The organism is Cetobacterium somerae, assembly GCF_022430525.1.
GTDB lineage: Bacteria > Fusobacteriota > Fusobacteriia > Fusobacteriales > Fusobacteriaceae > Cetobacterium_A.
On sequence record NZ_CP092519.1, the window covers coordinates 865,073 to 1,095,758 of the forward strand.

The 230,686-nt window shown below is 28.5% G+C and carries 211 protein-coding genes, 3 tRNA genes, 2 pseudogenes and 5 riboswitches (2 of these 221 cut by a window edge); of the genes and pseudogenes, 97 read left to right on the top strand and 119 right to left on the bottom strand.

The features are described from left to right. Positions 1 to 1,027 carry the 3' portion of a cation:proton antiporter domain-containing protein gene (locus tag MKD34_RS03885; RefSeq protein ID WP_240219841.1) on the top strand. 656 nt of this gene lie to the left of the window's left edge, so the window shows 1,027 of its 1,683 coding nt (coding positions 657-1,683); its start codon lies off the left edge, out of view; its stop codon occupies positions 1,025 to 1,027. 9 nt (positions 1,028 to 1,036) lie between these two features. Here the strand turns inward: MKD34_RS03885 and MKD34_RS03890 are convergent, their stop codons facing one another. From MKD34_RS03890 to MKD34_RS03900, 3 genes are all read right to left on the bottom strand, one after another. Then, positions 1,037 to 2,251, bottom strand: coding sequence for a dicarboxylate/amino acid:cation symporter (locus MKD34_RS03890; protein ID WP_023050650.1), 1,215 nt, complete (start codon positions 2,249 to 2,251; stop codon positions 1,037 to 1,039). A 157-nt stretch (positions 2,252 to 2,408) separates the two neighbouring features. Continuing rightward, positions 2,409 to 3,740: an NCS2 family permease gene (locus MKD34_RS03895; RefSeq protein WP_240219842.1), complete on the bottom strand. Its 1,332-nt coding sequence runs from the start codon at positions 3,738 to 3,740 to the stop codon at positions 2,409 to 2,411. 7 nt (positions 3,741 to 3,747) lie between these two features. Continuing rightward, a riboswitch (purine riboswitch) is annotated at positions 3,748 to 3,847 on the bottom strand. Further along, positions 3,834 to 4,313, bottom strand: coding sequence for a nucleoside deaminase (locus tag MKD34_RS03900; protein ID WP_240219843.1), 480 nt, complete (start codon positions 4,311 to 4,313; stop codon positions 3,834 to 3,836). Its footprint overlaps the riboswitch before it by 14 nt. Positions 4,314 to 4,576: 263 nt before the next feature. On the opposite strand from MKD34_RS03900, the gene MKD34_RS03905 reads away from it, so the two are divergent. From MKD34_RS03905 to MKD34_RS03915, 3 genes are all read left to right on the top strand, one after another. Beyond that, positions 4,577 to 5,446, top strand: coding sequence for an FMN-binding protein (locus tag MKD34_RS03905; RefSeq protein ID WP_240219845.1), 870 nt, complete (start codon positions 4,577 to 4,579; stop codon positions 5,444 to 5,446). 99 nt (positions 5,447 to 5,545) lie between these two features. Then, positions 5,546 to 7,531 carry a polyphosphate kinase 1 gene (gene ppk1, locus MKD34_RS03910; RefSeq protein WP_240219848.1) on the top strand — a complete coding sequence of 662 codons (1,986 nt, stop codon included), beginning with the start codon at positions 5,546 to 5,548 and terminating at the stop codon, positions 7,529 to 7,531. 17 nt (positions 7,532 to 7,548) lie between these two features. Beyond that, complete coding sequence (locus tag MKD34_RS03915) at positions 7,549 to 10,005, top strand: plasma-membrane proton-efflux P-type ATPase (RefSeq protein ID WP_240219850.1); 2,457 nt, start codon at positions 7,549 to 7,551, stop codon at positions 10,003 to 10,005. A 45-nt stretch (positions 10,006 to 10,050) separates the two neighbouring features. Here MKD34_RS03915 and MKD34_RS03920 read toward each other — a convergent pair whose 3' ends face one another. Further along, positions 10,051 to 10,644: a sigma-70 family RNA polymerase sigma factor gene (locus MKD34_RS03920; RefSeq protein ID WP_240219852.1), complete on the bottom strand. Its 594-nt coding sequence runs from the start codon at positions 10,642 to 10,644 to the stop codon at positions 10,051 to 10,053. A gap of 405 nt (positions 10,645 to 11,049) precedes the next feature. Here MKD34_RS03920 and MKD34_RS03925 point away from each other — a divergent pair, with 405 nt between their 5' ends. From MKD34_RS03925 to MKD34_RS03965, 9 genes are all read left to right on the top strand, one after another. Further along, complete coding sequence (locus tag MKD34_RS03925; protein ID WP_240219858.1) at positions 11,050 to 12,222, top strand: M20/M25/M40 family metallo-hydrolase; 1,173 nt, start codon at positions 11,050 to 11,052, stop codon at positions 12,220 to 12,222. 29 nt (positions 12,223 to 12,251) lie between these two features. Further along, positions 12,252 to 12,899 carry a nucleoside recognition domain-containing protein gene (locus MKD34_RS03930; protein WP_240219862.1) on the top strand — a complete coding sequence of 216 codons (648 nt, stop codon included), beginning with the start codon at positions 12,252 to 12,254 and terminating at the stop codon, positions 12,897 to 12,899. A gap of 11 nt (positions 12,900 to 12,910) precedes the next feature. Further along, complete coding sequence (locus MKD34_RS03935; RefSeq protein WP_240219865.1) at positions 12,911 to 13,387, top strand: nucleoside recognition domain-containing protein; 477 nt, start codon at positions 12,911 to 12,913, stop codon at positions 13,385 to 13,387. A 32-nt stretch (positions 13,388 to 13,419) separates the two neighbouring features. Continuing rightward, positions 13,420 to 14,385, top strand: coding sequence for a methyltransferase domain-containing protein (locus MKD34_RS03940; protein ID WP_240219867.1), 966 nt, complete (start codon positions 13,420 to 13,422; stop codon positions 14,383 to 14,385). A gap of 20 nt (positions 14,386 to 14,405) precedes the next feature. Beyond that, a complete protein-coding gene (locus MKD34_RS03945; RefSeq protein ID WP_240219869.1) occupies positions 14,406 to 15,578 on the top strand; it encodes a hypothetical protein in 1,173 nt (390 codons plus the stop codon). A gap of 101 nt (positions 15,579 to 15,679) precedes the next feature. Then, positions 15,680 to 18,502 carry a DEAD/DEAH box helicase gene (locus MKD34_RS03950; RefSeq protein ID WP_240219876.1) on the top strand — a complete coding sequence of 941 codons (2,823 nt, stop codon included), beginning with the start codon at positions 15,680 to 15,682 and terminating at the stop codon, positions 18,500 to 18,502. A 95-nt stretch (positions 18,503 to 18,597) separates the two neighbouring features. Continuing rightward, on the top strand, positions 18,598 to 19,428 hold the full coding sequence (locus tag MKD34_RS03955; protein WP_240219878.1) for an Mrp/NBP35 family ATP-binding protein: 831 nt from the start codon (positions 18,598 to 18,600) through the stop codon (positions 19,426 to 19,428). 144 nt (positions 19,429 to 19,572) lie between these two features. Beyond that, the gene (locus tag MKD34_RS03960) at positions 19,573 to 20,961 is read left to right on the top strand and encodes a BglG family transcription antiterminator (RefSeq protein WP_240219880.1); all 1,389 of its coding nucleotides are present in this window, start codon (positions 19,573 to 19,575) and stop codon (positions 20,959 to 20,961) included. Positions 20,962 to 20,985: 24 nt separating this feature from the next. After that, positions 20,986 to 22,386 carry an HTH domain-containing protein gene (locus tag MKD34_RS03965; RefSeq protein WP_240219881.1) on the top strand — a complete coding sequence of 467 codons (1,401 nt, stop codon included), beginning with the start codon at positions 20,986 to 20,988 and terminating at the stop codon, positions 22,384 to 22,386. A 23-nt stretch (positions 22,387 to 22,409) separates the two neighbouring features. On the opposite strand, the gene MKD34_RS03970 is transcribed toward MKD34_RS03965, so the two are convergent. Further along, positions 22,410 to 23,216: a hypothetical protein gene (locus tag MKD34_RS03970; protein WP_240219883.1), complete on the bottom strand. Its 807-nt coding sequence runs from the start codon at positions 23,214 to 23,216 to the stop codon at positions 22,410 to 22,412. 162 nt (positions 23,217 to 23,378) lie between these two features. Between MKD34_RS03970 and MKD34_RS03975 the strand changes: the two genes are divergently transcribed. Continuing rightward, entirely contained in the window at positions 23,379 to 24,524 is a 1,146-nt protein-coding gene (locus MKD34_RS03975; protein WP_240219885.1) for a cyclically-permuted mutarotase family protein, read from the top strand. Positions 24,525 to 24,822: 298 nt separating this feature from the next. Next, the gene (locus tag MKD34_RS03980) at positions 24,823 to 25,518 is read left to right on the top strand and encodes a hypothetical protein (RefSeq protein WP_240219887.1); all 696 of its coding nucleotides are present in this window, start codon (positions 24,823 to 24,825) and stop codon (positions 25,516 to 25,518) included. A gap of 43 nt (positions 25,519 to 25,561) precedes the next feature. Here the strand turns inward: MKD34_RS03980 and MKD34_RS03985 are convergent, their stop codons facing one another. The 3 genes from MKD34_RS03985 to MKD34_RS03995 are packed head-to-tail and all read right to left on the bottom strand — an operon-like array spanning position 25,562 to position 28,626. Next, entirely contained in the window at positions 25,562 to 26,254 is a 693-nt protein-coding gene (locus tag MKD34_RS03985) for an ABC transporter ATP-binding protein (protein ID WP_240219889.1), read from the bottom strand. A gap of 20 nt (positions 26,255 to 26,274) precedes the next feature. Next, positions 26,275 to 27,408: an ABC transporter permease gene (locus tag MKD34_RS03990; RefSeq protein WP_240219891.1), complete on the bottom strand. Its 1,134-nt coding sequence runs from the start codon at positions 27,406 to 27,408 to the stop codon at positions 26,275 to 26,277. A gap of 30 nt (positions 27,409 to 27,438) precedes the next feature. Further along, complete coding sequence (locus MKD34_RS03995) at positions 27,439 to 28,626, bottom strand: efflux RND transporter periplasmic adaptor subunit (RefSeq protein WP_240219893.1); 1,188 nt, start codon at positions 28,624 to 28,626, stop codon at positions 27,439 to 27,441. 203 nt (positions 28,627 to 28,829) lie between these two features. Between MKD34_RS03995 and MKD34_RS04000 the strand changes: the two genes are divergently transcribed. Genes MKD34_RS04000 through MKD34_RS04015 form a run of 4 tightly spaced genes read left to right on the top strand, consistent with a single transcriptional unit; the run spans position 28,830 to position 33,163 of the window. Further along, positions 28,830 to 29,960 carry an HlyD family secretion protein gene (locus tag MKD34_RS04000; protein WP_240219895.1) on the top strand — a complete coding sequence of 377 codons (1,131 nt, stop codon included), beginning with the start codon at positions 28,830 to 28,832 and terminating at the stop codon, positions 29,958 to 29,960. Next, on the top strand, positions 29,957 to 30,778 hold the full coding sequence (locus tag MKD34_RS04005) for an ABC transporter ATP-binding protein (protein ID WP_240219897.1): 822 nt from the start codon (positions 29,957 to 29,959) through the stop codon (positions 30,776 to 30,778). The genes MKD34_RS04000 and MKD34_RS04005 overlap by 4 nt, the downstream gene beginning before the upstream one ends. After that, positions 30,775 to 31,899 (top strand): ABC transporter permease, encoded by a 1,125-nt coding sequence (locus tag MKD34_RS04010; protein ID WP_240219899.1) that lies wholly within the window; start codon positions 30,775 to 30,777, stop codon positions 31,897 to 31,899. Before MKD34_RS04005 ends, MKD34_RS04010 begins: the two co-directional genes overlap by 4 nt. A 16-nt stretch (positions 31,900 to 31,915) precedes the next feature. Next, positions 31,916 to 33,163: a TolC family protein gene (locus tag MKD34_RS04015; RefSeq protein ID WP_240219901.1), complete on the top strand. Its 1,248-nt coding sequence runs from the start codon at positions 31,916 to 31,918 to the stop codon at positions 33,161 to 33,163. 42 nt (positions 33,164 to 33,205) lie between these two features. Here MKD34_RS04015 and MKD34_RS04020 read toward each other — a convergent pair whose 3' ends face one another. Next, positions 33,206 to 34,042 (bottom strand): mechanosensitive ion channel family protein, encoded by an 837-nt coding sequence (locus tag MKD34_RS04020; RefSeq protein ID WP_240219903.1) that lies wholly within the window; start codon positions 34,040 to 34,042, stop codon positions 33,206 to 33,208. 321 nt (positions 34,043 to 34,363) lie between these two features. On the opposite strand from MKD34_RS04020, the gene ndk reads away from it, so the two are divergent. After that, on the top strand, positions 34,364 to 34,771 hold the full coding sequence (ndk, locus tag MKD34_RS04025) for a nucleoside-diphosphate kinase (RefSeq protein ID WP_240219904.1): 408 nt from the start codon (positions 34,364 to 34,366) through the stop codon (positions 34,769 to 34,771). Between the two features lie 68 nt (positions 34,772 to 34,839). Here ndk and MKD34_RS04030 read toward each other — a convergent pair whose 3' ends face one another. Genes MKD34_RS04030 through trxB form a run of 3 tightly spaced genes read right to left on the bottom strand, consistent with a single transcriptional unit; the run spans position 34,840 to position 39,288 of the window. Continuing rightward, a complete protein-coding gene (locus tag MKD34_RS04030) occupies positions 34,840 to 36,270 on the bottom strand; it encodes an SLC13 family permease (protein WP_240219905.1) in 1,431 nt (476 codons plus the stop codon). Positions 36,271 to 36,329: 59 nt separating this feature from the next. Next, positions 36,330 to 38,117 carry an aryl-sulfate sulfotransferase gene (locus MKD34_RS04035; protein ID WP_240219907.1) on the bottom strand — a complete coding sequence of 596 codons (1,788 nt, stop codon included), beginning with the start codon at positions 38,115 to 38,117 and terminating at the stop codon, positions 36,330 to 36,332. A 28-nt stretch (positions 38,118 to 38,145) separates the two neighbouring features. Beyond that, complete coding sequence (gene trxB, locus MKD34_RS04040; RefSeq protein WP_240219908.1) at positions 38,146 to 39,288, bottom strand: thioredoxin-disulfide reductase; 1,143 nt, start codon at positions 39,286 to 39,288, stop codon at positions 38,146 to 38,148. Between the two features lie 531 nt (positions 39,289 to 39,819). On the opposite strand from trxB, the gene MKD34_RS04045 reads away from it, so the two are divergent. Then, positions 39,820 to 40,113, top strand: a complete 294-nt coding sequence (locus MKD34_RS04045) for a YbhB/YbcL family Raf kinase inhibitor-like protein (protein ID WP_266187398.1) — start codon at positions 39,820 to 39,822, stop codon at positions 40,111 to 40,113. Between the two features lie 44 nt (positions 40,114 to 40,157). Here MKD34_RS04045 and MKD34_RS04050 read toward each other — a convergent pair whose 3' ends face one another. Together MKD34_RS04050 and mgtA are read right to left on the bottom strand one after the other, a co-directional pair. Beyond that, positions 40,158 to 40,337 (bottom strand): hypothetical protein, encoded by a 180-nt coding sequence (locus MKD34_RS04050; RefSeq protein WP_023050731.1) that lies wholly within the window; start codon positions 40,335 to 40,337, stop codon positions 40,158 to 40,160. An 81-nt stretch (positions 40,338 to 40,418) separates the two neighbouring features. Beyond that, positions 40,419 to 43,049 carry a magnesium-translocating P-type ATPase gene (gene mgtA / locus MKD34_RS04055; RefSeq protein WP_240219909.1) on the bottom strand — a complete coding sequence of 877 codons (2,631 nt, stop codon included), beginning with the start codon at positions 43,047 to 43,049 and terminating at the stop codon, positions 40,419 to 40,421. 143 nt (positions 43,050 to 43,192) lie between these two features. On the opposite strand from mgtA, the gene MKD34_RS04060 reads away from it, so the two are divergent. Beyond that, positions 43,193 to 47,215, top strand: a complete 4,023-nt coding sequence (locus tag MKD34_RS04060; RefSeq protein ID WP_240219910.1) for a hypothetical protein — start codon at positions 43,193 to 43,195, stop codon at positions 47,213 to 47,215. A gap of 67 nt (positions 47,216 to 47,282) precedes the next feature. Then, positions 47,283 to 47,534 (top strand): hypothetical protein, encoded by a 252-nt coding sequence (locus MKD34_RS04065; RefSeq protein ID WP_240219912.1) that lies wholly within the window; start codon positions 47,283 to 47,285, stop codon positions 47,532 to 47,534. Positions 47,535 to 47,583: 49 nt separating this feature from the next. On the opposite strand, the gene MKD34_RS04070 is transcribed toward MKD34_RS04065, so the two are convergent. From MKD34_RS04070 to MKD34_RS04090, 5 genes and pseudogenes are all read right to left on the bottom strand, one after another. Beyond that, positions 47,584 to 47,967: an MFS transporter gene (locus tag MKD34_RS04070; protein WP_345795453.1), complete on the bottom strand. Its 384-nt coding sequence runs from the start codon at positions 47,965 to 47,967 to the stop codon at positions 47,584 to 47,586. Further along, positions 47,927 to 48,433 (bottom strand): annotated as a pseudogene (locus MKD34_RS04075) (MFS transporter); the annotation flags it as partial. The gene MKD34_RS04070 and the pseudogene MKD34_RS04075, both read right to left, overlap by 41 nt. Before the next feature lie 15 nt (positions 48,434 to 48,448). Next, positions 48,449 to 48,613: a hypothetical protein gene (locus tag MKD34_RS04080; protein ID WP_240219916.1), complete on the bottom strand. Its 165-nt coding sequence runs from the start codon at positions 48,611 to 48,613 to the stop codon at positions 48,449 to 48,451. Between the two features lie 304 nt (positions 48,614 to 48,917). Beyond that, on the bottom strand, positions 48,918 to 49,277 hold the full coding sequence (locus MKD34_RS04085) for a YkvA family protein (RefSeq protein ID WP_240219918.1): 360 nt from the start codon (positions 49,275 to 49,277) through the stop codon (positions 48,918 to 48,920). Between the two features lie 87 nt (positions 49,278 to 49,364). Then, positions 49,365 to 50,051, bottom strand: a complete 687-nt coding sequence (locus MKD34_RS04090; protein ID WP_240219920.1) for a type 1 glutamine amidotransferase domain-containing protein — start codon at positions 50,049 to 50,051, stop codon at positions 49,365 to 49,367. A gap of 149 nt (positions 50,052 to 50,200) precedes the next feature. On the opposite strand from MKD34_RS04090, the gene MKD34_RS04095 reads away from it, so the two are divergent. The 9 genes from MKD34_RS04095 to MKD34_RS04135 all read left to right on the top strand — a co-directional run bounded on the left by MKD34_RS04095 (position 50,201) and on the right by MKD34_RS04135 (position 57,283). Continuing rightward, a complete protein-coding gene (locus MKD34_RS04095) occupies positions 50,201 to 50,716 on the top strand; it encodes a YbhB/YbcL family Raf kinase inhibitor-like protein (RefSeq protein WP_240219922.1) in 516 nt (171 codons plus the stop codon). A gap of 12 nt (positions 50,717 to 50,728) precedes the next feature. Next, positions 50,729 to 51,352, top strand: coding sequence for a DUF1847 domain-containing protein (locus MKD34_RS04100; protein ID WP_240219924.1), 624 nt, complete (start codon positions 50,729 to 50,731; stop codon positions 51,350 to 51,352). Between the two features lie 115 nt (positions 51,353 to 51,467). Next, positions 51,468 to 51,770 carry a hypothetical protein gene (locus tag MKD34_RS04105; RefSeq protein WP_240219925.1) on the top strand — a complete coding sequence of 101 codons (303 nt, stop codon included), beginning with the start codon at positions 51,468 to 51,470 and terminating at the stop codon, positions 51,768 to 51,770. Positions 51,771 to 51,910: 140 nt separating this feature from the next. Beyond that, complete coding sequence (locus MKD34_RS04110; RefSeq protein ID WP_240219928.1) at positions 51,911 to 53,296, top strand: BglG family transcription antiterminator; 1,386 nt, start codon at positions 51,911 to 51,913, stop codon at positions 53,294 to 53,296. A 3-nt stretch (positions 53,297 to 53,299) separates the two neighbouring features. Further along, positions 53,300 to 54,232 carry a sugar-binding transcriptional regulator gene (locus MKD34_RS04115; RefSeq protein WP_240219929.1) on the top strand — a complete coding sequence of 311 codons (933 nt, stop codon included), beginning with the start codon at positions 53,300 to 53,302 and terminating at the stop codon, positions 54,230 to 54,232. A 144-nt stretch (positions 54,233 to 54,376) separates the two neighbouring features. Continuing rightward, on the top strand, positions 54,377 to 55,006 hold the full coding sequence (locus tag MKD34_RS04120) for a dihydroxyacetone kinase subunit L (RefSeq protein WP_240219937.1): 630 nt from the start codon (positions 54,377 to 54,379) through the stop codon (positions 55,004 to 55,006). Between the two features lie 37 nt (positions 55,007 to 55,043). Then, a complete protein-coding gene (locus tag MKD34_RS04125) occupies positions 55,044 to 56,042 on the top strand; it encodes a dihydroxyacetone kinase subunit DhaK (RefSeq protein ID WP_240219939.1) in 999 nt (332 codons plus the stop codon). A gap of 18 nt (positions 56,043 to 56,060) precedes the next feature. Further along, positions 56,061 to 56,942 carry a 3-hydroxy-5-phosphonooxypentane-2,4-dione thiolase gene (lsrF, locus tag MKD34_RS04130; RefSeq protein ID WP_240219941.1) on the top strand — a complete coding sequence of 294 codons (882 nt, stop codon included), beginning with the start codon at positions 56,061 to 56,063 and terminating at the stop codon, positions 56,940 to 56,942. Between the two features lie 20 nt (positions 56,943 to 56,962). Beyond that, a complete protein-coding gene (locus MKD34_RS04135) occupies positions 56,963 to 57,283 on the top strand; it encodes a hypothetical protein (RefSeq protein ID WP_240219943.1) in 321 nt (106 codons plus the stop codon). A gap of 136 nt (positions 57,284 to 57,419) precedes the next feature. Here MKD34_RS04135 and MKD34_RS04140 read toward each other — a convergent pair whose 3' ends face one another. Together MKD34_RS04140 and MKD34_RS04145 are read right to left on the bottom strand one after the other, a co-directional pair. Continuing rightward, positions 57,420 to 57,860, bottom strand: coding sequence for a GNAT family N-acetyltransferase (locus MKD34_RS04140; RefSeq protein WP_240219944.1), 441 nt, complete (start codon positions 57,858 to 57,860; stop codon positions 57,420 to 57,422). 2 nt (positions 57,861 to 57,862) lie between these two features. After that, positions 57,863 to 58,315 carry a MarR family winged helix-turn-helix transcriptional regulator gene (locus MKD34_RS04145; protein WP_240219946.1) on the bottom strand — a complete coding sequence of 151 codons (453 nt, stop codon included), beginning with the start codon at positions 58,313 to 58,315 and terminating at the stop codon, positions 57,863 to 57,865. 181 nt (positions 58,316 to 58,496) lie between these two features. Between MKD34_RS04145 and MKD34_RS04150 the strand changes: the two genes are divergently transcribed. The 9 genes from MKD34_RS04150 to MKD34_RS04190 all read left to right on the top strand — a co-directional run bounded on the left by MKD34_RS04150 (position 58,497) and on the right by MKD34_RS04190 (position 67,467). Continuing rightward, positions 58,497 to 58,985 (top strand): hypothetical protein, encoded by a 489-nt coding sequence (locus MKD34_RS04150; protein WP_240219953.1) that lies wholly within the window; start codon positions 58,497 to 58,499, stop codon positions 58,983 to 58,985. Positions 58,986 to 59,262: 277 nt separating this feature from the next. After that, entirely contained in the window at positions 59,263 to 60,918 is a 1,656-nt protein-coding gene (gene ilvD, locus MKD34_RS04155; protein ID WP_240219954.1) for a dihydroxy-acid dehydratase, read from the top strand. Between the two features lie 9 nt (positions 60,919 to 60,927). Then, positions 60,928 to 62,592: a biosynthetic-type acetolactate synthase large subunit gene (gene ilvB / locus MKD34_RS04160; protein WP_240219956.1), complete on the top strand. Its 1,665-nt coding sequence runs from the start codon at positions 60,928 to 60,930 to the stop codon at positions 62,590 to 62,592. 3 nt (positions 62,593 to 62,595) lie between these two features. Next, a complete protein-coding gene (ilvN, locus tag MKD34_RS04165) occupies positions 62,596 to 63,078 on the top strand; it encodes an acetolactate synthase small subunit (RefSeq protein ID WP_240219964.1) in 483 nt (160 codons plus the stop codon). A gap of 29 nt (positions 63,079 to 63,107) precedes the next feature. Further along, a complete protein-coding gene (gene ilvC, locus MKD34_RS04170; RefSeq protein WP_240219966.1) occupies positions 63,108 to 64,055 on the top strand; it encodes a ketol-acid reductoisomerase in 948 nt (315 codons plus the stop codon). Positions 64,056 to 64,213: 158 nt separating this feature from the next. Beyond that, the gene (locus MKD34_RS04175) at positions 64,214 to 64,375 is read left to right on the top strand and encodes a hypothetical protein (RefSeq protein WP_240219968.1); all 162 of its coding nucleotides are present in this window, start codon (positions 64,214 to 64,216) and stop codon (positions 64,373 to 64,375) included. Between the two features lie 26 nt (positions 64,376 to 64,401). Then, positions 64,402 to 66,015 carry a BCCT family transporter gene (locus tag MKD34_RS04180; protein WP_240219970.1) on the top strand — a complete coding sequence of 538 codons (1,614 nt, stop codon included), beginning with the start codon at positions 64,402 to 64,404 and terminating at the stop codon, positions 66,013 to 66,015. Between the two features lie 88 nt (positions 66,016 to 66,103). Next, entirely contained in the window at positions 66,104 to 66,973 is an 870-nt protein-coding gene (locus tag MKD34_RS04185) for a BglG family transcription antiterminator (protein WP_240219972.1), read from the top strand. 11 nt (positions 66,974 to 66,984) lie between these two features. After that, complete coding sequence (locus MKD34_RS04190; RefSeq protein ID WP_240219974.1) at positions 66,985 to 67,467, top strand: hypothetical protein; 483 nt, start codon at positions 66,985 to 66,987, stop codon at positions 67,465 to 67,467. Positions 67,468 to 67,628: 161 nt separating this feature from the next. Here MKD34_RS04190 and MKD34_RS04195 read toward each other — a convergent pair whose 3' ends face one another. Next, positions 67,629 to 68,336, bottom strand: a complete 708-nt coding sequence (locus MKD34_RS04195; RefSeq protein ID WP_240219976.1) for a glycerophosphodiester phosphodiesterase — start codon at positions 68,334 to 68,336, stop codon at positions 67,629 to 67,631. An 81-nt stretch (positions 68,337 to 68,417) separates the two neighbouring features. Next, positions 68,418 to 70,367, bottom strand: coding sequence for a molybdopterin-dependent oxidoreductase (locus MKD34_RS04200; protein ID WP_240219978.1), 1,950 nt, complete (start codon positions 70,365 to 70,367; stop codon positions 68,418 to 68,420). A 90-nt stretch (positions 70,368 to 70,457) separates the two neighbouring features. Between MKD34_RS04200 and MKD34_RS04205 the strand changes: the two genes are divergently transcribed. From MKD34_RS04205 to MKD34_RS04215, 3 genes are all read left to right on the top strand, one after another. Then, positions 70,458 to 71,840, top strand: a complete 1,383-nt coding sequence (locus tag MKD34_RS04205) for an MATE family efflux transporter (protein WP_240219980.1) — start codon at positions 70,458 to 70,460, stop codon at positions 71,838 to 71,840. Between the two features lie 474 nt (positions 71,841 to 72,314). Continuing rightward, complete coding sequence (locus MKD34_RS04210) at positions 72,315 to 72,512, top strand: hypothetical protein (RefSeq protein ID WP_023050703.1); 198 nt, start codon at positions 72,315 to 72,317, stop codon at positions 72,510 to 72,512. Positions 72,513 to 72,584: 72 nt separating this feature from the next. After that, positions 72,585 to 73,259, top strand: a complete 675-nt coding sequence (locus tag MKD34_RS04215) for a Bax inhibitor-1/YccA family protein (RefSeq protein ID WP_240219982.1) — start codon at positions 72,585 to 72,587, stop codon at positions 73,257 to 73,259. A gap of 31 nt (positions 73,260 to 73,290) precedes the next feature. On the opposite strand, the gene MKD34_RS04220 is transcribed toward MKD34_RS04215, so the two are convergent. Beyond that, the gene (locus MKD34_RS04220) at positions 73,291 to 74,244 is read right to left on the bottom strand and encodes a carbohydrate kinase family protein (protein WP_240219984.1); all 954 of its coding nucleotides are present in this window, start codon (positions 74,242 to 74,244) and stop codon (positions 73,291 to 73,293) included. Positions 74,245 to 74,414: 170 nt separating this feature from the next. Here MKD34_RS04220 and MKD34_RS04225 point away from each other — a divergent pair, with 170 nt between their 5' ends. From MKD34_RS04225 to MKD34_RS04255, 7 genes are all read left to right on the top strand, one after another. Next, a complete protein-coding gene (locus tag MKD34_RS04225; RefSeq protein ID WP_240219986.1) occupies positions 74,415 to 75,629 on the top strand; it encodes a DEAD/DEAH box helicase in 1,215 nt (404 codons plus the stop codon). Positions 75,630 to 75,662: 33 nt separating this feature from the next. Then, on the top strand, positions 75,663 to 76,244 hold the full coding sequence (locus MKD34_RS04230; protein WP_240219988.1) for an HD domain-containing protein: 582 nt from the start codon (positions 75,663 to 75,665) through the stop codon (positions 76,242 to 76,244). Positions 76,245 to 76,314: 70 nt separating this feature from the next. Beyond that, a tRNA-Ser gene (locus tag MKD34_RS04235) sits at positions 76,315 to 76,400 on the top strand. 162 nt (positions 76,401 to 76,562) lie between these two features. After that, positions 76,563 to 76,835, top strand: coding sequence for an HU family DNA-binding protein (locus tag MKD34_RS04240; protein WP_023050698.1), 273 nt, complete (start codon positions 76,563 to 76,565; stop codon positions 76,833 to 76,835). A gap of 73 nt (positions 76,836 to 76,908) precedes the next feature. Beyond that, positions 76,909 to 78,495 carry an NAD(P)/FAD-dependent oxidoreductase gene (locus tag MKD34_RS04245; protein ID WP_240219990.1) on the top strand — a complete coding sequence of 529 codons (1,587 nt, stop codon included), beginning with the start codon at positions 76,909 to 76,911 and terminating at the stop codon, positions 78,493 to 78,495. An 84-nt stretch (positions 78,496 to 78,579) separates the two neighbouring features. Continuing rightward, positions 78,580 to 79,788, top strand: coding sequence for a radical SAM protein (locus tag MKD34_RS04250; protein WP_240219992.1), 1,209 nt, complete (start codon positions 78,580 to 78,582; stop codon positions 79,786 to 79,788). A 42-nt stretch (positions 79,789 to 79,830) separates the two neighbouring features. Then, entirely contained in the window at positions 79,831 to 80,550 is a 720-nt protein-coding gene (locus tag MKD34_RS04255) for an SIMPL domain-containing protein (RefSeq protein ID WP_185891542.1), read from the top strand. Between the two features lie 65 nt (positions 80,551 to 80,615). Here the strand turns inward: MKD34_RS04255 and MKD34_RS04260 are convergent, their stop codons facing one another. After that, on the bottom strand, positions 80,616 to 81,173 hold the full coding sequence (locus MKD34_RS04260) for a DJ-1 family glyoxalase III (RefSeq protein WP_240219994.1): 558 nt from the start codon (positions 81,171 to 81,173) through the stop codon (positions 80,616 to 80,618). Between the two features lie 103 nt (positions 81,174 to 81,276). Here MKD34_RS04260 and MKD34_RS04265 point away from each other — a divergent pair, with 103 nt between their 5' ends. The 7 genes from MKD34_RS04265 to MKD34_RS04295 all read left to right on the top strand — a co-directional run bounded on the left by MKD34_RS04265 (position 81,277) and on the right by MKD34_RS04295 (position 87,026). Continuing rightward, entirely contained in the window at positions 81,277 to 81,927 is a 651-nt protein-coding gene (locus MKD34_RS04265) for an epoxyqueuosine reductase QueH (RefSeq protein ID WP_240219996.1), read from the top strand. Then, a complete protein-coding gene (locus MKD34_RS04270; protein WP_240219998.1) occupies positions 81,911 to 82,816 on the top strand; it encodes a TIGR01212 family radical SAM protein in 906 nt (301 codons plus the stop codon). The genes MKD34_RS04265 and MKD34_RS04270 overlap by 17 nt, the downstream gene beginning before the upstream one ends. A gap of 15 nt (positions 82,817 to 82,831) precedes the next feature. After that, positions 82,832 to 83,689, top strand: a complete 858-nt coding sequence (locus tag MKD34_RS04275; protein ID WP_240220000.1) for a MurR/RpiR family transcriptional regulator — start codon at positions 82,832 to 82,834, stop codon at positions 83,687 to 83,689. A 118-nt stretch (positions 83,690 to 83,807) separates the two neighbouring features. After that, positions 83,808 to 84,638, top strand: coding sequence for a glucosamine-6-phosphate deaminase (nagB, locus tag MKD34_RS04280; RefSeq protein ID WP_240220002.1), 831 nt, complete (start codon positions 83,808 to 83,810; stop codon positions 84,636 to 84,638). Between the two features lie 15 nt (positions 84,639 to 84,653). After that, on the top strand, positions 84,654 to 85,793 hold the full coding sequence (gene nagA, locus MKD34_RS04285) for an N-acetylglucosamine-6-phosphate deacetylase (RefSeq protein ID WP_240220003.1): 1,140 nt from the start codon (positions 84,654 to 84,656) through the stop codon (positions 85,791 to 85,793). A 134-nt stretch (positions 85,794 to 85,927) separates the two neighbouring features. Further along, entirely contained in the window at positions 85,928 to 86,446 is a 519-nt protein-coding gene (locus tag MKD34_RS04290; RefSeq protein ID WP_240220005.1) for a YeeE/YedE thiosulfate transporter family protein, read from the top strand. 1 nt (position 86,447) lies between these two features. After that, positions 86,448 to 87,026, top strand: a complete 579-nt coding sequence (locus tag MKD34_RS04295) for a YeeE/YedE thiosulfate transporter family protein (RefSeq protein WP_240220007.1) — start codon at positions 86,448 to 86,450, stop codon at positions 87,024 to 87,026. 27 nt (positions 87,027 to 87,053) lie between these two features. Here MKD34_RS04295 and MKD34_RS04300 read toward each other — a convergent pair whose 3' ends face one another. The 3 genes from MKD34_RS04300 to MKD34_RS04310 form a co-directional block, all read right to left on the bottom strand. Then, positions 87,054 to 87,890: an NAD(P)H-hydrate dehydratase gene (locus tag MKD34_RS04300; protein ID WP_240220008.1), complete on the bottom strand. Its 837-nt coding sequence runs from the start codon at positions 87,888 to 87,890 to the stop codon at positions 87,054 to 87,056. A gap of 158 nt (positions 87,891 to 88,048) precedes the next feature. Next, positions 88,049 to 89,041: a tyrosine-type recombinase/integrase gene (locus MKD34_RS04305; RefSeq protein WP_240218319.1), complete on the bottom strand. Its 993-nt coding sequence runs from the start codon at positions 89,039 to 89,041 to the stop codon at positions 88,049 to 88,051. A gap of 51 nt (positions 89,042 to 89,092) precedes the next feature. Next, positions 89,093 to 89,773 carry a pseudouridine synthase gene (locus tag MKD34_RS04310; RefSeq protein ID WP_240218320.1) on the bottom strand — a complete coding sequence of 227 codons (681 nt, stop codon included), beginning with the start codon at positions 89,771 to 89,773 and terminating at the stop codon, positions 89,093 to 89,095. Positions 89,774 to 90,022: 249 nt separating this feature from the next. Between MKD34_RS04310 and MKD34_RS04315 the strand changes: the two genes are divergently transcribed. Next, positions 90,023 to 90,565: a hypothetical protein gene (locus MKD34_RS04315; RefSeq protein WP_240218321.1), complete on the top strand. Its 543-nt coding sequence runs from the start codon at positions 90,023 to 90,025 to the stop codon at positions 90,563 to 90,565. A gap of 13 nt (positions 90,566 to 90,578) precedes the next feature. Next, the gene (locus MKD34_RS04320) at positions 90,579 to 91,007 is read left to right on the top strand and encodes a hypothetical protein (RefSeq protein ID WP_240218322.1); all 429 of its coding nucleotides are present in this window, start codon (positions 90,579 to 90,581) and stop codon (positions 91,005 to 91,007) included. 53 nt (positions 91,008 to 91,060) lie between these two features. On the opposite strand, the gene nfo is transcribed toward MKD34_RS04320, so the two are convergent. Further along, the gene (gene nfo, locus MKD34_RS04325) at positions 91,061 to 91,927 is read right to left on the bottom strand and encodes a deoxyribonuclease IV (RefSeq protein WP_240218323.1); all 867 of its coding nucleotides are present in this window, start codon (positions 91,925 to 91,927) and stop codon (positions 91,061 to 91,063) included. A 164-nt stretch (positions 91,928 to 92,091) separates the two neighbouring features. Here nfo and MKD34_RS04330 point away from each other — a divergent pair, with 164 nt between their 5' ends. Genes MKD34_RS04330 through MKD34_RS04340 form a run of 3 tightly spaced genes read left to right on the top strand, consistent with a single transcriptional unit; the run spans position 92,092 to position 96,518 of the window. Continuing rightward, positions 92,092 to 93,183: an alanyl-tRNA editing protein gene (locus MKD34_RS04330; RefSeq protein ID WP_240218324.1), complete on the top strand. Its 1,092-nt coding sequence runs from the start codon at positions 92,092 to 92,094 to the stop codon at positions 93,181 to 93,183. Positions 93,184 to 93,242: 59 nt separating this feature from the next. Beyond that, positions 93,243 to 94,289, top strand: a complete 1,047-nt coding sequence (gene rlmN / locus MKD34_RS04335) for a 23S rRNA (adenine(2503)-C(2))-methyltransferase RlmN (protein ID WP_240218325.1) — start codon at positions 93,243 to 93,245, stop codon at positions 94,287 to 94,289. Between the two features lie 18 nt (positions 94,290 to 94,307). Continuing rightward, complete coding sequence (locus tag MKD34_RS04340) at positions 94,308 to 96,518, top strand: transglycosylase domain-containing protein (RefSeq protein WP_240218326.1); 2,211 nt, start codon at positions 94,308 to 94,310, stop codon at positions 96,516 to 96,518. A gap of 59 nt (positions 96,519 to 96,577) precedes the next feature. On the opposite strand, the gene MKD34_RS04345 is transcribed toward MKD34_RS04340, so the two are convergent. The 4 genes from MKD34_RS04345 to MKD34_RS04360 are packed head-to-tail and all read right to left on the bottom strand — an operon-like array spanning position 96,578 to position 101,084. Continuing rightward, positions 96,578 to 97,375, bottom strand: coding sequence for a Cof-type HAD-IIB family hydrolase (locus tag MKD34_RS04345; RefSeq protein WP_240218327.1), 798 nt, complete (start codon positions 97,373 to 97,375; stop codon positions 96,578 to 96,580). Between the two features lie 18 nt (positions 97,376 to 97,393). After that, on the bottom strand, positions 97,394 to 98,134 hold the full coding sequence (locus MKD34_RS04350) for a MipA/OmpV family protein (protein ID WP_240218328.1): 741 nt from the start codon (positions 98,132 to 98,134) through the stop codon (positions 97,394 to 97,396). 16 nt (positions 98,135 to 98,150) lie between these two features. Then, positions 98,151 to 99,953 carry a polysaccharide deacetylase family protein gene (locus MKD34_RS04355; RefSeq protein ID WP_240218329.1) on the bottom strand — a complete coding sequence of 601 codons (1,803 nt, stop codon included), beginning with the start codon at positions 99,951 to 99,953 and terminating at the stop codon, positions 98,151 to 98,153. Positions 99,954 to 99,968: 15 nt separating this feature from the next. Next, a complete protein-coding gene (locus tag MKD34_RS04360) occupies positions 99,969 to 101,084 on the bottom strand; it encodes an aminopeptidase (RefSeq protein WP_240218330.1) in 1,116 nt (371 codons plus the stop codon). A 136-nt stretch (positions 101,085 to 101,220) separates the two neighbouring features. On the opposite strand from MKD34_RS04360, the gene MKD34_RS04365 reads away from it, so the two are divergent. Then, on the top strand, positions 101,221 to 101,955 hold the full coding sequence (locus MKD34_RS04365; protein WP_240218331.1) for a YaaA family protein: 735 nt from the start codon (positions 101,221 to 101,223) through the stop codon (positions 101,953 to 101,955). Between the two features lie 15 nt (positions 101,956 to 101,970). On the opposite strand, the gene MKD34_RS04370 is transcribed toward MKD34_RS04365, so the two are convergent. Beyond that, positions 101,971 to 103,458, bottom strand: coding sequence for a phytoene desaturase family protein (locus MKD34_RS04370; RefSeq protein WP_240218332.1), 1,488 nt, complete (start codon positions 103,456 to 103,458; stop codon positions 101,971 to 101,973). A gap of 134 nt (positions 103,459 to 103,592) precedes the next feature. Between MKD34_RS04370 and MKD34_RS04375 the strand changes: the two genes are divergently transcribed. Together MKD34_RS04375 and MKD34_RS04380 are read left to right on the top strand one after the other, a co-directional pair. Continuing rightward, positions 103,593 to 104,357 carry a DeoR/GlpR family DNA-binding transcription regulator gene (locus tag MKD34_RS04375; RefSeq protein ID WP_240218333.1) on the top strand — a complete coding sequence of 255 codons (765 nt, stop codon included), beginning with the start codon at positions 103,593 to 103,595 and terminating at the stop codon, positions 104,355 to 104,357. A gap of 123 nt (positions 104,358 to 104,480) precedes the next feature. Then, positions 104,481 to 104,657, top strand: coding sequence for a hypothetical protein (locus MKD34_RS04380; RefSeq protein ID WP_240218334.1), 177 nt, complete (start codon positions 104,481 to 104,483; stop codon positions 104,655 to 104,657). 59 nt (positions 104,658 to 104,716) lie between these two features. Here the strand turns inward: MKD34_RS04380 and MKD34_RS04385 are convergent, their stop codons facing one another. Continuing rightward, positions 104,717 to 106,204 carry a mechanosensitive ion channel gene (locus tag MKD34_RS04385; RefSeq protein WP_240218335.1) on the bottom strand — a complete coding sequence of 496 codons (1,488 nt, stop codon included), beginning with the start codon at positions 106,202 to 106,204 and terminating at the stop codon, positions 104,717 to 104,719. Between the two features lie 215 nt (positions 106,205 to 106,419). On the opposite strand from MKD34_RS04385, the gene MKD34_RS04390 reads away from it, so the two are divergent. The 4 genes from MKD34_RS04390 to MKD34_RS04405 all read left to right on the top strand — a co-directional run bounded on the left by MKD34_RS04390 (position 106,420) and on the right by MKD34_RS04405 (position 108,278). Then, a complete protein-coding gene (locus MKD34_RS04390; RefSeq protein ID WP_240218336.1) occupies positions 106,420 to 106,980 on the top strand; it encodes a hypothetical protein in 561 nt (186 codons plus the stop codon). 78 nt (positions 106,981 to 107,058) lie between these two features. Next, the gene (locus MKD34_RS04395) at positions 107,059 to 107,631 is read left to right on the top strand and encodes a hypothetical protein (RefSeq protein WP_240218337.1); all 573 of its coding nucleotides are present in this window, start codon (positions 107,059 to 107,061) and stop codon (positions 107,629 to 107,631) included. A gap of 69 nt (positions 107,632 to 107,700) precedes the next feature. Then, positions 107,701 to 108,000, top strand: a complete 300-nt coding sequence (locus MKD34_RS04400; protein WP_240218338.1) for a hypothetical protein — start codon at positions 107,701 to 107,703, stop codon at positions 107,998 to 108,000. 23 nt (positions 108,001 to 108,023) lie between these two features. Continuing rightward, positions 108,024 to 108,278: a hypothetical protein gene (locus MKD34_RS04405; protein WP_240218339.1), complete on the top strand. Its 255-nt coding sequence runs from the start codon at positions 108,024 to 108,026 to the stop codon at positions 108,276 to 108,278. A gap of 8 nt (positions 108,279 to 108,286) precedes the next feature. On the opposite strand, the gene MKD34_RS04410 is transcribed toward MKD34_RS04405, so the two are convergent. Continuing rightward, complete coding sequence (locus MKD34_RS04410) at positions 108,287 to 108,877, bottom strand: DUF4269 domain-containing protein (protein ID WP_240218340.1); 591 nt, start codon at positions 108,875 to 108,877, stop codon at positions 108,287 to 108,289. Between the two features lie 327 nt (positions 108,878 to 109,204). Here MKD34_RS04410 and MKD34_RS04415 point away from each other — a divergent pair, with 327 nt between their 5' ends. Next, complete coding sequence (locus tag MKD34_RS04415; RefSeq protein ID WP_240218341.1) at positions 109,205 to 109,573, top strand: hypothetical protein; 369 nt, start codon at positions 109,205 to 109,207, stop codon at positions 109,571 to 109,573. Positions 109,574 to 109,707: 134 nt separating this feature from the next. On the opposite strand, the gene MKD34_RS04420 is transcribed toward MKD34_RS04415, so the two are convergent. The 3 genes from MKD34_RS04420 to gltS all read right to left on the bottom strand — a co-directional run bounded on the left by MKD34_RS04420 (position 109,708) and on the right by gltS (position 112,280). Next, positions 109,708 to 110,139, bottom strand: a complete 432-nt coding sequence (locus tag MKD34_RS04420) for a hypothetical protein (protein ID WP_240218342.1) — start codon at positions 110,137 to 110,139, stop codon at positions 109,708 to 109,710. Positions 110,140 to 110,256: 117 nt separating this feature from the next. Then, a complete protein-coding gene (gene murI / locus MKD34_RS04425) occupies positions 110,257 to 111,054 on the bottom strand; it encodes a glutamate racemase (RefSeq protein WP_240218343.1) in 798 nt (265 codons plus the stop codon). A gap of 26 nt (positions 111,055 to 111,080) precedes the next feature. Next, complete coding sequence (gltS, locus tag MKD34_RS04430) at positions 111,081 to 112,280, bottom strand: sodium/glutamate symporter (RefSeq protein ID WP_240218344.1); 1,200 nt, start codon at positions 112,278 to 112,280, stop codon at positions 111,081 to 111,083. A gap of 295 nt (positions 112,281 to 112,575) precedes the next feature. On the opposite strand from gltS, the gene MKD34_RS04435 reads away from it, so the two are divergent. Beyond that, positions 112,576 to 113,115, top strand: a complete 540-nt coding sequence (locus MKD34_RS04435) for an HdeD family acid-resistance protein (RefSeq protein WP_240218345.1) — start codon at positions 112,576 to 112,578, stop codon at positions 113,113 to 113,115. 55 nt (positions 113,116 to 113,170) lie between these two features. Here MKD34_RS04435 and MKD34_RS04440 read toward each other — a convergent pair whose 3' ends face one another. The 16 genes from MKD34_RS04440 to udk form a co-directional block, all read right to left on the bottom strand. Further along, a complete protein-coding gene (locus MKD34_RS04440) occupies positions 113,171 to 114,070 on the bottom strand; it encodes a S66 peptidase family protein (protein ID WP_240218346.1) in 900 nt (299 codons plus the stop codon). 13 nt (positions 114,071 to 114,083) lie between these two features. After that, positions 114,084 to 114,623 carry a spore maturation protein gene (locus MKD34_RS04445; protein ID WP_240218347.1) on the bottom strand — a complete coding sequence of 180 codons (540 nt, stop codon included), beginning with the start codon at positions 114,621 to 114,623 and terminating at the stop codon, positions 114,084 to 114,086. Beyond that, a complete protein-coding gene (locus tag MKD34_RS04450; protein WP_040407248.1) occupies positions 114,623 to 115,249 on the bottom strand; it encodes a nucleoside recognition domain-containing protein in 627 nt (208 codons plus the stop codon). The genes MKD34_RS04445 and MKD34_RS04450 overlap by 1 nt, the downstream gene beginning before the upstream one ends. Positions 115,250 to 115,265: 16 nt before the next feature. Next, entirely contained in the window at positions 115,266 to 116,714 is a 1,449-nt protein-coding gene (locus MKD34_RS04455) for an ABC transporter permease (protein WP_240218348.1), read from the bottom strand. 56 nt (positions 116,715 to 116,770) lie between these two features. Next, complete coding sequence (locus tag MKD34_RS04460) at positions 116,771 to 117,733, bottom strand: thiamine ABC transporter substrate-binding protein (RefSeq protein WP_240218349.1); 963 nt, start codon at positions 117,731 to 117,733, stop codon at positions 116,771 to 116,773. Between the two features lie 26 nt (positions 117,734 to 117,759). After that, positions 117,760 to 120,825, bottom strand: coding sequence for a UvrD-helicase domain-containing protein (locus MKD34_RS04465; protein WP_240218350.1), 3,066 nt, complete (start codon positions 120,823 to 120,825; stop codon positions 117,760 to 117,762). Continuing rightward, a complete protein-coding gene (locus MKD34_RS04470) occupies positions 120,826 to 123,354 on the bottom strand; it encodes a PD-(D/E)XK nuclease family protein (protein ID WP_240218351.1) in 2,529 nt (842 codons plus the stop codon). Between the two features lie 9 nt (positions 123,355 to 123,363). Further along, complete coding sequence (locus tag MKD34_RS04475; RefSeq protein ID WP_023050748.1) at positions 123,364 to 123,867, bottom strand: MogA/MoaB family molybdenum cofactor biosynthesis protein; 504 nt, start codon at positions 123,865 to 123,867, stop codon at positions 123,364 to 123,366. Between the two features lie 10 nt (positions 123,868 to 123,877). Then, positions 123,878 to 125,299: a cardiolipin synthase gene (gene cls, locus MKD34_RS04480; protein ID WP_240218352.1), complete on the bottom strand. Its 1,422-nt coding sequence runs from the start codon at positions 125,297 to 125,299 to the stop codon at positions 123,878 to 123,880. Between the two features lie 51 nt (positions 125,300 to 125,350). Continuing rightward, positions 125,351 to 126,136: a RelA/SpoT domain-containing protein gene (locus MKD34_RS04485; RefSeq protein WP_240220067.1), complete on the bottom strand. Its 786-nt coding sequence runs from the start codon at positions 126,134 to 126,136 to the stop codon at positions 125,351 to 125,353. 19 nt (positions 126,137 to 126,155) lie between these two features. Continuing rightward, positions 126,156 to 126,929: a hypothetical protein gene (locus MKD34_RS04490; protein WP_240218353.1), complete on the bottom strand. Its 774-nt coding sequence runs from the start codon at positions 126,927 to 126,929 to the stop codon at positions 126,156 to 126,158. Positions 126,930 to 127,117: 188 nt separating this feature from the next. After that, the gene (locus MKD34_RS04495; protein WP_240218354.1) at positions 127,118 to 127,945 is read right to left on the bottom strand and encodes an SIR2 family protein; all 828 of its coding nucleotides are present in this window, start codon (positions 127,943 to 127,945) and stop codon (positions 127,118 to 127,120) included. A gap of 143 nt (positions 127,946 to 128,088) precedes the next feature. Continuing rightward, the gene (gene mnmA / locus MKD34_RS04500; RefSeq protein ID WP_240218355.1) at positions 128,089 to 129,144 is read right to left on the bottom strand and encodes a tRNA 2-thiouridine(34) synthase MnmA; all 1,056 of its coding nucleotides are present in this window, start codon (positions 129,142 to 129,144) and stop codon (positions 128,089 to 128,091) included. A 33-nt stretch (positions 129,145 to 129,177) separates the two neighbouring features. Beyond that, positions 129,178 to 129,789: a LysE family transporter gene (locus MKD34_RS04505; RefSeq protein WP_240218356.1), complete on the bottom strand. Its 612-nt coding sequence runs from the start codon at positions 129,787 to 129,789 to the stop codon at positions 129,178 to 129,180. Between the two features lie 100 nt (positions 129,790 to 129,889). Beyond that, the gene (locus MKD34_RS04510) at positions 129,890 to 130,507 is read right to left on the bottom strand and encodes a deoxynucleoside kinase (RefSeq protein WP_240218357.1); all 618 of its coding nucleotides are present in this window, start codon (positions 130,505 to 130,507) and stop codon (positions 129,890 to 129,892) included. 4 nt (positions 130,508 to 130,511) lie between these two features. Next, a complete protein-coding gene (gene udk / locus MKD34_RS04515; protein WP_240218358.1) occupies positions 130,512 to 131,144 on the bottom strand; it encodes a uridine kinase in 633 nt (210 codons plus the stop codon). Between the two features lie 161 nt (positions 131,145 to 131,305). Here udk and MKD34_RS04520 point away from each other — a divergent pair, with 161 nt between their 5' ends. Both MKD34_RS04520 and MKD34_RS04525 read left to right on the top strand, forming a co-directional pair. Beyond that, positions 131,306 to 131,443, top strand: a complete 138-nt coding sequence (locus MKD34_RS04520) for a hypothetical protein (RefSeq protein ID WP_240220107.1) — start codon at positions 131,306 to 131,308, stop codon at positions 131,441 to 131,443. Positions 131,444 to 131,452: 9 nt separating this feature from the next. Beyond that, complete coding sequence (locus tag MKD34_RS04525; RefSeq protein ID WP_240218359.1) at positions 131,453 to 131,734, top strand: hypothetical protein; 282 nt, start codon at positions 131,453 to 131,455, stop codon at positions 131,732 to 131,734. Between the two features lie 37 nt (positions 131,735 to 131,771). Here the strand turns inward: MKD34_RS04525 and rnmV are convergent, their stop codons facing one another. Continuing rightward, positions 131,772 to 132,335: a ribonuclease M5 gene (gene rnmV / locus MKD34_RS04530; protein WP_240218360.1), complete on the bottom strand. Its 564-nt coding sequence runs from the start codon at positions 132,333 to 132,335 to the stop codon at positions 131,772 to 131,774. A 165-nt stretch (positions 132,336 to 132,500) separates the two neighbouring features. Further along, a riboswitch (purine riboswitch) is annotated at positions 132,501 to 132,598 on the top strand. Positions 132,599 to 132,663: 65 nt separating this feature from the next. Here rnmV and guaA point away from each other — a divergent pair. Continuing rightward, positions 132,664 to 134,202: a glutamine-hydrolyzing GMP synthase gene (gene guaA / locus MKD34_RS04535; RefSeq protein ID WP_240218361.1), complete on the top strand. Its 1,539-nt coding sequence runs from the start codon at positions 132,664 to 132,666 to the stop codon at positions 134,200 to 134,202. Positions 134,203 to 134,569: 367 nt separating this feature from the next. Continuing rightward, positions 134,570 to 135,484 (top strand): site-specific integrase, encoded by a 915-nt coding sequence (locus MKD34_RS04540; protein WP_240218362.1) that lies wholly within the window; start codon positions 134,570 to 134,572, stop codon positions 135,482 to 135,484. A gap of 39 nt (positions 135,485 to 135,523) precedes the next feature. Here MKD34_RS04540 and MKD34_RS04545 read toward each other — a convergent pair whose 3' ends face one another. From MKD34_RS04545 to MKD34_RS04565, 5 genes are all read right to left on the bottom strand, one after another. Continuing rightward, positions 135,524 to 135,805 carry a hypothetical protein gene (locus tag MKD34_RS04545; RefSeq protein ID WP_240218363.1) on the bottom strand — a complete coding sequence of 94 codons (282 nt, stop codon included), beginning with the start codon at positions 135,803 to 135,805 and terminating at the stop codon, positions 135,524 to 135,526. A 220-nt stretch (positions 135,806 to 136,025) separates the two neighbouring features. Then, complete coding sequence (locus tag MKD34_RS04550) at positions 136,026 to 136,460, bottom strand: hypothetical protein (protein WP_240218364.1); 435 nt, start codon at positions 136,458 to 136,460, stop codon at positions 136,026 to 136,028. Positions 136,461 to 136,708: 248 nt separating this feature from the next. Next, positions 136,709 to 137,311: a hypothetical protein gene (locus MKD34_RS04555; protein ID WP_240218365.1), complete on the bottom strand. Its 603-nt coding sequence runs from the start codon at positions 137,309 to 137,311 to the stop codon at positions 136,709 to 136,711. 8 nt (positions 137,312 to 137,319) lie between these two features. Further along, on the bottom strand, positions 137,320 to 138,282 hold the full coding sequence (locus MKD34_RS04560; protein WP_240218371.1) for a hypothetical protein: 963 nt from the start codon (positions 138,280 to 138,282) through the stop codon (positions 137,320 to 137,322). A gap of 635 nt (positions 138,283 to 138,917) precedes the next feature. Then, positions 138,918 to 140,423, bottom strand: coding sequence for a reverse transcriptase domain-containing protein (locus MKD34_RS04565; RefSeq protein ID WP_240218372.1), 1,506 nt, complete (start codon positions 140,421 to 140,423; stop codon positions 138,918 to 138,920). A 1,017-nt stretch (positions 140,424 to 141,440) separates the two neighbouring features. Between MKD34_RS04565 and MKD34_RS04570 the strand changes: the two genes are divergently transcribed. Beyond that, positions 141,441 to 141,779 carry a hypothetical protein gene (locus tag MKD34_RS04570; RefSeq protein ID WP_240218374.1) on the top strand — a complete coding sequence of 113 codons (339 nt, stop codon included), beginning with the start codon at positions 141,441 to 141,443 and terminating at the stop codon, positions 141,777 to 141,779. A gap of 326 nt (positions 141,780 to 142,105) precedes the next feature. Here the strand turns inward: MKD34_RS04570 and MKD34_RS04575 are convergent, their stop codons facing one another. Together MKD34_RS04575 and MKD34_RS04580 are read right to left on the bottom strand one after the other, a co-directional pair. After that, positions 142,106 to 142,876: an EFR1 family ferrodoxin gene (locus MKD34_RS04575; protein WP_240218376.1), complete on the bottom strand. Its 771-nt coding sequence runs from the start codon at positions 142,874 to 142,876 to the stop codon at positions 142,106 to 142,108. Between the two features lie 93 nt (positions 142,877 to 142,969). Then, complete coding sequence (locus tag MKD34_RS04580; protein WP_240218378.1) at positions 142,970 to 144,004, bottom strand: NAD(P)H-dependent amine dehydrogenase family protein; 1,035 nt, start codon at positions 144,002 to 144,004, stop codon at positions 142,970 to 142,972. 163 nt (positions 144,005 to 144,167) lie between these two features. On the opposite strand from MKD34_RS04580, the gene MKD34_RS04585 reads away from it, so the two are divergent. Further along, entirely contained in the window at positions 144,168 to 144,950 is a 783-nt protein-coding gene (locus tag MKD34_RS04585) for a nitroreductase family protein (protein ID WP_240218383.1), read from the top strand. Between the two features lie 41 nt (positions 144,951 to 144,991). On the opposite strand, the gene MKD34_RS04590 is transcribed toward MKD34_RS04585, so the two are convergent. From MKD34_RS04590 to MKD34_RS04605, 4 genes are all read right to left on the bottom strand, one after another. Beyond that, positions 144,992 to 145,297: a hypothetical protein gene (locus tag MKD34_RS04590; protein ID WP_240218384.1), complete on the bottom strand. Its 306-nt coding sequence runs from the start codon at positions 145,295 to 145,297 to the stop codon at positions 144,992 to 144,994. Between the two features lie 33 nt (positions 145,298 to 145,330). Further along, complete coding sequence (locus MKD34_RS04595; protein ID WP_240218385.1) at positions 145,331 to 145,861, bottom strand: lipocalin family protein; 531 nt, start codon at positions 145,859 to 145,861, stop codon at positions 145,331 to 145,333. A gap of 97 nt (positions 145,862 to 145,958) precedes the next feature. Continuing rightward, positions 145,959 to 146,035, bottom strand: a tRNA-Asp gene (locus MKD34_RS04600). Between the two features lie 15 nt (positions 146,036 to 146,050). Further along, positions 146,051 to 146,138: transfer RNA gene (locus MKD34_RS04605), tRNA-Leu, on the bottom strand. A gap of 203 nt (positions 146,139 to 146,341) precedes the next feature. Between MKD34_RS04605 and MKD34_RS04610 the strand changes: the two genes are divergently transcribed. Then, on the top strand, positions 146,342 to 146,554 hold the full coding sequence (locus MKD34_RS04610) for a hypothetical protein (protein ID WP_240218387.1): 213 nt from the start codon (positions 146,342 to 146,344) through the stop codon (positions 146,552 to 146,554). A gap of 25 nt (positions 146,555 to 146,579) precedes the next feature. Here MKD34_RS04610 and MKD34_RS04615 read toward each other — a convergent pair whose 3' ends face one another. Then, entirely contained in the window at positions 146,580 to 147,125 is a 546-nt protein-coding gene (locus MKD34_RS04615) for a hypothetical protein (protein WP_240218388.1), read from the bottom strand. 23 nt (positions 147,126 to 147,148) lie between these two features. After that, positions 147,149 to 147,724: a 3'-5' exonuclease gene (locus tag MKD34_RS04620; RefSeq protein ID WP_240218389.1), complete on the bottom strand. Its 576-nt coding sequence runs from the start codon at positions 147,722 to 147,724 to the stop codon at positions 147,149 to 147,151. A 161-nt stretch (positions 147,725 to 147,885) separates the two neighbouring features. Then, a riboswitch (cyclic di-GMP riboswitch) is annotated at positions 147,886 to 147,961 on the top strand. A 131-nt stretch (positions 147,962 to 148,092) separates the two neighbouring features. Between MKD34_RS04620 and MKD34_RS04625 the strand changes: the two genes are divergently transcribed. Together MKD34_RS04625 and MKD34_RS04630 are read left to right on the top strand one after the other, a co-directional pair. After that, a complete protein-coding gene (locus MKD34_RS04625) occupies positions 148,093 to 150,036 on the top strand; it encodes a transporter substrate-binding domain-containing diguanylate cyclase (RefSeq protein ID WP_240218391.1) in 1,944 nt (647 codons plus the stop codon). Then, positions 150,028 to 150,104: riboswitch (cyclic di-GMP riboswitch) on the top strand. (Overlaps the previous gene by 9 nt.) A gap of 71 nt (positions 150,105 to 150,175) precedes the next feature. After that, positions 150,176 to 151,522: a GGDEF domain-containing phosphodiesterase gene (locus MKD34_RS04630; RefSeq protein ID WP_240218393.1), complete on the top strand. Its 1,347-nt coding sequence runs from the start codon at positions 150,176 to 150,178 to the stop codon at positions 151,520 to 151,522. Positions 151,523 to 151,555: 33 nt separating this feature from the next. Here the strand turns inward: MKD34_RS04630 and MKD34_RS04635 are convergent, their stop codons facing one another. Both MKD34_RS04635 and MKD34_RS04640 read right to left on the bottom strand, forming a co-directional pair. After that, entirely contained in the window at positions 151,556 to 152,116 is a 561-nt protein-coding gene (locus MKD34_RS04635) for a pentapeptide repeat-containing protein (protein WP_240218398.1), read from the bottom strand. Between the two features lie 593 nt (positions 152,117 to 152,709). Next, complete coding sequence (locus tag MKD34_RS04640) at positions 152,710 to 152,904, bottom strand: hypothetical protein (RefSeq protein WP_240218399.1); 195 nt, start codon at positions 152,902 to 152,904, stop codon at positions 152,710 to 152,712. 323 nt (positions 152,905 to 153,227) lie between these two features. Between MKD34_RS04640 and MKD34_RS04645 the strand changes: the two genes are divergently transcribed. After that, the gene (locus MKD34_RS04645) at positions 153,228 to 153,938 is read left to right on the top strand and encodes an NAD-dependent protein deacylase (RefSeq protein ID WP_407933850.1); all 711 of its coding nucleotides are present in this window, start codon (positions 153,228 to 153,230) and stop codon (positions 153,936 to 153,938) included. Between the two features lie 94 nt (positions 153,939 to 154,032). Next, the gene (locus MKD34_RS04650; RefSeq protein ID WP_240218407.1) at positions 154,033 to 155,556 is read left to right on the top strand and encodes an ABC transporter substrate-binding protein; all 1,524 of its coding nucleotides are present in this window, start codon (positions 154,033 to 154,035) and stop codon (positions 155,554 to 155,556) included. A 63-nt stretch (positions 155,557 to 155,619) separates the two neighbouring features. Here MKD34_RS04650 and MKD34_RS04655 read toward each other — a convergent pair whose 3' ends face one another. The 3 genes from MKD34_RS04655 to MKD34_RS04665 all read right to left on the bottom strand — a co-directional run bounded on the left by MKD34_RS04655 (position 155,620) and on the right by MKD34_RS04665 (position 157,896). Continuing rightward, positions 155,620 to 155,949 carry a winged helix-turn-helix transcriptional regulator gene (locus MKD34_RS04655; RefSeq protein ID WP_240218408.1) on the bottom strand — a complete coding sequence of 110 codons (330 nt, stop codon included), beginning with the start codon at positions 155,947 to 155,949 and terminating at the stop codon, positions 155,620 to 155,622. Between the two features lie 71 nt (positions 155,950 to 156,020). Then, positions 156,021 to 157,394 carry a dGTP triphosphohydrolase gene (dgt, locus tag MKD34_RS04660; protein WP_240218410.1) on the bottom strand — a complete coding sequence of 458 codons (1,374 nt, stop codon included), beginning with the start codon at positions 157,392 to 157,394 and terminating at the stop codon, positions 156,021 to 156,023. A 103-nt stretch (positions 157,395 to 157,497) separates the two neighbouring features. Beyond that, positions 157,498 to 157,896, bottom strand: a complete 399-nt coding sequence (locus MKD34_RS04665; RefSeq protein WP_240218411.1) for a hypothetical protein — start codon at positions 157,894 to 157,896, stop codon at positions 157,498 to 157,500. 196 nt (positions 157,897 to 158,092) lie between these two features. Here MKD34_RS04665 and MKD34_RS04670 point away from each other — a divergent pair, with 196 nt between their 5' ends. Together MKD34_RS04670 and MKD34_RS04675 are read left to right on the top strand one after the other, a co-directional pair. Then, entirely contained in the window at positions 158,093 to 158,458 is a 366-nt protein-coding gene (locus MKD34_RS04670; RefSeq protein ID WP_240218413.1) for a hypothetical protein, read from the top strand. Positions 158,459 to 158,472: 14 nt separating this feature from the next. Next, positions 158,473 to 158,898: a hypothetical protein gene (locus MKD34_RS04675; RefSeq protein ID WP_240218414.1), complete on the top strand. Its 426-nt coding sequence runs from the start codon at positions 158,473 to 158,475 to the stop codon at positions 158,896 to 158,898. 41 nt (positions 158,899 to 158,939) lie between these two features. Here the strand turns inward: MKD34_RS04675 and MKD34_RS04680 are convergent, their stop codons facing one another. After that, positions 158,940 to 159,491 carry a DNA-3-methyladenine glycosylase I gene (locus MKD34_RS04680; RefSeq protein WP_240218415.1) on the bottom strand — a complete coding sequence of 184 codons (552 nt, stop codon included), beginning with the start codon at positions 159,489 to 159,491 and terminating at the stop codon, positions 158,940 to 158,942. A 136-nt stretch (positions 159,492 to 159,627) separates the two neighbouring features. On the opposite strand from MKD34_RS04680, the gene MKD34_RS04685 reads away from it, so the two are divergent. Genes MKD34_RS04685 through MKD34_RS04695 form a run of 3 tightly spaced genes read left to right on the top strand, consistent with a single transcriptional unit; the run spans position 159,628 to position 161,316 of the window. Beyond that, positions 159,628 to 159,996 carry a hypothetical protein gene (locus MKD34_RS04685; protein ID WP_240218416.1) on the top strand — a complete coding sequence of 123 codons (369 nt, stop codon included), beginning with the start codon at positions 159,628 to 159,630 and terminating at the stop codon, positions 159,994 to 159,996. Positions 159,997 to 160,019: 23 nt separating this feature from the next. After that, positions 160,020 to 160,427 (top strand): NfeD family protein, encoded by a 408-nt coding sequence (locus tag MKD34_RS04690; protein WP_240218417.1) that lies wholly within the window; start codon positions 160,020 to 160,022, stop codon positions 160,425 to 160,427. Positions 160,428 to 160,437: 10 nt separating this feature from the next. Beyond that, positions 160,438 to 161,316 carry an SPFH domain-containing protein gene (locus MKD34_RS04695; protein WP_240218418.1) on the top strand — a complete coding sequence of 293 codons (879 nt, stop codon included), beginning with the start codon at positions 160,438 to 160,440 and terminating at the stop codon, positions 161,314 to 161,316. Positions 161,317 to 161,354: 38 nt separating this feature from the next. Here the strand turns inward: MKD34_RS04695 and MKD34_RS04700 are convergent, their stop codons facing one another. The 3 genes from MKD34_RS04700 to MKD34_RS04710 form a co-directional block, all read right to left on the bottom strand. Next, positions 161,355 to 161,801: a hypothetical protein gene (locus MKD34_RS04700; protein WP_240218419.1), complete on the bottom strand. Its 447-nt coding sequence runs from the start codon at positions 161,799 to 161,801 to the stop codon at positions 161,355 to 161,357. Between the two features lie 30 nt (positions 161,802 to 161,831). Then, positions 161,832 to 162,527 carry a pirin family protein gene (locus tag MKD34_RS04705; RefSeq protein WP_240218420.1) on the bottom strand — a complete coding sequence of 232 codons (696 nt, stop codon included), beginning with the start codon at positions 162,525 to 162,527 and terminating at the stop codon, positions 161,832 to 161,834. Between the two features lie 69 nt (positions 162,528 to 162,596). After that, positions 162,597 to 163,325: a murein L,D-transpeptidase catalytic domain family protein gene (locus tag MKD34_RS04710; RefSeq protein WP_240218421.1), complete on the bottom strand. Its 729-nt coding sequence runs from the start codon at positions 163,323 to 163,325 to the stop codon at positions 162,597 to 162,599. A 146-nt stretch (positions 163,326 to 163,471) separates the two neighbouring features. Between MKD34_RS04710 and MKD34_RS04715 the strand changes: the two genes are divergently transcribed. Next, the gene (locus MKD34_RS04715) at positions 163,472 to 163,930 is read left to right on the top strand and encodes an FUSC family protein (protein ID WP_240218423.1); all 459 of its coding nucleotides are present in this window, start codon (positions 163,472 to 163,474) and stop codon (positions 163,928 to 163,930) included. Positions 163,931 to 163,977: 47 nt separating this feature from the next. On the opposite strand, the gene MKD34_RS04720 is transcribed toward MKD34_RS04715, so the two are convergent. From MKD34_RS04720 to MKD34_RS04820, 22 genes and pseudogenes are all read right to left on the bottom strand, one after another. Continuing rightward, positions 163,978 to 165,627 (bottom strand): alkaline phosphatase, encoded by a 1,650-nt coding sequence (locus MKD34_RS04720; protein WP_240218424.1) that lies wholly within the window; start codon positions 165,625 to 165,627, stop codon positions 163,978 to 163,980. Positions 165,628 to 165,720: 93 nt separating this feature from the next. Then, positions 165,721 to 166,524, bottom strand: a complete 804-nt coding sequence (locus MKD34_RS04725; RefSeq protein WP_240218425.1) for a PHP domain-containing protein — start codon at positions 166,522 to 166,524, stop codon at positions 165,721 to 165,723. Between the two features lie 9 nt (positions 166,525 to 166,533). Beyond that, positions 166,534 to 167,262, bottom strand: coding sequence for a phosphonate C-P lyase system protein PhnL (locus tag MKD34_RS14135; RefSeq protein WP_407933858.1), 729 nt, complete (start codon positions 167,260 to 167,262; stop codon positions 166,534 to 166,536). Further along, a pseudogene (locus tag MKD34_RS14140) lies at positions 167,248 to 167,841 on the bottom strand (DapH/DapD/GlmU-related protein); the annotation flags it as partial. The gene MKD34_RS14135 and the pseudogene MKD34_RS14140, both read right to left, overlap by 15 nt. 1 nt (position 167,842) lies before the next feature. Continuing rightward, positions 167,843 to 169,015: an alpha-D-ribose 1-methylphosphonate 5-triphosphate diphosphatase gene (locus tag MKD34_RS04735; protein WP_240218427.1), complete on the bottom strand. Its 1,173-nt coding sequence runs from the start codon at positions 169,013 to 169,015 to the stop codon at positions 167,843 to 167,845. Between the two features lie 16 nt (positions 169,016 to 169,031). Next, positions 169,032 to 169,862: an ATP-binding cassette domain-containing protein gene (locus tag MKD34_RS04740; RefSeq protein ID WP_240218428.1), complete on the bottom strand. Its 831-nt coding sequence runs from the start codon at positions 169,860 to 169,862 to the stop codon at positions 169,032 to 169,034. 3 nt (positions 169,863 to 169,865) lie between these two features. After that, entirely contained in the window at positions 169,866 to 170,702 is an 837-nt protein-coding gene (locus tag MKD34_RS04745; RefSeq protein WP_240218429.1) for an alpha-D-ribose 1-methylphosphonate 5-phosphate C-P-lyase PhnJ, read from the bottom strand. Beyond that, positions 170,703 to 171,770, bottom strand: coding sequence for a carbon-phosphorus lyase complex subunit PhnI (locus tag MKD34_RS04750; protein WP_240218430.1), 1,068 nt, complete (start codon positions 171,768 to 171,770; stop codon positions 170,703 to 170,705). Next, on the bottom strand, positions 171,770 to 172,366 hold the full coding sequence (gene phnH, locus MKD34_RS04755) for a phosphonate C-P lyase system protein PhnH (RefSeq protein WP_240218431.1): 597 nt from the start codon (positions 172,364 to 172,366) through the stop codon (positions 171,770 to 171,772). Before phnH ends, MKD34_RS04750 begins: the two co-directional genes overlap by 1 nt. A 2-nt stretch (positions 172,367 to 172,368) precedes the next feature. Further along, on the bottom strand, positions 172,369 to 172,791 hold the full coding sequence (gene phnG, locus MKD34_RS04760) for a phosphonate C-P lyase system protein PhnG (RefSeq protein ID WP_240218432.1): 423 nt from the start codon (positions 172,789 to 172,791) through the stop codon (positions 172,369 to 172,371). A 207-nt stretch (positions 172,792 to 172,998) separates the two neighbouring features. Continuing rightward, entirely contained in the window at positions 172,999 to 173,538 is a 540-nt protein-coding gene (locus tag MKD34_RS04765) for a glycerol-3-phosphate responsive antiterminator (RefSeq protein ID WP_240218433.1), read from the bottom strand. Between the two features lie 14 nt (positions 173,539 to 173,552). After that, complete coding sequence (locus MKD34_RS04770) at positions 173,553 to 174,380, bottom strand: PhnE/PtxC family ABC transporter permease (RefSeq protein WP_240218434.1); 828 nt, start codon at positions 174,378 to 174,380, stop codon at positions 173,553 to 173,555. Further along, positions 174,370 to 175,173 carry an ABC transporter permease subunit gene (locus tag MKD34_RS04775; RefSeq protein ID WP_240218435.1) on the bottom strand — a complete coding sequence of 268 codons (804 nt, stop codon included), beginning with the start codon at positions 175,171 to 175,173 and terminating at the stop codon, positions 174,370 to 174,372. Before MKD34_RS04775 ends, MKD34_RS04770 begins: the two co-directional genes overlap by 11 nt. A 10-nt stretch (positions 175,174 to 175,183) precedes the next feature. Beyond that, a complete protein-coding gene (gene phnC, locus MKD34_RS04780; RefSeq protein ID WP_240218436.1) occupies positions 175,184 to 175,990 on the bottom strand; it encodes a phosphonate ABC transporter ATP-binding protein in 807 nt (268 codons plus the stop codon). A gap of 30 nt (positions 175,991 to 176,020) precedes the next feature. Next, positions 176,021 to 177,025 carry a PhnD/SsuA/transferrin family substrate-binding protein gene (locus MKD34_RS04785; RefSeq protein ID WP_240218437.1) on the bottom strand — a complete coding sequence of 335 codons (1,005 nt, stop codon included), beginning with the start codon at positions 177,023 to 177,025 and terminating at the stop codon, positions 176,021 to 176,023. A gap of 169 nt (positions 177,026 to 177,194) precedes the next feature. Beyond that, positions 177,195 to 178,208, bottom strand: a complete 1,014-nt coding sequence (locus MKD34_RS04790; RefSeq protein WP_240218439.1) for an ABC transporter ATP-binding protein — start codon at positions 178,206 to 178,208, stop codon at positions 177,195 to 177,197. 8 nt (positions 178,209 to 178,216) lie between these two features. After that, a complete protein-coding gene (locus MKD34_RS04795; protein WP_240218441.1) occupies positions 178,217 to 179,002 on the bottom strand; it encodes an ABC transporter permease in 786 nt (261 codons plus the stop codon). After that, a complete protein-coding gene (locus MKD34_RS04800; RefSeq protein ID WP_240218443.1) occupies positions 178,992 to 179,885 on the bottom strand; it encodes an ABC transporter permease in 894 nt (297 codons plus the stop codon). Before MKD34_RS04800 ends, MKD34_RS04795 begins: the two co-directional genes overlap by 11 nt. Positions 179,886 to 179,899: 14 nt before the next feature. Beyond that, positions 179,900 to 180,664 (bottom strand): alkaline phosphatase family protein, encoded by a 765-nt coding sequence (locus MKD34_RS04805; RefSeq protein ID WP_240218445.1) that lies wholly within the window; start codon positions 180,662 to 180,664, stop codon positions 179,900 to 179,902. Between the two features lie 8 nt (positions 180,665 to 180,672). Beyond that, a complete protein-coding gene (locus tag MKD34_RS04810) occupies positions 180,673 to 181,713 on the bottom strand; it encodes an ABC transporter substrate-binding protein (RefSeq protein ID WP_240218454.1) in 1,041 nt (346 codons plus the stop codon). A gap of 175 nt (positions 181,714 to 181,888) precedes the next feature. Next, positions 181,889 to 183,037, bottom strand: a complete 1,149-nt coding sequence (yiaY, locus tag MKD34_RS04815; RefSeq protein WP_240218456.1) for an L-threonine dehydrogenase — start codon at positions 183,035 to 183,037, stop codon at positions 181,889 to 181,891. Positions 183,038 to 183,152: 115 nt separating this feature from the next. Then, positions 183,153 to 184,502 (bottom strand): CehA/McbA family metallohydrolase, encoded by a 1,350-nt coding sequence (locus tag MKD34_RS04820; protein ID WP_240218457.1) that lies wholly within the window; start codon positions 184,500 to 184,502, stop codon positions 183,153 to 183,155. Between the two features lie 467 nt (positions 184,503 to 184,969). On the opposite strand from MKD34_RS04820, the gene MKD34_RS04825 reads away from it, so the two are divergent. Further along, a complete protein-coding gene (locus tag MKD34_RS04825; RefSeq protein WP_240218459.1) occupies positions 184,970 to 185,479 on the top strand; it encodes a lytic transglycosylase domain-containing protein in 510 nt (169 codons plus the stop codon). Between the two features lie 35 nt (positions 185,480 to 185,514). Here MKD34_RS04825 and MKD34_RS04830 read toward each other — a convergent pair whose 3' ends face one another. From MKD34_RS04830 to MKD34_RS04865, 8 genes are all read right to left on the bottom strand, one after another. Then, positions 185,515 to 187,458, bottom strand: a complete 1,944-nt coding sequence (locus tag MKD34_RS04830) for a KUP/HAK/KT family potassium transporter (protein WP_240218461.1) — start codon at positions 187,456 to 187,458, stop codon at positions 185,515 to 185,517. A gap of 117 nt (positions 187,459 to 187,575) precedes the next feature. Continuing rightward, positions 187,576 to 189,225 (bottom strand): peptide ABC transporter substrate-binding protein, encoded by a 1,650-nt coding sequence (locus MKD34_RS04835; RefSeq protein ID WP_240218463.1) that lies wholly within the window; start codon positions 189,223 to 189,225, stop codon positions 187,576 to 187,578. 12 nt (positions 189,226 to 189,237) lie between these two features. Next, the gene (locus tag MKD34_RS04840) at positions 189,238 to 190,218 is read right to left on the bottom strand and encodes an ABC transporter ATP-binding protein (RefSeq protein ID WP_240218465.1); all 981 of its coding nucleotides are present in this window, start codon (positions 190,216 to 190,218) and stop codon (positions 189,238 to 189,240) included. Between the two features lie 9 nt (positions 190,219 to 190,227). Next, the gene (locus MKD34_RS04845; protein WP_023050855.1) at positions 190,228 to 191,220 is read right to left on the bottom strand and encodes an ABC transporter ATP-binding protein; all 993 of its coding nucleotides are present in this window, start codon (positions 191,218 to 191,220) and stop codon (positions 190,228 to 190,230) included. A gap of 2 nt (positions 191,221 to 191,222) precedes the next feature. Further along, positions 191,223 to 192,233 carry an ABC transporter permease gene (locus MKD34_RS04850; protein ID WP_240218467.1) on the bottom strand — a complete coding sequence of 337 codons (1,011 nt, stop codon included), beginning with the start codon at positions 192,231 to 192,233 and terminating at the stop codon, positions 191,223 to 191,225. A 9-nt stretch (positions 192,234 to 192,242) separates the two neighbouring features. Then, positions 192,243 to 193,163, bottom strand: coding sequence for an ABC transporter permease (locus MKD34_RS04855; protein ID WP_240218469.1), 921 nt, complete (start codon positions 193,161 to 193,163; stop codon positions 192,243 to 192,245). Positions 193,164 to 193,316: 153 nt separating this feature from the next. Then, complete coding sequence (locus tag MKD34_RS04860) at positions 193,317 to 194,015, bottom strand: DUF554 domain-containing protein (RefSeq protein WP_240218471.1); 699 nt, start codon at positions 194,013 to 194,015, stop codon at positions 193,317 to 193,319. Positions 194,016 to 194,034: 19 nt separating this feature from the next. Then, on the bottom strand, positions 194,035 to 195,063 hold the full coding sequence (locus tag MKD34_RS04865; RefSeq protein WP_240218472.1) for a PTS transporter subunit IIC: 1,029 nt from the start codon (positions 195,061 to 195,063) through the stop codon (positions 194,035 to 194,037). 156 nt (positions 195,064 to 195,219) lie between these two features. Here MKD34_RS04865 and yjeM point away from each other — a divergent pair, with 156 nt between their 5' ends. Then, positions 195,220 to 196,758, top strand: coding sequence for a glutamate/gamma-aminobutyrate family transporter YjeM (yjeM, locus tag MKD34_RS04870; protein WP_240218474.1), 1,539 nt, complete (start codon positions 195,220 to 195,222; stop codon positions 196,756 to 196,758). 57 nt (positions 196,759 to 196,815) lie between these two features. Here the strand turns inward: yjeM and MKD34_RS04875 are convergent, their stop codons facing one another. The 8 genes from MKD34_RS04875 to xylA all read right to left on the bottom strand — a co-directional run bounded on the left by MKD34_RS04875 (position 196,816) and on the right by xylA (position 206,806). Continuing rightward, positions 196,816 to 197,436 (bottom strand): DUF1847 domain-containing protein, encoded by a 621-nt coding sequence (locus MKD34_RS04875; RefSeq protein ID WP_240218476.1) that lies wholly within the window; start codon positions 197,434 to 197,436, stop codon positions 196,816 to 196,818. A 43-nt stretch (positions 197,437 to 197,479) separates the two neighbouring features. Beyond that, positions 197,480 to 198,265: a sulfite exporter TauE/SafE family protein gene (locus MKD34_RS04880; protein ID WP_240218478.1), complete on the bottom strand. Its 786-nt coding sequence runs from the start codon at positions 198,263 to 198,265 to the stop codon at positions 197,480 to 197,482. Positions 198,266 to 198,387: 122 nt separating this feature from the next. Further along, the gene (locus MKD34_RS04885; RefSeq protein WP_240218480.1) at positions 198,388 to 200,151 is read right to left on the bottom strand and encodes a flavocytochrome c; all 1,764 of its coding nucleotides are present in this window, start codon (positions 200,149 to 200,151) and stop codon (positions 198,388 to 198,390) included. A gap of 148 nt (positions 200,152 to 200,299) precedes the next feature. Further along, positions 200,300 to 201,748: a xylulokinase gene (gene xylB / locus MKD34_RS04890; protein ID WP_240218482.1), complete on the bottom strand. Its 1,449-nt coding sequence runs from the start codon at positions 201,746 to 201,748 to the stop codon at positions 200,300 to 200,302. A 12-nt stretch (positions 201,749 to 201,760) separates the two neighbouring features. Beyond that, positions 201,761 to 202,936, bottom strand: a complete 1,176-nt coding sequence (locus MKD34_RS04895) for a sugar ABC transporter permease (RefSeq protein WP_240218484.1) — start codon at positions 202,934 to 202,936, stop codon at positions 201,761 to 201,763. 2 nt (positions 202,937 to 202,938) lie between these two features. Further along, positions 202,939 to 204,459 carry a xylose ABC transporter ATP-binding protein gene (locus MKD34_RS04900; RefSeq protein WP_240218485.1) on the bottom strand — a complete coding sequence of 507 codons (1,521 nt, stop codon included), beginning with the start codon at positions 204,457 to 204,459 and terminating at the stop codon, positions 202,939 to 202,941. Between the two features lie 18 nt (positions 204,460 to 204,477). Then, positions 204,478 to 205,482, bottom strand: coding sequence for a D-xylose ABC transporter substrate-binding protein (gene xylF, locus MKD34_RS04905; protein ID WP_240218487.1), 1,005 nt, complete (start codon positions 205,480 to 205,482; stop codon positions 204,478 to 204,480). Between the two features lie 16 nt (positions 205,483 to 205,498). Beyond that, complete coding sequence (gene xylA / locus MKD34_RS04910; protein WP_240218489.1) at positions 205,499 to 206,806, bottom strand: xylose isomerase; 1,308 nt, start codon at positions 206,804 to 206,806, stop codon at positions 205,499 to 205,501. 170 nt (positions 206,807 to 206,976) lie between these two features. Here xylA and MKD34_RS04915 point away from each other — a divergent pair, with 170 nt between their 5' ends. Then, positions 206,977 to 208,110, top strand: coding sequence for an ROK family protein (locus tag MKD34_RS04915; protein ID WP_240218491.1), 1,134 nt, complete (start codon positions 206,977 to 206,979; stop codon positions 208,108 to 208,110). Positions 208,111 to 208,163: 53 nt separating this feature from the next. Here MKD34_RS04915 and MKD34_RS04920 read toward each other — a convergent pair whose 3' ends face one another. After that, a complete protein-coding gene (locus tag MKD34_RS04920; protein ID WP_240218493.1) occupies positions 208,164 to 209,360 on the bottom strand; it encodes a M24 family metallopeptidase in 1,197 nt (398 codons plus the stop codon). A gap of 17 nt (positions 209,361 to 209,377) precedes the next feature. Continuing rightward, positions 209,378 to 210,931 (bottom strand): AbgT family transporter, encoded by a 1,554-nt coding sequence (locus MKD34_RS04925; protein ID WP_240218500.1) that lies wholly within the window; start codon positions 210,929 to 210,931, stop codon positions 209,378 to 209,380. A 127-nt stretch (positions 210,932 to 211,058) separates the two neighbouring features. Then, a riboswitch (purine riboswitch) is annotated at positions 211,059 to 211,156 on the top strand. 93 nt (positions 211,157 to 211,249) lie between these two features. Here MKD34_RS04925 and ade point away from each other — a divergent pair. The 3 genes from ade to zupT all read left to right on the top strand — a co-directional run bounded on the left by ade (position 211,250) and on the right by zupT (position 215,493). Further along, on the top strand, positions 211,250 to 213,013 hold the full coding sequence (gene ade, locus MKD34_RS04930) for an adenine deaminase (RefSeq protein ID WP_240218501.1): 1,764 nt from the start codon (positions 211,250 to 211,252) through the stop codon (positions 213,011 to 213,013). 11 nt (positions 213,014 to 213,024) lie between these two features. Beyond that, positions 213,025 to 214,347, top strand: a complete 1,323-nt coding sequence (locus MKD34_RS04935; RefSeq protein WP_240218503.1) for an NCS2 family permease — start codon at positions 213,025 to 213,027, stop codon at positions 214,345 to 214,347. Between the two features lie 345 nt (positions 214,348 to 214,692). Beyond that, entirely contained in the window at positions 214,693 to 215,493 is an 801-nt protein-coding gene (zupT, locus tag MKD34_RS04940) for a zinc transporter ZupT (protein ID WP_240218504.1), read from the top strand. Positions 215,494 to 215,565: 72 nt separating this feature from the next. Here zupT and MKD34_RS04945 read toward each other — a convergent pair whose 3' ends face one another. Further along, positions 215,566 to 215,808, bottom strand: a complete 243-nt coding sequence (locus tag MKD34_RS04945; RefSeq protein WP_240218505.1) for a hypothetical protein — start codon at positions 215,806 to 215,808, stop codon at positions 215,566 to 215,568. A gap of 291 nt (positions 215,809 to 216,099) precedes the next feature. Here MKD34_RS04945 and MKD34_RS04950 point away from each other — a divergent pair, with 291 nt between their 5' ends. After that, positions 216,100 to 216,318, top strand: a complete 219-nt coding sequence (locus MKD34_RS04950; protein ID WP_240218506.1) for a hypothetical protein — start codon at positions 216,100 to 216,102, stop codon at positions 216,316 to 216,318. Between the two features lie 102 nt (positions 216,319 to 216,420). Then, positions 216,421 to 230,686, top strand: the 5' portion of a protein-coding gene (locus MKD34_RS04955; protein ID WP_240218507.1) for a hypothetical protein. 1,529 nt of this gene lie beyond the right edge of the window; 14,266 of the gene's 15,795 nt are visible here — the first part of the coding sequence; its start codon is at positions 216,421 to 216,423; its stop codon lies beyond the right edge, outside the window.

Sequence of the window (230,686 nt, forward strand, 5' to 3'; positions counted from 1 at the left end):
ATTTTTAGCTTTAAATGTAGGGAAAAAAGTTGTAAATTGGCTTTTTTCAAAAGTTGTAAATCAAGATAGTGATGGAGTTCAAGGAGTATTAGCTGTTTTAATATCAACTGGAGTTGTTTTTGGACTGATAACTTTAGAGATTGGAATTCATACACTTTTTGGTTTTTTTATAGCTGGAATTGTAGCTGGAGATTCACCAATTTTTACAAAAAGTGCTAGAAATACTGTACATAATTTTGTCTACTCTATATTTGCATCTCTGTTCTTTGTAAATATAGGACTTAAGATTAATTTTTTTGAAAGTTTTAATCTGTTTTTAGCTCTCTTTATAACATTTGTAGGTATTATAGGAAGGTATTTAGGAGCATGGATTGGCTCAACTTTATCGAAGAATATAAAGTATAGAAATATAATTTCAATAGCTCATACTCCTGGAGGAGAGATGCATATAGTTGTAAGTTTGATAGCTTTAAGCTTTGGGTTATTAAATAAAGAACTTTTTGTAGCCATAGTTTTTGCAGCAATTTTATCATCTATAATTAATGGTCCTTGGCTAGCAGTTGCATCTAAGCGTTTTAATTATTTAGAGAGTTTCGAAGTATTAGTGTATCCAGGTATAAAGTTAGAAGCTCAATATAAAGAGCAAGTAATTAGTAAACTCTTAGATTTATTGAAATTAGAATATAGAGAAGTTAATATTTTAGAAAATGTTTTAGATAGAGAGGATATTGTTTGTTCTGGATTACAGAATAGTATAGCTATTCCCAAAGGAAATATGGAGGATGAAACTAAAACTAAAATAATATATGCACGTTTGGAAAATCCTATAAACTGGAACTCATTAGATGGAAAATTAACTAAAAATATATTTTTAATATTAACTTCAAGGGAGGAAGAGGAAAATCAAATTAAAGTTGTAAAAAAAATTACAAATTTTTCTAAAAAATGTGATGAAATAAAAGAGTTAGATGAGTTATCTACAGAGAAAAACATTGAGGATTATATAACAAAAATATTATCAGATTAAAAAAAGAGGTTATATAACCTCTTTTTCTTTGTTTAAGATACTTTCCATAATAACTGCACATGAAGCATCTCCTAAGATGTTAGTAGAAGTTCTCATCATATCCATTATTCTATCAATTCCAAATACCAGTGGAAGAGCTATAACAGGAACCCCAGCAGCAGCTAAAACAGCAACAACAAGTAGTGATGGACCAGGAACCCCAGCAGTTCCAACAGCCCCAAGAACAGATGTAAGAACTATTGCTACATATTCACTTGGTCCAAGATCTACTCCAAACATCTGAGCAAAGAACATTGTTACAAGTCCATAAAGCATAGCATTTCCATTCATATTAACAGTAGCTCCCAAAGGTAATATAAATGAAGCAGTTGAGTTTTTTACTCCAAGCTTTTTACAACACTCAGTATTAACTGGCAGTGTAGCCATAGATGAAGCAGTTGAAAATGCTAAAATCTGTGCAGGAGCAGTTTTCTTAATAAATTTAATTGGTGATATTCCAGTAAACAATTTAACAAATCCTGGTAACATAATAAAATGTATTAAACCAAGAGCTAAAGAGAATACTAAAAATAATTTTGTAACTAATAAAAGTATATTAATACCAAAAAGCGCAATAGAGTTAGCCATCAGTGCAAAAACACCAAGTGGAGCTAAAAGAAGAATCTTTTCAATCATTTTTATTAAAGTTTCATTAACTGTTTCTAAAAGATCTATAATTGGTTTTTGTTTTTCATCAGATACTTTAGATAAACATAGTCCAAAGAATAGTGAAAAGAAAATAATTTGTAAAATATTTCCTTCGATTAATGATTTAAAAGGATTATCAGGTATTATATTGATAATAGTTCCCCAAAAATCTAATCCAGAGTTTGCACCTGCATAGGCACCCTCTTTTGCTAACAGTGATGCAGGAACTATAACTCCAACTCCAGGATTGAATATATATCCAGCTCCAATTCCAATAACAACAGCGATACACGATGTAAATAGATAGTATCCTAAAGTTAAAAGTCCAACTTTTCCAGCAGATTTTGTTTTACCTAAAGATATAGCTCCAAGAATGATGTTAAAAAATACTAGTGGAACTATAAGCATTGTAATTAATTTTAAAAATATATCTCCTAATGGTGCAAATATAGCTGCCTTATCCTGTAAAAGAATTCCAGCAATTATACCTAAAAACATAGAAATAATTATAGTTGTACTGTTACTAAGTTTCTTCATAAAATTTTTTCTCCTATTTATAAAATTATATTGTTAATTTTATCACATTATAAATAAAAAGTAAAATTTTAATTTTAAAAATATTGAAAAAAGTTTTTCAAAAAAATAAGAAGATATTAAAAGCAGTTAGTTTTAACTAACTGCTTTTAATTTAGAATTATAAAATTATATTAATGAAAGATAAAATTCCAATAATCCAAAGAGTTTTAGAAATTTTATCATATTCTTTACAAGCTACATTAATGATAATGTAAGAAATAAATCCAAAACTTAAACCAATGGCAATACTGTGAGTCATAGGCATAAGAATAATTGTCATAAAAGCTGGAATAGCCTCTTTCATATCCTTAAAGTTTAAATATGAAACTTTTCTAAACATAAAAATTCCAACAATAACTAAAGATGGAGCAACAGCAAATACAGGAACACTTTCAACTAAAGGTGAAACAAAAAGTGAAAGTAAAAATAAGAAACCTGTAACAATTGAAGCTAAACCTGTTCTAGCTCCAGCTGTAATACCAGCAACAGACTCACCATAAGTAGTAACTGTACTTGTTCCAAGTAAAGAACCAATCATAGTTGAGATAACATCAGCATAAAGCATTCTTCCAAGACCTTTTTTTCTTTCCTCTTCATTTCTAAAAGGAATCTCTTTATAGCAAGATAAAAGAACACTTAAAGAGTCAAAAAGATCTATGAACATAAATGAGAATATAGCTCCAAGAAGAGATGGTCTTAAAACATTGATAATATTAAGTTTCATTGCAACAGGAGCTATGCTAGGTGGAGATGATAAAATCATACTAGGAAGAGAAACCTCTCCAAAGATTACTCCTAACAGTGAAACAATAGCTATACTAATAAGCATTCCACCTCTAACTTTTTTTAAATCAAATATAAACATTAAAAATAATCCCAAAATAGATAATGCAACAGGTGTTGTAATCTTTCCGAAGGCTACAAGAGTACTAGCATTAGGAATAGCTACACCCATACTTTTTAAACCGATTAAAGATAAGAAAAGTCCAATTCCAACAGTAGAAGCTATACCCAAGCTTTTAGGAATAGCACTAATTATTTTTTCTCTTATTCCTCCAAAAGCTAAAACTAAATAGAAAACTCCAGATAGAAAAACAATTCCAAGAGAGTCTTGCCAACTTAAACCATTTCCCATAACAAGAGTAAAGGTAAAAAAGGCATTTAATCCCATACCCGGTGCAAGAGCGATAGGAACATTCCCTAAAACTCCCCCTAAAATAGATCCAATAGCTGTAGCTAAACATGTAACAGTAACAAGTGCACCTTTATCCATACCAGTTAATGCAAGAATAGTTGGATTAACAAAAATAACATAAGAGATTGTTAAAAATGTTGTAAATCCACCTAGAATCTCTCTTTTTAAGCTACTATCTCTTTCGCTTATTTGAAAATAACTATCTATTTTATCATAAGCTCTAGTTTTAACATTTTGATTTAATACTTTTTCCATTGTTTTGAATTCCTCCGATTTTTTTAGTAGTAGGCAATTTACGGCTGCCTGTAGAAACATTTGATCCCTATTATCAACTTTATACTAAACAATCTATTTCCAGAAAGTTCTATGTATCTTAACTATCTCCTCTTGTAAATCAACATCATTAATTGGACCGATAACTTCGATATTTTTTTGTCCTTTAGCTAAAACTTCTCTACATGGAACGTCAAAGGTAGGATTTTTCTCATGGCTACCAGTAAGCTCAAGAAGTTGTTTTTCTGTTATTCCAAATACGACTCTTCCAACATTTCCCCAATAGATAGCTCCAGTACACATACAACAAGGTTCAGCAGTTGTGTAAAGAGTACAATCCCGTAAAAACTCCTTAGAATAAAGTTTAGTAGCTTTTCTCATAACTGTTGTTTCAGCATGACCTGTACAATCTTTTTCAGTAATTTCGATATTACCAGATTCTACGATAATATCTCCTTTAGAATCTACTAGAAGTGCTCCAAATGGATTATTTCCACTAGCAACTGCTTCATCTGCAATTTCAATACATCTTCGTAAGTAAAGTTTGTGATCCATAATAAAATTCCTCCTGATAAAAAATAATAAATAAAAAAAGGTAATCCTAGGATTACCTTTGCTAACGATACACTTCACCCTAGCAAGATGAGCTGTTATAAAACAACCTAATGAGTCTCTTGTGGGCGCCATGTTGCACTAAAGTACAACTTTATTCAATTTACACAGTAATAATATCCGAAAATTTTACATTTGTCAATTAAAATCTTGACTTACTTTAAAATACAAGTATACTATTTGTAGAAAAAGTTTTGGAGGGTAAAGTGAAAAAAATATTTTTATTAAGTATGTTAACATTTGTATCGTCACTTTCTATGGGTGAAACAAAAGTACCTAATTGGACAGTTCAACCTAAAGAGGGAGTTGTAAAAGGGGATTATTACAAAATTGAAGAGAGATTTCGTCAAGGACATTTAGGCACTTTAGAAGTGGTAAAAAATAATGGTAAGTTAGTCCATATAGAGTTTAATGAATTAACAAGACCTAACTATTATAATCGTTTTTATCAAAATGTATCAAAAAGATTATCACCATACAATTTTTCAATGGCAGAAAAAAGTGGAGTAGCTTGGATAGAGGGAGTTTTAGTTGCTGAAAATCAAATGATAAAAGAGCAAAGATTAACTGGAACTTTTGATATGGTAGCAGGGGCATCAAATAGTATTCAGCAATCTATGGTTCCACTAGCAGAAAAATTAAACACTCAAATGGATAAAAAATCTAACTCTAAATATTATAGCGTTTCTGAAAACTTTGGAAATGGTTTAACTGGAGTTTTAAAAGTTATTATTGAAAAAGGTAAAATAGTAGAGTGTAGATATGATGAAATTTTTGCAGATAGTAAAGATGAGATAAAAGATAAAAAGTTAAAAGAGTTTTATAGACAATCGAAATACTGGAGTATTATGTATGATGAACCTTCACGTATTGGATTTAACGTTCAGATGGATGCTTTAAATGATAAAGTGGTAAAAACACAAAATCTTTTAGATTTAACAGATTTACCAGCTACAGAAAAATCAGGAAATTATAAGCAAAGTGGATTTACTAGAAGAAATACTGCTTGGGATAACTATTTAAAACTAGCAGAAAAAATGAAAAATGAATTAGAAAAAGATAAAATATTAAAGTAAAAAGTGCGAGAGTAAATCTCGCACTTTTTTATTAAAAACAAGGAAAGGTAAGACATATTTTCTATATCTGTTTAAATAAAGAGTTAGGAGGTCTTACTTATGAAAGAAAAGAAAAAAGAGTTTTATAATAGGGACTTAAGTTGGTTAGAGTTTAATAGTAGAGTAGTATATGAATCAAAATATGAAAGAAACCCACTTCTAGAAAGAGCTATGTTTTTAGCAATAGCATCAACAAATTTAGATGAATTTTTCATGGTTAGAATACCTAAAAAAAGAGAAAAAAAAGAGAGAGAAAAAATTTATAATTCTATAAAAAAAATGGTGGATAATATCTACAACGAGTATAATCTATATTTAAAAGATTTGAAAAAAGAGACAGATATTGAAATAAAAGAGTATTTAAATTTAAGTAGAAAAGAGAAAGAGTTAGCAGATAATTATTTTAATAGATTGATTCAGCCGATATTAGAAATAATTGAGATTGATTCATTTCATCCAATACCAAGAATAGCTTCTGGAAATTTAGTTTTATTAGGAATGATTGAAAAGAAAAAAACAAAAGAAAAAAAAGTTATTATGATTGAGTTAAGAGGAGAGTTTGAAAGAATCATAAAGCTTGAAGAGGATAAAAATCATTTTATTTTAATAGAGGAATTAATAAAAGGGAATTTGAGTGTTCAACTAGAGGATTTTGAAATAAAAGAGATTGGAATTTTTAGATTAACAAGAGATGAAGGAATTGAGATTTTAGAGGATTCAAAAGTAAATGCAGATATTATAAAAGAAGTTGAAGATCAATTAGAGGAGAGGGAGTGGGGCGAAGTTATTAGGGTTGAATATGATAAAAAATTATCTAAAGAAATGAAGGATTTTATAACAAAAAACTTTAGTCTTTCAACGACAGAGATATATGAAATATCAGGACCTATAAACTTAGATTTTTTATGGACAATAGAAGGATTAAAGGGATATGAAAAATATAAGTATGAGCCACTAAATGAAAAGTTTTTAAAAAAGATGAAGGGAGAAAATATATTTGAAACTTTAAAGAAAAAAGATAGATTGTTACTACATCCTTATGAATCTTTTGAAGCAGTTACAGAGCTAATTGATACAGCTGCAGATGATCCAGATGTACTTGGTATAAAACAAACTTTATATAGAGTAAAACATCATGATTCACCAATAATTGATGCATTAGAAAAAGCTTGTAAAAAAGGAAAACAAGTTACGGTATTAGTCGAAGCTAAAGCTAGATTTGATGAGGGGGATAATATAGAGTGGGCTAAAAAATTAGAAAGAGTAGGGTGTCATGTCATTTATGGAATAAAAGATTTAAAAGTTCATGGAAAAACTCTTTTAATTTTAAGAAAAGAAAATGAAAAAATAAGAAGATATGTTCAGTTAGGAACTGGAAACTACTATAAAGCACCTTATGTTGATATCTCTTTATTTACAGCTGATGAAGGAATTGGTGAAGATATTTCCAATCTATTTTCTAATTTGATAAGTCCCCAAGAAAGAAAAAATTGGAAAGAGATTGGAGTGGGACCACAAGAGTTAGAAGACCGATTTAAAAAACTTGTAGATAGAGAGAGAAGTAACGCTTTAAAAGGAAAAAAAGCAAGAATTATTGCTAAAATGAATGGATTAACAGATGAAAGTATGATAGATAAACTTTATGATGCTTCAAATGCAGGAGTAAAAATAGTTTTAATTGTTAGAGGAGCATGCTGTTTATTACCTGGAGTTAAAAATATGAGTGAAAATATAGAGGTTTACAGTATAGTTGGAAGATTTTTAGAGCACAATAGAGTTTATATTTTTGAAAATAATGGAGAGAAAGAATACTTTTTATCAAGTGCAGATTGGATGACTAGAAATTTAGAGCGAAGAGTGGAGCTTATGTTTCCTGTAAAAAATAGTAAAAATAGACAACAACTAGATTTATATTTTGAAAATATACTAAAGGATAATATGAAAAGATGGAAAGAAAACGAAGATGGAACATACTCTGTAATAAAACCTAATAAAGATGAAAAAGAGTTCTCATATCAAAATTATTATTTAGATAATAAATTTTAGAAAAGGAGGATAAATTTATGGATAAAATCTCAAATGAAGATTTATTAAAAAAATTAGAAACAGATGAGAAAAAAGGACTAAATACTTTAGAAGCACAAAAAAGATTATTAAGAGATGGAAAAAATGCATTAGAAGAAAAAAAAGTAACTCTTTTACAAAAATTAATGCCATATTTTTGGGGTCCGATTCCTTGGATGATAGAAGCTGCAATTGTGCTTTCATTAGTAACAATGGATATAAAGGATTTTATAATTATATTATTATTACTATTATTAAATGCCTTTATTGGATGGAGACAAGATAAAAGTGCACAAGATGCATTAGCAGCATTGAAAAATGACTTGGCACTAAAAGCTAATGTATTGAGAGACTCTAAATGGCAGGATATTCCAGCTTCAGACTTAGTTGTGGGTGATATTGTTGCAGTAGCTTTAGGAAACGTTGTACCAGCCGATGCTCAAATATTAAGTGGAGATTATTTAACAGTTGATCAATCAGCACTAACAGGTGAGAGCTTACCAGTTACAAAAGACATTCAAGATGTAGTGTATTCAGGATCTATAGCTAAAGAGGGAAGTGTAATAGTTGTTGTAACAGCAACGGGAGTAAATACGTATTTTGGTAAAACAGCAAAATTAGTATCTGAGGCAGGAGCTAAGAGTCAACTAACAGGAGAAATAACATCTGTAGGTAATTTTTTAATAATTGGAGCTATAATTCTTTCAATAATTTTAGTGACATTCCAATTGATTTTAATAAGACCTTTAGATCAGGTAACTATTTTAAGAATAGTAAAAACAGTATTAGTTTTAATGGTTGCAACTATCCCAGTAGCAATGCCAGCGGTTATATCTGTAACAATAGCTCTAGGAGCTTTACAACTATCAAAGATGAAAGCTATAGTTTCTAAGTTAAATTCTATAGAAGCCTTAGCAAGTGTAAATGTTCTTTGTAGTGATAAAACAGGAACATTGACTCAAAATAAATTAAGTGTAGCTGGAGTTTTTCCAGTTGAGGGAATAACAAGTGAACTTATGACAATATACGGAGTTTTAGCCTCTGATCCTAAAGGAGAGGATGTTATAGATTTAGCCATTAAAAACTTTTTAAAATCTAAGGACTCCTTATCTAGTTATAAGATAAATAAATTTATACCATTTAATCCCGTTATAAAGAGAGTAGAAGCAGTAGTAGAAAAGGATGGAAAAACATTTCATATAGTAAAAGGAGCTCCACAAGTTATAGTTGAGATGTGTAAATTAACTGGAGATAATTTAAAAAATGTCCGAGATAAAATAGATGAATTAGCATCTCATGGATTTAAATCTTTAGGACTTGCAAGCGGTGATGGAGAAACATGGAATTATATGGGAACATTCTCTTTAGCAGATCCTTTAAGAATTGATAGTAAATCAACAGTTCAAGCTCTAAAAGCTGAAGGAATAGATGTAAAAATGATAACAGGAGATAGTCAAAATATTGCAAAGGAAGTTGCTAATCAGTTAGAAATAGGAGACAATATTCTGTTGGCAACAGATGTTTTTGGAACAGATGATAAAAATATGATAATAACATCAAAGATGCAAAAGCAAGTAGAAGAAGCAAGTGGATTTGCAGAGGTATTTCCACAACATAAATATGAAATTGTAAAAGTTTTGCAATCTAAAGGCCATATTTGTGCAATGACAGGTGATGGTGTTAATGATTCACCAGCACTTAAACAAGCTGATTGTGGAATTGCTGTTTCAGGAGCGACAGATGCAGCTAGAGCTGCAGCAGCATTAATTTTAACTAATCCAGGATTAAGTGTAATAGAGAATGCAGTAAATGAAGCTAAGAAAATATTTTCAAGAATGATGAGCTACATATACTATCGTATAGCAATGACAATTAATATTATGATATTTTCTGTTATTGTAACATTAATTGGAAAGTATTTAATTCATAGAGTTACTCCAATAGATGGAAATTCTTTTTTTCCATTAACAGCAATAATGCTTGTATCTTTAGCTTTATTAGATGATATCCCAATAATGACAATAGCTTACGATAATGCAGAGATAAGTTCAGGTCCATCTATTTGGAATAAAAAGAGAGTTTTCACAGTTAGTTTTGTTTTAGGAATTATATCTGTTGTTCAAAGTATTGCTCTTGTTGTATGGGCTGATAAAAGTTGGAGTCATATAATAAGTTTTAGTCAATTACAAACATTGGTATTTTTACAATTAGTTGTTGGAGGACATCTGTTACTATTTATAACAAGACGTTCAGGATGGTTTTTTACAAGACCATTCCCTCAATGGAAATTATTTTTAGCAATAGTTTTAACTCAAATTTTTGTTGTATTTATGACATATTTTGGTTGGCTAGTTGAATCAATAACTATAAGAGATATTTTATATGTTTGGGGATATAATATTCTATGGATGTTCCTATTATCCTTTATTTCAATAATTGTAAAAAGAATAAAATAAAAAACGCAACTCACTTTTATTGTGGGTTGCGTTTTGTTTTAATAACTATTTTCCAACATAAGTTCCTAAATAGTTTAGTATTTTCTTTTTAATTCTTTGAATAGTGTTATCTATTTTCTTTGGAGTTTCATCTAATGTTTCAGCAATTTCAATATATGTATACTCCTTACATAAATAATAGAACACTTTTTTTTCTAAATCACTTAAATTTTCAACTAAGAAAGTTTCTAAAAGTTTAACTAATTCTTTTCCTAAAACAATCTCTTCAGGATTATAGAAGTTTATAGATGGAGCGTTATATTTGGTAACTTCTTCAAATCCGACATACTCTTCTCCCATAACAGCAGAGTTTAAATTTTGATATTTAGCAGAACTATGTGTTTTTACAGCTGTTATAATCTGTCTTCTAATACATAGGTTTGCAAAAGTGTTAAAACATGCATTTTTTGTTTCGTCATAAGATTTAATCGCTTTCATAAGGCCGATATAACCTTCTTGTAGTAAATCATCTGATTCTGCACCTTTTAAGAAAAATTTACGATTGTTTCTTAAGATTGAACTTTGGTATTCGTGGAAAATCTTTTCAGTAGCTTCCTCGTCTCCTTGTTGTGCTAGTTTAATGTCTCTAATTTCTATCATGGTTTTCGTCCCCCGACTTTCTTTTGATATGTTTCTTACTCTGTAATGATATCAAAAAAGTAAAATAAAATAAATATTCCAAATTTTTCTTTTTAAATTTATTTTTTGATATATAAACATAAAATTTGAAAAACGGAAAACTAGTGTTTATAAGGCGAACTAAAAATATACTATTTATGTATAATATCGTTTTGGAAAAATAATGATAAAAAATAAAATAAAAAAGGAAAAGAAAGATAATGTTAGTATAATAATTATCTTATTTTATATAGACATTTTATAGACAGTGAATAGAAATATATAAGACAATGGCTTATAAAATGAGACTTTAAAAAAAAAAGTAGACAATTATTGTTTTGAAAATATAATAAGATTGTAAAAATTAATAGAAAGTGGAGGGTAAAAATGGGAAATGATTTAGAAAAAGCTTTTAGTTTTATAGACAATAAAAGTAAGGAAATGAGAAAATTATGGGAGGATATCTGTAAAATGGAATCATATTCTTATGATTTTGAAGAAATTGACAGAGTGCAATTATATTTGCAAAAGGAATTTTCAAAAGCAGGAATGGAAACAAAAATATATGATTTTGAAAAAAGTGGAAATAGTTTAGTAGCTTCTTATAAAGGAGAAAATATTCTTCCTGGTGTAGCTTTTATGGGACATGTTGATACTGTTCATAAAAAAGGAAGATTTGGAGAAAATCCAATTAGGATAGAAGATGGAATTATTTATGGACCAGGAGTTTTAGATTGTAAAGGTGGTGTTATAGTTGGATTTCTAGCTGCTCAAGCATTAAAACATATTGGGATAGATAGAGAGATAAAACTTATTTATTCAGGGGATGAGGAGATACAACATTCTACATCGTTAGGAAAAGGTGCAGATGTATTTTTAAATGAAGTAAAAGGATTTGCTGCTGCTTTTGATTGTGAAACTGGATTTGTTGATGGAAGAATAGCTGTAGGGCGTAAAGGCGGAGCAGTTTATAAAATAAAAATAATAGGGAAAGGTGCCCATGCAGGAAATGAGCCACAAAATGGGATAAGTGCTATAAAAGAAGCAGCTCATAAAACTATTAATTTAGAAAAGTTAACAAATTATGAAGGAATAACTTATAATGTTGGAGTTATAAAAGGTGGAACAGTTGCAAATAGCATTCCAGCTGATTGTGAACTTCAAATAGATGTAAGATTTAGAACAAATAGTGATGTAGAGATAGCCCAAAAAGTTTTAGAAGAGATTACAAGTACATCATATGTGAAAGGAACTACAGCAACTTTAGAAACTGTTTCTTTGATGCATCCAATGGAGAAGAATGATGGAAATATGAGACTATTTGAATTAGTAAAACAAGCATCTTTAGAATTAGGTTTTGTAGAACCAAAAGAGTGTGTATTGGGTGGAGCATCTGATGCAGCATACAGCGTTATGGCAGGAGTACCAACAGTTTGTGCGATAGGAGTTAGAGGTTATGCGAACCATACTTTAGAAGAAAGAGCCCTTGTAAGTTCTTTAGAAGAGAGAGCAAAGTTACTAGTTGCGACAGTTTTAAATATGCCAAAGGATTTTAAATAAAAAATTAAATTAAAGAAAGGAAATAAAAAATGAACAATAATAATACTAAAAAAAATATAATAGCGTGGTTATCATTAGTTATGTTGATAATAATATTTTCAGGAGTATTTCAAAAAGCTGAAGGACCGTTAAGAGCACTAGATTTTAATACATTAGCAGGAAGTTTTGGAAAGGTATCTGGAAAACTAGATTTTAGAGGAGCTGGGGGAACAGGAGCTAAAGAAGGTTTTTTATTTGCGTTAACATTAATACCAACAACGATGTTAGCTTTGGGACTTATTGAAGTGGCACAAGAATTAGGTGGTTTAAGAGTGGCTTCAAAGATTTTTACTCCCCTTTTAAAACCTTTAATGGGATTACCAGGTGTAGTTGGATTAACATTTGTAAGTACATTTACATCTTCAGATGTAGGAGCTGTAATGACAAAAGAACATTTTGAAAATAATGAAATAACAGATGATCAGAGAGCAATTTTTGTTGCCTATCAATATGCAGGATCAGGAGTAATAAATAATACTTTAACTGGAGGGGCACCACTTATAGCAGTTTCAATTGTTCCAGTTGGATTAATTATTCTTATTCAAATTATAGTAAAAATTATAGGAGCAAATATAGTAAGACTTTACTGTAAGAGATTAAATCAAAAAGAAGCGAAAAAAGATAAAGTATATGCTTAGGAGGAAATTTAGTGAGTACATCAAATACAAAACAAGTTAGTGTAGTAGAAACATTTATGAAAGGAGCGAAAAAAGGTCTTTATATAGGATTAGAATTAATAGCTCCAGCAATGGTTATGGCATATGCTTTAATAGCAATTTTAACAGTAACAGGAATGATGCCAATAATAGGAAAATATCTATCTCCTATAATGGCAATCTTTGGATTACCAGGAGAAGCAACAGTAGCTCTAATAGCAGCCTTTTTTGCTAAGGCAGCAGGTGCAGCAAGTGCACTACTTCTTTACGAACAAGGGCTTATAAATCAAGAACAAGCGACTATATTATTTCCAACGGTTATAATAATGGGAACTTTAGTAGGGCATTTTGCTAGAATAGTTCTAGTTTCAGATGTAGCAAAAAAATACCATAAGTTATTACTAATGATTCCTCTTATTGATGCAGTCATAGTAATGCTTTTAATGAGAGTGATATTGAAGTTTTATTAATTTAATTGATCTCTGGTAAAGAGAGGGATAATATGATTGAAAAAGATTTTGAAAGTATTGTTGAACTTAGAAAAAAAAGAAAAATGACACAAAGAGATTTAGCTAAAATAACTGGATTAAATATAAGAACCATCAGTCGTTTTGAAAATGGCGAAACAATATCAGTTTCTTCAGAAAAAAAGATATATATAGCATTAGGTTATGATTTTTTACAAGATACAGATCTTTATTTAGAAAAAGTGAAAAGATCTTTTGATAAACAAGCAAGCGGTTATAATGAATATACTCTTTTAACAGATAATACATATTTAAGCAGAATATTAAATATAGGACATCCATTTAAAAATAAAAGAGTTTTAGATTTGGGGTGTGGAACAGGTTTGTTATCTTTAAGTCTTGCAGATAAAGCAGAAGAAGTATTCGCTTTGGACATAAGCAATGGTATGATTAACAGTTTAAAAGTTAAAGTAAAAAAAAGAGAGATAAAAAATATAAATGTTATAAAGGGGGATATTCATAATACAGAATTTCCAGATAACTTTTTCGACACAATAGTATGCGTTCTTTCCTTTCATCATTTTCATGATATAAGTAAAGTTATGCAAATACTAAAAAGAATACTAAAACCTTTTGGAGAAATTATAGTAGTTGATATCTATAGTTCATCAAATGAGGGAGATCAGATTTTACAAAATACTTGTGAAAAAATTAGAGATTTTTCTCATAATAAATTTTTTACATTAAAAGAGTTAAAAGAACTTTTAAAAGATTTTGATTTTGGTGGATTTGAAGTGGAAAAGTTTGAGGTTAAAAGAAATTATGAAGATTGGATAAAAATGGCAAATTTTGAAGATAGTGACAAGATATTATTTAATTTATTAAAAGGATTAGCTTTAAAGGGAATTTCAATGGGGAGTGATTTAAGACTAGAAGAGAATACTGTAAAATTCACTCAAAATATGGTGACAATTAAGGCTATAAATTTTAAAAACTTCTAAAATAGAAAAAGAGGTAATAAATGAAAGAGATGTTATTAATGTTAGCAATTATAGTGTGCATATTTGCTATTGGAGATGTGCTAAGTGTTTTTACAAAAGCTAAGTTATCATCAATATTTGTAGCTTTACTTATTTTTTTAATATTATTTATGTTAAAAATAATACCTATTGATATTGTTGAAATATCTGGTTTAACAAAAGTTGGTCGTTGGGCTAGTCCTATTTTAGTTTTTGGAATGGGAACAATGGTAAATTTCAAGCAATTGAAATCAGAATGGAGAACAGTTTTAGTTTCAATGATTTCAATGTTTGGAGCTATTGGATTTATGATGTTAGCAATACCGATAATTGGTAAAAATTCAACTTTAGTAGCAGTTCCTATAATAAATGGAGGAATTGTTGCCACAAATATAATGGTTAGCGGAGCTTTAGAAAAAGGATTTCCAATGGCAGCTGCATTTGGTACATTGATATATGCTTTACAAAAATTTGTAGGTACACCAATAGCTTCTTACTATGGATTAAAAGAAGCGAAAAATATAGTGGAAAAACATAGAGAAAACTTTAGTTTACAAAATGAGATTAAAGATGAAATAGATGACGTAAGGAAAAAGATAAGATTTTCAGAAAAAAATAAAGCATATTTTACCCCTTTTGTTTGCTTTGGAATAACAACTTTAGGAGCTTACATTGGGTTTTTATTACAAGATTTAACTAGTATAAATAATACAATATGGTGTCTAATTATAGGTGCTACACTTTCTCACTATGGGGTTGTTCCAGAAAAAATTTTAGATCATGGAAAAGCTTCTGGATTTATAACTATAGCTGTTTTTGCTGGAATAATTCCCTCTTTAGCAAAAATAACAACAACAGATTTACTTTCTTTAGGATGGCATTTAATAGTTGTATTTGGAGCTCTAGTTATAGGAAGTTTTATAACTATGTATATCTTACCAACTTGGAAAATAATTGGATCTAGAAATATATCTATGGGAATTGCTATGGCTCAGCTTTTAGGATTTCCAGCAACCTTACTTGTAGCTCAAGAGATATCTTTAGCAGTAGCTGAAACAGATTTAGAATATAAAGCTATTATGGAAAAAATAGGACCAGCATATGTAGTCTCAGGATTAGTTTCTGTGACAACACTTTCTGTGGTAGTAGCGGGGTATTGTTTAGAATTTTTATAATATAAATAAGTAAACGACTAAACTTAAAAAGTTTAGTCGTTTTATATTTTAAAAATATGATATAATATACTATACAAATTAAATGTAATAAAAGGTGAAAGATGGAAAAATACTTAGTGGAAAGTTTAAAAACGAGCTCTATTAATCTTGGAATAGAGTCAAAAAGTGAATATCAACATAAGCTTTTATCAAATAAAGAAAAAAAGATAGTTACAGATATAAGAAAAGAGCTTGAAAATTGTGATGAATTTATAATTTCAGTAGCTTTTATAACTGAAGGTGGGCTTTCTCTTATATTAGAACAATTGAAAGTTTTAGAGGAGAAAGGTGTTAAAGGAAAAATTTTAACAGGTGATTATCTAAACTTTACCCAACCAAAAGCTTTAAAAAAACTGCTTTCATATAATAATATAGAGGTAAAACTTTTAAGTAATGAAAAATTTCATGCTAAAGGTTATTTTTTTAGAAAAAATGATATTTGGACACTGATTGTAGGAAGTAGTAATTTAACTCAAACAGCTTTAACTGTAAATTTTGAATGGAATTTAAAAGTAAGTTCTTTAGAAAAGGGAAAAATTGCTAACGAGATATTAGATGAGTTTAATAGAACCTTTAATACTTTACCTAAATTGACTTTAGATATGGTTAAAGAATATGAAGAGATATACGATTTAAATAGAAAGATGACAAAACTTCAAAAAGAAAGAGCTATAAAAAAAATAGAGATTAAACCCAATTCAATGCAAGTTCAAGCACTGAAAGCCTTTAAAGTTTTAAGAGAAAGCAAAAATAAAGGCTTACTAATAAGTGCTACTGGAACAGGGAAAACATATTTAAGTGCTTTTGATATAAAAGTAGCAAATCCTAAAAAAGTTCTATTTTTAGCACATAGAAAAACAATACTTGAAAAATCTAAAAAAAGCTTTGAACTTATAATGAAAGATAAAAATATGTGTATATATGGTGAAGATATATTAATAGATAAAGATATAATTTTCGCGATGGTTCAAACATTGAGTAAAGATAAACATTTAGAGTTATTTTCAAAGGAGGCGTTTGATTATATAGTTGTAGATGAAGTGCATCATAGTGGAGCTAAGAGTTACCAGAAAATCTTAAACTATTTTAAACCTAAATTTTTATTAGGTATGACTGCTACTCCAGAAAGAAGTGATGATTTTGATATATATGCTTTGTTTGATCATAATATAGCTTATGAGATTAGACTTCATGATGCATTAAAAGAGGAACTTTTATGTCCATTTCATTATTTTGGAATTTCGGATATATCTATAGATGGTAAAGAAATTGATGAAAAAACGTCGGTTAAAAATTTAGTGATAGATGAAAGAGTAAATCATATAATTGAAAAAAGTAGATATTATGGTTATAGTGGAGAGAAACTTCATGGCCTTATATTTGCATCAAAAGTTGAAGAGGCTGTAGCTTTAGCAGAAAAGTTAACTGAAAAAGGTATAAAGAGTAAAGCTTTAAGTGGAAAAAGTAGTGATTTAGAAAGAGAGAGCACTATAGAGGATTTAGAAAATGGAAAGCTTGAGTATATAGTAACTGTAGATATATTCAATGAAGGTGTAGACATCCCATGTGTAAATCAAGTTATTTTTTTAAGACCAACTGAGTCTTCAATAATATATATTCAACAGCTTGGTAGAGGTCTTAGAAAGAGTGAAAATAAAGAGTATGTGGTAATATTAGATTTTATAGGAAACTATGAGAAAAACTTTTTAATCCCGACAGCTATATCACAAAATAATAGCTTTGATAGAGATTTTATGAAAAGATTTCTAATAAATGGAACAAATATGATTCCAGGAGAGAGTAGTATAACATTTGAAACTATTGTAAAAGAAAGAATTTTTGAAAATATAAATAAAACAAATTTCTCAACTAAAAAAAATATAGAACATGATTTTAATCTTTTAGAAAAACAACTTGGAAGAGTACCTTTGCTTAATGATTTTTTCCAAAGAGATATGATAGAACCTAGTGCTATATTAAAATTTAGAAAAGATTATGATGAAATTTTAAAGATGTTGAGACCTAAACTATTTTTAGGAGAGCTTTCAAAAATTGAAAAAAATTATCTGACATTTTTATCAAGTATCTTTACTCCAAGTAAAAGAGTTCATGAGATGATTATTTTAAGAACGTTACTATCAAATAAAGATGTGTCTATAGAGGATATAGAAGTTATTTTAAAAAGAGATTACTCTTTAGTAGAACAAAGAAAAAATATTGAAAATGCTATGAAACATTTATCTAAGGATATTTTTACAAGCTTATCTACAATAAAAGAGTTTGAACCTATAGTTGAATCAGAAAAAAAATATAGTTTAAAAAAGAGTTTTAAAAGTAGCTATGAAAAAAATAGTTATTTTAAGATGTTAATAGATGATCTTATTGATTATAATTTAAATTATGTTTTAAAAAATTATAAACAACAAGGCAAAGAAACTATACTAAGATATAAAGAGTATACAAAGCAACAAGCTTTTTGGAATTTGAACTTAGATTTTAATAATGGTTATCAGGTAAGTGGTTATACAATATTTGAAGATCAAAAAAAAGTGATAATATTTATAACATTAGATGATTCGCTGCCATTTGTAGCATATGACAATGTGTTTTATGATGAGCAACGATTCACTTGGTTTTCTAAGAGTAATAGATGTATTAGTAGAAATGGTGTTTTAACAGGAGAGGGAAAGGTTGCGAATAACTACTATACAATCGAGGTATTTCTAAAGAAAAAATCAGGAGAGAATTTCTTCTATTTAGGAGAGGTTGAAAAGGTTTTAAAAGCTCAAGAAACATTAGGAAAAAAAGGCGAACCTTTAGTAGAGTATGAACTAAAGTTAAAATATGAGATGGATTCAAATTTATTTAGCTATTTTAATTTATAAAATGAAATTGACAAATGAATTAAACTATACTAAAATGTGCATATATAAGAAAATGCAATTTTTCTTAATCTATGTACTTAAAAGGAGGACACAAAATGTCAAGTTGTAATTCATGCCCATCTCAAGGGTCATGCTCAAAGGAATCTACAAGTTGCGGAATTGTTAATAATCCTGCAAATAAAATAAAAAAAGTAATAGGTGTTATGAGTGGAAAAGGTGGAGTAGGAAAATCTACAGTTTCAACTTTATTAGTAAAACAGTTAGCTGATCAGGGATATAAAGTAGGTATTATGGATGCTGATATAACAGGGCCAAGTATACCAAGATTATTAGGACTAAGTGGAGAGAGAGCTGGAGGAAAAGGTAATGATATATATCCAGTGGTAACAAAAGATGGAATAAAAGTAATCTCTTTAAATTTTCTAGTTGAAAATGAAAATGATCCAGTACTATGGAGAGGACCAATAGTTGGTAGAGCTGTAAAGCAGTTTTGGGAAGATGTTATCTGGGGAGAACTTGATTATTTAATAATAGATATGCCACCAGGAACAGGAGATGTAGCTTTAACTGTTATGCAATCTATACCTTTAAATGGAATAGTGATGGTTTCAGTACCTCAAGATATGATATCTATGATTGTTGCAAAAGCTGTTAAAATGGCAAATCAGATGAATGTAGAAGTTCTAGGAGTAGTTGAGAATATGAGTTATGTAGTTTGTCCAGGTTGTGAAACTAAGATTAAGTTATTCAATGGAGAGTCAACAGATAGCTTCTTAAAAGAGAATGGATTAGATTTATTAGGAGAACTACCTATGATATCAAGTATTTGTAATCTTTCAGTTGAGGGATATGATGTAAATAAAGAGGAAATAAATAATATTTTTAATCCCATTACAAAAAATATATTAAATAAAGTAAGAGTTTAAAAGATCCAGTTTTGGATCTTTTTTTATTACTTAAAAACTTAAAAAACAGACTATGTAGAAGTTTTTGTGTTATAAATATTTAAATTTTTCATATATTTTTTTTATATTAATTGTGTTAAAATTTACCCTCGGGAGGTGATTAATTTGAATACTACAAATGTAGGAATATTAAACTTATTGTATCATGGGCGTTTTTCACAAAATGATTTAGCGTTGTATTTAGATGTAGATAGTAAAACGTTATCTAAAAATATATCACAATTAAATATAAGCTTAAAAGATTTAAACTTAAATCAAATAGAGCTAAAAGACGGAAAGTATCAGTTAAGTCTAAATAATGAACAGTGGTTATATATATTAAATGGAAAAGAGTTTATGAGCTCAGAAGATATTATTGATTATTTATATTTAAAATTTATTTTTAAAGGTTTCATAAATTTAGAGGCTGAAAAAAATGAATTTCAAATATCGAGAAGTTCCATAAATAGATATTTTTTAGTTGTAAAAAATATTTTAGCAGAAAATAATAGTAGTTATAAGTATGAAAATGCAAAAGGACTTCGTTTAATTCATTTGTCTCTTCAAGATAAAAATCTATTTTGTAAGAAACTTATAAAACTGTTTGTAAAAACTGATTTTTCAATATCTTCATCGACAATTTATTATAATCTTTTTAAAGACTCTCAAATTAATGAACTTTCAGAAAAACTTTATAAAATATTTACTTTTTCAGAAGTTGCATCAACTAAATTTATAATAGCGTTTTCCTTAGCTTTAAAAATTTGTGTGGATACTTTTGAGGGATTTTCATTTGGAAATACTTATAATAATTTAGATGAATATATAAATATAAAAAATATGGTAGAAAAAGAGTTAGGAAACTATTCAGAGAGTTACAAACAACAGATTTTCTCATTTTTATTAAATTTAAAAAATAAAGAAAACTTTTTTGAGCAAGGAGTAATAGAGCGAGCAAAGATATTAATGAAAGAGTTAAAAAAACAATTAAATATAGAAAATATAGAAAAAGGATTTAAAGAACTTCTACTGAAAAAGCTATATATGTCTTTATTTAAATATGAAAATAATATTTTAAAAGTACATTCTTCTAAACTTAATAATGATGATAAGAGATTACTAAAAATCCTAGATGAAATTTTAATAAAAACAAATCTTAAAATATATTTCTATGATAAAATTGTTGTATTAGGTATAATAAAAAAAATTTTGATAGAAAAGAATAGAAAAGATATAAATAATATTTTACTTCTTTTTAATGAAATAATACTACCACATGATTTTTATTTAAAAGAAAATTTAGAAAAACAGATACCCCACATAAAAATTGATATAAAACCATCGTTTCACTTAAGATTCAATTATTCAAATTGCATTAATCATTATGATTTAATATTAAGTGATGAAAAATATCAAGATTCAAATGTTGAAAAAATATCTTCATTTAATTATTTGAGAGTGTTAGAGAAAATAGATAAAAAAGCTATAGAGAAAGGATTAAGTAGTTTAATTTAGGTATGTAGAAAGAGGGGAAAGTTTATGAATGTAACATCAATACACTTTAAAATTATGTATTGTTTAAAAAGAAATATTTATTCGATTGGAGAGTTATCAGAAATTCTTAGTATTTCAGAATTTAAAATTAAAAGATATATAAAAGATTTAGAGTGTTTAGTTGAAGAGGAATCTATAGAAAATATTCATAATAAATTAAATAGTATACCTAAAATAATAGAAAAGCTTAGAAAAAAACAGAGTTTAACTCCAGAGGAAAGGCAGATGTATGTGATTTTAAAATTTTTAAAAACAGATACAATAAATCTTAGCCAAATAAGTGAAGAGATAGGTGTAACAAGAAGAACATTAACAAATGATTTAAATGAACTTAAAGAGATTTTAGAAAAATTTCACTTAGAGATAAAAAATCTTACTAGATATGGAATTGTGTTGGAAGGTAAAGAGAGTGATAAGAGAAGTTTTTTTAAATTATATTTAATAAAAATATTTATTGAGCAAAGATATCTTCCAAAAATATTTGATATCATATTTTTAGAGTTTGAACATTTAAAGAGAGAATATAAAATACATAAATTAATAAAAGAAATGTTTAATTTTATGGAGATTCCAGACAATAGTTTTGCTTTTTTAAATTTAGAAGTTAAATCTTATATAGCTATTTTAAGAAAAAATTATAAAGATTTTAGTATAGATATTAATTTAAAAGAAGCTAAAGGAGATAAAGCATTTATAGAGTTTTTGAAAAAAACACTAATATATAGTAATTTTGAGATTAATCAAATAATAGATACTTATAAAAAAAGATATAAAGGAAACCTAGTAAAATTATATCCTGAAAAAGCTAAAGAGGCAAAAAAATTAATTAAATATATTGAGAAAAATATGAAAACTAATATTTTTATACCAAAAGATTTTTTAATAAGAATTATGGTTATAATTATAGTCAGAGATTATAAACAAGAATTTAATATAAATGAGTTTTATATATTTAATAATGCTATTGGAAAAGCTTATTTAATTCCCTATAAAGAAATATCAGAATTATTAAAAAATTATTTTAAAGAGATTGATAGTTTTGATTTAGCTAATTTGACAATGACCTTTTTAAGTAGTATCTATATAGAGAATAAAAGTAAAATTGAACAAACAAAAGATTTTGCAATAGTGTATAATTTTTTACATAGAGATATGATTGTAGATTTGTGTGAAGATATAGGGCTTAAAAGAGGAAGTGGAAAATATGAATTGGTTTCATATTTTGATTTAGAAGAATTTTTAAATGAAAAAAATCCTAAAATTATTATAACATTTGAAGATATAGATTTTTCTAGGTATAACATAGAGGAGAAATTGGTAGAGTTTAATTTTCCTATAACAAAATATGATAAGTTAAAGTTAAAACCGTTTCTTGAAAAAATATAAGGACCAGAGTTAATCTGGTCTTTTTATATTTTTTGTATATATTGAAATTCATCTGATTTGGAATTTTTCAAATTAAGAGTTTTAGTGAGGTCTTGGATGAATATATCCCCTAAAATATATTTTAAAATTGAGTAATAAGATAACACGAAAGGTTGGTACTCTTCAAGTTTGAAACCGATAGGATTTTCTCTTCGAAAGTATGGAGATGTAGATTTTTCAACATCCATGCATGGAAAATCTGAATCATTCATAGCTAAATAGTTATTCTTTTTAGTTGGAACAAAGATATATAATGTATCCTCTTCTTGAATAATTTCTAATGGATATATAGAGCACCAAAGTGGTTTTGTATCAATAATCTCTTCTAAAGAGAAATTTTGGTCAATACATATTTTATGAATAGCACAAAGATGTCTATCACCGTGAACACATGAGCAAGTACATCTATCAAAAGTTGTATTTACATGCTCTTCTGGAATAAGCATTTTATCCTTTTTTATTGAGGAAATAATTTCTATTTCCATTAAGCCCTCAGCCTTTAATATAGAAACAGCTTTTGTTAAAGTATCATACTCTTTTAAGTTTTCTATTATAACTTTTCGAGATTTCTTATTAAACTCATATGGAAATTGTACGCAGCAGTTAGTTAAACAGTTAAAACAATCAAAATTTGTTAAATGAAGAAAACTATCAACATCAACAATGGCTTTAAACTCTTTATTTTTTAAAAAAACAACAGTTTCAACAGTTTTTATACTTTGAAAATATCTATTTATTCTAATTTTATTCTTTTCAGAAATTATAAAATCTTTATGTAAAAAATAATTCATTAAACTCTCCTAAAATCTTATTAAATTTTTAAAACTATTTAAAATTATATTACAAAAATATAAAAAAACCAAGATAAATATAAAAACATCCAGAAAAAATTTGACAAAATAAAAAGGATAAAGTATATAAAAGAATTGAAACTAATAATAAGGAGGGGTATTATGAAAAAAATTATATTAAGTTTATCATTGGCAACTTTAATATTAACCGGATGTTCTGGAGCTACAGCAAAAACTAGTTCGAATACAGATGTAGCTTGGAAATATGTTAAAGATTTACCAGTTCCAAAAGGTTATGAGATACAAAAAGGGGTAGCTGGACCTTTAGCTGGAAACATAGGCGAGTATGTAGTTGTTGCTGGTGGAGCAAATTTCCCACATAAGTCAGTTCTTGAAGGAGGACCAAAAGTAGTTTATTCAGATTTGTATTTAATGAAAAAGACAAAGAATGGATTAGAGTTAGTTAAACACACTCATCTTCCAAAAGAGATAGGATATGGTACAGCAATATCTACAGATAAGGGAATCTATTATATTGGAGGAACATATCAAACAGGTGTTTCAAATGAGATACTATTTATAACTTTAAATGCTGATAAAACAGATGTTATAGTTAAAACAATAGGAACATTACCATTTGATTATCATAGTGGAGTAGCAGCATTATATAGAGATGATGTATATATTGTAACTGGAAAACAAGATGGAAAAAATAGTAAGAATTTTTATAAATATAATTTAACAACTGGTAAAACAACAGCTTTAAAAATGTTCCCGGGAACAGAAAGAAGTCAATCAGTTGGACAAGTTTTAAATAATGGTTCAGAGGACCTTTTATATGTATTTGGCGGTGGAACAGGTGTAGCATTTACAGATGGTTATGCGTATAGTTTTACTAAAGATACGTGGGTAAAAGTAAAAGATGTAGAATTAAAAAATAAAGGAATATCTCTTTTAGGAGCAAGCTCTGTAAAGTTAAATAATAATGAGATGTTAGTAATAGGCGGATTTAATAAGGAAATTTGGGATGATGCAAATCTTAAGTTAGGGTCATTAAAAGGTAAAGAATTAGAAAAATATAGACATGATTATTTTACTAAAGATCCTCAGGATTTCAATTGGAATAAGGATATGTTAGTGTATGATGCAACTAATAATACTTGGAAATCAATAGGACAAGTACCATTTATGGCTCCATGTGGAGAAGGTCTTGTAAAAATTGGAGATACAATCTATTCAATAAATGGAGAGATAAAACCAGGAGTTAGAAGTGAAAGGATTTATCAAGGAACTATAATTAAAGACTAGTAAAAAGTATACAAAAGTTAAGAAAAATATAAAAAATAATCAAATAACGAACACAAGTTGACCAGTTAAAAGTTCGACAAAATAAGGGATTTAATATATAATTCAATTACTGAACTTTTAATGCTCATCAATTTTCTCTCAAATTGATGAAAAAATTTTCTAATTTAAAAATAAGCAGGTACATTCCCAGTACCTGCTTATTTATTTTTATTTCAAAATATTTATTAATAAAAAACAGGAAAAACGAACAATTGCTTGTAGTTACTATGTAAGAATTTAAATGGGAGGGGGAGATACTATGATTAGTTCACTATTTAAAAGCAAAAAAGTTGTTGAAGCTGAAAAAGATCAAAAAATTTTGGAGAAAGAGATAAAAAGATTGTCTTTAGAAATTGTAAAAAAAGATGGATTTTTAAAATGTAAAAATGATTTATTTATCTCTAAGGAAAAAGCTGGAAAAAAAGTTTATGATTGGGAGAAAATGGGAGACGAATTAAAAAAGTATCATGAAGAAAATCTTGTCCTAAAGAAAGAATTAGAAAAAATAAACGAGATATTATCTATAAATTGTATAGAAAATCATTATCTTATTAAGATAGAAAAATTTTTATCTGAAATTAGATTTTCAGAGTCAGTAAAAAATTTAAAATTAAATGGAGTACTTTATGTTCAGTGCTTAAATAACTATATTATAGAAAATTTAGTTGAAGATGAAAAATTAAAAAATGAGATTATAAAAAGGTATGAAAACTTTTTAAATGGTATTATGAATTGGGAACTAAAGACTAATCTATTAAAAGGCGAAAAAATTACAAAAATTTACTCAAAATATAGAAAAGTTGTAAATATATTAAATGAAAAAACAATCTGTTATATGGATGAATTAAACCATGATATTCTTAATAGATTAGTAGAATCTGGGTATTCTCAAGAGGAGATAGAAGTTTTAAAAGATATATATGATGATTATGAAAAAAAGTATCTTGTAAAGTAATAGAAAATAAAAAATGGTAAAATAAAATTTTACCATTTTTTATTTACTTTTTATTATCATCTCTAATAATTCTACCATCCATAATCTCTATAACACGATCACACATATCTGAAATACGTGGGTCATGAGTTACAATAATAAAAGTTGTTTTAAACTTAAGATTTATTTCTCTAAGAAGTTTATAAATCTGTTTACTACTTTCAGAATCTAGATTTCCTGTGGGTTCATCTGCTAAAATAATATCAGAGTTATTCATAAGAGCTCGGGCAATGGCTACTCTTTGTTGTTGTCCTCCAGAGAGGTTATTAGAGTTTCTATTTATAAAATCTTTTAGCCCAACATATTCAAGAAGTTCAAGGGCTCTCTCTTTATCCTTTTCAGTGTCATAACCATATTTTATCCAAGTGGGCATTAAAACATTTTCTAAAACAGTAAATTCAGGAAGTAGAAAGTGAAACTGAAATATAAAACCAATGGATTTATTTCTAAAGTTAGCCATGTCATTATTAGTAAAGTGTGAGATATTATCTCCTCTAAAAAGTATATCTCCAGAAGTGGGTTTATCAAGAGACCCTATTATGTTTAATAAAGTACTTTTTCCACTACCACTTTGACCTATTATTGCGGTAAACTCCCCTTCATAAAAAGTTAAATTTATATTATTAAGAACTTTAGTAACTATTTTTTCCCCATAAGATTTATCAATATTTATAAGTTGCAAAACCTCTCTATTCACCTTTAATCACCTCTATAGGACTAAGTTTCATACATTTTCGTGCTGGAATAATACCTGAGATTACACCAGAGAGTGTTGAAATAAATATTAAAGTTAGGCTCTGCTAAATTAACATAGAACTCTATTACACCTAAGCCAAAAAACAAACCTAAAATAGAACCTAAAAAGCCGATTAAAGCTCCCTGAATAATGAATAGATAACCAGTTGAGCGATCTAAAGCTCCCATAGCTTTAAGAATACCAATCTCTTTCATCTTTTGTAAAACAGTAACTAAAAGGACACTAGCAATACTCATAGATGTAGCAAGTGTTACAACAACTTGAATTATAAAACTAGTATCATTTTGAGCTTTTAAAGCTTTTAAAATATTATCAGCATCTCTAGTCCAAGGAACAACCTCAAGGTTTGGATATTGCTTTTGGATAGTTTCTCCTAAATTAGGGGCATCAAAAACATCCTCAATTTGAATATTTATATTTGTAACATTTCCTTTTTTATTAAAAATCCTTTGAGCTTTATTAAAGTCCATTATAACAAGAGAGGTATTTGAACTGACATTTTCCAAATCAAAGATTCCAGAGATTCGAACAGTCTCTAACTTTCCACTAGGAAGAGTGAGTTGCATAACATCTCCAGCTTGAAGTTCATAGTTTTTAGCTAAACGAGTTCCAATTAAAATATTGTCAGAGTCAACTAGTGGCGAACCAGATGTAACTCTTCCTATTATATTATAAAGTCTATCTCCAGAGTTTAAATCCATTCCCTTTATCATAAGTGAGGTAGTTTTTCCATCTCTAGTGTAAAGAGCATTTCCCTCAATAGTTGGAACAATAACTTTAATCTTTTCAAAAGTACTGAGATAATCAATGATCCCTTGAAACTCTTCAATCTTATTTTTAGTCGTTGGAAAGTTCCCATAAACAATGGGACCATCCTCTATAAGGAGAAGTTTGTCTCTCATATTTCCATCATCAATATAGATATGTGGAGAATCTCCAAGAATTCTTTGTATAAGGCTAGCTTGTAAAGAGGTTATAAGAGAAGCTATAAAAATTTGTATGGCAACTCCAAGGGCAATAGCGGAGATTATAAAAAGAGATTGCCCTTTATTGTGAGTCATAAAATTGATACTAACTCTAAACTCATATCTCACTTTTCATCACTCCTTAAGTTTGTATTTTATTTAAGATTCAAAAATTGGAGTCACTCGAATATTTTCAGTTATATTTTTAGGGGATAAAACAATATCATCATTTTCTAATCCACTTATTACAACAAAGCCATCAATTACAGGAACTCCTTGAACTTCAACTAGTTTAGATTTATCATTTTTTAATATATATACATAAGTTTTATTTTTTTTCTGTACAGTATACACTCCTTGCAAAAGAACGGCATCTTTAAAGCTTTCACCTTGAATTATTGTATTAACAGTACTATTAAATAGAAATTCAGGTAGAGTTTTATCAATATCTCCTCTAACTTCAAGAGTACCATTTATTTCATCTACATTGATACCTATATAATAGATGTTTCCAGAGGAAAATTTACTTGTATCAGCATAGGGATATATTTTAATAGGTGAACCAAAGGTAACTTTATTTATATATTTTTCATCTAAATTTATACTAACTATTTTTTCATCACTAGATGATATTTGAAACATCTCTGTATAAGGTGCTACAGTTTGACCAACTTCAACATTTCTAACAGTTATAAAACCATCATAAGGAGCGCATATATAGTATTTTGAAAGATTATTCTCTAAAGATTTTAGGTTATTTTCAGCTGAATTTGTATTTTCTAGTGCACTTTTATAAGAAGCACCATCGTTTTTAAAGGTATTAAAATTAATTTGAGCATCTTTTAAGGTTTTTTCAGAGTTAATAAACTCCTGTTTTTTTGAATCAAACTCCAATCGACTTATATATTTCTTTTGATAAAGTTTTTCATGGTCTAAAAATTCACGTTTACTAATATCATAGTTAATTTGAGCTGACTTTAATTGAGCTTTTGCATTTTCTAAAGATACGCTACTAACTACTTCTAAATCATATTTAGATTTTTCATAAAGTGCCTTAACTTTAGCTATATCAGCTTCAATCTCTTGAGTGTTAAGTTTAGCTACAATACTTCCTTTAGTTACAGGTTGTCCTTCACGAATATATATGTTTTCAATAACTCCATTGATACCAGAGGTAAGAATAGAGAAGTTTTTAGCTTGGATAGTTCCAGTAACTAGGATTTTTTCAGTATAATCTTGTTTTTTTACTTTTACAGCATCTATTTTAGTACTTCTAAAGTAAAAATATAGAAACACCAGTATTAAAATAGTTGAAACTGTGAGATACATAATCCATTTCTTTTTCACTTTATTCCTCCAATCTGTAGTTATTATTTAGTAAATACGGTGAACAATAACTCTTTCATTTTTTCTCAGAGGAAATATTAAAGTCAAATAACTATTTTGTTATAAAAACAGGAAAAAAGAACAACAAGGAGTAAATGAGAGTAAAAGAAAAGCCAAGTAGATAAAGTGTTAGTTCAAGAATAAAAAAACATGAGGTGAGAGCAGTGGAAAAGGAAAAAGTAATGGAAAAATTTAAAAAAGTTGATGCGAAGTATGTGGGTATAGGTGTTGTTATAGCTATTTTGTTATATTTTATAGTTGATTATATAGTTGCCAAGAGAGAGGAGAAGATATACTATGGTGTTTTAGAGATGGATAAGATAAATGTTTCTTCTGAAATTCCTGGAAAGATAGAGATACTGTATGTTGATGATGGATATGTAGTAAAAAAGGGGCAGGAACTTGTGGCTATAGATGATAAAGAGAATAGATTAAAGGTAGAAAATAGTGAGATAAATTTAAAATCTTCAGAAAATCAACTACTAAAAACTTTAGATGGAACAAGAGAGGAACAAATAGCTGCTCAAAGAGAGATTGTTAAACAGTTAGAAACTCAAGTAGATCAAGGAAGAAAAAATTTAGTAACTTTAACAAGTAGTTTTAAATTTGCAGTTTCAAATTTAGAAAATAAAAAGAAGATATACATTGATACAAAAGACCTTTTTAATAAAAAATTTGAAAGTCAGTATAACTTAGATGTAGCTAGATTAAACTATGAAAATGCTCAAAACCAATTTATTACAGCTCAAAATAGTTTAGAAAATGGAAAAGAGGCTCTATTGGGGTATGAAGCACAGAAAAAGGCAGCAGATGAAAATTTAAGATATATGATAAATGGATTTTCAAAAAGAGATATAGAATCAGATAAACTTAAAATTCAATCATCTGAAAAGGGATTGGAGTTAGCTAAGGTATATGCAGATAAAAATAAACTGGTATCACCAATTGATGGATTAGTTGAAAGTGTAAATTTAAAAATTGGAGAGGTTGTTAATCCAGGAATTGCAGTTGTGACAATGTTAGATATGAATAATCTTTGGACAAAGATATATGTTCCTGAAAAAATTCTACCTTTAATAAAATTAAATCAAAAAGTTACTGTTAAAAGTGATTTTATAGATAAAAATTATGAGGGGGAGATAGTTTATATAGCTTCTGATTCAGAGTTTACACCAATGAATATAGTTACTAAAAAAGATAGGTTAAAACTAGTTTATGAAATAAAAGTTAAAGTTTTAAATAATGATGGAAAATTAAAAAGTGGAATGCTTGTGGGGGTGGACTTAGGACTATGAACAACGAAGAGGTAAATAAAGATCAATACTCTATTGAGATCAAAGGATTAACTAAAAGATTTGATAAATATGTAGCTGTAGATAATCTTACGTTTTCAATACCTAAAGGAGTTATATTTGGTTTCTTAGGTCCAAATGGTAGTGGAAAATCAACAACTATTAGAATGATTTGTGGTGTTTTAACTCCAACTTCTGGAGAGGGAAAGGTACTGGGGTATGATTTAAAAAGTAATCCAGAGAAGATAAAATCTAAAATTGGGTATATGTCTCAAAAATTTAGTTTGTATGAAGATTTAACAATAGAGGAGAATCTAACTTTTTATGGAGAGATATACTCTATTCCAAAGGAGCGTTTAAAAGATAGAATTGAAGAAATTATAGTTATGTTAAATTTAAACGAAAAAAGAGGGGTTTTATCTAAAAATCTTTCTGGTGGTTGGAAACAAAGATTAGCACTAGGGTGTGCAATAATTCATAAGCCTGAGTTGCTTATATTAGATGAACCAACAGCTGGAGTTGACCCTGTGGCAAGAAGGGAGTTTTGGACAACTATAAAAGATTTGATAAAAGATGGCGATATAACGGTTTTAGCAACAACTCACTATATGGATGAGGCCTCTGTTTGTGATATAATTGGTTTTATTTTTGAGGGAAAACTAGTTACAATAGATACACCTGCAAACTTATATAAAAAGTATAATACAGATAATCTTGAAGATGTATTTATAATATATGTAAAAGAGCTTTCACACAAAGAGGTTATCTCATCCTTTGATCAATTGAAAAAAGATAGTGGGAAAAAGGAGGAGAAACTATGATTAATATAAATAGGACTCTAACTATTGCCAAAAAAGAGGTAATACACATAAAAAGAGATAGAGCTAGTCTTGTAATAGCCTTAATACTTCCTATTTTTTTACTATTACTATTTGGATTTGCAGTTAGTTCAGATGTGGATAATTTAAAACTATCAGTTTATGATGGAAGTAAAAGTATTGAAAGTAGGGAGCTTATTAATAGTTTAAATAACTCAACGTATCTGAAAGTTTATGAGTATGTTAACACTCCAGATGCAGTTGAAAAAAGTTTAGATTATGGAAGAACAAAAATAGGAGTTATTATCCCAGATTATTTTACAACTAGGTTACGAAGAGGAGAACCTACAGATGTACAGTTTTTAATAGATGGTTCAGACCCATATATTGCTAAAACTGCATCATCATATTCAGCTCTTATTGTAAACCATCACTCTCAAGAACTGCAAAAGAATGTGATAAAACAAAAGGAAAAAGGTCAAGGAATAAAGCCATATAATCTACTATTATATAATCCAACTTTAGAGAGTAGTAAATTTAATATTCCAGGAATAATAGGATTGATTTTACAAAATATAACAATAATGCTTACAGCCTTTTCCATAGTTAGAGAGAAGGAAAAGGGAACTATGGAGCAACTTATTATGACTCCAATAACTCCTTTAGAACTTGTAATTGGAAAGATAATTCCATATGTTTTTATAGCTTTTTTTGAACTAGATATGACTTTAATTCTTGGAAAAATAATATTTGGTGTGGATATAAAGGGAAGCCTAATATTGTTAATAACTTTAGGAACAATATTTTTAACTTCATCTTTAGCTATTGGGATATTTATATCTACAATTTCTAATACTCAGCTTGAAGCTATGCATCTTTCACTAGCTTATCTTTTACCGAGCGTTATATTATCAGGTTTTGTGTTTCCAAGGGAAGCTATGCCAAAAATAATATATTTTATAAGTTGCTTTATTCCATTAACATATTTTAATGAGATATTGAGAGGAATAATTTTAAAAGGTGTTGGATTTAAAGAACTTTTTCAACCAATAGCAGCTCTTATGGGTTTGATTATTGTAATAATTATAGTCTCAATAAAAAAGTTTAAAAAGACACTAGATTAATGGGAGGGAGAGCATAATGAAGTTAAAAATATTGATGATGTTTACAATGACAGTCTCTCTGTTTGCTAAAGTTATAACAATAGATAAAGCTATAGATTTAGCTATAAAACAGGGAGAGGAGGTAAGTATATCCACAAAAAGCTTGAATATATCTCAAAAGGAGTTAAACTCTGCATTTAAAACAGCACTGCCAAATCTTTTTTATGTAGGTGGTTATTTAAAAACAGATGGTGCATTTTTAGAGAATACACCTATACAAACAGCTAAAAGTGGATATGTCAATTTTATTGGTATATCTCAACCTATATTTCAAGGAGGAGCTATAACAGCAAAGATAAAAAAAGCTAAAATAGAGGAAAGAAGAGCCGCATTAGCTCTTTTAAAAAATATAAGAGATACAAGATTAGAAGTGATATCTATATATACAGGGATACTTTCAGCTAAAAATAGTTTAGAGACTTATAATATTTCAAAAGAGCAATTAGATGAGGCTTTAAAGTATGAAAAAGAGAAGGAAAAAGTTGGAAAAACAACAAAGGCTGATCTTTTAAAAGCTGAATATCAACTTTTAGATATGGAAGCATCTATTTTAGAGGTTCATAACCAGATAGAGATTGGACTTTTAACACTAAAACAAAAGTTAAATCTATCAAACTCTGAGAGTATAGATGTGGAAAACTTTTATATAGATGGAAATATATTAAAAAATATAGATTATGACAGTGATTTAAATCAGGCTTTAACGTTAGGGATAGCAGCAAATTTTGCTCAGTTAAATGTAAACGAAGCTGACGTGGAAAAGATGTTCGCAAGATCTGAGATGTTACCACATGTAAAGGGGTTTGTAGGAAAGGAATATGTCACTGAAGACCATAGAACTGAGAACTCTTGGGGAGGTGGAGTAATTGTAAATTGGAATATATTTCAATTTGGAAAAGATTATGATAACTATGAAGCAGCACATATAGGGGTAGAAAAATTAAAATCTCAAGAGAGATTGGTTCAAAATGATATTAGAGTAAATGTTAGATCGGCGTATTTAGATATGGTAAAGCTAACAAAATTAGAGCGAGTTTATTTTAAAGCTTTAGAGGAAGCAGAGGAGAATTATAATAGAGATAAAATTAAATTTCAAAAAGGGATGATATCTATTTTGGATTTTCTTATTTCTCAAGAAATTTTAACATCATCGAGAGTGAAGTATGAAAATATAAGACTAACTTTATATAACTCTTTAGAGAGATATAGATCATTATTAATATAAAAAAACACAGGTTCTATCCTGTGTTTTTTTATTAAAATATTATTATTCACCAGTTGTTTTACAATAAACATCAAGTTTGTTGTATGGAATTTCAATTCCTTCTTGGTCAAATCTCTTTTTAACAAGTTCTTGTAAATCAAAGAAAACATCCCAGTAGTTCTCTTTTTTAGTCCAAACTCTCATAGTAAAATCTAAAGAGCTTGAGTTATGTTTACTAAGTCTTACAAAGATATCTTTATCTTGAAGAATTAAAGGATGATTTTTAGCTATATCAGTTAAAAGTTCTTTAACTTGGTCAATAGATGTGTCATATGAAACAGAGAAAACACAGTCTACTCTTCTTTCAGCATTAGCTCCAGCATTTACAATAACTTCTCCAGAAAGTTTACCATTAGGAACAACAACAAATTTGTTGTCTACAGTGTGTAAAACAGTATAAAGGAAAGTGATTCTTTGAACAGTTCCCTCAACGCTACAAGTAATTATATAATCACCTTTAGTGAAATATCTAGAAGCAAGAATTTGCATACCACCAGCAAGGTCAGATAAACTTCCTTTTAGGGCAAGTCCAATACCGATACCGATAGATCCAAGAAGTGCTAATATAGATGTCATTTCAATACCAAGTATTTGAATAACATTTAAAGCATAAAAGATAATTATTAAAATATTTAAAAATGACTGTAAAAAGTGTATTAAAAGCTCATCAAGTTTTTTAAGTGATAAAAACTTATTAAAAGCTTTCATGATAAACCCTTGAACAGGTCTGTAAGTTACCCAAAGGATAGCTAAAAAGATTAGTTTTTTAATGAAAATAGGTGCTGATTTTGCAAGAGCAGCAGTAAATTCATTAATAAAAGTTGATAATGTTTGTTCCATTAATAAAAGTCCTCCTAAAATTTTAATTCCAGAATAAATTATAGAGGATTTTTAAGTATAAGTCAAAGAAAATATAGGAATATAGGTAGAAATTTAGTGTTATGTTTATGTAACTAAATTTCAATTAATATCTAATTAAATTACTTATTTAACGAGATTTATAAAAAGTAGTTTAAGAGAATAGGTTTTAGAATTAAGAAACTTTATAGATTATTTGAGTAAAGTTAAATAAATTTAAGTTAATCGTATTTTTTTTTAAAAGGAAGGTGTTTAATAAATTGGTATAAATATAATAGAAAATAACTATACTAAGGGGGACGCATGGAGAGAACACTTCTGATTATAAAGCCTGATGCTGTAGAAAGAAAACTAATTGGAGAGATAATTCAAAGAGTGGAAAGAAAAGGATTGGAAATCAAGGCTTTGAAAATGGAAAATATAACTGTGGAAAAGGCAGAGAAACACTATGAAATTCATAAGGGGAAAGAGTTTTATAACGGTCTCATAGAATTTATCACATCTGGGGCAGTTGTGCTTATGGTTATAGAAGGAAAGGATTGCATAAGTATAGTGAGACATATGGCTGGAAGTACGTCTCCAGTTGATGCACTTCCTGGAACGATAAGAGGAGATTTTTCAATTGATACTTTAAGAAATATTGTTCATACTTCTGATAGTGTAGAAACAAGCACAAGAGAGATTAAGAATTTTTTTAAAAATATAGATTAAGATATTTTGAAAGGTTGATTAGAAATAATCAACCTTTTTTACATTTTAGCTAATTTTGCTTTTACTTTTTAGAGCAATCCCAGTATTCCCCAGTAAGGAACACAAATAACTAATAGAAAAATTATACTTAGTATCATTTTTAATAGATAGATTTTTACAAACTCTTTTAGACTCATAACACCATAACTAAACATCATTAGAGGTAAAACATATTCATAAGGAAATATGATTTGTTCTAATCCAACAGCATAAGAGTTTAAGATTACAGTTGGTGAAATCCCATTTTGAATAGCAGCTTCTACTAAAGGTTGTGTTAATGCACTAGCAGCAGCTAAAGGTGTAAGTAAGAAGTTAACAATAACTCCTATTAACCAACTTATAGAAACTATTGCAAAACTACTTCCTGTTAAATATCCTGTTAGAATTTTGCCTATAAATGCTCCAGTTCCAGTAGCCATAGATACAGCTCCTATTGTCATAGCTCCTGTCATTAAAATTATCATAGGCATATTTACACTTTTTAAATCTTTATCTTCAGCTACATTTATCCCTGGTAGATAAAAACAAAAAGCTCCTATAGCAAAAACCCATCCAGCAGATATTTTATGAATACTACTAGTACATAAAATTGCAACCATAATTGCTAATACAAATATTACTTTTTTTTCACTTATGGTCATTTTTCCAAGTTTTGAATGTTCTTTATCAAAGTATTCTTTTGTTTTAAAATGGTTCTCTTTTTTAAAAATACTAGCATTTCCTTTGTAAAAAAATAGAATTGCTATTATATAAACCGTAGATAAAAGGAATGTCATTATTCCCATCTCTTTCATATATTCTATCCAACTTAAATGAACGTTAAGGTTTCTTGCTATTGAGTATGAAATTAAATTTATTCCATCTACAATTGTCCAAGGAGTTAAAGCCATAAATGAACTTCCAGCCATTATTGCTATAGCTTCTTTTGAATTTTTCTTTAAATCTAAAGCTGTGATTATTCCATAAGCTAAAGGTAAAAATAAAGTTGTTCTCGCAGCAGTACTGGGTATAATTATGCATAATGTTAATCCAACAATTAGAAAACCAAATAGTATCCCTTTATATGTTCCACCCGCAGTTTTTATAGCTGTTATAGCCATTCTTTTCATTAAACCAGTTCTTTCAAAAACACTTGATATAACCATTCCACCTATAAATAACCAAGGCATCTCTGTTGTCCAAGGCGAAAATGCTTGAGCTGGAGTTGCTAATCCAAAGCTAATATAAACAATCGGCAAAACTAAAGCTGGTGCAGCTAAAGGCATTAGTTCGAAGGCCCAAATCATAATAATTAAAATTGTAATCATGAAAAAGGTTCTTATATTTATAGTATAGTTTTCATTAACTTGCATAAGCATTGGGGTAAACATCATCATTATAGAAATAATCCATTTTATTAATTTTTTTCTATCAAAGCCTCGTTCTATTGCAATATCATTTAATTGTGCAACATTTTCCATAGAAACCTCCTTTAAAAAAGGTTACCTTAATATATAAGGTAACCTTCTTAAAATTAATATTACTGTTCTAAGAATTCCTCTACCTCATCAATTGAATGTGACCCTATTAATCTTCCTATTAATTCTCCATTTTTGTATATTATTAAAGTAGGAATTGATTTAATCTTATTCTCTTCTAAGTATGGTTTTTCTTTGTCGGCATCTAGATGATATTGCTCAAATTTTCCTTCAAATTCAGGCAATAGCTCTTCTAGTATAGGTTGTAAATCTCTACAGTTTTTACATCTTTCAGCTCCTACAAATATAAGGATATCTGTTTTTTGAGCAACTTTTTCCTTTAATTTTGCAGATGTTATTCCAGGGAACAACTTTTCATTTATATCAAATAGTTTTGGTTTTTGTTCTACTTCATCCCCTGCTGCAACACAAGCACTGATAGCATCAGCTTTAACATATGGTGTAACACCCTCTACTTTGATTTTGAAAGCACCACCACTTGGAGCAGCTCCTGGAACTCTAAAGTTTGAAACATCTAGTTTTTTTATTTTTGTTTCAACTGGTTTTTCAAGTTGAGGAATCCATTCGTAAGGAATTCGGTATGATCTATATATCATATTCATGTTCATAATTTCTTTATCCCATCTTGGATTTATATATTCCCAAACAATTTCAAAATCAGGTGTTACTTCGATTAATCTTCCGTCAGATCCCTCTGTTATTAAGGTATTTCCATTTGGCAATCTTTGAGCTCCACTTATAAATGGACTATAGAATCTTGAAGCATCTAGTGGCATCACAAATCCAGCCTCTTTTGGTGTATATTGCCATACAATTTCCAATGTAACGGGATCTATTTCTAAAACTCTAGAAAAATCTCTTCTGGCATTTTTTTCTCCAAATTTAGATACAGGATTTGGTGCACCATATCCAGCCCATCCTCCATTATCAAATACCAATATATTTCCCTCGCCAGGTAATCCTTTTGGAATCATGTGAGCGTGATGTTGTCCTATGATACATCCTAAATGTTTTAGTTCAGGTGTGTTGTAATCAGGTCCTAATTTCCAAACTACTTTTCCAGTTTCTTTACTGATAATAGCAATTATATTTGTTTCTCTAGCATCCCATATAATATTTTCAGGGTGGAATCTTTTGTCACCAGCTTCATAAAATTTATTTGGACCTAAAGCTGACATTGAATTTATATGCATCCAGTCTCCAACCTTTTCAGGATGTGTAGCTCTTAAATTTGGATCTCTAAATAAAACATTTTTAGCTTCTTCTGAAAAACCATACTCATCAAAGTGCTCACTACAAATCCATTTCCAAATTATTTTTCCATTCTCATCAACTTCATAAATAATATCATCATGTAAAAGTTTATCTGAAATTTTAGGATTTCTAACATTGATGTGACCTAGAATTAAAGTTTTTCCACCACCTAATTTAGGTTCCATTCCAGGTGAATAGTATCCTACTGGGTTTCCTTCTCTTTGGTAATCGTGATGTTGTCTTGCCATCCATCTAGGAGTTTCTCCTTCATCCTCTATATATTCTAACTCATCAAATTTCCAAACAATATTTCCATCCCAATCTAATTCAACTAAATCTGTTTGATCTTGCATTCCAAATTTAGGACTTCTTTCCCCTCTACTCCCTAATATATGACCGTTAGGGAAAATTTTATTTGGAAACCCTTGTAATCCTTCCCATAAACGTATTTCACGTCCATTCATATCAATTAACATTGCTCCTAAACCAATTAAATTAAATACTGTGTAACCACTCCATGCTTTTTCTGGATTATAAATCGTTGCTCCTGTTGGATAAATAGTTGGATGACCCATTTTGTAACCTCCCTATTTTATGTTTATTTTATTTGTTTATTACTAACTCTGGACTATCTATATTTTCTTTGTTAAAAAATTTTGCTAAGTGTTTATTTTTTCTAATATCAACATATATAAAATCATCTATGTTATTCTCTCTTAACTCTTTTTCTTTTTCAGAAAGATATTTTAGCCCATCGCTATCTAAAGAGTTCCAAAATCCAATGGCTACATTTTTATCTTTAATTCTATTTAGATAAATATTCATCTCCTCTAAATATTTTTCAGCTGCTACAGCTGCTATAGCTCCATCGGCAGCAGCAGTTATAACTTGCTTTAAATATTTTTCTCTTACATCTCCAGCTACAAAAACTCCAGAGATTGATGAATTTAATAAACTATCACATTCGATATGACCTCTCTTATCAAGTTTTAATTCTGTTTCTTCTAAAAATTCAGTATTAGGAATCATTCCAACAAAGAAAAATACACCTTTACAAGGAATATCCGTTATAATTCCTGTTTTTAAATTTTTAACTTTTACTCTTTCTACAGATTCATCTCCTATGATTTCATCAAGAGTGGAATTCCAAATAAACTCTATTTTAGGATTTTTAAAAGCTTCCTCTGCACTTAATCTATTACAATCTAATACTCCTTCATCATGAAGAACTATAACTTTTACTTTTGAAGCATATTTGGATATAAACATTCCCTCTTCAATAGCTTGATCTCCACTTCCAACAACAACAACCTCTTGATTTGAGAAAAATTCAGCATCACAAGTAGCACAATAAGCCACTCCACTACCTTTAAAATCTACTTCTCCAGGAATTCCTAAAACTCTAGGTCTAGTTCCTGTTGCAAAAATCACACTTCTAGCTTTGTATTCTTTTCTTCTACTTTTTAAAACTTTTATCTCACCATTTAATTCTACAGTTTTTATGCTATCTCTTACAATTGTAGCGCCTAGGTTTTCTGCATGCTCAGACATAACTTCTCCTAGTTTTTCTCCAGAAGTTTTGGGAATTCCAGGGTAGTTAACTATCTCTGTAGTCTTTGAAGCCATCCCACCTATAGTTCCTTTTTCTAAAATTAAAGTTTTCATTTTGGCTCTAGCTCCATAGACTCCTGCAGCTAGTCCAGCCGGTCCTGCACCAACAATTATTAAATCGTAAATTTTATCCATGCTATCCTCCGCCCTTTAAATATACTAGTATTTTTTAAATGAAAATATAAATATATAGTAAAAAAATTATTTGTACTATTATTAATAAATATATTTTTATAAACTAAAAAAAGTTTATACTTCATAACTAAACACCGTTAAAGGTAGACCATAGCTTATATTTATTTTGAGTTTTTATTCATTTGAAATGTTATAAAATGTTTTCTTTTGATACTTTTAATATGTTTTTAATTTGAAAAGAATTATTTATATTCAGGATTTTAATTTAAAAATATATTTTTGTCAATTTTAAAATAAGATTAATAAATAACTTTTTAAAGATTAAAATGTGTTCGTTTTTTGCTTTTGTTTTTAAAAGCTTAATTTTGATGAATTCTTTTAAAATACAAATATATTAATATACTTGTATAATTTGTTTAGTTTTTAAGCTTTAATTTTTAAAAAATAAAAATAGAGTTTTAAAATTAACTAAGAAAGAGGTTAAAGCTATCATATAACTTGATAACTTAATTTAAATAGGAGGTAGCTTTAATACCAGGAGATGTAAAGGCTTTATCTGAAAATGCCAGTGCAACAGATTCAAAATTAATTCAAGGTGAAAATAGCTGCTGGTCTTTAATTGGTGGTAGTTTGCCAAAAGAGGAAGTAGATAGATATGAAGGGCCTGTTCCACCTAATAAAACACATACTTATACAATAACACTATATGCTTTAGACAAAGAGATAGATTTAAAAAAAGGATTTTATTTAAATGAATTATATGACGCTATAGATGGTCATGTTTTAGAAAAAATATTTTTAAAAGCTAAATATATAAAAGAATAGTAAAACTAAAAAAGCTGAGTTCAATGAACTCAGCTTATATTTTTTTACTTGTCTAATAATGGCTTTGGTAAAGGCTTAGTTGGAGCTTCAACTGGCTCAGGAGTAGCTACTACAACCTCCTCAACAACTGCCTCTTGAACTACTACTTCTTCTTGAGGTTGAGTGCTTGAACATCCAACTAAGAATAAGCTAAAGAAAATGCTTCCTAATACTAATTTTTTCATATTAAAATCCCTCCTCGTATGTATTTGAAATTGCTTTCATTCCTTAATTATAGCACATTTTCATTAAGTTGTCTTCAAAATTCATAACCAGCTATTGAATTTTTTAATAAAATATTTTTTTGCAAAAATTATAGTAAAAAAGTATCCAGTAAGTATTAAAATAACCCAAATAAAGTAAGAAATAGGTATTGGTATAAATCCTAAAGTTCCGTTAATTTTAGAATATGGAACAAATAAAGCAAAAATCATAATGGTAGAAGTTAAGAGAATAACTTTTATGTTGGCATTAGATTCAATAAAAGGGATTTTTCTAGTTCTAATAAGGTGAATTATAAGAGTTTGTGATAAAATACTCTCTATAAACCAACCAGTATGAAAAAGAGCTTGTGTGGCAGGTGAATTAGCCTTAAATATATAAAACATAACCAAAAATGTAATAATATCAAAGATAGAACTTAAAGGACCTATATAAACCATAAATTTCCCAACACTTTCAGCACTCCAATTTTTAGGTTTTAAAATATCCTCTGTATCAACATTATCCCAAGGAATAGAGATTTGAGAGATATCATAAAGCAGGTTTTGAAAAAGTATCTGTATAGGAAGCATTGGTAAAAATGGTAAAAAGGCACTAGCTAAAACAACACTAAATACATTTCCAAAATTTGAAGATGCTGTCATCTTTAGATATTTAATCATATTAGTAAATATTTTTCGACCAATTATAACACCTTCTAAAAGAACTGAAAGTTCCTTTTCTAAAAGTATTATCTGAGCAGATTCTTTAGCGATATCCATACCATTTTCAACTGAAATTCCAACATCACATTGTCGAAGAGCAGGAGCATCGTTTATTCCGTCACCCATATAACCAACAGTATTCCCCATCTCTTTTAAGAGTCTAACAACTCTAGCTTTATCAAGTGGTGAAAGTTTACAAAATATAGTTGTATCTTTTAGAAGTTTTTTTAACTCTAAATCATCAATAGCTTCCATATAGCTTCCATCAATAGCTCCTGTAACTTCAATTCCAATATCTTTACATATTTTTTGAGTAACTAATTCATTATCCCCAGTTAAAATTTTAACATCTACTCCGTACTGATATAAAGATTTTAAAGTATCTCCTACACCCTCTTTAGGTGGATCTAAAAACCCTAGCATTCCAACAAAAGTTAAAGATTTCTCATCTTTATTACTAAAGTTAAGATCCCTATCTTTGGGAAGTGTTTTTTTACCAATACCAATAACTCTCATTCCATCCTCATTTAAATTAGAAACAAGAATTTTGATTTTTTCTTCAATCTCATCTTTTATTTCAAATACCTGACCATCAATCTCTACAAAATTTGAGATATATAGCATCTCTTCAATAGCACCCTTAGTAATCATAGTTCTATTACCATCACTATCTTCAACTATAACAGACATTCTTCTACGTTCGAAATCAAATGGTAGCTCGTCAATTTTTTTGTATTTATTTTTTATAGAGTAATGTTCCTCTTCAAACTCTAAAATAGCTCTATCCATAAGATTTTTAAGTCCTGTTTGAAAATAACTATTTAGATATGCTAAATATAAAACATTATCATCATCAATCCCCTTAAAATTTAAGTATTTTACAACAGTTACCTTATCTTGAGTTAATGTTCCTGTTTTATCTGTACATAAAATATTCATAGCTCCAAAATTATGTATAGAATCAAGTTTTTTAACTATAGTTTTTTTCTTTGAAAGTTCAATAGCACCTTTAGTTAAGTTACCAGTTACAATCATAGGAAGCATTTCAGGAGTTAAACCAATGGCAACAGATAAGCTAAATAATAAAGATTCAAACCAAGCATCTTTTAAATAACCATTTATTAGAAAAACAATTGGTACCATAAAAATCATAAACTTAATTAAAAGTCTTGAGATATCATCAATTCCTTTTTCAAAACTAGTTTCTATTTTTGTATTTTTTAAACTTTCACTAATAGTATTTAAAAATGTGTGTTTTCCAGTTCCAAGAACTATTCCAGTAGCAGCTCCACTTAAAACATTAGTTCCCATTAAAACTATGTTAGATAAATCAGAGATAGTTCCAGCTTTTACAAGTAGATTAGAGTATTTTTCCACAGGATTAGACTCCCCAGTTAATACAGATTGACTAATAAAAAGATCTTTACTAGATACAATTCTAATATCTCCAGGAACAATATCTCCAGCAGTAAGTTTAACAATATCCCCAGGAACTAAGGTTTTTATATCAACTTCCAGAGGAAGATTATCTCTAATTATTGTAACTTTAGTAATAATTAGATTTTTTAATTTTTCAGCAGTTTTACTAGAACGATACTCTTGAATAAATTTAATAAAACTGCTTATTAAAATCATAGTTATAATTAAAATTATAGATATCCAGGAACGCTCAGTTTCTTTAGCAAAAATAACATCAGTAAAAAGAGAAACGAAGGCCAAAGTTCCTAAAATAAAATTAAAAGGATTTAAAAAAGCGAGTAAAAGTTGGATATACCAAGGTTTTACTTTCTCTTTTGAAATCTCATTTAATCCAAATTTTTCTAAACGGCTTATGGCTTCTTCATTTTTAATACCTTCTAAAGAGGTTTCTAAAGTCATAAAGACAGTTTTTATATCAGCTTCAGAAAATAGTTTTAATGTTCCGCTTATACTATTTGAGCTGTTATCAAAGTTTTCATACAAAATAATCATTCCTCCCAATAATAAAGATATCTTAAATAGTATTTACTAAAAAAAATAGATGCTCCTTTAAAAATAAAAAACAGTAAACAAAGATAAATAAAAAACGTTTTGTATAACAGTACAAAATTTAAAATATCAAAGTGAGGTGCCATATGAAAGAGAAAATTTTACTTTTATTTTCCATTCTAATAGTTTGTAGTAAGTTATCGTTTTCAGTAAGCTTAGAAGGTACAAGTGAAAAAGAAGGAGTAATTTTTTTTACAAATTATAACTATTTTAAATCCAACAAACAGAACTTTAAAAATGTAAGTGAAAAGAGAGATATTCAATTAATAACAAAAGAAAAAGAAGTGATTGAAGTACCAAAACCTCCAAAACCAATTTTACCACCACTAATAATACATACAAATACTGCAACAGTTCCAGAAGATAAACCTATAAAACCACAAGTTATACCAGATATACAACCAGAAACAAAGCCAAAGGTACCAGATAAACCAGCAGTAATACCACCGCAAAATTTATATACTGATATTTTTTATAATAATAGTTGGATTTATAATACTCATTTATATTTAACTCAAGGAGAAGATTTAGCAGTTTCGTCAAGTAATAATCTTTTTACTGGGATGGGAGCTGTAGCAAGTGGGTTTTCTATTGAAAATAATAACAATGTAACTATTGGAAATAGTAGTTCAACAACAGATTTAATAGGAATGCTATCTTTAAATAAAGGAGATATTATAAATGGAGAAAAGGGAAATATAACTGTAGGAGGAAGTAGGAATAATTTTGGAATGGTTGTTTTAGGAGGAGGAATTGGAGAAAACAAAGGTATTATAAATGTAAATGATGGAGCTTTTGGAATGTATACAAAAGATTCAACATTATTAAATTCAAATAAAATAGTTATTAATAATGGGGTTGGAATGATTTCTACAGAAACTGGTACAATAAAAAATATAGGAACAATAGAAACTTCAACATCGGCTGCAACTGCTAGTTTTGGAATGGCAACGTTTGGCACATCAACTGCTACAAATGTGGGAACAATTGTAGTAAATAATTCACAGATAGGTATGCTAAGTTTTGATTCAAGTAAATTAGTATCTAATGGAGTACTCGAAGTTAGTGGCGGAATAGGTGGATATATTAGTGAAGCTGGGCAGATGGCAAATAATGGTATCATAAATACTACTGATGGAGGAACAGGAGTATACATAGATAGTCAAAATCTAAGTAAAGGACAGGGATTTAACAATAGTAGTGGAATTATAAATGTTGAGAGTGGATCAATAGGTATGAGTGCTGTAAATAGTGGTATTATAACTAACTATGGGAATATAAATCTTATAACATCAAATACAAAAACAGAAACTTCAAAAACTAATCAAGAAGTTGGGATGTATGTAACAACAAATGGATTGGCAACAAATATGGGAAATGTAAGTGTTGGTAGTAATCAAATTGGAATATACAATAAAGGAATTTCAAACTCTAGAAACTATGGAAATATTCTAATTAGTTCACAGGGAACAGGAGTAGTCTTAAAGAATACTGCAAATGAAGGATCAACTTTTTTAAATGAGAATACAGGAGTTATAAAAGGGGATGCTGTAACAGGTGTTTTATTAGGTGGATCTGGTTATGTTCAAAACTATGGAAATATAGATATTTCAAATGGAACAGCAGCAGTTATGGTAAATGGAACAGGAACAATATATAACTATCATAATATAAATATAACTAATACCAAATATGGTATGCTGTCATTAAATGGTGGAGGAATAATAAATGAAAATATATCTGGATATATTTCAAGTATAACTTCAGATAATAATGAAAATGCAAAGATGGCTGTAATAGGAAGTGGGTATGCTTTAAACCAAGGAACGATAAATTCAGAGAACACTAAGTATATAATGTATCTGTCAGGAGCTGGAAGTTTAAGCAATACTGGAATATTAACATCAAATATAACAAGTAATTATTTAACACACACAACTATGTATGGAGAAAAAGGTGGAACAATAACAAATGAAAAAAAAGGTATTATCAATATAAATGGTGGAGATAGTAACTATGGTATGATAATAAGTGGATCAGGACAACTTACAAATGATGGGACAATCAATGCTGGAAGTTATCAAAATGGTATTCTTATAACTGAATCCGCAACTGGAATAAATAATGGAGATATAAATTTTGGTATATATGGAACTGGGGTTAGCGCATATAACATAACAGCTCAAGGCGAGTTTACAAACTATGGAAATATAATAGGAGCTTCTTCAAATTATCAAGGTGGAACGTATGGAATATATGCTTTTGGAGAGGGTAAAATATCAAATGTGGGACTTATAAAACTTGATTATGGTAACGCAGCAATCACAATTTCAGGAGGAGGAACAGCAACAAATTTAAAAGGTGGAAAGATAGAAATATCAAGTACAGATTATGGTATGTTTTCTGCAAATGGGGCAACTATAGAAAACTATGGAGAGATTAAGGTAATACCTGAGTATAGAACATATAGTATAGGAAATAGTGCTATGTATGTTAGTGGTTCATCTGGAACAGCTATAAATAGAGGAGAGATTATTGTAGGAGGAGCATACTTTAATGCAATGGGAACAGCAGGTCTAACAACAATAAAAAATGATGCAGGTGGAACAATAACTATTTTAGATGGAGCAATTCAAAGTTTTGCATTTGATTTAGGAAGTGGAGCAGCGACAAATGCAGGAATAGTAAATTTAGGAACTACAGGAGAGTTAGTAAATAATGGAACTTTATTTAATTATGGATATATAGATGCACCAAATGGTATAAAAAATGGAACTAATGGAACTTTAGTTATGGAGCAAGGAGGAACAACAAATACTACGTTGAAAGAGGCAGTAATCGGTCTTAGTTATGCTTCGGATATATATAATAGAGGAGATAAAGCTTTTGGAGTATTAGATTTAAAATTTAATGCAACAGGAATAACTTCGTACTCATACCTATATGATATAGGAAAAAATAATGAGGAAGTTTTAATAAGAAGAAAGGATTTTACAGAAATAACTGAAGCGAGTTTAGGTAAATTTTTAGAAGGTATATATTTTGATAGTGAAAATACGACTAAGGATCAATTTTTCAACATTTTAAGAAGTGCCAGAAATGGCTCTCAATATAATAGTTATTTGGATACTATTTTTGGTAGAGATATCTATCCTAATATAATATTCCAAACTAAAGATACTATAGAATATACAACAAACAGTATTTTAGATAATCTAGAAGATAAATTAACAAATACTAGAAAAAGCAGTTTCATTGTAGGGTATACTTTTGAAAAGTTTAGACAAAAAGGTTTTGATAGAGTAGAGGGTTACGATGACAATCTAAATGGGTTTTATTTAGGGAAACAATATTATTTAAATGATTATAGTGATTATGGATTTGTATTTAGTTACACAAGATTAGATAGTGATTATTATTCAAATGTAGGAAAAAGAGAGGATAACTTCTTACAGGGAACAGCATTTATGAACTATACTCAAAATGATGTAAAAGGTATTGGAGCTATGTATCTAGGTTTTGCAAAAGGTAATATAAAAAGAAACTTTAATTTGGCATATATAGATTATAGTGATAGCACACCTAAATATACAAATATTAATGATAGATATAAAGGGGATACTAAAAACTTTTATATAGGAACATCTGGAAAAATATCTAAAAGATATAATTTTTCGAGCTTGTTTATAGAACCTGAAGCTAGTGTTTATTTAATGGGAGTTTTCCAAAATAAAATTAATGAATCAGGAGAAGAGTTTAATCTTCATGTAGACGAGTTAAATAGTTTCTTTAGTAAAGTGAAAACAGAGATTGGAGTTGGAAAAGTAATACCTATTAAAAATTATCAATTGACACTTAAAGTTATAGGAGGACTTGGACAAGAATTAAATAGTCCAAAAGATGATTTAAAAGTTAGTTTAAGAGAGGCTTCTGAAGATAAAGCTAAAATAAAAGTGGATAGAGAGAATCAGTTTTCAAAAGAGTTGGGAACAAAAATAAATTTAGAAAAGATAGGTGCGGAGAGTTTAGAATTTTACGTTGATTATAGATATATTTTTGAAGATGATGACTCTTGGAAAGTTGGAGGGGGAATTGTATATAAATTTTAGATAAAAAGGTTTTTTGAAAAAAAATTGTATATATAGGTATAATTGGGAAAAAGGAGAGTGTTTCACTATGGAAAATAAGAAAAAACTAGATGAACTAAAAGATGAGGCAAAAGAGAGCTTAAAAAAAGATGAGCCTGCTAAAAAAGAGGAAGTGGAGGACTTTTGGGATAGATTTAAAAAATTAGAGAAAATTTATAAAGATAACTTTGATAGACTAATTGCAGCAGAGCTTTTAGATATAAAAATGCTACTATTTGAAATTGAAGAAAAGCATAAAGAGAAAGAGGAAGACGAGAAAGAAGAAAAAGACAAAAAATAGTAAAAATAAAAAAAGGAGTTTTTTAGAACTCCTTTTTTTAATTGAAAAACTATTTGAAAGATGCAGAAAATATTTTTCTTGATTTTTCTGAAGTCTGAATAGTTAGATAAAGAATAGATATAAAAACAATTAGAATTCCTGAATAAAGAAAAAAGTTTTCAACTCCGATTTTATTTGAAATAACTCCTGAAAGTCCTATTCCAATAGGAGTTCCAATGGCCATAAGACTTCCTGATAAAGACATAACCCTTCCTAGGTAGTTCTCTTGGATTTTTTGTTGAAGTACAACAACTTGAAGCCCTTGATAAAAAGGTGTTGCAAAGCCTAAAAGAGTTGAGCAAAGAGCAAATCCTATGAACATATTTCTACCTAAAATTCCAGAGATGGATAAACTAATTCCTATGATAAAACAAAAGAAAGCAATTGTAATTATTTTTCTTTAATGTAGCTATTCCCTCTTTCATCTCTAGAGTAATATCTATTTTAGTACTTTCAAAATCTATTTTAATTTTAGGAATAGTAATAAAACAAAGAGTAAAAACTCCAATAATTGCACCTAGAACATCAAGCATTACAATAGCTTGAAGGCTCCAAATGGAAAAGAAAAAACTAGCCAATACAGGGCTTAATAATAAAGATATAGACTGTAGAGTTTGAGAATACCCCGAATATTTTGGAAGTTCATCTTTAGAAACTATAAGAGGTGTTATAGCTTGAAGAGATGGAACATGAAAAGCTGTTCCAATAGAACGAATAAATAAAACTATCATTATAAGTGGGATAGATATCTCTCCAAAGAAACCTGAAACAGAAAGAGATAAACTAGCAGCAGCTATAAGAAAATCAGAGATAATCATTATTTTTTTTCTATCGAATCGATCGATATAAACTCCAATGAAAAGACCTAAAACTCCTTAAGGAAGAAATCCAACAATTCCAGAAAGAGCTACTATGTTTGAAGAGTTTGTTTCAGTGATAAGATACCAAACTATAGCCATTTGAAGTATTGAACTTGTTAGTTGTGAAATGGCCTGACCTGTGTAAACAATTAAAAAAGTTTTATTAATATTTTTTAGCATTTAAATTCTCCTTGATTTTTTTAGTAGTATGATAAATTTGAGAAATAAAAAAAGTCGTAGATTTTACTCTACGACCATAAACTGCACTAGGATGAGAGTAAAAATAAAATTACTTAGAGTACAACAAAAACAACGTTATAAACGATTATTTTTATACCCTTTAATTGTAATTTTATTTTTTAGCTCCGTACCATATTTATTTTGATTAAATCACAAAATAAGATATGAGGATCAAACCACATCCTTATTATTTAATTTATAAATTTACCATACTACTTTTTGTATTCTAACATAAAAAGGAGCTCTAAGCAAGCTCCTTCTTTTTATTACAAAAATCTTTATAGTCTTTTAAAACTTCAGCATAACCTCTAGCAACATATCCAATTAAAGTGGCATCGTCAATCCATCCAACTCCAGGGATTAAATCTGAAACAGCATCAATAGGAACGATAACATATATAATTGCAGCAGTTAAAACAACTAAATACTTTTTATCTAATTTATATTTTCTGTTTTTTGTATCTTTTACTAAATTAATAATAAGAAGGAAATCTTCAGCACTAGCACCTAAATTCATAGCTTTTTTCAAAGCTAGTTTTAAATCTTGAGAACTAATTTTTCTTCCTTGAAACTTTTTAAAAAATTTAATAATCAATTTATCCATAATATCTCTCCATTATAAAATTACACAATATTCTATAGTATAAAGCTTTTTCTGAATTAATTCAAGGAAAGATTTTTTATTAAAAGATTATTTTTGTAAAACCTTTAAAATCTCTCTAGCAACAGCAGCTCCAGATGAAGGGTTTTGCCCTGTAACTAATCTTCCATCAGCAACTGCGTACTCCCCCCAATTATCAGTTTTACTATATTTAGCTCCTCTTTTAACAAGTTCATCCTCTGTTAAATATGGAACAAGCTTATCAAGTTGAACCTCTTTTTCCTCACTATCAGAGAATCCTGTAACTTTTTTATCCTTTATTAAATACTCTCCAGAACTATCCTTTATATTTAACAGTCCAGCTAATCCGTGACAAACAGCTGAAACAATTCCACCATTGTTCCAAATACCAATAGCAATTTCTTGTAGTTTTTTATCATTAGGGAAGTCCCAAATAACGCCATGTCCTCCAGTATAATAGATAATAGAGTAGTCATTATAGTTAATATCCTTAGCAGGAACGGTAGTTCCAAGAGCATTCATAAAATTTCGATCAGTATAAAATTTCCAATCTAAATCAGACATCATTTCAGGCTCAATACTATGTGGATCAATAGGTGTATATCCACCTAAAGGGCTAATATAAGTTATTTCAAAGCCATTGTTTTCCATAACTTCAACAAAGTGAACAGCTTCACCTAACCATAAACCTGTAGCTCTATTAACATTTGAGTATTTTGAAACATTTGTAACAACAACTAAAACTTTTTTGTTCATAAGAAAACCTCCTGAGAATATAGATATAATAAAATAAAATCCATTTGAAATACTTTTACGAATTTTATATCTATATTCCTGTAAAAATTTCAAAGAGGATATCAGTATTTTTTTTGAATAAGAAAGAAAAAAGAGTCTAAGGAGGAAAAATGAAAAAAAGTGGGAATTTTATATTGAAAAGTGATAGTATTAAAGATGGTTATATCAAAGATGAGTTTGGAAAATATGGAGATTTATGGATAGATAATATGCCTTCAAAATCTTTAAATTTAAAATGGGAAAATGCTCCAGAAGAAACAGAAAGTTTTTTGGTTGTTATGCAAGACTATGATGCAATTCCTGTAGCTGGATTTTCTTGGATACACTGGATAGCACTAGTTCCAAAAAATTATACTGAATTAAAAGAGGATGCAAGTAGAATGGATAAAAATATAATTCAAGGAATAAATAGTTGGGCATCAAAGTTAGTTGGATTACCAAAGGAAAGAGCGACGTTTTATGGTGGGCCAACTCCACCAGATAAAGACCATATATATGAAGTGAAAATATATGCCTTAGACAATATTCCAAATTTAAAAACTGGATTTTATTTAAACGAAGCTTATAAAGAGATAAAAGGTCATGTATTGGAGGAAGCAGAAATAGAGGGGATATATAGAGTATAGGGAGGAGAAAAAATGTATAGTTGTGCAAATTGTAAAGTTCATGGGTGTAGAGAACAAAATTATGAAAAAATGCCTAAAAATTGTCCAAGTCGAGATAGAGAGTTTCAAGAGGAGAATAAACTCTTATATTTAGATGAGGAGAATTATAAATTAGCTCATAATTCAGCTTTAGTTGAAAGTGAAGGCTATTGTAGGTTAACTAGGGTAGAAGAGATAATGGAGTTTGCTAAAAAAAATAACTTTACAAAAATAGGATTAGCATTTTGTGTTGGACTTAGAAATGAAGCTGAGATTTTTACAAAAATACTCGAAAATAGAGATTTTGAGGTATGTTCAATAATTTGCAAAAATGGTTCTGTGTCAAAGGAGTTTATAGGTATATCCGACTGTGAAAAGGTTAGGCCTGGAACTAACGAGGTAATTTGTAATCCTATTGGTCAGGCAAGGCTTCTTAATAAAATGGGAACACAGTTAAATGTTATGTTAGGACTTTGTGTAGGTCACGACTCTCTTTTTATGAAGTATTCAGAGGCTCCAGCAACAGTTTTAGCTGTAAAAGATAGAGTTACAGGACATAATCCTTTAGCACCATTATATATATCAGATACGTATTATCATAAAAAACTTTTTAAATAAAATTCGTTTTAAAGTGAATCAAAATGATTATTATATAAAAATTATATTTTGAAATGATACTTAAGTAGGGTATAATTAATATCATGAATAATAATATCCTAGGGAGGTACACACTATGAAAAAAGCGTTTTTATTTTTACTAGCACTTTCTACATTGAGTTATTCAGCACCAAAGACATCATATAAAACTGGAGTAGCCTTCGCATTAGGAGACTATTTTAACTCCCCAGCTACAAAGGTCTTAGAGGCGGGTAAAGTTGTACAACTAGAGGAGAATATATATGCTCAAAAAGTAAAGTATCAAGCATATAGTGATTTTGGTGGACAAATAGTTAAAGAAAAAATATTTATATTAAAAAAGATAGATTCTACATTTAAATTTGTAGAAAAGTTAGATGTAGGAGAGATAGAGTTATAAGAAAAATGGAGCTAATATTAGCTCCATTTTATTTTTATACACATCAATTAGTCCTATAATCAATTAATAATAAAAAATAAAATATCAACTCTTTTCAGATTTCTCAATATATGATAACATATATAGTAGGGGGTGGTATAATGAATACAACAGCTGCCAATATTTTAAAAATTTTATCTCAGAGTGAAATGTCTGTAGATGATATGCAGTTGTATTTAGAAGTAGAAAAGAGTTCTATAATAAAATCTATATTGCAATTTAATGAATTTTTAAAATCAATTAATTTACCAACAATAGAAAAGAGTGAAAACTTATACTCTTTAAATCTTTCAAGTCAACAAATGAAAACACTATTTAACAATTTTAACATCTTAACATCAAGAGAAAAAGTAGATTATCTATATATTAAATTTATTGCTACAGGATTTCTGAATTTAGAAAAAGAGAAAGAAAATTTAGCCATATCTAGAAGTACAATTTTAAGAGCTTTTAAAACTGTGAAAGAGACTTTTGCAAAAAATGGAACAAGTTATGAATATGTTCATGGAAAAGGTTTAGTTTTAAAAAATTTAAGTCAAATTGATAAAGGTACTTTTTGTAAAAAATTAATGATATTTTTTATAGAGGAGGATATTCTAGTTCCGAGTAGAAAAAAACTATTAGATAGTATAAAAAAATTTGATACAAAAGAACGTATGGAAAAGCTATACCCTATTTTAAGTAGTTCAGATATATCTATAAACTACGTTATGCTTTCTTTTGTTCATACTTTAGAAATTTGTGTTGATTTATTTGGAGGATTTAATTTTAAAATAGATAAAGACTCAAATCTAGAGAAATTTATAAAATTAAAAAATTTAGTTTATAAACATGGTATTGGTTTTAGTGATGGATATAAAAAGCAACTAATAGAGTTTTTATTTTCATTTTCTTATGAAGAAGGTCAATTAGATGGGACAATAATTAATAAGAGTTCAAAGCTAATAGAAGAATTAAAAAAATACTTTAAGTTACAAATACCAAATAAAGATTTATATAGATTACTTTTCAATAAAGTTTATCTTTCATTTTTTAAATTTGAGAATAATATTTTAAAAATTTCAAATTTAAAGAGAGATAAAGGTCAATTAAAAATTTTAGAAAAATTAGATAAATTTTTAGAGGAGTACTCATATAAAATGTACCTTGCTGATAAACATATAATAGCTTTTGTCTTAAAGACTATTATTATAGAGGAGAATCTTAATGATATAAAAAATGTGTTACTTCTATTTCAAGATGCAGTAATTAATAAAAAAAGTGCATTTAATATATACTTAAAAAGATATATTCCAACTGTTAATTTTGATGTTGAACCGATATTATTTTATCAAAAAGATGTAGCTACCCTGAAAAAAAACTATGATATTATTATAACTGATAGTAAAATATCTTATGATTCAATTTTAATTGATTCATATAATAATATTAAAATTTATGAAATCTTAGAAAATCATGCTTTAAAAAGAGGATTAAATAAGGAGTAGTGTATGAGCACAGATAATGAAAAAATTCAAAGATTAATATCTATTGCTAAGTTGTATTATTTAGAAAATATGACTCAAAGTGAAATCGCAAAAATAGTAGGAGTTTCTCGTCCTTTAATTAGTAAATTTTTAACAGAGGCTAGAGAGTTAGGATTAGTAAAAATAGAGATAAATGATATTTTAAAAGATAATGTTCAAGAGAGTAGATCAGAAGAATTATGTAAAAAGTATAGCTTAAAAGATGTATATATAGTTCCATCAAGTAGCAATAAAAATTTAAATGATCAGATATTTATGGATTACTCTTTAGAATATATTTTTAATCAATATAAAAATAGTCAAATACTAGGTATTGGATGGGGAAATACAATAGGTGGGATTTTAGAAAGAATAGATAGTAAAGATCGATATATTTTTTCTGGAACTGTTGTGCCATTAATAGGAAATGCACCAGTTTCTCATAGAAATTATCATACAAATGAACTTATAAGAATGCTTTCAGAAAAAACTAATTTAATTTCAAAATATTTATATTTACCATTTTTATGTTCATCGAATATTGAAAAAGAGATGTTTTTAAAAACGGAAAATTTAAGAGAGGTTTCATATTATTGGAATAAAATAGATTGCTCAATAGTACAGATAAGAAATTTTCCATCAGCACCAGATTTAGCCACAGAAGCAAGATTTGGAAAAGTCTTGCAAGATAAGAAGGCTGTTGGAATGTTTTTAAGTTATTACTTTGATATTAATGGAAATATTTTAAAAGGAGAAAATGATTTTTCTATTCAAATTCCATTAGAAAGTTTAAAAAGTAATAAAAAAGTAATTGGTATAATAAATAAAAGAGTTCATCCATCAGCAGTTATGGGAGCTTTAAAAACAAGTTTTTTTACTCATATAATTATTGATAGTGATGTAGCTAATCTAATTTAAAAATAAATATATAATAAAATTTAAGAAGCTTGAAGTAAGCTTCTTTTTTTATTAAAATTATTGAAATAAAAAAATTTGACATTTGTCAGAACAAAGGTTATATACATATTAAAAGAAAAAAATCTATTTTTAAGAGGTGAAGATATGGTTATAACAAAAGAGAGATGGATATCTATTTTTCAAAATATTTCAGAACTTATGATAGAGAATAAAGATATTTTATCAGAGATTGATTCTAAATTTGGAGATGGAGATCACGGGATTACAATTGAAAGAATTGGAGCTGTTTTAGGTGACAAGGCTAAAGAGTGGAAAGATAAAAATCAATCTTTAAAAATGTTTTTTCAAGAGATTGGAGATACTGTTACAAATATAAATGGAGGGTCTGCTGGACCACTTTATGGAACATATTTAAGTGGATTAGGTGAAGAATTAGATGAGGATATTATTGAAGTTGATGGAAAAACATTAAAAAAAATACTAGACTCTGGATTAACAGAGTTACAATATTTAACAACAGCTAAAGTTGGAGATAAAACCATGATGGATACACTTATACCAGCTACAGAAGCAGCATTAAATGCAAGTGATGATATAATTGATATAATAACAAAAGCTAAAGATGCTGCTCTTGAAGGAGCTGAAAAAAGTAAAGATTTTGTGAGTAAGTTTGGAAGAGCTAAAAGTTACAAAGAGCAAACAATAGGAACACCTGATGCAGGAGCAACAAGTTGTACATATATATTTTTAGGTTTATATGAAGGTTGTAAATAGATATTAACTTTAATTATAGAAAATAGGAGGAGTTTTAATGAAAATGAAAAAGTTTATTAATGATCCATCAAAGTTAACATCAGAGTTGTTAGAGGGACTAGCTTTAGCAAATAAAGATATACTAGAGTTAAAACCAAATAATCTAGTTGTATCAAAATCTTTAAAAGATGCCAATAGAGTAACTGTTGTAACTTTAGGAGGAGCAGGACATGAACCGGCTTTATCTGGGTTTGTTGGAGATGGAATGATTGATATTTCAGTAGTTGGAGATATATTTGCAGCTCCAGGTCCTCATGCTTGTATAGAAGCGATTAAAATGGCTGAAAAAGGACACGGTGTTTTATTTGTTGTTTTAAACCATGCAGGAGATATGTTAACAGCAAATTTAACAATGAAAGAGGTCAAAAAACAAGGATTAAATGTTATAAAAGTTGTAACCCAAGAGGATGTATCTAATGCTCCAAGAGAAAATAGTGATGATAGAAGAGGACTAGTTGGTTGTGTTCCAACATATAAAATTGCTGCAGCTGCAGCTAGAACAGGAAAAACTTTAGAAGAAGTTGCAGAAATAGCTCAAAGATTTGCAGATAATATGGCGACAATTGCAGTTGCAGCCAGAGAAGCAACTCATCCACAAACAGGTGCACCATTTGCTGACCTTGGAGATATAGATATGGAGATTGGAATGGGACAACATGGAGAGGGAGGAGGAGGTCGTCAACCCATGAAATCAGCAGATGAAACTGTTGAAATTATGATGGGAGCACTTCTTAAAGATTTGAATATAAAAACAGGGGAAAAACTTATGGTTATCATAAATGGATCTGGAGGAACTACTTTAATGGAGCAACTTATACTTTTCCGTGGATGTGTTAAATATTTAGAAAAGTTAGGAATTGAAGTTGTTGCCAATATGGTAGGAGAAATTTTAACAGTTCAAGAACAAGCAGGATTCCAGCTGTTTATAGCTAGAATGGATGATGAGTTATTAGATTACTGGAATGTTTCTGCAAAAACACCATATTTTTCTAAATAATTAGGGGGGTGAACGAAGATGGCTGATTTAGATGGAAATAAAGTAGCAAAAGATTATGGAATAGATAAACCATTTCACAATCAATCTTTTTATATAAAAGGTATGGACAATATCGATTGGGGAATGAAAGATCGTCTATCAAAAATATTTAATCCAAAAACAGGGAAAACGGTTATGTTAGCTTTTGATCACGGATATATAATGGGGTCTACTTCTGGACTTGAAAGATTGGATTTGGTTTTACCAGACCTCTTAGAAGAGGTTGATTGTATAATGGGAACTAGGGGAGCCATAAGAACATGTGTTCCACCAATTTATAATAAAGGTGTTGCACTTAGATGTTCTGCTGGATCTAGTGTTTTAGATGATGATATGTCTTTTGAAGTTATAGGTGTAGATATAGATGATGCCATTAGAATGAATGCAAGTTGTATGGCTATTCAAACCTTTATTGGAGCACCTGGACAAAAGGATTCTATTGAGAATTTAGTGAAAACAATAGATGCAGGAAATAGATTTGGAATTCCAACATTAGGAGTAGTTGCAGTGGGAAAAGATATGGAGAGAACAACAAAGTTTTTTCTATTAGCTACTAGAATGTTAGCTGAGTTTGGGTGTCAAATTATAAAAACTTATTATTGTGAAGATTTTGAAAAAGTGGTAGCAGCATGTCCAGTACCTCTTGTTGTAGCAGGTGGAAAAAAACTTCCTGAAAAAGAAGCTCTAACATTAGTTTATAATGCTATAAGTAAGGGTGCTGCTGGTGTAGATATGGGAAGGAATATATTTCAAGCAGAAAATCCTAAAGCTATGGCAAGATGTGTAGGAAAAATTGTTCATGAAAACTATAATGATGATGAAGCTTATAATCTTTATTTAGAATTAAAAGATAAAATTTAATATGAAATAGGAGGGATAAAATGTTTAAAAAATTTATTCATATAGGAGCACCCACTGATAAAAAAATGCCAAATGAAGAGTATTGTGAAGATATGAAAGTATGGATTTCAGACCCAGAAAAGGATGAATTTAAGTTTGAATATTTAAGGTTTGAAAAAGACTCTTGGATGGCTAAAGAGATTCAAACTCAAACACATATTGCAGTTGAAGTAGAAAGTATTGACGAAGTTCTACCAATATGTGATAAGGTTTTATTAGAACCAACTGTAATAAATGAAAACTGCAAAATAGCTTTTGTTTTAAGAGATGGAGTTGTATTAGAGTTGATGGAGATAAAATAAAAAGAATTTTAAACTTTTTTTTAAAAAATGTCGTCAAAATAATATAAACAGAATAAAAGTGCAAAAAGTAATGTAATCCCCCCGTAGTAAGGAGCCTCTATTCCCCCCAGAGGCTCTTTTACTTTTTTATAAATTTTTATTTTTCAAAAGTCATATCTAAATGAGGGATACCATCTTCATCATAAACTTCGGAAATCGGTTTAAATCCGATTTCACTATAGAAGTTTTTTAAATACTCTTGAGCACCAATAGTAATTTTTGTAGTATTGAAATTATTTAAAATATACTCAACACCTTTTGTAACAATAATTTTAGCATATCCTTTACCTCTAGCATCTGGAGAAACTAAAACTCTTCCTAGAGAAGCATCTTCATATGAAACTCCAGGTTGTAAAGTTCTTAAGTAAGCCTTTATTTTTCCATTCTCTTTTATCATTATATGACTTGATGTTAAATCTTTTCCATCAATATCATTATATATACACTTTTGTTCTACAACAAAAACTTCAGATCTTAACTTTAAAATTTCATAAAGTTCCTCTAGTGTTAATTCATTGAATTTTTTACATATTACCATAATTAATACCTCCTAATAATCCCTTTTTTCATATTTTCCCACTCTTTTTCAATATTAATTCTCATTTTATAAAGAACTTTAAGTGTAATTTCAATTTCATCTTGAGTAATATTTTCAGTTATAACCTCAGTAGAATATTCCTCTTCTCTTTGGAGAAAAGGATAAAGTTTTGCTCCTTTTTCAGTACAATAAAGTTTTAACTCTTTTTTGTTATGCTCATCTTTTTCTTTTTTTACTAATCCATGTTCAACTAGTTTTTTAATAGATTTAGCTGCAGTAGATCTATCAACCTTTAAGAGTGATGCAACTTTATCCTGAATTATTCCAGGATTTTCATAAATTCTTACAAGATATAGATATTGACCTTTTGAAAGATTAATCTCTTTAAATTCAATATCACTAATAGTTGCACAACATCGACTAATCATTCCTATTTCTCTTAGGATTTCTTTCATATAACTCACCTTTAAAAATATATTTAGATAAGTATATAATAAAAATGTGGAAAATTCAACAAAAAATAAAAAAATCATGTACTTTTTTGAAGGATTCGTGTATAAAAAAATAAATATTAATATTTTTATAGTAGCATATAATGTAAAAAATTAATTTGATTATTAAAAAAGGAGATAGAGTATGAAAAAGATAAATAGAATTTTATTAATATTTTTTATTTTAACAGGGTGTGCTGCAACATCATATGAGGGACAACAAACAAAAGGAAATGGATTAGATATGAATTTAGTGGCTAATACAATATTAGCTACGGCATTATATAATGGATCAAACAATAACTCTTTTAACCATGATTTTGAACGTAATTTTAATAATAATTTTGGAAGTTCAAGTAGTAGCAGTTTTGGACATATGGGCAGTGGGTTTAGTAATGAAATATATGGAAAAAATAAAACAATTACAGAAACTCATAAAACAGGAACGTCAACATCAAATACTGTTGGAACTAGTAAAACTGAGACATATACACAACCATATGGTTCTAATGGAACTATGACAACTACAACAAGAAACTCAAATACAACTACTCACTCAAACTCAGTTGAAAGAACAACGACAAAAAGTAAATCTGTAGGATCAAATGTTAGATATAATCCCTTTGGATTTTAAAAAAATAAAAAAATATTGACATTTAAAAAAAATTAATATAGAATCTATAAAAATTAGAAAAAGGAGGACGCACTCATGAACAAATTCAAAAACCTATTTACTATAATTATAATAATATGCTTTTGGGTTTGGATTTGACGAGTTGTTTCTCTGAAAATATTCAAGCCTTATTTTGTTTAAAAAATAAAGGCTTGAGCAATAGTTAGAAGTTTTAAGAGCTTAAGTCTACGGATTTAAGCTCTTTTTTTATATATTTTTTACTTGGAGGAGGTTAGTAATGAGAAGCGATGCTGTAACAAAGGGGTTAACAAGAGCACCACATAGGTCACTGTTTTATTCAATGGGGTTAACTGATAAGGAGATAACTCTTCCTAAAATAGGAGTTGTCAATTCATATAATGAGTTAGTTCCAGGACATATTCATTTAAAAGAGCTTGTAGAAGAGGTGAAGGCTGGAATCTATATGTCTGGAGGAGTTCCTATGGAATTTAATACTATAGCTATTTGTGATGGGATAGCTATGGGACATGAGGGAATGAATAACTCTCTTCCAACAAGGGAGATTATAGCTGACTCTATTGAAGCAACAGCTTATGCCATGCCTTTTGATGCATTAGTTTTTATGCCTAGTTGTGATAAGGTTGTTCCAGGGATGCTAATGGCAGCTATGAGATTAAATCTTCCATCTATTTTTGTAAGTGGAGGTCCAATGCTAGCTGGGAAATTTCAAGGGAAAAAAATAGGGATATCAGATCTTTTTGAGTATGTTGGAAAAGTTCAGAATAAAGAGATGACACTAGAAGAACTAAACGAAGCTGAGCATGAAGTTTGTAAAACATGTGGATCATGTTCTGGAATGTATACTGCAAATACAATGAACTGTTTAACTGAAGCTTTAGGAATAGCACTTCCTGGAAATGGAACAATACCTAGTGTTTATTCAGAGAGAAAGAGACTAGCAAAAGAAACAGGAATACAAATAATGGAGCTATTAAAAAGAGATATAAAAGCAAGGGATATTTTAAATAGAGATAGTCTATACAACTCTGTTGTAGTAGATATGGCTTTAGGAGGATCAACAAATACTACGTTACATATTCCAGCAATAGCTTATGAAGGAGGAATAAGTTTAGATTTAAATGTTTTTGATGAAATATCTAAAAAGACAAAACAGATTGTAAAACTATCTCCTGCTAGTTCAATTTTTATAGAGGATTTTAATCAGGCGGGTGGAGTAAGTGCTGTATTAAATGTTTTAAAAAAATATAATCTTTTAAAATCAAATAACACAGTTTCATTAAGAGATATTTTAGAAATTGCAGAAAATGGAAGAGTTTTAGATAAAGATGTAATTAGAGATTTTTCGAATTCATATTTTACTAGTGGAGGTATATCTATATTAAAAGGAAATTTAGCACCAAAAGGAGCTGTTGTAAAATCAGGTGCAGTACATCCGAGTATGTTAGTTCATAAGGGGACTGCTAAAGTATTTAATTGTGAAGAAAGTGCTACAGAGGCTATCTTAGATGGGAATATTGAAAAGGGAGATATAATTGTCATTAAATATGAAGGACCTAAAGGAGGACCAGGAATGAGAGAGATGTTATCTCCAACAGGAGCTCTTTCTGGAATGGGACTAGATATGTATTGTGCTTTAATAACAGATGGAAGATTTTCAGGTGGTTCTAGAGGAGCAGCTATAGGTCATATATCACCAGAAGCTTTAGATGGTGGACTTATAGCTTATGTGAAGGATGGAGATTATATTGAAATAGATATACCAAATAAAAAACTAGAGCTATTAGTTTCTAATGAAGAGATAGAGGAAAGGAAAAAAAATATGTCTATTTTAGAAAAAAATATAAAAAATAGAATGCTACAAAAATATATGAAGTTAGTTTCAGATGCATCAGAGGGAGCAGTTATGAAATAGGAGGAAAGTATGAAAAAAATAACAGGAGCTAAAATAGTTTTAGAAACATTAAAGTATTTAGGAGTTAAAGATATTTTTGGATATCCGGGTGGAGCTGTAATTCCTATTTATGATGCACTATACGATTTTAAAGAGATAAATCACTATATGACAAGACATGAACAAGGGGCAGTCCATAGTGCAGATGGTTATGCAAGAACTAAAAAGGTTCCTGGAGTTTGTTTAGCAACATCAGGTCCTGGAGCAACAAATTTGGTCACAGGAATAATGACTGCTCATATGGATTCTATCCCATTACTTGTTATAACAGGACAAGTGAGTACGTCATTTTTAGGAAAGGATTCTTTTCAAGAGAGCGATATTATTGGAATAACATCTCCAATTACTAAAAATAACTATTTAGTGAGAGATATATGTGATCTTCCAGAGATATTGAAAGAAGCTTATACACTATCAAAACATGGAAGACCAGGACCAGTTTTAGTAGATATTCCTAAAAATATTCAAGAACAAGTAATTGATTACTCTTTATTTGAGATACTTTTAAAAAAGGATATTCAAGAGATGAAAAAATTTAAACCAACTTATACAGATAAAGAGATTGAGGAGTTTGAAAATTATTTTAATAGTTCAAAAAATCCAGTATTAGTAATAGGAGGAGGAATTCTAAATGCTCGGTGTGTAGAAGAGGTAAGAGAGTTTATAAATAAAACTAAGATTCCTGTTGTTTCAACACTCATGGGTTTAGGAATATTTAATAAAGATGATAAAGGGTACTTAGGAATGATAGGTATGCATGGATTAATAGAAGCTAATAGAGCTGTTGATAAATGTGATCTATTGATATGTGTTGGAATGAGATTTGATGATAGAATAGTAGGGGATAAAAAAAGATTTTCACCAAACTCTAAAAAGATACATATAGAGTTAGATAGAGCAGAAATAAACAAAAATATAGTTGTAGATCTTCCAATTATAGGAGATGCTAAAGAGATTTTTAATAGACTTTTAAAATTGGATTTAAAAGTTCATTATGAGAGTTGGAGAGAGAGTTTGGAAAGAGTTGATGTATTTAAAGAAAAAGAGCTAAACCAAATAACTACATTGAAAATGTTAAATGAAATTTTAGATGAAAATTACATTGTAGTAACTGATGTTGGCCAACATCAGATGTTTACAGCACAGCATTTAGATATAAAAAAACCATTTCAATTTTGCACATCTGGTGGAGCAGGAACAATGGGGTATGGATTACCTGCAGCAATTGGAGCTCAAATAGCTAATAGGGACAAAAAAGTATTAGCTATATTAGGTGATGGAGGGTTTCAAATGAATCAGCAGGAGTTGATTTTATTAGTTCAATATAATCTACCTGTAAAAATACTTATTTTTAATAATGGAGCTTTAGGAATGGTAAAGCAGTGGCAAGAGTTATTTAATGAAAAAAGGTACTCTAGTGTAATTTTAGATGTTAATCCAGATTTTGTAAAATTAGGAAATGCTCATTTTATAGAGGGTGAAAAAATAGATAATGTAGCTAATCTTAAAAGATTAAAGGAGATATTAGAAAATGATAAACCTTATTTAGTTGATATTCAAATGTCTTATAAACATAATGTATATCCAATAATACCAGCTGGAAAATCTTATGAACATACAATTGGAGGTGAATAATTTATGAATGCCAAAAGAATTTTATTGGTTATGAAAAATAAACCTGGAGTTTTAAATAAAATATCTGGCTTATTTCAAAAAAGAGGTATTAATATAGAAAATATAACAGCAGGAGAGGGATATCCAGAGGATACTGTAAGAATGACAATAACTGGATTTTGGGATGAATATACACTAAATCAAGTTATTGTACAGGCTGAAAAGTTATTTGATGTTGAGTTTATTAAAGCTTTTTCAAGGGAGAGTGTTTTTAGAGAATTAGTTTTAATAAAAATAAAAGTTAATTCTAAAAATAGACAAGAATTACTTCAAATATTAGACATATATAGAGGGTCAGTTGTAGATGTAGCACTTGAAAGTTTAATTGTTGAGATAACAGGAGATATTGGAAAAATAGATGGCTTTTTAAAGCTTATTAAAAATTTTAATGTTTTAGAGATAGCAAGAACAGGTGTATCAGCAATGAGTAGAGGATTAGAGGTTTAAAATAAAAATAGAGACGAGGAGGAGTTGTTATGAGTTTATCAGGAAAAAAGGTTGTTGTATTTGGGTATGGGTCACAAGGGCATGCACATGCTTTAAATTTAAAAGATTGTGGTTATGATGTAAGTGTAGCATTAAGAGAGGATAGTCAAAGTTGGGATAGAGTTAAAGAGGATGGATTTGAAGTTTTAAATTTGAAGGATGGGGCAAGAGTTGCAGATGTAGCTATGCTTTTAGTACCTGATGAAAATCAACCAGAATTATATAAAAATTACTTAAAGAATGAGCTGAAAAATGGAGCATTTTTAGGATTTGCTCATGGTTTTAACATTCATTATTCACAAATTACTCCAAGAAAGGATTTAAATGTATTTATGGTTGCACCAAAGTCTCCAGGTCATAAAGTGAGAGAAAAGTTTTTAGAAAAAGAGGGAGTACCTGCCTTAATATCTGTGTATCAAGATCCATCTAAAGAAACACTTCAATTGGCTAAGGATTGGGCTAAGGGAGTTTGTTTGGATTTAGGAGTTTTAGAAACTACCTTTAAAGATGAAACAGAAACAGATTTATTTGGAGAACAAGCTGTTTTATGTGGGGGATTAGTAGAATTGATGAAGGCAGGCTATGAAACGCTATTAGATGCAGGTTATAATAAAAAATTAGCATATTTTGAATGTGTTCATGAGATGAAATTAATAGTAGATTTAATCTATTCAAAAGGATTTGCAGCAATGAGAGAATCGATTTCAAATACTGCTGAATATGGAGACTATACAACTGGAAAAAAGATTATTACAAAAGAGAGTAGAGAGAATATGAAAGAGGTTTTAGAGGATATTAGAAATGAAAGGTTCGCTAAAGATTTTATTTTAGAAGGACAAGCGGGATATCCAATTTTAAAAACTATGAGAAATAGATGTAAAGAGGAAAAAATTGAAATAGTTGGAAACGAATTAAGAGAGATGATGTTTAAAAAATAATAAAAAAATCACGGGTTTTAATTCCGTGATTTTTTTTCTCTTAAAATATAAAAACCTATAATCTCATAATAAGAAAATAAAAGAAGCATAAAAAGGAATCTAAAATAAGTATTTGAATATATTAACAACATAGTTGATTTTAAAGGAGGTAAATAAATATGAAAATTTTTAATTCTGTAAATTTAAATTACACAAAAAAAGATAACATAAATAAAAGAAAAATTTATTTTAATAAAAATAAATTAAGCAACTCTCTAGAAAATTATATTATTTATATTATATTTTTATTATCAACTATATTTTGTCTTTTTTATGGATAAAATTAATTACCTAAAGGAGGAATAATATGAAAAACTATGATAACATTGATAAAAAAACAAAAATTTTAGAAAAAGTGCTTGCTAAAGAAAATACAATATTTTACATAACATTTTTAATTATTTTTGTCATTTTATCAATAATTGCTTTAGACAAAAGTAGTTTTGAAAAAGTAACAACAAATCTACTTGATTCAATAATTACAAACTTTGGATTTTTATATTTAATCATTGTGCTTGTAATAGCGTTAGTTTGTTTATTTCTATGTTGTAGTAGTTATGGGAATATTAAACTTGGAAAAGATAATTCTAAACCTGAATACTCTAATCTTTCTTGGTTTTCTATGCTTTTTTCTGCAGGAATGGGAGTGGGATTAGTATTCTTTGGAGTAGCTGAACCGATGACTCATTATGCTTACCCAATAGGAGGAATGGAAAGTGGAACTAAAGAAGCAATAGATTTTGCTTTTAAAACATCATTTTTTCATTGGGGTATCCATCCTTGGGCAATTTATAGTTTTTTAGCATTGGCAATGGCATATTTTCAATTTAGAAAAGGAGAAAAAGGTCTTTTAAGTTCTCTTTTTTCACCTATTTTAAAAGGAAGAGCCTATGAAAAAAAACTAAAAAATACAATAGATATAATAGCAATTTTAGCTACAATAACTGGTGTTGCAACTACTTTAGGTTTAGGAGCCTTACAGATAAATAGTGGATTAAATTATCTTTTTAATATACCAAATAGTATATTAAGTCAAATAGTTATCATAACTATTGTAACAGTTATATTTATAGCTTCAGCTTTAGGATCATTAGATAAAGGAATAAAAATACTTTCAAATATAAATGTATTAATATCTGTTGTATTGCTATTAATGGTTATTATATTAGGACCCACTATATCGATATTTAATGTTTTTTCTGAAAATTTAGGAAATTATTTAAATAATTTTTTAAAAATTAGTTTAAAAACAAATAGTTTTGGTGATAATAAGTGGATGTCGGCATGGACAATATTTTATTGGTCTAATTGGGTTGCATGGACTCCTTTCGTTGGAACATTTATTGCCAGAATATCAAAGGGAAGAACTATAAGAGAGTTTATAATTGGAGTAGTTATAATACCATCTATTGTTTCTTTTATTTGGTTTTCAGCTTTTGGAACTTTAGGTATAACTCTTGGAAAAGAATTTGCAACAGTAGCCGTTGAAAATACTGAAACAGCTTTATTCTTAGTTTTTAGTCAATATAGATTTGGAGCCTTAATGAGTGGAATAGCAATATTATTGTTAGGATCATTTTTTATAACATCAGCTGATTCTGCTACATATGTTTTAGGAATGATGAGTTCAGATGGTGATTTAAACCCACCAAGTTATAAAAAATTAATATGGGGAGTTACTCAATCACTTTTAGCAATAGCTTTAATATTTGCTGGAGGATTAAATATGCTTAAAACAGCTTCAATTATAATAGCTTTTCCGTTATTAATCTTATTTCCAATAATGATATTTACAATGTTTTACTCTTTAAAAAGAGATATGTATATAAAAAAACAAATTGCTTTAAGAAATGAACTTCGAAAAATGTCTTTAGAAGAAATTAGCGATCTTTCAGATGCGATTAAAAGTATAAAAAAATAGAATTAAACAGATATATACAGAGAGTGATAAAGATGCTATAATTTGTTTCAAAAAAAATTAAACTTCGCAATAAAATAGGGAGAGATTTATGCATAGTACTATGATTAATATTTTAAAAATATTACATCAAACAAAAATAACAAAAGAAAATTTAGCTCATAACTTAGATATAAAAGAAGGAACACTTTTAAAAAGTATTAATGCAATTAATACTTTTTTAAGAGATTTAAAATTAGAAGAAATTAGAATTGAGAAAGGAATAGTTAAATTAGAGATAAAAAAAACTGAGTGGTGTGAAATTTTTGAAAAAATAAATACACTAACATTTGAAGAAAAAGTTGATTATCTATATATTAAATTGGTTTATTACGGTTTTATAAACTTAGAAAAGGAAAGAGAATATTTAGATATTTCAAGAAGTTCAATAAATAGATGTTTTTTGATTATCAAAAAACTTTTAGAAACTAATGGCTCAAAAATTACTTATAATAATGGAAAGGGAACTGAGCTGATAGAGCTCACTAATGATAGCAGAATTGTTTTTGCTTTAAAAACAACTAAGTTAATATTAGAAGAAGATATATTAACTCCTGTTCAAAAAAAATTATTAAATAATATAAAAAAATTTAATATAAAAACTAGGTCTACTAAATTAGTGGCAATATATAAGTGTTTAAAGTTACCTTTAACACCAACACTTCTTTGCTTTTTATGTGCATTAGATATAAAATCTAAATATTTTCAAACTGAAAATTATAGTTTTGAAAAATATAATGACATACAAATGCTTGAAAGAATAAGATGTGTTGTTAATTCTGTTGGTAATATTGGATTTAGTGAAGATTATAAAAATATTTTAGTACAATATATTTATATGATATCATCAAATGAACATTATTTTTTAAAAGATATATTTATAAGGGCAAAAAAATATCAGAAGATTTATTCAAAATATTAAAGATAACAGATATGAGTTTGAAACCAAATTTAATACAACAGCTATATTTTTCAATTTTAAGAAAAGATTATGGTATTTTAAAAATAAGAAATGTAGATTTACTATCAGAAGATTTTTTATTATTAGATATAATTGATAAGGTACTAAAAGATAATTCACAAAAATTAAATATTTGCGATAAATATTTTATAATTTCAATTTTAAAAGAAAATATTATAGAAAATTATTTATTAAATATTAAAAAAGTTTTAATATTAGTTGGAGAAATAAATACTTTAGGACAAAAAAAATTAAAAAAAGATTTAGAAGAGAATTTTCCTAAAATTGAATTTAATATAGATTATAACTACTTAAATATTGAAAAATCTATTTTTCAACTTCATGATGTTGTAATAGATGATTTCCAATCTACTCTAAGAGATGGTACAGTTTTTTATAGAATAAAGAGATCTTTGGAAGAGAAAATATTAAAAAATGTAATAGAAGTATTATAAAAGTATGTTTTTTTATATAGAAAAAAAATTGTAATATTTGAAATATTGTTATTTGATAAAAATTATAATAAACTAAATATAGTTAGAGAACAAAATAGTCGTCGGGGCTTTTAATGTTCTATAAATAAAGTTAAAAAAAACAGCAAAATTTTGCTGTTTTTTTAACTAATTATTTCTTTTGGAAAATTAGTGATTATTCTTGTAATACCTATATCTTTCAATATTTTAGCATCTTTAGAAGAATTAACAGTCCAAACATTAATATCTATATTTTTAGAGTTTAGATAATTAACATCTTTTTGATTAAGAAAACTTTTACTAGGATGATATGCATCTATGTTAAAACCTAAATTTTCAATATATTTATCTAAATTAACAAGAGCACTTTCTAAAAGAATACCTACCTTAATAGAGCTATCTAACTCTTTTAAATTTTTTAAAAGATTATGGCTAAAAGATGAAACGATAATATTTTTATTAGGATATCTTTTAATTATTTCTAGAACTTTATTTTCGGTACCTCTTTCAACAGAATGTTCCTCTTTTAATTCAATATTAATAAGTTTATCATCTGGAATAATATCTAAAGTTTCCTCTAAAGTTGGAATTTGTTCTCCTTTAAATTCATCACTAAACCAACTTCCTACATCTAATTTTTTTAGCTCTTCCAATGTATAATCTCTTAAATGCCCTTGACCATTACTAGTTCTTTCTAAAGTCCAATCATGAAATACAACAATTTTCCCATCTTTTGTTTGTTGAACGTCAAACTCGAAACCATCACATCCATCAATTAAAGCTTTTTTAAATGCTGCAATTGTATTTTCAGGTGCAGTTCCAGATGCACCTCTATGTGCTAATATTTCCATACTTCCTCCTAGAATAAGTTTGTATAAATTCAAGGTCATTATATTTTTTTTATATTAACTTGTCAAATTACTTTACAAGTTTTAAACAATACTTTTTCTTATATTTACAAAAGTATCATAATATGCAACTTGACCACCAATATCAGAGGAAAGACTATTTGTTAAGAAATTTGGATTTCCCTGTTTTTTACTCCATTGCATAAAAATATAAGCTTCATCTTTTTTTAAATTTGAATCAATTTTTACTTGAGATAAAATACTTCCATTTTGAGATGAAACAATAACTATTTCCCCCTCCTGGAAGTTTTCAATATTTTTTACTGATAGATATATACTTGATATACCATCAATATCTCCAACATGCTGATTAAATAAAGAATCCTTACAATGAGGTGTCACAAGTCTAATTGGATACTCATCACTTCCTTTTGTTGCTTTCATAAAAATAGGCATTGGTTCAAATCCATCAGCTAAAGCCGTTTCACTATAAATTTCAATTTTTTCTGATGGTGTTTTAAACTTTTTATCTTCCCAAGCAATATATCCTTTTTCTATATTTAAATCTTGTTTTTTTAAATCTTCAACATTTATATTTAAAGGTGCTAAAACTTTATTTAAATACTCTGTTTTAGAAACTTGTGGATAATTTTTTAAATCTAAATCTCTTGCTAACTCCTTAAAAAATTCAAATTCATCCATTCTATAATCTAACGGTTCAACAACCTTTTCATTATACATTAAAGATGGCATAAGCATAGATGAGTATATAATATCTTCACTTTCAAGTGTGTTTGTAACAGGTATTATAAGATCACTATTTTTTGCAGTATCAGTTAAAAACATATCAAAACATACTTTTAAAGGTATAGACTTATAAGCTTCTAAAGTTTTATTTAAATTTGGAAGTTGATTTAAAGGATTAGCTTTACTTATAAAGATAGCTTTAATTTCATTTTCTGCAACAAAATCACTAAATTTTGTAATTGGAAACTCGCGAGAATTTTTACCAAAGTTTGAACTCTTATAAGGATCTCTATCTAACACTTGAGGATAAATTTTACTAGAATAGAAAACACCAGATCCACTTTTTCCAAGATTTCCTGTTATACTCATTAAAGCGTCAATAGCTCTTACACTATTTCCACCATTAACATATCTTTGTAATCCATATCCAATAAAAGTCATAATATTTCCAAGAGATATATAATCTAAAAGTTTTGTTGCCTCATCCTTAGTAATACCACAATCTAATAGAAGTTCATCTAAAACTGTAGTATCAAGATATTCTTTAAATTTTTCAAAACCAACTATATTATTTTTAGAAAAATTATAATCAACTAGGTTGTGTTCAAAAGCCATTTTACAAAGTGCTAGAGCTAAAGCTCCATCACTTCCACCTTTAACATTAATATGTAAATCACTTATTACGGAAGTTTCATTTGTTCTAAAATCAATTGTTATAATTTTAACTCCTAATTTTTTCATTTCAATTAATTTTTTATACAAATGAACTGATGTTATCGCTGGATTTCTAGACCAAAGAATTATAACTTTAGCATTTTTCATATCATCTAAATCACTTGTCTTTCTTCCTCCAAAATCGTAATCATGAGCAGCACATCCTGCAGACCAACAAGTTCCTCCGCTAGCTGTTGAGATTCCACCTAAAAAATTAAAAAATATATCATGTATTCCTTTTAAAAGTCCTCCAGCTCCAGATTCACTATAGTGGATAATAGAGTTTGTAGAGTTACTATTTTTTATTTCACTCAATCTATTTTTTAAAATATCTAAAGCTTCTTCAAAAGAGATTTCTTTAAATCCCTCTCCTACTTTTAAAAGTGGTTTTAAAATTCTATTTTCATCATAAAGACGGTTTAAATGTTTAAGACCCTTAGAACATAAAAAACCATCTGTTAAATTATGCTCTTTATTTCCCTGAAGCTTAACCACTTTTCCATTTTCTTTATATACATCAATTTTACATACATCAAAACAATCAAGAGAACAACTATTTTTAAATATTTCCATTAAAAATCCTCCTAAAAAATAAATAAATTATATCATATTTTTAAAAAAAATGTTATGATGAAAGGATGAGAAAAAATTAAGGAGGAACACGTGAAACAACAGGAATTAACTCTACATAATGGAGACATTAAAAAATTACTTATAAAATATTCTATTCCTGCAATAATTAGTATGCTTGTAAGTGCCCTATATAATGTGGTTGATAGAATTTTTATAGGAAATATGGATGAGATTGGAGCTTTGGCTATTACTGGAGTTGGAATAACAATGCCAATAGTAACAATTGTATTAGCTTTTTCAATGTTAATAGGAATAGGAGCTACTGCAAATATTTCTATAAAACTGGGAGAACAAAAAAGAGATAGTGCTGAAAAAATAATGGGAAACATTATTACACTTTCAATAATTTTAGGAGTAATAATTACAGTTCTAGGAACAATATATAGAGACCCTATTTTAAAAGCTTTTGGAGCAAGTGAAAGTACTTTAAAATATGCAAGAGAGTATATAACTATTATTTTATACGGTACAGTTTTTAATATTATGGGATATGCACTAAATAGTACAATTAGAGCTGATGGGAACCCAAAAATATGTTCAGCAATAATGGTATTTAGCTGTTTTGTTAATATAGTTCTAGATCCAATATTTATATTTACTTTAGGTTTAGGTATAAAAGGAGCTGCATATGCAACTGTACTTTCTCAAGTTATGACAGCACTACTTTCTTACGTATATTATATGAGTAAAAAATCTGATTTAAAAATAAAAAAAGAGAATCTAATGCTAAACCTTGATATTGTTAAACTTATATTTGCTATAGGAATATCACCATTCACAATGCAATTAGCAACAAGTATGGTACAAGTTGTAAATAACAATGCTTTGAAAACTCATGGTGGAGATTTAGCAATTGGAGCAATGGCGACAGTAAATGCAGTAGCGCTACTTTGTTTCATGCCAGTGTTTGGAATATCTCAAGGAGCTCAACCGATAATTGGATATAATTTTGGAGCTAAGCAATATGGAAGAATGGAAGAGGCTTATAAAATAGCAACATGGACTGGAGTAGTAATATTTTCTATCGCATTATTCTTAGTTGAGGTTTTCCCTGCAACAATAGTTGGATTATTTAATAAAAATCCAGATATAATGGCAATATCTATTCATGGAATGAGAATCTATCTAATGGCTATGCCAGCAATTGCTTTAGGAATGGCAGGAAGCAATTACTTCTTAGCAATAGGTGAGGGAAAAGCAGCAATGTTTTTAAGTTTACTAAGACAAGTAATCTTATTGATACCACTAATTATGATTTTCTCAAAAGCTTATGGATTAACAGGTATCTGGTTAGCTCAACCGATATGCGATATAATTGCAGCAATAGTAACAGTTGTAATGGTAGGAAAAAATCTAAATAAATATAATGGTGGTTCACAATTCTCACTATTTAAAATTAGAGTTTATGAATAAAAAATATGAATAAAAAACTTAAAAGGATCTATTTTTCTATAAAAAGAAAAATAGGTCCTTTTTTCAAGAACCTATTTTCCACACACACACACACACTTTATTATACATTATAAGGAAACAATGTACTGGTTGTAGTATATATCAGATTAATAATTTACACAAATATAATAATTATATGACATAGATATATAAAAAATAATATAGCTATTTAAAAAAGGAAAAATATTTAAATATAAGTATAATAGAGTAAATTCATTACAAAAGAGGGGATCTATGAAAAGCGAAAATAGTGTTGTAAAAAAAATTATTATGGGAGTTATTTTAATTTTAATTTTAGCCATAGGATTTATAATGTTTCCTTGGAATATTTAAGGGGTGTGAAAAATTTTAAATAAACTTGTTGACAAAAACTAGAAAATATAATAAATATTAGTATGAGGTTAATTCCTCTTTATAAACTTAAAGGAGATTGAAATGGCTAACGGAAGAATGAACTTTGATCAATTTGAAGATGATGAAATGAATTACATTCCAAGAGAATTCACAAAATGTGGAACTAAGGAGGATAAAAAGAAAATTCCAAAAATGAAAAAAGAGGTAAAGGAAAAAATAAAAACTAAAGTGGTGAATGATAAGAAAAAGCTATATGAGTTTATAAATGATGAAGATTAAAAAATATAGATTTTAACAGCTGGCTAAGCCAGCTTTTTATATTTAATTTTAAAATAATTGAGGAGGTTAATTATGTATAATTCAATTGAGATTTCTACAAAAAATAGTTTTCTAAGAAAAGTTTTTATGCAAATGTTCTTAGGTCTTTTAATTACAGGAGGTGTTTCTTGGTATGTTGTCCAAAGTCAACCATTAATATCTTTTGTAGCTAACTATATGACTTTTATAATAGTGGCAGAGCTATTATTAGTTCTTGGTATAAACTTTGGTATAAATAAAATAAGTAGTGGAACTGCAAAATTTTTATTTATAGCATACTCAGCTATGAATGGTTTAGTTCTTTCTGTAGTTATGTTAATTTATAATCCATATTCTATTCTTTATGTTTTAGGAGTTACATCCCTTATATTTGTTGGAATGACAATTTATGGATTAAAAACTAAAGAGGATCTTTCATCATATGATGGTTTCTTTAAAGGAGGACTAATTGCTTTAGTAATTGTCTCTCTCCTAAATCTATTCTTAAAAATATCAATTCTTGGATGGTTTATATCTGTATGTGCAGTAGTACTATTTACAGCTCTAATTGCTTATGATATAAATAGAATTGTAAAAATATTCCAATCTAATGATTTAACAGAGGAGGATTACAATAAGTTTTCAACTATTGGAGCTTTAATGCTTTACTTAGACTTTGTAAACCTATTCCTAAATCTTTTAAGATTATTTGGTAAAAGAAATAACTAATAAAAAAATGGACTAAATTTAGTCCATTTTTTTAATTTTCATTCCAATTTGTTTTTGCTATTATTTCTTGAATTAACTCATGCCCCATGTTTGGGTGAATAGTCTCTTCATGAGATATTGTAACAATTGACATCGCCATAGCGAACTTAACAGTCTCTTTTATAGGAAGGTCATGCATATAACCAAATCCTAATCCTGCAACAAAAGAATCTCCTGCTCCTGTAACATTTTTAACTGTAACTCCAGTAGCTTTTAATGTTCCACTCTCAACTCCGTTAGTATAGTAAATTCCATCGGCATCTAAACTTATAAATACATTTTTAATTCCTAAAGATAAAAAGTGATTTCCTACTTTTTCTAAGTCCTCTCTAGTATTAATTTTAATACCAGATAAAACTTCAGCTTCAACTCTATTAGGTTTTATTGTATGGAAATATTTAATAAGATGTTTAACCTTTTCAGCTTTTGTTGAAGAGATTGGGTCTAAGATGAAATTTGTTTTTCCTTGAAACTTAGTTAATAGGTATTCTAAGTTCTCTGGATCATCAGCATCTAAGAATGTAAATGCAGCATTTTCTATCATAGGTGCTTTCGAGTCTATAAAATCAGTTGTCATAGCACTTATACTGTCTAAGTCTGCTACTGCTGAAACCATTTCTCCACTCTCATCTAAAATAGCCATGTACGTTGGTGTGCTCTTTCCTTCTAAAACTAAAGAATTTCTCATATCATATCCAATTTTTAAAGAATGAGTTAACATTGAACGTCCAATCTCATCATCTCCTATAATAGATATAAACTTAGTTTTAACACCAACTCTAGCCATATTTTCAGCTATATTTCTTGAAACTCCTCCGAAAGATATTTTGATCTTTCCTGGAATAGAATCGCAGGCTTTATATGATGAGTTGCAAAAACCAAACATATCAACAACAGAAGCTCCAAAAACTAGTATATATTTTTGTCCGCTTAGACAATCTTGCATTACAAATTCCTCCTAAATATAAAAAAAATAAATAAATATATTTTAACAGATTTTTTACAAAAGTCAAAGATTAAAATTGTACAATAAAACTTAATTTTATACTTGTTCCCTTTTTAGCGAATAAATGCTATAATAAACAATTGAATAAAGTTAAAATCGAAGGAGAATATGTGAATAATTTTAATAATTTAAATGTTAATAAAAATATAATAGAGCTTTTAAGTAAGATGGGAATTAAAGAGCCAACTGATATACAAAAAGAGGGGATTCCACCAATATTAAATGGTAAAGATGTTATAGCTCAAGCAGCCACAGGGAGTGGAAAAACTTTAGCTTTTATAATACCTATTATACAAAACTTAGGTGGAAATGGGAAATTACCACAAAGTTTAATAATAACTCCAACAAGAGAGTTAGCAATCCAGATTGCAGAAGAGTGTGAAAAAATAAATTATGATAATAAAAAAATTATGCTAGCTTATGGTGGTAGAGAGATAGCTGGTCAAATAGAAACTTTAAAATCTGGAGTTGATATTGTTATTGGAACTCCTGGAAGACTAGTTGATTTAATAGAAAGAAAAGCAATTGATCTATCTAAAATAAAAACATTAGTTTTAGATGAAGTTGATCAAATTCTTATGATGGGATTCAGAAATGAAATTGATAAAGTTATTGAAGTTTGCAGTAGAAAAAGACAAACTCTTTGTTTCTCTGCAACAATAGATTCTACAGTTAAGAAGATAGCTTATAGAATAACAAAAGAGCCACTAAATATTGTTATTGAAAGTAAAGAGAATAAACTAGCAAATATAAATCAGCATATTATAAAAACATCAGATAGAAGAAAATTAGATACTCTTTGTTCTCTATTAAATGATACAAATCCATTTATGGGAATTATTTTCTGTAGAACTAAAGTTAGAGTTGATAGTTTAGAAGAGGAATTATCATCTAGAGGATACTCTTGTCAAAAATTACATAGTGATATACCTCAAGCTAAAAGAGAAAAAATAATGAAAGCATTTAAAGATGTAGAGTTTCAATTTTTAGTTGCAACAGATGTTGCAGCAAGAGGAGTAGATATCACTGGAGTAACTCATATATTTAACTATGATATTACAGAGGATGTTGAAAGTTATATCCATAGAATTGGAAGAACGGGTAGAGCTGGAGAAAAAGGAGAATCATACCTTTTTGTTACAGATAGAAATGAAGGTATGTTAAATGATATTGAAAATACAATTGGATTCTCTATTCCTGAAATGGAGATAGAGTTTGCTCAAGGAGTTATGTCTACATTAGAGCTACCTAAAAAGAAGTACAATAAGAAAATAAACGCAAGAACAAAAAATATAGAAGAGCAAAAAAAGCGTTACAGAAGATAAAAGTGAAACTAAAAGAAGGGGGATACGTAAAAAATGGAAAGAATTCAAAAACAGATGGCATTTTTATTTGAAATTGATAAAGTGAAGGATATTTTTAGACAATCACTTGTTGTAAATGGAAAAAGAGAGGAAAATGATGCAGAGCACAGTTGGCATATGGCTTTAGTTGCTTTGACAATAAAAGAGTACTTTCAAGGAGAGGTCAATTTAGAAAGATCTCTGAAAATGATTCTAATCCATGATTTGGTTGAGATATACGCTGGAGATACTCCCGCTTTTGGTGAAGTAAGACCTGATAAAGCTGACGATGAGTTAAAAGCTGCAGTTAAACTTTTCTCTCTCCTACCAGATGATCAAAAAGAGGAATTTTTAAATCTTTGGTTAGAGTTTGAAGAGTGTGAAAGTAATGAAGCTAAATTTGCAAATGTTTGTGATAGATATCAAGGATTTATGCAAAATTTAACTTCTGATGGACATACTTGGAAGAAATTTAACGCTCCTATGGAGAGAGTTTTAAAAAGAGCTGAAGTTATAAAAATCTATGTTCCTGAACTATATGAAAAAGTTATGTTACCTGAGTTTTTAAAGTATCAGGAGAGGGGAATTATAAAGTAAAAAATACATGAAGTTTATTGATTTTTCTCTTTTCATGTGATATTATTAAAAAGTATTAATTAATGAGCAAGGTAGAGTGACCGAGTGGCTAAGGAGCACGCCTGGAACGCGTGTAGAGCGTAAGCTTCGTGGGTTCGAGTCCCACCTCTATCGCCATATTTTTACATTTTTTTAAAATAAATACAAAAAAATATACATAAAGTATTGACATTTAAGGGTTTACTGAGTATAATCGGTTTAAAGATACCATAAATAAAGGGTTTTCAACTTTTTGGTTTCTTGCATACTATATTCTATAATAGTTCAAGGAGGGTAACAATGACTAAAAAAGAGTTTATCGATTTATTTGCAAAAACAGGTGAATACACTAAAAAAGATGCAGAGAAGGCAGTTAAGTTATTTTTAGATTTAGTTGAACAAAAGTTAGTTGAAGGTGAACCAGTATCATTTATAGGATGGGGAAAATTCGAAGTAGTTACTAGAGCAGCAAGACACGTAAGAAACCCACAAACAGGTAAGAAAATGAAATTAAAAGAGAAAAAAGTTGTTAAATTTAGAGTTGGTAAAACTTTAGAGGAAAAAATAGTATAATTACAAAATGCTTCGAATACAATTCTTTTGAAGAATATCATTCGGAGCTTTTTTATTTAAAAAGAGGTGTAAAGTGAAAGTCGTTATAAACAATATTAATGTTTCTATTGAAAAGGATCAAACCCTTGAACTTAAAAAAGAGATCATTAAAAGAGGAATAAAAGAAGAGAATATAGAAAAAATAGAGTATTCAAAAAGATCAATAGATAGTAGAAAAAAAACTGATATAAAATTTGTTTACAATATAGAGGTTACATTAAAAAATGATGTAGATATCTCATCTCTAACTAATGTTAATCCATTTAAAGAGAATGAGGAAGTAAACTATAAAGCAAAAGATGGAATAGAAAGAGTTGCTATTATAGGAGCTGGACCAGCTGGACTATTTGCTGCCCTTAGACTTTGTGAACTTGGAATAAAGCCTATAGTTTACGAACGTGGAGAAAAAGTTGACGATAGAGATAAAACTATTGATGAATTTATAAAGTTTAGCATGCTTAATCCAAATTCAAATATTCAATTTGGAGAGGGTGGAGCAGGAACATATTCAGATGGAAAGTTAAACACTAGAGTAAAAAGTGGATATATGAATAAAATATTTTTAGAATTAGTTGCTAATGGTGCCCAAGAACAGATTCTTTGGGATTATAAACCACATGTAGGAACTGATGTATTAAAGATAGTAGTAAAAAATTTAAGAGAAAAAATTATAAATCTAGGTGGAGAGTTTCATTTTAACACTTTAATAAAGGATGTTATAATTTTAGATGGAAAAGTAAAGGGTATAAAGATTCAAAATCTGAAATCACCAATTTTAGTAGAAGAGAATGTTTTATTTGATCATGTAATATTAGCTATAGGACACTCATCGAGAGATACTTATAGAATGCTTCATAAGCATGGTGTTTTTATGGAAAATAAACCTTTTGCTATAGGAGCAAGAATCGAGCATCCAAGAGTGGATATAGATACAATGCAGTATGGTAAGATGTGTTCTCATCCAAATTTAGAAGCTGCAACATATAGCTTAACTTATAATAATAGAGATGAGGAAAGAGGAGTATTTTCATTTTGTATGTGTCCAGGTGGTGTAATTGTAAACGCTGCTTCTCAAGAGGGAGGGACACTTGTTAATGGAATGAGTTATTCTCAAAGAGATGGTAGATTTTCTAACTCAGCACTTGTTGTAGGAGTTAAAGCTAATGAGTTTGGAGATGAACTTTTCTCAGGAATGGAATACCAAGATCAACTTGAAAAGAAAACTTATGATATAATTGGAAATTACGGAGCACTATATCAAAATACTCTTGATTTCTTAAAAGGAAAAACTACAAATAGAAAGATTGAGTCTAGTTATGAGATGGAATTGAAAAGCTATGACTTAAATAATCTTTTCCCAGAGGTAATATCTAAGAATATGAAAATGGCTATGGGATACTGGGAAAAAACACAAAGAAACTTTATAAGTGAGCATGCAAATTTAATAGGACCAGAAACTAGAACATCTGCTCCTGTAAAAGTTACAAGAAATGAGTTTGGAGAATCAATAAATACAAAAGGTCTTTATCCAATAGGAGAGGGAGCTGGATATGCAGGTGGAATTATAAGTGCTGCCATTGATGGTTTTAAAGTAGTGGACTTAGCCTTTGCAACACTTTAACATATTATTTAGTTGTAATCTTCACTCAAAAGGTATATAATTAAAGATAGATTATATTTTAATTTTAGAATTGGAGAATAAATAATGAAAATATCAAAAAAAGATGCATTAGAGTGGTTTAGTCATTTATCATCACTTTCTGGAGATAAAACAGAAGTATTTAAAAGATTTAGCCCAATTATAGATTCAACTGTTAGACAGATTGAGTTAGCAGTTAATAAAAGACACCAAGAGATGAAAGATGAGATTACTGATCTGAAAAATCTTAAAGGAAGAACATTCTTCGTTGGAGATCAACAAAAATTCCCTAAAGGATGTGTTTCTTGCTTATTTGGTGACGGTCTTGGTGGAATAAGAAAAACTCACCAATGTAACTTACTATGTAAGTTCTGTTACTATCATGATAATATTGATAATCAAGAGCCAATTCCAGATGGAATGTGGGAAATTGGAGAGACTCTTTATTATGAAGAGGATATAGACCTATTATTATCAATACAGAAAAAACCTAGTGGAATTGCATATGTATACTTAGAACCATTCCTAGATATTGAAAAATATTATGGAATTATAAAAAAACTAAGTGAAGCTGGAATTTATCAGCATATGTATACGAATGGTTCTCTATGTACAAGAGAGAACTTACAAAAACTTGGTGAAGCTGGATTAAATGAGTTAAGATTTAATTTAGGTGCTGTTAAATGTAGTGATAAAGTTATTGAAAATATGGCAATAGCTAAAGAGTATATTCCAATGGTTGGAATAGAGACTCCTATGACTCCAGAATTTTATGAAGAGTTCCAAGAAAAGAAGGAAAAGATTCTAGCAACGGGTATAGACTTTATAAACTGTGCTGAACTTCACTTTGGAGAAGACAATATAAATAACTATGTTGGAGAGAGAATGTATATGGCTAGAAGAGGATATATATCTCCACTTTGGTCAAGAGAGATTACATTTAAACTTATGAAACAAGCTTGTGATGAGAACTGGCCAGTAGTTGTTCATGATTGTTCAAACCATACAAAATACTCAAGAGAGTTAAATAAAAACTCTAAACAAGGACAACCTTTTGGAAGTACAACTTATGTTAGTGAGTTTGATAGATTCTTACCACATTTATTCTTAGCAACTTTAGAAGATGAGAGCTTTGATTTTATTGAAGAAACTGAATTACCAGAAAACTTAAAATTAGAAAACTGTTTAGATGAGATAGATTTTCTTATAGTTGATGATGAAGATGAGATGTATGAGGATTTCTTTGTTGAAGAGGACGAGGAAGAAGAGGAGTAGTATATTACAGTTTCAAAATAATTTTTCAATTAGGAGGGTTATATGAGAAATAGGTTAAATACAAGTTATGGAATTTTAGGAGTATGTATTTTTCTTGGCCTTTGGATTTTAGGTTACACTTTAGGAGAGAGCTTTATAAAAGCAAAAACAATGGACAGAGTTGTAACTGTAAAAGGATTAGCTGAAAAAGAGGTTATGGCTGATGTGGTTCTATGGCCAATTGATTTCAAAGTTGCTGGAAATGAACTTTCAGAAATCTACTCCAATTTAGAAAGAGATAATGGTAGAATTATTGAATTTTTAAAAGAAAATGGAATAGAGAGTAATGAGATAACTATTTCAGCACCTACTATTGAAGACAAGATGTTATATCAATATGATAATAATGTTGCTGCTTTTAGATATGTAGCAACTCAAACAGTAACTGTTTATTCAACTAAAGTGGATAAGGTATATACTTTAACGAATAAAATTGGTGAACTTGTTAAAGAAAATATAGCTCTAGGAAATTCAAATCAATATGGAACTACAACTGACTATATCTATACAAAACTTAATGATTTAAAACCTGAGATGATTGAGATGGCTACTAAAAATGCTAGAGAGGTTGCTGAAAAGTTTGCAAAAGATTCAAATAGTTCTTTAGGAAAGATTAAATCTGCAAATCAAGGACAGTTTACTATAACTAACAGAGATCAACACAATCCACAGATTAAAAATGTGAGAGTTGTTAGTACAATTGAATATTACCTAGTTGATTAAAAAATATACTATACTATATAAAAAAGGAGACTTTAATAGAGTCTCCTTTTTATTTACTAATTTTATTATATAAGTTCCATTCCTTTTTTAACTTTAGTTATAGTAGCTTCATCTACAAAAATACTAGCTAAAGCAAGACCAAACTCCACAGATTTTCCAGCTCCTGGAGAAGTAATTAAGTTTCTATCAACTACAACATCTTTATGCTCGTACTTTTCACTAGCCATCTCCTCTTTAACAGATGTGTGACAAGTAAATTTATAATCTCCAATTAATCCATTTATTCCTAAAGTTGTTGGTCCTCCACAAATAGCTCCAACAAACTTATCATTACTATTTAAATATTCCTTAACAATCTCAACAACTCTTGAATCGCTTCTTAAGTTAACATATCCAGGGAATCCGCCAGGTATAACAACCATTACTCCCTCTTCTACATTAATATCCGAAATATTTATATCAGCAACAACTTTTACTTTTTGAGCTGACTCAACTTCTAAAGTGTTTTCCATAGTAGATACAGTAACCACATTAAGTCCTGCTCTTCTTAAAACGTCTACTGGTGACATCGCTTCAATTAGTTCAAATCCATTAGCTAACATAACAAAAATTTTCTTGTTCATAAAACACCTCCGAAAAATAATTAACTTAATTATATCAGAAACATTAAAAAAACTCTAGGTTATATGATATAATCATAATATAAATGAAAAAAGGAATGATAACATGAAGGTAAATTATGAATTAGAAATGCAAAAAGAACTGGATAAGATAGGTCTTAACAGTGAAAAAAAACTTTTAATACACTCATGTTGTGCACCATGCAGTTGCGCTATACTTGAGTACCTAAAAACATATTTAAATATTGATATATATTTTTATAATCCAAATATAACAGAGAAAGAGGAATACATCACTAGATTAAATGAACAATTTACATTTAATGATGCTATGGAATTTGGAATGACTATAATAGAGGGTGAATATAGTCCAGGTAAAGATTTTATAGAAAAAATTAAAGGATTTGAAAAAGAAAAAGAGGGCGGAGCTAGATGCTATAGATGTTATAAACTTAGAATGGAAGCTACTGCAAAAAAAGCCAAAGAGTTGGGATATGAATATTTTTCAACTGTTTTAAGTATAAGTCCTATGAAAAATGCTCAGTGGATAAATGAGATTGGAATTGAACTTGAAGAAAAGTATGGAGTTAAATTTTTAAGAGGAGATTTTAAAAAGAAAAGCAGATACTTAAGAAGTGTCAATCTATCTAAAGAGCATGAGTTATATAGACAGGATTACTGTGGATGTATATATTCTAAACTTGAGAGAATGGAAAAAGAGAAAGAGAAGGAAAAAGAAAATGGAGAAACACAATAATAGAAGATTTTATTCTTTAAATGATTTTTTTAAAGATGAGTTTAAAGACAAGATATTTAAAGTATCTTTAGATGGTGGATTTACTTGTCCAAATAGAGATGGAAAAGTTGCTCATGGTGGATGTATATTTTGTAGTGACGCTGGAAGTGGAGAATTTGCTGGAAATAGAAGAAAAAGTATAACAGAACAAATTGATGAACAATTAGAGTTTCTAAAAGATAAAGTTAAAGATAAGAAAGTGATAGCTTATTTTCAAAACTTTACAAATACATATGGTGATGTAGAATATTTAAGAGAGATTTATTATGAAGCTTTAAATCATCCTAAAGTTTTAGGATTGGCAATAGGAACTAGACCTGATTGTATAGAGGATGATACTTTAGAACTTTTAAAAGAGATAAATGAAAAACATTTCTTTTGGATAGAGCTAGGTCTTCAAACAATTGATGATAAAGTTGCAAAAATAATAAATAGAGGTTATCCTCTTTCTACATATATTGAAACATCTAAAAAACTAAAAGATAGTGGGATAAAATTTGTTACACATATGATTGTAGGATTACCTACAGAGGAGAGGGAAGATATTTTAAATACAGCAAAATGTATTGTTCAATCTGGTGCTTGGGGAATAAAAATTCACTCTCTTCATATTATAAAAGGAACTCCTTTAGAAAGATTATATAATGATAAAAAATTTAAGGTTTTCACTTTAGATGAATATGTGGATATTGTAGTTACTATATTAAAACTTTTACCTGATAAAATGGTTGTTCATAGAGTAACAGGTGATGGAAAAAAAGATGAGGTTGTTGAACCTAAATGGAGTTTGAATAAAAGGAAAGTTTTAAATGAAATCGAAAAAGAACTTAAAAAGAGAGAGAATATATAACGGAGGTTTTTAAATATGGGTGGAACGCTTATAAAGTTAAAAGAGTTTCAAGAGAGTTTTACTAAAAATGAGAAAAAGATATCTCATTTTTTATTAGAAAATATGGATGAAATAAAAACACTGAATACATATGACTTAGCTGTTAAATGTGATGTGAGTCAAGCATCAGTTGTTAGATTTGCTAAAAAACTTGGATTTAAAGGTTTTCCAGAATTTAAAATAGCTTTAGCTGGAGATTTAGCTATGAAAAATAATGAAAAAGAGATTCAAATAATTTATGATGAAATTAGTGTTGATGACAACACAGAAATGCTTGCTAAAAAAGTTGTTTATGAGAATATAAAAAGTGTAGAGGATACATATAAAGTTTTAAATTTTCAAGAGATAGAAAAAGCTGTCGAAGCTATTGAAAGTGCAAATAGAATATTTCTTTTAGGAGCTGGATTCTCTGGAATAGTAGCAAGAGACTTTCAATATAAACTATGGGAACTAGGAAAAAATGTTATATTTGAAACGGATCAACATATACAATTAACAAATGCTTCTACAGCTCAAGAAGGAGATTTAGTATTTGTAATATCTTACAGTGGTCAAACTTTAGATATATATCAAAGTATTTTAGAGTTTAAAGAAAAAGGTGTAAAGGTAATTACACTAACTAAAGTAGCAACAAATCCTATTAAAGATATTGGAGATATTTCTTTAAGTACAATAGTTGAAAAAAGTAATTTAAGATCTACTTCTCTCTCCTCTAGAATGGCACAATTAACTGTTATTGATATCCTTTATGTAAAATTAATTCAAAGAGATAGAGAAAAAGCAAATAGATTAATTGGAGATGCTGTAGAAAGCGTAAAAAAATTCAAAATGTAAATATAATTCATTTTTATAAAACTTTTTAGAAAAAAAGTTTCTAAAAAGATTGACTTTTTCAAAAATAAATGGTAACTTTATTGTAGAATATGTAAACAATTCAAGGGAGTGATTTAGAATGAGAGTAATTATAACTGAGAAAAATATTGGGGACTGGGCAGCAGTTTATGTTGCAAAGAAAATATTAGCTGCAAAGCCAACTGCAGAGAAGCCATTTGTATTAGGTTTACCAACTGGGGGAACACCTTTAGCTATGTATAAAAGATTAATTCAGTTTTATCAAGATGGAATTATATCTTTTGAAAATGTAGTAACATTTAATATGGATGAGTATGTTGGATTATCTCCAGCCAATGATCAAAGTTACCATTACTATATGTACGAAAATTTCTTTAAGCATATAGATGCAAAAGAGGAAAATATCAATATATTAAATGGATTAGCAACTGATTACAAAAAAGAATGTGAAGATTACGAAGCAAAAATAAAAGCTATCGGAGGAATCGATTTATTTTTAGGAGGAATTGGACCTGATGGACACATTGCTTTCAATGAGCCAGGATCATCTTTAAGTTCAAGAACTAGAGATAAAGAGTTAACTATGGATACAATAATTGCAAATGCTAGATTCTTCGGTGGAGATATAGATAGAGTTCCTAAGTTATCTTTAACTGTTGGAGTTGGAACTATTCTTGATGCAAAAGAAGTTTTAATAATGGTTAATGGACATAACAAAGCAAGAGCATTACACCATGCAGTTGAGCAAGGTGTAAATCATATGTGGACTATCAGTGCACTTCAATTACATCCAAAAGGAATTATCGTTTCAGATGAAGCTGCTTGTACAGAGTTAAAAGTTGGAACTTATAGATACTTTAAAGATATTGAAAAGAGTAATTTAGATACAGATTTATTAATAGAAGAGTTATACAAAAGTTGTGGAAAATAGGGAGATGAACTAGTAATGAAAGCTATTATAAATGGAGAATTATTTATAGGAAATAAGTTTTATACTGGAAAAGTTTTAATAATGGATGGAGAGAGAATAGTTGATATCATACCTCAAGAGGAGTTAATAACTACTTATGGAAATATCGAAACTATCGATGCTGAAAATGCATATGTAACTCCAGGGTTTATAGATTTACAACTAAATGGTTGTGGAGGAGTTTTATTTAATGATGATATATCATTAGAAACTTTAGATACAATGCATAAAACTAATTTAAAATATGGATGTACTTCTTTTACTCCAACACTTATTACAACTGGAGACGAAAGTATCGAGAAAGCTATTGAATTAGTTAAAGGTATTGAGAATAAAGGTAAATATGGAGTTGTTGGACTACATATAGAAGGACCATATATCTCTTTACAAAAAAAGGGAATTCATAACCCTAAATTTATAAGAAAAGCTGATGAAGCTATGATAGATAAAATGATTGAAGCTGGAAAAGAAAATGTAAGAATAGTTACATTAGCTCCAGAAAATACAGATAAAAAAATAATTTCGAAACTAAACGCAGCTGGAATACATGTAGCAGTAGGACATTCTAACGCATCTTATGAGCAAGTGAAAGAAAAAGAAGGTTTCGGAATAACTCTTGCAACTCACCTATACAATGGAATGTCATCTTTCAACCACAGAGAGCCTGGAGTTGTAGGTGCTGTATTTGATAGCGATATTAAAGCTGGAGTAATTGCTGATGGATTCCACTGTCACTACTCTGCTATAAAATCAGCTATTAAAATTATGGGAGAAAGATTATATTTAGTTACTGATGCTGTTGCTCCTGTTGGAACAGATATGGAATACTTCTACTTTGAAGGAAACAAAGTTTTCTATAAAGATGGAAAGTGTTTTGGAGAGGATGGAACTTTAGGTGGTTCTGCACTAACTATGGATGCTGGAGTTAGAAACTTAGTTAAATATTGTGATATAACTTTAGAAGAAGCTGTAAGAATGGCGACTTTATATCCTGCAAAAGCTGTAAATATTGATAACGAGTACGGAAAGCTACAACCTGGATGTTTTGCTGATATCGTATTTTTAGATAAACATTTAAGACTTAAAAAGGTTATTGCAAAGGGAGAATTAGTATAGTTTGACAAGGGGTAGATTATTCTACCTCTTTTTTTATATAAATTATAAAAAAGAAAAAATAATTTTTTATCGAATAAACTTATACATATGTAGAGTTATACAAAAATGACTCTTTTTAAGGAGGGTAAAAAATTATGAAAAGAAAATGGCTTTTAAAAGGTATTTTTTTAGGAAGTGTCTTTTTTATATCTATACTACTTATAAAACCAATTGGAATTTCAACTCAATTTAGTGTAGCCTCTGGAATGATTCATTCTGCTTTTCAAGATGATATAATTTTTAGAGAAGGAGCTGAATTTTATAGTTTGATTGATTATTACAATCAAGATGGAATTGCTAAAAGCATAATGATTCCATATAATTACGGAATCATATTTGCTGTTGGAATTTTTTTAGGGGGTATGTTAGGAAGAATATTTTTTAGAAAAAAAGAGGAGTTTATAGAAAAGGAAAGCTTATTAGAAAAAGATGGAATATCTAGAGTTAAACTTTTTCTAGGTGGAGTACTTTTACTTTTTGGAGCTAGAATGGCGGGTGGATGTACAAGCGGACATATGATGAGTGGAATTATGCAACTATCTGTAAGTAGTATTATTTTTACAATAATTTTATTTCCAATAGCTATAGTTGTTGCTAAAAGGATAGGTGAATAATATGAGAAATCTATTTTTTGATAATGTACCACTTTTAGGATTAATACTAGGTTTACTTTTCGGATTAGCATTATATTATGCTGGAGCAACGAATAGAGTTATTATATCTAAAATGTTAAAACTTCAAGATTTGACTCTTATGAAAATAATTGTTTTCGCCATAGGATTTAGTATGTTTCTTCTATATTTAAGTGTAGCTTTAAATATAATTCCTTTAGATCATTTTAGTATTAAACCTATGAATTTTGGAGTTGTACTAGGAAGTGCAATTTTAGCTTTAGGTTTCGGAATGATTGGACTTTGTCCTGGAACTGCAATTGCAAGTTTTGGAGCTGGATATTTAAAAAGTATATATGTTATTTTAGGGGGATTAATTGGAGCTTTTCTTTTTACACTCACTTATCCCGTATTAAATAGTATCGGACTTTTTAAAAATGTTATAGGTGGTAAAACTACTTTACTATTTTTATCTGAAAAGTATAATTTTCTTTTTCATGGAACACCTTGGATAGGAGTATTTATAGGAATTGTTTTAATTGCAATATCTCTAGCTATCCCTTATTCTTTAGATAAAGAATAGAGGAAGATTAAAATAAAGGTATAGAGCTTAAAACTCTATACCTTTTATAATTTTGGGAAGTATATTTACTACATCAGTTGGAGTTATACAATGATAACTTTTTGAAAAATACTCTCCACTTTTTCCATGTATATATGCTCCTAATAAAGTTGCATCTAAAGGTGAATATTTCTGACTTATAAAAGATCCGATTATTCCACTTAAAACATCACCCATTCCTCCTGTTGCCATAACACTATTTCCTGTTGTGTTTATAAAAATATCTTCTCCGTTAGTGATTAAAGTTTTATGGTCTTTTAAAAGTAATATACAATTATACTTTTGGGCAAACTCTTTTGCGATGGCTACTCTATTTACTTTTATGTATTCTATATCTAAATTTGTAAGTCTTGAAAACTCCCCATAGTGAGGTGTTAAAATTGTAGGATAAGTTCTATTTTTTAAAAAATCTAGATTATTATTTTTAGCTAACATAGTTAATCCATCTGCATCAACAACTATAGGTTTTGGAAAATTTGAAAGTAACTCTTTTAAAAGATGCTCATTTTTTTGATTTATTCCAAATCCACTTCCAAAAACTATAGATGAGAATCTTTCTAAATTATCCAATATATTCATCTCATCTAAATTAAGCAACATAACTTCGTTTAGTTTTATAGAGAAAATATCAAAAGTTTCACGATAAGTTCCTAAAGTTGTAAGTCCTGAACCAGATTTTACAGCACCCATACTTGCAAAAAATCCAGCTCCAACCATTCCAGAACTTCCACATAAAATCAGAGTATGACCAAAATCACCTTTATATGATTCTAACTCTCTAGGTTTATAGATCTCTTTTACATAATCTAAATCTATAAAATTCATATAAAAACCTCCTTAAATTATTCGAAATAATAATTATCTTTTATTTGTTAAAAATAAACTACATATAATGTTAATTATATGTAGTTTCATTTCGTGAATAACAGTTATTTACATTAAAATTAGTTGTATAAATAAATAATATAGCTTTTAAATATCGTTTAAAAGTCTTCATCAATAGATTGCACAGGTATTTTATCAAGGACCTTCTTTTCGATTAATGATTTTGCATTTATATAAACTTCGGTAACTTTTGTATCTGAGTGACCTAAAAAGTCTCTAATCTCTATTAAATCCGCTCCATTTAATGAAAGTTCAGTTGCAATAGCATGACGAATATTATGTGGACTAATATCTTTATTTATAACTTGTCCCATTTCTTGAATAACATTATACAAAGCTCTATATGATAATGGTCTATTTTTTTCAAAAGAACTACAAAAAAGATATCTCTCTTCTAACTCATCTTCGTCCATTCCATACACATTAATTATATAATTTTTATAGTCTGCAATTTTGTTTATTAGAAAATTATGTAGTGGTTTATATTGTTCTCTTCCACTTTTCGTTTTTTCTAATTTTACAAAATACTCTCCATTTCTTTTCAATATATGTTTAAACTGCAAAGATAAAAGTTCTTGACTTCTCATTCCCGTGTAAAAAAGCGTGTGTAAAATAAGAGTGTTTCTATACTCCTTTTCTCCACTCACTTTATAATTTTTTAAGATCTCTTTTATGTCATCAAAAGATACCTTTAATATATTATCTAAATTTCTTGCTGTTTTAAAAAGTCCAATATATTTAAATGGATTATCATATCCATTTTTTTCCAACTCTTTATAAAGAGATTTTAAAGATGATATAACTTTATTCACAGATGTTTTTTTCATCTCCCGCTCATTTAAAAGATGAGATAAATAATCCTCTATATCACTTTTCTCTATTCCAGTCATAAGTTCAATTATCTCATCCCCTTCTATTGGAGAATCACCATCATAAACATAAGTTAAAAAATCTTTTAGATAGAAAAAATAATCTTTCATTGTTTTGGGAGATTTGTATATTTCAAATATACTCTTTTTCTCCTCTTTACTTTTTTTCTTTCTACGCTGGGTACTTATTTCATGTTTTTCTTTAATAACTATCTCGTTCAATGTTCCTCCTAAAAAAGTCCTATCATTTTATTTATGGAAATTTATAGAAAATTATATAACATCGTCTCTTTCGATCTCTCTAACTTCACACGGAACCATATCCTCTAAAGTTAATTTTCCAAAAGTCTCTCTTTTTAAATATGTAACTTCATTACCAACAGCTTTTAACATTTTTTTTACTTGATGGAATTTCCCCTCTTTTATATTTAAAAGTATCTCCTTTGAGTTTACAATTTCAGCTTTTGCAGGTTGAGTTATATAACCACCAATATCTACTCCTGCTTCAAGTTTTTCAATCTCTCCCTCTCCAATATCATCTCTTAAAGAAACACGATATATTTTATCCACATGTTTTTTAGGAGAAGTTAACTCATGAGCTAACTTCCCATCGTTTGTAAAGAAAAGTAATCCTTCAGTATCTTTATCCAATCTTCCAACTGGAAATAAATCTTTTTTATTTACCCATTCAGGTAACAGTTCCATTACAGTTTTTTCTTTTTTATCTTCAGTAGCAGTTATATATCCATCTATTTTATATAGCTTGTAATATCTAAACTCTTTATATACAACTCTTCTACCCTTATACTCTACAACTGTATTTTTCTCATCTATATTTTTATTGTTATCTTTACAGATACATCCATCTATAGTTATTTCAGCAGAAGATATCAGTTTCTTTACCTCACTTCTACTTCCAATTCCACACTCTACTAAAAATTTATCTAATCTCAATTTTAATCCTCCTAAATAGTAATAATATAATTATAATTCTTATAATTTATAAAATCAAGTTTTATAATTTTTAATTTATTTTTAAGGTTAGTTTTTATATGTATATTTTTTCAAAATGAGTTTAAATACAAAATTACAAATTACAAAAAATAATAATATTTTTAAATTTTTAGTTGTTCAACTAATTAAAGTTGTGATATAATAAGTAGCAAATATTTTAATTCTTATTTTTCAGGAGGGTATACAAAAATGGTTGATTTCAAAAAAATTGATTTAATGATAGAATACATCGAAGAGGGAACTATTCCAGAAGGTAAGAGTTTCAATGAATTTGCAATAGACTTTTATCTTGAAACAAAAACTTTAACTTTATCAAAATATCTAAGATTAAAAGATAGAAGTTCAAAGTTACCTAAAATTATGAATACTAAAAAAGCTGGAGAGGTTCTTTTTGAAACAGAAAAAAATGATGAGATGAAATCATTTCTATCTAGAAAAGGATTTAAGACTCTTCCAGAACTTAACTATACAGCAGTTATGCTTCTTAGAAAAGTAGATCTTTTTACAAATTGGCAAAAACTTGTTTATTTCTTCGAAGGTGGAAGAACAATACAAGAGATTAACAGCTCATTAAAAAAAGAATTACTACCTATGGAAGTTGAAAAGTTAGAAAGGTTTATAAAAGATGAACTTCGTCTGAACGACCAAGAACTTAACTGGTTTTTAGGAAAAATGGAAAAAGTCGAAAAAGATAAAGCTTTATATAGAGCTATAAGAAAACTTACTAAATAGGGAGAACAAAATTATGAAAAAATTATTATGTGGATTTTTATTACTTTCATCTTTAGCTTTTGCATCAGATGTTTCTAGAAAAGAAGCAAACGCACTAAAAGATAGATTAAAGATGTATACTACAGGATATCAAAAAAGAGCTTTTTCTATGAAAAATCACTTAGGAAAAAGAGAGATTGTTATAGATTCTAAATTAAGAGACTTACCACAAACTTCAAGAACTGCTTTTGGTGATAATAAATACAATAGATCTGGTGATTGGGAAATGAATAGAGAGAAGAGAGGAATTCAATACTTCTCAGTTCCTGGAACAACTAGAAGAAAAGCTGTACAAAAAATAGATGGAAAATATGTTGTATTCTTCTACAACGCTATTGGTAAAAATGATAACATGGTTGAAGATACATTAGAAGATGTAAAAAAGGCATTAGAGAGAAACTAATCTCTATAAATCAGATATATAAAAAGACACAGAATTTTCTGTGTCTTTATTTTTTAATCTACTAAACTTCTAAGTAGTTCAATCTCTTGTTTCCAAATAGTTTCATCTATTGTCTCCATAACTATTGGAATATTTCTAAATCTATCATCATTCATAAATCTTTTAAAGAAGTCCATACCAAGAGTTCCCTCTCCTATACTGTGATGTCTATCTTTTTTACTTCCTACTCCAAACATAGAGTCATTTAAGTGTATTCCTTTTAGATATTTAAATCCAACAATATTTTCAAAAGCATCCATAGTTGAATTATATTCCTCCTCTGTTGAAAGAGCATATCCCGCTGCTACTGTATGACACGTATCTAAACAAACACCTATTCTAGTTTTATCTTCTATAAGATTTATTATATCTCTTAAATGTTCAAATTTATAACCCATATTTGAACCTTGTCCTGCTGTATTTTCTAAAACAACTATAACATTTGGAACAGCTTTATGTGCTTTATTTATTGAATCAGCTATAAGTTTTACACACTCATCTTCACTTATCTCTTTTAGATGACTTCCTGGGTGAGTATTCAGATATATAAGTCCTAATTGATTTACTCTTTCCATCTCATCTAAAAAAGCATTTAATGACTTCTCTCTTTTTTCCTCATCAGGACTTCCTAAGTTTATAAGATATCCATCATGTGGTAAAATTTGCTCTGGAGTAAACTTGTATCTTCTCATAGCATCTTTAAACTCTAAAATTTCATCTTCTGTATATGGTTTAGCATCCCATCTTCTCTGATTTTTAACAAACATTCCAAATCCATTTGCATCTATAGCCATTGCATTTTTAAAAGCATTAGCTACTCCACCTTGTATAGATACATGGGCACCTAAATATGTATTTTTAATTTTTTCCTCTCTTGTCATATATACACCTCTATCTAAATTGATTATTATTTTACTATTCGTATATAGTATAACACAATCTATACTTTTTGAATAGACAATGAAATTAAAATACTTTCTTGAAATAGATTGAAATACTTAGGATATCGTTATAAAATAAAGTATCAAAACATTTAGGAGGAGCTATGATTAAAATACTTTCTTGTATAAAAGAAAAAGATAATTGGATTATTGAAGTAGAGTCACATAATCTATATATAGACGGTAAGGGTGGACAAATAGGAGATCAAGGTTATATAGGGGATACAAAATTTTTAACTGTTATAGATGATAAAAAAATTATAGTTGAAAATGAAATTGCTCCAGGTGTATATACATATACAGTAGATACTAATAGAGTTTTTGATATAGGGGTACAACATACAGCTCAACATCTTTTTTCTGCTATAGCATATAATGACTATGGATTAAATACTGTTGGATTTAGAATGACTGAAACTTATACAACAGTGGATTTAGATTCTAAAGATTTAGATGAAAACTTCGTAGACGAATTAGAAAGAAAAATTAATAGTGCTATAGGAGAGGGTAGGGCTATTTTAGAAAAAATAGTTACTAGAGATGAAGCTAACTCTATTGATACATTTAGAAAAAAAATAAGTGATAAAGTTACTGGTGATGTTAGAATTATAACTATAGATAATATGGATACAAGTGCTTGTGCTGGATATCATGTATCTGACATATCAGAGATTAGAGTATTCAAAATTATAAGTTTTGAAAAAATCAAAGGAAATTATACTAGATTCTATTTCTTAAGTGGAGAGAGAGCTATTGAGGATTTTGTTAAAAAAAATAAAACTATTAAAGAATTAGATAGAATATTTAGTTGTAGAGATAACGAAATAATTTCTATGGTAGAAAAATTTAATAACGAAAAGAAAGAAGTTGAAAGTAGATTTAAAGAGTTAAATTTAAAATATTGTAATTTTTTATCTAGAGATCTATTAAGTTCAGCTATTGAAAAGGATGATAGAAAATATATAGTATATAAAGATGATAAGGATACAATAACAAACTTAAATAAAATTATACCAGGTGATTATATTTTTATAGGTATTTGGGAAGATGCTGGAGTAATATCTAGTAAAGCTATTGACTGTGGTGAATTATTAAAGGAGTTTTCTAAAGTTCTAAACATAAAAGGTGGAGGAAAAGGAGAGAGAGCTAACTTTAAAGGAGAGGTTTCAGTAGCGGAGATTACAAATATATTGTAAAAGTCTGAAATATCTGTTATAATGGAAATTAGGTATTTATTAGTAACAATGGAGGAAATATGTCAAATAAAATAAATTTACTTAATTTAAACGAACAAGAGCTTACAGACTTTATAGTTTCTTTAGGAATGAAGAAATTTTACGGAAAACAAATCTTTACATGGTTAAACCAAAAAATAGTTAGAGATATTAACGATATGACAAACATATCATTAAAGGATAGAGAATTACTTTCTGAGAAAGCTTACATCCCTTTCTTAAACCTATTAAAACACCAAGTTTCTAAAATAGATAAAACTGAAAAGTTTTTATTTAAATTAGAAGATGGAAATACAATTGAAAGTGTTATCTTAAGACACAAAGACAGAACAACTCTTTGTATCTCATCTCAAGTTGGATGTGCTGTTAAGTGTGGATTCTGTGCCACAGGTCTTGGTGGATTTACAAGAAACTTAGATGTACACGAGATTACAAACCAGTTCTATACAATTGAAAGAAGACTATTAAAGCAAGGATTACAAATTAACAACATTGTATTTATGGGTATGGGAGAACCTATGCTTAACATTGATAATGTTATAAAAGCTATTGATATCTTATCAAGTGAAAAAGGAGTAAACGTTTCTAAGAGAAGAATTACAATTTCAACTTCTGGAATTATTCCTGGAATTGAGAAGTTATTAGAAGAGAGAATCCCAGTAGAATTAGCTATATCTTTACACAGTGCTATTGATGAAAAGAGAAGCGAGTTAATGCCAATTAATACAAAATATCCATTAGAGGATTTATTCCCAATATTACAAGAGTATCAAAGACAAACTAAAAGAAGAATCACTTTTGAGTATATCTTAATCAATGACTTCAACGTTTCTGATAACGATATTGCTTACTTAGCTGACTTCGTTCACAACTTTGATCATATATTAAATCTTATTCCATGTAATCCAGTAGATGGAAAAGATTACCAAAGACCTTCTCAAAAGAAAATTGAAAAAATCTTCAATTACTTAAAAGATTTTAGAAAAGTAAACGTAACTGTTAGAGGAGAAAAGGGAACTGATATAGACGGTGCTTGTGGACAATTAAGACAAAAAAATCTAAAATAATTAAAATGGAGATATTTTATGAAATGGAAAATTCTTAAGTATGTTGCCATATTTATTGTATCTTTAGGTATTGTTGGAGGGATTGGAGCAAGTCTTTTAGTAAATAAATACTATAAAGAACTACCAAATGTTTCAGAGCTAGTTGAGAATTATAGTCCTCCTATTCCTACTACAATTTATGATAGAAATGGACAAGTAATTGATGTTATTTCAAAAGAAACAAGAGAACCTGTGGGGATAGAACATATACCACAAAATTTACAAAATGCTTTTATAGCCATAGAGGATAGACAGTTTTTAACACACTATGGAATTGATCCATTTAGAATTTTAGGTTCTGCTATAGTTAACTTAAAATCTGGAAGAGCAGCTCAGGGTGGAAGTACAATAACTCAGCAATTAGCTAGAAATGCTTTTCTGTCTCATGAAAAAAAGTTCTCTAGAAAAATAAAAGAGATTATAATCACATTTGAAATTGAAAGAAAGTATACAAAAGATGAAATAATGGAGAAGTATCTAAATGAAATTTATTTCGGTTCTGGTGCTTATGGTGTAAAAACAGCTGCTCATAACTTCTTTAGAAAAGATGTTAATGATGTTAATCTAGCTGAGTCTGCTCTGTTAGCAGGAATTCCAAATAGACCAAATATGTACAATCCAAGAACTAATTTAGAGAAATCTTTAGTTAGACAGAAACTTATATTAAAACAAATGGAAAAGTTTGGTTTAATAACCGAAGCTGAATATAATGAAGCTTTGAATCATAAGTTTGTCAATGAATCAAAAGCTTCATCAAAAGATTTTAAAGATAAGAACACTACAATAATTTATGATGCTCTTGATAAGAAAATAGAATTTAACGCTCCTGACTTTACAGATTTAGTTCAGAAGTTTCTATTTGAAAATTTTGAAGAAAAACAAATTTATAATGATGGACTTCTTGTTGAAACTACTTTGGATTTAAATATTCAAAAAGTTGCTAAAGATAAATTTGAGAACTATCCACGTTTAAAAAATGATAAAAAACTTCAAGGTGCAATGGTAACTATTGACGCTAAAAATGGAGAAGTTATAAGTATTATCGGTGGAAAGAACTTTAAAACTGGTAACTTCAATAGAGCAGTTCAAGCTAAACGTCAAGTAGGTTCATCTTTTAAACCTTTTATTTACTACACAGCTTTAGAAAAAGGTTTTGAAGAAAATTTAGTTGTAGAAGATTCAAGAATTGTATTTGGAACTTGGGCTCCTAGAAACTTTGGAGAGAGATATTATAACGGTATGACTTTAATGCAAGGTTTTGATAAATCTCAAAATATAGTTTCTATAAAACTTTTAAATAAAGTTGGAATTCCAGCTCTTATGGATACTATGAAGAAAATTGATGCTGGATTTGTTGTACCAAATAACTTAACAGCAGCTTTAGGAACAACAGAGGGAACTCCTTTACAGGTAGCTCAATCATATGCGGTTTTTGCAAATGGTGGATATTCAATTAAACCATTCTATGTTACAAAGGTATCTGATAAATTTGGAAATACTCTATATGAGGCTAAACCTCAAATAGAACAAAAATTTGAAAGTGCAGATATTGCTCTTATGACTAATATGATGAAAAACTCTGTTAAGCAGGGAACAAGTAGAAGTGCTCAAGTTAAAATAAATAATGTTCCTATTGAACAAGGAGGAAAAACTGGTACTACAAATAATTCTAGAACAGTTTGGTACTCAGGTATGACTCCAGATTATGTTACAACAATATATGTTGGATATGATAACAATGATCCTTTATATAAAGCAACAGGAGGGGGAGTAGCAGCACCTCTTTGGAAAAATTTCTACCAAGAGATTATTGAAAAAGGTTACTACACTCCAACTACATTTACATTCTTAGATAACCATGTTAAAAATGGAGATTTAACTTATCAAGAGTTAGATCCTATATCTGGATTATTAAACGGTAGTCCTTCTGATAAAACTTTCTTATTAAGAAGAGGAAGAATTGCAGTTGAAAAAGATAGTAAATATGCAAATGGTATTGCAGGTGTTCTTGGATACTATGTTCCTACTCAAGAGACAACTTCAAAAAATGAAGCTATGTCTTCTGAAGAAGTAACTGGTCCAGCTACACAACAAGTTACTCAACCAGTTCAACAGCAAAAACAACAAAAACCTCAACAACAAAAGAAAGAGGAGAAAAAAGGATTCTTCCAAAGATTATTCAATTTCTAAATATACAAAAGGAGAGAGAAGTTAAGTCTTCTCTCTCCTTTCTATTTTATATAATCTTTTTATAAGAATATCTCTTGAAGTTTCTTTGCTACTCCATTTTCTGCATTTGTTTTTATTACTTCATTTTCAGGTAATAAAGCCTTTAGTCTTGGACTTCCATTTCCCATGATAAATCCTTTTCCTACAGATGATAGCATTTCAAGGTCATTTAATCCATCTCCAAAAGCGATTGTTTCTTTAAGATCAATCCCTTCAGCTTTTAAAACTTCCTCTATTGCACTAGCTTTTGAAACTCCCTCTCTCATAACCTCTAAACAAGATCCAAGTGAAAGAGTGATATTTAATCCCTGGTGGAATTGTTTTCTTAATTTTTTCTCTAACTCAGAGATATGCTCTTCATCGTCACATATAAAGAAAAATTTTGTAATCTCTTTTCCTACTAAAGATTGGAAAGGAGCTATTACATGATGAAATCCAGACTCTTTGTGGAAAACTAATGCTTCCTCTAAAGGTTTTTCAGCATACCACTCTTCATCTAAATAAACATTCTTATGTAAGTTCTCATTATAGTTATAGTTTAATAACTCCTTAGATAAGTGAGCTGGAATATTGTGAGATATAATCTCTTTGTTATTATAGTCATGCACCTTAGCACCGTTTGAAGTGATTAAGAAACTATCTAACTCTAACATATCTTTAAATGTTATTGCATCATTGTGATGTCTTCCAGTAGCTATTATAAACTTCACTCCAGAATTTACAACTTTTCTTATAGTTTCTTTTGTTTCTTCAGATATAGTGTGATGCTCATTTAATAGTGTTCCATCTAAGTCACATATAATTGCTTTGTATTTCATTTGTTCTCCTTAAAATTTTTAGAAATAGTATTTTGCTCCTATTCCTACTAAATATAAAACTCCATCGTCTACAATAGGTGAGTCTGAAATTTCACTACTGAATTTCTCAACACCTAAAAATGCCATAAGAGCTACGTTGTCAGTTAATCTATAGTCAGCTGTTAAGTTAAGCCCTATTGAATAAGCTGCATCCGCTTTATAAGCTCTATCAATTTTGCTATTTCTTCTAGCCTCATCTGAAGTTACACCAAAGTAATAATCAGTATAATCTCCCGAGTATCCTTTAACGTGAATAGAAGGAACTATTGTAAGTTTGTCATCTACTCTATAAGCTTTAAACGCACTTATTTTTCCCTCTCCTCCGTGTTCTCCAACTTGAGCAGAAAGACCAGTTCTAACTCCATAGAATCCAGTTTCAGCATCTAATCTAATTCCAAACATAGCTTGGAACTTTCTATCATCTATATTATCGTATCCTCTTGCTAAATCAGCTCCATCTACAGCAAATCCAGCTAATGGATCAACAAATAGTGACGCAGCAAAGGCGTCATCTCTATAAAATGAATATCCTATAGTTGCACCTTTAACATATAAATCATAATAGTTAATATCTAATAATGGCATTGGGTATGCTTTATCTTCTGCACCTTTATAGATACTGTCTGAAACTCCTACTCCAGCTCCAATTCCAAATTTATTTTCAGCTAATGCTGTAGCAGAAAGTGTCAATGCTAATAACCCCATTAATATTTTCTTCATATTAATCCTCCCTAAGTTACTTTTTCCCATAACTTTTTTCTTCTCTTTTAACTTTTATAAAGTTATATTTCCCAGATACTTTTCTTTTAAAATTAAATAGATTATTTGTTGGAAATATTCCAATTCTTCTAATTTCAAATAAATCATCAGAAAAAACTATACTACCTGAATCAGTAGCTACTGCAAACTTATAACCAGCCTCTTGAGGTATTCTTTTTACCTCTTCATTTAAACTACCATAAGGATATGCAAAAGATAGCAGTTCTCTTCCTATTATCTTTTCGATATTAGATTTAGAATTAATTATCTCAGACTTTACCTGTTCAGTTGATAGTTCAGCTAATCTTGGATGAGTAGATGTATGCCCACCAAACTCTATTCCATAGTTTTGCATCTCTAGAAGTTCATCTTGATTCATTAAAGTAAATCTTTTTTCAGGATTTCCAGGATTATCTACATCCCATTTATTATACTCTATCCCATCGAGTACATATATAATACCTTTAAACTGATATTTTTTCAAGATAGGAAAAGCATTTTCATAATTATCTTTATATCCATCATCAAACGTAAGCATAATCCATTTCTTATCTTTATCAAATCTTTGTTTATACCTATTATTTAGCAAGTCTTTAAAAGTTACAGTTTCGTATCCTTTCTTTTTAAGATATTTCATCTGCTCTTCAAACTGCTCAACGGTTACATAAGTACCGTGAACACCTTTCTCACTTTCATCTTTTATAACTCTGTGATACATAATAACAGGCATCTCATATTTTTTCTTTTTTACAATCTCTCTTTGATAAATTTTTTCAATATTTTCAACTATAGACTCTATTGAAAACTCCTCTATAACTCTTTCTCTTAAAGTTTTCAAATCGTCTTTATTTATATTGAATCCTTTATCAATTTCTGGAATTACATCTGTCCATCTAAATGTTGGAGCATGATTTAAAGAGATATCACCAAAGTTAGATTTTAAAGCTGTATTTAATCTGTCTAAAGTTACTATTCCTACAGATTCAGCTTCACCTATTGCTAACACTGGAACTTCACAAAGAATAGCTTCAACTGCAACTCTTCCAGCTCCTATAACAATAGAAGACTCTCTTATTTTCTCAGAAACATTATTTACATACCCTAAGAATTCAACATTCCCTGTGAACTTTTTAAATCTTGCTGGAACCTCTTTTCCTCCAATAACCTGAATCTTAAAATCTTTTCTTCTATGTAAAATATCAAGTAAGTTATAAGTTACATCTCCTTTAGGACCAGATAATCTTCCAATTATTGATATAACCTTTTGATTCTTTTCAATATCAGCAAAAGAGCTCTTTTGATACTCTTTTGTATTAATCATATTTCTAAGAACAGTTATATTTTCAGGTTTAACTTTTAAATCATTAACAATATGATCTCTTATATTTTCACAAACACTTAAAGAGTAATCTCCAAATGCTTTAACTAATTTTCTGCTCAAGTGCACAGGTTGTCTCCCGTGTATTGTTGTAATCAGGGGAATCTTTGCTATTCTACAAGCTATTGCACAACTCCAAGATGATGCCCTTGAATGGGCATGTACAACTTGGATATCTTTTTCTTTTATAATCTTAAGAAGTTTTCTAACTTGACTGACTCTATCCTTAAGTTTTCTTTTATTGAATTCTATTTTTTCATATTGTGCGTTTGTAGGTTTAGTTAAAGTATCTGAAACTATATAAACTTTATTCCCTCTCCTAATAAGTTCATCACTTAGAACCGTTCCGTACACCTCAGCACCAGTTACTTCTAACTGTGAAAGTGCCATAAGTATATTCATTATTAAATCCTCCTACTACTTTAAATTTTCTGGATTCAATACTTCTAACTCTTCAATTACAAAGATACCATCTTTTCTAATTAAAACATCATCAAACCAAATCTCTCCACCACCAAAGTCTGGTCTTTGAATTAGAACTAAATCCCAATGTATAGCTGATTTATTTCCGTTATCAGCTAATTTATATGCTTGTCCTGGAGTAAAGTGAATACTTCCAGCAATTTTTTCATCAAATAGTGTATCTTTCATAGGTTTTAAAATATATGGATTTACACCTATTGCAAATTCACCTATATGTCTTGCACCATCATCTGTATTTAAAATTTCATTTAATCTTTCAGTATTATTAGAAGTAGCTTCTACAATTTTTCCATTCTCAAATCTGAAACAAACATTTTCAAAAGTTGTTCCTTGATAAACAGATGGTGTATTGTATGATATAACTCCATTTATAGAATCTCTAACTGGTGCTGAGTAAACCTCTCCATCAGGAATATTTCTAAGTCCACAACATTTTACTGATGGGATATCCTTTATAGAGAATGTTAAATCTGTTCCAGGTCCAACAATTCTAACTTTATCTGTTCTATCTAAAAGTGCTGTTAATGAATCCATAGCTCTACTCATTTTCGAATAATCTAAGTTACAAACATTATAGTAGAAATCTTCAAAAGATTCTAAAGATGTATTTGCAAGTTGAGCCATTGAGTTATTTGGATATCTTAGTACAACCCATTTTGTATTATTAACTCTTTCTGATAAATGAACTGGCTTCATAAAGTAATCTGTATATATTTTCATTTTAGCTGAATCTATATCAGATAGTTCTGATGCATTCTCAGAACCTCTAATAGCAATATAAGCATCCATGTCTTTCATTCTTTCTAATTCATATTTTGCCATTAATTCCGCTTGTGTTTGATCCATACCTTTTAAAAGTTCTCTTGTTACACTTTGATCTTTTATTGTTACGAAAGGATGTCCTCCAGCAGCGTAAACTTCTTTTACTAAAGCCTTAACTAAATTCTTAGAATCCTCTCCAATAGACTCAATTAAAACTTTTTCTCCTTTTTCTACTCTACATGAGTAAGTAACTAAATTTTTTGCTAGTATTTCAATTCTTTGATCCACGGTAACCTCCATTTAATCACATATTATATTCTATAATTATACAATGAAAAGCTATAAATATATAGTTAATTTTTTATAAATCCTCTTTTAAGTAAAAAAAAAGATGTTATAATAACTATTATGTGGAGGTGATTTAATGAAATTGTTTTTTTCCCCAAGTAAGGGAATGCAATATAAAACTTTTAAATATTCTGAGGACAGCGATGTTATAGATATTCCATTTAAAGATAAGACAGACTTTTTAATATCAGTTTTAAAAAATTTTTCTCAAGAGGATATTTCAACTAAATTAAAAATAAAAGGTAAAATATTAGATGATGTTTTAAATATATATAGTAATTTTTATAATCAAGAGGAGAGAGAGGCAATATCTCTTTATGATGGTGTTAGTTATAAACAATTGAATTTAGAAAACTTTTCTAGAGAAAGCTACAAATACATGAGAGACAATGTTTTTATTTTTTCTGCTTTATATGGAGTGTTAAATGCCTGTACTTCAATAAGACCATATCGTTTAGATATGACAAATAAAATACTTGAAGTATCTCCATATGATTTTTGGAGAGAGGATATAGAAAAGTATTTACTACAATTTAAAGATGAAACTTTTATCAATATTGCATCAAATGAATTTTCTAAAATTTTAAATAGAAAAGTTTTTAATGTAATAGATATTGAGTTTAGACAGTGTGATGGAGATAAAATAAAAAATATTAGTACAGAAGCTAAAAAAGCTAGAGGAGCTTTACTTAATTATCTTATTGAAAATAAAATATCATGTCTAGAAGAGATTAAAAATTTTAACGGCCTTGGTTACACATTGTCTTTAGAACTATCTTCTGAAAAAATTATTTTCTTCATAAAAAAATAGGTTAGATTTTCTAACCTATTTTTTATCTATTAAATCAGCTACTATTTTGGCTGAACCATAAATAGTAGGAAGTCCACTTCCTGGATGAGTTCCTCCACCTACTAAAAACAGATTTTTATATCCTTCTAATTCATTATGCGGTCTAAACCATAACATCTGCATTATATTGTGCGATAAATTAAAAACAGCACCTTTATACACATCATAATCTATTTCCCAATTGTTAGGTGTTATTATCTTCAACTCTTCAATATGATCTCTTATTCCTTTAAACTCTCCTATTTTCTCTATTTTATCTAATAGTAGTTGAGTAAAATCATCTTTTTCTAATTCCCAATCTATCTCAGAATTATTATTAGCTACAGGGACTAAAACATAAACTGAAGATTTACCATTAGGAGCTAATGTTGAATCTGTGACTGAAGGATTTTGAATATAGAAAGAAAAGTCTCCACCAACAGATTTATTCTCTGATATTTTTTTAACATTTTTTTTATAATCTTTTGCAAAAATTATATTGTGGTGAGGAATATTTTTATAGATTTTATCCACGCCTATATATAGCATAAACGTTGAACAAGAATATTTTTTCTTTTCTAAATTTTTATTAGAATATTTATTCCTTAACTCTTCTGGAATTAAATTTTTCATTGCCGTTGAAAAATCGGCATTTATTATTACAGAATCACTCTCTATAATATCACCATTATCTAGTTTAATACCAATAGCTTTTTTATCTTCAAATAAAATCTCTTTAACTGGAGTATCTAAAAATATCTCTCCTCCTTTTTTTATAATAAGTTCACTTATTACTTTAGAAACTTTATTTAATCCACCTTCAATGTGAAAAACTCCATATTTATGTTCAAGATATGAGATCATAGAAAAAGTTCCAGGAGCAATCCATGGGGACATACCAATATATTTAGCTTGAAAAGTAAACGATAATTTTAACTCTTCCTCTTTATAGTAGTTTCCCAAAACATCATATATTGATTTATGAGCATCTAAATATGGAAGAGCTTTTAAGAAATTAGGTTTTAAATAATCAACTAAAGAAAGATATGGAACTTTTAAACAAGGCTCTAATTTTGAAAACTTTTTGGACTCCCTATTCATATATTTATCATAAGATTTTGAACTATAGGGAAATATTTTTTCCATCTCTCCATACATAAGAAATTTCTTGTTATATGAGTATGGATTGAAGTCATCTAATCCATAAAATTTTAATCTATACATTGGATTTATTTCAATTAAATTCACTCGCTCATCTAATCTTTCTCCAGCTTCAATAAATATATCTTCTAAAACTTGTGGCATTAAAAAAAATGTAGGACCTAAATCAAATTTATATTCTCCTAAATTAAAGGATGAATTTCTTCCCCCTACATAAGATTTTTTTTCATAAATTTTAACAGAGTATCCTTTACTAGATAAAAGTAATCCTGTTGCTAAACCACCTGGACCAGCACCTATTATTACAACTTTTTTTCTTTCCATTATCTCACCTCCTATTACGCGCTTATTTCTATATATTAGTGTATACTCGAGAAATTCAACTTTCTTTTTTAAAAACGTTTTTTTTATGATATAATTTTTTTAACTATTTAGGTAATTAGAGGAGGTTTATAAACGTGTTTGTTGAAGAGAGAAAACAAAGCATTTTAAATATATTAAAGCAAAAAGAAAAAGTTTCTGTTAATGAATTAAGCGATCTTTTTTCTGTGAGTAAAGTTATCATTAGAAAAGATCTTTGTCAAATGGAAGAGGAGAATCTTTTAACAAGAACTCATGGTGGAGCGATTTTAAAAAGAAAAATTGTAGATAAAATTATTTTAAAAGATATTGCTAAAGAAGATTTAGAAGAAAAAACATTACTTGCAGAAAAAGTGGTTTCACTTATTCAAGATGGAGATATAATCTTTTTAGATGATTCAACTGTTACAATAATTGTTGCAGCTCTTTTGCAGAAGAGAAAAATAAAAATTTCTGTTATAAGTAATATGTTAGAAATTCAAAAAATTCTTTCTGAGAATAAAGGGATAGAAATCATATCTTTAGGTGGGATATATGATCCAAGAACAGATTCTTTTATAGGTGAAATGGCTAGAGAAAACTTAGAATCTTTTAATCCAAATAAAGTTTTTATTGGAATTGGTGGAATTAACGTAGATAAGATGCAATTAAGTACTTGTACTATTGATGAGGGAAAATTTAAAAGTACAGCACTTAAAGTTGGACAAGAGAGTTTTATAATCACTCAAAGTAAAAAATTCTATCAAGATTCTATATTTAATTTCTCTAAGATAAAAGAAGGTATGACAATTATTACAGATCATAATATTTCTGAAGATTTTGAGAAAAAACTTATAGAAAATAATGTTAAAATAATAAAGTGAAAAAAAACGAAAGTTTTCTTTCGTTTTTTTTATTGTTTTTTTATTGACAAACTGGCTTTTTCATAATAAAATACAACCATAATGAAAGTTATCGAAATAAAACGAAATATGGTGGTGATTAAATTGAAAAGAAAAATTAGTTTAATGAACAGAAAAGGAGAGAGAACAACATTTGAAATTGGTGGTCTTTTTAGTTTTTTTCAGATTTTAAAAATAAAAAAACTTCTTCAAAGTAATGAATATTCTTTAGCAACAGAAGAGGATGTTAAAGTAGCATTGGAACTAAAATTATATAACTAAAAAAATCCCCCTCTCTTAATTAGATATTGATCTCTAATTAAGGAGGGGGATTTTATATATTAATCTTCTTTTGGAGGTTCTACATCATCTTTTTCTTCATTTTTTTTACAAGAATTTAATTTTTGAAGTTTTTCTTTTGCTAAGTCTTTTCCACCAATTCCGAAAGCTATTGCAAAAGCTACAGCTAAAGCTCCAACTGTAAATCCAAATGCTAAGTTTATAATCTCATTAGCTATTCCCATTTGTCTTAAGCCCATAGCTCCAACGAAAACTATAATCGCTACTTTTGCTATGTTAGCTATTTGATCTTTATTCTCTAATGATGTGTTTTTTATTATTTTAGCAACATAATTTGCTATTATAATTCCAACACCTATTACTACAACACCTAATAGGATATCTCCTAATAAAAGTGTTAGTTTTAAACTTAAGTCTTGTAATGATCCAAAATTTAAAATCTCTATTGATTGAATTATTGCAAAATATATTATTAAAATCTTTGAGAATTTTCCAACTAATTTAGAATAGTTATTATCAATTGTTTTTAATCCTGCTTTTTCAAGATATGAATCAAATTTCAAACCTATTAACAAATTAGTTATTATACTTTCTATAATTCTTCCAAAATATAATGAAATTACTAAAACTAAAGCTACTCCAACTAAATTCGGAATATAATTAAATAGTATGTTCAACATGCTTATCACAGGAGAAATAATTATATCTAATCCTAAATAATTTAAAGAAGCTGAAAATACAGGTATTAATACTAATACATAAACAATATTTGCAATTACAGTTGAAAGTTTTCCTTCAAATAAAACTTTTCCATCTACACTTAACTTTTCATCAAGTTTAAAAGAATCTAAAACACCTTTTAAAATATCTCTTAATTTAGATGCTATAAACCAACCAACAACTAAAACTAAAGCAGCTGCTACTAAACTTGGAATATAATTTAAGAATTTAGTTAACATATCAGTAATTGGAATCAGTATTTTATCTAACTTTAATGCTGCTAAAACTCCTGGTAAAATTAGTATAAATATAACCAATGAAATTATTTCACTAAATATTTTAGATAAAGATACTCCATTTTCTTCAGTATGAATTTTTTCATCTACCTTCATTTTTTTAAAGAATATTTCTGAAAACTTTTGAGAAAGTTTTGCTAAAATAATTGCTATTATTAAAAGAATTACTCCTCCTAATACATTTGGAATGTATGAGAAGATTGGATCTAAAAGATTTAAAATTGGATTTACTAATCTACTAAATCCTAATTTTTCCATTATTATTCCTATTATGAAAATTATAAAAATATAATATATAAATTTAAGTAATATTTTTATTACTGATGTGCTTGTTCCTCCTTCCTTTCCTGTAATTTCATGTTCTAAGTTAGAAAATAATTTTGTCTTGTTTAAAGTGTGTTCTAACTTACTTATAACAATTGATGCTAATGCTAACCCCACTAATAGTATAATAATTGATGCAATGATGTTAAGTGTTACATTGTTGAGAATTAAAAGTTTAATCTCTTCCATTTTTTTACCACCCTCCTATTTCTTCTAATTTATTTATAATTAGGTAAATTATAAATATTGCTATAAAAATTATTATTGATAAAACCATATTCATCACTCCCCTAATTAATTTTATTTATAGCCTTTTTTACTAATATTTTCGAACTTTTCTTTTTTTAATATTTACTTTTTTATGTTTTCTATGGTATTACTAATAATGTAAGGAGGTGTATAAATTGAATTATAAATTTATTAAAAAAATTGTCTTTTATGTTTTTTTATTATTAATGATTATCGGATGTTCTAATAATCCTTATAAATGGGAATCAACTCAAACGGCTATTAATAATTCTTTCAAACTTCAAACAGGAGATATTATTATTAAAGATAAATTAATAACTGACCCTGTCTCTTGGTTGGGGCATAGTTCTGTTATGATTAGCGATACTCATATTGGGGATTTTCCTATGCCTGGAAATAATTACTACACTATTAGTGTCAATGCTTGGCTTAATGAACCAAATCGAAAAGTTATTGTTTTGAGATATCCATTTTTTAATCAGCAATTTAAAGAAACTTTTTTAAAGAATGTAGATAAATATGGTCATGGTAAATATAGAACATCTTTTTTTAAAAGTAATGACACTGATTTCTATTGTTCTAAATTTGTTTGGTTTTTATTTTCAAAAACAGCTCAAGATTTAGGTTATAATTTAGATTTAGATTCTAATGGTGGACCTATTGTCTTCCCTTATGATTTTTTGAATTCTAAAAACTTAAAACAAGTTATCCTTTAAGTGTATTTTAATTTGTTGACCTCTTATTTTAAAAGTTGTATAATTATAAGAAGTTTTAATTACTAAAAGGAGAAATTAATGGATAGGCAAGTTACAATTGAATCAGTTAAGTTGGTTGAACAACTGAAAAAAATATTTCCTAAAGATGGTTATCATCTTATCAGTTTACAAGAAAAATTTTACATTTGGGAAAAGCATATGGATATTTCAAAAGATAAACCTATTGAGGAATATGATACCGGAGTAAAAACAAGAGATTTATTAAACTCAAATGAAAAAAAATTTTATGAAAATCTTTATGGTAATATAAAACCTGAAAATCTTATAAACTTTAATCTAAAACCAAAACTAATTGAAAATAATGACGATACTCTTAGTAAAACTTTAATTTTAGGAGAGGATTTCATAAATTCTAAAAATCAAAGAGTTTTAAAGTTTTCTTTTCTAAATTTTAGAGATTATAATATTGAAGAACTTAAAAAGAAGAAACTTTCTGAACAAGACTTTATTGATTCTTTAGTTAATAGTTTCTATCCAAATAGTGTCGAAGAGATTGAAATAGATGAACCTGGGTATTATTTTTTTGAAACTGAAAAAATTGTTATTCCTGGAATTATTATTTTAACCATCTCTATTCTTTATATGGTTTAAAGATTTTTAAAAGGATTTAATTAATATTTTCTGTATATTATTATATAAATCTATTGCGGAGGTTTTGTTATGTATTATAGAGAATATTTTTTCTATCTAAAGGAAAGACTACCAGAAAAGTGCTATGAGGTGCTTAAAGAGTGTTATAAAACACAAAAAAACGATATAGAAAATAATTTTAAATTGTTACACAACTCTATAGTAAAAGTTGAAACTATAGATATTTTATTACCAATTAAAGAAACTTATTATCATATGAATTACGAAATTCTCTTAAGAGAAGAGCTTATAACAAAAGATCCTTCGAGAGAGAATCGTTATAAGCTTGATCGTTTTGGTATATATCTTTTACACTATTTAAATGATTAAATTTAAAATAAACGGAGGAACTCATGAAAGAAGCAAAAAGCTTTGCTGAAACTTTATATCTTTTAATGGAAGATTTTGAATACACTATTGCAGAACTAGAGGACGATATTTTTTCACTTTTACGTGATGATTTTCAACTTACTCTAACTGAGGAGGATAAACATCTTTTCTTCCTTCTAGAAAGTTCTAATTTGGATCAAAATATTAAACTAAATGTTGAAAGAGTTGAGTATGATGGAGAGGAGTTCTTTATTGTATCATCTGTAAAGGTAGCTTAGGGAATAGTTTAACTATTCCCTTTTTTATAATATCCTAACTCTTTTAGTTTTTTTACTATTTCTCTATTACTTAAAAACTCAAAATTCAAAAGTTCTTCATAGGGGTTTCCATTTAGCTCTAAAAGTTTAGCAAAAGCTGGCTCTGTTTTTATTCCAGCTCTTTTCAGACTTACAATTTCCTCTTTAAATTTTAAGTTAGCAAACTTTAATAATCTATTTTCGACAATCATATGTCTATAACCATTTGTTTTTGTTGAAATTAATTTCGATGCATATATCTCTATCTCCATATTTTCTATGAAAAAATTAATTATTACTATCCCATCACTTAAAAATTTATCTGAAATTTTAAAACCTTTTAATTGAGAAAAATTTTTACTAATAATCTGTTTTAAATTTTCTTTATTTTCTAAATTAATTTGACATACTATATCTAAATCACTTTTTTCTATATCTATTTCAATTGGTATAGTTCCAACCAAAATTGGATTAAATTCATTTAAAACATTAAATATATTTATTTTTTTTAGAATTTGATAACTTTGTACTTGCTTTTCATTTCCTGCTTTTAAATACTCTATATCTTGAAATTTTTTCATAGTTTTACTCCGATTTCGTTTTTTTTTAAATTATTAAGTACTCTTTTTATACGTTTTTTTTATTTTATTTTACCATTTAAAAACATATTTGACATTTATATACATTTATAGTACTATAACTATGAGACCGAATTTGATTGAATAGATCTATATACCCCCCAAAAATCTATTTTAATCTTTTTTATTTTTTAACACTCCCCCGTGTTAATAAAAAACTCCTTTTCCCCAAAAGGAGTTTTTTTTATTTCTAATAAATTTAAAATAAAAAAGGAAATAAAAATTTTCTAAGAATAATATTTCAGAAGTTTAAAAATCAGGAGGTCATATATGAAAAAATTACTTTTAAGTTTAACCGTTTTATTATCACTTACAGCCTTTGCCAACTCTAAAGAGGATATGATTGAAATGGGATTAATGAATAAATTTCCTGCTTTAACAGATGGTAAGACAACAATCAATGTTCATGAGTATGATGTTGATTTAGATCACCATAAAATAGAATTAAAAGTTGAATTAAAAGGCGACGCTTCAAAAGATGAATATGATAAATTAGATAAAGCTAAATTAGAAACATTAGCTGCTGAAATGGCAAAATATACTCAATCTGAATCAGGAAAGACTCTTCCAGTTTATGTTGAAATTGAACTTGATAGAGATATGCTGCCTGATGAAGTTTTATACAAAAATACTTTTTAAATAAACTAAAAAGGTAACTTTCAATGAAAATCATTGAAGTTACCTTTTTTTAAAATCTAATACCCCCGTATTTATCTATAATATACCATACTTTCAAACTAATTTCAAGTATTTTGTTCATTTTTTGTAGTTTTTCATTCAAAATCATCTATTAAAAAGTTTTTTTTGATTCTATCTGATATCTGTTCAAAATAAATCGACTTATCTATATAATAATCTATAAAAGTTTCATCTATAATATTATAATTTTCTAACCCTTCTAATAAATCTGAACGATTAATAATCAATCTATCTTTAAAAATTTCATTAATATAATTTTTTATATCCTTAGCTGAGAAAATTGATATGTATTTGTCAAAAAAAAGATGTAAACTATTTTTTGTATAATTTTCATAAATTTCCACCGCATCAGAATGATTTTTTATATAGTTTATATTATCCACATATTTTTTAAAATCCTCAATGGGAATTACAGATCCTGAGATATAAAATATACTGTCTATATAAACTAGATAGGGTTGTATCTTATATATTGTTTCTAATTTCTTATCTATTAAGTTATTCATGTCTCTCCTCCTTCTTTAATCCCATATCTGTTATATTATTCTACTACATACTTACCCCATTTCTTTTTTTTGAATAAAAAAAAGTAACAATATAATATCGTTACTTTTTCTCTATAATTATCCTATTAAAGGTTGATAAATATTAGAAAGCTCTTCACCTAAAAATCTTTCTCCCACTTTTTTAAATCGTTCTATATCACCTGTAACAAAATAATCTATATTTATTTTTTCTTTTCTACTTTTTTTAAATCCATTTTTTAATGCCAATTTATTTAATTCAAATAGTACATGCATAGCTGTTTCCTCTGCTGGATCTACTATTCTTTTATCAATTAACTTTTCTATCTCTTCTCTTATTAGAGGATAATGCGTACATCCTAATATCAAAGTATCTATCTCTTCTGGAAGTTGATCTATATATGATTTTAGAAGCAACGTATTTCTTTCGTTATCTTCCCAACCTCTCTCTATCATAGGACAAAGTAAGTCACAACCTTTTTGAAAAACTTCATACTTTGAATTCAAAGTTTTTATTACCTTTTCGTAAATTCCGCTTTTAGCTGTTAACGGTGTTGATAAGACACCAATTTTTTTATTTTTGCTTTGCTTTATAGCCATTGCTGCTCCAGGTTGAATTACACCTATTATTGGTATACTTGTAAATCTCTCCCTTAACGTATCTAAAGCTGCTGCTGTTGCTGTATTACAAGCTATAACGATTATATCAACTTGATTATCTATTAGGAACTCGCCTATACTTAAACAAAGCTCTTGTATCTCTTTTATACTTTTACTTCCATAAGGGGAGTTTAAACTATCTCCATAATAGATTACATCTGCAAAGTCTATTTTTTCTTTTATTTTTTTCAACACGCTTAATCCGCCAACTCCAGAATCAAAGATACCAATTTTCACTTTGCCCCTCCCTTTCTAATTAGATTTTACTTTCCAAAAATATTCATAAATACTGTGATTAAAGAAGCGTTTGTAAAGTCAATAAATAGAGCTCCTACTAAAGGCAGTACAAAGAATGCTGTTGGCGATGGCCCATTCACTGCTGTAAACGACTCCATATTTGCCATTGCATTTGGTGTTGCACCCATTCCAAATCCACAGTGTCCTGATGCCATTACAGCTGCATCGTAATCTTTTCCCATAATTCTAAATGTTACAAAGTATGCGTATAGTGCCATTACTACTGTTTGAACTAAAAGTATCACTACTAATGGTATTGCTAATGCTGCTAGCTCCCATAACTTCATAGACATTAAAGCCATTGCTAAGAATAACTGTAAAGAGATATTTCCAACTACATTTATTGTATGAAGCGGTAACTCAGTATCTTTATTGTCTATAACATTTCTTATAATAGCAGCTACTAACATTGGTCCAATATACGCTGGTAAAACTACTCCTACTTTTTTAGATAAAGGTATTAATAACCCTCCAATTCCCATTGAAATAACAATGTAAACAATTGCATGGAAAAGATTTTCCTCTGTAATCTTTTCTTTTACAACCTCTTTTGAATCCTCTTCTGGAATTAAAAACTCCTCTTCTTTATGTCCAACTAATCCGTAACGTTGCATTAATCTTTTTGCAACTGGTCCACCTATCATACATCCTGCAACTAGTCCAAATGTTGCTGATGCTATTGCAACTGACATCGCTCCTGTTGCTCCTGCTGCTTCAAGAACTGGCCCAAAAGCTCCAGATGTTCCATGTCCTCCAGTTAATGGTACTGATCCTGCTGCTATCCCTAATAGTGGATTTAAACCAAAAAACTTAGCTAATGTAACTCCTACAAGATTTTGAATTATTACTAACACACTTGCTACACACAAAAATACAAATACCTGAATACCACCTTTTTTTAACAACTTTAAACTTGCCAAGAATCCTATTGTTGTAAAGAATGCTATCATTAAAAGATCTTTTAATGCTCCATCAAATGAAAATGTAAAAGTTTGTGAAAGTCTACCAATTAATGTAAATACCGAAAATATTACTCCGCCAATTACTGGAGCTGGTATAAAAAACTTTTCAAAAAAATTAACTTTTTTCTTAACCCATCTTCCAAGCAATAATAAAATAACTGCTATTGCTAAAGTTTCTGCCATGTTAAATTGATATTCAAACATAAAATCCCTCCTACTATATTTTTGTACTTCATCTTGGCACAAGTATACTTCGCAAAAAGTACAAACGCAAATATATAAATAATATATAATCTATTCTTTAAATATATACATGTTTTATATTCTATCTCTATTTGAGTGTTTTAGTCGTTTTTTACTAAAATTTTGAAAAAATTTTTTTCTAAATAAATACAAATTGAAATTAACTTTTGCATAAAAATTTTTTTTTAAAGGAGATTTACTATTTCAACAGAATAATACTTATAGAAGATAGTTTTATTTTTAAGGAGGGATTTCAATGCAAGAGTTTAACAAAAAAGTTTTTACCTATCTTTTAGTAACAGGAATTCTATTTAGTTTAGTTGGAATTTTTGGAATTTTTAGTCCTACTATATTCTCTGTATATTTAGTTGATATACTAGCAGCATTTTTCTTAGTTAGTGGTGTTAAAAACTTTACTAAAGGATTCCAATTTAGAAAGGTTCCTAATTTCCACTGGGGTCTTTACATTTTTATAGGAGTTTTAGAGGTTATAATATCTTTATCTCTATTTAGTACTCCATTTGCTAGCCAAATATATATGATTATCTATGCTGGTATATTCATGATTTTCAAAGGAGTATTTATTGTTTTAAATATTTTATTCAATAGAAAAATATTCCCAAGTTTAGTGGATTTCAGCTTAGGTTCTGGTATTATTGATTTACTATTCGGTGTGCTTTTAGTTGCATTACCATTCTTCTCTCAACAGTTTATATTCTTATGTATCGCTTGGTATATACTGTTTAGTGGAGCTAACTTAATTTTATCAGCATTTTACTTTAAAAGATCACAATAATAATTTTTTAACCAAATATAACAAAGAGGGTAGAACTTAGTTCTACCCTCTTTATTTATTTCTTAACTATTAATTGCTCTTTTTCCCCATCTATCTCTAAAATTTCACCAAACTCTAATGTCAACATTGGAGTACAGTGTCCAGATTTTAAATTATAGCAAACTGGTTTCTTTAAATCTTTAAAATGACTATAAAAAACATCTTGTAAAGACATATCATCCTCACTTGATTTGTCACAATTTTTAAAATCTCCTAGTACTATACCAGAAACTTTATCAAAAATTCCTAAATTTTTTAACTGCCACAACATTCTATCTATCTTGTATGTTGATTCTCCAATATCCTCTAAAAATAAGATTTTATTGTCATACTCTAAATCAAACTCTGTTCCTAAATTTGATACTAAAACTGCTAAGTTTCCTCCAACTAGTTGGCCACTTCCTTTTAAAGTATTATAAAAGTATATTTTTTCATAAAAGTTTTTTATCGTGTAACTTTCATTACTAGTCATAACTTTTATAAAATCATCTAAAGTATCTGAATTATATTCTTCTGAAAAATTACTTACAGCCATAGGCCCATGAAAAGTTTTCAGATTACACTTTTTAAAAAATGCCATATGCAAAGATGTCACATCACTGTAACCTATAAAAGGTTTTGGATTATTTCTAACAACTTCATAATCTAAAAGTGAAAGCATTCTAATGCCTCCGTATCCACCTCTTACACACATAATTGCATCTACATCTTTATCTTGGAAAAAATTATTAATATCTGTTGCTCTCTCTTCATCTGTTCCAGCAAAAGAGTACCATATATTTTCTACGCTTTTTCCAACTTTAACTTTAAATCCTAATTTCTCTAAGTTTTCAATAGAACTTTTCAACTTATCTTTATTAACACTACTCGCTGGTGCAACCAGCCCTATAGTATCTCCTATTTTTAATCTTTTCATATATTATCACAGCCTAACTAAACATTAGGTTACAAATCCATACTGCTGCTAAAATTCCAGCTATATCAGCTAAAAGTCCTGCTGCAACTGCATGTCTTGTCTTTCTAATGCTAACAGCTCCAAAGTAAACTGCTAAAACATAGAAAGTCGTTTCTGTTGATCCCATCATAACTGAAGCCATTCTTCCAATCATAGAATCTGGTCCATGAGTTATAAAGATATCATTTAAAATCCCTGTTGATCCTCCTCCTGAAAGAGGTCTCATAATAGCCATTGGTAAAACTTCTCCTGGCATACCAATAAACTCTAAAATTGGATTTAAATATTTTATTATTACATCAATAGCTCCTGAACTTCTAAAAACTCCAATTGCTACTAACATTGCAACTAAAAATGGAATAATTCTAATAGCTGTAGAAAAACCTTCTTTTGCTCCTTCACAAAACACCTCATATACTTTTACTTTTTTTACAAAGTACGCATATGAAACTATAAACAATATAATTAAAGGAATTGCATATAGAGATATTCTTTCCATTATAAGTGTAAACATTACTCATCCCCTCCTACAGCATCTGTTTTTACAACTGTCTCTCTCTTAAATGTAGGCAACTTTTGTAAAACTTTACACGATACAACTGCAACTATTGTTGAAATTGCTGTTGCTATTATTGTTGGAGCAATTATCTCTGTTACATTAGCTGAGTTTGCTGCTGCTCTATAAGCTATTACACTTGATGATATTAAAGTAACTGAAGATGTATTTATAGCTAAAAATAGCACCATTGCATTTGAAGCTTCCTCTTTGTTGTCATTTAACTCTTGTAATTCTTGCATAGCTTTAATCCCTAATGGAGTAGCTGCATTTCCTAATCCAAAGAAATTCGCTGCTACGTTAGCTACAATACTTCCTACTGCTGGATGATCCTCTGGAATCTCTGGAAATAACCTTTTCATTATAGGTCTTAATCCTCTTCCCAAAGCTTTAACTAATCCTGCTTCTTCAGCAACTTTCATTAATCCTAACCAAAAGGCCATAATCCCAATAAGCCCTATTGCTATCTCCACTGCTGTTTTTGACGATGATATAACAGAATCTGTTACCGCTTGTACATTTCCTGTAAACATTGAAATGACAATTCCAATTAATATAAGTCCTAACCATATTGCGTTTATCATAGTTATTTCCCTCCCTTTATTCTTTTTCTGTAATTTTATTTGATAAATAAAATAAAACAACCACTATTATTATATTTACAGATGACAATGCTGCCCCTTCTAAGAGTTTTTTATCTGAAAAAAGTGAATAGTTTACTAAAGCTATCGTAGGAAAATCTCTTCCTAACTGCATTGAGTACGAGATTGTAAACTCTCCTAAAATTATTGCAAATATCTGTAAATATGTACCTAAAAATACATTTTTCAAAATAGGACATTCTATTAATAAAAATGTTTTAAAAGGTGAAAGTGCATCAATTTTTGCTAAATCCAATATATCCTTTGGAAACTCCCTCACATACTGGTACATAAATGAATAAGCTATTGGAACTGTTACTAAAAAATATCCAATAACTAGAAGTATCCACAACTTTATATCATAAAGTATATTTATATAGATTAAAGCAATCCCTAGAAATGCACTTGAAAATCCCATTGTAGAAAAAACAATAATACTTGTTATCTTAGTAAAATTTTTAAGTAATAGATAAGTAAAAATAATTACAAATATGGGTGTTATTGATGCTAAAAGCAAAGAGTTTCTAATTCCCTGTAAAACTGGATAGTATGAATTAAAATCACTAGAAAAAAGTTTATAAAACCCCTCTAAAGAAAAACTACCAGTATAATAGTTATAAAAACCATAAAATATTCCTATAAGAACAACTGAACATTCTAGCAATAGATATACCACAGTCCAAAGTGTTGTTAATGTAGAAACTTTTTTCTCTCTAAAATCATTTTGTAATTCATAGGGTGGATAAAGATCACCTAATATATTTAATGCTATTAAAAAGAAAAATTGTACAATACCTAATATAAGAGCTTTTGAAAAATTTGCATCTCTTAAAAGAGTGTTTGCAATTTCAACCTCTAAGTTAGAATATCTAATTCCTCCTAGTGCTAGGACAATTCCAAAAGAAGCAAAGGTGTATATAAAAACTAAAAACATCCCTCTAAAAACTTGTGGAAATATCAATGGAAGTTTAATCTTAATAAAGATATCAATCTCATTTAAGCCATCTATTTTAGCCGCTTCAACTATATTTTTAGATATATTTCTCATTCCCTCACTCAGATATTTTATCATAATTGGACTATTATAAAATACATTTGCAAGTATTATAGCTTTTAGTGTATATAATACACTAAAATTTTTAAGAATCGGTAGGTTAAATATAAGTGTAAAAGCTACTACTGTCGATATGGTTGGAAAGAAAAATGGAATAAATATAAGTCCCTCTAATATTTTTGTCAGTGGATTTTTTTTATAACTCATATAATAAGCGGGTATAATCGCAATTATCGTTGAAAAGATAACTGATAATATCCCTTGAGTTAAAGAGATTTTAAAAAGTTGAAAATTTTCATAGAAACTCAAACTTCTAATCTCTTCTAAATGAAAGAAATCCTTTATAAAAAACATTAGAGGGATTACCCATAGAATAAGATACATATAACTATAGGTCTTATTTCTCCTCATTATTTTTTCAATACCTCAATTAACTGTTTTTTCCAATTTTCCATATTTTTGTTTACATATTCTGCATCTAATTTAACTATTTTATTTGTCGTAGGCACATATTTATAATCTTCTGGTAATGTATAGTTTATAACAGGGAACATATAGTTTTTCTCAAGAGCAAGCTTTTGAAACTCTGGTTCTAAAACAAAATTTAAAAACTCCTCAGCTGATTTTTTTATATTTTTCTTGTTAACTAAAGCAGCACCTTCTAAGTATATATATCCACCCTCTTCAGGTATATAACTTTTGTATTTATTTTCATTTCCATCTTGATAGAAGTAGATTGAGCTTGAAGCATACCCACTCATAATCGCTCCCTCTCCTACAGAGAATTTAGCAAAAGAATCAGACCATCCAGAAGAAACTGTCAATATACTTGGTTTTAAGCTTTCCCAAAACTTTAACCAGTTTTCTCCATAAACTCCAATAGTCCAAAGCATAAATGCTTCTCCTGTAAAACTTCTTGGGTCTTGAACTAATAATTCTTTTGGATATTTTTTTAAATCTTCAAAAGTTTTTAAATCTGAACCTGTTTTTTCATAGTTATAATTTAGTGCAAGCATTCCATAATCAATCGGTGTAACTGACCACTCTTTATCAATTATGAACTCCTCTTTCGCAATATTTCCCGCAGTAGTTGGCTTATAATTTTTTATAAGATTGTCTTTCTTAGCTTCTAAGTAGTTTATATCTGTTAGACCTACTATTATGTCTGCCTTTGGATTTTTCTTTTCTAACTTCATTCTAGGTATAACTCCATCAATTGGTACATACTTAATAGTTGTTCCAGTTTTTTCTTTAAAAATTACACCTGCTGAACTTTCAATCCATTTCATTGATTCCGGTCCATAAACTACAATTTCTTCCCCAAACGATACTAAACTCATTAAAAATAATCCTGCTAAAACTGTCTTTTTCATTTCATCCCCTTTAATTACTTTAATTTTTATAGTTTAATTTCTAAAAACTCACCAGACACTTTATAGTTATCTATCTCTCCTAGACTATATAGATGATTTTCTACAATTTCAATATACTCATCTAACTGGGCTTGATTTATTCCTCCAGTTTTATAATCTATTACAAGAATCTTTCCATCACTTGTTGGTGTAGGTTTTTTTATCATAATTCTATCTATTCTTTTTAGCTTTCCTTCATCATATATCTCATACTCTGGGTATATATAATCCCATTCCTCTGAGAAAATAATTGGATTGTCATTAAAGAAATTTTTAAATTCTGATCCTTCAAGAATATTTTTTAGTCTCTCTTCTCCTATTATAGATGCATATTTTGAATAAGTTCTATTTCTTGCTTCTATGTGTTCATCTAAACTATTATTTATTATAAATTCTAAATAGTAGTGAATGGCATTACCCACTCTTCTTTTTTCCTCTGTTACTATATCAACTAAAAGCATTCTATTTGGTTGTTCACACTCTTCTACACTCTTTTCAATAAAATCTATAGAATCTAGTAGCTCTATATTCTTTACTCTTTCCACATTTTCATTTTTTTCAGTCCTACTAATTTTACCACACTTTACGTTAAATAGTCCATCTATTGAGCTCTTTAAATATTTATTTTCGCTTCCTGCCATAACTAAGAACAGATTTTTTTTAGCTCTTGTTAAAGCAACATAGATATTGTTTATCTCCTCTTGGTCTTTTTTAATCTCTAACTCTCTTAAAAAGTTATAGCTATCTCCTAAATAATCTAATATTTTTTCATATTTTTTATCTACAAATATAAAATTCTCTATCTCGTTAAAAGGTGATTTAAAATCTATATGAAACTGTATTCCACTTTCTAAACCTCTTTTTTGTCCCTGATGAAAATAGTAAACTGTTTCAAACTCTAATCCTTTAGATTTATGTATACTTAAAAGAGTTATTGCTTTTTCTTCCTCTAAAGATACCTGCTTAAATTTAGGATTATCTTTTTCATTTATCAACGAGTTATAAAAATCAAATATATTTCCATGCTCTTTAGACATCTCTAAAAATTGGAATATATTCTTTAAATCTGATTTCCCAGAAAACATTTGAGAGATATTAAAATTCTCAATTACATCTAGTACAAAGTTTTTATTTTCTAATCCTTTTTGGGCTATTCTTTTTATTCTATTTAAAACATCTAAAAGATTATCTGAAATGTCCTCTGGCATCTCCTCTAATTTTTCTATAGTCTCTCTATTTTTTAGAATAGTTTTTAGTTCATCATTTCCTATTTTTATAACATCACTTCTTAAAAATTCAAGTAGTGAAAATATATCTCTATTTACAGTAAATTTTAAGATTTTAAAAATTGGATTAACTGCTCTATGATATATAATAGAGTCATTGGAATCTATCACAAAAGGTATTTTCCTATCACTTAAAGCAGTTGCTATCTCATTTAGTTGTTTATTACTTCTTGCAATTATACCTATTCCACCATAGTTTCCATCAAAGTTATTTTCAATAGAATCCACCATAGTTTCTATCATATTCTCTTCTTCTAAAACTTCCTCTTCACCCTCTAAAGGTTCTTTTTTTGTTAAAACCTCAAAGTACCCAAGCTCATCACTTTTTCCATCTACTGGAGTAAACTCCCATTTATAATTATGATCCTCTAAAGCTGCAACCTCTTCATATGTTTCAGCTACTCCATTAAATACACCATTTGTAAAATCTACTATATTTTTACAACTTCTATAGGAAACACTCATAGTCTCCTCTTCTACTCCTATTATGCTTGAAAGGTTTTCAAAAAGAGCTTTTTCTCCCCCTCTCCAACCATATATACTTTGCTTTTCATCTCCAACACATATTAAATTTTCACAACTATTTATAAGTCCTTTTAAAATTCTCCATTGAAGAACACTCGTATCCTGGAACTCATCTATAAACACTGTTTTAAATTCACTATCAAATATATCTTTAAAGTAATCTGTTATACATCCATCCTTTATAAGATTTATCTCTTCTCTATCTATATATTGGAACATATAACTACTTATATCTAGATGGGTAAATCGTTTTTCATTAAATTTTATATTATCATATATTGAATATAAATTTTCAATAAAGTATAATATCTCTCTTTCAAAAGATAGAACCTCTCTATTGAAAACCTCTTTAGATATCTCCTCTTTTAGTTGATCAAAAGCTCTTTGTAGAATCTCAATCTCACAATCTAAGTCAATTTTACTTGTTGTTTTTACTCTACGTCCATCCCAACACTTATCACTTTTTATAATTTCATTCCAATTTTCAACTGCATGCTCTCTGTGAGTTGAACTATCTTTTTCTAAAACCCATTTTATGACTTTACTCATATAATCAGATAGATCTTTACCATCTTTCTTTTTCTCTTTTACAGCTAAAAAAGCATCAGTTAAATGTTTAATCAACTTTTCTATAGATATATCTGAGTCACACTCATCTTTATTTTTTAACTTTTGAGATTGTTCAATTAAAATTAATTTCCATCTATTATCAATTAGGTTTTTTAGTATATCCAAATACTTTTCTATACTACGCTCTGTTCTGTTTTGTAGAAAAATTTTAAATCTATCAAACTCATTTTTATCCTCTACAATTTTTTCAAAACATTTTAATAGAATCTCAATATTTTCAGTATCATCTATAATCTCATATGAAAATATATTTAGATATGGAGCTATAACGTTTTTGAATATATTATTTATAAAACCATCAATTGTTGAAATTTTTAATCTATCTTTATTATCCAATACTTCATAATAAACTTTCCTAACATTTTCAAAAGAAAGGTCAATCTCTGGATATAAGTTTTTTAAATTTTCATATAGAGATGAATCTTTATCTCTATACATCTCATCTAAAAATAGTATAACCCTCTCTTGAATTTCTGATGTAGCTTTTTTAGTAAAAGTCATTACTAAAACATTCTTATAATTTTCACCTTTTAAAAGAGTAGCTAAATACTCTAAAGATAGTCTATATGTTTTTCCTGTTCCAGCACTAGCCTTTAAAACTATCCCTTTCATTTAAAACTCCCTCCTACAGATATTTCCATACTCACAATATAAACATCCACTTTTCTTCTCACTTAAAAAGTAGTTCTCTCCTTTAAAAAACTCTATTAATCTCTCTTTTAAAAGCTCTCTTGTAAGTTTAGGTTTTTCTTGATTCTCAATACTTCCTTCAAATGCATTGTATATAGATTTTTGAGCAGCATTTTCATCACCATACAATATAATTGTATAAAAATCCAACTGGTTATCAATTTTACTTCCTGTTTTAAAATCTATAATATGGTTATTTGTTGTCGTTTCAATTACAAGGTCAACTCTACCACCTAAAGTAACTTCTACATCACCTTTTAAAAATGGTTCTTTTCTACTGTTTTTCTCACTCTCTATACGTTTAACTTTCTTTTCTATATATAGATTTTCTATCTCTTTATAAAACTTTACTATATTTTTTGTAAAACGTGGAATTAATATCTGAGTAAAGTAGTTGTCTAGATATACTGGAACTCTTTTTCTATTGGCATAAAAACTTTTATATAGTAGCTCCTCTACCTCTTCATTTGTTACTGAGTAATCTGAAACATTCAGAATTTTCTTCCACATCTTATCTGTTAACTTTTCAAAAACCTCGTGGACATAAGTTCCTATAAATTTAACTGATAGACCTAAAGAATCCTCTTTTTCAAAAGGACTAAGTCCACAAACTTTATCTAAATAGAATCTATACTCACACCTAGTTAAAGTATCATAATCATATGGCCCAATACTTAACTCTCTATTTTTAAAGTCATCTCTATTCTTCATTAAATCTTTTTGAACAAATTCCCCAATCTCATTTGATTTAAATGTCATTAGTCTCTCTAATATATCCTCACTATAAACAGTTTTTTCAAGTTTGCTTATACCATATCTATTTAAGACTTCAGAAAGTATTGGAGATACTCCCTCTCCACTATTTTCATTTTTTATATAAACAATTGTATTGTATCTATTTTTTAAAAGCCCTTGATAAAATCTGTACTTTTCCTCTTTTCTTTCCTTTTCATAGTAAGTAAATCCATTATCTTTTTTCTGTTTCTCTGTTAAATAAAGAGAATCTCTTTTTACTCTAGGAAGATATCTTGTACTTATATTTATAAAAATCGACTCTCTTGATGGAGTAACCTTACAGTTTTCCATTGGTTTTATTAGATATTTTCCCTCACTATCATCATTTCTTATAATCTCAACATCATTAAAATATTGAAGTAAGAATTTTAAAATATCTCCACCATTTCTAAAACAGCTTTTAATCTCTTTTTCCTCAAGCATTATCTCAGTTGTTTTAGCATATCCCATATATTCTTGAAGTTTATCGTAGAAATCTACATATATTTTCTCTCTAAACATATTTAGCGATAAAAGCTCATTAAAGTATGTAATAAACTTATCTATACTCTCAACTTTTGAAACTTTTACAATATCTTCATAGATTTCAGTGATTTTTTCATTACTCTCTGTTCCTATATACTTATAATCCCAATCAATTTGATTATATATATATTCCATATCCTCTTTTGTTATTCCATAATATTCTTGCATCTCTAAATTTTTAATTCCCTCTAAAAACTTTTTAATAGGAATTAAATTATCCATTCTAGGTTCCATTGCTCCTATTAGTTCACTTTGGGCATTTAAAAATTTAAAAAACTTAGTGTCATTTAAAGTATAAAAACTACCTCTCATAAAATTATTTGGAAATATTTTAGAATACTCATTTGTATCAGCTTCTGGAGAAAATATATTTGTCATGTGATTTTTCATTTTCATAATATCTAATAGATTCCCAATAAGTTCTAATTCATCTTGAACCTCTAATAGTGATATCTCTACTTTTTGTGTTCTAGGCAAATATACCTCTTTTAATTCAAGATTTTCTTCATCAAAAACTCCTGGTTCACCTTGAACTCTAATTACAACCTCTATAAACTCCTCTAGCTTAGATATTACATATTTATCTAGAGGTGAAAAGTTTACTATATCCACAAAGACTATTTTTTTATATTTTTTAAAAATTGTTAAATCTAGATATTTTATATCTTCAACCCAGTCTTTTGGTATATAATTTCTTTCAGTCAAATATACCTCATATTTATCTTTAAATCTATGGAATATTTCAAAATATTTTTTTTGCCACTCTTCTAGTTCTATATCCTTTTCACACAAACTTCTATTCAATTCAGTGTAGTATTTAAAAAACTTATCTGAAAACTCAATAGATTCAAAATAGTTATTTATATTTATCTCTACAAACTCTTTTTTCATATAGTTATATAAACTTACAAATCTTTTTGCTTCACTTAAAATTATCTTATCAGTACTAAATGCTACTCCTTTAAACTCATCTATTGTTAAATAAAGTGGATCTGGTTCAAAGATATTTCTTTTACTTTCTTTTCTCTGACTATTTTTTAAAGGATAATCAGAAAACACATATACAACAGAGGGATCTTTTTTCAATCCCTGAATTAAAGATCCCCCGTAGCTTATATACTCAAACTTCATTGTTCCCTCCTATTTTTTAATAGGTGTTGCACACTCTACAGCTGCACCCTTTAGTATCTCAACTCCATGAACTAATGCATCTATTACAAAGTTTAGATTCTCTGTTGCTCCTTTTGGACTTCCTGGAAGATTTAAAATTATACTTCCCTTTCTTATTCCACATCTTGCTCTACTTAACATAGCTTTCGGTGTTATCTCAAATGATTTAGCTCTCATATACTCTGCTACTCCTGGTGCTTCCCTTTCGATTACCGCAAGTGTTGCTTCAGGTGTCACATCTCTTTTTGAAAACCCTGTTCCACCATTTGTTACAATCAGATCAGCTATATCTTCGTCAGCTAATTTTATTAACTCTTCACAAATCTCTTCGTAAGTATCTGGAAGCATATTATAATAAACAGTTTCATAACTTAGATGCTTTTCAAAAATCTCTTTTAACTTTTGTCCTGTTACGTCGACTCTCTCTCCTCTTGAACCTTTATCACTTAATGTTACTATAGCTACTCTTATCATAACTTCCTCCTTATAATATAGGTGCTAACAATTTAGAAATTGATTCTAACACCCTATCTTTTTTTCCTCTATTTTTATACTCTTCTAATGTTACTCTTTTAGAGTCTGAAATATCTTTATCTATTCTTTTCTCTAATTCAGTAATGTTATTTCCCAAAATCAGAAGACTTATTTCAAAATTTTGATACATACTTCTATAATCAAAGTTTGCAGTTCCTAAAAATGCAATCTCTCCATCTACAACAACAAGTTTACTATGGATAAATCCGTATTTATATTTATATATTTCTGCTCCTAATTCAATTAGTTCTCCATAAAAGTATTGGTTAGCCCAGTAAACAAAAGCGTGATCTCCAACACTTGGTATTACTATTTTAACTTTTACTCCTGAAACTAAAGCAGCTTTTAAAGCATCTAAAATTGGTTCGTCTGGAATAAAATATGGTGTTTCTATATGTATACTTTTTTCAGCTTTTACTATTAAACTTAAAAATGTATCTTTTATAGTATGAAATTCATAATTAGGTCCTGAACTTACAACTTGTATAGGAGTTAAACTATGATCATCTGTATCAATAGCAATAGTCTGAAATATATCTGTAGTATCCTTTTTTAAGAATTTCCAACTTCTTTCAAATTCATGCAAATAATCTATTATAGCTTCACCCTTTAAAGAAAATCCTATATCTTGCCAATTTCCTAAATGACCTTTTCCTATATAATCCTTTCCAATATTCAATCCACCTGAAAAACATATTTTATTATCTATAAGAGCTATTTTTCTATGGTCTCTATAATTTGCTCTTAAATTACCAACTTTTACAAATGGAAAATACGATGGAAAGAAAACTTCAAACATTATTCCAGCTCTTTTTAGTTCTTCAACTCTTTTTCTAGATACTCCTCTTGTTCCAGCACCATCTACTATTATTTTTATCTCTACTCCCTCTTTAACCTTTTCTAAAAGTAAGTCATAAATTGGAGCTCCAACTTCATCATCATCAAATATATAATATTCCATATATATTGATTTTTTTGCATTTTTTATAGATAATGTTAGATTTTCAAAGTAATACTTAGCTTCTGGATAAAATGTAAAACTGTTATTATGAGTCATTTTTCCTAAAAGAACTCCATCTAAATATCTACTTAATCCTATCCATTTTTTAATACTAACCATAGATTTTTTATTTAAATTTTTTAAATAATCATGACTATTTTTTAAATAATATTTTGCTAAAGCTCTACGTTTTTTAAAGCTAATACCAAAAAACAGATACATTATAAATCCAAAATAGGATGTCAATAACAATATTGTTATCCAAAATAGTGTAAATACAGGTCTTCTTCTTTCAAAGAATATAACGATACATGCAAATATAATATTAACAAATACTAAGTAGTCCTTTAATGCTATGAATATCTCTTTCATCTAGTCACCTCTAACTTTTTTAGAAAAAAGGAAGAGTCGAAACTCTTCCTTTTATTTGAATTTTAAATCCAACTCTCTGAAATTATCTTCTAAACCTTTTCCATTAGAAAACTCTTTTTTTATTTTTTTTATAAACATACCCATTTCATCTGCACTTCCAACTATTCTATTAAAAATACCTAAGTATTCAGTTATAATTGGATTATCAACATCATATGGATATCTCATTAAATGGTCTATCTCACTCCAAGCCTCTTCAAAAACTGTCCTTACTTGAATCTCTACAAGTACCTCATCATGCTTTGTAACTGGAACACCAATTAGATAATGAATCGATCTGTAACCATGGTCTCTCACAATTATCTCACAATCTAAATCTTGAATAGTATTTTTTAAATCTTGGATGTTATAGTCACCTCGTCTAATATTTATCTGAGGAGTCTCCTTTGTATCCCATAACTTTGTTATTTCACAATGAATTCCACGCCAATCATCTTTAAATAGATGTAGCACACGTATTCCTATGAGGTCAGTTATAATCTCTTTATAGTTTTCTACACTTATTCCACGGTCTGCATATTTGCGACCTTTTCTTATTATTTTTTCAACAAGATGTGTTGCTCTTTTAACTCGTCTTCTAACTGAGTGAACCCCTTCACTATCAATTAATTTAGATACTATATGTTCAGCTTCTTTTTCTAAATAAGGAACTAATTTTATATAGTCAGCATAGATTTTCATAAGCTCATCCCAATTAAGACCAGTGGAGTTAAAGTACTCCTCTGTTATACAGAAAGCTTTAAAAAATTCTTCTCTGTCTATCGTATTATCTAATATCAAATTAAACACCTCTTTATTATTTTCTAGGTATCTTCTCTAATGAAATTTCACAAGTTTTTCTGTAAGCTACTGCTTCAGTAATTTTTATCTCTCTTGTTTCTACTGGAGCTACTGTAACTATCCTTTCTCTTATATTAAAGTCATTTCCTTTAATAATGTGAACTCTTTCAACAGATATTCTATCTCCTTCAATTAACTGAACTTTATCTAAATCACATCTAAAGTTTACCCAACTTTGAAGTATTGGAGTTTTATCAATAAGATTTAATAAAGCTAAAGAATACAATGAGTTTTCCTCTTGCAATAGTTTCTCTTTCTTTATTTCCTCTAATCCTAAAATCTCCTTTTCTAGTAAATCTAATTTCATAACCTCTATTCTATTTTCAAAAGATACTTTTCCTGTTACTAACTTACCACTTATTTCAATAAGTTGTCCCATAAAAATCTCTTTTAAAAGTTTTATATTCGGCATAAATCTTTTTACATTACTATACTGATATATCTTATAATAATAGTTATTTACTATTGTATTAAAAGATCCATCATCTTTTAAATCAATCTCTAAACCTAATTTAAACTCTCTGTTTTTCATTTCTAAATATTTTCTTCTATTTATCTCAACTATTCTACTATGACAATCTTTCAAATTTAGCTGATCTATTTTTAAGTCGGTAACTCCAAAAGTTTTTATCAGGTTTTGATTTTTCATATCTTTTATCGTAGAAAATTCAATTGGCAACCTATCCAATTTTAAAGAGCTATACCTTATCTCTAAAGCACTCTCTATCATTTTAAAATCTTCATTTTTAACTTCTAATACTTCTGGATCTCTTGTTTCTATTTCTTCTTCAATCTCTTCTGAAATTGTTTCCTCAGATGTAATTTCAACTTCAATATCTTCAGTAGTTTCTTCAACAACTACCTCTATTTTTTCATCTAAAATTTCATCTTCTACTGTTTCATCAGAAATATCTGGAGTTACCGAAAGAGCTTTTTTCCAATATATGCCTCTTTTAATTCAGAGTCATCTAATTGCATTGAGCATAGGTAGCTCTTTAACTCTTTGAAAAATTCCTCTTCACTGTGTGGTAACAATTTTATTCCTAATTCGTTTAATCTTTCAATTGTTTTTGTTTTTAAAACATTTGAATTACTTACAGCGTAAATAACATCTTTTGGATTTACACCTGTTAATACAACTTCTAGCATGTCTATAAAGTCTGAATTATTTAAGTCTAATCCTAAAATTAGCGTTGGATAACTTTCCATATCCTCTTTTATATTTCTGAAAAAGTTTTTGTAAAAATCTAAAACTTTTAGCTTTCTAAAGTCTTGGATAGAAACGAAAATCTTTTCATGTCTATTTACATCTCCAAGAATCTTATAATGCTTAACCTCTCCATTTGATGCTATTGTAAACTCTTCATCTGTCGGTAATATTTTTACTACTTTGTTGCAGTTTATATCATCTAAAACTATATCGTAATCTGTTGAAAAAACAGCATTAATCTTATTACTTTCAGAGAAAATATTTAATACCTCTGCAGTTTCTCTGTTTGTTTCGTACAAATTTTTGATTTTTTTCAATAATGAACTTCTACTGCTAACAACTCCATCTAAATAAACTTGGCTAACTTGGAATAAAGAGTTTTCGTCTCTTATGTAGCCCTTTATATTTTCTTTCATATCTTTCATTAACAGTTTAGCTAACTCTCTTCTTGTTGGATATCCAGCGTTTCTTACTAAAAAATCACCTAAAAAAAGATTAATTTTGTCTGTATCATTAAATTTATTGAAAAAACTCATAGTAACACCTCTCTTTCTTTAAAAAATAAACACTTTGGCAATATAAGTATATCTTAATTTTACCTATTTAACAAGTATATTCTTTTAAAAAAAATAAAAAAAAGTCTGTAAATAATGCTTTATTACTTACAGACTTTTAAAATTTATTTAATTATGAAAGAACTTGCGATAACTTTACCGTCTTCAGTATATAATACTGCTCCTTGTCCTGGAGTAACAGCTCTTACGTTATCCTCTGTAAATAAAATTTCTATAGTATCTTTATCCACTACTTTTACCTTACATGGATGTAATTTATCTCTAGAACGTGCTTTTACAAAACAATCCATTCCATCTAACTCTTTTACATCCTCTACTAAAAATAGATTCAGTTGATTTGCAACTAAAGTATTTTTCATAAGGTCTTCGTTGCTTCCAACAATAACTCTGTTGTTTTTTCTATCTAACTCTATAACATAAAGTGGGTTTGCTGACGCTATTCCCAATCCTTTTCTTTGTCCTATTGTGTAGAATGCTAATCCATTATGTTTTCCTAAAACTTTTCCTTTTAGATTAACAATTTGTCCTGGTTTTCCAATTTTTCCACCAGTTTTTTCCATTAAAAACTCTTTTAGTTTTCCATCTTCAACAAAACATATCTCTTGAGAGTCTTTTTTAGCATAAACTCTTACACCTAAATCTTTTGCTAACTCTCTAACAGCTGGTTTTTCCATTTTTCCAATTGGGAAAATGATATACTTTAAGTTTTCTTTTTTTATTTGTGATAAGAAATAAACTTGATCCTTATTCATGTCATCACCAATAGCTAATGTACCATCGATGATATTTGCGTAGTGACCAGTTGCTAACGCCTCTGCTCCTAACTCTTTTGCAAACTCAATAAGTTTTCCAAATTTTATTTTTCTGTTACAAACCATACATGGATTTGGAGTTCTTCCTGAGCTGTACTCATCTACGAAATAGTTGATAACCTCTTTTCCAAAATCCTCTGTTACATCTAAAAGATAATGCTCAATACCTAAATCATCACATATTCTTTTAGCATCCTTATCCTCTTCTCCACAAGTTTTCATAGTTACACCAAAAATTTTGTAACCTTGTTTCTTTAAAAGATAAGCCACTGTAGACGAATCTACTCCTCCACTCATAGCTACTGCTATAACTTTGTTTTCGTTTTCTTTATTAAACTCTAAGTTCATAAATATTACCATCCTTAATAAAATATTCTATTATTATTTGTAGAAGGCAAATATAATAGTTGCAATTCCGAAGATTAGAATTATTAATCCTGAAAGTTTGCTTAGTTTTAAAAGAATATCCATAGTTACTTTCTTTTTAAAATGATATATTAAAAAGATTGTTGTAAACCATAGTGATGCTCCTCCAATTCCAATTCCAGTTCCTAACTCTAATACTGTCATTTCTCTAATAGGGCTATCTAATATCCCAAGAAGTGTATAAATTCCTGCAATTACAAGAATCGACGAGATATTAAATATTGCAAGTAAAAAAGTTTCAAAATAGTCTTGTACTAAAGTATAGTTATCATCTTCAACCTCTTTAACTTTAGGTTTTCCAAAAAACTTCTTACTCCCTACAAAAATTAAAAATACACTTATCAACACTTTTAGCGGAGTTTCGAATTTAATAACATAACATTCAACTCTACTTATAAATAGAAATGATATAATACCATAAATTATATCTACAGTTACCATTCCCAGCGCTGATACATACGCTTTTTTTTCGCCTTCGATCATAGCCTTTTCCATACAGTAAATGCCCACTGGTCCAAAGGGAAGCGATAATATTAAACCTGTTATAATCCCTTTTAAAAAAATCATAATTTTTCTCCTCAAAAGTGTATTTCTATAAATGTTTTTTCATTTATCAATTCTAGCATAATTCTACTAAAATATAAAGTACTTTCCTTTAATTGGGACTTTACAGGCTTAGCTGTTTCAATTTAGATTTAACTATCTCAAAAAATTGTTTTCTATCCTCTTCATTATCTCTAATATCCATATTATCTATATTTATCTTTAAAACAACTGAATCATTATACTCATTAAAAAAGTTAGAGTACTCTTCATTTAAAGAGTTCCAATACTCTTTTTCAACTCCAAGTTCAAAATCTCTTCCTCTTTCCTTTATTTTTCTCATAGCATTATCAACACTTGTCTCTAAATAAATAATCAATAATGGATTAGTTCTTGATGATATTAGTTTTTCCCAAAAAGATTGATATAACGAAAATTCATCGGCTGTCATAAATCCATTTTTTAAGTGCATTTTTGCAAATAAATAGTCACCATAGATACTTCTATCCATAATGCAACCATTGAATTTAGAAGCTTCTTCTATTATTTCTATTCTTTTATTTAAAAAATACATCTGACTTAATAAAGAATATCTTTCTTTATTTGAATAGAATTTATCTAAAAAAGGGTTATCTATATACGGTTCTTGAAAAAACTCTATTGATAACTCTTTAGCTAATAGCTCTCCTAAAGTTGTTTTTCCAGCTCCAACAACTCCTTCTATACAGATAACATTTTTCATAATCTTATCCTAACACTCCTTTTTGAAGGAATCTTTTTAAGTTACTTGTTACCATTCCAATAGCAACTTTATTCTCTCCACCTCTTGGAATTATAACATCTGCATATCTTTTACTTGGCTCACAGAACTCTAAGTACATCGGTTTTACAGTTTTTAAATATTGATTTTTAACAGACTCAAAACTTCTTCCTCTCTCTGTCATATCTCTCTCGATTCTTCTTAAGATCATTTCATCAGCATCTGTATCTACGAATATTTTCACATCAAATAACTCTCTAATTTCTGGAACAGCAAAAATTAATATTCCTTCTACGATTATTATTTTTGATGGGTGTATCTTTACGCATCCCTCTTTTCTAGAGTGAGTTGTGAAATCATAGATTGGTCTATCTATTGACTCTCCGTTTACAAGTTTAGTTAAGTGCTCTCTTAATAAATCAAACTCTATAGAATTTGGATGGTCAAAGTTAACTGCAGCCTTCTCCTCTATCGTTAAATTAGTTAGCTCTTTATAATAAGCATCTTGCTCAACTAGTACTGCGTCTTCTGATTTGAAAGCCTTTACTAAATTATGTGCTACTGTAGTTTTTCCGCTTCCACTTCCTCCAGCTACTCCGATCAATATGCAATTTTTCATTTTTTGTTTTCCTCCTTAAGTGTTACTGCTTATATTTTTTTAAATCTTATACATTATAGCACATTTTTCAAAAAAAAATAAAATATAATATAAATATAGACTATATATTTTTTTTGATGTATACTTTACGATATAGTTGTTTTTAAAGGAGAAGATTTTTTATGAGTATGACTGAAAAAGAGATTGACCTTCAGATGAAAAAGGCATTGGAAAAGGTTCCCTTTGAAATAAAAAAAATTAAATTTGTACTATCTTTATTAAAGATAGTTAAAAGAATTAAGAAAATTTTTAAATTTTAGGAGGAAGATATGACAGAAGAGTTAATGAAAAAAATAGATAGAATTAATGAGGAATTCGAAAAAAGAGAGTTCTTTATAAAAGAGGATATATTAGAGCTTTTTGAGCAAAGAGAGGATCTAGTAGAAAAGTTAGATGCTATAAAATTTAAAAAAATAGAGTTCTTTACAGTTGAAGATGAAAACTGTGTTGGATTTACTTTAGAGGATGTTCAAGTTAACTTCTTTATTGAGTTTGGAGAAGATGAAGAGGGTGAGTGGTACGAAGCTACTGCTGAAATAATCACTTTCTAATAGTAAAACCTAATGAAAGAAAAATAAAAACCAAGGATTAATTTTCCTTGGTTTTTTTTATGTTATCTATTGCTACTAAAAACTGATCCATAGTTATTCCATATCTATTTAATTTAGATAGAAACTGCTTTGCATTAGAGTATCCTATTCTTAACTCTGTTCCAAGCTTTTCTCTTAACTCCTTAGACTCAGCAAATCCTGAAAGTTTATAATCCATTAGAATCTCCATATTAAATATAGATTCTGTATTTTGAACTACTTCACACTTTGCATTTTCTAAGGCTTTTATTATAGCTTCTGGAGTTGCATTTTCAACACCGATATCTCCATCTTTAGATCCTTCTTTTCTACTTATATAAGCTTGTTTTGCTTCTGGGAAAAACTTTAAGATATATTTTCTTAACTCTTCTCCTACGAAATCTGGATCTGTTAAAACTATTATCCCTTTATTTTCATAAGCAACTCTTAATTTCTCTATGTTTCCTTTTTTTCTAATAGCAAAACCATTAGTTTGTATAATCTCAGCATCTACTGCTGCTTTTACTGCAGATATATCGTCTCTTCCTTCAACAACGATAACCTCTTTAATTGTCTTTTTCATAAATTTATATCCTCTCAAACTTTAAACGTGAATTTTATATTTAATTGTAACATTTTTTTAAATGTAATACTATTTTTTTATTTTTATATGATTATAGGTCTTTTTACTTGTGATTAAATTATTTAATTATTGTTGACAACCTTTCTATTTATGTGCTAGAATGTTGCAAAAGTAAATATATTCATTCGTATAAGTTGCAAATATGGTGCAGCGTCTCTACAACTAACCGTAAATTAGTTTCTATGAAAAAGATAAAAGGGATTAGTCTACCTTCTGTTTTTTTATAGAGTATGATTGTCTCTTTTTTTATTATATTTTGGAGGTTTTTATGAAGAAAAATAGCATCATTATTCTTGACTTTGGTTCTCAGTATAACCAGTTAATAGCAAGAAGAGTAAGAGAAATGGGAGTTTACGCTGAGGTTGTTCCTTATTTCGAACCGTTAGAGGATATTTTAGCTAGAGAGCCTAAAGGTATCATCCTTTCTGGTGGACCTGCTTCAGTTTATTTAGATGGATCGCCAACAATTGAAAAGGCATTATATGAGCAAGGAATTCCAGTTTTAGGAATCTGTTACGGAATGCAATTAACTTCTCAATTATTAGGTGGAACTGTTGAAAGAGCTGATAAGCAAGAGTTTGGAAAAGCTGAGCTTATTATTGACGAATTAGAAAGTCCATTATTCAAAGATGTTCCTAACTTAAACCAAGTTTGGATGAGTCATGGAGACCACGTAACAGTATTACCAGAAGGATTTAAGCAAATCGCTCATACAGATTCTTGTATAGCTGCTTCTGCTAATGTTGAAAAAAATATCTACTGTATCCAATACCACGCTGAGGTTACTCACTCTGAGTATGGAGCAAAGATGTTAGAGAACTTCGTATTCGGAGTTGCTAAATGTGAAAAGAACTGGTCAATGGGTAACTACATTGAGCAAACAGTTAAATCTATAAAAGAAACTGTAGGAGATAAGAAAGTTTTACTTGGACTTTCTGGAGGAGTTGACTCTTCTGTTGCTGCTGCATTAATACACAAAGCTATTGGAGATCAATTAATCTGTATTTTCGTTGATACAGGACTTCTTAGAAAAGACGAAGCTAAAAACGTAATGGAGATCTACGGAGAAAACTTCCACATGAACATTAAATGCGTTGATGCTGAAGAGAGATTCCTAAGCAAATTAGCTGGAGTTACTGATCCAGAAGCTAAGAGAAAAATAATTGGAAAAGAGTTCGTTGAAGTATTCAATGATGAGGCATCTAAATTAACTGATGTTAAATTCCTTGCTCAAGGAACAATCTATCCAGATGTAATAGAGTCTCAATCTGTAAAAGGACCTTCTGCTACAATTAAATCTCACCACAACGTTGGAGGACTTCCTGAGGATATGAAATTTGAATTACTTGAGCCTTTAAGAGAGTTATTCAAAGATGAGGTTAGAGCTGTTGGAAGAGAGTTAGGAATCCCTGCTCACATGGTTGACAGACACCCATTCCCAGGTCCAGGACTTGGAATCAGAATCTTAGGAGAAGTTGATAAAGAGAAAGCTGATATCTTAAGAGAAGCTGACGATATCTTTATTAAAGAGTTAAGAGCTGCTGATTTATATAAAGAGGTTAGCCAAGCTTTCGTTGTACTTTTACCTGTTAAATCAGTTGGAGTTATGGGAGACGAAAGAACTTATGAGTACACTGCTGTTTTAAGATCAGCTAACACTATTGACTTTATGACTGCTACATGGTCTAGATTACCATATGAGTTCTTAGATAAAGTTTCTAATAGAATCATAAATGAGGTTAAGGGAATCAACAGATTAACTTACGATATCTCATCTAAGCCACCTGCTACTATCGAGTGGGAATAATAATTAAAAATACAAAACACCTTGAATCAATCAAGGTGTTTTTTTTATTACCTTTAGAATATCATTATTTTATTTTTTATAATTCTATAATCTATATTTCTAATAAAATATATTAACTCCTCCTTTTATTTTAAATATTAATAGTTTATACACCTAATTTTTTTATAAAATCAAATTTACTTTAATTTCAAATAATTTATTTTTCTGCTTTACTAAATATATAGCAACTCTTTTAACTCAAGCAGTTAAACTTCTAACTGGAAAAGAATTAGATCTAAATATAGTTTATGATGCTCTGGATTTAGAAATTATAAAAGTTGAAGATATAAGATGTTTTATAGAGTCTAGAACTACTCAAAAAGATGAAGTGATAGATTTAGAAAACAAATATAAATATGAACTTTATATAGATGATTTAAGTCATAGATTAAGAGAATATACTATCATAAAGAAAAAGTATATAATTGAAATGAAAATCCTACCATTTTTTAAAAATATGAAACTTAATCATATTACTCCAGTTATAGTTAGAAAATGGCAAAATGAACTTTTAAAAGCTATAAACCCAAGTAGTGGAAATCCATATAGTCAAACCTATATTAAAACTATTCATAATCAGCTTACAGCTTTTTTTAACTATGCTATTAAGTTTCATTCATTACAAGAAAATCCTTGTCATAAAGCTGGAAGTATTGGAAAGAAACATGCTGAGGAAATGAACATCTGGACTCCAGAAGAGTTTAAATTATTTATTGAAGCTATTAAAGATCACCCTGCTGCTTATGCAGGATTTAATATTTTATTCTGGTGTGGTCTTAGAGTTGGAGAGCTTCTAGCTCTTGAAATAAAAGATATAGATTTTGAAAATGAAACTTTAAATATTAATAAGTCTTATCAGAGATTAAATAAAGAAGATGTCATTACTGAACCTAAGACTCCTAAGAGTAAAAGAATCATTGAAATGCCTTCTCAGTTAATTCCTGTACTAAAAGATTATCTCAAGACACTTTATAAACCAAAACCCAGTACAAGATTAATTCCTCATACTAAATATATTTTTGAACATGCTATGAAAAAATATTCAGAAATTGCTGGAGTAAAAAAAATAAGGATACATGATCTCAGACATTCACATGCATCCTTACTTATTCATTTAGGTGTTAATCCTCTAACTATTGCTAGAAGATTGGGACATGAAAAGGTTGAAACAACCTTAAATACTTATTCTCATTTATTTCCTAATAGTAATAAAGAGATGATGGAGTTATTAAGAGAAGTATAAAGAGATTCTTTTAAATCTCAATCTCTTTATACTTCTTAATTATTTCTCATTAACTTCTTGTAACCAACTTTCAACAACTTCATACTCATCCGTATTGTTTGGATTATTACACTCTGCGCACAAAGGTATAATATACTCTTTTGCTGTTTTTGATACTTTATAAACATGTCCACCATGTTCTGCTAGTGAACAGCAACTTATTGCTCCACAAATTCCAAATTTTTTCCCTGTTTTCTTTTCCCAAAAATCTTTCCAAGATGAATACCCACTAGGAGCATTATTATTTCCTGTCCCTTTTTTATTTTTTACTTTTACTGACATATTTTCCTCCCTAATTTGTGTCTATAATTCTTATATACTTTACAAAGTCCATATTGTCAATAGTTTAATACATTTGACTACTATTTCCAGGTACTGCCAAAATAATTTCCACAATTATTGTTTATATCTTTCATTTTTATTTCTAATCCTGAAATTTCGTGTCTGTTCAGCATAGTTATTATTTCATCTCTTATTAATTCTAACTCTTCTTTTATTTCCATTATTTTTTTTCATTTAATTTTTTAAATGGATTTCTTTCATGTATTATTCCTGATACCTGATTATAAATTTTTATAAATTTTTTTTGAGTCATTTTTTTTGATTTTCCATAGTATTTAATATTTCCATCTTCCCAGGGTAACATTTTTAAAAATACTTCTTCACCTTTTTCTTTTTCTAAAATTTCTAATATTCTTTTTATATTCCATTCTTTTATATCTTTTCCACTTTTTTTATATAAATCATAATTCAGTATTAAAATACCGAAAACAATTTTTTCTAAAATTTTTCGTATCAATAATGCACACCACTCTATTTCTTCTATTGAGTAATTCAATCTAGCTGGGTATTCAAATAAAATGTCATCTAACTTTGATATTCTATTTGTTATTTCTTTTAAATTTTCTTTATATTTTTTTTCTTTATTAAAATTCAAAATTGTTCTCCTTTTTAGCAAATTAAATAAAAGACCTCATATAAGGTCTTTTGTTTAATTTACTTTTATTTTTTTAAAAGCAATGTTGTAGTAAATTGTGATATAATCTACTGCAAACATAAGTTATTGCTCGGAATAATTGTAATTTAAAATTTTCGATTATAGTATTGTTTTCTAATAGTAATAGAAAAATGACTGAGTTATTGAGAAAAATATAGAGTTAACCTCAAAAAGAATTAACTTTATTTTTAATTACTTTTTTCTATTTTTTGTAAAAAATAGAGTTTGTTTATAATAATTTCGTCTCCAAAATTAACAGAAGATACAATAAATTTTTTACTTGTTGTCATTTCTTTTTCATTTTTATTACTATATAATATATATTCTTTACCTTCAACATCTGTTATTTTATAATTTTTATATAGAAATCCTAATAAAATACTATAATGATAATTTATATTTTTATAATAAATTGAAAGAATAAAAATTTCATAGCAAACTAACCAGACTATATTTAATCTATAAAAAGATGCAATCAATGGTAGCAAATATGTTCCAATATACATTATCTGTGTTTCTGGAGATTTTTTTTCTATTTTTTCTACTTGTATTTCCAAACCTTGAGACTTTTGAAGTTTTATATTAATAAAAATTTTACCTAAAACCATTATAAATATTATTAAGGTAAATATTATTAATTCTAACCAATAAATATTCATATATATGGATATATTTTTTTCATTGATAATCTTTATAATTTTTGAAAAATTAAATAATTTCATATTATATGATACAAATGAAAGAAAATAAACTACAATTCTAAAGTATAAAAATACAATTATTTTTTTCATTTTTCCTCCTAATCCATAGGTACTGATAATGTTTCTTCCACTATTTTTATTGCTGATTTACCTGATATTAACATTATTACACAAGTTTTTTCTTTTGCTCTTAAATTATTAAGATCTATTTTCCCATTTTCCATTTCTATACTTAATTCATTTCCAGTTTTTAATTTATAACCTTTTTTTAATTTATCTAATGCTTTTTCTCTCTCTTGTGATGTTAAACTTTTAAATCTTTTAATTCCGTTATTTTTTATTCCATACATCAGATGACTTTTATCTTTTTTATTTGTTGTTACTACATTATTAAAAATTAAAATATCTTCAAGATCAGGTTTTATTTTTTCAAATTCTTCAATATAAAATTCTTCTAAATGCAGAAGTTCCTCTGCTATTTTTAAGTTTAATATGTATAATTTATTATTATTTATCATCACAGCAGGACTCACTTCTAGGGTCACTGTATTAACATTTTTATTTATTATTTTCATTTCATCAGCTACAAGTGTTGCTATATATGTTCTTTTTTTTAAAAACATACTATTTTTGTAATTAAAAATCAAATAATAATTACCTTTATTTGTAGAGAGCTCATAAATTAGTATAGATAATGTTTTCCCAGTGAAATTTGAAAAAGGTGGTATCGAAATATTTTCATCTTCTAATTTTTTTTTAATTTCTTTCCATACTTTTATCTCACAAGAATCTAAAATAATAATTTGATCTTCACTAAATATTGGATTATATGGTATTTTCTCTTTTCTTTCACAGCACTCTATTTCCTTTTTTACATCCTTAATTAAATCTCCCCCTTCTACTTTTTTTAAAAAAAATAAATTGTACTTATTAGTTTTTGTTTTATTAGCTTCTCCTACATAAATATTCATAAAACTAATATTTAAATTTTTTAAACTTTTTAAAATTTCAATTTTTTTTTCTACAGTTATATTCTCTTTCTTATGTATTAATATTTCCATTTTTGATTGTTTTTCCCCCTTTTAAGTATCTTCGATTAAATTGTATAACACTTATATATTTTTTTCATATATAAATTTTATATAGTGAGGTGATTAAATTAAAAATGGATATTCTTTAATAAAAAAGATTGTAAATAATTTATTAGCTTATTTCCAATTTTGTGTAATATTTTAAGTTTTTTGCTAGTTAATGTATTTTATAAATGCACCCAAAATGCACCCATTTTATAAAAAAAACAATAAAAAATACTTATTTTTAAGTTTTTGACCTATCAAAATCCTAATGAAATCAATAGGTTTAAAAGTAAATAATTTTTTTAAAGTTGAGTGGGAATAATAATTAAAAATATAAAACACCTTGATTAATTCAAGGTGTTTTTTTATTACTACCAGAGTAATAGTATTTTTTACTCAAAAAGTGGTAAAACAAACTTTTTAAAACTCAAAGAAAATGCTTGTTATAAAGCTATGATATCAGTAGATTACTTCAAGATACCTTACTAGCCACTACTACAAGATTAATTTCTCACACTAAAAATACATCTCTATATTCATTTACAAAAAAAATTACTCTATTACCTATTTTATGATAAATAAAAAATTCCCCGAAAATTTTCAAGGATTTTTTCTATTATCTAATATTGTTCAAACTCACTTTTTTCTTTTGGAGTACATTTGCAAAATTCTATTTTTTTTCTTAAGCTCTTTCTATATCCATAATACTCTAATTCCAAGCGCCTTAATTTATACAAATTTTGTTCAAAATTATTAGCTTTTAAATAATAATAATTTGATTTTTTTATTTTAAATCCAAAATTTTTATACATAAAAAATTTTAAATTATTAAATATCCATCTATCAATCTTTTTCAATTGATGGACATCAGTTATGTTTCCGAAGTATCCTATCCAATTTTTATAATCTGGTTCTTTTCCACATTTTTCACATTTTTCATAAAATGCTCTATTCCCAATAATTTTAAAATTTATTTTCCTAATTATATTATTTAATACTTTGATTGATTTCTTTTCTTCAAACTCTTGCAACTTTTCGGCTTCATTCAAGATAAATTTTATTTTATTTTTAAATGCTATTTCATTATTTTTTTTTACTTTTACTTTATTTTTCTTTATTTCAAATCCAACATAATTAGTTGATCTCTCATTTAAGTTTATAACTTCACTTTTTTCTCCTAATGGATGTACTTTTAATTCTTTCTTTGATAACTGACTTTCAACTTCTTTAAAAATTTCTTCTATTTTTTCATCATTTTTTAATAATATTAAGAAATCGTCAGCATATCTTATATATTTCAAATCATACTTTCTTCTCAAAATGTTCGAAATCCATAAATCAAAGTCATATAAATAAATATTTGCTAGTAACCCTGAAAGAACTCCTCCTTGAGGAATTCCCTTTTCTCTTCTCTCTCTTTTAACTTTAACATTATGAAAAATTTTTAAAGTTGGTCTTAATTTTCTCCCTTTATATTTCGTCTCTTTTAAATTTTTAGATGTTATTCTGTATGAATACAAAAAATTCTTTAAAATAGTAAGTAATATTTTATTATCTTTTCCAAAAAATTTATATAAATCATTTATCATCAACTTATGATTTATAGTATCAAAAAATTTACTTAAATCCATATTTAAAACATATTTATAATCTAACTCTATATATTTTTGTATTCTTCTAACTGCCGAAGGAGCTGATTTCCCCTCTCTATATGCGTAGCTTACTAAATCAATTTCTTTAAATTTTTTTTCTGTATATTCTTTTATACTTTCATAAATAACTTGCTGAACAACCGTATCTTTAACATTTGCTATTGATAAAACTCTTATTTTATTTTTTAATTTTGCTTCTTTTAATGAAAGTCTTTTATCTTTTGAAATTTCTATTTCTCTGAAAGGTTTAAATAAATATTTTCTATTTTTTACTCTATTTATTATTGCTAAAAAATTATTACTATCTGTAAAAATTTTATCATAAGTTCTTAAACTTATTCCATCTTCACCCATTTGTCTTTTATCTTTTTCTGGAATAGATAAATAATCATGTTTTTTTTCCTTAAATTTCTCGTATACTTCTTTTAAATTTTCACAAGTTAAATTTTTTAATATTCTCTCATCTAAATTCATAAAAAAAATCTATCTAAATTACTTCAGATAGACTGCCACCCCCTACTATATTTTGTAGTAAAATTCTTTAGTTATATAAAATAACTACAAGCAACAAAATGTGATATAATATATCTATATAACAAATATTATTTCTGTTAACAAATCAAATGTTGACAGAAGCAGGAACTTAAATCAATTAAGGCAACATACTCTGTAAAAGACTCAAACATTATATAAAAATTGGTGGCTTATTTGAGTCCCGTTTATAACCACCACCTACATAAAATTTTATGTAGTAAAAATCTAGAAGACAATACTAATCATATTGTCTCTATAAGAGTAAACACTTCATATAGTTTGTAAATAATCTTAATAATTAATACAGCCTTTATTAGCATGTTATCACTCCTTGTTGCTTCTGTCAACATTTGATTTGTTAACAGAAACCAGAAGCTAAAACTCTTCCATGGTTAGAGTATTATTTAGTTGCGTTGCATTCCATTATCGATGCAATCCTCCCATATGGAGTATACACTCAAAAAAATCATTTGTCAAAATTATTTCTTATCTTTATTAATAGAGTAAATTTATAAAGCTCTATAAAATCATTTGTTCTCAACTAATAAAAATATTTAAATATATATTAATTTAATAAATGAGAGTAAGACTATACAAAATATATTGATTACTAATATTTTCAAGTTTTTTTCATAAAATTTCTAAAATATGCCTATTTTAAGTGGATTATTCCGACAATAAATGTTAAAACTCTCTTTCTATTTTTGATAATTACAGCTTTGATTTATTAAAAATAAAAAAAATTGGATTAATTTCTACCTCTTCCTATAATAAGACATAACCTTTTCTAATGATATTCTACCGTATAATCTTCCTCACTTTAAATTGTGTACATTTTTAAGATACGTTTTAAAAATTGTATCAAAAAACAACTATTTTTCTTCCTAAATTATAGAAAAACCCTTTTTTTTATGTTAAAATATTTATAACACTTACCGGGGGAGGGAATAATAAATTATGTTAAAAAAAATTAAAACTATTTCTGAAAATCTTTCTAATAGCGAAATTCCTAAAGTTTTTGATCATTTTGGAAAAAAGATACTTCCTTTTTATAGAAGAGAAGTAAGTACTCGAACAACTCATGGGGGAACTTGGGATATAGAGGAAGAGTTTATCATTGGAATCACAAATCACGGTTGGGCAAAATATGACTATATTTTCAATTGTTCATCAGAAGCAGGAGTTAAGAATCATCTTTCTGAAGAGATTATGACACCTTTAACTTATGAAAATATACTATTTTATTGTAATACAATACCTGAGCTTAAAGAGAAGATCCAAGAGTGTGGTATTTAAACAAAAAAGAGAAGAAAAATCTTCTCTTTTTTTAGTTTTTATCACTATATTCCTTACCTTGAAACCCCTTTGTAATACAATGTTTTCAAGGCTTTATATGAATATCTACAACTTGTTATATGACATTTTTTCACCCTACTACTACTAATTAGGGTAATTTCAAACGAACGCCTTAAAACTCATATTAGAGTGTCATTTTTATGTACTTTTGTCTATAAAACAGTAATCAGTCTTTACTATACTTAAATTACAATACTTCAATACAAATACTCTATATTTTAAGTACTATTCATCTTTTTTAGCAACTATTACATTATAATAAATCCTTATTTTTTCAACTCATTAACCCCAATATAAGGATTTTTATACCTATTGTCATACTTACTTTTACCACCACAAGATATAGCAACAGTTGGACATAGATTTGCACATGCTAAGCAATCTTCACAATTTTTATCCCAAACAGGTTTTCCATCAACTAGTTCTATATTTTCAACAGGACAAACAACTTTACATATTCCGCAACTTATACATCTTTCATCATTCAGTTTAAACTTTTTAGAAACTGTTTTTAATCCAAGTCTCCAAAACTTATAAATCAATAGAAATATTGGATATAAAAAGATATTACTATTAGCTGAAGATTTTTTTCCTTTTAATATATCATCACAAATTGTCTTCATCTTACCTTTAGATGATTCAATATCAATTTTAGCTTTATCTTCTGGCATCGCCTTAAATAGTTTTAAATAGTTATCTGGCATATGGCAGTATTCAGAGTAGTCTAATACTCTTCCTTTCTCTGATAAAATATCATTAACTTGATTAAATGGTATTCCATAACCACTTCCACCACAAGTTGCAACTGCAAACAAATAATCTACTTTTTCAATTTCAACTTTTTTTAGAAACTCCTCTACTATTTTTGGAATTCCCATTGCATACACTGGAAATAAAAAGCCTACTTCTCCAGTTAATATTACTTTTTCATCTTTTACTGCTGATATATTCACCAAATTGTACGAGCAATTTTCTTTTAAATATTTTCCTACATATAACGTATTCCCTGTTCCTGAAAAATAATATATTGTCTTCATCTTCACTCCTATTTTCTTCTCTTTTCATTTAGTATACCCTATGTAGTTATAGATAACAAGATTAGAAAATTTAATTGGATGAATCATACTTTTTTATTTTTTATAATAACTTATTGGATTGCTTAAATAAACTGGATTTTCTAATTTATCTACAGTTAAATATCCTGCTGGAGCATTTATTATGCTTGGAATTCTATTTACAATAGTTGCACAAGTATGTTCAACTGTTGCTGGTTTTTTCACATAAAACTCTGTATCTGGCTCACCTATAATTTTCCAATCACACATATCTCCATCTTCAGGTCCATAAACCTTTCCTATACATTGTGTTTCTATTATTGGTCCTTGGAATGTTTCAGTTGTCACAACAGCACTCATTCCTATACACATTCCAACCTCTATTGTTTTATCTAAAGTTTTTGAATAGATCTCTTTTTCGTGGAAGTATGGAACACATTTTTGAGTTTGGCTCTTAATAGTCCATCCCATTAAATTACAAAGAGCTTCATTGGAATTCCAAACATAACTTGGCTCTAAAGATTCTGGATGAGCTAAACTTTTTTCAAACTCCTCTTTTGTAAATCCAGCTCCATGAGCTTTAGCTAAAGCTAAACCATAATCCTCAACATTATAACTAACAGCTCCTGTTATTTTCTTTATATCATGAACTCCACTTGCAACTAACGCTACCATATTTATCCAATAAAGGTCTTGCATTCCTGAACCAGTTATTGTACATCCATTCTCTTTAGCTAACACATCTAATTTATTAGTTAAAGCTGATGCTGTTGTCCAAGGGTATATAGCTTCCTCACATGTTGTTACCACATTTATTCCTCTTAACAAACATTTTTCAAACTGATCATAACAATCCTTTATAAAACTAAAAGTTGTTACTATTGCTATATTTGGATCTGTTTCATCTAAAACCTTATCAGCATCATTACTTATTTTTACACCTAATTTAAATCCTAATCCAGCATATTCACCAACATCTACTCCTTCTAAAGCTGGATTTGAGTCTATTGCACCTACAATTTCAGCACCTTTCTCATATAAATATCTCAAAATATACTTAGACATCTTACCACAACCATACTGAACCACTCTAATTTTTTCATTTTTCATAACAAATCACCTCTTAAATTTTTGTATAAGTATATATATTCACATGTTACTATAAACATTTCACAAATCCTTTAAAATTCAATAAAAGAAAATAGACAAGGACACTCTTTTATGATACTATTCTTTAAACTTTTAAAAATAATATTTATCAAGGGGGAGTTAAATGAATAATTTATTAAAAAATCTTGATGTATTGATGAATCGAAAATCTGTTAGAGCTTATAGTGATGAGAAACTCTCTGAAGAGATTAAAAATGCAATTATTGAGTCAACTTTAAGAGCTCCGACTGCTGGAAATATGATGATGTACTCTATTATTGAAGTTACAGATGAAAATTTAAAAAATAAATTAGTTGAAACTTGTGATAATCAGCCTATGATTGGTAAAGCACCATATCTTTTACTATTTTTAGCAGATTTTCAAAGATGGATGGACTATTTAAAAACTTCTGGAGTAGATGAGTACAATAAAGAAAACAATATTGAGATGTACCATCCTGGTGAAGGGGATTTATTACTTGCTATTAATGATGCACTAATTGCTGCACAAACAGCTGTTACCTCTGCTGAAATGTTAGGTCTTGGTAGTTGTTATATTGGAGATATTATGGAAAATTTTGAAATTCATAAGGAGATGTTTAATCTTCCAAAATACACTTTTCCAGTTACTCTTATCTGTTTTGGATATCCAACTGAACAACAAAAAAATCGACCTCAACCTCCAAGATACCCTAAGGAGATGATTGTTTTTGAAAATAGTTATAGACATATTGAAAGTGAAGAATTTAAAGCTATGGAAATTGAAAGAAACAAAATTTCAAAACCTAATTTCCTTCCTGGATGTCACAACGAAGCTATCCATATGTATAAAAGAAAAATAACTTCTAGCTTTATGAAAGAGATGAATAGATCTGTTAAAGCTGCTATAGATTCTTGGACTAAATAGAATTAAAAGCCCCTTAGATTTAATTCTAAGAGGCTTTATTTTTATTTTACAGTAAATTTTCCATTTAAAGATTCATATACAACAAACTGCTGCAATTTTCCATTGATTTCTAATATAAATTTATGATTTATACCAGCTACAATCTGCTTTTTATACTCTATTAACTTATAATTCTTTCCAAGTTTTTTCTCTTGAACTAATTTATTTAAAGCAACCTCTCCCATAGAATCCATTTTACTGCTTCCATATGCTCCTACCATTTTAGGTGAACTGTTTGTTTCCACTTTTTTACTGTTAGAACATCCTACAAGACCTAATATTGCAACTATTAAAACTATTTTCTTCATACTCAACCTCTTTCATATTTATTTTTAATTTTACTATTGCCCATCTATTAAATTCTCTGTTTTAAAACCTAATGTTTTAGCTTTCTGAATCATCTCATTATAAATATCTAAAGGAATACTTTTCTCCCTCGATAAAAACCATAAATATTTATACGATGAACTTGTTACTATAGCATACTTATAATCCTCACTTATCCATGCCACATTATACTGGGCTCCTATTAAAGGAAAAGCATTTGGATATACTTTTAAAAAATTTGGTACCTCTGTTTGTTTAGCTGTTGCATAAAATACACTCTCTTTATTTTTAGAATCTATACCTCTATTAATAACAGATATTTTTCCATTTTTTTCTAACGCATAATTTGCTGTAACTTCTTTTAGACCTTTTTCAAACCCATGGTTGAATCGTTTTATCTCATACCATTTTCCCAAATACTTTTCTACAGAAAAATCAAAATTTTTCTCTACTTTAGGTGAACTAGAACAACTTAATAATAAAATAGAACTTAATAAAATTAAAGTTATTTTTAAATAATAAAATAGTTTTCTTTTTAAAATCATCTAAAACACCTCCATATTTTAAATATACTCAATTATTTTATATTTCCTAATAAAAAATAAAAAAAAGATGTATCTCTACATCTTTTAAGCTCTTTAATGGCGGGAGTGACGAGGGTCGAACTCGCGACCTCATGCGTGACAGGCATGCGCTCTAACCAACTGAGCTACACCCCCATTAAAAAATATATATGGTGCCTGGGGCCGGAATCGAACCGGCACGCTATCAGATAGCTCAGGATTTTAAGTCCTGTGCGTCTACCTATTCCGCCACCCAGGCATTTCAGTTAAGAAGCTTTTTCTGTCTTCTGTATTCGTTATTAATTTTAGCAATTTTTGCAAAAAAAATCAACTATTTTTTTAAAAAAATTTTCGTTATTTTTTTAGACTAACTTCCGAACAATTAGTTTAATTTCTTTTCTTTTAAAACTAATAATGGTATAATATAATTAATTTGATTATGCTACTTTAAGGATGGTTTTTATGAAAAATAATGCATTTTTTAAAAATAAAAGAAAAAGAGCCCTTTTCTTTGCAAACATAATATTAATTCTATTTATATCTTTTCATTTAATTCAAATGGAATCTACTGATGAGGAATTAATAACTTTTGTTCTCTTTTTAATTGGAGATATAGCTTTATTAATTTATCAAATCGTTGAAATTATAAGAAGCAACAAAAAAGACACTGAGTAATCTCTAGTGTCTTTTTTATTACAAATTATTCTAAAGGTATTCCCACGTTTGGTACAAATTCATCTGCTAAAATTTTAACTCCTTCTATTTTAGCATCTTTTTCTAACATAGGTTGAGTAGATGGATTAGATGGGTACTTCTTTCCATTAAACTTCAATACTGCTCGTCCTGGAGTTGCCCCTCCTCCTGAAACTTCCATTATAATATCATTCCATCCATTTGTTTTATTGTTACTTATTATTATTGGTGTACGAACTAATGATAGTTCAGATATAACTTGGTATCCTTCACTGATCTCTTTTAAAATAAGTCCTGAATCTCCTCCAGATCCTCCTAACATAGGTCCATATGCATAAACTATAACTTCTGGTTTTTTATCTCCATTTAAATCTACTTTATTATACATATAGTGAACTATATCCTCTCCTCTTTTAAGAGAATAGGTTTTGATTAAAGTTTCCTCTACCTCCCTATCCCTTTGAGTTTCAGACTTCATCGATTTCATTTCTGCACCAAAAGACACTGCACTAGCTAAGACTACTGACATCATAATTAAATATACCTTTTTCATCTTTCCTCCTACTACATTTTTTATTATTTGGCTTTTTCAAGAACTTTAGCTATATTTTTATAAACTTCCCTTGTTGCTCTAATATCTTCTAAAGCATCATGTGCATTTTCTAAAGATACATTAAAATGTTTACACCAAGTTTCCAATCTATTATTTTCTAAAATTGGTAAAACTCCCATTACTTGAAGAGATTTTACTAGATTTAAAGTACATACATTTAATTTGAAATCAATAAAACTTCCCATAAATCTATTGTTTAATCTATTGTAAAAGTTATATAACATTCTAAAATCAAATGGAAAATTATGACAAATCATTATTAATTTATCATTTTTATTATATCTATCTACATATTTCGAAAAAATTTCCTCCAACTCTTTTAATGCCTCTTCTGGTTCTTGTTCTTGATTAAGTTCTTCTATTGTAAACCCTATAGTTTTCAAAGCACTTTCAGAAATATCTGCTCCTTTATGAGGTTTACATCTAATATTAAACCACTCTACAACTTCGTTATCTATCTCTATTGCTCCAGCTATTTGAACTATTGCAGAGTTATCTGTTAAACCTGTTGTTTCTGTATCTAAATATAATAATTTCATATCCATCCTCCTTTTTATCTATATTTTTATAATACTCTATCATTTTTAAAATTACAATGCAAAATATTTATAAGTCCATATTGAAATAACTTGCATCATTTTTTGCAGTAAATTTCAAATTGATTAAAACATTGTTATGATATATTATATGAATAACAGTTCAAATAAATAGGCAAAATAAAGGAAACTTTATGACGCAAAACTATAGGGCCTTTTAGATGGCAGCCAGTTGCAACAATTTTCAATAAAATTGTTGCTTTTTTATTTTAGTATTAGTTTACTTAAAAATACACAATTTTAGTCACTACTAAATAAGAATAACTTAACAAACTAAATATTGTATTGGTCTAAAATAACGGAGGACAACATTGAAATTTTTTAAAAACAAATCTATAAAATTACTACTCTTTTTATTAATAGCAACAACTATTTTTTCAAATGATAATACTTTTTATTTAGGAATTCAAAGTTATCCAGAAACTGAAATGGAAATAGATGGTGTTTCTATAAATAACATTATTCGTGATATATTTAAAAATGAACTAAAACTAAATGTAAAAGAAGTTCATGGTACATGGAGAGATAGTTATAATCAACTAGAAGATGGTACAATTGGAGCTTTAGGTTTAGTTACTAAAAATAATATTAGAAAGGATAACATATTACTTTCTAAACCAATTTTTAGCGAGAACCTGTACATTGCTTCAGATAAAAAATTATTAAAGTCACCTTATGATTTAATGAATCAAACCATATATGCATATAAAGATGATGAAATGCCTATAAAATACTTAAAAGAGTATTTAGAACAAAATAATATAACTGCAAATATAGTTGAAGTAGAAAATATTGATGATTATAAAAATGATTTTTATTTAGATTCTGAGTTCATAGCTGTTAAATCTCAAAATAGATTGCTAGTTTCATTTCTAGCTCCAGTTTGTATCGGTGTAAATAAAAAATATGATTATCTATTACCTTATATAAATAACGCTTTAAATAAAAAATACAGTAAAAAAATATCAACTTACTTTAAAAATCTTCCATTGTATCATCAAAGAGAAAGATTTCAAAATAGTTTAACAAAAGAGGAAAAAGAGTTTTTAGCACAAAAGAAATTTATAACTACTTCTCTTGAGGATGATATTTCTTTAAGTATTTATATAAAAAATCAAGATAAATTTATTGGGATACTTCCTCAATATATAAATAAATTAGCCAGCATTATTAATATTCCAATAAAATATATTTATAATGGAAAAGAGTGGCTATATATACAAGAAAAATTCAAACAAGAAAATATCGATTTTTTAACACTTTCAACAACAGCTAGAAGAAAATCAAGTTATATTTTTTCTGAAGCAATTGATTTTATCCCCATGCATCTACTTAATCACGTGGATAGTGGTGATTATAATGTTGGAGTTTTAAAAGATGGAAAATCACAAGATATAGGTAAAGAGTTTTTTCCAAAAGAGGATATAAGAATTTATAATTCAACAACAGAGTTATTTAATGCTTTTAAAAAAGATGAGATTGGTTATATAATAAGTCCATATAATATCTATGATAGAGATTGTCATAAGCAACATAAAGATATAAAGATAAAAGATATTCCTGTAAATTTTGCTTTCTCAAAAAATCAGGAAATGTTAAGAAATATTTTTAATAAGGCAATTGCCGTTGTTGGAGATTTTGATAGAAACGAAATTAGAAACTTTGTAGAAACAGATCAAAAAGAATATGTTATGGGTCTTATTGAAGAAGCAGAACATAAGAAAAAAATATGGTATATATTTACACTAGTCTTCGGATTATTAATTTGTAAAATTGTTTTTCAAAGAAAATTAACAAAAGCTTTAACACATGATCAATTAACAAAATTACCTAATAGATATCTTTTTAATGAGTTTTGTAAGAAGAATGATAATACTAAAGGCGCTGTTATTGTTATTGACTTAGATAATTTTAAAAAAACTAACGACAATTATGGCCATAGTAAAGGAGATCTCGTTCTTTCTGAAGTAGGAAAACTTTTACTAGAAGTTTTTTCTAAAGAACATACTTTTAGAATATCTGGAGATGAATTTTATCTATTTTATGAAAACAGAGATCTTTTAGAAAGATTAGAAAAATTAGTAACTCTGGGGAAAAATTCAACTATTATTAATCAATATAATATCTCTTTTAGCATTGGATATTATATTAAAAATATTGATGAAACTTTGGAATTGGCATTTGAAAAAGCTGATATAGCTATGTATGATGCTAAAAAACTAAATGGTTTTTCAATTATGGAATATAAAAAGTAAGGGCAAAATAAAGGAAACTTTATGACGCAAAACTATAGGGCCTAATCATATGGCAGCCAGGTGCAACAATTTTTTAATTAAAATTGTTGCTTTTTTATTTCAATAATATATTAAAATAAAAAATATCAAGGAGAGTTATATGCACACATTACTATACTTACTAATATCCATACTTGCAATTAGCTTAGCAGTTACAAGTATAAATCTATATGTAAAAAATAAGGCCGCTAAAAAACTATTAATAGATAAATTGACTAATTTACCTAATCACTATCAATATGTAGAAGATATTTCAAAATATACTCATACTAACTGTACATTTATTAAAATAAAGTTAAATATCTTATCAGAAATTAATAAAAGGCTCGGATGGGATATCGGAAATAAAATAATTCTTAATATTGCTAATATTTTAAAAAATACATTAAAATATAAAAGTAAAATTTATAAAATGTCTGGAAGTAAATTCTATATAATAACAAATGAAAGCAACATTATTCCTAAAATTAATGAGATTAAGAAAAATCTTAGTAGATTAAAACTTAAAGAAAATTATAATTTTAATGAGGAGATTAAAATATCTTTTTATAAAAATCGTACTTCTATATCTACTGAAGAAGTTTTTGAATACTTAGAAATACTCGATGAAATAAAAGAAGAAAAAAATATATCTATTTCAGAATTAGATAATCAATTAATAGAAAAAATTAACAGACGAACTCAAATAAAACATAAAATAATAAACAAAGATATTAAAGGAATACATGCTCTATTTCAACCAAAATTTGATTTAACTACTAAAAAAGTATTAGGAGCTGAAGCTCTTGCCCGATGGCAAAATGAGTCATTAGGAGCTATATATCCTGATGAATTTATATTTATAGCAGAAAAATTAAAAAAAGTATATTTAATTGATTATAAAATTGCTGAAGAATCACTAAAATTTTTAAACAAGATGTCTCAAACTTATTTATTAGAAAACAACTTCAGAATTTCATTTAATATCTCCTTACAAACTTTTGAAAGAGATGATTTCTTAAAAACAATAGTTACTCTCATTGAAAAATATAAAATAGATCCAAATTTACTAGAGATTGAGCTTACAGAAACTATTTTGGGATTAAACTTAACAACTATTATAGAAAAAATAAATCACTTAAAGACAATTGGATTTCAAGTTTCAATAGATGATTTCACTGCTGGAAACTCCTCAGTTTCTTTACTAAGTGTACTTCCCGTAGATATCATAAAATTTGACAAGTCAATTTTAGATAGAGTAAATCCAAATAATAAAGTTGCTACTGATGTCTATAAAGGATTAATAAATATAATAAAGGGATCTAATTTTAAAATTGTTGCTGAAGGAATTGAAACAAATGAGCAGCTAAATTTTTTAAAGTCAAATAAAGTCGATATTGGACAAGGATATATTTTTAGCAAACCTCTTTCTAAAGAAGATTTTTTTAAATTAGTTAATAAATGGTAGAGAAAATATTTAATTTCTCTACCATTTTTATTTTTAAACTATTTTTACACCGATTTTCTTAACAATATTTAAAGCTAAATCTATAGAAACCTTTGCCCCTTTTATTTTGTTGCTTACAATGTCTATCATCAATCCACTACAATCACTTAAATCTGCATTTTCTAATATACACTCATAAAAATCGGTATCTTTAAATTTACTGTTATTAAATTTAGATTTTTTTAAGCTACACTTTTGAAAGGTACATTCTTCAAATTCATTTTTATAAAACTCCAATCCATCTAACTGTAGGTCATCAAAAATACAGAATTTCATAAACGAATTTATAATTTGAAAATCTATTATAAACCTAGATATTTTACTAAAATTTATATTTTTAAATTCACAATTTTTAAATATAGCTCCATTTAACTTTACATTGTCTAAGTTTACTGAATCAAATTTACATTTTTCAAAAATTACCTCTTCAAAATCACAATCTGAAAAAGTTACATTGTTAAAATTACATTTTTCAAAATTTGTTTTTATTATTTCTTTTCCAAAAATTAATTTTTCTTCTAAATCTATTCCTATTATATCCTCTTCAAAATACATTTTTCTCCTCTTTTTTTTATTTTTTATAATAATTTAATTGTAATTTTTTTAAATAAATTTGCTTTTTACTATTTTATATAGTAAATAGATATTATTAGACTCTGTTTTAGTCAAGGGGGCTAGCGGGGGAAGCTTCTTAGTTTAAATTACTAAGAAGCTTTTTTTATTTTATAAAAAACACTTTTTTGTTTTTTTAATTTAAAAAAAACATTATCTTAAATGTTATTTATAAATAAATTAATTGCAATTTTATCGTATATAATATACAATACACCGTATTACTTAGAATGTGAAAAATAAGAACAAGTTGGATTTAGTTTTTCTATATCGCATGTGTGTTTTTATTTTTTTAAAACAAATTAGTTTTAAAATTTCATTTTAAGTATACAAGAGAGTGAGTTGGATTTAGCTAGTCTATATCGCATGTGCACTCTCTTCTATTCCTAAAAATTATCCTTTACTATATTTCTCTTTTCTATTTTTTCTACTGGATTAGATTGTTCTTTTAATTCTTTACACTTTTTCCTACTACAGATAAAGAAACTAATAATTCTTATTCAAATAAAATTTATATATTATAATGATTTTAATCTTTAATAACAAATTTTACAAGGTCCACGACCCCCAACTTCTGATATTTTCACAGCTTTTATATTTTTACTTTTACTCAAACTTTTACAAGATTTAGTTGCATGATATTTCTTACCTTTTGGAGTAACATAAACTGTGTCAGAAGCACTAGCAAATAAAGTAACTCCTAAAAATAAACTAATTATAATTTTTTTCATAACTCCTCCAATTTTTCATTTATTTAATTATAACTCTTTGACAAAAAAAGAGCAAATCACTTGTTCTTTAAAATTTCGCTTATTAATTTCTTTATATTTTTATAATTTATCTACTCATAAATTTTTAATAAATTTAAAACTTTTTTATACAATCTTTGGTCTAAATATTATAATAAGTGTTAAAAGTAGTAAATAATTTAATCCCCCCCAGATAAGAACCTCTTCCCCCCCAGAGGTTCTTATTATTTTTTGCAAATATATTTTAATCGTAATATAATTAAAAAAATGGAACTTTTAATTCTTTACATATGGAGGTATTTAAAATGAATGAAAAATGGGATGAATTAGCTAAAATTTTAAAAACTAGCAACAACATTGTTTTCTTTGGCGGGGCAGGTACTTCAACAGAAAGTGGTATTCCAGACTTTAGAGGAAAAGATGGTCTTTATAGTCGAAAATATAAAGGTTACGATCCAGAAGAGATTTTACATATAGACTTTTTTTTACAAAATAGAAAAATTTTCAATGAATTTCTAGAAGAAAAAATGAACTTTAAAAATATTAAACCTAATAAAGGTCACCTTGCTTTAGTTAAACTAGAACAGATGGGAAAACTTAAAGCTGTTATCACACAAAATATTGATAACTTACACCAAGATGCAGGTTCTATTAATGTGTTAGAACTTCACGGAAATATCTCTCATTTTTACTGTTTAGCTTGTAGAAAAAAAGAGCCTAAAAATTTTAGATGTGACTGTGGTGGTATAACTCGTCCACCTGTAACTCTTTATGGAGAAAATTTAGATGAAGAGGTTACTGAGCTTGCCATCAGTGCTATTAAAAAAGCTGATACTTTAATTGTCGCTGGAACAAGCTTAACTGTATACCCAGCAGCTTATTATATTCAATATTTTAAAGGAAAAAATTTAGTTATTATAAATGCAGATGAAACTAAATATGATCAGTACGCATCTTTAGTTATTAGAGACAGTTTTGCTCAAGTTATGGATTATGCAGTAAATAAACTAAAGTAATTAAACTTTTTTAGTGGTTACTTTTTTGTAACCAATTTACCTTAAACTTAAATTATGATAGTATAACTCTTATTATAATTTAACGGAGGTAAGTATGAAACCTATTGAAAAATCAAAAAAAATAAAATTTCTCATATTCTTAATTTTTACAGTGATTTTTTTCAGTTGTACTAAAGAGAATACGAAAGATACAGAGAATACATTAAAAATAGCTCAAAGTGGAAACCCTCGCTCTCTCGACGTTCACAATGCCAACGATGGATTTTCTTTAAGAATAAATAAACAAATCTATTCTAGACTAGTTGAAATTGATGGAGATAGAAATATAATTCCAGGATTAGCTGAAAGTTGGAAAAAAGTTGATGATAAAACTTATGATTTTAAAATCAGAGATAATATTAAATTCCATAACGGAGATAAATTAACACTAGAAGATATTAAATTTTCCTTTGAAAGAATGATGAACTCTCCTAGAATAAGTTTTATTGTTCCTCCTATTGAAAAAATTGAAATAGTAGAGCCTAATACAATTAGAATTGTTACTAAAACTCCTTTTGCTCCACTACTATATCATCTTTCTCATCCTGCACTTGGGATAGTTAGTAAAAAAGTAATTGAGTCTTCTGGAGAAAATCCTCAAATTATTGGAACCGGTCCTTATAAATATAATTCATGGATTATTGGAGATCAAGTAGTTTTAGATAAAAATAACGATTACTTCTTAAATCCACCATCATTTGATAAACTTATATTTAAAACAATAACAGAACCTACAAATAGAGAGATTGCTTTAGAAACAAAAGAGATTGATGTTGCTTTAGATATAAGTACTGTTGACGCACCAAAGATAAAAGAAAATAGTGAGCTTATTTTATATACAAAACCTTCATACTCATATAGATATTTAGGATTTAATAATAAAAAAGAGGTATTTCTAAATGAAAATTTAAGAAAAGCTATTGATTATGCTATTGATAAAGAAGCTATTGTTAATATTATTTTAAATGGCTATGGATATGTTGCTAACTCAGTTATTGCCCCAAATGTATTTGGATTTACAGATACAGTTAAAAACGTTGGTTATAATCCTGAAAAAGCAAAAGAACTAATGAAAACTTTTAATAATAATGGTGAAGTTACTTTAGAGCTTCTTACTATGGGATCGAGTGACGAAAAAGCTATTGCTGAAGTTATTCAAGCTAACTTAAAAGAGATTGGAATAGATTTAAAAATAAATATTGTTGAAAGTGGAACTTTTTATGATTTAACAGAAAAAGGATTCTTTGATATGTTCTTAGGTTCATGGGGAACTGTCACTGGAGATGCTGACTATGGACTATATCCTATGTTTCACTCTAAATCTATAGGTAGCCCTGGTAATCGTTCTTTTTATTCTAATGAAGATGTTGATAATCTTTTAGATGCAGGAAAAGTAGAAGTTAATAAAGAGAAAAGATTAGAAATATATCAAGAAGCTCAAGAGCAAATTATTAAAGATACTCCACACGTAATGCTTTATAATAGCGTTATTATTGTTGGAGCTCAAAAAGATATCAAAGGATTAAATATCCATCCTGTAACACTTCATGATTTTTATCCACTTTATAGAGAAAACTAATTAAAAACTTAATACCTATCATAAAAAAGGAGGAAACAATTCCTCCTTTTTTCATAAAATAATTTATTTTTTTATATTTTCTTCAAACTTACATCCAAAAGATTTCATATTAACTAAAATGGGTAAAAGTTCACTTCCACAATCAGTTAACTTATAATAAGATTCAATAGTATTTCCTTTATAAACCTTTCTATTCTCTACAATTTTATGTAAAATTAATATATTTAATTGTTCAATTAGAATTTTTTTACTACATCCTAACAAACGTTGTAGTTCTCCTAGTCTTAACTCTGAATCTTTTAATGTAAAAATAATTGTGGGAACCCATTTTTTCCCTAAAATTAAAGCTGTTAATTCTACTGGGCAATGATCTGTATTTTTGTTCTCTACCATAATTTCCTCCACACTTTTTATAAAGTATATCAGAGAAATTTTTCCTAGGCAAATCAATATTAAATTTACTCCTACTCACTAATTCCCTGTAACTTTTTATATAAATCAACTGCAAACTGATCTGTCATTCCACTTATAAAATCTACACATAGTTTAAGAGTTGTATAGATTTCATCACCTTTATTTTTACACTCTTTTAGCTCAGATTCATAGTTAATAATATAATTTTCAGAAATTAATACTCTTATATTTCTAGATGTCAAAGATGCTTCTTCTCCATTGTTTAACCAATCTATCATCCCTTCAATAAAAACATTTAATAGTTTTCTTAAAACTTTAGCAGCTAAAATATCCGTAAAAACTCTTTCTTTTGATTGAAATATCTTATTTTTGGCTAAATTTTTTAGACCATCTTTTATTTCTTTATATGAGCCATCATCTAATAACTCTTTATTAAAATCTCCACTCAAAATTAATTTTTCATTTTTTATAAAAGATTTTATAACTTCTTGAATCATTTTTCCTTGGATATGTATTTTAATCTTTTGAACAACAATTTTTTCAAATAAACTATTATTTTCTATCTCTTTATTTTTTTCTTCATATTCCTTTATTTTCTCCATTAAATCCTGTACCTCTAGAGATTTCTTTCCTATTTTCTTTAACATATTTTTTAAATCCTGCAGTGTTATAAATTTCTTTTGAACACCATCTTCAATATCGGCGACACAGTATGCTATATCATCAGCAGCTTCTAATAAAAATGTTATAGGATGTCTCATGCCCACTATTCCCATCTCTTGAGCTATTTTTTCATAATCATTTTTTTCACTATCAAAATATCCAAATTTTCTTTCAATAAGTTTTCCTTTATCTTTTTTATTTCCCTCTATAGAATCTGTTGGATATTTCATTATTGTGGCCAAAGTTGCATAAGTTAAATTATAACTATCTTTATCGCCTAAATACTGTAGTTTTCTTAGTATTCTAAACGTTTGAACATTTCCATCAAAACATAATAAATCTTCTTTTTGTATGCTTGTAAGTATATTATCATACCCGCTTTTTTTTAAATACTCTTTAAAAAAATCTTGAATTATATATTCTCCTGAATGACCAAAAGGTGGATTTCCTAAATCATGAATTAATCCTGTAACTGATAGCAGTGAAGAGATCTTTTGATCATCTCTTTTCAAATATTTTTCTATCGATTTTCCAATAGATGAAGCTATATGTGAAACTTCTAGAGAGTGTGTCAATCTTGTTCGTACAAAATCTCCTCTTTTTAAAGGATATACTTGAGTTTTATCTTGCAATCTTCTAAAGGATGAACTAGAAATTATTCTAGAATAATCTTTATCAAACTCATTTCTTTCATCAAATTCATAAGCTTCATTTGAACTTTGCTTAAATCTCTTTTCACATAGTAGTTTATTCCATCTCATTCTCTTTCTCCTTCCAATTAATTTTTGTAAATATTTAAAAAGCTGCCAAATGATATTTTCAATTTAGCAGCTTTTTTTCTATAGCAACTTAATTTTTTTAATTCTAGCTCAATTTCCCAACAGTTACACCAATTATCTCATCATAAAATAGAGCTAAAAAGTTTAACTTAGTTATATGCTCAGAGTTGGCAATAGATACATCTCTCAATGGTAGAAAACTATCATAAATAGAATTTTGTAAATCATTGTCATGAAGAACCAAGCTTAAAGGATTCACTTCAGATAAAGATTCATGTTCTTTTTTATTAGAACCAAATGCTAAAAACTCTTCCTTTAATTCTTCTAGAGTCATAATATCACCAGTTATTATTCCTCCACCAGTAACAAAAGATAGTCTTATTTTAGGAATTGTTACTCCTGTTGCTGTATTTTCCAACAACGACTTTTCCAAATTAAATTTACTTAATATATTAAGTTTTTTTATAAGTTCTTTTTTGTCCATAGATTTCAACCTCCAATGTAGTTGCTATAATACATGTATTATAATCTTTTAAATGAGATTGTCAACCTCTATTCTTAATCTTTAAATAATGATTTTTTATTTTTTAATATTTTATTTTTTTAAAAGAAATCGTATTTTTTTTAGTATTTATAAGGTAAAAGTTCATTTAATTTTTAAGAAGGAGGAGTTTATCATTATGTCCAATCAACTTCAAAATTTTATTAATTATTTAGTTATTACAAAAAATATTAATTCTTCTGAGAAAGCAATTATTTTGCAAAAAGAGATTTATTCTATCCAAACTATCATTCTAAAATCCAATTATTTATCTCCTAGAGATATACAAAATTTTATTATTGAAAAAACTAATACATATTACGATGAGCTAGATAAAAATCATCTGATTCAAATATATAAAGAAATGGAAGCAATACCTTTATATTCACACCTTCATAGTCTACACAACTATTTGGTTATGAAAAGAAATAGGCTTCTATATGATGAGTGTGGAAAAAATTTAGCTAATCATATTATAAAAAATATTCTTTTTGAAATATATTAAACAGGAGGGGCATTATGAAAAAGTTATTAGCTTCATTAGTTTTCATGTCTTTATTAGTAGGGTGTAATAATGACAATACAGCATCAAAAACACCTGTTGATTCTTCAAGTCCGTATAAGGAGTATTCTGTAAACGATACTAAGGTAGCTGATATTGTTGAAACAAATATTTTAAAAGCTGAAGCTGAAAAATATGGTTTTGATTTAAAAACTTCTTCGGCTCATATGATTAGCTTTAAAAAAGTTGGAAGTTACGGTTCTGGTGAACTTAAAGTAATAGCTTTCTTAAATCCTAAGGGTATTGAAGCTGCTGAAGATAAAGGTTATATTAACATCAATAGAGTCGTTTCATATACTTGTAAATTTGAATATAGCTATAAAACAGAAAAATATGTGTGGACATCTGACTACCCATATGCATCTACTAGCACTCTATTTTAAGTATAAAAAAGTGGATGAGCGAGATGCCCATCCACTACTTTTTAATCTCTAAATTCACACTCTACCAAGTGGTCATTTACTATTCCTACAGCTTGAAGATATGAATAAACCGTTGTACTTCCTAAGAACTTAAATCCTCTTTTTTTCAAATCTTTGGCTATTATATCTGATAACTCTGTTTTTGCTGGAACTTCATTTAAAGTTATCCAACTATTTTTTATAATTTTCTTTTCTGTAAAAGACCATATATATTCATTAAAAGAACCAAATTCTTTTTGAATTTTCAAAAATTCTTTTGCATTGTTTATAGATGATTCTATCTTTTTTCTATATCTAACTATTCCAGGATTTTCTAACATTTTCAATATTTTATCTTCATTATATAAAGCTACTATATCTGGATTAAAGTTATCATATTCTACTCTATAATTTTCTCTTTTTTTTAATATTGTTATCCAACTTAATCCTGATTGAGCTGATTCTAAAACTAAAAATTCAAAATGAGTTCTATCATCATAAACTGGCTTTCCCCACTCTTCATCATGATACTTTCTATATAGATCACTACTTTCACACCAAGGACATCTTACCATAAAATCACCCTCCAAAATTTTTATCTCATAATATCATTTATAACATCTTATTTCAATTTAATATTTTCTTAATTCATTGCTTCTTAAGTAGTTTTATGTTAGTATTTTCATAGCTAGATAATTAAGGAGGTTTTTTATGAAGAAGATATCTTTACTTCTATTCTTAAGTTTTTTCTATTTAGGTTGTACTAATAACTCTGTTTATAATAAAAATCTCTCTACATATACTATTGAAAGTAATGTAGTTGAAAATCAAACAACTCAAAAAGATATTCAAAATATTTTTGGAGAACCATACTCAATTGATATAAATAATCAAGGAAATACAGTTTGGACATATCGTGACATAACTATAAATAGTCCTGGATATAACTCATTTTCAGCTTCATTTAGAGCAGGTAAGGGAAGTCGTTCTAGAGACAATCATAATCCTCAATACAAATGGGTTATTATTTTTAACTCTGATGGAATAGTTATTAACTCTGATGTTAGAACACTATATTAATCTTTTAAGAAAGGAGTTGTTTTATGTTACTTTGGTTTATTCTAGGAATCGTATTTTTAGTTATTGAGATTTTAACATTTGGACTTATATCTATTTGGTTTGCATTAGGAGCTTTTTTAACAATGATTTTCTACGAAGCTTCCTTAGAAAATCAGTTTTATATTTTTGTTGGCGCTTCTTTGCTTTTTTTAGTTCTAATTCGAAAACTTGCCTTAAAACATTTTAAAGGAAATAGTAAAGAACTGAATCGTATTAAAGGAAAAATTGTAAAAATTGAAAAGATTGAAGTGCGTGGAAGTAATAATTTCTATACTGTATACTTAGATGGAAAAATCTGGGAAGGTATATCTAAATCTAACTTCAATGTTGGAGATGAAGCTATCGTAGAGAAAATTATGGGAAATAAATTGGTTTTATCTAAAAAATCTTAGGAGGGGTTACATGTTATTTTTATTTATTTTAATACTTATTGCTATATTTTTAATTGGAACACATATTAGAATTGTTGCTCAATCACAAGCTTTTGTTGTAGAAAGATTAGGTGCGTATTTAGCGACTTGGGATGTTGGTTTAAATGTTTTAATCCCATTTGTTGATAGAATTGCTAAAAGAGTCTCTTTAAAAGAGCAAGTTATAGACTTTCCACCACAACCAGTTATTACAAAGGATAACGTTACTATGCAAATAGACTCTGTTGTTTATTTCCAAATTACTGATCCAAAACTATATACTTATGGTGTTGAGAATCCTTTAAATGCTATTGAGAATTTAACAGCAACAACTTTAAGAAACTTAATTGGTGAGTTAGAGCTTGATGCTACTTTAACATCAAGAGATACAATAAATACTAAAATGAGAGTTATTCTAGACGAAGCTACTGATCCATGGGGAATAAAAATAAATAGAGTAGAACTTAAAAATATTATTCCGCCAGCTGAAATTCAAGATGCTATGGAAAAACAGATGAAAGCTGAAAGAGAAAGAAGAGAATCAATACTACGAGCTGAAGGACAAAAAACATCTGCTATTTTAGTTGCTGAAGGAGAAAAAGAAGCTGCTATATTAAGAGCTGAGGCAAAAAAAGAAACTGCTATTAGAGAGGCTGAAGGAGAAGCTGAAGCTATTCTTAGTATTCAAAAGGCAAATGCTGAAGCCATTAGACTTATTAAAGAAGCTGCTCCTGATAAAAGCGTTCTTATGATTAAGGGAATGGAAGCTTTTGAAAAAGTTGCAAATGGCCAGGCTACAAAAATTATTATTCCTAGTGAATTACAAAATATAGTTACTTTAAGTGAGCTTTTCCACGAATCTAAAAAATAATAAATATTCTTATAAAAAAACCGTAAGCTAATTAAAGCTTACGGTTTAAATATATGTATACCATTTTTTCCCGTTTCCATATTATCAACATGTATATACCCTTTAGGTAAAGTGACATTAGGGTCCTCTATTCTTGTTATCATAGAGTATCTTCTAGGATTATTTATTATTCTTTCATAAACTTTTTTCATGTCCATACTAGGAACTTCAAAATCTATACCTCTCCCTAATACATGAGCACTTAGATAAAGTTTACTACTTTTTACCTTTTCTTTTACAAGAGAATCGATTGTTGTTCTTAGTCCTCTTTGAGTTATTCCTACACTTGGTCTATTCACTAAAATTGGAACTCCTAAATCCTCTCTCAATAAATCTAAAAATATTAATATATCTTTGGATATGAATTTCAACACATTTTCTCCATGGATCTTGTATACCTCAGGTGAAACTAGCTCTTTTCCTTTAAAGTATTTGCATTTGTACATTTTTTCTCCTCAATATTTTTTTATAATTTTTTACTTCTTTTTTATTTCAAAAATAAGCATATGACTATCTTCTAATGAAGTCATTTCAATATTTTCATCTCCCATTATAGCTTCATATTTTTCTATAATCAACTCATCTACTTGTGTTTTCCCTTGAAAAAAAGCCATATAATATCCATACCCTTTTTCTGGAGAAAATTTTATTTTTTTCCCTTTCTCTAAATATAGAGCATACATATTTACATTTTGATTTATTTTTATCGGTGCTTCTTTTACTCCAGAAGCAATTAATAAAAATTTATTAATTCTATCTTCCCATTTGAAATTAACTTGTCCATACTTTGGTTCATAATCACTTTTATCAGGAATTATCCAAACTTGAGCTAATCTTGTTTCTATGTCCTCTTCATTTATTTCTGAATGAGCAACACCTGTTCCTGCACTCATATATTGGACTGAACCTTTTTCTACTTTCATCTTCTCATTATGAATACTATCTTTATGAGTTATAGCTCCCTCTAATATATATGTTAGAATTTCCATATTTTTATGTGGATGCATTTCAAATCCTGTATGAGGTGCTATGATATCGTCATTTATAACTCTTAACGGTCCAACACCTAAATTATTAGAATCGTAGTAATCTCCAAAAGAAAAGTGATGAACAGAATACAACCAATCATATTTTGTTTCACCCATATGACTTTTTAATTTTTTTATTATCATTTTTGCCTCCTTACAACTTACCCATTTATTTGTAAGGATTATTCAAAAAAATAAACTTCTATCCTTTTTCTAAATTATAGAGCTCTTTTGAACATAACTCTTCTCATTAGTATGTATATAAAGTAGTCTTCCATCTTTTATCTTATTTATAACTTTGTCTGATATCTCTTTTGGAATAGCAGGACATCCTAAACTTCTATCTAATTTTTTTGCACCTGGTTTTGGTTTAGCATATTGAGATCCATGAACAACTATAGCTCTTTCTCTAGCTTTATCATTAATTCCTTTTTCTAATCCATTTAATCTTAAAGAATATCCATATTCACCATTGTATGTATTCTCCGTTTTATAAAATCCTGGAGAACTTTTAAAAGAATTTACTGCATTAGAAAACTCTTTTGGAATACTTTCACCACTATTTTTACCATGCATAACATATGTTGAAAATAATGTCTTTTTATTTTTTAAATCAATTACAAAAAATCTCTCTTTAATTGAAGATTTTGTAAAATCGATTATCGTTATAATATCCTCTTTTACATCTTTTAATTTTTTCATTCCTGAAATAGCATTTGAAAAAGTTGTAAAATCCATTTTATTTGTTAAATTTAATTCTTTATATAAATTTTCCACTGAACTATTTGGTAAAAACGCAAATTTGTTACTGCTTCTTACTTTTATATTTTCTATTGAAAGAGATGAATCTAAATTTAATTTTTCATTAATTGAATAATTTCCCATTGAAGCCATAGTAGAACTAGCTAAAGTAAATAGTATAACTAATATATTTTTTATCATAAATACTCCTTACTATTTTTCTATTATCTTAAATTATATATGAGCATCTATAATTAGTAAAGATTTTTTTCTTTTTTATAGGAAAGTTTCATCTCCTATTGTATTAAAAACTAAATAGATAATTCATATAAAGGAGTTTAGAGATCATGGACCAATTAATTCAAAAAACTATTATTACTATCACTTCTATTGTCATTACCACCGTAGTTGGTCAATTTTTCAATGTTGAACCAATTGGACTTTTTTATACAGCAATTACTTGCGTTATCATAACTCATGTTGATTTTGAAAAACTAATTGAAAATGCCAAAAACAGAGGTTTTGGTACTCTAATTGGAGGAGTTATCGGTATTATCTTTTCGTATATTCCATTTCCATTAATACTAAAAGTTATTATTGGAGAATTTATTATTATTTTCTTTTGTGAAAAAAAATTGAAAATACCCTCTGCTATTGCTTCTGTAGTTTTTTTAATTATAGTTTATAGAATTACTTCTGAAGCTCCATATTTATATGGATTCAAAAGAGTTCTAGATACATTTATTGGTATTATTATAACTGTAGTTATTACATATATTTTTAAAAAAATTAATATCTTCAAATAAAAAACCACTCGGAGTATAAAACTTTTTACTCCAAAGTGGTTTTTTTACTATTTTATATCTTTTATAGCTGCATTTGGAATAAATACTTCATTACCATTAAATACAACTATTCCATTAAATTTAACTTTTTTTCCATCTGTTTCATAGTAATTTTTATTTTCATGGAATGTGTACTGCTTTCCATTTTTACTTAGTTTGAATACAGGTTGGAATTTGTTTGTTGAATCTATATTTAACTCTATTCCCATATTTTTGATTTTTTTACCAGATACAAATAACTCATCTGTTGCTTTATCTAAATCTAAATTCATAGCTTTTGCAATATATAAAGCTATATCAGAATTATTAACAGTTCCTGTTAATTGATTTGCATAGTTAGATGTATAAACATAAAGAGGTACATCCTCTCCTGTATGCCCATTTGTTGTCCAACCTAAGTGAGCTCTATCACTCATAACTTTTCCTAAAATTGTCTCTATCTCAGAGGTTTTTTGAGCTTTTTCAATTGTATTTAACTCTTCATTTGTTAAATCTAATCCTAACATCTCTTTAGCTAAACTCTTTGCATTAGCTTTATCCTTTGATATTTTTTCAGCTGTTAGAACCTCTGTAAATTTAGCTTTTTTCATATCCTTTGTAAATACATCCACAGGTAGTTCAGGATAATTATATGACGTTTTTAAATTTCCTATAGATAATCCTCCAGTTCCATGATCTGTTACTGCTACTACTAAAGTATCACTGTTTTTCTTTGCATAATCTAATGCCACTCCTACAGCTTTATCAAAAGCTGCATACTCAGATGTAATAGCAATTGGATTATTGGCATGTCCAGCCCAATCAACTTTAGAACCTTCTACCATTAAGAAGAACCCATCTTTATCTTTTGATAAAAGTTCAATAGCTTTCTCTGTCATCTCTGCTAAAGATGGAGTTGTTGCTTTATCACGATCTAAATCATAAGGTATATCTTTTTCAGCAAATAGTCCCCATACAAAATCTTTATTCAGACTTTTCATCTCATCTAAAGTTTGAACAATATTATAACCATTAGCTTGTAATGCTTCTAACATATCCTCACCATCAGTACGCTTTTTAGAGTTTGCCTCTGTTGCATTATCCTTTTTAAGATAACTTTTTCCCCCTCCAAAAACTACATTTAAATTTTGATGAACTTGTTGCTCTCCTATTACAGAATAGTTATTTCTATGTATTGAGTGTGTTGTAAAATCTGCTGGAGTAGCATGTAAAACTTCAGAAGTTGCAACAATTCCAACAGCTTTTCCCTCTAACTTAGCTGCTTCTAAAACTGAAGCTGCTGGAGCTAGCTCATCCCCTACCTCTGGAACTCTTGCTCCATTTAAAGTTGCTGCTTTAGGTTTTACCCCTATTAGTTTATCTTGTGTTTTCCACCCTGTTGCAAGAGCTGTTCCTGCTGGTGCTGAATCTGCTATAAAAGTATCTGAGTTATAAGTTTTTACCATTCCTGATGCCATCTCATCAATATTTAAACTTTCACCATTATTATATACTGCTCTAGTTAAAGTTGACACTGTTGAACTTGATCCATCTGGAATTAAAAAGATTACATTTTTAGCAAATCCTGGCTTTACATCTTTTAATTGTACCCCTTGTGTTACAGCTGTCATTGCTAAAAATGCTGTTAGTGTTACTAACTTAATCTTCATTTTACTCATTTTTACTCCCCCTTAGTTTTTATTTTCTAAAGTAAGTTTAGCATACAGATGTTAAGCTTTTATTAACTATAAGTAAATTTTTCGTAAAAATATTTAAACTATTTTTTTCAAACTTTCCTCCTTGCAATAAAAACTTCCAATTTCAATATATTTACTATCTATATCTCCATGAAAATCTGTTCCTCCTGTTATCAAAAGATTATTTTTTTTTGCGATTTCTTCCAACAATTCAATATCTCTTTTAGAATGTTTCGGATGATAAACTTCTATCCCATCTAAACCTTCACAAATTAACTCTGTAATTAATTTTTCATTTTTATATAATGAAGGATGAGCCATTATAGCAATTCCACCATCTTGTTTAATAGCTTTGATTACTTTATATACATCTATATATTCCATATCTTTTATCGATGTTTCTTCTTTAAATAATTTTTGATATAATTCTCCATAAATTTTTTCAGTATAACCTTGTTTTATTAAATCTATTACTATATGTTGCTTAAATACTCCTGTTTTTCCAGAATATTTTTTTATTCTTTCCCAAGATATATCATAACCTTTTTTCTTTATTTCATCAAAATACTTTCTAGATAGTTCTTCTCTTTTTTTAGGAATCTCTTCACAAATTTTTTTAACATTTTCGCCTAGATTTTTATACCCTAATATATGAACTTTTCGCTCTCTTTTATAATCATATGCTGATATTTCAACTCCAGGTATTACTTCAATCCCATATTTCTTCCCATGTTTTAAAGCCTCTTCAATTCCTAAAATTGTATCATGATCCGTTATTGAGATATGTGTTACTCCATTTTCTTTAGCTTTTTTCACAATATCTTCTATTGAATAATTACAATCTGATATTGATGAATGAATATGTAAATCACCTTTCATTCTCTCTCCTTACGCTTCTATCTTTCCTTTTGACATATTATATTCTCTATCTATTACGTTTTCCATAAATTCAATATCGTGAAATATTCCCAACATTGTTGTACCTTGATTTTTTAAATCTTCTATTAATTCTTTTACTAATATTTTAGAACCATTATCTAAAGATGCTGTTGGTTCATCTAAAATTAAAAGCTTTGGTTTTTTTATCATAGCTTTAGCAATATTTAATCTTAATTTTTCTCCACCACTAAATGTATTAGGAAAAGCTTCCCACAACTCTTTTGATATCTTAAAGTGTTCTAACATTTTTAAAGCTTCTTTTTCTGCTAACTCTTTATCTCCACTTATTTCTAACACAGCTTCTTTTACAAACTCTTTAGCTGTTACTCTTGGCATAACTTTTAAAAATTGAGAAACATATCCAATTTCATCTTTTCTTATTTTAACCATTTGTCTTTCACTGGCCTTAGCAATATCTATTGGTCCATAATTGTCTGAAACATATAAGATTTCACCTTTTGTAGGCAAATAATTTCTATAAAGACACTTTAAAATTGTAGATTTTCCACTTCCACTAGTTCCTGTTATACCTATAAACTCTCCCTCATAAACTGAAAAGTTTATATTTTGACATCCTTTTATCTCAACATCTAAGTTATATAAATCAAAATTTTTATATAAACCTTTGATTTCAAGTATAGGTTTTCTAGTTTCGTATTTTCTTATAAATCCTTCTATATTGCCTAAAAATTCATCAAATCTCTCTTTTATTAACTCATGTGACCAATCCCACCACTTTATACTTAAGAGAGCTTCTGAAATTTTTTCACTAAATCTTCTTTTTATAAACTTTGCTGGAACCCCTCCAACCACAGTATATGGCTCTACATCTTTTGTGACAATACTCCCACTTGCTATAACTGCTCCACTTCCTATTTTTACTCCTCCCATTATAATAGCATTATGCCCTATCCAAACATCATCCCCTATTATAACTTTTTTATCTCTTCTCCACTGAAAAATATCTTCATCATCTTTTTCATCTATTTGAAACTTTCGCCTTCTATATGTAAAATGATGTTGACTAATTCTATCCATTGGATGATTAGCAGGATTTATCCTAACGCTTTTAGCTATCGAACAAAACTTCCCCATCTCTGTATGAGCTATGTCACATCCAGATCCAAAATAACTATAATCACCTATTTCACTTTCTAAAAATATACACTCTTTAGCTACTTCATTCCATTTTCCAAATTTTGTATCTATTATTTCTGAATTCTCATGAAAAAAACCTTTTTCTGTCAATATATCCATTTTAGCCTCCAATACTCATTATCATCTTTCCTGATGAAAATACATTTTTTACAATAGGTAAACTATCTCTTTCTTCAACTACTAAAATATCTGCTATTTTCCCCTCCTCTAAAGATCCTGTCAAGTTATCTATAGATAAAGCCTTAGCTGGATTTAAAGATGTCAGTTTAGTCATTTCTTTTATGCAACTTCCACTCTTTTTCATATAAAATATTGAATGTAGTATAGAAGCTGGGTAATAATCAGAACATAAAATATCTACTGCTTCACTTTTTATAGCCTCTTCTGCTGAAAGATTTCCGCTATGAGATCCACCTAATAAAATATTTGGTGCTCCCATTACTGTATATAGTCCCCTTTCTTTTGCGTATTTTGCAACCTCTAGGGTTATTGGAAACTCACTTATTTTTACATCCCAAGGTTCTATTAAATCTATTTTTTCAATTAAATCATCATCATGAGATGCCACTGGTATATTATAACTTCTTGCAAACTTAACCATATTTTCAATCTCTTCTATAGACATTTTTTCATTTTCCATTGAACCCTTTATAAATTTTAACGCTTCATCCTCTGAACAATCTCTATATGCTGCTATAACCTTTTTATATTTTTCTAAATTTCTAAATTGTCCTTGTCCTGGTGTATGATCCATTATCGAAAGTTGGTCAACTTTACCATTTTTTATTAAATCTTTAATTTGATCTATTCCATCTCTATTATCTATTTCATACCTTATATGCAATTTATGATTTATAAGAGAATCTTTTCTATTTTCACAAATCCATTTTGATAGTTCATCCACACCTTTTGATGTTCTATAATATTTTTTTACTTTTTCTTCTCCAAATATATTTTTAGAAATAGAAAGAGAATGATACATCGTTGTAATTCCTGAAGATATTAGCTTCTTTTCTAATTCCTTAAAAGCTATATCCATAGAAAATATACTCGTTGGTCTTGGTTGAAGCTCTAATTCAACCGCATCACTATGACAATCTACAATTCCTGGTAAAACCCAATTTCCGTTGGCATTTAAATTTTTGTAACCACCTTTTAATTGATGTATATCTCCTGAAATTATTTTCTCTATTTTTCCATTTGCTATATAAATAGCACCTTTTACTATTTCATTTGGCGTTACTATTTTTCCGTTATATATGCATGTTTTCATATTTCTTCCTCCAATTTTATAAAAGCGAATGAACTAATTGTTGAGTATAGTAATGTTGTGGATCATCCAAAATTTGATCTGTTAATCCCTGTTCTATTATCTCTCCTTGTAACATAACTATTGTTCTGTCTGCCAACATTCTTATTACACCCAAATCATGAGAAACAACAATCATAGAAACACCTAATTCTCTTTGAATAGATTTTATTAAATCTAACACTTTTGCTTGTACAGATAAATCTAATCCTGTAGTTACTTCATCTAACAATAAAATAGGTGGATTATTTGCTAAAGCCTTTGAAATTTGAACCCTTTGCTGCATTCCACCACTAAAGTTTTTAGGAAATTCTTTCATTCTAGTAAGTGGAATTTCCACATGTGTCAACAGTTCTTTTGCTCTATCTGTCATATTCTTAACATTTCTATCTCCTGCTGATATAAGTTTCTCCGCTATATTTCCTACACTTGTGTAATCTAAACGTAGTCCCAACAATGGGTTTTGATATACCATTCCCATTAAATTATTTCTAATATATCTTCTTTTTTGAGAGCTTTCAGAAAAAATATTTTCACTTTCATATCCAGCAATTAAACCTTTTCCTCCGTCAACATCTTGATCAAAGTATAAACACTTCATCATAGTTGACTTTCCAGAACCAGATTCACCAACCACTCCTAAAATTTCACCGGGATATACCTCAAAAGTCACATCTTTACATCCCCATACAGTACCACATTTTGGACACCTGTTTATTTTGAAACTTTTTGGATTTTCTAAACAGTAATCACAACCCTCTCCAAATTTTTTTCTTAAATTTTTTATCTCTAAAATTGGTTTTTCTTGCATTTTTTATACCTCTTTCCTTCTTTTTTCACAATAACCTGTGTCTGAACACTGATAAAAAATATCTCCTGTATCTTGATTAAAAACTTCATCTAAAAATACATCCGTAGCACCACAAATTTTACAACTTTTTCCTTTAAAATCTTCAACTTCAAATGGAAAGTCTTCAAATGCTAAAGACACAACTTTCGTATACGGTGGTAAAGCATATATTTTTTTCTCACGACCTGCACCAAATAAATATGTTGTTTCACTCATATTCAATTTGTTGTTATCATATCTAGGAATAGGACTAGGACTCATCATATATCTATCATTTACTAATGTCGGATAATCTGCTCCCTGTGTAACTTCATCAAATTTTACAATATCTTCATAAAGAGATAGCCATGCTCCACTGTATTCTGTATCTGCATGAAGTTTTTTAGTTTCACTTTCACTTCCTTCTATCTCTCTAAGAGGTTCTGGAATTGGAACTTGTAAAATTAAAATTTGATCATTTCTCATTGGAATTTCTGGAACTCTATGTCTTGTTTGAATTAAAGTTGCCTTTTCTGAATCTGTAGTTGTTTTTACATCTGTACACTTTGATATTAACTTTTTTAAATTTATAGCATTTACACTTTCATCATAACCTTGATCTATTACTTTTAAAGTATCTTCTTTTCCTATTAAAGCTAGAGTTAGTTGTAATCCACCTGTTCCCCATCCTCTTCCAATTGGTAATTCTCTCGAAGCAAAAGGAACTTGATACCCTGGAATTGCTAATGCTTTTAATGCGGATCTTCTTATCTCTTTTTTCGAATCTTCATCTAAAAATCCATAATTATATTTTACAGCCATTTATCTTTCTCCTTTTTTACTGCTTCTTATTCTATCTAGTTTTGATTGGAATGTTACATAATGTGGCAACTTTAAATGAGATACAAATCCAGATGACTCTACACTATCTATATGATATAAAACAAATTCTTCATTTTGAGCAGGAGTATCTCCTGGTATATCTAAATTTCTATCTAATACTGACATAGCTATAGCTTTTGTCTCATTTTGCCCCATTACTAAACCGTAACCTAATTTAAATTCAATCTCTTCACCTTCAGATTCTGGAAATATATTTTCTACTTCTGTTAACATCATCTCTCCAATATAATAACTTTCTTCTTCATCTAATGGATAAGGTATATCAACTTCTACATTTCCCACTCTAAGTTCTCCTACTGTTGGATGAATATTTCCACCAAACCCTCTCAAACTACTATATCCAATTGCTGCAACTGCTCCACTTTCACCTCTTGATAAAATTTGAAGTCTTGCTGATCTTGGTAAAGGTAATGAAATTTTATCTCTTGTTACATCAAAGGGTTCTTCATTTTCATGAACCTCTGTTTTTATTAACCCTTCTGCTCTCAATAAATTAGATATTTTTGGATAATTTATATCTTCATCTATATAATTTTCTTCAACTTCTTTTTTTAAATTCTCTATCCAACTTTGACAATTTTCTTCTTGAATTAAATCAAAATCTAAAAGTCTATGAGAATAATCATATGTAGGTCCTAATAGTTGCCCTCCTGGAATATCTTTAAAAGCAGCTGATATTCTTCTAATAACTTTCATTTTTTCCGTATCCACTACATTTGAGTAGTATTTTCTCGGAAGAGTAGATCTAAAAGCTCTCATTAAAAATACACTTTCCTCTATATTTCCCTCTCCTTGTTTTATAGATAGTGCAGCTAATTCTGGTGAATATAATCCACCCTCACTCATAACTCTATCTACTAATCCTCTCATTTGATTTTTTATCATATCTACAGTTAAATCACTTCCATTTTTTACTCTATAATATTTTATAAGATTATTTGAATGTTCTATCGCTTCTTTTCCACCTGTTACTGCAACATAAGCCATTATCTTTTCACCTCTAATTTTGTAGTTCTTGGTAAACAACCGATATTTCCAAATTTATCGACTAATATAAAGTCTATTCCCAAAGGAAATTCTGAATTTACTAAATCTCTTTTTTCAAATATTTTTTTACTTAACCCATCTATTGAAAAACTCGTTTGATTTTTTATTCCAGGACCTTTTAGAATCAAATTTTCTTCATTTGTTATTTTATCCACGCTTATGATTAAAGTAGCTCCTAAATGGGGATCTTCTAATGTTCCTATAGATGCATTTTCAATTACTTCTAAAATTTTCTCTTCTCCATCTTTTTTTGAATCAACAAGTATGAATTCTGCTTTTTCTAAAACTTTTTCTTGAGCAAAAGTATGTAATTTTACATATTTTTTCTCATCTTCATTCTCTATATAAAACTTACTTTCTATATTTAGTAAAGTATATGCTAGTCCCATCATCTCTTTAGATAAACTTGAATAGACCTCTAAATTTTGAATCTCATTCTCTATATTGTTTATTGTTCCAGGTTTTGACATACTATCTAGTAACTTTCTATATATTTTTTGAATATCATGAACAAAATCAAATTTTTCTATTTTCATTCTTACACTCCCATTGTATTAAATTTTACTTTTGAACCTTCAACCATAGATTTTTCTTCTATATATATATCTTTTATAGTTTTTTCCCAATTTTCAATCACTTTTAAAAGTTCTCCTTTATCAACTTTTTCACTATTAAAAGCTGCATCTATAACTCCCATTAAATATGCTCTTTCTGAGTCATCACCTTGAACTATTCCCATACCTAAAATTCCATCTAAGTGTACAGAACACTCTGTTATTAATAGCTCTCCTATATAAAATTTTTCCTTATAAACACCATCCTTTACTTTGACCATAGTCAATCCCATCTCTGGTTCTTTTACTGTACTTACTCTATATAAGTTTTCTAATTTTTCTACCTCTTTTTTTAAGTTCTCTATATTTGTATGAGCTAAAATATAAGATAATCTTCTTTTTTTCATATTTCCTCCTATTTTTTAATATAAAAAACCCTAAGCAATTGAAAAATCCATCTATAATTTCTATAGAATTAGATTTTTCAACACTTAGGGTTTTCTCAAGGTCTCAACCTCATAGTATTAAAGTTATTTATTGGTTTATTTTTATAATGCTATTATAGCAACTCTTTGTTAAATCAATATTTATTTTTTGTAAAAGAAATGTAAATTTTACCAAAGTTCTATTTTACTAGTTACAACTGTTTGAGCTCCACAATTTAAAGCTTCATCTATTTCCACTTCTTCTGTTATTAGTCCTGTTGACCAAATTGGAATATTTGGATTCTCTTCCTTTATTATCTTTATAACTTTTGTCATAAGTCCAGGTCTCACCTCTATTATATCTGGATTTATTGTTTTTATATTTTTTAAAGTTGTTCCAAATGATTTTGTATCAAAAACAAAAGCTGTATATACTGTTTTCAATCCTATTTTTTTAGCTTTTGTTAAAACCTTGGTTTTATTTGAAGTTATTCCAAATACTCCAATACTTTTTAAAAACTCCATAGTGGCATCATCATCCTCTTTTAGCCCTTCTATTTCATTTATCTTTACAAAAACTTCTTTTTTCATTTCTTTTAATTCATCAACTCTATCTTTTAAAGATATAAAATCACCCATTTCAAAAACTACAAATTGGCTTTTACTTTCTAAAGCTTTTTCATAATATATCTCATTTACTATAACTGGTGTTGTTCTATTAAATTTCAATTTTTCCTCCTAACTTAATCTATCTTAGCTTTTCTTTTAAGTCTATCTGCTAGATATTGTAAAACATACATTGTTATAAATATAACTCCTATTGTAAAGAAAATTTCTGTAAAATTATATGTACTAACTGCCTTTTTCAAATCTGATCCCAATGAATTTTTTACTGCTGCAAATGGTCCCATTATAACTGCTACTCCAAAATTTATTTCTAACCTAAAAGCAGACCAAGCTACTATTTTATTAATACTCGATGGTATTACTACTGCGTGTATTAAATTTAACCAACTTCCTCCAGAGGCTTTTATTCCTTCTAAAGTTCCTTCTTCAACCTCTTCAAAAGTTTCACCTAAAACTTTAACAAAGAACACAGTACTATGAAAAGTCATTCCTATAACAGCACTTGTCCCTGTCATTCCGTAAATTGATATACACAGTAACACTATTAAAAATGTTGGGACAGCCCTTACTGCTGCACTACTTCCCCTAATAACATCACTTAACCATTTGTTAGATAAATTTCTAGCTGAAAATAATGCTAAAACTCCTCCAATTAAGAGTCCTAATATTGTAGATAAAAAAGCAAGACCAAAAGTTGATAAAAATGATGTAATCATTGTACTAAAATATTTTTTAAAATTGATATTAAATCTTAAAAAACTTTCAAACATTTGCCCCACTCTGTAATAATGTGAATCAAATATTGGATTATGTTTTTCTACTGTCAAACCAAGTTTTGTAAAAGAATAAATTGTTATTATTCCTAAAAAAAGGATTACTCCTTGTAATACCCAGTATTGTAAGTCGTAATTTTTTATTTGAATTTTTCCATTTTTAATCTTCATTTAAAATTATCCCCCTTAATCTATTACTAAAAAAATCCCATAAAATAAGAGTTATACCTATAACTATAATAAGACCTAAAGTTGTATTAAAATCTCTCTTAAATCCTCTGTGAAAGGAGATTAAATATCCTATTCCTGCTCCTGTTAAATAACCTATTAATGATGAACTTCTTATATTTGTTTCTATACAAAACAAAGTCCAACTAACAAGTTGAGCTATTGTATCTGGAATAACCGCATTTTTTATAATTACAAATTTATCTGCTCCTGCAGATTCTAAAGCTTCTATACTACTACTAGAAGTTTCATCAATAGTTTCTGTAAAAGCTCTAATTAAAAATCCTAATGATATTAAAAATATTATTAAAAATGCTAAGAAAAATCCTCCCATATAAAATATCATTCCCAATAAAAGTTGCCAAACATAAATAGGAACATTTCTACACACAAGCCCTAAACCTGTAAATATTTTTCCTAAAGTTTTATTCAGAGCAATTGATTTACTTGTACATAAACTCATAAAAAATGAGAAAACTGCCGCTAAAACAGTGCTTCCAATACTCACTGCTATTGTTATCCATAACTCTCTTAAAGTACTTTTAAAGTCAATAAACTTCGGTGGAAAATATTGTTTTAAAAATCCCCCTATTTTTCCTGTACCTTCTATTACTTTAATAATTTGAAAATCTGATAAAATCATAAAAACTAAAGATATTATTAAAGTAATCAAAATAATTCCTATCATTTTCTTTCTCTTTCTTTTAAATATACAGTTATCTATTACTAATTTCATCAATCTCCCCTTAAGCAACAACTTTATTTGAAGTTATAGAAACTTCTTCATCTACTATTAGCTCACCATGTTTAGCTCCATAAATTTCATGAACTATTTCTGGAGTTAATTTACTTGGAGGACCATTAAATAATATTTTCCCATTTTTTAGTCCTATTATCCTATCTGAGTATTTTAATGCTACATCCACTTGATGCAAATTTGCAACGCATGTTATCCCCTTCTTTACAGATATATCTTTTAATATATCCATAATTACCTTAGCTGATTGTGGATCTAAAGAAGCTATTGGTTCATCACAAAGAATTAAATGGGGATTTTGAATAAGAGCTCTTGCTATTCCAACTCTTTGTTTTTGTCCTCCAGATAAATTTCCACATTTTTTATATTCATGTCCTTTTAATCCCAACTCTTTTAAAAGTTCAAAAGCTTCCTTTTTATCACACTCACTATAAATACCTAAAAGGCCTTTTATTGAACTCATTTGACCTAATTTACCATGTAAAACATTTTCTATAACTGTAAGTTGTTTTACAATGTTATAGTGTTGAAATATCATTCCTATTTTTGTTCTAATTTTTTTTATCTCTTTTTTATTAGCTTTTACCAAACTTTCATTATTAAATAAAATCTCTCCAGAAGATGGAGAAATCATTTTATTTAAACATCTTAAAAATGTAGATTTTCCAGCTCCAGAAGAACCAATAACTGATATTAATTCCCCCTCTTTAAATTCTAAACTTATGTCTTCTAATACATTTTTCTTTCCATCATAAGTTTTAAAAAGATTTTTTATTTCTAATATAGTTTTTTTCATCTCCATCTCCCTTTATAAATTTTATATTTTTTACATTTGTCTCAATATTTCATAAAATCCATCTTGAACTAATAAGAATTTCTCATTTTTTCCTTTTAACAGAGTTCCTTTTGAAGTCCAAAGTTGTTTTCCTACCTCAGAAGCTTTGTCATAGCTCAAATTATTAAAATGAACTTTTATTTTCTCAAGATTATCTTTTCCTAAACTATCTACATTAGCCCAAACAGGTCCATTTGGTACAATTCTTTTTGCTAAAATATAGAAATCTTCAATTCCTTTAGCATCTACTCCATCTACAAAATATCCCTCACAAAATGCTCCTGCATCCACTCCACCATTATAGATAAGATTTATATTTCCTTGATGGTCTCCAGTTGGAGAAAATGTTATATCCATAATATTAACTTTTTGTGGGTTCGCAAAATCATCTTTATTTTTTATCTCTTTTGTACCCTCTGGTCCAAACGTATTATTTAAAATAGCTCTTGGAACTTTAAATCCTGACGACGATGATGATGAGACAAAAGAAAATCTTTTATCTTTTAACATTTTTATTCTTTCAATTTCATCTTTTCCACCTGGAGTTAAATCATCTCCAATTCCTGATTTTTTTATATCTTTATATAAATCTGAGTCTTTCTTTGTTGCTATCCATCCTTGATATCCCGCCTTTTCTAAAACTCCATCTGGTCCATATGTAAAGATAACTTCTATATTTTCTTTCCCTTTAGAATCATCCTTTGCCATTATATATTGATTTCCTCCACTAAAAGCTAAATCCATTTCCCCAGCTAACATCGCATCTATTAGAGCTTCATATGAATCTGTAGTCCTAATATCAACCTTTTTACCTATTGCAGCTTCTATTTCTGCAGCTAATCCATCTCTAAACCCTTCGAATTCTGCACTTCCTTCTGTTGGTAAAAATCCTAGAACTATTTTCTCCTCTTTTTTTCCGAAAAAAGCTGAACTTTCTAAACTCATTCCCATAAAAAATAAACTTCCTAATGCCACTGTTAATAACTTTTTTTTCATTTAATTCCCTCCTAAGTTTGTTTAAAAAAAAAGTATTAAAAAATATCCTAGATATTTTTTAATACTTTGGGTTTTCTCAAGAACTCAACCTATTCATATTATATTTAATATTTATATATAAAATACCACAGTGATGTTAAACAAATATAAAAATTTGGTAAAAGTTTTGTTAATAGTATTTAATCTCCTTTTTCAAAAACATCAAATCCAAAACTGATCCTATTTCATAAAGTTTTCCAAGTCCTCTATTTAAAAGGTCCACTCTTAAGCTAACACCTTTACATTCAATAAAATATCTGATTACATTTCCTAAAATAGAAAAATCTTTAACTATTCCTTTTTTTAATATGAAATCATCTAGATTATAGTTTCTTTCAAGCTCTCTTACATATATGGCCTCTGGTCTTATAGCTATATTTCCAAATATTTCATTTCCAAAAACTTTTCTTGTTTCCTCATCTTTCAAAATATTATAATTTCCAATAAATTGAGCCATAAAAACTGTCTTTGGATTTGTATATATCTCTTCTGGAGTTCCCACTTGAACTATATTTCCTTTATCCATTATAAAAACTCTATCTGAAATTGTAAGAGCTTCCTCTTGATCATGAGTTACAAAAATTGTTGTAACATTAGTTTCTTTTTGAATCTCTTTTAATTGTTCTCTTAAAGATTTTCTAACTTTAGCATCTAAAGCTGATAATGGCTCATCTAAAAGCAATATTTTAGGTTCTGTGGCTAAAGATCTAGCTATAGCTACCCTTTGCTTTTGTCCTCCTGAAAGTTGGGCTGGATAAAAATCTCTTTTCTCCTCTAAATGTACTAACTTTAACATCTCATCAACTTTTTTCTCTATATAACCTTTTTTTAACTTTTTCATCTCTAAACCAAAAGCTATATTTTCAAATACAGTCATATTTGGAAAAAGAGCATAGTTTTGAAAAACCATTCCTATACCACGATCTTTAGCTGATTTATCTGTTACATTTTCTCCATCAATATAAATATCTCCATTGTTTATCTCATTTAATCCAGCTATACATCTCAACAATGTTGATTTTCCACAACCTGATGGTCCTAAAAGTGTTACAAACTCACCTTTTTTTATATTAAAGTTTATATTTTTAAAAACTGTGGTTTTATCATATCTTTTCTCTAAATTTTTTCCAACTATAAAACTCATAATATTATCTATCTCCTATTATTTTTTTCTCCTATATAAAAAGCTAGTGTTGTTAGCATCAATAGTATCCCAAAATACGTTATTACTAAAGCACTTGAGTAATGACCACTATATCCAGATTTTATGCTATTTATATACATTTGAACGGTTTGAAACTTTCCTCCAACCAGCATATTTACTAATAAAAACTCTCCAAATAACATAGAAAAAGTTAGTAACATTGAAACACTCAATCCCTTTGAAATATTTGGAACTATCACTCTAAAAAAAGCTACTTTTGTGCTAGCCCCAAGTATATTAGCACTTTCAACTAACTCTTTTATATTTAATCCAGATAAACTATTTTTTATCCCTCTATAAACAAAGGGATAAGCTAAGACAAAATACACTCCCACTAAAATATATGTTGTTCCTACCAATCTAAAAGGTTCATTTGAATATAATTTTATAAGTCCTACAACTGAAACTGCACCAGGAACAGCAAAACAAATTAACACCAGTAACTCCATCATTTTTTCTATTTTTCTAAAGTAGTAAGTAGCTACAAATACAGTTGGTACAAGCACTATCCCTATAAAAAACAGAGAGATTAAACATATCCAAAAGCTTTTTCCAATAGCATTTAAAAACATCTCATTTTGAAAAATTTCTAAATACCATTTTAGTGTCAAACTTTGAGGTAACAAAGTATTAGTCCATTTAGTGCTTAAAGAGTATAGCAATGTCCCTAATATTGGTAAAAATAGTGTCGTTAATATAGTTGTTACAATCCATATATGAATTTTATTTTTCATATCTTCCTCTTTTCTTTTTTAACATCACTTCATTTATTATTACAACAAAAATCAATATTCCCCCTAACAGTATTGACATTGCACTAGCTATACCTGGTTCATAAGCTACCTCTCCAGCTATATAGCTAGTAATTCTTATTGTCATTACATTGTATGTTCCATTTGTTAGAGCTAACGTACATGCATAAGCTCCCATGGCATTAGCAAACATTATAAGTACTGTTCCTAAAATCTCTTTTAACATAACTGGAATTCCAACTCTTTTCCAAAATATGAATGTTCCTCCCCCTAATATATTAACCATCTCTTGCCACTGAGGATCTAATCTATCAAATACTGGATATAGTAAAAGTAATCCTAGTGGTAACTGAAAATATATATACATAAGCATTAAACCAGTCTTTGAATAAACATCAAACCCATCTATTAATCCAATATTTTTCAGTAAAATTGTCATCACTCCATTACTTCCAAGAAGAATTATGAAAGCAAAAGCAAGTGGTATTCCACTAAAATTTGAAAGCATATTTATAAATAGTAAGATATTCTTTTTTGAACTATTTTTTAATCTGTTTAAAGAGTATGCTCCTTGAAGAGAGATTAATAATCCAATAAAAGTTGAAACTACCGCAAGTTCTATGGAATTAAAAATCGACTGCTTTATAAATTTACTTTTTAATATATACTCATAATTTTCTAAAGTAATCTCACTAAACTCATTTAAAAAACTTCCTATGAAAACTGAGATAAAAGGAGTTATTAAAAACATTCCTATTAAAATTATAAAAGGAATAAGAATTAAAAATCCTTTCTCATGCTCTTTTAAACCTCTTTTCGGTATACTTATTTTTTTGGATTTCTCAAGTTTTAAAATATTTTCCAAGGCTTCCTCCAATCTCAACTTACTCCTAAAATATCACAACATATTTTCTTTATATCTTTTTGATCTATTTTTTTCTCTTTATAATCTTTAGATATATCTCCTAAAATCCAAAGAGGAACTTCTCTTTCAAGTTTGCTATCTCCTCCATGATTTCCCTTTTCATCCATTCCATGATCAGAAGTTATTACAATCTCATATCCAGCCTCTTGCCACATAGGTACATAGTGTGAGAAGTAGTAATTTAATTTGTGAACTCTATTTTCATACTTTTTTGAAAGCCCCCCATATCTATGACCTGCATCATCAATATTCATAGTATGTAAAAGTAAAAAGTCTGGATTTTTATCTTTTATAAGCTTATTAGTTAAAGAAAATAAATGAGAATCTGGATAGCTATCCTCCCAATAAAATCTTCCATAATTTATATTTTTTTCCAAATCTTCAACTTCAATATCCTCTTCTATATTGAAAGATCCGTTATATAGCTCGTGTACCCAATGGTATGCAACTGCTGCTGTTTTCAAATTGGCTTTTTTTGCTAAAGAAAATATACTCTCCTCTTTAGACATTCTATTTATCTGATTATTTATTATTCCACTTTCTATTGGAGTCTTCCCTGTTAAAATAGTTTCATAAAGTGGTCTTGAAAGACTTGGAAGCTCACTTAATAAAGTAAATTTTTCCCCCATATTAGCTGATTCTAAAGCTTTTAAATATCCCATTTTATGACTTACATGATCTCCCATACCATCGATTAAAACTAAAATTAACTTCCTCATAATCCCTCCTACTTTCTATTTACTAAAACTTCCTCTTGCCAAACTCTTCCTAAATTTTTTGAAGTTTTGTCCCAAGCATCATGATTTTCAATAGCTCTTGCATTCTTATACTGCTCATCTGGAATCATCCTTTTCTTTATATCCTCTGGTAGATTAATTTTCCTAATTGGTCTTGCATTTCCCTTAGCTAAATTTATCTGACCATCATCACTAAATATATACTCTCTTGTTAATTTAGCTGCATTTGGATTCTTTGCCCATTTATTAATTATTGTTGTATATCCGCTTATAAGAGAACCATCTGAAGGAATTAAAACTTCAAATCTCTCTTTATCAATTGAATCTCTGTAGCTTAAACCATTAAAATCCCAGATTAATCCAACTTCAACTTCACCTTTTTCTAAGTTTTGAATATTTGGTGAAGCTGCTGAAACTCTGCCCTCTTTTGCTAAATTAGCAAAATACTTTATTGCTGGTTCTATATTATTTTCATTTCCACCTAATGCATAAGCTGCCGCTAAAACGGCACTTGAAGCTTGAGCTGCTGTTCCTACATCTCCTGGGCTTACTTTAAATTTGCTATTTTTTAAAGCCTCCCAAGATCTAGGTATATCCTTTTCTGGAATTTTATCTTTATCTACTATAAAAGCTATTGTTCCTGTATAAGCTAACATCCAATGTCCATTTTTATCTTTAGCCCACTCTGGTACCTCTTCCCAATAACTTGTTTTGTATGGTTGAGTAACCCCTTGTTTCAGAGCTATATTTGCAAATCCTGCCCCTATATCACCAATATCTGCTGTGGCATTTTTTCCCTCATTTTTAAATTTTGCAATTTCCTGAGCACTACTCATATCAGTATCACTATGTTTTATATTATATTTTTCTTTTATTTGACTCCAAGTATCTTTCCAATTGGCCCAATTATCAGGCATTCCAACAGATAATACTTCTCCTTCTTTTTGTGCTTTCTCTTGAATCTCTTGTAAAGTTTCTCCATAAGTTAAAACAGTTGATAAAAGTGTTGCCAATAAAACAAATTTTTTCATCATTTCTCCTCCCTAAAACTTTAATTCTAACTTACTTTAACACCTTCTTGTTAATATAAAATAAATTATCAGTAAATTAATTGTAAAAACTATTTTTAAAGTTCAAATAAAATTTTAAACAAAAAAGTGCCAGAAACATTTTCTGACACTTCACTTAAAATATTCATATTATTTTTTACATTGCACTTCTATATATCTCAATAATCTCCTCTAAAGTAGCTTGCTTAGGATTTGTAAATCCACATGCATCTTTTAAAGCATTTGTTGCTAAAATAGTAAAGTCTTCCTCTTTAGCTCCTAACTCTTTTATTCCTTTTGGAATTCCAATATCATTTGATAATTTTACAATCTCTTTTATTGCTAAATCAGCTGAATTATTTTCATTTAAAATATGAGGATTTACTCCTAACAATATTGCAACTTTTCTTAATTTCTCTTTTGACACCTCAGCGTTATATCTAACTACATGAGGTAATAAAATTGCATTACATACACCATGAGGTAAATCATAGAATCCTCCTAACTGGTGAGCCATTGCATGAACATATCCTAAAGAAGCATTGTTAAAAGCCATTCCTGCTAAATACTCTGCATAAGCCATATTATCTCTTGCTTTAATATCTTTTCCATTAAATACTGCATCTCTTAAGTTTTTAGAAATCAATTCAATAGCTTTTTCAGCACATGCATCTGTTACTGGAGTTGCAATTGTTGAAACATAAGCTTCTATTGCATGTGTTAAAGCATCCATACCTGTTGCTGCTGTTAAACTCTTTGGCATATCTAACATTAACTCTGGATCATTCACTGCTATAATTGGAGTTACATTTTTATCTACTATAGCCATTTTTACATGTCTATCTTCATCTGTTATTATACAAAATCTTGTCATTTCCGAAGCTGTTCCAGCAGTTGTGTTTATTGACATTAAAGGAAGTTGAGGGTGTGCAGATCTGTCTACCCCTTCATAATCTTTTATATCTCCACCATTAGCAGCTACTAAAGCTATCCCTTTTGCTGCATCATGAGGTGACCCTCCACCAAAAGATATTACAAAATCACATCCATTATCTTTTAACATCTTTAATCCATCATTAACATTTGTCACTGTTGGATTTGGTTTTGTTTCATCAAAGATAACATACTCTATTTTATTCTCATCTAATACATTTGTTAATTTTTTAACTAAACCAATATTTACTAATATTTTATCTGTTACTATTAAAGACTTTTTTAAACCTCTCGATTTAATTTCATTTCCTAGATTTTTAATACATCCCTCTCCCATATAAGAAATTGATGGCATGAAAAAAGCATATGACATAATAGCCTCCTAATAAATGTATTTTTTAGTGTACACCAATAATAACTCTTTTTGTACTATAAATCAATACTTTTTTTATTTTTATTATTTTGAATTAGTATTCAAGCTAATTTTTTCACTCTACCCATATTTTATCTTTTACTTGAAACCACTTTTCTAAAGCTGGTTTTTTCAAACTATTATATAGTGGATTTATAACTACCATGGGTTCATCTTTTTCTGATACACCCTCAATTCTTAGATACTCTCCCTCTTTAAGTTCATTAAAAATATTAACCTCTTGTCCTACAACCATATTTATAACTTTTCCATTTTTAATAATTCTCCAAATTAAAGTTTGTGAAGAAAGTATCTTTATACTAATTTCACCTTTGACCTCATCTCCAGGATAGATAATTTGTCCATTATTCTCCATTCTAAGTTTTATCTCTCCAATTCTTGAAACATACATTCTTCCTTTCTTCATATTTTCTAAAATATTTTTACTTTCATACTTATCTAGTCTTATATAATTTAAAGGATCTCCTAAACTTTCTCCATGATTATCACTTCCACCTACTGCAAATATTTTATGTCCATCATTCCATAGCATATCCAATGCTTCTAATGCTTTTCTATCATAATATGGATTATTCCCTTCTCTTGTTGGAGAGTTTATTACCTCTATAAAATCCAAATCTTTTAAATCAATATTATAAAACAATCCTAAAAACATTCTTGAAGTATTATGAAAGGGATGATTTAATGATACATACCCACCTTGCTTTTTAACCTCTTTAAATATTTTTGCCAATGATATCTCTCTAGTATCATCTTCATCTATGTGATTATAATAATCTATTAACTTTTTTAAACCAAAAAGATTAAAGTGTCCTAAGTTATCTAATGTCAGCTCTGTTGAAGGTATAACGGGGATATCTATATCTGGATATTTTGTTAAAACACTGTTATGCTCTGTTGGAAATATAAAATCTATCTCTTTTTTTATTATTTCTTTTTTTATGTCTATAAGAGACAGCCTGCCATCAGATATATTTGTATGATTATGGAGTTCTCCTGCATACCACTCTTTAGTATCCAAATAAGTTTCTTTTAAAGTTATCTTCTTCATATTTTCTTTTTTTATAAGATTTCCATTTTCAATTTTTATCTCTAGCTCAAACTCATCACCTACACCATAGTTCTTTAATAGTTTTAGTTTCCATTCACCTTCTGGTAACTCCCCTGGAATACAACAATTTGAAGTACTTTCCCAGTGTGTTGTTAAATAATATTTTTTCTTATTAGTCTTAAAAGATGTTAGTATTCTAGTTCTTCCTTCACTATCTTCCAATGATATGATTACGTGTTCAAAAGGCCCTTTATTTAAGTTTAAAGATATTCTATTGATATCATTTGTTACCATAAATTTATACTCTAATTTTTCAATTTTTTTATTATTATTAAAACTTCCCTTAAATATCATCTTTAATCTCCTCCCTAATATTATGTAAATATATCCATTTTATCAAAAAGATGTTAAAGCAAAATTAAGTTATAGTAAATTTAATGTTAATAAGATTTTTTTATCTCAAAAAAAAGATTTACAAACCTTTTTTTGTATATTTATGTAGAATATATTGATTTATTAATAAATATATAGTATATATTTTATTAAGGGAGTTATAATTGGGGGTGTTTTTATGGATTTAAAAAGTCTTTTAATTAAAGATTTAATGAAACAAAAAGAAGAAAAAACAAAAAGCTTAAAAGAAAATTTACATTTAGAAAGCTTAAGATTACAAAAAAAATAAAAAAAATTTTAATCTACAAATAACCAAGTAGTCATGGAAATCGTAGTCAAACACTTTAGTTGACCCACGGTTTCCTTTTATTTTATTGGTTTTTATGCTATAATAACTATGTGATATTTTTTACAAGAGGTGAGGTTTATTGAAGTTAATATTTAAATTTGTTGCGCTATTTTTTATTTTAACAATCTGCGTTTTCTCTCAGGAAAACAACTCTTCAGATAAAATAAAAGATTACGTAAAGAAAAATACCACTACTGAGAAAACTGCTACTAATATATATAAAAGTATTATTGAGAATTCAGAAAAGCATGATGTTGAACCAGAATTAATTGCTGCTATAATAAAAGTTGAAAGTGACTTTAAACATAGTACTATTTCTACTGCTGGTGCAAGAGGATTAATGCAACTTATGCCTAAAACAGCAAAACTTATGAAAGTTAATCCTAATGACATGAATGCTAATATAAAAGGTGGAACAAAATATATTGCTTGGTGTTTAGAACAGCAAAATAATAATTTGAAATTAGCTCTAGCATCTTATAATGCTGGAATTGGAAATGTTAAAAAGTATAATGGTATTCCACCATTTAAAGAAACTCAAAACTATGTTAAAAAAGTAATGAAAGAATATAACTATTTAAAAGCATAGAAAAAGAAAAGGTCGTATAGTTACGACCTTTTTTATTACTTTATTCTTTTTAAAGTTTCATCAGGTAAACCTCTACTAAATAGAATTGGAACTTTTTCAACATCAACTACACTGGTGTCTATTCCATACCATTTTTGAGGAGAAACAGTAAATTTCTTTATAAATAGTTGTGTTGAAATTATAAAACTGTCCCATGTTGAGAAATCATTTTCTAAAGCCAGCACTTCTTCAATTATTATAAATTTAAAGTTTCCTATTCCCTTCAAATTCTCATAGTCTATCATATAATTTCTAGGTTTAAATACAACCTCTCCTGATTTTATTAAATCACGAATCACTTGAAACATCATTGTATTTATTCCTTGAGATACTCTAAACCCTAAATTAAAATCTATTACAAATATTCTATTCTCTTCTATTTTGTTAAAAATATATTCCCTCGTATATGGATCATCAGTTACATTTATATTTATAAACCAATAGTTATCAGCTTTCTTTGGATCATTATTAAATATTGAATATATAACTTTTGGTTCCACTTGATTCCATAATTTAGATTTAGTTAGATAAACTACATTTCCTGCATAAAGTGGTAATTCACTATCGTTTTTTAATATATTAAAATTTTCTTTATAATCAGTTAAACTTACAAATTTAAGATATCTTTTCTTAATTTCAAAACTATATTGCCAAACATACATTACAAATGCTAAAGCAGCAGTAATTAATAAAGTTACATATCCACCACTTAATATTTTAAAACTATTTGCATATAAAAATGATAATTCAATAGTTCCGAAAACTAGTAAAACAACAATCCAAAGTTTTTTTTGATTTTTTACAAATCTTATATACTGAGATAAAAGTAAAGTTGTCATAAGCATTGTTATTGTAATAGAAAGTCCATATGCAGCTTGCATATTCTGTGATTGCTTAAAAATTAAAATTATTCCTACACACCCAATACAAAGAGCTTTATTTACAGTTCCTATATATACTTGTCCCTTCTCTTTTGTTGGATATCTTATAGCTAACTTAGGAAAAATATTTAACTTTATAGCTTCAGATATTAAAGTAAATGACCCTGATATTAAAGCTTGACTGGCTATAATAGCTGCTAGTGTTGCTATTATAACTCCCGGTATTATAAACCATTTGGGCATTATTAAGAAAAATGGACTATTTACAAAAGAATGCCCCTCCCTTGAAAGAAGGTATGCTCCTTGACCAAAATAACTTAAAAGTAGCGTTATTTTTACAAAAATCCAACTATAATATATATTTATTCTCCCACAGTGTCCAAGGTCTGAGTACAGTGCTTCTGCTCCTGTTGTACAAAGAAATACTGCCCCTAATATATATGGAACGTTTCCATTGGCTAATAATTTAAAAGCATAGTATGGATTTAATCCCTCTAGTATTCTCGGATTTTGTACCAATTGAACTATTCCAAAAAATCCAATCATGGAAAACCATACAAACATAATTGGTCCAAAAATTTTCCCTATTTTTTCTGTACCAAATTTCTGAGCTGAAAATAGTAATAAAATAATTATAAGCACTATCATCACAGTTATATCCTCTTTTAGAAAAACTATTAGATTCAAACCCTCTATAGCTGAACTTACAGATATAGGTGGAGTCAATATTCCATCAGCTAAAATTGCTGCAACTCCAATTATTGCCGGAACTATAAGCCACTTAAAATATCTCTTTACAAGTGCGTAAAGTGCAAGAATTCCTCCCTCTCCATTATTATCAGCTTGTAAAGTCAACACCACATACTTTATTGTTGTTTGTAACGTCAGTGTCCAAAATACTAGAGAAACTCCACCTAAGACCAATTCTCTAGTTGCGATACTATTATTAGTATAAAGAATAGCCTGCATAACGTAAAGAGGGGAGGTTCCTATATCGCCGTAAACTATTCCAAGAGCCACAAATAAAGACCCTATTGTTATATCCTTATTTTTAAACATACATTTCCTCCATTCCCTTTTTTTATTTTATTCGCTATCTTTATATATTTTCATTTAAATATTTCATTAAAAAAGACCTCACCTTAATTATAGATGAAGTCTTTTATGAATTATTTATTAATTTTCTACATAAGCCTTTTTAAAATGATATCCTCCTAAAGGTGATTTTACCCATCCTTTTACTTTTGGATTGGCAACAACAACACTTGTATAATAATAAAGTGGAATTATTGGCATATCATCCATTAGAATATTTTCAGCTTTATGAAGTAGTGCTGTTCTCTTTTCTGGGTCATTCTCCTTCTGAGCTTCCTTAATTAAATTATCATACTCTGGATTAGAGTATCCTGAAACATTGTTTCCTCCTCCAGTTACCCAAAGGTCTAAGAAGTTCATCGGATCGTTATAATCAGCTATCCAACCATGTCTTGCAATATCATAATTTTTATTATTTCTAGTTGTTTGGAATACTGCCCACTCTTCATTTTTTAAATCTACATCTACACCTAGATTTTTCTTCCACATATCTTGAACTGCTTGAGCCACCATTGCATGTCCATCTCCAGTATTAAATGTAAATGTTAATTTAGGAATCGATTCTGGTGTTGTATATCCAGCTTCTGCCATCAACTTCTTAGCTAATTCAACATCTCCCTCTCCAGGTAAATATGCACTATTCTCTGTAAAGTTTTTTCCATCTGTAGCAACTATCCCCTCTGAAACAAAACTTCTAGCTGGAAGTTGTCCACCTTTTGTAACCTCTTCAACAATAAGTTTTTTATTTAAACCTAATGCTAGTGCTTTTCTCACTTTTGGATTTCCTAAAAACTTTACTACTTCTGGATTACTATTATTTCCAGATACATTTACAACATAAAAATATGTTCCTAAATATGGATATATTTTTCCCTCTCCGCTAGCTAAAAGAGATGGTATCTCACTAGCTGGTGGTGCATCTATAATATCAACTTCTCCCGCTTTAAAAGCATTCAAATAAGTTTTATCATCCACAATTATATCAAATCTTAATTCGTCCAATTTAACATCATTTTTTCCCCAATAATTTTCATTTGGAACTAATAATATACTTTCTTTAGGATTCCATGATTTAATTTTAAATGGTCCATTTCCTATATAAGTTTTAGCGTCTATTGCCCATGCTGGATTATCTTTTACAACATCCTCTCTAAGTGGAAAGTATGATGGTAGAGATGTTAAAGATAAAAAATATGGCGTAGCATTCTCTAAAGTTACCTCTAAAGTTTTATCATCTATTGCTTTTACTCCAATCTCCTCTTCTGTAACCTCTCCATTATAAAATTTTTCACCATTTTTTAAATAAAATAACATGTAAGCGTATTCCATTCCTGTGTCTGGTGTTAATCCTCTTTTCCAAGAGTAAACAAAATCCTGTGCCTTTACTGGTTTTCCATCAGACCATTTTCCATTCTCTTTCAGTTTGAAAGTATATACCTTACCATCAGGAGATACTTCAACACTTTCCGCTGCTGCTGGAACTAACTTCCCATCATCCCCTTCCATGAAAAGCCCTTCGAATATGTTAGATGAAACAATTGAACCATCTACTGCTGTATTTAGTTGTGGATCTATTGTTCTTGGATCAGTTCCTAAATTATAAGATATTGAATTTTTCTTACTTTCTACTGAAGCTTGTGCTTTTTTCTCTTCATCTTTCCCACCACATGCAACTAAAAATAAAACCGCTGATGCTATTGCTAAACTCTTTCCATTTAATCTCCCGAACATAAACTCCTCCTTTTAGATATTAGTATATAAATGACATGCAACTTTGTGATTCTCTCTAACCTCTACTAATTTAGGTTCTATCTCTTCACATTTTTCAAATGCTTTTGGGCATCTACTTTTAAATCTGCAACCACCCTTTGGATTTATTGGAGTTGGTATATCTCCCTCTAAAATTATTCTTTCTTTTTTTGATGATATATCTGGATCTGGTATTGGTATAGCTGATAATAGTGCTTCAGTATAAGGATGTAATGGATTATTATAAATTTCATCACTTGTTGAAAGCTCAACTAACTTTCCTAAATACATTATTCCAACTCTATCAGAAATATGTTTTACCATAGATAGATCATGAGCTATAAAAAGATAAGTTAATCCTAATTTCTTTTGTAAGTCTTCTAAAGTATTTATTATTTGAGCTTGAATTGAAACATCTAAAGCTGATATTGGTTCATCACAAACTATAAATTCCGGATCACAAGCTAGTGCTCTAGCTATTCCAACTCTTTGTCTTTGTCCTCCTGAAAACTCGTGAGGATATCTACTCATATGTGAAGAGTTTAGCCCCACTAATTCTAGTATCTCTAAAACTTTTTTATCTCTATTTTTCTCTTCATATAAATTATGAATCTCCATTGGTTCTTTTATTATATCTCCAATAGTTTGTCTCGGATTTAAAGAGGCATATGGATCTTGAAATATCATTTGAATCTTTCTTCTAAAACTTTTCATCTCTTGAAAATTTAAGTTAGTTATATTTTTATTATCATATACTATCTCACCAGAAGTAGGTTCATATAACCTTACAACTGTCCTACCTAAAGTTGTCTTTCCACATCCAGATTCCCCTACTAATCCAAGTGTTTCTCCTTTTTTTATCTCTAGTGTCACATCATCAACTGCATGTAAAACTTTTTTATTTTTTTCAAATATACTTTTCTTTAAGTTAAAATGTTTACAAAGGCCTTTTATTTCAAGTAAATTTTCTCCCATCTCTCCTCCTTACCTTATACTTACTTTAGGTGCATCCTTATGATTTAACCAACAAGCTGATTTGTGATTCTCATCAATTTTAAAAAGTGGTGGCATATTCTCCTTACATGCTCTCATTGCAAAATCACATCTCTGATAAAATGGACACCCTTTTGGAGGATTTAAAAGATCTGGTGGTGTTCCCATTATTGGTTTAAGTGGCTCTTTTCCCAATCTTTCAGGATTTGGTACACTTTTTAAAAGCCCTGCTGTATATGGATGTTTTGTATTATAAAATATATCCCTTGTCAAACCTTGCTCTACAATTACTCCACCATACATAACATTTACACGATCACACATCTCTGCTACCACACCTAAATCATGAGTTATCAAAATTATCGATGTATTTATTGTTTGTTTTATCTTTCTCATTAAATCTAAAATTTGCGCTTGTATTGTTACATCTAATGCTGTTGTTGGTTCATCTGCTATAAGTAACTCTGGACTACAAGCTAGTGCCATTGCTATCATGACTCTTTGTCTCATTCCACCTGAAAACTCATGTGGATACTGATTCATTCTAGCTCTTCCCATAGGAATCCCCACCGCATCTAAAAGTTCCACAGCTTTTTCAAAAGCCTCGCTATTGCTCATCCCTTTATGAACAATAAGTGTTTCCATTATTTGCTTTCCTATAGGAATCAAAAGGTTTAACGATGTCATAGGATCTTGAAATATCATTGACATTGTATTTCCTCTAATTTTATTCATCTGCTTCTCATTTATATTATCAATTCTTTGCCCCTTAAAAACTATTTCGCCCTCTTTTATTTTTCCATTCTCTTCAAGAAGTTTCATTATACTCATCATAGTAATACTTTTTCCACTTCCTGACTCCCCTACTACTCCTAAAACCTCTCCCTTTAAAAGATCAAAGGTCACTCCCCTAACTGATTGTACCTCTCCATGATGTGTATCAAAAGATGTTCTTAAATTTTTTACTTCTAATAATTTTTCCATAACTACCCCCTTACCTTAGGATCTAATGCATCTCTTAATCCATCCCCTAATAGATTAAATGCCAATATTGTTAAACATATCGCTAAAGTTGGAAATACTAATTGATATGGATATAATCTAAATCCACCTAATGCATCATTTGCTAGCGTTCCCCAAGAAGCTGCTGGTGGAGTAATTCCTAAACCTATAAAACTTAAAAATGCTTCTGTAAAAATTGCTGATGGTATTTGTAAAGTTAATGTAACTATTATCGAACTCATACTATTTGGTAAAAGATGCTTGAAAAGTATTCTTCTATTTGAAGCTCCAAGTGTTCTAGCAGCTAAAATATACTCTTGTTGTTTTAATTGTAAAATCTCACCTCTCACTATTCTTGCCATTCCAATCCAGTATGATAGTGCTAGTGCTAAAACTATATTTAAAAATCCACCTTTTTCAAAAGTAACCATAATTAAGATTACATATATTGTCATTGGAATAGAGTAGATGATATCTACAACTCTCATCATGAAGGTATCAACTCTTCCTCCAAAATACCCTGATACTCCTCCATATAAAATCCCAATTATTAGATTTAAAAAAGAGGCTATAAATGCAATTGCTAAAGAGTAACGTGCTCCATACATAACTCTCACAAAAATATCTCTTCCTAGTTGGTCAGTTCCAAACCAATGAGCTGCACTTGGAAATCTATTTGTCATGCTTAAGTTAGTTTCAAAGATACTATATTTTGAAAAAATTGGAACTACCACAGCCAGAGTTGTTATCAGTATAATAAATATTAATCCTACTATTGAAAGTTTATTTTGTTTTAATTTTCTCCAAGCATCTTCAGCGAAAGTAAAACTTTTTCTAGTTATTTCTTCTTTCACTTTTTCATTTTCACTAGCAAATGTAAAATCTAATTCTGAACTTTCCTCTTTATTTTCCACATTGGTATATTTTACAGCTTTAGAAGAAAATATCTCTTCTCTAAAATTAGCAAAATCTACTTCTATATTTTTGTAAGCCATACTTCCTCCCTATTTATCAAGTTTAATTCTTGGATCAATAACCACATAAAGTAGATCTACAATAAGGTTACAAATCATTAAAAATGCACTATAAAATATTGTTACTCCTAAAATAACTGTGTAATCTCTATTTGTTATCGTTGTTACAAATTCACTTCCTAAACCTGGAATTGCAAATATTTTTTCAATAACAAAACTTCCAGTTAAGATCCCTGCTACTAATGGTCCTAGATATGTTACTATTGGAATAAGAGTGTTTCTTAAAGCGTGTCTTATAATTATTCTTCCCCTGCTTAGCCCTTTTGCTCTTGCTGTCCTTATATAATCTGATTTCATAACCTCAATTAACTTTGACCTAGTTAGTCTTGCTATAAAAGCTATTGAATAACCTGATAAAGCGACACTTGGTAAAATATAGGACTGCCAACTTTTAAGTCCAACAATTGGAAACAGTTTTAGTTTTACTCCAAAAATATACATTAAGAAAACTCCTATTACAAAACTTGGAATAGTTACACCAAATGTGGAAAGTAACATGCAAACAGAATCTGGCCATTTATTAAAATTCAGTGCTGCTAAGATTCCTAAGGATATTCCAATAGTTAGGGATAATACCACTGCGACTAAACCTAATTTTGCAGATGTTGGAAATGAATAACCTATTATCCAATTTACTGTTCGGCCCTCTCTTTTCATACTAGGTCCTAAATCTCCCTTTGATAAATCTTTTATATAAGCTATGTATTGCTCACCTAAAGGTTTATCTAGTCCAAATTTTTCTTCTAATTTTACTTTGATTTTTGGAGGTATATTCTTTTCCCCATCAAAAGGGCCTCCGGGCATGAGTCTCATTAAAAAAAATGTTAATGTGATAACTAAGAAAAGTGTAAAAATTGTTGTTAAAATTCTTTTTAAAATATATAGGACCATTCTTTTTACCCCCTATTAAAAATTTAAAAAGATTATACATCTTTATTTTATTTTTTGCAAATATTTTTTTATTTTTATTTTTTTTAAAACTTTTTTTTATTTTAAAGTATAAAAAAAACTTTATCTAAATTTTTATAGATAAAGTTTTTTAATTTATAATCCTATAACTTTTATAAAAAATGTTAGTATCGGAACAATTAATATTGCAGGAAGATAATTTGCAACTTTTATTTTTGTTATTCCAATTATATTTAATCCTAACGCTATTATTAATAGTGATCCTACACTTGTTATTTCTGATATTGTATTTTGTGTCAGAATTGGTTCTAAGTATTGTGCTAAACCTACCAATAATCCTTGAAAAATAAAAACAAATATCGAAGAGAATAATACTCCTATTCCAAGTGTTGCTGCTAACATTGTCGATGATATTAAATCTAAAAATGATTTTGTATATAACATTTGATTATCTCCAGTTAATCCTGCATTCAACGAACCAACAATAGTCATAGCTCCTATACAAAACAAAAGACTTCCAGTAACAAATCCCTGAGTTACTGAAACTTTAGAATTTTCATCTTTTTTTACTTTTCTTTCAAAATATTCTCCTACATTTTGAATTTTTTTATTTAAATCAGTTCCCTCTCCTATAATCACCCCTAGTATAATTGATCCTATTAAAACCAATGGATTTTCACCTTTTAAAGTTCCAGAAATTCCTATTGATAGAGTACATAACCCAATTCCTATCATAATAGAGTTAGTAAATTTTTCTGAAATTTTACTTTTAAAAATTAAACCTATAAAACTACCAATAATTACAGCTAAGGTATTAACTATTACTCCTAGCATCTTATCACTCCCCTTTATTCTAATTTTCTATTTTCATATCCCCATCTTTTATAAGCTCTCTTTTTCTAAGAAAAATTGATATCAAGTATGTTACCACACCTGGAAGTAAAATATAAAGAGTGATTATCAAAATAATAGTTTCCACTCCTCCTCTTCCAATTTTATTCATAGTTATATAACTTTCGAGTACTCCTACTAATCCACTAGTTCCCATTCCTGCTCCTGCAAAACTATTTTCCATTTTAAAAACTATTGTTACAAGTGGACTTAAAATAATTGACGCTAATATTTGTGGTATCCAAATTCTCCAGTTTTTAACTATATTTGAAAATTGAAGCATCGATGTTCCAAATCCTTGAGCTACTAATCCTCCCCAACCATTCTCTTTAAAACTTGTCACTGCAAAGCCAACCATTTGAGTACAACACCCCAGTGTTGCCGCTCCAGCTGCGAGTCCTTCTAGCTTCAACATCATTGCTATAGCAGCGCTACTAATTGGTAAAGTTAAAGCCATTCCCATAAATACAGATATCAATATTCCCATAAAAAATGGGTGTAACTCTGTTGATTCCATAACTAAAAATCCTATTCCAGTCATTAATTTTCCTAAAATTGGTCCAACACTTGTTCCTACTAATCCTCCTATTAAAATTGTTACTGCTGGTGTCAAAACTATATCTAACTTTGTTTCTTTTGAAATAATTTTTCCAAATTCTGCTCCAATAAGTGATGCTATATATGCTCCAACAGGTCCTCCTAAAGAGTATCCAATCATGCCTGTAAAAGTCGATGAAAACAAAACTAAAGGAGGTGCTTTTAAACTATATGCTATAGCTACTCCTATTCCAGCTCCAGTAATATCTCTCGCAATAGGCCATATAATTTCTGTTAAAAATTTTATGTTTAATTGTTGCCCTAGCATATTTAAAATTGATCCTGTTATTAAAGTTGAAAACATCCCTAGAGCCATGGCCCCCAGTGCATCTACAAAATATTTTCTCCCTGATAATTCTACATCTTTTCTTTTTAAAAATTCACGTATCTTCATAATGGTATATTATATCACAACAAACCTAAAAATGTCATTTTTTAACCATATCAGAACTTTTCTCTCCATAATCCCTCTATATTTCTGACTTGTTTGACACCTTATATTTTTCAATGCTAAAATAATATATCACTTTATTATTTAAGGAGGACATTTATGAGTAATCATACAAAAACAGATCAGAACAAAATGGGAATGACAGCTCTTGCATTGATGATTTTCACATCGGTTTATGGATTCGCTAATATCGCCCTATCCTTTTTCAATATGGGATACTCTGCGATACCTTATTTCCTCTTATCAGCAGTTTTATACTTTATTCCATTCTCTCTAATTATTGCAGAGATGGCACAAGCTTTTAAAGATGACCATGGTGGAATATACACTTGGATGGAAAAATCTGTGGGTATTAAATGGGCATTCACTGGAATTTTCATGTGGTGGATATCTTATGTTGTATGGATGGTTGGAAAAGCAACTAATATGTGGATTCCTCTATCATTTGGTATCTTTGGTAAAAATATTTTTACAGATGCTAACGTTATGGCATGGACAGGATTAAAATCATCTCAGTTTTTCGGAATTATTGGAATTATATTCATGATTTACACTACTTATGTGGCTATAAAGGGTATTAAAGGAATTTCAAAGGTTGCATCAATCGGTGGAATTGCTGTTATAGCTTTAAATATTCTTCTATTTATTGGAGGAATTTTAGTTCTTTTAACTAAAGGATTGACTTTTGGAGAAACTAGCTTTAATCTATTTACTTCACCTAATCCTAACTTTGCAACTCCTGTTGCTTCATTAGGATTTCTAGTTTATTCAATCTTTGCTTTTGGTGGAATGGAAGCATCTGGTGGATTAGTTGATAATGTAAAAGATAAAAAATCATATATTGGTGGATTAACTTTTGCTGGAGCAATTATCTCTATTGGATATGCTATTGGAGTATTTTTAGTTGGAACATTTACAAACTGGGCTGATATTATGGGAGCTACTGATGTAAATGGTGAAGCAATTGTTAATTATGCAACTGTTACTTATGTTATTGTTGGACAACTTGGACTTACTATTGGAAAAATATTTAATATGAGTAACCCTGAAATCTTAAAAGTTTTATTCGCTAGATTTGCTGGATTTGGAATGTTCTTTGCATATGTTGGTGCCTTCTTTACACTAGTTTATGCGCCATTAAAACAGATGATTGATGGAACACCTGAAGAGTTATGGCCATATGGAATTGGATCTGATGACCCTGTTACTAGAACGCCTAAAAAAGCTTTAACTATGCAAGCTGTTTTCGTTGTTGTTATGATTGCACTTGTAGCTTTCGGTGGATCTGGAGCATCTAAATTCTTTGCAACTTTACAAGGAATGACTAACATTGCTATGACATTACCATATATTTTTATCTCATACGCTTATATTAGATTCTTAAATAATGATAGTATTGAAAAACCTTTCCAAGTTTTATCAAAAAATAAAAGTTTTGGTATTTTTGCTGGATGGGTAGTAACTTTAGTTGTTACTTTTGCAAATATATTCTCAGTTATGGATTTAAATGGCTCAGATGTTGGAATTTTTGGAATAAATATTCCTGGTGTATATGATGAGTTTATTATTGGACCAGTTATTTTCTCAATAATTTCATACTTAATCGTTCATCACTATGAGAAAAAAAGAAAAAAATAATATTATTTTATAAATTAAAAGGTATCTTGATAATTTCAAGATACCTTATTTTTTATATTAAAATAGTTTTTTCTTATAGTATGCATCTGCTTGATATATCGCTGCCACTGGATTATGACATAACACTCTATCTTTTACTGCAAATACAGTCACTGGTGCTTCTGAATGTTTTATAAATAATGTGTCGTGTCCTACACAAAGACCAAATAAAATATTTAAATCTGTTTGCTCTTCATTTAAATGTAAAGCTTGTCCAATAGGATTACACATAATATCATTTTTTACGTAAGTTTCTTTTTCCTCTTGAGGTATTCCTAAAAATCCTTTTAAGATAGCTCCATTTTTACAAATTACAGAAACTACTTTTAATCCGTGATGCTCTAATATCTTTACGAAAGTTTTAGCTTCTTCGTGAAGACCTGTGCAGAAAGCTAATCCTATACGCTCATATCCACATTTTTTTGCAAAAGCTATAGTTTCTTGTACACGAGTCCAGTTTGTATTTCCTTCTGCTTCAACAAGTGCTGACTGAACTGCAATTGTTAAATCATCTCCTACATGTAGATCTTTTGCTCTATTTTGCATCTCTTCATTTCTACTAGGGCAAAATACCTTTGGCATTTTCTCTTGATCTTTTGATAAACAACCTCTTGTCATACATTTTGCACAAATACTCATTTTCTCTCTCCTAACTCATTGTTTTTGTTTTTATTTTTAATACTTATAAAACTCCTAGATAACTCATTCCGTTATAAATACTAATCAAAATTATTCCTACAACCATACATAAATATATTTTGTCCACACCTTTTAATGAAAGTTTTTTTGAAATTATAGGACCAACTGTACCTCCTATTACTCCTCCTGCAACCATCATTACAAATGCTAGCCAAACAAATTCAGGTATCCCTTTAAAAATTGTTTGAGCTACACTTACTCCCTGTGAAAACAATATTATGTAGATAGAGTTTATTGCTGCCTCTTTTGAGTTTAAACCAAAACATAGATATAAAATCATTAAGTTAATTGGTCCTCCTCCAATACCTAAAAATGCAGATAATGCTCCTAAAAGAAATCCAATTCCTAGAGATACTGTTGTATTTTCTATATTAAAAGGTGTAATTTTAGATTTTTGAATAGTGAATATTAATACACCAACTGTAACTGCTGCTAAAACAAAAGATTGAACCGCTCCAGCCATATTTGGATCTCCACTTACAACTCTCACCCAATCAAACAACTGCTTTCCTAAAAGACCTCCAATAGCTGCCCCAATAGCTAAAGGTGTTCCTCTTTTTTTCTCAGGCCTTACCCCAGCTTTACTATTACGATATAATGTCATTGTTGTCATTCCAAGTACAGTACATCCTGATAAAAAGCTAATTGTCGATACCTGCATTGTTCCCAAAGCATCAAGAATTGGTTTAATAATAACTCCTCCTCCAATTCCACTTATAGCTCCTAAAATTGATGCCCCAAGACAAACTACAAAATATAATATTTCCATACTACTCCCCTCGTACTATTTTATTTTTGCTTTGTTCAATTTTATCTGATTTTTGACTTATACGTCAACACAATGTTTTTGTATTATTTATTTTGTTTATTTTTTAATCTTTAGCAGCTTTTTTAATTCACTTTTTGTAAATTTTTAGCTGCACTTTCTCCTGAGATTTTTCCAAATACTGTAATATCTGTAATAGCATTACTTCCTAAACGATTTTTTCCATGGATATCTCCTGTAACCTCTCCAGCTGCAAATAACCCCTCTATTGGATTTCCATTTTTATCTAAAACTCTACCTTTTGAGTCAATTACTAATCCTCCCATTGTATGATGAATTGCTGGAGTATTTTTTAGAATATAATATGGACCCTCTGTAAAAGCTACAAGTCCCCCTCTTTTATTAAACTCTAAATCCTTTCCATTTTTAGCATATTCATTATATTTTTCAACAGTAGTTTTCAGTTCTTTTGCATTTATTCCAAAATGTTTAGCTGCTTCATCAATAGTATCTGCCTTTACTAGGATTCCCCTTCTTAGTAGTGCTTCATATTCTCCTTTATGATGAATCGCTACTTCTGTTTTATCCAGTTGAGCTTGATCCCAGAACAGATATCCTACTCCACCAGTTTGTTTTGTTATAGCAAAAGATATCACATCTCTTCTATCTAACTCCTCAACAAAACGTTTTCCCTCTTTATTAACTAAAATTGCACTTCCGGCTAATCTTACATCTCCTGTATAAAGAAGCGCCCCATTTTCTGGATCACAAACAGGATAAGTTTGAATAAACTCCATGTCCGTTGTCGCTGCTCCAACTTTTTCTCCCATTACAATTCCATCACCAGTTATTCCAGTCGTATTAGTAGAAAGAATTTTTTCATCCATTCTTGGATCATGTTTTTTTCTCATCTCTATATTTGAACCAAATCCACCACTTGCTATAATTACTCCATTTTTTCCCATAAAGTTATGTGTCTCTGTTGGTGTTAAAGCTTTTACTCCAACAACTCTATTTCCTTCTGTTATTAATTCCACTGCATTCATCTCTAAATAAACTGGAATTCCTAACTCTTTTGCTTTTGTCATTAATTTTCCAATAACCTCTACTCCACTTGCTCCATTTGGAACTAAACTTCTTTTAATTGAATGTCCACCAAAAAACATCTGTCTATCTTCAAATACAACATTTACATAATCTTTTAACCACACAGCTCCATTTAATGCATTATCAGCTAAAACTCTTACAAGATTAGGATTACTTTCGTTATCCCCACCCTTCATTGTGTCATTAAAAAATTGATCTTTACTATCCTTTAATCCCTCTTTCTTTTGTACCCAGTTCTCTGGTGCTGCATACTCCGCTCCTGAAATAAGTGTATTTCCTCCAGGAAAAGCCATTTTCTCTATAACAGTAACATTAGCTCCATTTAGTTTTGCTTCTATCGCTGCAATTAAACCAGCTCCACCAGCTCCAATAACAACAACATCCTCTTTATGTTCTATCACTTTATCAGTAAATTTTTCTTTTACCTCTTTCACTCTTCTTAAGTCTTTTTTATACCCCGATGATTTTATTGCATTATTTATAGCTGCAATAATCCCTCTACTTGTACCTGTTGCACCAGCAACTGCATCTACTCCAAGTCCTTGTGTCTGCAAAACTTTTTTAGGAATAATATTTGCAGGTGCCTCTGATATTATTGGTGTATCTGTATTTGAAATTACTTTTACATCCTCTATTTTATCTTTAGAGAGCTTTACCTCTACTTTTATCTCACCTTTATATCCATTTGCACTTCCTAAGTATGTCCCTTCTTTAAAATTTTCTCCCATACTTAGATTCCCCATAACTACCATCAATGATAGTAATAATAATCTTTTTTTCATTTAAAAACTCCTCCGTATCTATACTAGTATATTTAATAATAATATATTTGCTTCTAAAAAACAACATTTTATCGTTTTTTTAAACTTATAATTTTTAAATATAAAAAAAAAGTAATATATACTAGATATATTACCTTAAAATTTTTAATTAATTATTATTTAGTATTGGATATAACTTTTTAAATAATTCATATTTTTCTCTATATTTACTTTCTACTATTTTATTTGGAGTTTTTGAGCTCATAACCTTTACTAAACTAGAACATGCCGTATTCACATCTTTATATATTCCATCTCCTACCATAGCAAGTATCCCTGCACCATAAGCTGGCCCTTCAGTTGAGTTCACTACATCTACATCCACTTCAAAAATGTTCGCAATTATCTGTTGCCAAAATTCACTTTTAGCTCCACCGCCACTTACTCTAACACTTCTTATATCAATATTCATATCTTTAATTATTTCCAAGGTATCTTTCAAACCAAAAGTTATTCCTTCTAATATCGCTCTAGTTATATCTCCTCTTTTATGTTGAATATTTAATCCTGTTAATGATCCTCTTGCAAAAGGATTATTGTGAGGAGTTCTTTCTCCCATTAAATATGGAAGAAAATGTAAATTTTTATCAAAGTTTGCTTCTTCTGCTTCTAATAAAAGTTTATTGTAATCTTTGGTATTTTCAATATCTTCAACCCACCACTTTAAAGATGCTGCTGCTGATAACATCACTCCCATTTGATGGTATTCACCATTCCCATGACAAAATGAGTGCAATCTTCCCTCTTTATCTACAACACACTTGGAGCTACTTGCAAAAACTACGCCTGAAGTTCCTAAGGCAACAGATAAAACTCCTTCTTTAACTGCTCCTACTCCTATTGCTCCGACAGCTTGATCTCCACCTCCTGCGACTATTTTAATATCATTTTTTAAACTTAACCTATTTTTCAAATCCTCTTTTAAAGTTCCTACAACTTCATAAGATTCAAACAATTTAGGTAACTGAGATTCTTTTATCTCTAAAAAATCTAATACCTTTTCAGACCATCTTCTATTTTTTACATCTAGTAGTAACATCCCTGATGCATCAGACATATCCGTACTATATATTCCACTTAATTTAAATGCTAAATAATCTTTTGGTAAGAGAATTTTCTTTATTTTTTTAAAATTTTCTGGCTCATTTTTTTTTACCCAAAGAATTTTTGGAGCCGTAAATCCTGTTAAAGCAACATTTCCTGTTAACTTTAAAATGTCCTTATTAAAATAACTATTTATTTCATTACACTCTAAAGACGTTCTTTGGTCGCACCATAATATTGCTGGACGTATAATCTTATCTTCCTTATCTAATAAAACAAGTCCATGCATCTGCCCACTAAAACTAATTGCTTTTACCTCGTTCTCATACCCCATCACTAATTCTTTTAGTCCTTCAAAAGTTTTATCATACCACTCCTCTGGATTTTGCTCACTCCAATTCTCTTGAGGATAGTATAATGGGTATTCTTTGCTAACTTCTTTTTTTATTTTTCCTTTATCATCAAGTAAAAGAAGCTTTACTGATGATGTTCCCAAATCTATTCCTATATACACAATTAAGCCCTCCTATCCCTTTTTTCTTTTACTTAAAATGTCAAATAAAACTGCCAAAAGTAAAATTAATCCTTTTACAACATATTGCCATGAAGGCTCTACATTCATCATGCTCATTCCATTATCTAAACTTGCCATAACTAAAGCACCTAAAATTGCACCTAAAACTGTTCCTACTCCTCCTGAAGTACTTGCTCCTCCTATATAACATGCAGCTATTGCATCTAATTCTGCATTTGTTCCTGCTGAAACTGATGCTGCAGCAAGTCTAGAAGTTAATATTAACCCAGCTATTGCTACTAATATACCATGAACAACATATATAGAAATTTTTACTCTATCAACATTTATACCTGAAAGCCTTACAGCTTCTTTATTTCCACCTACTGCATACATCAATCTTCCGAAAACTGTTTTTTTAGCTATAAATGAGAAAATTGCTATAAATATTATCAAAATCATTACGGGAGTTGGGACTCCATAATATTGATTTAAAAGAAATACTCCTGTTAACATCAACAGTGATTTCCAAAGTATTCTTATATACATATTTGTTTCAGATTCTACTTCAAGTTCATTTTCTATTTTATTTTTTCTATCTAATATACTAGAGAATATCATGAAACTGATCAAGATAAGTATTATAATATAACTTACAAAATTAGGTATATAGCTTTGTCCAATTAATTTAAAAGAGGAACTTACAGGTGCAATTGTTCTTCCTCCTGTTATACCAACTAGAATTCCTCTAAAAGCTAACATTCCAGCCAAAGTTACTATAAAAGATGGAATTTTTAAAGATACCCAAAATCCATTCCAAATACCAATTAACATTCCCAACAATAAAGTTATAATAACAACAGGAACTACTCCAAGACCTAATTTTACATTCAATATTGCTGCAATCCCACCTAATAAAGCCATTGCAGATCCAGCGGATAGATCTATTTCATTTGAAATAATAACAAAAATCATACCTATTGATATCATCCCAGTTATAGACATTTGCCTAAATAAGTTTGAAATATTTCTAGCTGTTAAAAATTTTCCATCAGTAAAAAAAGAAAAAACAATCCATATGAAAACAATTGATAATATAATCATGAATATATTTTGACTCAATATATTTTTTAAAAAACTTTTTTTATTCTTTAAAATTTTCCCTTCTACTTGCATTGTGTCATTCATATTTAACTCCTTCCTATTGCTATTTCCATTATTTTCTCTTGCGTTAAATCTTGATTATCTAAAATCCCTTTTATCTCTCCTTCATGCATAACTAAAACTCTATCACTTAAACCTAAAACTTCTGGTAATTCTGACGAAATAACAATTATCGATATTCCACTTTTTACCAACTGAAATATATATTTATATATCTCATATCTAGCACCTACATCTATTCCTCTAGTTGGTTCATCTAATATCAAAACTTTAGGTTCAATTAATAAATTTTTTCCTATGACAACTTTTTGTTGATTACCCCCACTTAAACTGCTAATTGCTATATCTAAACTTGGTGTTTTAACCTTCATATTTTTTGTCATTTTAACTATATCTGAAAGCTCTTTATTTTCTTTTATAAAAAAATTATATAAACTATAATTTCTTATATTTGATAAACTCATATTTTCTCTTACAGAAAGTAACCCTACTATTCCATCCTTTTTTCTATTCTCTGGAACCATTGCAATTCCAAGCTTAACTGCTTCATTTGTACTTTTTATTTCAATATTTTTTCCAAAATACTTTATTTCACCACAATATTTACCTTTATAAGCACCATAAATACTTGATACTAACTCCGTTCTTCCAGCACCTATAAGTCCTGCTATTCCTAGAATTTCTCCTTTTCTTAAATCAAAATTTGCATTTTTAACTCTAAATTTATTTGAAGAAAAATTTTCATAAACATTAAAATTTTTCACTTCTAAAATAGGCTCTCCTATTTCATGAGATTCATATGGAAATAAACTTCCTAACTCTCTTCCTACCATCATTTTTATAATATTTTCTTTTGTCAAATCATCTTTATCTTTAGTTCCAATCATTTTCCCATCTCTAATTACAGCTACTTGATTTGATAGCTCCATAACTTCGTTTAATTTATGGCTTATATATATACACGTAACACCATTTTTTCTTAAATCTTTTAAAATTTCAAAAAGTATTGTAACCTCTTTATCTGTTAAAGGAGCAGTTGGCTCATCTAAAATTAATAACTTTACATTTTTTAACAATGCCTTTCCAATTTCAACTAATTGTTGTTCTCCTATTCCTAAATCTTTTATTTTAGTATTAGGATCTTTATATAAATTAAGTTTTTCTAAAACTTTTTTTGCTTCTTTACACATTTCATTAAAACTCATCAATCCATATTTAGATTTAAAATTTCCTAAAAACATATTTTCCACTATACTTAATTCTTGTATCAAATTTAACTCTTGATGTATTATCGCAATTCCTAAATTTTCAGAATCCCTTATACTATTATTTTTTATTTTATTTCCATTAAATAAAATTTCTCCTGTAAAGGTACCATAAGGATAAATACCACTCAAAACCTTCATTAAGGTTGATTTTCCAGCTCCATTTTCACCGCAAAGAGAGAGAATTTCTCCCTCTCTTACAGCTAGACTTAAATTATCTAGAGCTTTAACCCCTGAAAACTCCTTAGTTATATTTTTCATTTCTAATATATTTTTTTTCAAGGTTATCACTCCTTAGTTTTATTTTCCATAGATATCTTTTTCTGTATGGAAGCCATCTTTTACTATCGTTTCTTTTATATTATCTTTTGTTACTGCAATTGGTTCTAATAAAACTGCTGGTACATCTTTTTGTCCGTTATTTACTGTTGTAGTTGTTCCTAAATTTTCATTTTTTATCATTTTTACAGATAATTTTGCTGCCTCTTTTGCAAGTTTAGGAATAGGTTTATAAACTGTTACAGTTTGTGTTCCTTCTGCAACTCTTTTTACTGCAGCTAAATCGGCATCTTGTCCAGAAATTGGCACTTTACCTGCCATGTTCTGAGCAGCTAAAGCTTGGATTGCACCTCCTGCTGTACTGTCATTTGAAGCAACTACTGCATCTATTTTATTATCATTTGCAGTTAAAGCATTTTCCATTATTTTCATAGCTTCTTCTGGTAACCAATCTTTTACCCATTGATCTCCTACTATTACTATCTCTCCACTATCAATATACGGCTGAACTGCTTTCATTTGCCCCGCTCTAAACATCTTTGCATTATTGTCAGTTGGAGATCCTCCCATCATGAAATACATTCCTTTTGGCATTGCTTCAACTATTGCTTCTCCTTGTAACTCTCCTACTTTTTCATTGTCAAAAGATATATAAGCATCAACATCTGAATTTGTTAACAATCTATCATATGCTAAAACTTTTATTCCATCCTGATGAGCTTGATCAACAATAGCTCCCATAACATCTCCATTATTAGGAATCACTACTAACAGATCAATCCCTTGAGAGATCAAATTTTCTGCATCTCTCATTTGCTTATCAGAATCTCCATTTGCTGATACTGCAACAACTTCTGCTCCTAATTTATTGGCTTCTTCTGTAAATATATCCCTATCTCTTTGCCACCTTTCCAATCTCAAATCATCAACTGTCATACCTATTTTCATTTTTGCTGCTTCTAAAGATGTGTTAAGCATAGCTCCTGCTAGTAAAAAAATTCCTAATGATAAAATTTTTTTTCTCATAACAACCTCCCCTTTTTTAATAAATATAATTATTTAAAATATTCTCTAACATCTCTTGTCTTCCAGAGTCATTTTTAATATCTTTTAATGTTAAAGCATACTTTGCTAACTCTTTTAGTGTTACTTTTCCTTCAACTATATCTTTCCCTACTCCTCTTGTATAACTTTCATATCTCTTTTCAATAAAACTTTCAAAGACTTTATCCTCTATTAATTTAGCTGCTACTTTTAATCCTTTAGCAAAAGTATCCATCCCTCCTATATAAGCATAGAATAAATCCAAAGTATCCGTTGATTCTCTTCTAACTTTAGCGTCAAAGTTTAATCCACCTGTTGTAAATCCTCCAGCCATAAGTGTTTCATACATTGCTAGTGTTGCATCATATACATCTGTAGGAAATTGATCTGTATCCCATCCTAGCAATAAGTCTCCTTTATTTGCATCTATACTACCAAACATACCATTTATTCTTGCTAAACGAAGCTCGTGTTGAAATGTATGTCCTGCTAGTGTTGCATGATTTGCTTCTATATTCATTTTAAATTTTTTATCTAAATTATATGTTCTTAAGAAGTTCATGACTGTTGCTACATCAAAATCATACTGATGTTTTGTTGGTTCTTTTGGTTTGGGTTCTATATAAAATTGACCTTTAAATCCTATTTCATCTGCATATTCTGTAGCTAAAGTTAAAAGTCTTGCTAAGTTATCTAACTCTAATTTCATATCTGTATTTAAAAGAGTTTCATAACCTTCTCTTCCTCCCCAAAAAACATACCCTTGGCCACCTAATTTTTTTGTTATATCTAATGCATTTTTAACTTGTGCTGCTGCCCATGCAAAAACATCAGCATTGCAACTTGTTCCTGCTCCATGTAAAAATCTTGGATTCGAAAACATATTTGATGTTCCCCAAAGCAGCTTTATTCCTGTTCTTTTCATTTCGCTTTCTATTAAATCAACTATTTCATCTAGATTTTTGAAATATTCTTCTAAAGTATCTGCTTCTGGAGCTATATCTTTGTCATGAAAACAAAAGTATTCTAACCCAAGTTTTTCCATAAATTCAAATCCGGCTTTTACTCTAGCTTTTGCTTTCTCCATAGGTGATAAGTTATCCCACTCTCTAACTAAAGTAGCATCTCCAAAAGGATCGTTTCCACCAGCAGTTAAAGTATGCCAATAAGACATCGCAAATTTTAAATGATCTTTCATTTTTTTCCCTAATACAATCTCTTCAGGATTATAATGTCTAAATGATAATAAATTTTTACTATCTTTCCCCTCAAATTTAATTTTTTCTACCTTTGAAAAAAATGCCATATAACTCCTCCTCGTTTTATGATTAAAGTCAATTTAATTCTATTGATGTCTTTATTACCTTTTTTTTATTTAATTGTCAAATTTTTTTTAGTTTTTTTTTATTTATAGTTAAATTGACTTTAACTTAATTTTATTATATATTATATTAAAATATTAAAGGGGTGCTTAATATGGGATATCAAAGAAAAGAAAAATTAAAAAATAAAAATAAAATTTTTAAATATATTTCATTAAATAAAATTTTTAACAAACAGGATATTTCAGAAAATTTAAATTTAAGTTTTCCAACAGTTACAAAATACATTGAAGAATTTTTAGAACAAAATATTATCGAAGAGATTGGAATAAAAAATAGTAAACATAATCGACCTTCTACAACTTATAAATTTAATCCTAACAGCTTATACTCCATAGGAATTAAACTTGAGGTTAATCGTGTTAGTTTTATTATAACTAATATATTAGGTGAAAGTTTAAGAAAAAATGAAATTCATAATAACTTTTTTAATAATCAAAATTTTGCCAAATATATTGTTCAACAACTTAAACTATTTCTACAGGGATTTGAAGAGCAAGAAAAACTTATTGGAATTGGAATATCACTACCTGGAATTGTAGATGACACTTTTAAAAAATTTGAAATAGGTACTAATTTCCAAATCTTTTCACAAGATATGAAATTCATTGAAGACGAAATGAAACTTCCTATTTTTTTGATGAATGAAGCTAATGCTGGAATTTTTGGTGAATATATTCTAAATAATTTTACACATAAAAATTTAGCATTTATATCTATTGATACTGGAATTGGTGCTGGAATTGTTTTAAATAATAAAATATATGAAGGTGATAATTTCAAAGCTGGAGAGATTGGACATATATCAATAGTTCCTGATGGGAGAGAATGTTCTTGTGGAAATACTGGGTGTTTTGAACGTTATTGCTCTAATATAGCTCTAATAAACGATTTTAAAGAAAACTTTAATTTAGAAATTCATACTTTAAACGATATATTTTTTAATGATTTACATACTACTCCTATTGGGCAAGAAATCTTAAAAAAATATACAAAATATTTAGCGAGAGCTATTCAAACACTTTTACTTATTTTTGATTTAAATAAAGTTATTATTGGAGGAGAAATCTGTTTTTATAAAGATTATTTTAATTTAGAGGAAAATCTAAAAAATTTAGTGTTTAACAATCTATTTTGTAAGGATAAAAATATTTTAGAGTTCTCAAAATATGGGGAATCTTCTAATTTAATTGGTGCTGGTTTAGCTCCATTTAGAAACTGGTCATAATATTAGAAAAATAGCTACTAATTATTAACAACTAGTAGCTGTTTTTTGAATTTTTAAAAAATATCTCCTTCTCCAAAATGTGGTGTTATATTACTTAATATTTCTGCTCCATTCTCTTTTATTAAAACCATATCTTCAATGTTAAAACCACCTAGCCCTTTTATATATAATGGTACTTCTACACATAAAACCATACCTTTCTCTAAAACTCTTTCCTCGGCTTTAGTTATCAACGGTGCTTCCCATGTTGATGGACCTAAACTAATACTATGCCCTAAATGCCCGCGTTCATACTGAGGATACTTTTCTTTTACATAGTTATACCCTATATTAAAAATTTCTTTTATCTTTACTCCAGGTTTCATATTTTCAATCATTAATCTTTGAGCTTCAAAGAGTCTAATTTTTAATTCTATCAACATTTGATCTTTTTTTCCAACAATCCATGATCTAGCAAAATCAGTTGTATAAAAACTAAAATTTTTATTTACTCCTCCATCATATTTAAATACTTCTCCATCTTTTAATTTTTTTTCAGAGGGTAACCCTAATATACTCGCATTTTCTCCAATTGCAAACATACTCCAAACACTTGGCGAAACTCCATAATTTTTTACGACCTCTTTTATATAAATATCTGCTAGCTCTTTTTCACTGATATCAACTCTTAAACTATTCATAACTTTTAACAATGCTTTATCTTGAATCTTTATTAATTCTTTAAATATTAATATCTCTTCCTCAGTCTTTACACTTCTCGAATAAATTAATTGATTTGAAATATCCACAAATTCTATATTCGGAAATATACTTTCTAATTGAGTAAAAAAATTACTTGAAATAAAATCTTTTTCTATTCCAACTTTTATTTTCTTATTTTTAGAAGTCTCAATTATATCAACTAAAAGTTTAAATATTGTTTTTTTATCGTTCTTTTTTATAAATCTATTTTTAGATATTTCTTCCTCATCTTTCACCCCAACCCAAGTATCGTAAGCAATAACTTCATAATCTTTATCTTTAACATATTTAATAACATTATTATATTCATAATCCATTACAAGAAGTTTTGTAAACTCCTCTTTTGAATTACATCTCATCACTATTGCTGCCATTCCTGCCATTCTTGAAACTGTATGTTGATGTGATGCATAACCTGAAATATAATAAAAATTTTCAGGTGAAGAGATTATTACATAATCAATATCTTTTGATATATATTTTCTAAATTGTTTTTCTGTATTTCTCATTAAAATACCTCCTCATTTTATACTAAAGGAAAAGCTCCTGGTCCTAGTGGTAATCCCAATATATACCAGATTGCAAGTAGCAGTGTCCATCCTATTAAAAATGCTAAAGAATACGGAACCATTGTTGATACTAAAGTTCCCATACCTGCTTCGTCATCATATTTTTGAGCAAATGCCACTATCAATGGAAAAAATGGCATAAGTGGTGAAATTATATTAGTACTTGAATCTCCTATTCTATAAGCCATTTGAGTTAATTCTGGAGAAAGACCAACCTTATAAAACATAGGAACAAAAATCGGAGCCATTAACGCCCATTTAGCTGTATCTACCGCCATAAATAAATTAATAATTGCAGTAAATATCACAAATGTAATTATTAGTGGCAATCCTACAAACCCAGTTTTTTCAAGTAATTCTGCTCCTTTCACCGAAATAATCGTCCCTAAGTTAGAGTATGTAAAAAATGCTACAAACTGACCTGCAAAAAATATCAAAACAAAAAATCCTGAAAGTCCTGATATACTTTTAGTCATTAGATCTATTATATCTTTATCGCTTTTCAATTTCCCTGATCCTATTCCAAAAAATATTCCTGGAATTAAAAAGAACAGCATCATAAAGAAAATTATTCCACTCATAAATGGTGACTGCATTATTGACCCTGTTTGTGGGTTTCTTAAAATTGAATTTCGAGGTAAAACCATTGCTAAAACAACAACTATGTAAATTAAAAATGAGATTAAAGCCCATCTAGTTCCTTTATGTTCTGCCTCTGTTATATCATTAGTATGTATAAATTTAGAATAATCATATTCTGGTAATCTTGGCTCAACTACTTTTTCTGTTATAAAACCACCTATAAAAGTTATTACTACAGTTGAAACAACAGAAAAATACCAATTTCCCGTTGGATGAACTATGTAATTTGGATTAATCATAGCCATTGCTTGTGTAGAAATTCCTGCAAATACAGGGTCATTCGTTCCTAGCAATATATTGGCACTCCATCCTCCAGATACTCCAGCAAATGTTGCTGCAAGTCCTGCAATTGGGTGTCTTTTGAAACTCATAAAAAGAACTGCACCTAATGGCACTAACACTACATAACCAGCTGAAGAAGCAATATTTGAAATTATTCCTAAAAATACTACAACATATGCTAAAGATTTACTATGTGTAGAATGCGCAGCTTTTCTAAGAAGAGTACTTAATAACCCTGTCCCTTCAGCAACACCAACTCCTAACATCACCGTAAAAACTGTTCCCAAAGCAAAAAATCCCGTAAAATTACTAACAATTTTTGGAATCATAGTTCTTATTCCATTTACACTTAAAATATTTACTGCTTTTACCGTTGATTCAACCATCTTTTTCTGTTGTGCATCATAGATTTCATATGTTACTTGAACTCCAGATTGAGATGCGATCATAGAAATTAGTGCTACAATTATAGTCAAAATAAAGAAAATCGTAGCTGGATGTGGTAATGAATTTCCAACCTTTTCTATTCGATCTAACCACTTCATCAAAAAATCTTTTTTCTGTTTATTAGCTTTAATACTTTTCATTTTGTCCCCCTTTATTGTAAATTTGCACTTAATTATAACATTTATTGTTTTTTTGTAAAGATATAAGTAAAAAGAAGATAATATAAAATAATTTACAAATATTTAAAAAAATGATATTATGAATTCAATAAATAAAATAAATTTTTCTCATATATATTCGTAATATGGACGAACGTTTCTACGACTTACCGTAAATAGGTCACTATGAGGAAAGACAAATATATCATTTGAAATACCTTTTTTTGTATTTTCATTTAATTTATTCTAGTCTTTTCTCTAAATAGAGAAAAGACTTTTTTATTTTTAAAGGAGGATTTTATGAATTTACAAAAAAGAAAAGAACTAGTTGAAGTTGCTTTAGGAAAAAGAGAAGCTGATATGGTTCTAAAAAATGGAAGTTTAGTAAATGTTTTTTCAGGAGAGATATATAAAGCTAACATATATATTTACGATAAATACATTGCTAATGTTGTCGAGTGTAACTTAGACACTATTACTTTAGGAAAAAATATAATTGATATTGATGGAAAATTTGTATCTCCTGGTTTTATTGATTCTCACGTTCATGTTGAAAGTAGTCATTTGACACCAGTAAACTTTGCAAGAGCAATTTTACCAAAAGGAACAACAACTATAATTGCTGATCCTCATGAAATTGCAAATGTATTAGGTATCGATGGTGTTACATATATGATTGAAAATTCAAAAGATGTACCTATGAATCAATATTATCTAATTCCATCATGTGTTCCTTCTGTTGTTGGTCTTGAAAATGCTGGAGCTGAATTTGATGATATTGAAATAGAAAAAATGTTAGATTTACCTAGAATTTTAGGTCTTGGCGAAGTTATGGATTTTGTGGGAGTTATTAATCAAAGTGATAGAATGACTAAAATAGTTGAAACAGCAATCAAAAAAGGGATGTTCATTCAAGGTCATGCTCCTGAATTAATTGGAAACGAACTATCTGCATATATTTGTGGCGGTCCAATATCGTGTCATGAAACTAGAGATGGACGCCAAGCTCCAGATAAAATAAGAAAAGGTATGTATATTGATGCTAGAGAAAGTTCTATCTCTAAAAATATAAGTTCAATAGTTGAAAATATTAAACATATGAAATCACCTAGAAATTTAACTCTTTGTACAGATGATAGAGAACCAAGAGATATTTTGGAAGTTGGACACATTAATGATTGTGTTAGAGTTGCTGTAAAAGCTGGACTAGACCCTATCGAAGCTATCAGAGCTACAACTTTAAATACTGCTCAAGAGTATAAATTAGATAAAATAGGTGCAATCGCACCTGGTTACTTTGCTGATATAGTCGTTTTAGATAATTTAGTGGATTTTAACGTTTTAAAAACTTTTTGGCAAGGAAAATTAATTGCAGAAAATGATAGCTTAGTTGTTGAGATAAACTCTCCAAAATTAGATATTGAATATTTAAATTCAGTTTATGTTGGCGAATTAAGCGAAGGTGATTTTAAAATAAAATCTCCTATCCAAAATGGAGAGGTTGAAATTGAAGTTTTATCATATCTTACTAAAGAAAGGTCTATAACAGATAGAAAAACTATGTTAGTTAAAGCAAAAGATGGTTTTATTGATATCTCTGAAAACTCAAATTTAAATTTTGTTGCTATTGTTAATAGACATAATTTAAATAATAATATAGCTTTAGCAGTTGTTGAAAATTTCTATTTAAAAGAAGGAGGCGTTGGAACAACATACTCTCACGATAGTCATAATTTAACAATTGTATTTAACAAACCAAATGAAGCTCTGGCTATTACTAAAAGAATAAAAGAGCTTGGTGGTGGAATTGTAACTTCTGAAAATGGAGAGATTACTGGAATTTTACCTTTTCCAATTGCTGGAATGCTCTCAGATCAGCCTGCTGAAATTTTAGCAAAAGAGATTAGTCATATGAATACGATTCTTAGAAAAATGGGAATTGAAAGTGCATCTCCAATAACAAGACCTAGCACATTAACTCTAATAGTAATTCCAAATGCTAAAATGAGTGATCTAGGACTTATTGATGTTAAAGAACAAAAAGTTATAAATCTATTTAAATAAAAGGAGATACAATGCAACAAATAAAAATTGAACAAAAAAATAAAAATTTATTTGAAAAACTTTTTAAACTATCAGAAAATAATACAGATATAAAAACAGAAATAACTGCCGGAACTACAACTTTTATGACAATGGCATATGCTTTAATTGTTCACCCACTTATTATGAGTGCTTCTGGAATGCCCATTGGTGCAATGACAGTTGTAACAGCTTTAACTGCTGGAATATTTTCAATATTTATGGGAATTTACACTAATCTTCCTTTTGCTCTAGGCCCTGCTATGGGAAGCAACGCATTCTTTGCTTATACTCTTGTTGCTTCAGGTTTAACAACATGGCAAGAGGGGTTAGGTTTAGTATTTGTTTCTGGTGTAATCTTTTTAATAATGTCTTTCTTTGGTTTTAGAGAGATCGTCGTTAAGCTTCTTCCTAAAAATTTAAAAATAGGAATTGGAGCTGTTGTAGGAATATTTTTAATTCAATTGGGATTTGGCTCAGCAAAACTAATGGATCTTTCAAAAGGTAAAATCGCCATTGGAAACTTAAAATCTCCTGAAACAATTTTAGCTATAGTAGGTTTATTTATAATTGCCGCTTTAATTGTTAGAAAAGTTAAAGGAGCTATACTAATTGGAATTTTGTTAGTTACTATACTTGGAATTCCTTTAGGAATAACTAAAATTCCAACATCGCTGATGTCTTTACCTCCATCAATAGCTGATGTTTCATTTAAACTAGATTTTTCAAAAGTTTTAAGTATAAAGTTCTTACCTATAATGTTTGTTTTCTTTGTTGGAGACTTCTTTTCAACTTTAGGAACACTATTAGGTGTTTCAGAGAAAGCTGGACTATTAGATAAAGATGGAAATCTACCAAATATTCAAAAACCATTTTTAGTTGATGCTATTGCCACAATTGCTGGTGCTGTTTTGGGTACAACCGTTGTTACAACTTATGTTGAATCTGCATCCGGAGTTGCCGAAGGTGGAAGAACTGGATTAACTTCTGTAACTACAGGATTAATTTTTTTAACAGCTCTATTTTTTACTCCAATTGCTTTAATGATTCCTGCCATTGCTACAGCACCGGTACTTATTATAATTGGAATAATGATGCTTGAATCTTTAAAAGGAATTGAATATGGAGATTTTTCAGAATCATTTCCAGTGTTTTTTATGATAGCTACAACTGCCTACACAAGCAGTATTTCAAATGGAGTTGGTGTTGGGATTATAGCTTATGTATTTTTAAGAGTTTTAATTGGAAAAGCAAGGGAAATTCATATTGGACTATATATTCTTAGCGCTATTATGATATATTACTTTATAAGATAGTTTTTCATAGGAATAGGATATTTGCATCCTATTCCTATTTTTAATTACTTTTATAAATTTAAGACCATATTTAAAACATTTTATTAAAAAAATATATACAAATACCTACTTTTTCATTTTTTTGGACAAAAGTCAATTTTTTTGACTCTCTAATTTTAAATTTAAAACGTTCGTTTGAATTTGTCCTTATAAAGATAGAATTACACCTATAAATTAATTTAAAGTATTTAAAACCACCTAAAATACCTTCCAAATATTTGTGTTATACTTTTTCAATTTTACTTTGACTTTCAAATATTTAAATGATATAATTAATTAGAAATATTTATAGAAAGGGGAATTCACTTGAATAATATCTTATTTGCATTTCTTTTGACATTAGGCGCTGGGTTGTGCACTGGAATTGGAAGTTTTATTGCATTTTTTTCAAAAAGAACAAATGTAAAATTTTTATCAGTAACACTTGGTTTTTCTGCAGGTGTTATGATTTACGTTTCATTCGTAGAGATTTTTCCTACAGCACAAGAATCTCTTATTAGTTTTGCAGGAGAGAAAAATGGAACAATTTTTACTGTATTAGCTTTTTTCGGAGGGATGCTTTTAATAGCTTTAATCGATAAATTAATCCCAAGCTATGAAAATCCACACGAAGTAAAAAATATTGAAGATATTAATGATAAAACATTAGAAAAAAATAGAAGTTTGCATAGAATGGGTATTTTTTCAGCACTAGCTATTGCTATCCATAACTTTCCAGAAGGTTTAGCTACTTTTATGAGTGCAATTGATAATCCAACTTTAGGAGTATCTATTGCCATTGCAATAGCATTACATAACATCCCAGAGGGAATAGCTATTTCAGTTCCTATTTATTTTTCTACTGGGAATAAAAAAAAGGCTCTCATCTATTCCTTCTTATCAGGAATATCAGAACCTCTTGGAGCAGTCGTTGGCTATTTAATACTATTACCTTTTATGAATGATTTAATTTTTGGTATAATTTTTGCTGGAGTAGCTGGTATTATGGTTTTCATCTCATTAGATGAACTACTTCCCGCTGCTGAAAATTACGGCGAACACCATTTAGCCATATATGGATTAATTAGCGGAATGATTGTTATGGCAACTAGTTTATTAATATTTTAATAATTTTAAAATTTAGGGAGCTCAAACTTATTTAGATATAAGATTTAAGCTGCCTAAATTTTATTTTATAAACTAATTATCAGATTTATGTAACCAATCAACCTCGTAAACATCTACTTTAGAAAAAGAGGTACTCCAATTACCCAAATCATCCATTTTATTAATTAAATCTTCTTTTAAAAACTCCTCTTCTAACTCTATTTTTGCCATTTCTAAAGAAAACTTTTTTATACTTTCTAAATTTTCACTTAACTTAAATTCGCAACCAAATTCATTTGTCTTTAAATCTTGCCATACAAAAATTGCTAAATACATTTAAATTCGTTACTATTTCTCCACAAAAATCTATAATTATAGATTTAATTATTTATTTACAGAATATCTCTGCAAACGAGTCTTTTTATAATTTTTAGACTCTTTTAGTAACGATTCACCTCCATTTCTTTATAAATTTTATTCATTTATATAATTCTTGTTATTGCTATTCTAAATCTTTTATGCAATTCCTTTATAAAATTTTATTATAATTTTTTAAAGGAGACATCTATCTTAATTTGAACAATAAATTTGAAATGTAATTTTATTTAAAACCTAAGGAGGTTCATCATGATGAAAAAAAATATCGTTATTAAAAATTTCAAAAGTAGAGAAGAAGCCGAAAATGTAAAAACTGTTTTTGAAGGAATTAAAGGAGTGGTTTCTGTATCAATTGATTATCCTGCAAGAATTGTAACGTTAAAAACTTCTGAAGATTTTTCTGATCCAAAGATAAGAAGCCTTTTTAAAGAAAATAAATTCGAGTTTGAAATTGAAAAAATAGACTAACCACAATTAAAAATCCAAGGTAAATATATCCTATAATTATCTTGGATTTTTTTATTAAACATTTATCATGCAATTTATAAAGAAAAACTAGGAGGGTATTAAATGAGGAAAAGGGGATTATTTTTTCTTATTTTTTTTATTTTGCTATCTAAAATAATGTTAGCAATAGACTTTAATTTAACAAGAATATCACCACAAGGGGAATACGACAATGGAGATGGTGTTGAGTATCAACTTACGTTAACCAACAACACCGCTACAGGTATTGGTGGTACACTTTCATTTCCATTAGCGAATTTAACTTCTACCTTAGATGGTGGAGGGGAAGGAATAATTTTTAACAATCTTCAAAACAGTTCCAAAACAAACGGTAAATATACTTATCCTGGAAGCTTTTCATTTACCGGAAATTTAGAAGCAACTGGAATATTTATCGATGCTGGTGGAAGTATTACATATACAGTTAAAGGAACGATAAATCCAAATATAAATGGAACAATAGATGCTATAGCCAATTTTGTAAGTACTTCAGGAGAAAAAATTACTCAGGAAAACACTATGACTAGAGTTTTTTACGATTTAGAAGTAAATAAAATTCCAACACTCCCTTATTATGAAAAAGGAGGAACTGTAAGCTATAATATTCTTGTTGAAAATATAGGTAAAGCTCCTATTAAAAGCATTGATATAGAAGATATATTAGATAACTCTGCTTTCGTTAGCTCTAGTATTTCAGCTACTTCTACTGGAATAGGTACAAATCCAGGAATATATTCTCCAACTGGAAACTTAATGGCTAAAGGTGCATATATAGCAGTTGGTGGAAATATTACATACACAATTACTGGACAACTAAATGACAGTTTTATTGGTACTCTTAACAACAGTGTTTCTCTCACTTCTAGAAAAAAAACACAAACTGTTGATGCTAACCCAATTAATTTAGCTAAATACAGCTATACTTTTAAAAAAACAACTTTAAATCCAGATAAACAATATAGTCCAAATGGAGCTGTAGCGTACAGACTCTTAATCACAAATACAAGTAAAGATATACCTATAACAAATATGAGTTTATCAGATTATTTTTCTCAAATTTACTCAGTTGATGCAAATGGAAATCAAGTATTAGCATTTGATACAACTAGAATAACTGTTATCCCATCTACAGGAACTAACTCTAGCTCTGCCGGAAATATTTCATCTAATACAGATTTGAATATAAAAAATATATCAATTGCCCCTGGAGATTATGTAAGTTACACTGTTAGAACATTTGTTAATCCAAATGTAGTTGGTGAGATTAAAAATACAGCTACAATTTCAGATAGAAATGGAAATACTCTTACCTCAGAAGATAGTGGCTTAATATCTAAACCTGCAAATATAGAGATTTCAAAGACACCTTTAAGCAATGATGTTTACACTCCTGGTGCACCTATAAAATATTTAATCACTATTAAAAATACAGGTCAAGGTATTGGATACAATCTAAATGTAATCGATAATATTACAAACATTAAATCTTCACTTGCAAATTCGAGTGGAGTATCCTCTCAAGATATCGAAGGGAATCCTGTATCTACATGGAATATCATTGCTAGTTTAGGAACTGAATCAACAAATAGCACCTCTAATCTTCTACAAAATGGAGGATTTTTAAATAATGTTAATTTAAATGATCAAAATGTAATTCTTTATCCAGGAGAAGAGATTAATTACACTGTAACAATTATTACTAAAGATACATCAATTGGAACAATATCTAATACTGCTGAGATAAATGGTCAGACATCTACAGCTATTTATAATCCTGCTGAAGTAATTACTACAGGCAACGAATCCATAACAATTGTAAAAACTCCAAATCAAAGTGAATATACTCCTGGAGGAACAATTAGTTATAATATTATTGTTAGAAATTTAGATACTAAATTTGCTAATAACATCAATATAACCGACAGCCTTTCTAAAATAACTGCATTAAATACAAATGGTGAAAATTCAGCTGTTGTTAAAAGTTGGAGTTTAAACTTTATATCTAAAACAGGTAATGGAACAACTCAAGGAGAATTTAATTATGGAGTTGAAAATCCAGGAACACAAGATTTAAATATAGTAGCTGATTTAGGTCCTAATGGAGAAGTTATTTATAAATTAATTATTAAAGTTAATCCAGATATTGTGGGAAAAATTTATGATGATAATCCATCTGGAAATGTTGTTGAAAATGGAAATGGAATATCTATGTCTCCGTATAAATTAGAATTACAAAAAGAAGTAAATGAGACAGAATATACTCCTGGGCAAAATGTAATTTATACGGTTACAATAAGCAATACTGGTAATGGAACAGCGGTAAATATACCTGTTCAAGATATATTTTCAGATATTAAAACCACTCTTGTAACAGGAGTTCAAGGTCAAGCATACACAAAAACAGTCGTAACTGGAGTTATTTATGATTCTAAGGGCAATATAGTTACATCTGGTCCAGATAAAACAGGATTAGTTAATGAATTAATAGATAAAGATTTAAATGTAAAAGCTATAATCTCTCCAGGAAATAGTATTGTTTATACTATCATAGCAACAATTAATCCTCTAGCAGATCAAAGAATCATAAATACTGCTTTAGTTGATGGAGAGCTAACAAGTGATCGAGGTATTGTTACAAGAACAACGAATGTGAGTATAAAGAAAAGTGTAAATAAAAACTCTTATCCAAATAACTTAGATTCTAATGGAAATATAATCAGCGAAGAAAATGAAACTATTATTTATACAATTGAAGTCGAAAACTCATCTGCTAGTGGAATAGCTATGAATGTTCCTGTTCAAGATAGCATTTCTACAATAGAAGCTGAACTTCTATCTGGTAATCAAGCTTTAGTTTTTCAACCAGGTTGGAAAATAGATACGCAATTAATTGGAGAAGGAACTTCTATTTCAGGAGATTTAGTTGAAGATGGAAAAGATATAAATACCAGAGTTAATATAGCTCCTGGAGGAAAAGTAGTCTTTACAATAACAGGAAATATTAATAATAATGGAACTCAAATTTTTTATGGATCTTTTACTAACAGTGCAACAGCTGATGGTATTACATCTACAGCTACAACATCACCAAAAGACCCATTTTTAAGAATTTCTAAATCTTCAACAAATACAAGTTACATACCTGGAGAAACAATTGAATATTCAATTGTTGTTGAAAACATAGGTAGTGGTTATGCAAATAACGCTCAAATAATTGATAGTTTAAACAACGTTGTCGACGGAGCTAAAAATAAAGCTTTTTCATCTTGGACAATTACAGGAACACCAAAGGGATATGGAACAACAATTGGTAATATAAGTGATAATAATGATCTAAATACTACAGTTGATATAGCTCCTGGAGGAAGTATTACTTATAATATTGTAGCTCAATTAAATAAAAATTTAACAGGAATAATTACAAACGAAGTTCAGGTGTATGATCCTCAAAATGGAAATATCAGCACTGCTTCAGCTAGTGAGGATAATGCAAATGAAGATGGGACTATTTTTATTAGAAAAACTACAAACATACCATCTATAATACCCACAGAAGATTTTACTTATATAATAGATGTTTTAAACAACTCTAAAAATCCAATAAAAAATATAAGAATAGTTGATGACTTAAATAACATTATTGGTAATTTAGCTAATGAGAATGGAACTTCAACAACAGATATTACAGGTCCTGCTTTTACATCTTGGAAAATTTTCAAAGGTGGAGTATTAATAAGTACTGGAACCAATGATAAATTAGATGATTTAATAAGTAATTTAAACCCACAACAAGGTGTGGAATATAAAATTATAGCAGTCCCTAATCCCAAACTTTTGATTCAAAAATTAAAAAATACTGCAAATGTTTATAACGGCAATGATATCATAGCTAGCAGTTTTATAGAAAATAATGTTTTAGGGTCTACCGGCGGAATAACTCGAAGTGTAACTCCAAGCAAATATATTCCTGGTGATACCTTAACATACATAATAAAAATATCTCCAAATAGCGTTGGCTATTTAAATAATTTTTCTGTTAACGAAGATATAAGTAACTTAAATGTAAAACTTATGAATGGAACTCAAGGAAATGTCTTTTTCAATCCTACTACAGGAAAAAATGAATTCAATGTAGAATTTATACAAAATGAATCAAAAGTTTCTACTGGTACAGTTCCTATACCTCTAGAGAGTATCAAGCCAAATACAAATTTAGTTGGTATTGTAGACATAGCTCAAGGAGACTATTTAGTTTATAAAATAACTGGAAAAATCAGACCAGATATTTTAGGTGATATAAATTACAAAGGATTAGTTACTACTTTTTATAGACAAAATCTCTCGATTACAAAGCAAGTTGTAGGAGGAAACTATTTTCCAGGTCAAACTTTAACTTATCTTTTAAGAGTTGAAAATAATAGTAATGGAAACGCTGGACAAGTTGACTTAGTTGATAACATTGGAAATATAAAAGTTGAAAGTTCCAAAGGTGGAATTATCCCTGCTTTTGTTCCTGGAAGTATAAAAGTTGCTAACATTTCTATTGGTGGCTATGGAGCCTCAGCACCTATTCCTGCCGATTCTGAGAATATCAATGTAAAAATTGATGTTCCAACTGGAGGATATATTCAATATGAAATTTCAGGAACAGTTGCAGATACTGCCATTGGAAGAATAATAAACGAACTAGATGTGGATAGTGATACTGTTTCAGCTGGAACAAGTTCTCCACAAAATAGATTTTTAGTTACAAAAACAATGGATAGGTACTTAGATGTTGATGGGCTAACAGCTGTTAATGCTGGGTATGTTCCTGGAGGATACATTCAATACACAGTAACTATTACAAATCAAAATGCAGGTATAATAAATAATTATCCTATAAAAGATTTAATAGGTGATATAAACACAACTTTAGCTACTGGTGGAGTGGGGAAAGCTTTTGAGTCATGGACTATTACTGCTGAAAAAGATACCTCTAATGCTACAGATTTTGGTATTTTTCAAAATAATCAAAATCTAGATACAACAGTAGATATAGGACCTAATGGATTTATAAAATATACTATTTTAGCTAAAGTAAATCCTCTAGCTGTTGGAAACTTTTCCAACTCTGTAAATGTTAACGGTGTTATAAGAACTTCTCAAACAGCTCAAATGGCACCTGAAGTAATTTTACACACAAAGAAAGCATTTGATTCTACAGGAACTAAAGAAATAACAAATTATGCACCTGGTGATACTATTGTTTATAAAATAGAAATTCAAAACGTTGGAAAAGGAACGGCTTATGGAAAAAGTTATTTCGACACATTGTCATCTATAATGGCAAACGAAGCTGGAAGTGGAAGTAATAAGGTTAATCCATTTGGAAACAAATGGACAATTAACACTGAAAAATCTGGTGATATAACTTTAATAGGAGCAACTCTTCCTCAAAACAATGAAAATATCTCAATTAATAACATGATTATTTCTCAAAATGGTAGTGTTGTATTTACAATAAAAACAACAGTTGGAGATAAAATATTTGGTGATATTTTTAATACATCAACTTATGGACAAGATTCTAAAACTGCTGTACTAAAGCCATATCCAGGAGTTATATCAACAACTAATATAATCAAAACTTTAAATGGAAATACTTTTACAGGACAGGCATATAAACCAGGAGATGCTATTACTTACGAAATAACAATTAGCAATACAGGTAGAGGTATTTTAAATGATGTTAAAATAACAGATATTTTTACAAATATATTAACAGAAGAATCTGGAGCTTCTAGTTTAAATCAAGCTCTTCAAAATATCTCAATTAGTCCTCCTACAGTCAATACAGGAGAAAACTTTGTAGAACCGATACAAGGAGATAGTTCTATCCTGGTTAGAAAAAATGCAGATATACTACCTGGTCAAACTATCACAATAATAACTTCTGCTACAATAAGCAAAAAAGCTCTAGGAATAATACCTGAAAATTCTTTAATGGTTAACGGCGTTGAAACAAAGTCAGCTACAATTAATCCTGAACAAGCAGTTCTAACAGGTTCAAAAGCATTAATTATGCCGTCTAATAGAATCTATGTACCTGGAGATAATGTTCAATATAAGCTAACTTTAAAAAATACAGGACTTGGTTATGGAAATAATGTAGTTCTTAAAGATTTAATAGGAGAAATTACAACAGAAATTGTAGGTGGCAAACAAGGTGCTGCATTTACCTCTTGGAATATCATCTACAACGGTGCTACAGGAAGCGAGTTCAGTAATTTCACATATTTAAATGGAGCTATCAATGGTCCAGCTGGGTTAAATACAACTATAGATATTGGTCCTGGAGTTGAAGTTTCTTTTAATATAGAAGCAACTTTATCTAAAAATATAGTTGGAAATGTTATCAATACAGCAACTTTAGGTGATAAAGTTTATACATCAGAAGCTATAACATTAAAGCCTGCTAATTTATCTGATATTGAAGTAACTAAAATAGTATCAAGCCCTACATATGTTCCTGATGGGAATGTTGGATTTCAAATAACCATAAAAAATAATTCAGATACAACAATAAACAATCTATTGATAAGTGATCTAATAAGTGGAATTAAAACAGAGCAAGCAGGCGGAACATCTAATCAAGCCTTGAAATCCGGTTGGTCAATAACGACAAATATAATTGGAGATACTGAAAATTCTGCTATAAAAATCCCAAGATTTGGTGATTTAATAAATAATGAAATTGATTTGGCAAAAGAAACTGAATTAACTATAAGTATTGCTGGAGTTGCAAGTTCAAAATCTTTAGGTAAAATTGAAAACTCTGCTAAGTGGAGCTATAATGGATCAAGCTCTGAAACTAATAAAGTAACTATCGAACCAGAAGTTGGAAGTTTAAAGATTTCAAAAAGTGCAAATCTTTCTAACTACATTCCAGGAGGAACAATAGAATATACATTAAACATTCAAAACATTGGATCTGGATATGTAAATAACGGTGTAATTACAGATAATTTATTAGATAAAACAGTGCAACTTGTTGATGGAACAACTGCTCCAGCTTTTACAAATATTAAATTAATTAATCAAACATCTGGTTCAAATACTATACTTGGACCTGTAGATTTAAGTAACGGATATTTACAAAATTCAGCTGATATTTATCCTGGTGACACTGTTAAAGTTGTTATTAGTGCTTTAGTAAATGAGAATGCTTATGGACCAATAACCAATACAGCAACAGCTGGATTATCCACAGGAAGCGTAACTTTAAAATCTGTAAAAGGTATTTTAACTGCCAACAAATCTGTAGATAAACTAAACTATTCTGATGGAGATACTTTAACATATACAATAAACTTAATAAATTCAGGTCAAGGTTGGCTAAAAGATATATCAGTAATAGATGAGTTAAGTAAAATACAAACAGAATTTGTTAATGGAACAACTACACTGGCTTTTGAAAACTCAACAGATTTAAATCAAACTATTAATATTGCACCAAATTCAACTAAAACACTAACAATTTCAGGAACACTAAAAACTGGAACAATAGGTGATATAGTAAATGCTGCCAATGTAGACGGAAGTTTTACAAACGAAGTTATTTCTACGCCTGTAATAAAAGATTTGAATCTAACGATAACTTCTGATGAATTTTATAAAACAGGGAATGGTATAGATCCAACTGAAAAAAATATCATAAATTATACTATAATTTTAAAAAATAACGAACAGAGTGCTGCTGCTGCAGATATAATTTTAACTGATGATATTCTAAATATTTTCGTAGGAAGTAGTCTTAATAATACCATCAAGGCTTTTAGTAGTTATAAAATTACGGAATTCAATTACCCACAAGAAGACAACATTACCTCAAATATAGAATTGAATAAGGATATTACAGATAAATCAATTTTTGTTAGTGGTGCTTTAAAAAAAGATGGGGAAATAATAATAAAGTTAGAAGCTACATTAAATGAAACAGAATTTGAAAGTCCTATAGGAAACATCATAAATTTAGCTAAAGTTTCTCAAGGAACTAAAACAAATAGTGCAGAAACGATTGTACTACCTTCTGCACCAAAACCAAGTATTACAAAAATTATAAAAAGTATAGGTGGTAAAAATTACAATATTGGAATGACATACTCTCCTGGAGACGAATTAGTTTATGAAATAAACATTACAAATACTGGAGATGGTTATTTAAACAATACCTCTTTAACAGACAACATTAGTCTTTTAGTCACAGAATTAGCTGGTGATAATATCGGGAATGTTTTATCTCAATATAGTTGGAGCTATATTTCTAATAGTAAAAGAACTGTTATAGATAGTGGGGCTTTCATGCCTAACACACCTTTAAATACAATGATAACGATTGCTCCTAAATCAAATATTATTATAACTTTAACTGGGAAAATCTCTGATGAAAGTTTAGGAGTAATTCCTAGTAATCAAGTTAACCTTGGAATTTTAAACTCCAGAACGCCTACAATTTCTCCAGCTTTTGGAAAGTTAGAACTTACTAAAAATTTAACTTCAGAAACTACATATATTCCTGGTGGATTACTTAGTTATGAAGTTAGAGTTGCAAATACTGGTCTTGGATACTTAAATAATATAAAAATTCAAGATTTAATAGGAAATATCCAAACTAACTCTGTTGGTGGAAAAATATCCTCAGCATTTTCAACTTGGTCAGTTTCTGGAAAACCTGATCCAATCGATGGAATTGTATATGTTGATAACTCTTATCCTAATACAGAAAATTTAGATGATACACTAGATATTGCTCCTGGCGTTGCAGCTGTCTTCACAGTTACAGGAGTTGTTAGCAATAATATTTATGGTGATATTACAAACAAAGCAGTTGCATCAAAAGATAACGAACAACAAACTGCTAGTGTAACGGCAACAAGTAAAAAAGCTACTGTTCTATTAACAAAGTCTTTTAATAACTCAACATATTCACCTGGAGGAAATTTAGGATTCACAATCACTATCGAAAATAATAGTCCAGCTATTGCAGCAGGATTAAATATTCAAGATTTAATTGAAAGTATGGTAGTAGATACAATTGATGGTAGTAAAAAATTTCCTTTTAAAAGTGGATACCAAATAAATACCTCTATCATTGGTGATTCATCAAATACATCATTAAATATTCCAACATCAGGAAATATAAATGTTACTGGAGATTTAGCACCTAATACAACTGCTATTATTAGTGTATCTGGTTTTGCAATAGATGATGCTGTTGGAGAAATTTCTAATACAGCTACATTAACTTACGATTCTAAATCTACAACTAAAAATGCAACAATAAAACCAAATACAGGAAATATTTTAATTACCAAAACATCACCAACAACATCGTTTACTCCAGGAAAAGAGTTAATTTATAACATTAAAGTTACTAATAATGGTGATGGTTATGCATCTGGAGTTCTTGTACAAGATAATCTTTCTTTAAGTGGTGCTTTTGATTTAGCAACAATTGTAGCAACACCAACGTGGGATAGTCTGTCTAAAGTTAATAACTTAAATATAAAAAATGGAATTTTAACAGCCATTGCAGATATACACCCTGGAGAAAGTATAAACATACAAATCCAAGCGCAAGTTTTAAAAACGAGAATCGAATCTATTGCTAATACTGCAGAGGCAACGTATTTAGGAACAACTTTTGATAATACAATAGTTTTAAATTCTGTGCCTGGAATACTAACTATAAATAAAGATCAAAGTACAGGGTTTTATGAACCTGGAAATCAACTTTACTATACGTTAACTATTGAAAATACTGGTGACGGTTGGTTAAAAGGTGTCGGTATTTATGATGATCTTGCCGCTATTCAAACTCAAGTTTTAGGTGGAGGAATTGGAGCTGCTTTTCAAACCAACAGTATTGGTGCTTCAATCATAAGTCAAGGTATTAGTACACTAACTATTGATTCAAAAGAAATAACTCAAGGTAATTTAGTTGTCAAAGGAGATATCGCACCTAATACGACAGTTACTATAGTCATTGGTGGAAATACATCTGAAAATGCTATTGGAATAATACAAAATACAGCTAGAGCTGTTCAAAATAGCATTACATACAAAAGTGACACTGTAACTGCAATACAGCAAATCCCTAAATTAGAATTAAAAAAAATAGGAGATAACATTGAATATGTAGTTGGACAACCAATAACATACACTATAACTGTTGTCAATAATACTGTTAACAATGCTCGTGGTGTTCTTTTAAAAGACTTAATATCAAAAGTCACAGTATTAAATTCTAATGGAGAAACTGTACCAGCATTTAAACCAGGTTGGAAAGTAAGCTATACTTCTGATTCGTTGAGTACTGTTACAGGAGTTGTTGAAGATGGAAAAGATATAAATGTAGTTATGGATATTCATAATTTTGATACAGTAACTTTTACAATAGAAGCAATCGTAATCGACAATGCTATTGGAGCTATTAAGAACACTGTATCTGCAAGTGAATTTGGAGAACCATACTCTTCATCTTTTGAATCTTTACCAAAAGAATCAGAGATAACTATAACTAAAACACCTCAAATAGAAAAATATGTTCCAGGAGAGCTATTAACTTACGATATAACAGTTTCCAATGTTGGTCTTGGATATGGAGATAATATAATAGTTCAAGATATATTAAGTGACATCGTAGTTACTACACCTACAGGAAATATAAATGCTTTTGACATATCATCAGCAACTATAAAAATAAAAAATATATCTCCAAATGTAGTTACAACAATAAAAAATGAAGTTCGAGGTGTTGATTTAGAAGATCTATTAGATATGCCTCCAAACTCATCTATAACTTATGAAGTAAGTGCAGTTGTTGCTCCTAATGCCATCGGTCCTATAAAAAATATAGCTTCTGCTGCAGGAGTTTCTGTAGAAAATATAATTTTATCTGAAAATTATAAAATAGAAGCTACAATGACCCAAGAGCAAACTACCTATATTCCAGGAAAAGAGGTTCAATTTGATTTAATCGTTGAAAATATTGGTTTAGGTTTTGCTTATAATATCGATGTTAAAGAGATCATAACAAATAGTTTAACTTTAGGTATTGCTGGAAATAATTTAAAAAGTTTTAATTCTTGGACAATATCAAAGTCAGAAAGCCAGAATTCAGTTATGAATAGAGCTAATGATTTATCAAATACTGATATTGATGAAGTTGTAAATATTCCTCCAAAAGGTATTATTACTTATAAAGTAACTGCAGTTGTAAATCCTGAATTATCTGGAGATATTATTGTAGAGTCAGATGTTTTAGACTCCTTAAATAAAGAGGAGTTTAAAAATAGTGTAACATTTACTCCACCAGAAGCAATTCTATCTTTATCTAAAATTTCAAACAAAGATAACTATGGAGATGAAGATGAGTTTATTATTTATACCTTAGCTATTGAAAATAAAGGTATCGGAAATATAAGAGATATCCAAGTTACTGATTTGATTTCATCTTTAAAAGGAAAAAATGGTAACTCTTTATTTACAGATTGGCAAATAACAGTTAAAGAAACTGGAGTTATAGCAAATGAACATATTCCAGTTAAAGACAATGAGGATATAAATAATATTTTAAATTTAAGATCTGATGCACAAAATAAAGTAGTTTATACTATAACAGGAAAAATAAATAAAGGTATTGATGATACAATCACAAATACCTTCATTGCTAAAAACCCTTTAACAGGAAAAATTGATACAGCAAGTGTTACAAACTATATAAAGAAAATCCCTGATAATGAGGGCGAATTAAAAGTTATTAAAAGAGCCCTTAAAAGAGATATAAAAATCGGTGAAGCAGTTGAATATGAAATCACTGTAGAAAATAATAATGAATCACGATTTATAAATGTAGTTTTAAAAGACCTTATTCCTCCTGGATTTAAATATATAAAAGGTACTACAGAGTTAGTAGAATCTGGAACAGATGGTATTTTAAATACAAATGACGATTTAACTAGTATTTCAGAACCTGTTTTAGGCAATGGATTAAACTTTCCATCTATCACCATGGAACCTTTTACTAAGTTTAGAGTAAGATATCTATTAAAGCCTAGTATCGGTGTGACTTTTGGAAAATATAAAAATCAAGCCTACATGACTTTAAATGGAAATAAAATTTCTAATACAGCTACAGCTACAGTCTCTATAATAGGTGATAGTCTTTTAGATACGGCTTCTATTATAGGAAAAGTCTTCTTTGATGAAAATGGAGATGGTTATCAAAATGATGGCGAAAAAGGAATCCCTGGAGTAAGACTTATAACTCCCACTGGAGTCATTGCAATTACAGATAGATTTGGTAGATACCACGTTCCTGATGAATGGGTTTATAGTAAAATGGGTGAAAACTATGAAATAAAATTAGATATAACAACTCTACCAGAAAATGTGGAGATTTTATCTGAAAATCCTCAAATAAAAAGAGTTACACCTCAAGGATTAACAAAATTTAATTTCAGTGTACGAGGAATTAAAGGTAAAAATATCGAAGATAAAAATAGAATCTATTTACCAGATGGAGCTATTTGGGTTATTAATGATTCCATTGAAATAGAACCTGAATTAATTTTAAATCTGCCTGAGAGAATAGTTGTAAAAAATGGAGAGCTAACAGAAGAATTAGATTTCACATTAAAAACAAATTATGGTGATTTCATAGAAAAGTATGAAATTGAAATATATTCTCAAGAAGATTCAACTTTATCGTCACCAATTGGAGTTATTTCTGGAAAAAAAATCTATAATGATATGAAAGTAAATTGGAATTCTAAAAAAGAGGATCGATTAGATTTTAAAACTGGAAAACAACTAAAAGTAAGATTAAAAGTCTGGGATAAATTTGGAAACTTTGATGCTACAGAAATAGGATATATCGATCTTGTCTCTAAAAAACCGATTGTGGATTTATTTGACTACGAGAGTAAAAATGAAATATTTCTGCAAATACAAAATATCCCACTAAATACAGGAATGGCTAGATTTACTGGAGATGGCTTAAAAGATATCGAAAAAGTTTACATTGGAGAAGATGAATACGATGTAGATCAAGATGCTTTCATTGCTTCAAAGTATATGCCAAGTGATAAATACAATATCCCTGTTAAAGTTGTTGACAAAAATGGAAATGAAAGTGAATATTCATTAAAAGTAACTTTACCAGAAACTTATTATATGTCTACAGGAATAGCTGATTTTTCAATAGGAAGAAATTATATATCTGGAAATCAAGAGGTTTTAAATGTTGACAATCCATTTGGTCCAGAATATTTTGCAGATAATATATATAATGAAGGTAGAATAGCTTACTACGGAAGAGGAAAATATAAAGATAAGTTTAGATTTGTAGCTCATATCGATACAAAGGCTAATAGTCTAAACGAAATGTTTAATGACGTTTTAAAAAGAGATAAACAAACATTGTTCCAAAGAGTAGAAGATACAGATTATGCTTATTATCCAACATATGGAGATAAGTCATATATTTATAGAGATGTTGAAACTGATGGAAAAATATACTTAAAATTACAATACGAAAAATCCTCTATTATGTGGGGAAATTATAATACTGGTTTTACAGGTTCTAAATATATGCAATATAATAGAAGTCTTTATGGAGCTAAAGGTAATTATACATCAAATGAAACTACTAAATTTGGAGATAATAAAAATAATATAACTGCCTTTGCATCTGAACCAGACTCTTTATATGGTCATGATGAATTTTTAGGAACTGGTGGTAGTTTATATTTCCTTAAAAATGGAGATATTCTATCTGGAACTGAGAAAGTTTGGATAAAAATTGTAAATAGTAATACAAGCTTAACCGAGAAAGTTATATATCTTCAAGAAGGAAAAGATTATGAGTTTGATCCTTATCAAGGTAGAATTATTTTAAATAAACCTCTAACTGGAGTTGCATCTAATATAAATGGGGATATAATTCAAGGGTCCTCTAGTGGAAATTATTATTCGTACCTAATTGTAGATTATGAATATATTCCAACGAACTCACAAAATATGAACGAAAAAGACTACGGACTTCGTGGTAAAACTTTTATTAATGATCATGTGGGTGTTGGAGGAACATACATAAAAGAAAATAAAGAAGGTAAAGGATATACTTTAACTGGTGGAGAGGTAATTTTAAAAGCTACTGAAAACTCATATTTAAAAGGAGAGATAAGTAGAAGTGAAGGAATTCAAAGTGATAATTCATTCTTATCATTTGATGGCGGTTTAAATTTTAAAAAAATAGGTAGTGATATTGAAAACATCTCTGGAA

Coding starts and splice junctions, on each gene's coding strand:
- MKD34_RS03890 (WP_023050650.1), bottom strand. CDS start 2,251: ATGAAGAAACTTAGTAACAGTACAACTATAATTATTTCTATGTTTTTA.
- MKD34_RS03895 (WP_240219842.1), bottom strand. CDS start 3,740: ATGGAAAAAGTATTAAATCAAAATGTTAAAACTAGAGCTTATGATAAA.
- MKD34_RS03900 (WP_240219843.1), bottom strand. CDS start 4,313: ATGGATCACAAACTTTACTTACGAAGATGTATTGAAATTGCAGATGAA.
- ppk1 (WP_240219848.1), top strand. CDS start 5,546: ATGAAAGAAAAGAAAAAAGAGTTTTATAATAGGGACTTAAGTTGGTTA.
- MKD34_RS03915 (WP_240219850.1), top strand. CDS start 7,549: ATGGATAAAATCTCAAATGAAGATTTATTAAAAAAATTAGAAACAGAT.
- MKD34_RS03920 (WP_240219852.1), bottom strand. CDS start 10,644: ATGATAGAAATTAGAGACATTAAACTAGCACAACAAGGAGACGAGGAA.
- MKD34_RS03925 (WP_240219858.1), top strand. CDS start 11,050: ATGGGAAATGATTTAGAAAAAGCTTTTAGTTTTATAGACAATAAAAGT.
- MKD34_RS03930 (WP_240219862.1), top strand. CDS start 12,252: ATGAACAATAATAATACTAAAAAAAATATAATAGCGTGGTTATCATTA.
- MKD34_RS03940 (WP_240219867.1), top strand. CDS start 13,420: ATGATTGAAAAAGATTTTGAAAGTATTGTTGAACTTAGAAAAAAAAGA.
- MKD34_RS03945 (WP_240219869.1), top strand. CDS start 14,406: ATGAAAGAGATGTTATTAATGTTAGCAATTATAGTGTGCATATTTGCT.
- MKD34_RS03950 (WP_240219876.1), top strand. CDS start 15,680: ATGGAAAAATACTTAGTGGAAAGTTTAAAAACGAGCTCTATTAATCTT.
- MKD34_RS03955 (WP_240219878.1), top strand. CDS start 18,598: ATGTCAAGTTGTAATTCATGCCCATCTCAAGGGTCATGCTCAAAGGAA.
- MKD34_RS03965 (WP_240219881.1), top strand. CDS start 20,986: ATGAATGTAACATCAATACACTTTAAAATTATGTATTGTTTAAAAAGA.
- MKD34_RS03970 (WP_240219883.1), bottom strand. CDS start 23,216: ATGAATTATTTTTTACATAAAGATTTTATAATTTCTGAAAAGAATAAA.
- MKD34_RS03975 (WP_240219885.1), top strand. CDS start 23,379: ATGAAAAAAATTATATTAAGTTTATCATTGGCAACTTTAATATTAACC.
- MKD34_RS03980 (WP_240219887.1), top strand. CDS start 24,823: ATGATTAGTTCACTATTTAAAAGCAAAAAAGTTGTTGAAGCTGAAAAA.
- MKD34_RS04005 (WP_240219897.1), top strand. CDS start 29,957: ATGAACAACGAAGAGGTAAATAAAGATCAATACTCTATTGAGATCAAA.
- MKD34_RS04010 (WP_240219899.1), top strand. CDS start 30,775: ATGATTAATATAAATAGGACTCTAACTATTGCCAAAAAAGAGGTAATA.
- MKD34_RS04015 (WP_240219901.1), top strand. CDS start 31,916: ATGAAGTTAAAAATATTGATGATGTTTACAATGACAGTCTCTCTGTTT.
- MKD34_RS04020 (WP_240219903.1), bottom strand. CDS start 34,042: ATGGAACAAACATTATCAACTTTTATTAATGAATTTACTGCTGCTCTT.
- ndk (WP_240219904.1), top strand. CDS start 34,364: ATGGAGAGAACACTTCTGATTATAAAGCCTGATGCTGTAGAAAGAAAA.
- MKD34_RS04030 (WP_240219905.1), bottom strand. CDS start 36,270: ATGGAAAATGTTGCACAATTAAATGATATTGCAATAGAACGAGGCTTT.
- MKD34_RS04035 (WP_240219907.1), bottom strand. CDS start 38,117: ATGGGTCATCCAACTATTTATCCAACAGGAGCAACGATTTATAATCCA.
- trxB (WP_240219908.1), bottom strand. CDS start 39,288: ATGGATAAAATTTACGATTTAATAATTGTTGGTGCAGGACCGGCTGGA.
- MKD34_RS04050 (WP_023050731.1), bottom strand. CDS start 40,337: ATGAAAAAATTAGTATTAGGAAGCATTTTCTTTAGCTTATTCTTAGTT.
- mgtA (WP_240219909.1), bottom strand. CDS start 43,049: ATGATTATTTTGTATGAAAACTTTGATAACAGCTCAAATAGTATAAGC.
- MKD34_RS04060 (WP_240219910.1), top strand. CDS start 43,193: ATGAAAGAGAAAATTTTACTTTTATTTTCCATTCTAATAGTTTGTAGT.
- MKD34_RS04065 (WP_240219912.1), top strand. CDS start 47,283: ATGGAAAATAAGAAAAAACTAGATGAACTAAAAGATGAGGCAAAAGAG.
- MKD34_RS04080 (WP_240219916.1), bottom strand. CDS start 48,613: ATGCTAAAAAATATTAATAAAACTTTTTTAATTGTTTACACAGGTCAG.
- MKD34_RS04085 (WP_240219918.1), bottom strand. CDS start 49,277: ATGGATAAATTGATTATTAAATTTTTTAAAAAGTTTCAAGGAAGAAAA.
- MKD34_RS04090 (WP_240219920.1), bottom strand. CDS start 50,051: ATGAACAAAAAAGTTTTAGTTGTTGTTACAAATGTTTCAAAATACTCA.
- MKD34_RS04095 (WP_240219922.1), top strand. CDS start 50,201: ATGAAAAAAAGTGGGAATTTTATATTGAAAAGTGATAGTATTAAAGAT.
- MKD34_RS04100 (WP_240219924.1), top strand. CDS start 50,729: ATGTATAGTTGTGCAAATTGTAAAGTTCATGGGTGTAGAGAACAAAAT.
- MKD34_RS04105 (WP_240219925.1), top strand. CDS start 51,468: ATGAAAAAAGCGTTTTTATTTTTACTAGCACTTTCTACATTGAGTTAT.
- MKD34_RS04110 (WP_240219928.1), top strand. CDS start 51,911: ATGAATACAACAGCTGCCAATATTTTAAAAATTTTATCTCAGAGTGAA.
- MKD34_RS04115 (WP_240219929.1), top strand. CDS start 53,300: ATGAGCACAGATAATGAAAAAATTCAAAGATTAATATCTATTGCTAAG.
- MKD34_RS04120 (WP_240219937.1), top strand. CDS start 54,377: ATGGTTATAACAAAAGAGAGATGGATATCTATTTTTCAAAATATTTCA.
- MKD34_RS04125 (WP_240219939.1), top strand. CDS start 55,044: ATGAAAATGAAAAAGTTTATTAATGATCCATCAAAGTTAACATCAGAG.
- lsrF (WP_240219941.1), top strand. CDS start 56,061: ATGGCTGATTTAGATGGAAATAAAGTAGCAAAAGATTATGGAATAGAT.
- MKD34_RS04135 (WP_240219943.1), top strand. CDS start 56,963: ATGTTTAAAAAATTTATTCATATAGGAGCACCCACTGATAAAAAAATG.
- MKD34_RS04140 (WP_240219944.1), bottom strand. CDS start 57,860: ATGGTAATATGTAAAAAATTCAATGAATTAACACTAGAGGAACTTTAT.
- MKD34_RS04145 (WP_240219946.1), bottom strand. CDS start 58,315: ATGAAAGAAATCCTAAGAGAAATAGGAATGATTAGTCGATGTTGTGCA.
- MKD34_RS04150 (WP_240219953.1), top strand. CDS start 58,497: ATGAAAAAGATAAATAGAATTTTATTAATATTTTTTATTTTAACAGGG.
- ilvD (WP_240219954.1), top strand. CDS start 59,263: ATGAGAAGCGATGCTGTAACAAAGGGGTTAACAAGAGCACCACATAGG.
- ilvB (WP_240219956.1), top strand. CDS start 60,928: ATGAAAAAAATAACAGGAGCTAAAATAGTTTTAGAAACATTAAAGTAT.
- ilvN (WP_240219964.1), top strand. CDS start 62,596: ATGAATGCCAAAAGAATTTTATTGGTTATGAAAAATAAACCTGGAGTT.
- ilvC (WP_240219966.1), top strand. CDS start 63,108: ATGAGTTTATCAGGAAAAAAGGTTGTTGTATTTGGGTATGGGTCACAA.
- MKD34_RS04175 (WP_240219968.1), top strand. CDS start 64,214: ATGAAAATTTTTAATTCTGTAAATTTAAATTACACAAAAAAAGATAAC.
- MKD34_RS04180 (WP_240219970.1), top strand. CDS start 64,402: ATGAAAAACTATGATAACATTGATAAAAAAACAAAAATTTTAGAAAAA.
- MKD34_RS04185 (WP_240219972.1), top strand. CDS start 66,104: ATGCATAGTACTATGATTAATATTTTAAAAATATTACATCAAACAAAA.
- MKD34_RS04190 (WP_240219974.1), top strand. CDS start 66,985: ATGAGTTTGAAACCAAATTTAATACAACAGCTATATTTTTCAATTTTA.
- MKD34_RS04195 (WP_240219976.1), bottom strand. CDS start 68,336: ATGGAAATATTAGCACATAGAGGTGCATCTGGAACTGCACCTGAAAAT.
- MKD34_RS04200 (WP_240219978.1), bottom strand. CDS start 70,367: ATGGAAATATTTAAAAATAGTTGTTCTCTTGATTGTTTTGATGTATGT.
- MKD34_RS04210 (WP_023050703.1), top strand. CDS start 72,315: ATGGCTAACGGAAGAATGAACTTTGATCAATTTGAAGATGATGAAATG.
- MKD34_RS04215 (WP_240219982.1), top strand. CDS start 72,585: ATGTATAATTCAATTGAGATTTCTACAAAAAATAGTTTTCTAAGAAAA.
- MKD34_RS04220 (WP_240219984.1), bottom strand. CDS start 74,244: ATGCAAGATTGTCTAAGCGGACAAAAATATATACTAGTTTTTGGAGCT.
- MKD34_RS04230 (WP_240219988.1), top strand. CDS start 75,663: ATGGAAAGAATTCAAAAACAGATGGCATTTTTATTTGAAATTGATAAA.
- MKD34_RS04240 (WP_023050698.1), top strand. CDS start 76,563: ATGACTAAAAAAGAGTTTATCGATTTATTTGCAAAAACAGGTGAATAC.
- MKD34_RS04250 (WP_240219992.1), top strand. CDS start 78,580: ATGAAAATATCAAAAAAAGATGCATTAGAGTGGTTTAGTCATTTATCA.
- MKD34_RS04255 (WP_185891542.1), top strand. CDS start 79,831: ATGAGAAATAGGTTAAATACAAGTTATGGAATTTTAGGAGTATGTATT.
- MKD34_RS04260 (WP_240219994.1), bottom strand. CDS start 81,173: ATGAACAAGAAAATTTTTGTTATGTTAGCTAATGGATTTGAACTAATT.
- MKD34_RS04265 (WP_240219996.1), top strand. CDS start 81,277: ATGAAGGTAAATTATGAATTAGAAATGCAAAAAGAACTGGATAAGATA.
- MKD34_RS04270 (WP_240219998.1), top strand. CDS start 81,911: ATGGAGAAACACAATAATAGAAGATTTTATTCTTTAAATGATTTTTTT.
- MKD34_RS04275 (WP_240220000.1), top strand. CDS start 82,832: ATGGGTGGAACGCTTATAAAGTTAAAAGAGTTTCAAGAGAGTTTTACT.
- nagB (WP_240220002.1), top strand. CDS start 83,808: ATGAGAGTAATTATAACTGAGAAAAATATTGGGGACTGGGCAGCAGTT.
- nagA (WP_240220003.1), top strand. CDS start 84,654: ATGAAAGCTATTATAAATGGAGAATTATTTATAGGAAATAAGTTTTAT.
- MKD34_RS04290 (WP_240220005.1), top strand. CDS start 85,928: ATGAAAAGAAAATGGCTTTTAAAAGGTATTTTTTTAGGAAGTGTCTTT.
- MKD34_RS04295 (WP_240220007.1), top strand. CDS start 86,448: ATGAGAAATCTATTTTTTGATAATGTACCACTTTTAGGATTAATACTA.
- MKD34_RS04300 (WP_240220008.1), bottom strand. CDS start 87,890: ATGAATTTTATAGATTTAGATTATGTAAAAGAGATCTATAAACCTAGA.
- MKD34_RS04315 (WP_240218321.1), top strand. CDS start 90,023: ATGGTTGATTTCAAAAAAATTGATTTAATGATAGAATACATCGAAGAG.
- MKD34_RS04320 (WP_240218322.1), top strand. CDS start 90,579: ATGAAAAAATTATTATGTGGATTTTTATTACTTTCATCTTTAGCTTTT.
- nfo (WP_240218323.1), bottom strand. CDS start 91,927: ATGACAAGAGAGGAAAAAATTAAAAATACATATTTAGGTGCCCATGTA.
- MKD34_RS04330 (WP_240218324.1), top strand. CDS start 92,092: ATGATTAAAATACTTTCTTGTATAAAAGAAAAAGATAATTGGATTATT.
- rlmN (WP_240218325.1), top strand. CDS start 93,243: ATGTCAAATAAAATAAATTTACTTAATTTAAACGAACAAGAGCTTACA.
- MKD34_RS04340 (WP_240218326.1), top strand. CDS start 94,308: ATGAAATGGAAAATTCTTAAGTATGTTGCCATATTTATTGTATCTTTA.
- MKD34_RS04345 (WP_240218327.1), bottom strand. CDS start 97,375: ATGAAATACAAAGCAATTATATGTGACTTAGATGGAACACTATTAAAT.
- MKD34_RS04350 (WP_240218328.1), bottom strand. CDS start 98,134: ATGAAGAAAATATTAATGGGGTTATTAGCATTGACACTTTCTGCTACA.
- MKD34_RS04355 (WP_240218329.1), bottom strand. CDS start 99,953: ATGAATATACTTATGGCACTTTCACAGTTAGAAGTAACTGGTGCTGAG.
- MKD34_RS04365 (WP_240218331.1), top strand. CDS start 101,221: ATGAAATTGTTTTTTTCCCCAAGTAAGGGAATGCAATATAAAACTTTT.
- MKD34_RS04370 (WP_240218332.1), bottom strand. CDS start 103,458: ATGGAAAGAAAAAAAGTTGTAATAATAGGTGCTGGTCCAGGTGGTTTA.
- MKD34_RS04385 (WP_240218335.1), bottom strand. CDS start 106,204: ATGGAAGAGATTAAACTTTTAATTCTCAACAATGTAACACTTAACATC.
- MKD34_RS04395 (WP_240218337.1), top strand. CDS start 107,059: ATGGATAGGCAAGTTACAATTGAATCAGTTAAGTTGGTTGAACAACTG.
- MKD34_RS04400 (WP_240218338.1), top strand. CDS start 107,701: ATGTATTATAGAGAATATTTTTTCTATCTAAAGGAAAGACTACCAGAA.
- MKD34_RS04405 (WP_240218339.1), top strand. CDS start 108,024: ATGAAAGAAGCAAAAAGCTTTGCTGAAACTTTATATCTTTTAATGGAA.
- MKD34_RS04410 (WP_240218340.1), bottom strand. CDS start 108,877: ATGAAAAAATTTCAAGATATAGAGTATTTAAAAGCAGGAAATGAAAAG.
- MKD34_RS04415 (WP_240218341.1), top strand. CDS start 109,205: ATGAAAAAATTACTTTTAAGTTTAACCGTTTTATTATCACTTACAGCC.
- MKD34_RS04420 (WP_240218342.1), bottom strand. CDS start 110,139: ATGAATAACTTAATAGATAAGAAATTAGAAACAATATATAAGATACAA.
- gltS (WP_240218344.1), bottom strand. CDS start 112,280: ATGTTTGAATATCAATTTAACATGGCAGAAACTTTAGCAATAGCAGTT.
- MKD34_RS04435 (WP_240218345.1), top strand. CDS start 112,576: ATGCAAGAGTTTAACAAAAAAGTTTTTACCTATCTTTTAGTAACAGGA.
- MKD34_RS04440 (WP_240218346.1), bottom strand. CDS start 114,070: ATGAAAAGATTAAAAATAGGAGATACTATAGGGCTGGTTGCACCAGCG.
- MKD34_RS04445 (WP_240218347.1), bottom strand. CDS start 114,623: ATGTTTACACTTATAATGGAAAGAATATCTCTATATGCAATTCCTTTA.
- MKD34_RS04450 (WP_040407248.1), bottom strand. CDS start 115,249: ATGATAAACGCAATATGGTTAGGACTTATATTAATTGGAATTGTCATT.
- MKD34_RS04455 (WP_240218348.1), bottom strand. CDS start 116,714: ATGTTTTTTATAAAGGATTTCTTTCATTTAGAAGAGATTAGAAGTTTG.
- MKD34_RS04460 (WP_240218349.1), bottom strand. CDS start 117,733: ATGAAAAAGACAGTTTTAGCAGGATTATTTTTAATGAGTTTAGTATCG.
- MKD34_RS04465 (WP_240218350.1), bottom strand. CDS start 120,825: ATGAAAGGGATAGTTTTAAAGGCTAGTGCTGGAACAGGAAAAACATAT.
- MKD34_RS04470 (WP_240218351.1), bottom strand. CDS start 123,354: ATGAAGTTTGAGTATATAAGCTACGGGGGATCTTTAATTCAGGGATTG.
- MKD34_RS04475 (WP_023050748.1), bottom strand. CDS start 123,867: ATGATAAGAGTAGCTATAGTAACATTAAGTGATAAAGGTTCAAGAGGA.
- cls (WP_240218352.1), bottom strand. CDS start 125,299: ATGAAAGAGATATTCATAGCATTAAAGGACTACTTAGTATTTGTTAAT.
- MKD34_RS04490 (WP_240218353.1), bottom strand. CDS start 126,929: ATGATAGAGAGTGCTTTAGAGATAAGGTATAGCTCTTTAAAATTGGAT.
- MKD34_RS04495 (WP_240218354.1), bottom strand. CDS start 127,945: ATGAGTTTTTTCAATAAATTTAATGATACAGACAAAATTAATCTTTTT.
- mnmA (WP_240218355.1), bottom strand. CDS start 129,144: ATGAACTTAGAGTTTAATAAAGAAAACGAAAACAAAGTTATAGCAGTA.
- MKD34_RS04505 (WP_240218356.1), bottom strand. CDS start 129,789: ATGATTTTTTTAAAAGGGATTATAACAGGTTTAATATTATCGCTTCCC.
- MKD34_RS04510 (WP_240218357.1), bottom strand. CDS start 130,507: ATGAAAAATGTTATCTGTATAGAAGGAGTTGTTGGAGCTGGAAAAACA.
- udk (WP_240218358.1), bottom strand. CDS start 131,144: ATGAAAAATTGCATATTGATCGGAGTAGCTGGAGGAAGTGGAAGCGGA.
- MKD34_RS04520 (WP_240220107.1), top strand. CDS start 131,306: ATGAGTATGACTGAAAAAGAGATTGACCTTCAGATGAAAAAGGCATTG.
- MKD34_RS04525 (WP_240218359.1), top strand. CDS start 131,453: ATGACAGAAGAGTTAATGAAAAAAATAGATAGAATTAATGAGGAATTC.
- rnmV (WP_240218360.1), bottom strand. CDS start 132,335: ATGAAAAAGACAATTAAAGAGGTTATCGTTGTTGAAGGAAGAGACGAT.
- guaA (WP_240218361.1), top strand. CDS start 132,664: ATGAAGAAAAATAGCATCATTATTCTTGACTTTGGTTCTCAGTATAAC.
- MKD34_RS04545 (WP_240218363.1), bottom strand. CDS start 135,805: ATGTCAGTAAAAGTAAAAAATAAAAAAGGGACAGGAAATAATAATGCT.
- MKD34_RS04555 (WP_240218365.1), bottom strand. CDS start 137,311: ATGAAAAAAATAATTGTATTTTTATACTTTAGAATTGTAGTTTATTTT.
- MKD34_RS04560 (WP_240218371.1), bottom strand. CDS start 138,282: ATGGAAATATTAATACATAAGAAAGAGAATATAACTGTAGAAAAAAAA.
- MKD34_RS04565 (WP_240218372.1), bottom strand. CDS start 140,423: ATGAATTTAGATGAGAGAATATTAAAAAATTTAACTTGTGAAAATTTA.
- MKD34_RS04570 (WP_240218374.1), top strand. CDS start 141,441: ATGTTAAAAAAAATTAAAACTATTTCTGAAAATCTTTCTAATAGCGAA.
- MKD34_RS04575 (WP_240218376.1), bottom strand. CDS start 142,876: ATGAAGACAATATATTATTTTTCAGGAACAGGGAATACGTTATATGTA.
- MKD34_RS04580 (WP_240218378.1), bottom strand. CDS start 144,004: ATGAAAAATGAAAAAATTAGAGTGGTTCAGTATGGTTGTGGTAAGATG.
- MKD34_RS04585 (WP_240218383.1), top strand. CDS start 144,168: ATGAATAATTTATTAAAAAATCTTGATGTATTGATGAATCGAAAATCT.
- MKD34_RS04590 (WP_240218384.1), bottom strand. CDS start 145,297: ATGAAGAAAATAGTTTTAATAGTTGCAATATTAGGTCTTGTAGGATGT.
- MKD34_RS04595 (WP_240218385.1), bottom strand. CDS start 145,861: ATGATTTTAAAAAGAAAACTATTTTATTATTTAAAAATAACTTTAATT.
- MKD34_RS04610 (WP_240218387.1), top strand. CDS start 146,342: ATGAAAAATAATGCATTTTTTAAAAATAAAAGAAAAAGAGCCCTTTTC.
- MKD34_RS04615 (WP_240218388.1), bottom strand. CDS start 147,125: ATGAAAAAGGTATATTTAATTATGATGTCAGTAGTCTTAGCTAGTGCA.
- MKD34_RS04620 (WP_240218389.1), bottom strand. CDS start 147,724: ATGAAATTATTATATTTAGATACAGAAACAACAGGTTTAACAGATAAC.
- MKD34_RS04630 (WP_240218393.1), top strand. CDS start 150,176: ATGCACACATTACTATACTTACTAATATCCATACTTGCAATTAGCTTA.
- MKD34_RS04635 (WP_240218398.1), bottom strand. CDS start 152,116: ATGTATTTTGAAGAGGATATAATAGGAATAGATTTAGAAGAAAAATTA.
- MKD34_RS04640 (WP_240218399.1), bottom strand. CDS start 152,904: ATGAAAAAAATTATAATTAGTTTATTTTTAGGAGTTACTTTATTTGCT.
- MKD34_RS04645 (WP_407933850.1), top strand. CDS start 153,228: ATGAATGAAAAATGGGATGAATTAGCTAAAATTTTAAAAACTAGCAAC.
- MKD34_RS04650 (WP_240218407.1), top strand. CDS start 154,033: ATGAAACCTATTGAAAAATCAAAAAAAATAAAATTTCTCATATTCTTA.
- MKD34_RS04655 (WP_240218408.1), bottom strand. CDS start 155,949: ATGGTAGAGAACAAAAATACAGATCATTGCCCAGTAGAATTAACAGCT.
- dgt (WP_240218410.1), bottom strand. CDS start 157,394: ATGAGATGGAATAAACTACTATGTGAAAAGAGATTTAAGCAAAGTTCA.
- MKD34_RS04665 (WP_240218411.1), bottom strand. CDS start 157,896: ATGGACAAAAAAGAACTTATAAAAAAACTTAATATATTAAGTAAATTT.
- MKD34_RS04670 (WP_240218413.1), top strand. CDS start 158,093: ATGTCCAATCAACTTCAAAATTTTATTAATTATTTAGTTATTACAAAA.
- MKD34_RS04675 (WP_240218414.1), top strand. CDS start 158,473: ATGAAAAAGTTATTAGCTTCATTAGTTTTCATGTCTTTATTAGTAGGG.
- MKD34_RS04680 (WP_240218415.1), bottom strand. CDS start 159,491: ATGGTAAGATGTCCTTGGTGTGAAAGTAGTGATCTATATAGAAAGTAT.
- MKD34_RS04685 (WP_240218416.1), top strand. CDS start 159,628: ATGAAGAAGATATCTTTACTTCTATTCTTAAGTTTTTTCTATTTAGGT.
- MKD34_RS04690 (WP_240218417.1), top strand. CDS start 160,020: ATGTTACTTTGGTTTATTCTAGGAATCGTATTTTTAGTTATTGAGATT.
- MKD34_RS04695 (WP_240218418.1), top strand. CDS start 160,438: ATGTTATTTTTATTTATTTTAATACTTATTGCTATATTTTTAATTGGA.
- MKD34_RS04700 (WP_240218419.1), bottom strand. CDS start 161,801: ATGTACAAATGCAAATACTTTAAAGGAAAAGAGCTAGTTTCACCTGAG.
- MKD34_RS04705 (WP_240218420.1), bottom strand. CDS start 162,527: ATGATAATAAAAAAATTAAAAAGTCATATGGGTGAAACAAAATATGAT.
- MKD34_RS04710 (WP_240218421.1), bottom strand. CDS start 163,325: ATGATAAAAAATATATTAGTTATACTATTTACTTTAGCTAGTTCTACT.
- MKD34_RS04715 (WP_240218423.1), top strand. CDS start 163,472: ATGGACCAATTAATTCAAAAAACTATTATTACTATCACTTCTATTGTC.
- MKD34_RS04720 (WP_240218424.1), bottom strand. CDS start 165,627: ATGAGTAAAATGAAGATTAAGTTAGTAACACTAACAGCATTTTTAGCA.
- MKD34_RS04725 (WP_240218425.1), bottom strand. CDS start 166,524: ATGAAAGGTGATTTACATATTCATTCATCAATATCAGATTGTAATTAT.
- MKD34_RS04735 (WP_240218427.1), bottom strand. CDS start 169,015: ATGAAAACATGCATATATAACGGAAAAATAGTAACGCCAAATGAAATA.
- MKD34_RS04740 (WP_240218428.1), bottom strand. CDS start 169,862: ATGCAAGAAAAACCAATTTTAGAGATAAAAAATTTAAGAAAAAAATTT.
- MKD34_RS04745 (WP_240218429.1), bottom strand. CDS start 170,702: ATGGCTGTAAAATATAATTATGGATTTTTAGATGAAGATTCGAAAAAA.
- MKD34_RS04750 (WP_240218430.1), bottom strand. CDS start 171,770: ATGGCTTATGTTGCAGTAACAGGTGGAAAAGAAGCGATAGAACATTCA.
- phnH (WP_240218431.1), bottom strand. CDS start 172,366: ATGAAAATAGAAAAATTTGATTTTGTTCATGATATTCAAAAAATATAT.
- phnG (WP_240218432.1), bottom strand. CDS start 172,791: ATGAAAAAAAGAAGATTATCTTATATTTTAGCTCATACAAATATAGAG.
- MKD34_RS04770 (WP_240218434.1), bottom strand. CDS start 174,380: ATGAAGATTAAAAATGGAAAAATTCAAATAAAAAATTACGACTTACAA.
- MKD34_RS04775 (WP_240218435.1), bottom strand. CDS start 175,173: ATGAAATTAGTAATAGATAACTGTATATTTAAAAGAAAGAGAAAGAAA.
- phnC (WP_240218436.1), bottom strand. CDS start 175,990: ATGAAAAAAACTATATTAGAAATAAAAAATCTTTTTAAAACTTATGAT.
- MKD34_RS04785 (WP_240218437.1), bottom strand. CDS start 177,025: ATGAAAAAAAAGTTATTAACAGTGGCATTAGGAAGTTTATTTTTTATG.
- MKD34_RS04790 (WP_240218439.1), bottom strand. CDS start 178,208: ATGAGTTTTATAGTTGGAAAAAATTTAGAGAAAAGATATGATAAAACC.
- MKD34_RS04795 (WP_240218441.1), bottom strand. CDS start 179,002: ATGAAAAATAAAATTCATATATGGATTGTAACAACTATATTAACGACA.
- MKD34_RS04805 (WP_240218445.1), bottom strand. CDS start 180,664: ATGAGGAAGTTAATTTTAGTTTTAATCGATGGTATGGGAGATCATGTA.
- MKD34_RS04810 (WP_240218454.1), bottom strand. CDS start 181,713: ATGAAAAAATTTGTTTTATTGGCAACACTTTTATCAACTGTTTTAACT.
- yiaY (WP_240218456.1), bottom strand. CDS start 183,037: ATGTCATATGCTTTTTTCATGCCATCAATTTCTTATATGGGAGAGGGA.
- MKD34_RS04820 (WP_240218457.1), bottom strand. CDS start 184,502: ATGATATTTAAGGGAAGTTTTAATAATAATAAAAAAATTGAAAAATTA.
- MKD34_RS04830 (WP_240218461.1), bottom strand. CDS start 187,458: ATGTTTAAAAATAAGGATATAACAATAGGGTCTTTATTTGTGGCTCTT.
- MKD34_RS04835 (WP_240218463.1), bottom strand. CDS start 189,225: ATGTTCGGGAGATTAAATGGAAAGAGTTTAGCAATAGCATCAGCGGTT.
- MKD34_RS04840 (WP_240218465.1), bottom strand. CDS start 190,218: ATGGGAGAAAATTTACTTGAAATAAAAGGCCTTTGTAAACATTTTAAC.
- MKD34_RS04845 (WP_023050855.1), bottom strand. CDS start 191,220: ATGGAAAAATTATTAGAAGTAAAAAATTTAAGAACATCTTTTGATACA.
- MKD34_RS04850 (WP_240218467.1), bottom strand. CDS start 192,233: ATGGCTTACAAAAATATAGAAGTAGATTTTGCTAATTTTAGAGAAGAG.
- MKD34_RS04855 (WP_240218469.1), bottom strand. CDS start 193,163: ATGGTCCTATATATTTTAAAAAGAATTTTAACAACAATTTTTACACTT.
- MKD34_RS04860 (WP_240218471.1), bottom strand. CDS start 194,015: ATGCTAGGAGTAATAGTTAATACCTTAGCTGTAATTATTGGTAGTTTT.
- MKD34_RS04865 (WP_240218472.1), bottom strand. CDS start 195,063: ATGAAGATACGTGAATTTTTAAAAAGAAAAGATGTAGAATTATCAGGG.
- yjeM (WP_240218474.1), top strand. CDS start 195,220: ATGAGTAATCATACAAAAACAGATCAGAACAAAATGGGAATGACAGCT.
- MKD34_RS04875 (WP_240218476.1), bottom strand. CDS start 197,436: ATGAGTATTTGTGCAAAATGTATGACAAGAGGTTGTTTATCAAAAGAT.
- MKD34_RS04880 (WP_240218478.1), bottom strand. CDS start 198,265: ATGGAAATATTATATTTTGTAGTTTGTCTTGGGGCATCAATTTTAGGA.
- MKD34_RS04885 (WP_240218480.1), bottom strand. CDS start 200,151: ATGAAAAAAAGATTATTATTACTATCATTGATGGTAGTTATGGGGAAT.
- MKD34_RS04895 (WP_240218484.1), bottom strand. CDS start 202,936: ATGAATGACACAATGCAAGTAGAAGGGAAAATTTTAAAGAATAAAAAA.
- xylF (WP_240218487.1), bottom strand. CDS start 205,482: ATGAGAAAAAAAATTTTATCATTAGGAATTTTTTTACTAGCAGGAGCT.
- xylA (WP_240218489.1), bottom strand. CDS start 206,806: ATGGCATTTTTTTCAAAGGTAGAAAAAATTAAATTTGAGGGGAAAGAT.
- MKD34_RS04915 (WP_240218491.1), top strand. CDS start 206,977: ATGGGATATCAAAGAAAAGAAAAATTAAAAAATAAAAATAAAATTTTT.
- MKD34_RS04920 (WP_240218493.1), bottom strand. CDS start 209,360: ATGAGAAATACAGAAAAACAATTTAGAAAATATATATCAAAAGATATT.
- MKD34_RS04925 (WP_240218500.1), bottom strand. CDS start 210,931: ATGAAAAGTATTAAAGCTAATAAACAGAAAAAAGATTTTTTGATGAAG.
- ade (WP_240218501.1), top strand. CDS start 211,250: ATGAATTTACAAAAAAGAAAAGAACTAGTTGAAGTTGCTTTAGGAAAA.
- MKD34_RS04935 (WP_240218503.1), top strand. CDS start 213,025: ATGCAACAAATAAAAATTGAACAAAAAAATAAAAATTTATTTGAAAAA.
- MKD34_RS04945 (WP_240218505.1), bottom strand. CDS start 215,808: ATGTATTTAGCAATTTTTGTATGGCAAGATTTAAAGACAAATGAATTT.
- MKD34_RS04950 (WP_240218506.1), top strand. CDS start 216,100: ATGATGAAAAAAAATATCGTTATTAAAAATTTCAAAAGTAGAGAAGAA.